This window comes from Micromonospora sp. NBC_00617, from assembly GCF_045161355.1.
Lineage (GTDB): Bacteria > Actinomycetota > Actinomycetes > Mycobacteriales > Micromonosporaceae > Micromonospora.
This window is the reverse complement of sequence record NZ_CP107751.1, coordinates 2349104-2573668: the sequence shown is the minus strand read 5'-3', so window position 1 is coordinate 2573668 and position 224565 is coordinate 2349104. Positions and strand designations below refer to the sequence as shown.

The 224565-nt window shown below is 71.7% G+C and carries 219 protein-coding genes and 2 pseudogenes (2 of these 221 only partly in view); 129 read left to right on the top strand and 92 right to left on the bottom strand.

The annotated features are described in order from the left end of the window. The 5 genes from OG505_RS11775 to OG505_RS11755 form a co-directional block, all read left to right on the top strand. A protein-coding gene (locus tag OG505_RS11775) for a SpoIIE family protein phosphatase (RefSeq protein ID WP_405433145.1) crosses the window boundary here: on the top strand, positions 1-1141 show its 3' portion. Its footprint begins 626 nt before the window's first position; only the last 1141 of its 1767 coding nucleotides appear in the window; its start codon lies beyond the left edge, outside the window; it ends in the stop codon at positions 1139-1141. Beyond that, the gene (locus OG505_RS11770) at positions 1138-2184 is read left to right on the top strand and encodes a B12-binding domain-containing protein (protein WP_405433143.1); all 1047 of its coding nucleotides are present in this window, start codon (positions 1138-1140) and stop codon (positions 2182-2184) included. Before OG505_RS11775 ends, OG505_RS11770 begins: the two co-directional genes overlap by 4 nt. A 106-nt stretch (positions 2185-2290) precedes the next feature. After that, positions 2291-2638 (top strand): STAS domain-containing protein, encoded by a 348-nt coding sequence (locus tag OG505_RS11765; RefSeq protein ID WP_405433141.1) that lies wholly within the window; start codon positions 2291-2293, stop codon positions 2636-2638. A gap of 71 nt (positions 2639-2709) precedes the next feature. Next, positions 2710-3153, top strand: coding sequence for a response regulator (locus OG505_RS11760; RefSeq protein ID WP_354861669.1), 444 nt, complete (start codon positions 2710-2712; stop codon positions 3151-3153). A gap of 180 nt (positions 3154-3333) precedes the next feature. Further along, positions 3334-3867, top strand: a complete 534-nt coding sequence (locus OG505_RS11755) for an ATPase (RefSeq protein WP_405433140.1) — start codon at positions 3334-3336, stop codon at positions 3865-3867. A gap of 8 nt (positions 3868-3875) precedes the next feature. Here OG505_RS11755 and OG505_RS11750 read toward each other — a convergent pair whose 3' ends face one another. From OG505_RS11750 to OG505_RS11740, 3 genes are all read right to left on the bottom strand, one after another. Then, on the bottom strand, positions 3876-4727 hold the full coding sequence (locus OG505_RS11750; protein WP_405433139.1) for a hypothetical protein: 852 nt from the start codon (positions 4725-4727) through the stop codon (positions 3876-3878). A 307-nt stretch (positions 4728-5034) separates the two neighbouring features. After that, positions 5035-5460, bottom strand: a complete 426-nt coding sequence (locus tag OG505_RS11745; protein WP_266241740.1) for an OsmC family protein — start codon at positions 5458-5460, stop codon at positions 5035-5037. Positions 5461-5530: 70 nt separating this feature from the next. Next, positions 5531-6460 carry a serine/threonine-protein kinase gene (locus tag OG505_RS11740; RefSeq protein ID WP_405433138.1) on the bottom strand — a complete coding sequence of 310 codons (930 nt, stop codon included), beginning with the start codon at positions 6458-6460 and terminating at the stop codon, positions 5531-5533. Between the two features lie 198 nt (positions 6461-6658). On the opposite strand from OG505_RS11740, the gene OG505_RS11735 reads away from it, so the two are divergent. From OG505_RS11735 to OG505_RS11705, 7 genes are all read left to right on the top strand, one after another. After that, the gene (locus OG505_RS11735) at positions 6659-6889 is read left to right on the top strand and encodes a hypothetical protein (RefSeq protein ID WP_393054855.1); all 231 of its coding nucleotides are present in this window, start codon (positions 6659-6661) and stop codon (positions 6887-6889) included. 101 nt (positions 6890-6990) lie between these two features. After that, positions 6991-7737, top strand: coding sequence for a response regulator transcription factor (locus tag OG505_RS11730; RefSeq protein ID WP_405433136.1), 747 nt, complete (start codon positions 6991-6993; stop codon positions 7735-7737). Between the two features lie 43 nt (positions 7738-7780). After that, a complete protein-coding gene (locus OG505_RS11725) occupies positions 7781-9250 on the top strand; it encodes a sensor histidine kinase (protein ID WP_405434473.1) in 1470 nt (489 codons plus the stop codon). A gap of 202 nt (positions 9251-9452) precedes the next feature. Continuing rightward, positions 9453-9602, top strand: a complete 150-nt coding sequence (locus tag OG505_RS11720; RefSeq protein ID WP_007459587.1) for a hypothetical protein — start codon at positions 9453-9455, stop codon at positions 9600-9602. A gap of 14 nt (positions 9603-9616) precedes the next feature. Further along, complete coding sequence (locus tag OG505_RS11715; RefSeq protein ID WP_405433135.1) at positions 9617-11047, top strand: class I SAM-dependent methyltransferase; 1431 nt, start codon at positions 9617-9619, stop codon at positions 11045-11047. Beyond that, complete coding sequence (locus OG505_RS11710; RefSeq protein WP_405433133.1) at positions 11040-13091, top strand: sulfatase-like hydrolase/transferase; 2052 nt, start codon at positions 11040-11042, stop codon at positions 13089-13091. Before OG505_RS11715 ends, OG505_RS11710 begins: the two co-directional genes overlap by 8 nt. Before the next feature lie 164 nt (positions 13092-13255). Continuing rightward, the gene (locus tag OG505_RS11705) at positions 13256-14539 is read left to right on the top strand and encodes a citrate synthase (protein WP_405433131.1); all 1284 of its coding nucleotides are present in this window, start codon (positions 13256-13258) and stop codon (positions 14537-14539) included. An 868-nt stretch (positions 14540-15407) separates the two neighbouring features. Here the strand turns inward: OG505_RS11705 and OG505_RS11700 are convergent. After that, positions 15408-16052, bottom strand: a complete 645-nt coding sequence (locus OG505_RS11700; protein ID WP_405433129.1) for a maleylpyruvate isomerase N-terminal domain-containing protein — start codon at positions 16050-16052, stop codon at positions 15408-15410. 146 nt (positions 16053-16198) lie between these two features. After that, positions 16199-17644, bottom strand: coding sequence for a glycosyltransferase family 4 protein (locus tag OG505_RS11695; protein WP_405433127.1), 1446 nt, complete (start codon positions 17642-17644; stop codon positions 16199-16201). A gap of 334 nt (positions 17645-17978) precedes the next feature. Between OG505_RS11695 and glgX the strand changes: the two genes are divergently transcribed. The 5 genes from glgX to OG505_RS11670 all read left to right on the top strand — a co-directional run bounded on the left by glgX (position 17979) and on the right by OG505_RS11670 (position 26998). Then, positions 17979-20096, top strand: coding sequence for a glycogen debranching protein GlgX (glgX, locus tag OG505_RS11690; RefSeq protein ID WP_405433126.1), 2118 nt, complete (start codon positions 17979-17981; stop codon positions 20094-20096). 1 nt (position 20097) lies between these two features. Next, positions 20098-22404 (top strand): malto-oligosyltrehalose synthase, encoded by a 2307-nt coding sequence (gene treY, locus OG505_RS11685; protein ID WP_405433124.1) that lies wholly within the window; start codon positions 20098-20100, stop codon positions 22402-22404. Next, positions 22401-24125, top strand: coding sequence for a malto-oligosyltrehalose trehalohydrolase (gene treZ / locus OG505_RS11680; protein WP_405433123.1), 1725 nt, complete (start codon positions 22401-22403; stop codon positions 24123-24125). The genes treY and treZ overlap by 4 nt, the downstream gene beginning before the upstream one ends. A gap of 137 nt (positions 24126-24262) precedes the next feature. Continuing rightward, a complete protein-coding gene (locus OG505_RS11675; RefSeq protein WP_405433121.1) occupies positions 24263-25003 on the top strand; it encodes a toll/interleukin-1 receptor domain-containing protein in 741 nt (246 codons plus the stop codon). 1101 nt (positions 25004-26104) lie between these two features. Then, positions 26105-26998, top strand: coding sequence for a DUF4231 domain-containing protein (locus tag OG505_RS11670; protein WP_405433120.1), 894 nt, complete (start codon positions 26105-26107; stop codon positions 26996-26998). Positions 26999-27032: 34 nt separating this feature from the next. Here the strand turns inward: OG505_RS11670 and OG505_RS11665 are convergent, their stop codons facing one another. Further along, on the bottom strand, positions 27033-28289 hold the full coding sequence (locus tag OG505_RS11665; protein ID WP_405433118.1) for a hypothetical protein: 1257 nt from the start codon (positions 28287-28289) through the stop codon (positions 27033-27035). 507 nt (positions 28290-28796) lie between these two features. On the opposite strand from OG505_RS11665, the gene OG505_RS11660 reads away from it, so the two are divergent. The 3 genes from OG505_RS11660 (at position 28797) to OG505_RS11650 (ending at position 31392) form a co-directional block, all read left to right on the top strand. After that, a complete protein-coding gene (locus OG505_RS11660) occupies positions 28797-29987 on the top strand; it encodes a helix-turn-helix domain-containing protein (RefSeq protein WP_405433116.1) in 1191 nt (396 codons plus the stop codon). Positions 29988-30098: 111 nt separating this feature from the next. Beyond that, the gene (locus OG505_RS11655) at positions 30099-30260 is read left to right on the top strand and encodes a hypothetical protein (protein ID WP_405433115.1); all 162 of its coding nucleotides are present in this window, start codon (positions 30099-30101) and stop codon (positions 30258-30260) included. Further along, positions 30247-31392, top strand: coding sequence for a helix-turn-helix domain-containing protein (locus tag OG505_RS11650; protein WP_405433113.1), 1146 nt, complete (start codon positions 30247-30249; stop codon positions 31390-31392). Before OG505_RS11655 ends, OG505_RS11650 begins: the two co-directional genes overlap by 14 nt. Before the next feature lie 80 nt (positions 31393-31472). On the opposite strand, the gene OG505_RS11645 is transcribed toward OG505_RS11650, so the two are convergent. After that, the gene (locus OG505_RS11645) at positions 31473-31883 is read right to left on the bottom strand and encodes a VOC family protein (RefSeq protein ID WP_405433112.1); all 411 of its coding nucleotides are present in this window, start codon (positions 31881-31883) and stop codon (positions 31473-31475) included. 266 nt (positions 31884-32149) lie between these two features. Between OG505_RS11645 and OG505_RS11640 the strand changes: the two genes are divergently transcribed. Continuing rightward, the gene (locus tag OG505_RS11640) at positions 32150-32833 is read left to right on the top strand and encodes a DUF6518 family protein (protein WP_405433111.1); all 684 of its coding nucleotides are present in this window, start codon (positions 32150-32152) and stop codon (positions 32831-32833) included. Positions 32834-32940: 107 nt separating this feature from the next. After that, positions 32941-34050, top strand: a complete 1110-nt coding sequence (locus OG505_RS11635) for a tetratricopeptide repeat protein (protein ID WP_405433110.1) — start codon at positions 32941-32943, stop codon at positions 34048-34050. Positions 34051-34070: 20 nt separating this feature from the next. On the opposite strand, the gene OG505_RS11630 is transcribed toward OG505_RS11635, so the two are convergent. Then, a complete protein-coding gene (locus OG505_RS11630; RefSeq protein WP_405433108.1) occupies positions 34071-36869 on the bottom strand; it encodes a CHAT domain-containing protein in 2799 nt (932 codons plus the stop codon). A gap of 73 nt (positions 36870-36942) precedes the next feature. Here OG505_RS11630 and OG505_RS11625 point away from each other — a divergent pair, with 73 nt between their 5' ends. From OG505_RS11625 to OG505_RS11615, 3 genes are all read left to right on the top strand, one after another. After that, on the top strand, positions 36943-37344 hold the full coding sequence (locus OG505_RS11625; RefSeq protein ID WP_405433107.1) for a hypothetical protein: 402 nt from the start codon (positions 36943-36945) through the stop codon (positions 37342-37344). Then, positions 37341-38243 carry a hypothetical protein gene (locus tag OG505_RS11620; RefSeq protein WP_405433105.1) on the top strand — a complete coding sequence of 301 codons (903 nt, stop codon included), beginning with the start codon at positions 37341-37343 and terminating at the stop codon, positions 38241-38243. Before OG505_RS11625 ends, OG505_RS11620 begins: the two co-directional genes overlap by 4 nt. A gap of 183 nt (positions 38244-38426) precedes the next feature. Further along, positions 38427-38768: a GlsB/YeaQ/YmgE family stress response membrane protein gene (locus tag OG505_RS11615; protein ID WP_405433103.1), complete on the top strand. Its 342-nt coding sequence runs from the start codon at positions 38427-38429 to the stop codon at positions 38766-38768. A gap of 359 nt (positions 38769-39127) precedes the next feature. Here the strand turns inward: OG505_RS11615 and OG505_RS11610 are convergent, their stop codons facing one another. Genes OG505_RS11610 through OG505_RS11600 form a run of 3 tightly spaced genes read right to left on the bottom strand, consistent with a single transcriptional unit; the run spans position 39128 to position 40196 of the window. After that, on the bottom strand, positions 39128-39550 hold the full coding sequence (locus OG505_RS11610) for an SHOCT-like domain-containing protein (RefSeq protein WP_405433102.1): 423 nt from the start codon (positions 39548-39550) through the stop codon (positions 39128-39130). An 11-nt stretch (positions 39551-39561) separates the two neighbouring features. After that, positions 39562-39819, bottom strand: coding sequence for a hypothetical protein (locus OG505_RS11605; RefSeq protein ID WP_405433101.1), 258 nt, complete (start codon positions 39817-39819; stop codon positions 39562-39564). After that, positions 39819-40196, bottom strand: coding sequence for a DUF2089 domain-containing protein (locus tag OG505_RS11600; RefSeq protein WP_358112325.1), 378 nt, complete (start codon positions 40194-40196; stop codon positions 39819-39821). Before OG505_RS11600 ends, OG505_RS11605 begins: the two co-directional genes overlap by 1 nt. A 311-nt stretch (positions 40197-40507) precedes the next feature. On the opposite strand from OG505_RS11600, the gene OG505_RS11595 reads away from it, so the two are divergent. From OG505_RS11595 to OG505_RS11585, 3 genes are all read left to right on the top strand, one after another. Next, positions 40508-41092: a helix-turn-helix domain-containing protein gene (locus OG505_RS11595; RefSeq protein WP_405433100.1), complete on the top strand. Its 585-nt coding sequence runs from the start codon at positions 40508-40510 to the stop codon at positions 41090-41092. A gap of 1 nt (position 41093) precedes the next feature. Further along, a complete protein-coding gene (locus tag OG505_RS11590; RefSeq protein ID WP_405433099.1) occupies positions 41094-42350 on the top strand; it encodes an MFS transporter in 1257 nt (418 codons plus the stop codon). Between the two features lie 461 nt (positions 42351-42811). Further along, positions 42812-43831: a hypothetical protein gene (locus OG505_RS11585; RefSeq protein ID WP_405433098.1), complete on the top strand. Its 1020-nt coding sequence runs from the start codon at positions 42812-42814 to the stop codon at positions 43829-43831. Between the two features lie 102 nt (positions 43832-43933). Here OG505_RS11585 and OG505_RS11580 read toward each other — a convergent pair whose 3' ends face one another. Beyond that, positions 43934-44695 (bottom strand): SCO2525 family SAM-dependent methyltransferase, encoded by a 762-nt coding sequence (locus tag OG505_RS11580; protein ID WP_405434472.1) that lies wholly within the window; start codon positions 44693-44695, stop codon positions 43934-43936. 175 nt (positions 44696-44870) lie between these two features. On the opposite strand from OG505_RS11580, the gene OG505_RS11575 reads away from it, so the two are divergent. Further along, on the top strand, positions 44871-45767 hold the full coding sequence (locus OG505_RS11575) for an SCO2523 family variant P-loop protein (RefSeq protein WP_405433097.1): 897 nt from the start codon (positions 44871-44873) through the stop codon (positions 45765-45767). Then, the gene (locus OG505_RS11570) at positions 45764-46732 is read left to right on the top strand and encodes an SCO2522 family protein (RefSeq protein ID WP_405433096.1); all 969 of its coding nucleotides are present in this window, start codon (positions 45764-45766) and stop codon (positions 46730-46732) included. The genes OG505_RS11575 and OG505_RS11570 overlap by 4 nt, the downstream gene beginning before the upstream one ends. On the opposite strand, the gene OG505_RS11565 is transcribed toward OG505_RS11570, so the two are convergent. From OG505_RS11565 to OG505_RS11550, 4 genes are all read right to left on the bottom strand, one after another. Further along, on the bottom strand, positions 46711-47655 hold the full coding sequence (locus tag OG505_RS11565) for an SCO2521 family protein (protein WP_405433095.1): 945 nt from the start codon (positions 47653-47655) through the stop codon (positions 46711-46713). The two genes, OG505_RS11570 and OG505_RS11565, sit on opposite strands and share 22 nt — an antisense overlap. Before the next feature lie 25 nt (positions 47656-47680). Continuing rightward, positions 47681-48565, bottom strand: coding sequence for a S41 family peptidase (locus OG505_RS11560; protein ID WP_393293043.1), 885 nt, complete (start codon positions 48563-48565; stop codon positions 47681-47683). 82 nt (positions 48566-48647) lie between these two features. Then, the gene (locus tag OG505_RS11555) at positions 48648-49082 is read right to left on the bottom strand and encodes a DUF4396 domain-containing protein (RefSeq protein ID WP_405433094.1); all 435 of its coding nucleotides are present in this window, start codon (positions 49080-49082) and stop codon (positions 48648-48650) included. 192 nt (positions 49083-49274) lie between these two features. Further along, the gene (locus OG505_RS11550) at positions 49275-50366 is read right to left on the bottom strand and encodes a winged helix DNA-binding domain-containing protein (RefSeq protein WP_405433093.1); all 1092 of its coding nucleotides are present in this window, start codon (positions 50364-50366) and stop codon (positions 49275-49277) included. A 235-nt stretch (positions 50367-50601) separates the two neighbouring features. Between OG505_RS11550 and OG505_RS11545 the strand changes: the two genes are divergently transcribed. Next, entirely contained in the window at positions 50602-50982 is a 381-nt protein-coding gene (locus OG505_RS11545; protein WP_393293036.1) for a hypothetical protein, read from the top strand. Positions 50983-50995: 13 nt separating this feature from the next. Continuing rightward, positions 50996-52534, top strand: coding sequence for a hypothetical protein (locus OG505_RS11540; RefSeq protein ID WP_405433092.1), 1539 nt, complete (start codon positions 50996-50998; stop codon positions 52532-52534). Between the two features lie 19 nt (positions 52535-52553). Here OG505_RS11540 and OG505_RS11535 read toward each other — a convergent pair whose 3' ends face one another. Next, positions 52554-52937, bottom strand: a complete 384-nt coding sequence (locus OG505_RS11535; protein WP_405433091.1) for a hypothetical protein — start codon at positions 52935-52937, stop codon at positions 52554-52556. A gap of 155 nt (positions 52938-53092) precedes the next feature. Between OG505_RS11535 and OG505_RS11530 the strand changes: the two genes are divergently transcribed. Continuing rightward, complete coding sequence (locus tag OG505_RS11530) at positions 53093-53563, top strand: hypothetical protein (protein WP_405433090.1); 471 nt, start codon at positions 53093-53095, stop codon at positions 53561-53563. Between the two features lie 71 nt (positions 53564-53634). After that, positions 53635-54078 (top strand): DUF5990 family protein, encoded by a 444-nt coding sequence (locus OG505_RS11525; RefSeq protein ID WP_405433089.1) that lies wholly within the window; start codon positions 53635-53637, stop codon positions 54076-54078. 611 nt (positions 54079-54689) lie between these two features. On the opposite strand, the gene OG505_RS11520 is transcribed toward OG505_RS11525, so the two are convergent. Together OG505_RS11520 and OG505_RS11515 are read right to left on the bottom strand one after the other, a co-directional pair. After that, positions 54690-55508 carry an alpha/beta fold hydrolase gene (locus tag OG505_RS11520; RefSeq protein WP_405433088.1) on the bottom strand — a complete coding sequence of 273 codons (819 nt, stop codon included), beginning with the start codon at positions 55506-55508 and terminating at the stop codon, positions 54690-54692. 27 nt (positions 55509-55535) lie between these two features. Next, a complete protein-coding gene (locus OG505_RS11515; RefSeq protein WP_405433087.1) occupies positions 55536-56201 on the bottom strand; it encodes a DUF4097 family beta strand repeat-containing protein in 666 nt (221 codons plus the stop codon). A 244-nt stretch (positions 56202-56445) separates the two neighbouring features. Here OG505_RS11515 and OG505_RS11510 point away from each other — a divergent pair, with 244 nt between their 5' ends. The 5 genes from OG505_RS11510 (at position 56446) to OG505_RS11490 (ending at position 60620) form a co-directional block, all read left to right on the top strand. After that, complete coding sequence (locus tag OG505_RS11510) at positions 56446-57159, top strand: helix-turn-helix domain-containing protein (protein WP_405433085.1); 714 nt, start codon at positions 56446-56448, stop codon at positions 57157-57159. Positions 57160-57268: 109 nt separating this feature from the next. Next, positions 57269-57775: a DUF6584 family protein gene (locus OG505_RS11505; RefSeq protein ID WP_405433084.1), complete on the top strand. Its 507-nt coding sequence runs from the start codon at positions 57269-57271 to the stop codon at positions 57773-57775. Positions 57776-57924: 149 nt separating this feature from the next. Further along, positions 57925-58875 carry an SRPBCC family protein gene (locus OG505_RS11500; RefSeq protein WP_405433083.1) on the top strand — a complete coding sequence of 317 codons (951 nt, stop codon included), beginning with the start codon at positions 57925-57927 and terminating at the stop codon, positions 58873-58875. A 30-nt stretch (positions 58876-58905) separates the two neighbouring features. Next, positions 58906-60078: a zinc-dependent alcohol dehydrogenase gene (locus OG505_RS11495; protein WP_405433082.1), complete on the top strand. Its 1173-nt coding sequence runs from the start codon at positions 58906-58908 to the stop codon at positions 60076-60078. Positions 60079-60233: 155 nt separating this feature from the next. Beyond that, a complete protein-coding gene (locus tag OG505_RS11490; protein ID WP_405433081.1) occupies positions 60234-60620 on the top strand; it encodes a DUF2267 domain-containing protein in 387 nt (128 codons plus the stop codon). A gap of 13 nt (positions 60621-60633) precedes the next feature. On the opposite strand, the gene OG505_RS11485 is transcribed toward OG505_RS11490, so the two are convergent. Beyond that, positions 60634-62112 carry a glutamate--cysteine ligase gene (locus OG505_RS11485; protein ID WP_405433080.1) on the bottom strand — a complete coding sequence of 493 codons (1479 nt, stop codon included), beginning with the start codon at positions 62110-62112 and terminating at the stop codon, positions 60634-60636. Positions 62113-62295: 183 nt separating this feature from the next. Here OG505_RS11485 and OG505_RS11480 point away from each other — a divergent pair, with 183 nt between their 5' ends. Then, a complete protein-coding gene (locus tag OG505_RS11480; RefSeq protein WP_405433078.1) occupies positions 62296-62634 on the top strand; it encodes a DUF3817 domain-containing protein in 339 nt (112 codons plus the stop codon). A gap of 38 nt (positions 62635-62672) precedes the next feature. Here OG505_RS11480 and OG505_RS11475 read toward each other — a convergent pair whose 3' ends face one another. After that, positions 62673-63221, bottom strand: a complete 549-nt coding sequence (locus OG505_RS11475) for a hypothetical protein (RefSeq protein ID WP_405434471.1) — start codon at positions 63219-63221, stop codon at positions 62673-62675. 142 nt (positions 63222-63363) lie between these two features. Here OG505_RS11475 and OG505_RS11470 point away from each other — a divergent pair, with 142 nt between their 5' ends. From OG505_RS11470 to OG505_RS11460, 3 genes are read left to right on the top strand one after another with little or no spacing between them, the layout of a single operon-like run. Beyond that, positions 63364-64488, top strand: a complete 1125-nt coding sequence (locus OG505_RS11470; RefSeq protein ID WP_405433077.1) for a Vms1/Ankzf1 family peptidyl-tRNA hydrolase — start codon at positions 63364-63366, stop codon at positions 64486-64488. Beyond that, positions 64481-66235 (top strand): thiamine pyrophosphate-binding protein, encoded by a 1755-nt coding sequence (locus OG505_RS11465; RefSeq protein ID WP_405433076.1) that lies wholly within the window; start codon positions 64481-64483, stop codon positions 66233-66235. The genes OG505_RS11470 and OG505_RS11465 overlap by 8 nt, the downstream gene beginning before the upstream one ends. A gap of 49 nt (positions 66236-66284) precedes the next feature. Continuing rightward, positions 66285-67403: an iron-containing redox enzyme family protein gene (locus OG505_RS11460; protein ID WP_405433075.1), complete on the top strand. Its 1119-nt coding sequence runs from the start codon at positions 66285-66287 to the stop codon at positions 67401-67403. Between the two features lie 278 nt (positions 67404-67681). Here the strand turns inward: OG505_RS11460 and OG505_RS11455 are convergent, their stop codons facing one another. Beyond that, positions 67682-67909, bottom strand: a complete 228-nt coding sequence (locus tag OG505_RS11455; protein WP_405433074.1) for a CDGSH iron-sulfur domain-containing protein — start codon at positions 67907-67909, stop codon at positions 67682-67684. A gap of 223 nt (positions 67910-68132) precedes the next feature. Between OG505_RS11455 and OG505_RS11450 the strand changes: the two genes are divergently transcribed. Beyond that, positions 68133-69545 (top strand): hypothetical protein, encoded by a 1413-nt coding sequence (locus tag OG505_RS11450; protein WP_405433073.1) that lies wholly within the window; start codon positions 68133-68135, stop codon positions 69543-69545. 221 nt (positions 69546-69766) lie between these two features. Continuing rightward, positions 69767-70909 (top strand): SigB/SigF/SigG family RNA polymerase sigma factor, encoded by a 1143-nt coding sequence (locus OG505_RS11445; protein WP_355067259.1) that lies wholly within the window; start codon positions 69767-69769, stop codon positions 70907-70909. A 74-nt stretch (positions 70910-70983) separates the two neighbouring features. On the opposite strand, the gene ctaD is transcribed toward OG505_RS11445, so the two are convergent. From ctaD to OG505_RS11420, 5 genes are all read right to left on the bottom strand, one after another. Then, positions 70984-72975, bottom strand: a complete 1992-nt coding sequence (gene ctaD, locus OG505_RS11440; protein ID WP_405433072.1) for a cytochrome c oxidase subunit I — start codon at positions 72973-72975, stop codon at positions 70984-70986. 122 nt (positions 72976-73097) lie between these two features. Further along, complete coding sequence (locus tag OG505_RS11435; protein ID WP_405433071.1) at positions 73098-73826, bottom strand: STAS domain-containing protein; 729 nt, start codon at positions 73824-73826, stop codon at positions 73098-73100. A 112-nt stretch (positions 73827-73938) separates the two neighbouring features. Further along, a complete protein-coding gene (locus OG505_RS11430; protein WP_405433070.1) occupies positions 73939-74397 on the bottom strand; it encodes a DUF4383 domain-containing protein in 459 nt (152 codons plus the stop codon). A gap of 86 nt (positions 74398-74483) precedes the next feature. Beyond that, positions 74484-75641 (bottom strand): glycosyltransferase, encoded by a 1158-nt coding sequence (locus OG505_RS11425; RefSeq protein ID WP_405433069.1) that lies wholly within the window; start codon positions 75639-75641, stop codon positions 74484-74486. Between the two features lie 46 nt (positions 75642-75687). Further along, on the bottom strand, positions 75688-76671 hold the full coding sequence (locus tag OG505_RS11420; protein ID WP_405434469.1) for a glucosyl-3-phosphoglycerate synthase: 984 nt from the start codon (positions 76669-76671) through the stop codon (positions 75688-75690). A 223-nt stretch (positions 76672-76894) separates the two neighbouring features. On the opposite strand from OG505_RS11420, the gene OG505_RS11415 reads away from it, so the two are divergent. The 7 genes from OG505_RS11415 (at position 76895) to OG505_RS11385 (ending at position 85577) form a co-directional block, all read left to right on the top strand. Further along, positions 76895-77905, top strand: coding sequence for a Gfo/Idh/MocA family protein (locus OG505_RS11415; protein WP_405433068.1), 1011 nt, complete (start codon positions 76895-76897; stop codon positions 77903-77905). Next, the gene (locus OG505_RS11410) at positions 77898-78986 is read left to right on the top strand and encodes a zinc-binding alcohol dehydrogenase (RefSeq protein WP_405433066.1); all 1089 of its coding nucleotides are present in this window, start codon (positions 77898-77900) and stop codon (positions 78984-78986) included. Before OG505_RS11415 ends, OG505_RS11410 begins: the two co-directional genes overlap by 8 nt. A 49-nt stretch (positions 78987-79035) precedes the next feature. Then, positions 79036-80814 carry an ABC transporter ATP-binding protein gene (locus OG505_RS11405; RefSeq protein WP_405433063.1) on the top strand — a complete coding sequence of 593 codons (1779 nt, stop codon included), beginning with the start codon at positions 79036-79038 and terminating at the stop codon, positions 80812-80814. Between the two features lie 88 nt (positions 80815-80902). Continuing rightward, the gene (secA2, locus tag OG505_RS11400; RefSeq protein ID WP_405433061.1) at positions 80903-83194 is read left to right on the top strand and encodes an accessory Sec system translocase SecA2; all 2292 of its coding nucleotides are present in this window, start codon (positions 80903-80905) and stop codon (positions 83192-83194) included. Positions 83195-83372: 178 nt separating this feature from the next. Next, positions 83373-84113 (top strand): GAF and ANTAR domain-containing protein, encoded by a 741-nt coding sequence (locus OG505_RS11395; RefSeq protein ID WP_405433059.1) that lies wholly within the window; start codon positions 83373-83375, stop codon positions 84111-84113. A gap of 143 nt (positions 84114-84256) precedes the next feature. After that, positions 84257-84748 carry a DUF2231 domain-containing protein gene (locus tag OG505_RS11390; RefSeq protein ID WP_405433058.1) on the top strand — a complete coding sequence of 164 codons (492 nt, stop codon included), beginning with the start codon at positions 84257-84259 and terminating at the stop codon, positions 84746-84748. Between the two features lie 58 nt (positions 84749-84806). Further along, complete coding sequence (locus OG505_RS11385; RefSeq protein WP_405433056.1) at positions 84807-85577, top strand: class I SAM-dependent methyltransferase; 771 nt, start codon at positions 84807-84809, stop codon at positions 85575-85577. A gap of 24 nt (positions 85578-85601) precedes the next feature. On the opposite strand, the gene OG505_RS11380 is transcribed toward OG505_RS11385, so the two are convergent. Together OG505_RS11380 and OG505_RS11375 are read right to left on the bottom strand one after the other, a co-directional pair. Continuing rightward, a complete protein-coding gene (locus tag OG505_RS11380; RefSeq protein WP_405433054.1) occupies positions 85602-86552 on the bottom strand; it encodes a DUF3500 domain-containing protein in 951 nt (316 codons plus the stop codon). A gap of 32 nt (positions 86553-86584) precedes the next feature. Beyond that, the gene (locus OG505_RS11375) at positions 86585-86977 is read right to left on the bottom strand and encodes an ankyrin repeat domain-containing protein (RefSeq protein WP_405433052.1); all 393 of its coding nucleotides are present in this window, start codon (positions 86975-86977) and stop codon (positions 86585-86587) included. 64 nt (positions 86978-87041) lie between these two features. On the opposite strand from OG505_RS11375, the gene OG505_RS11370 reads away from it, so the two are divergent. The 9 genes from OG505_RS11370 to OG505_RS11330 all read left to right on the top strand — a co-directional run bounded on the left by OG505_RS11370 (position 87042) and on the right by OG505_RS11330 (position 92879). Next, positions 87042-87419 carry a signal peptidase I gene (locus OG505_RS11370; RefSeq protein WP_354860324.1) on the top strand — a complete coding sequence of 126 codons (378 nt, stop codon included), beginning with the start codon at positions 87042-87044 and terminating at the stop codon, positions 87417-87419. 114 nt (positions 87420-87533) lie between these two features. Further along, entirely contained in the window at positions 87534-87989 is a 456-nt protein-coding gene (locus OG505_RS11365) for a cysteine dioxygenase (protein WP_405433051.1), read from the top strand. Between the two features lie 44 nt (positions 87990-88033). Beyond that, a complete protein-coding gene (locus OG505_RS11360) occupies positions 88034-88522 on the top strand; it encodes a rhodanese-like domain-containing protein (protein ID WP_405433049.1) in 489 nt (162 codons plus the stop codon). 51 nt (positions 88523-88573) lie between these two features. Then, positions 88574-89134 (top strand): winged helix-turn-helix domain-containing protein, encoded by a 561-nt coding sequence (locus OG505_RS11355; protein ID WP_405433047.1) that lies wholly within the window; start codon positions 88574-88576, stop codon positions 89132-89134. A 259-nt stretch (positions 89135-89393) separates the two neighbouring features. Beyond that, positions 89394-89999, top strand: coding sequence for a winged helix-turn-helix domain-containing protein (locus OG505_RS11350; RefSeq protein ID WP_405433045.1), 606 nt, complete (start codon positions 89394-89396; stop codon positions 89997-89999). Positions 90000-90041: 42 nt separating this feature from the next. Then, positions 90042-90686, top strand: coding sequence for a uridine kinase (locus OG505_RS11345; protein WP_405433044.1), 645 nt, complete (start codon positions 90042-90044; stop codon positions 90684-90686). A 154-nt stretch (positions 90687-90840) separates the two neighbouring features. Next, the gene (locus OG505_RS11340) at positions 90841-91239 is read left to right on the top strand and encodes a TraR/DksA C4-type zinc finger protein (RefSeq protein ID WP_007459738.1); all 399 of its coding nucleotides are present in this window, start codon (positions 90841-90843) and stop codon (positions 91237-91239) included. 48 nt (positions 91240-91287) lie between these two features. Then, positions 91288-92160, top strand: a complete 873-nt coding sequence (locus OG505_RS11335) for a DUF72 domain-containing protein (protein WP_405433043.1) — start codon at positions 91288-91290, stop codon at positions 92158-92160. A 290-nt stretch (positions 92161-92450) separates the two neighbouring features. Continuing rightward, positions 92451-92879, top strand: a complete 429-nt coding sequence (locus OG505_RS11330) for a DUF2267 domain-containing protein (RefSeq protein ID WP_405433042.1) — start codon at positions 92451-92453, stop codon at positions 92877-92879. Between the two features lie 61 nt (positions 92880-92940). On the opposite strand, the gene OG505_RS11325 is transcribed toward OG505_RS11330, so the two are convergent. Next, complete coding sequence (locus tag OG505_RS11325; RefSeq protein ID WP_405433041.1) at positions 92941-93720, bottom strand: DUF72 domain-containing protein; 780 nt, start codon at positions 93718-93720, stop codon at positions 92941-92943. Positions 93721-93877: 157 nt separating this feature from the next. On the opposite strand from OG505_RS11325, the gene OG505_RS11320 reads away from it, so the two are divergent. Continuing rightward, positions 93878-94183 (top strand): hypothetical protein, encoded by a 306-nt coding sequence (locus OG505_RS11320; protein WP_139587876.1) that lies wholly within the window; start codon positions 93878-93880, stop codon positions 94181-94183. A 9-nt stretch (positions 94184-94192) separates the two neighbouring features. Next, positions 94193-95488, top strand: a complete 1296-nt coding sequence (locus tag OG505_RS11315; RefSeq protein ID WP_405433039.1) for a cupin domain-containing protein — start codon at positions 94193-94195, stop codon at positions 95486-95488. A gap of 293 nt (positions 95489-95781) precedes the next feature. Here OG505_RS11315 and OG505_RS11310 read toward each other — a convergent pair whose 3' ends face one another. The 6 genes from OG505_RS11310 to OG505_RS11285 all read right to left on the bottom strand — a co-directional run bounded on the left by OG505_RS11310 (position 95782) and on the right by OG505_RS11285 (position 101493). Continuing rightward, positions 95782-96240 (bottom strand): CHAT domain-containing protein, encoded by a 459-nt coding sequence (locus OG505_RS11310; RefSeq protein ID WP_405434467.1) that lies wholly within the window; start codon positions 96238-96240, stop codon positions 95782-95784. A 40-nt stretch (positions 96241-96280) separates the two neighbouring features. Next, complete coding sequence (locus OG505_RS11305; protein ID WP_405433038.1) at positions 96281-96943, bottom strand: hypothetical protein; 663 nt, start codon at positions 96941-96943, stop codon at positions 96281-96283. Next, positions 96940-99615: an FtsK/SpoIIIE domain-containing protein gene (locus tag OG505_RS11300; protein WP_405433036.1), complete on the bottom strand. Its 2676-nt coding sequence runs from the start codon at positions 99613-99615 to the stop codon at positions 96940-96942. Before OG505_RS11300 ends, OG505_RS11305 begins: the two co-directional genes overlap by 4 nt. Continuing rightward, positions 99608-100693 (bottom strand): hypothetical protein, encoded by a 1086-nt coding sequence (locus OG505_RS11295; RefSeq protein WP_405433034.1) that lies wholly within the window; start codon positions 100691-100693, stop codon positions 99608-99610. The genes OG505_RS11300 and OG505_RS11295 overlap by 8 nt, the downstream gene beginning before the upstream one ends. Positions 100694-100699: 6 nt before the next feature. Further along, positions 100700-100960 (bottom strand): hypothetical protein, encoded by a 261-nt coding sequence (locus tag OG505_RS11290; RefSeq protein ID WP_007076395.1) that lies wholly within the window; start codon positions 100958-100960, stop codon positions 100700-100702. Between the two features lie 152 nt (positions 100961-101112). Further along, positions 101113-101493, bottom strand: a complete 381-nt coding sequence (locus tag OG505_RS11285) for a hypothetical protein (RefSeq protein ID WP_234582026.1) — start codon at positions 101491-101493, stop codon at positions 101113-101115. 139 nt (positions 101494-101632) lie between these two features. Here OG505_RS11285 and OG505_RS11280 point away from each other — a divergent pair, with 139 nt between their 5' ends. From OG505_RS11280 to OG505_RS11270, 3 genes are read left to right on the top strand one after another with little or no spacing between them, the layout of a single operon-like run. Beyond that, positions 101633-104188 (top strand): ATP-dependent Clp protease ATP-binding subunit, encoded by a 2556-nt coding sequence (locus OG505_RS11280; RefSeq protein ID WP_405433032.1) that lies wholly within the window; start codon positions 101633-101635, stop codon positions 104186-104188. Continuing rightward, entirely contained in the window at positions 104185-104403 is a 219-nt protein-coding gene (locus tag OG505_RS11275; RefSeq protein ID WP_405433030.1) for a hypothetical protein, read from the top strand. The genes OG505_RS11280 and OG505_RS11275 overlap by 4 nt, the downstream gene beginning before the upstream one ends. Next, positions 104403-104753, top strand: coding sequence for a DUF3140 domain-containing protein (locus tag OG505_RS11270; RefSeq protein ID WP_234582023.1), 351 nt, complete (start codon positions 104403-104405; stop codon positions 104751-104753). Before OG505_RS11275 ends, OG505_RS11270 begins: the two co-directional genes overlap by 1 nt. Before the next feature lie 55 nt (positions 104754-104808). Here the strand turns inward: OG505_RS11270 and OG505_RS11265 are convergent, their stop codons facing one another. Together OG505_RS11265 and OG505_RS11260 are read right to left on the bottom strand one after the other, a co-directional pair. Beyond that, on the bottom strand, positions 104809-105054 hold the full coding sequence (locus OG505_RS11265; RefSeq protein WP_405433028.1) for a hypothetical protein: 246 nt from the start codon (positions 105052-105054) through the stop codon (positions 104809-104811). Positions 105055-105134: 80 nt separating this feature from the next. Further along, on the bottom strand, positions 105135-105851 hold the full coding sequence (locus OG505_RS11260; protein ID WP_405433027.1) for a TetR/AcrR family transcriptional regulator: 717 nt from the start codon (positions 105849-105851) through the stop codon (positions 105135-105137). A gap of 23 nt (positions 105852-105874) precedes the next feature. On the opposite strand from OG505_RS11260, the gene OG505_RS11255 reads away from it, so the two are divergent. Beyond that, entirely contained in the window at positions 105875-107029 is a 1155-nt protein-coding gene (locus OG505_RS11255) for an FAD-dependent oxidoreductase (RefSeq protein ID WP_405433026.1), read from the top strand. Between the two features lie 15 nt (positions 107030-107044). Here the strand turns inward: OG505_RS11255 and OG505_RS11250 are convergent, their stop codons facing one another. Continuing rightward, on the bottom strand, positions 107045-108016 hold the full coding sequence (locus tag OG505_RS11250; RefSeq protein WP_405433025.1) for a LysR family transcriptional regulator: 972 nt from the start codon (positions 108014-108016) through the stop codon (positions 107045-107047). 87 nt (positions 108017-108103) lie between these two features. After that, positions 108104-108712 carry a hemerythrin domain-containing protein gene (locus OG505_RS11245; protein WP_405433023.1) on the bottom strand — a complete coding sequence of 203 codons (609 nt, stop codon included), beginning with the start codon at positions 108710-108712 and terminating at the stop codon, positions 108104-108106. Positions 108713-108888: 176 nt separating this feature from the next. Between OG505_RS11245 and OG505_RS11240 the strand changes: the two genes are divergently transcribed. Continuing rightward, complete coding sequence (locus OG505_RS11240) at positions 108889-110217, top strand: M20/M25/M40 family metallo-hydrolase (protein ID WP_234582017.1); 1329 nt, start codon at positions 108889-108891, stop codon at positions 110215-110217. A gap of 58 nt (positions 110218-110275) precedes the next feature. Beyond that, positions 110276-110935, top strand: a complete 660-nt coding sequence (locus tag OG505_RS11235) for a hypothetical protein (RefSeq protein WP_405433022.1) — start codon at positions 110276-110278, stop codon at positions 110933-110935. 223 nt (positions 110936-111158) lie between these two features. Here the strand turns inward: OG505_RS11235 and OG505_RS11230 are convergent, their stop codons facing one another. Continuing rightward, positions 111159-111350 carry a DUF5703 family protein gene (locus OG505_RS11230; protein WP_053655860.1) on the bottom strand — a complete coding sequence of 64 codons (192 nt, stop codon included), beginning with the start codon at positions 111348-111350 and terminating at the stop codon, positions 111159-111161. 165 nt (positions 111351-111515) lie between these two features. Continuing rightward, entirely contained in the window at positions 111516-112487 is a 972-nt protein-coding gene (locus OG505_RS11225; RefSeq protein WP_405433021.1) for an aldo/keto reductase, read from the bottom strand. Between the two features lie 187 nt (positions 112488-112674). On the opposite strand from OG505_RS11225, the gene OG505_RS11220 reads away from it, so the two are divergent. Both OG505_RS11220 and OG505_RS11215 read left to right on the top strand, forming a co-directional pair. Next, on the top strand, positions 112675-113727 hold the full coding sequence (locus OG505_RS11220; protein ID WP_405433019.1) for an LLM class F420-dependent oxidoreductase: 1053 nt from the start codon (positions 112675-112677) through the stop codon (positions 113725-113727). Then, positions 113724-114560: an undecaprenyl-diphosphate phosphatase gene (locus OG505_RS11215; RefSeq protein WP_405433018.1), complete on the top strand. Its 837-nt coding sequence runs from the start codon at positions 113724-113726 to the stop codon at positions 114558-114560. Before OG505_RS11220 ends, OG505_RS11215 begins: the two co-directional genes overlap by 4 nt. A 59-nt stretch (positions 114561-114619) precedes the next feature. Here the strand turns inward: OG505_RS11215 and OG505_RS11210 are convergent, their stop codons facing one another. After that, positions 114620-115177 carry a hypothetical protein gene (locus OG505_RS11210; protein WP_405433017.1) on the bottom strand — a complete coding sequence of 186 codons (558 nt, stop codon included), beginning with the start codon at positions 115175-115177 and terminating at the stop codon, positions 114620-114622. 954 nt (positions 115178-116131) lie between these two features. Here OG505_RS11210 and OG505_RS11205 point away from each other — a divergent pair. The 4 genes from OG505_RS11205 (at position 116132) to mshC (ending at position 119692) form a co-directional block, all read left to right on the top strand. Then, positions 116132-116848 carry a histidine phosphatase family protein gene (locus OG505_RS11205; protein ID WP_405433016.1) on the top strand — a complete coding sequence of 239 codons (717 nt, stop codon included), beginning with the start codon at positions 116132-116134 and terminating at the stop codon, positions 116846-116848. Positions 116849-116990: 142 nt separating this feature from the next. Next, on the top strand, positions 116991-117572 hold the full coding sequence (locus OG505_RS11200) for a DUF3090 domain-containing protein (protein WP_405433014.1): 582 nt from the start codon (positions 116991-116993) through the stop codon (positions 117570-117572). Further along, positions 117569-118387, top strand: coding sequence for an SCO1664 family protein (locus tag OG505_RS11195; RefSeq protein WP_405433013.1), 819 nt, complete (start codon positions 117569-117571; stop codon positions 118385-118387). Before OG505_RS11200 ends, OG505_RS11195 begins: the two co-directional genes overlap by 4 nt. A 66-nt stretch (positions 118388-118453) precedes the next feature. Continuing rightward, positions 118454-119692 (top strand): cysteine--1-D-myo-inosityl 2-amino-2-deoxy-alpha-D-glucopyranoside ligase, encoded by a 1239-nt coding sequence (mshC, locus tag OG505_RS11190; protein ID WP_405433012.1) that lies wholly within the window; start codon positions 118454-118456, stop codon positions 119690-119692. A 223-nt stretch (positions 119693-119915) separates the two neighbouring features. On the opposite strand, the gene OG505_RS11185 is transcribed toward mshC, so the two are convergent. Together OG505_RS11185 and OG505_RS11180 are read right to left on the bottom strand one after the other, a co-directional pair. Then, on the bottom strand, positions 119916-120707 hold the full coding sequence (locus OG505_RS11185; RefSeq protein ID WP_405433011.1) for a GntR family transcriptional regulator: 792 nt from the start codon (positions 120705-120707) through the stop codon (positions 119916-119918). A 122-nt stretch (positions 120708-120829) separates the two neighbouring features. Continuing rightward, positions 120830-121699 (bottom strand): PAC2 family protein, encoded by an 870-nt coding sequence (locus OG505_RS11180; RefSeq protein ID WP_007459801.1) that lies wholly within the window; start codon positions 121697-121699, stop codon positions 120830-120832. Positions 121700-121961: 262 nt separating this feature from the next. On the opposite strand from OG505_RS11180, the gene metH reads away from it, so the two are divergent. Next, positions 121962-125477, top strand: coding sequence for a methionine synthase (gene metH / locus OG505_RS11175; RefSeq protein ID WP_405433009.1), 3516 nt, complete (start codon positions 121962-121964; stop codon positions 125475-125477). 9 nt (positions 125478-125486) lie between these two features. Here the strand turns inward: metH and OG505_RS11170 are convergent, their stop codons facing one another. Continuing rightward, the gene (locus OG505_RS11170) at positions 125487-125969 is read right to left on the bottom strand and encodes an NUDIX domain-containing protein (RefSeq protein ID WP_405433007.1); all 483 of its coding nucleotides are present in this window, start codon (positions 125967-125969) and stop codon (positions 125487-125489) included. Between the two features lie 266 nt (positions 125970-126235). Between OG505_RS11170 and OG505_RS11165 the strand changes: the two genes are divergently transcribed. Then, on the top strand, positions 126236-126676 hold the full coding sequence (locus tag OG505_RS11165) for a VOC family protein (protein WP_405433005.1): 441 nt from the start codon (positions 126236-126238) through the stop codon (positions 126674-126676). A 10-nt stretch (positions 126677-126686) separates the two neighbouring features. Here OG505_RS11165 and OG505_RS11160 read toward each other — a convergent pair whose 3' ends face one another. After that, positions 126687-127181, bottom strand: coding sequence for a GNAT family N-acetyltransferase (locus OG505_RS11160; RefSeq protein ID WP_405433004.1), 495 nt, complete (start codon positions 127179-127181; stop codon positions 126687-126689). 87 nt (positions 127182-127268) lie between these two features. Here OG505_RS11160 and OG505_RS11155 point away from each other — a divergent pair. Continuing rightward, a pseudogene (locus OG505_RS11155) lies at positions 127269-127376 on the top strand (VOC family protein); the annotation flags it as partial. Positions 127377-127406: 30 nt separating this feature from the next. Here the strand turns inward: OG505_RS11155 and OG505_RS11150 are convergent. Continuing rightward, positions 127407-127886, bottom strand: coding sequence for a hypothetical protein (locus OG505_RS11150; protein WP_405434898.1), 480 nt, complete (start codon positions 127884-127886; stop codon positions 127407-127409). 346 nt (positions 127887-128232) lie between these two features. Between OG505_RS11150 and OG505_RS11145 the strand changes: the two genes are divergently transcribed. Together OG505_RS11145 and OG505_RS11140 are read left to right on the top strand one after the other, a co-directional pair. Beyond that, the gene (locus OG505_RS11145) at positions 128233-128556 is read left to right on the top strand and encodes a hypothetical protein (protein WP_405433003.1); all 324 of its coding nucleotides are present in this window, start codon (positions 128233-128235) and stop codon (positions 128554-128556) included. Between the two features lie 272 nt (positions 128557-128828). Continuing rightward, positions 128829-129242 carry a GNAT family N-acetyltransferase gene (locus tag OG505_RS11140; protein ID WP_405434464.1) on the top strand — a complete coding sequence of 138 codons (414 nt, stop codon included), beginning with the start codon at positions 128829-128831 and terminating at the stop codon, positions 129240-129242. On the opposite strand, the gene OG505_RS11135 is transcribed toward OG505_RS11140, so the two are convergent. From OG505_RS11135 to OG505_RS11120, 4 genes are all read right to left on the bottom strand, one after another. Then, the gene (locus OG505_RS11135) at positions 129199-130143 is read right to left on the bottom strand and encodes an NAD-dependent epimerase/dehydratase family protein (RefSeq protein ID WP_405433001.1); all 945 of its coding nucleotides are present in this window, start codon (positions 130141-130143) and stop codon (positions 129199-129201) included. The two genes, OG505_RS11140 and OG505_RS11135, sit on opposite strands and share 44 nt — an antisense overlap. Before the next feature lie 169 nt (positions 130144-130312). Next, positions 130313-133144: a PQQ-dependent sugar dehydrogenase gene (locus OG505_RS11130; RefSeq protein WP_405432999.1), complete on the bottom strand. Its 2832-nt coding sequence runs from the start codon at positions 133142-133144 to the stop codon at positions 130313-130315. Between the two features lie 90 nt (positions 133145-133234). After that, complete coding sequence (locus OG505_RS11125) at positions 133235-134503, bottom strand: ThuA domain-containing protein (RefSeq protein ID WP_405432997.1); 1269 nt, start codon at positions 134501-134503, stop codon at positions 133235-133237. Positions 134504-134856: 353 nt separating this feature from the next. After that, positions 134857-135600, bottom strand: a complete 744-nt coding sequence (locus OG505_RS11120) for an SAM-dependent methyltransferase (protein ID WP_405432996.1) — start codon at positions 135598-135600, stop codon at positions 134857-134859. A gap of 107 nt (positions 135601-135707) precedes the next feature. Between OG505_RS11120 and mug the strand changes: the two genes are divergently transcribed. Next, complete coding sequence (gene mug / locus OG505_RS11115; protein WP_405432995.1) at positions 135708-136277, top strand: G/U mismatch-specific DNA glycosylase; 570 nt, start codon at positions 135708-135710, stop codon at positions 136275-136277. A 9-nt stretch (positions 136278-136286) separates the two neighbouring features. On the opposite strand, the gene OG505_RS11110 is transcribed toward mug, so the two are convergent. From OG505_RS11110 to OG505_RS11100, 3 genes are read right to left on the bottom strand one after another with little or no spacing between them, the layout of a single operon-like run. Next, positions 136287-137378, bottom strand: a complete 1092-nt coding sequence (locus OG505_RS11110; RefSeq protein ID WP_405432994.1) for an IS630 family transposase — start codon at positions 137376-137378, stop codon at positions 136287-136289. A 45-nt stretch (positions 137379-137423) separates the two neighbouring features. Continuing rightward, positions 137424-137735, bottom strand: coding sequence for an SRPBCC domain-containing protein (locus OG505_RS11105; RefSeq protein WP_405432993.1), 312 nt, complete (start codon positions 137733-137735; stop codon positions 137424-137426). Beyond that, on the bottom strand, positions 137732-138094 hold the full coding sequence (locus tag OG505_RS11100) for an ArsR/SmtB family transcription factor (RefSeq protein ID WP_405432991.1): 363 nt from the start codon (positions 138092-138094) through the stop codon (positions 137732-137734). Before OG505_RS11100 ends, OG505_RS11105 begins: the two co-directional genes overlap by 4 nt. Before the next feature lie 81 nt (positions 138095-138175). Here OG505_RS11100 and OG505_RS11095 point away from each other — a divergent pair, with 81 nt between their 5' ends. After that, positions 138176-139273: a calcium:proton antiporter gene (locus tag OG505_RS11095; protein WP_405432990.1), complete on the top strand. Its 1098-nt coding sequence runs from the start codon at positions 138176-138178 to the stop codon at positions 139271-139273. A 48-nt stretch (positions 139274-139321) separates the two neighbouring features. Here OG505_RS11095 and OG505_RS11090 read toward each other — a convergent pair whose 3' ends face one another. Then, entirely contained in the window at positions 139322-139591 is a 270-nt protein-coding gene (locus tag OG505_RS11090) for a hypothetical protein (RefSeq protein WP_405432989.1), read from the bottom strand. 333 nt (positions 139592-139924) lie between these two features. Between OG505_RS11090 and OG505_RS11085 the strand changes: the two genes are divergently transcribed. Continuing rightward, a complete protein-coding gene (locus OG505_RS11085; protein ID WP_405432988.1) occupies positions 139925-140443 on the top strand; it encodes an AAA family ATPase in 519 nt (172 codons plus the stop codon). Positions 140444-140980: 537 nt separating this feature from the next. Here OG505_RS11085 and OG505_RS11080 read toward each other — a convergent pair. Beyond that, on the bottom strand, positions 140981-141406 hold the full coding sequence (locus OG505_RS11080) for a nucleoside deaminase (protein ID WP_405432987.1): 426 nt from the start codon (positions 141404-141406) through the stop codon (positions 140981-140983). Next, positions 141403-142242 carry an LLM class flavin-dependent oxidoreductase gene (locus OG505_RS11075; RefSeq protein ID WP_405432986.1) on the bottom strand — a complete coding sequence of 280 codons (840 nt, stop codon included), beginning with the start codon at positions 142240-142242 and terminating at the stop codon, positions 141403-141405. The genes OG505_RS11080 and OG505_RS11075 overlap by 4 nt, the downstream gene beginning before the upstream one ends. A 105-nt stretch (positions 142243-142347) precedes the next feature. Here OG505_RS11075 and OG505_RS11070 point away from each other — a divergent pair, with 105 nt between their 5' ends. Further along, positions 142348-142806 carry an Lrp/AsnC family transcriptional regulator gene (locus tag OG505_RS11070; RefSeq protein ID WP_405432984.1) on the top strand — a complete coding sequence of 153 codons (459 nt, stop codon included), beginning with the start codon at positions 142348-142350 and terminating at the stop codon, positions 142804-142806. Between the two features lie 328 nt (positions 142807-143134). Beyond that, positions 143135-143851 carry an SDR family NAD(P)-dependent oxidoreductase gene (locus tag OG505_RS11065; RefSeq protein ID WP_405432982.1) on the top strand — a complete coding sequence of 239 codons (717 nt, stop codon included), beginning with the start codon at positions 143135-143137 and terminating at the stop codon, positions 143849-143851. A 148-nt stretch (positions 143852-143999) separates the two neighbouring features. Here OG505_RS11065 and OG505_RS11060 read toward each other — a convergent pair whose 3' ends face one another. Next, positions 144000-144515 carry a hypothetical protein gene (locus tag OG505_RS11060; RefSeq protein WP_405432981.1) on the bottom strand — a complete coding sequence of 172 codons (516 nt, stop codon included), beginning with the start codon at positions 144513-144515 and terminating at the stop codon, positions 144000-144002. 335 nt (positions 144516-144850) lie between these two features. Here OG505_RS11060 and OG505_RS11055 point away from each other — a divergent pair, with 335 nt between their 5' ends. Further along, the gene (locus OG505_RS11055; protein WP_405432979.1) at positions 144851-145822 is read left to right on the top strand and encodes a hypothetical protein; all 972 of its coding nucleotides are present in this window, start codon (positions 144851-144853) and stop codon (positions 145820-145822) included. A gap of 431 nt (positions 145823-146253) precedes the next feature. On the opposite strand, the gene OG505_RS11050 is transcribed toward OG505_RS11055, so the two are convergent. Beyond that, positions 146254-146643, bottom strand: a complete 390-nt coding sequence (locus OG505_RS11050) for a hypothetical protein (protein ID WP_405432978.1) — start codon at positions 146641-146643, stop codon at positions 146254-146256. 397 nt (positions 146644-147040) lie between these two features. Here OG505_RS11050 and OG505_RS11045 point away from each other — a divergent pair, with 397 nt between their 5' ends. Both OG505_RS11045 and OG505_RS11040 read left to right on the top strand, forming a co-directional pair. Beyond that, the gene (locus OG505_RS11045) at positions 147041-147862 is read left to right on the top strand and encodes a neutral zinc metallopeptidase (RefSeq protein ID WP_405434462.1); all 822 of its coding nucleotides are present in this window, start codon (positions 147041-147043) and stop codon (positions 147860-147862) included. Between the two features lie 121 nt (positions 147863-147983). Next, positions 147984-148634, top strand: coding sequence for an HAD family hydrolase (locus OG505_RS11040; RefSeq protein WP_405434460.1), 651 nt, complete (start codon positions 147984-147986; stop codon positions 148632-148634). 66 nt (positions 148635-148700) lie between these two features. On the opposite strand, the gene OG505_RS11035 is transcribed toward OG505_RS11040, so the two are convergent. The 4 genes from OG505_RS11035 to OG505_RS11020 form a co-directional block, all read right to left on the bottom strand. Next, positions 148701-151256 (bottom strand): ABC transporter permease, encoded by a 2556-nt coding sequence (locus OG505_RS11035; RefSeq protein WP_405432976.1) that lies wholly within the window; start codon positions 151254-151256, stop codon positions 148701-148703. Beyond that, positions 151256-152023 carry an ABC transporter ATP-binding protein gene (locus OG505_RS11030; RefSeq protein WP_234581947.1) on the bottom strand — a complete coding sequence of 256 codons (768 nt, stop codon included), beginning with the start codon at positions 152021-152023 and terminating at the stop codon, positions 151256-151258. Before OG505_RS11030 ends, OG505_RS11035 begins: the two co-directional genes overlap by 1 nt. Positions 152024-152377: 354 nt before the next feature. Further along, positions 152378-153064, bottom strand: a complete 687-nt coding sequence (locus OG505_RS11025; protein ID WP_405432975.1) for a response regulator — start codon at positions 153062-153064, stop codon at positions 152378-152380. A 188-nt stretch (positions 153065-153252) separates the two neighbouring features. After that, positions 153253-154167, bottom strand: a complete 915-nt coding sequence (locus tag OG505_RS11020; protein WP_354862387.1) for a PD-(D/E)XK nuclease family protein — start codon at positions 154165-154167, stop codon at positions 153253-153255. A 140-nt stretch (positions 154168-154307) separates the two neighbouring features. Between OG505_RS11020 and OG505_RS11015 the strand changes: the two genes are divergently transcribed. The 3 genes from OG505_RS11015 to OG505_RS11005 are packed head-to-tail and all read left to right on the top strand — an operon-like array spanning position 154308 to position 157004. Further along, positions 154308-155399 (top strand): site-2 protease family protein, encoded by a 1092-nt coding sequence (locus tag OG505_RS11015; RefSeq protein ID WP_405434458.1) that lies wholly within the window; start codon positions 154308-154310, stop codon positions 155397-155399. After that, a complete protein-coding gene (locus OG505_RS11010; protein WP_405432974.1) occupies positions 155396-156400 on the top strand; it encodes a tRNA (adenine-N1)-methyltransferase in 1005 nt (334 codons plus the stop codon). Before OG505_RS11015 ends, OG505_RS11010 begins: the two co-directional genes overlap by 4 nt. Positions 156401-156428: 28 nt before the next feature. Then, positions 156429-157004 carry a hypothetical protein gene (locus OG505_RS11005; RefSeq protein WP_405432973.1) on the top strand — a complete coding sequence of 192 codons (576 nt, stop codon included), beginning with the start codon at positions 156429-156431 and terminating at the stop codon, positions 157002-157004. A gap of 61 nt (positions 157005-157065) precedes the next feature. Here the strand turns inward: OG505_RS11005 and OG505_RS11000 are convergent, their stop codons facing one another. Continuing rightward, positions 157066-157359, bottom strand: coding sequence for a ferredoxin (locus tag OG505_RS11000; protein ID WP_039908212.1), 294 nt, complete (start codon positions 157357-157359; stop codon positions 157066-157068). Positions 157360-157537: 178 nt separating this feature from the next. Between OG505_RS11000 and arc the strand changes: the two genes are divergently transcribed. From arc to prcA, 8 genes are all read left to right on the top strand, one after another. Beyond that, complete coding sequence (gene arc, locus OG505_RS10995; RefSeq protein WP_234581942.1) at positions 157538-159322, top strand: proteasome ATPase; 1785 nt, start codon at positions 157538-157540, stop codon at positions 159320-159322. A 133-nt stretch (positions 159323-159455) separates the two neighbouring features. Next, on the top strand, positions 159456-161264 hold the full coding sequence (locus OG505_RS10990; protein WP_405432971.1) for a hypothetical protein: 1809 nt from the start codon (positions 159456-159458) through the stop codon (positions 161262-161264). Beyond that, positions 161248-161415, top strand: coding sequence for a hypothetical protein (locus OG505_RS10985; RefSeq protein ID WP_405432970.1), 168 nt, complete (start codon positions 161248-161250; stop codon positions 161413-161415). Before OG505_RS10990 ends, OG505_RS10985 begins: the two co-directional genes overlap by 17 nt. Positions 161416-161535: 120 nt before the next feature. After that, positions 161536-163053: a depupylase/deamidase Dop gene (gene dop, locus OG505_RS10980; RefSeq protein ID WP_405432969.1), complete on the top strand. Its 1518-nt coding sequence runs from the start codon at positions 161536-161538 to the stop codon at positions 163051-163053. Positions 163054-163157: 104 nt separating this feature from the next. Next, positions 163158-163373, top strand: a complete 216-nt coding sequence (locus tag OG505_RS10975) for a ubiquitin-like protein Pup (protein ID WP_278152540.1) — start codon at positions 163158-163160, stop codon at positions 163371-163373. A 33-nt stretch (positions 163374-163406) separates the two neighbouring features. Continuing rightward, positions 163407-164081: an endonuclease VII domain-containing protein gene (locus tag OG505_RS10970; RefSeq protein WP_405432967.1), complete on the top strand. Its 675-nt coding sequence runs from the start codon at positions 163407-163409 to the stop codon at positions 164079-164081. After that, positions 164000-164839, top strand: coding sequence for a proteasome subunit beta (gene prcB, locus OG505_RS10965; RefSeq protein ID WP_234581940.1), 840 nt, complete (start codon positions 164000-164002; stop codon positions 164837-164839). The genes OG505_RS10970 and prcB overlap by 82 nt, the downstream gene beginning before the upstream one ends. Before the next feature lie 61 nt (positions 164840-164900). Continuing rightward, entirely contained in the window at positions 164901-165731 is an 831-nt protein-coding gene (gene prcA / locus OG505_RS10960) for a proteasome subunit alpha (RefSeq protein ID WP_405432966.1), read from the top strand. A 240-nt stretch (positions 165732-165971) separates the two neighbouring features. Here the strand turns inward: prcA and rfbB are convergent, their stop codons facing one another. Next, a complete protein-coding gene (gene rfbB, locus OG505_RS10955; protein ID WP_405432965.1) occupies positions 165972-166973 on the bottom strand; it encodes a dTDP-glucose 4,6-dehydratase in 1002 nt (333 codons plus the stop codon). Positions 166974-167063: 90 nt separating this feature from the next. Here rfbB and rfbA point away from each other — a divergent pair, with 90 nt between their 5' ends. From rfbA to OG505_RS10935, 4 genes and pseudogenes are all read left to right on the top strand, one after another. Then, entirely contained in the window at positions 167064-167951 is an 888-nt protein-coding gene (gene rfbA / locus OG505_RS10950) for a glucose-1-phosphate thymidylyltransferase RfbA (protein ID WP_405432964.1), read from the top strand. Next, positions 167948-168568: pseudogene (locus OG505_RS10945) on the top strand (dTDP-4-dehydrorhamnose 3,5-epimerase family protein). Before rfbA ends, OG505_RS10945 begins: the two are co-directional and overlap by 4 nt. A 68-nt stretch (positions 168569-168636) precedes the next feature. After that, positions 168637-169995 carry a Pup--protein ligase gene (gene pafA / locus OG505_RS10940; RefSeq protein ID WP_234581936.1) on the top strand — a complete coding sequence of 453 codons (1359 nt, stop codon included), beginning with the start codon at positions 168637-168639 and terminating at the stop codon, positions 169993-169995. A gap of 68 nt (positions 169996-170063) precedes the next feature. Continuing rightward, on the top strand, positions 170064-170267 hold the full coding sequence (locus tag OG505_RS10935) for a hypothetical protein (protein ID WP_405432963.1): 204 nt from the start codon (positions 170064-170066) through the stop codon (positions 170265-170267). 107 nt (positions 170268-170374) lie between these two features. Here OG505_RS10935 and OG505_RS10930 read toward each other — a convergent pair whose 3' ends face one another. Both OG505_RS10930 and OG505_RS10925 read right to left on the bottom strand, forming a co-directional pair. Further along, positions 170375-171460 carry a DUF3866 family protein gene (locus OG505_RS10930; protein WP_405432961.1) on the bottom strand — a complete coding sequence of 362 codons (1086 nt, stop codon included), beginning with the start codon at positions 171458-171460 and terminating at the stop codon, positions 170375-170377. Positions 171461-171514: 54 nt separating this feature from the next. Beyond that, on the bottom strand, positions 171515-172522 hold the full coding sequence (locus tag OG505_RS10925; protein ID WP_405432959.1) for a cation diffusion facilitator family transporter: 1008 nt from the start codon (positions 172520-172522) through the stop codon (positions 171515-171517). Between the two features lie 119 nt (positions 172523-172641). Between OG505_RS10925 and OG505_RS10920 the strand changes: the two genes are divergently transcribed. From OG505_RS10920 to OG505_RS10895, 6 genes are all read left to right on the top strand, one after another. After that, positions 172642-173640, top strand: coding sequence for a helix-turn-helix transcriptional regulator (locus OG505_RS10920; protein WP_405432958.1), 999 nt, complete (start codon positions 172642-172644; stop codon positions 173638-173640). Continuing rightward, on the top strand, positions 173637-174683 hold the full coding sequence (locus tag OG505_RS10915) for a helix-turn-helix transcriptional regulator (protein WP_405432956.1): 1047 nt from the start codon (positions 173637-173639) through the stop codon (positions 174681-174683). Before OG505_RS10920 ends, OG505_RS10915 begins: the two co-directional genes overlap by 4 nt. A gap of 10 nt (positions 174684-174693) precedes the next feature. Next, positions 174694-174939, top strand: coding sequence for a hypothetical protein (locus tag OG505_RS10910; RefSeq protein ID WP_405432955.1), 246 nt, complete (start codon positions 174694-174696; stop codon positions 174937-174939). A gap of 181 nt (positions 174940-175120) precedes the next feature. Further along, positions 175121-175435: a Sec-independent protein translocase subunit TatA gene (tatA, locus tag OG505_RS10905; protein ID WP_405432954.1), complete on the top strand. Its 315-nt coding sequence runs from the start codon at positions 175121-175123 to the stop codon at positions 175433-175435. An 18-nt stretch (positions 175436-175453) separates the two neighbouring features. Then, a complete protein-coding gene (tatC, locus tag OG505_RS10900) occupies positions 175454-176404 on the top strand; it encodes a twin-arginine translocase subunit TatC (protein ID WP_405432953.1) in 951 nt (316 codons plus the stop codon). 272 nt (positions 176405-176676) lie between these two features. Then, positions 176677-177561, top strand: a complete 885-nt coding sequence (locus OG505_RS10895) for a diacylglycerol kinase family protein (protein ID WP_405434456.1) — start codon at positions 176677-176679, stop codon at positions 177559-177561. Here OG505_RS10895 and OG505_RS10890 read toward each other — a convergent pair. After that, positions 177524-178441 (bottom strand): EamA family transporter, encoded by a 918-nt coding sequence (locus OG505_RS10890; protein WP_405432952.1) that lies wholly within the window; start codon positions 178439-178441, stop codon positions 177524-177526. The two genes, OG505_RS10895 and OG505_RS10890, sit on opposite strands and share 38 nt — an antisense overlap. A gap of 320 nt (positions 178442-178761) precedes the next feature. Here OG505_RS10890 and OG505_RS10885 point away from each other — a divergent pair, with 320 nt between their 5' ends. From OG505_RS10885 to OG505_RS10875, 3 genes are all read left to right on the top strand, one after another. Beyond that, the gene (locus tag OG505_RS10885; protein WP_405432950.1) at positions 178762-179970 is read left to right on the top strand and encodes an MFS transporter; all 1209 of its coding nucleotides are present in this window, start codon (positions 178762-178764) and stop codon (positions 179968-179970) included. Between the two features lie 126 nt (positions 179971-180096). Further along, positions 180097-180405 (top strand): hypothetical protein, encoded by a 309-nt coding sequence (locus tag OG505_RS10880; protein WP_405432948.1) that lies wholly within the window; start codon positions 180097-180099, stop codon positions 180403-180405. After that, the gene (locus OG505_RS10875) at positions 180402-180800 is read left to right on the top strand and encodes a PIN domain-containing protein (protein WP_405432947.1); all 399 of its coding nucleotides are present in this window, start codon (positions 180402-180404) and stop codon (positions 180798-180800) included. Before OG505_RS10880 ends, OG505_RS10875 begins: the two co-directional genes overlap by 4 nt. A gap of 19 nt (positions 180801-180819) precedes the next feature. On the opposite strand, the gene OG505_RS10870 is transcribed toward OG505_RS10875, so the two are convergent. Further along, positions 180820-181590 carry an HAD family hydrolase gene (locus OG505_RS10870; RefSeq protein WP_405432945.1) on the bottom strand — a complete coding sequence of 257 codons (771 nt, stop codon included), beginning with the start codon at positions 181588-181590 and terminating at the stop codon, positions 180820-180822. Positions 181591-181676: 86 nt separating this feature from the next. Between OG505_RS10870 and OG505_RS10865 the strand changes: the two genes are divergently transcribed. Continuing rightward, on the top strand, positions 181677-184478 hold the full coding sequence (locus OG505_RS10865; RefSeq protein WP_405432943.1) for a DEAD/DEAH box helicase: 2802 nt from the start codon (positions 181677-181679) through the stop codon (positions 184476-184478). Between the two features lie 165 nt (positions 184479-184643). Beyond that, a complete protein-coding gene (locus OG505_RS10860) occupies positions 184644-185528 on the top strand; it encodes an MHYT domain-containing protein (RefSeq protein WP_405432941.1) in 885 nt (294 codons plus the stop codon). 20 nt (positions 185529-185548) lie between these two features. Here the strand turns inward: OG505_RS10860 and OG505_RS10855 are convergent, their stop codons facing one another. Then, complete coding sequence (locus OG505_RS10855) at positions 185549-185917, bottom strand: nuclear transport factor 2 family protein (RefSeq protein WP_405432940.1); 369 nt, start codon at positions 185915-185917, stop codon at positions 185549-185551. A gap of 138 nt (positions 185918-186055) precedes the next feature. On the opposite strand from OG505_RS10855, the gene OG505_RS10850 reads away from it, so the two are divergent. The 6 genes from OG505_RS10850 (at position 186056) to OG505_RS10825 (ending at position 191430) form a co-directional block, all read left to right on the top strand. Beyond that, entirely contained in the window at positions 186056-186874 is an 819-nt protein-coding gene (locus tag OG505_RS10850; protein WP_405432939.1) for a helix-turn-helix domain-containing protein, read from the top strand. Positions 186875-186971: 97 nt separating this feature from the next. After that, complete coding sequence (locus OG505_RS10845) at positions 186972-187823, top strand: fumarylacetoacetate hydrolase family protein (RefSeq protein ID WP_405432938.1); 852 nt, start codon at positions 186972-186974, stop codon at positions 187821-187823. Then, positions 187820-188569 carry an SDR family NAD(P)-dependent oxidoreductase gene (locus OG505_RS10840; protein ID WP_405432937.1) on the top strand — a complete coding sequence of 250 codons (750 nt, stop codon included), beginning with the start codon at positions 187820-187822 and terminating at the stop codon, positions 188567-188569. Before OG505_RS10845 ends, OG505_RS10840 begins: the two co-directional genes overlap by 4 nt. Positions 188570-188609: 40 nt before the next feature. Next, positions 188610-189377, top strand: a complete 768-nt coding sequence (locus OG505_RS10835) for a (Fe-S)-binding protein (protein ID WP_405432936.1) — start codon at positions 188610-188612, stop codon at positions 189375-189377. Positions 189378-189397: 20 nt separating this feature from the next. Next, positions 189398-190834 carry a LutB/LldF family L-lactate oxidation iron-sulfur protein gene (locus OG505_RS10830; protein ID WP_405434454.1) on the top strand — a complete coding sequence of 479 codons (1437 nt, stop codon included), beginning with the start codon at positions 189398-189400 and terminating at the stop codon, positions 190832-190834. Further along, positions 190816-191430 (top strand): lactate utilization protein C, encoded by a 615-nt coding sequence (locus OG505_RS10825; RefSeq protein ID WP_405432935.1) that lies wholly within the window; start codon positions 190816-190818, stop codon positions 191428-191430. The genes OG505_RS10830 and OG505_RS10825 overlap by 19 nt, the downstream gene beginning before the upstream one ends. A 156-nt stretch (positions 191431-191586) precedes the next feature. Here the strand turns inward: OG505_RS10825 and OG505_RS10820 are convergent, their stop codons facing one another. Further along, a complete protein-coding gene (locus OG505_RS10820) occupies positions 191587-194064 on the bottom strand; it encodes a DUF4132 domain-containing protein (protein WP_405432933.1) in 2478 nt (825 codons plus the stop codon). 1 nt (position 194065) lies between these two features. Beyond that, positions 194066-194458, bottom strand: a complete 393-nt coding sequence (locus OG505_RS10815) for a hypothetical protein (RefSeq protein ID WP_405432931.1) — start codon at positions 194456-194458, stop codon at positions 194066-194068. Positions 194459-194586: 128 nt separating this feature from the next. Between OG505_RS10815 and OG505_RS10810 the strand changes: the two genes are divergently transcribed. Next, positions 194587-194829 (top strand): NIPSNAP family protein, encoded by a 243-nt coding sequence (locus tag OG505_RS10810; RefSeq protein ID WP_405432929.1) that lies wholly within the window; start codon positions 194587-194589, stop codon positions 194827-194829. Between the two features lie 45 nt (positions 194830-194874). On the opposite strand, the gene OG505_RS10805 is transcribed toward OG505_RS10810, so the two are convergent. Next, positions 194875-196068, bottom strand: coding sequence for an endo-1,4-beta-xylanase (locus tag OG505_RS10805; RefSeq protein ID WP_405432928.1), 1194 nt, complete (start codon positions 196066-196068; stop codon positions 194875-194877). A gap of 320 nt (positions 196069-196388) precedes the next feature. Then, positions 196389-201908 (bottom strand): carboxyl transferase domain-containing protein, encoded by a 5520-nt coding sequence (locus OG505_RS10800; protein ID WP_405432926.1) that lies wholly within the window; start codon positions 201906-201908, stop codon positions 196389-196391. 409 nt (positions 201909-202317) lie between these two features. On the opposite strand from OG505_RS10800, the gene OG505_RS10795 reads away from it, so the two are divergent. Genes OG505_RS10795 through OG505_RS10780 form a run of 4 tightly spaced genes read left to right on the top strand, consistent with a single transcriptional unit; the run spans position 202318 to position 203737 of the window. After that, complete coding sequence (locus OG505_RS10795) at positions 202318-202512, top strand: hypothetical protein (protein WP_405432924.1); 195 nt, start codon at positions 202318-202320, stop codon at positions 202510-202512. 6 nt (positions 202513-202518) lie between these two features. Beyond that, positions 202519-202854 (top strand): hypothetical protein, encoded by a 336-nt coding sequence (locus tag OG505_RS10790; protein WP_405432922.1) that lies wholly within the window; start codon positions 202519-202521, stop codon positions 202852-202854. Beyond that, positions 202821-203042, top strand: a complete 222-nt coding sequence (locus OG505_RS10785; protein ID WP_405432921.1) for a hypothetical protein — start codon at positions 202821-202823, stop codon at positions 203040-203042. The genes OG505_RS10790 and OG505_RS10785 overlap by 34 nt, the downstream gene beginning before the upstream one ends. Further along, positions 203039-203737, top strand: a complete 699-nt coding sequence (locus OG505_RS10780; protein ID WP_405432920.1) for an LPXTG cell wall anchor domain-containing protein — start codon at positions 203039-203041, stop codon at positions 203735-203737. Before OG505_RS10785 ends, OG505_RS10780 begins: the two co-directional genes overlap by 4 nt. Before the next feature lie 109 nt (positions 203738-203846). On the opposite strand, the gene OG505_RS10775 is transcribed toward OG505_RS10780, so the two are convergent. The 14 genes from OG505_RS10775 to OG505_RS10710 all read right to left on the bottom strand — a co-directional run bounded on the left by OG505_RS10775 (position 203847) and on the right by OG505_RS10710 (position 220173). Further along, positions 203847-204650, bottom strand: coding sequence for a class I SAM-dependent methyltransferase (locus tag OG505_RS10775; protein WP_405432919.1), 804 nt, complete (start codon positions 204648-204650; stop codon positions 203847-203849). A 72-nt stretch (positions 204651-204722) separates the two neighbouring features. Continuing rightward, a complete protein-coding gene (locus tag OG505_RS10770) occupies positions 204723-205493 on the bottom strand; it encodes an ABC transporter ATP-binding protein (protein WP_405432917.1) in 771 nt (256 codons plus the stop codon). Continuing rightward, positions 205493-206236, bottom strand: a complete 744-nt coding sequence (locus OG505_RS10765; protein ID WP_405432915.1) for an ABC transporter ATP-binding protein — start codon at positions 206234-206236, stop codon at positions 205493-205495. The genes OG505_RS10770 and OG505_RS10765 overlap by 1 nt, the downstream gene beginning before the upstream one ends. Then, positions 206233-207261, bottom strand: coding sequence for a branched-chain amino acid ABC transporter permease (locus OG505_RS10760; protein WP_405432914.1), 1029 nt, complete (start codon positions 207259-207261; stop codon positions 206233-206235). The genes OG505_RS10765 and OG505_RS10760 overlap by 4 nt, the downstream gene beginning before the upstream one ends. Continuing rightward, positions 207258-208154: a branched-chain amino acid ABC transporter permease gene (locus tag OG505_RS10755; protein WP_405432913.1), complete on the bottom strand. Its 897-nt coding sequence runs from the start codon at positions 208152-208154 to the stop codon at positions 207258-207260. The genes OG505_RS10760 and OG505_RS10755 overlap by 4 nt, the downstream gene beginning before the upstream one ends. After that, positions 208151-209344 carry an ABC transporter substrate-binding protein gene (locus tag OG505_RS10750; protein WP_405432911.1) on the bottom strand — a complete coding sequence of 398 codons (1194 nt, stop codon included), beginning with the start codon at positions 209342-209344 and terminating at the stop codon, positions 208151-208153. Before OG505_RS10750 ends, OG505_RS10755 begins: the two co-directional genes overlap by 4 nt. A gap of 38 nt (positions 209345-209382) precedes the next feature. Beyond that, positions 209383-209787: a roadblock/LC7 domain-containing protein gene (locus tag OG505_RS10745; RefSeq protein ID WP_007460021.1), complete on the bottom strand. Its 405-nt coding sequence runs from the start codon at positions 209785-209787 to the stop codon at positions 209383-209385. A 16-nt stretch (positions 209788-209803) separates the two neighbouring features. Then, complete coding sequence (locus OG505_RS10740) at positions 209804-212182, bottom strand: nitrate- and nitrite sensing domain-containing protein (RefSeq protein WP_405432909.1); 2379 nt, start codon at positions 212180-212182, stop codon at positions 209804-209806. A 250-nt stretch (positions 212183-212432) separates the two neighbouring features. Further along, the gene (locus OG505_RS10735) at positions 212433-212912 is read right to left on the bottom strand and encodes a helix-turn-helix transcriptional regulator (protein ID WP_405432908.1); all 480 of its coding nucleotides are present in this window, start codon (positions 212910-212912) and stop codon (positions 212433-212435) included. A gap of 242 nt (positions 212913-213154) precedes the next feature. Further along, positions 213155-214447 carry a cytochrome P450 gene (locus tag OG505_RS10730; protein ID WP_405432906.1) on the bottom strand — a complete coding sequence of 431 codons (1293 nt, stop codon included), beginning with the start codon at positions 214445-214447 and terminating at the stop codon, positions 213155-213157. A 369-nt stretch (positions 214448-214816) separates the two neighbouring features. Next, complete coding sequence (locus tag OG505_RS10725) at positions 214817-215767, bottom strand: hypothetical protein (protein ID WP_405432905.1); 951 nt, start codon at positions 215765-215767, stop codon at positions 214817-214819. A gap of 86 nt (positions 215768-215853) precedes the next feature. Next, the gene (locus OG505_RS10720) at positions 215854-218754 is read right to left on the bottom strand and encodes a glycosyl hydrolase (RefSeq protein ID WP_405432903.1); all 2901 of its coding nucleotides are present in this window, start codon (positions 218752-218754) and stop codon (positions 215854-215856) included. Between the two features lie 191 nt (positions 218755-218945). Beyond that, entirely contained in the window at positions 218946-219329 is a 384-nt protein-coding gene (locus OG505_RS10715; protein ID WP_405432901.1) for an MmcQ/YjbR family DNA-binding protein, read from the bottom strand. An 88-nt stretch (positions 219330-219417) separates the two neighbouring features. Next, on the bottom strand, positions 219418-220173 hold the full coding sequence (locus OG505_RS10710) for a DUF1223 domain-containing protein (protein WP_405432899.1): 756 nt from the start codon (positions 220171-220173) through the stop codon (positions 219418-219420). Between the two features lie 251 nt (positions 220174-220424). Here OG505_RS10710 and OG505_RS10705 point away from each other — a divergent pair, with 251 nt between their 5' ends. The 3 genes from OG505_RS10705 to OG505_RS10695 all read left to right on the top strand — a co-directional run bounded on the left by OG505_RS10705 (position 220425) and on the right by OG505_RS10695 (position 222400). After that, a complete protein-coding gene (locus OG505_RS10705; protein WP_405432898.1) occupies positions 220425-221600 on the top strand; it encodes a lactonase family protein in 1176 nt (391 codons plus the stop codon). Positions 221601-221730: 130 nt separating this feature from the next. After that, entirely contained in the window at positions 221731-222000 is a 270-nt protein-coding gene (locus OG505_RS10700) for a GlsB/YeaQ/YmgE family stress response membrane protein (RefSeq protein ID WP_039908234.1), read from the top strand. Between the two features lie 97 nt (positions 222001-222097). After that, positions 222098-222400: a GNAT family N-acetyltransferase gene (locus OG505_RS10695; protein WP_234581891.1), complete on the top strand. Its 303-nt coding sequence runs from the start codon at positions 222098-222100 to the stop codon at positions 222398-222400. A gap of 9 nt (positions 222401-222409) precedes the next feature. Here the strand turns inward: OG505_RS10695 and OG505_RS10690 are convergent, their stop codons facing one another. Genes OG505_RS10690 through OG505_RS10680 form a run of 3 tightly spaced genes read right to left on the bottom strand, consistent with a single transcriptional unit; the run spans position 222410 to position 223660 of the window. Next, entirely contained in the window at positions 222410-222853 is a 444-nt protein-coding gene (locus OG505_RS10690) for an SRPBCC domain-containing protein (RefSeq protein ID WP_405432897.1), read from the bottom strand. 1 nt (position 222854) lies between these two features. Beyond that, positions 222855-223205: an ArsR/SmtB family transcription factor gene (locus OG505_RS10685; RefSeq protein WP_405432896.1), complete on the bottom strand. Its 351-nt coding sequence runs from the start codon at positions 223203-223205 to the stop codon at positions 222855-222857. Beyond that, positions 223202-223660, bottom strand: coding sequence for an SRPBCC domain-containing protein (locus OG505_RS10680; protein WP_405432895.1), 459 nt, complete (start codon positions 223658-223660; stop codon positions 223202-223204). Before OG505_RS10680 ends, OG505_RS10685 begins: the two co-directional genes overlap by 4 nt. A 190-nt stretch (positions 223661-223850) precedes the next feature. Here OG505_RS10680 and OG505_RS10675 point away from each other — a divergent pair, with 190 nt between their 5' ends. Beyond that, positions 223851-224565: the 5' portion of an isocitrate lyase/phosphoenolpyruvate mutase family protein gene (locus OG505_RS10675; RefSeq protein ID WP_405432894.1), read on the top strand. 2 nt of this gene lie beyond the right edge of the window; the window shows 715 of its 717 coding nt (coding positions 1-715); the start codon lies at positions 223851-223853; its stop codon straddles the right edge of the window (only 1 of its three bases is visible, at position 224565).

The window sequence follows — 224565 nt, the reverse complement described above, 5'->3', positions numbered from 1 at the left end:
GACGCCGATGGTCGACAGCGGCGTGCTGGCCGGCCCCGCCCTGCCGGCCGCGATCGCCGAAGGGCTGACCGGGGTCGAGCCGCACGCTCTCGACTGGCTGGTGGAGCAGGCGGTCGACGCCGGCTGGCTGCCTGGTCTCACGGGCGCCGACAGCGTCGCCCGGGTCGTTCCGCTGCCCGGCCGGGACGCTCCCATCGGGGTGCTGCTGGTCGCCCGACGTTCCAGTCGGTGGTACGACGAGGACGACGTCGGGCTGATGCGTGCCTTCGCGGCCCGGGCCGGCGCGGCGCTGACCACCGCCCTGCTCTACCGCGACCAGGCCGAGGTCGCCGACACCCTGCAGGCCAGCCTGCTGCCGGTCGAGCCGGTCGAGACCGCCGGTGTGCAGTGGGGCACCGCGTACCGTCCCGCCCAGGCGGGGCTGCGGATCGGCGGCGACTTCTACGGTTCACACCGGCTCGCCGACGGCGGTTCCGTGTTCTTCCTCGGCGACGTCTCCGGCAAGGGTGTCGAGGCGGCGGTCTTCACCGGCCAGCTCCGCCAGTGCCTCCAGGCGCTGCACCGGGTGGAGTCGCACCCGGGGCGGCTGCTGCGACTGCTCAACGACGCGCTGCTGGAGACGACCCAGGCGCACGGCCAGGGCCGCTTCGCCACCATTGTGCTCGGCGTGGCCCGTCCGCAGCGCGACGGCGGCGTCACCCTCACGATGGTCGGGGGCGGGCACCTGCCGCCGCTGGTGCTGCGCAACTCGGGCGAGGTCGAGTCGGTGCCGCTGCGCGGCATGCTGATCGGCGTGGTGCCCGACCCGCGCGTCGGTGAGGTGACCGTGCGGTTGGCGCCGGGAGAGACGTGCCTGCTCTACAGCGATGGTGTGACCGAGGCCCGTGGGGGTCGCCGCGGCGATGAGCAGTTCGGCGCCGAGCGGTTGCTCACGACCCTGACCGGCTGTCAGCGGATGCCGGCGCCGGCCCTGGCCGAACGCGTCGAGCAGGTCACCTGTGACTGGCTGGGGCACGGCGACCACGACGACATCGCGGTGCTGGCGTTGCGGGCGGTCAGCCCGGGCGGGCGAGGCGCGCGGCACCTGCACGCGGTGCCCACGTCGACGAGCGCCGACGAGCAGAGGGAGAGCCCCGCGTGACCGCCCCCGCCACGACCACGGACCTGACCGACGCCTACCCCGGCTATCTGGCCTGCCTCGCCGACGCCGACGAGTACGCCGCGGTCGACGTGGCGCTCGGTCTGCTCGACGGGGGCGTACCGCCGGAGCGGGTGCTGCTCGACCTGGTCGCGCCGGCCCAGGCCGAGGTGGGTGAGCGGTGGGCTCGCAACGAGTGGAGCGTGGCCCAGGAGCACGCGGCGACCCACATCAGCGAGCGGGTGGTGGCCGCGGTGGCGACGTACGCCAACCCGCGTCCGACCGGCGGGCGGATAGTGGTGGCCTGCATGGACGGCGAGTGGCATGCGCTGCCGCCCCGGCTGGTGGCTGAGGTGCTGCGGCTGCGCGGCTGGCAGGTGACCTTCCTGGGTGCCAGCGTGCCGGCGGCGCACCTGGTGTCGTACCTGCACCGGCATGACGCGCAGGCGGTCGCGTTGGCCTGCGCGCTGCCGATGCGGCTGCCGCACGCCCACCGGATGATCGAGGCGTGCCGGCGTTCGGACGTGCCGGTCGTGGTCGGCGGGCGGGGCTTCGGCGCGGACGGCCGGTGGGCGGCCCGGCTCGGAGCGGCCTGGGCGCCGAACGCGCCGGCGGCGGCCGAGTTGATCGCCGACGAGCGGGCGCTGCGGCGGGTGCCGCCGGCGCGGCTCGGGCACCTGGCCGACGACGAGTACGCGAGTCTCGTGCGCCGCAGGGGTGGGCTGATCGACAGCGCGCTGACCGACCTGCGCGAGCGGGTGCCGGCGACCCGCGACTACACGTCCTCCCAGCTCGACGCGGCGGTGAGCGACCTGGGGTACATCCTGGACTCGCTGGCCGCCTCGCTCTACGTCGACGACGCCTCGCTGTTCAGCGAGTTCGTCCGGTGGCTGGTGGAGATCCTGACGAGTCGGGGGGTGCCGGCCAGTGCGGTCGCCCTGACCCTTGAGCACTATGCCGCCGTGCTGCGCGACTTCCCCCGCGCGTCGCACGCGCTGGCGCGCAGCCGTGCCGGGCTGCCCGCGGCGTCCCGTCCCGCGGGCTGAGGACCGCCCCGAACGATCACCACGCGCTGCGGACCGTCGTACCCCCTTGCGTATACTTGCCGGACTGCAAACGTCCCACCCGACCGGTGGAGCGAGGGGGAGAACGGTGACGTTCAGCGTCAGCCACGCCGAGCGCGACGGCGGTGCGGCCTGCCTGCGGCTCGCCGGTGAGCTGGACCTGAGCACCGCCGGTGAGCTGGCTGCCGCCATCGACAAGCTCACTGCGGCGGGCGAGCGGCGGGTGCTGCTCGACCTCACCGACCTGACCTTCTGCGACTCCACCGGGATGGCCGTGTTCGTCCGGGGTGACAACCAGGTCGCCGCCGACGGGGGTTGGTTGCGGATCACGGGCGCCACCGGGCGGGTCGAGCGTGTGTTGCGGGTCACCGGTCTGGCCGACGTGCTGCGATACCCACCGGACACGGCGGCCCCGACGTCCAAGAGCGCCTCCTGATGGGCTAAATTTTCCCGCCAGCACGGTGACCGTTCCGGTCTCCGTTCTCCGCCGACCCGAGGCAGGTAGTGATGGGCGACAGCCCGCAGCCGGTACGCATCCTGGTGGTCGACGACGATCCGGGCGACGTGCTGATGATCGAGGAGGCGTTGGCCGACTCCGACGTCGAGAAGATCATTGACGTGGTCAGCGATGGCGAGGAGGCGATGGAGTTCCTGCGCGCCGAGGGCCGGCACGTGCAGGCCCGCCGACCGGACGTCATCCTGCTGGACCTGAACATGCCGCGCATGGACGGGCGTCAGGTGCTCGGCGCGGTCAAGCAGGACGAGGATCTGCGGACGATTCCGATCGTGGTGCTGACCACCTCGAACGCCGACACCGACATCGTCGGCAGCTACACCTTGCAGGCCAACGCGTACGTCACCAAGCCGATCGACCTCGACGACTTCAACGACGTGGTGCGCCGCATCGACGAGTTCTTCGGCCGCGTGGTCGTGCTGCCCAAGCGCCCCTGATCCGCCCCGGCGCGGCCGGTCGGCATTGTCCCCGCCGCCGGCCCGACGTGGCCCGTCGCCGCGCCGCGCCCGCCTGACGCGCTCGCATGCTGAACAATTTTCCCGAACTGCCTCGGTCGTCGTCGCCGCGTCCGAGGATCCAGGTGGGGATGTAACAGCGGCTGCCTGGGGGGCGACAGTATGAGGTTCTCCGTCGTGAAGACCGGCTACGACCAGCGGCAGGTCGATTCCTGCCTGGATGAGCTGGGGATCCGGTTGTTCCGACTCGCGGCGCGGGCGGAGGGCGCCGCCGGGACGACCCGCGAGTGGGACGAGATCCGCCAGGAGGCGACCTGGCTCAGCGGGCTGCTCCAGCGGCTCGACCTGGGCGACGCGGGGACGACCCGGCAGGCCGGCGACGCGGTGCGGCGGGAGGCGGCCGAGATCCTGGCGCAGGCCCGCTTTGAGCTGGACGAGGCCCGCGAGGAGGCCCGTCGCGTCCGCGAGCAGGCGTACGCGGACGCCGTGCAGGCCCGGCGGGACGTTGAGGAGGCGTTGCACGCGCGGCGTCGTCGCGCGGCGCTGGTCGACGAGATCCTCACCGGTGTGACCGTCGAGCCGGTGCCGGCCGACACGCCCACGGCCGCGGCCGGAACGGGCGTACCGGCGACCCGGGTGGCGGCCGGTGGCCGGGACGCGGGCGCCCAGCCGCCCAGCGGGCGTCCGGCCCGCTGAACGCAGGCTCAGACCGTGAGGGCCGCCGCCACGGTGCTGGCGCGCTCCTCGTGCTGGGCGTACGCGTCGGGGAAGGCGGAGATCTGCACGGCCTGGGCGGCGGCGGTGACGCTCATGCCCTGCCAGCCGGGGATCTCGGCCAGCGCGGTGTAGAAGGCCCGGGCGGCGTACGACGGGCGCATCAGCTCGGCCACCGTGCCCCAGCCGCTGCTGGGCCGCTGCTGGAACAGCCCGACCGAGTCGTGGTCGGCGCCGCTGCCCTGGTGCGGGTACTGCGTCGACTCTGGCAGCACGTCGCTGGCCAGGTTGTAGAGGTTGCTCTCCTGCATCGCGGTGGCCAGCGCCACCACCAGGGCGCGGCGCGGCATCTTCAGCTCCAGGCCGACGTCCACGATGATTTTGGCGTTGTCCATCTGGGTCTGGTCGAGCCCGGCGACCGGGCGCGGCCGGCTGGGCTTGACCGGCTTTTTGGGCGCCTTGCGGGTGGCGGTGGGGGTGGGCGTCGGCGACGTCGTGGGGGTGGTGGGAATGACCCGGGCGGGGGCGGCGTCGCGGTCCAGCGACCGGGAGGCGCGCTCGTCGGCGATGGCGGCGCGGTCGGCCAGCGCGTCGGCCATCGGCCGTACGGGCTGCGGGGCGTCCTCGGCGCCCCGGGCGGCGGCGAACGCGCCCAGGCCGAGGCAGCAGGTGACGCCGGTGGCCAGGGCGACCCGGACGGGGGTGGAGCACAGCCGGGGGCGGCGCGGCGGGTCGGGGGCCCGGTGACGGCCGATCGTCCGTTCGGTTGATGCGGCGTCGCCCGAACGGGTGGTCGGGAGCGCGTCGGTCAGCTTCTGGGCGGCGGGGTCGACGGGATGCACCCGCCGAGGCTAGATAGTCGACCGCCCGCTGCCATCGGCCCGTACGGTGGCATGCGCCACAATTTGCCCGGATCATGGCTGTCATATCGGGCGAAGATCGGTTGAAACGATGAAACCTCGCTGATCAGGCGAGCCGGTTATTCCCGATTAGCCCGGCTAACCCGGTCAGCGCTACGGTCTCCTGCACCGACCCCGGCCGCTCCCCGAGCATCCCCTCTTCGGAGGGTGCCCGCTGCACCGGACGGTGGAGGCCCAAGGTGGTCGTCCGGCGGATGTGACAGGCGCAAAGCCGCGAACCGGCCCGGGATCAGTGTCGACCGTTCTCCGCCGGAGTCACGGTCAGTCGGTGCCGCGTGTTGTCGCCGCTGGAGAACGGCCAGAGCCGATCGGCGTACTCGACCAGATCGGCCAACTGCGCGCGGCTCAGCCCGGCGGAGGAGATCGAGGCGTGCACGTCGGCCCGGTAACGGCCGTCGTCGTCGCGGCCCAGCTTCGCCTCGGCGCGTACCTGGACCGTGTGCGCCTCGTTCGTGATCTCCCCGGCCGCCTCCACCGCCGCATGGTGCAGGCAGGACGCGAAGGCCGCGGCCAGCAACTGCTCCGGTCTCAGGCCGGTGCAGTGCGCCGCCAGCGGCGACGCCAGCGGCGTGGAGAGCCCACCGTCGTCGGTGCGTACGTGGCCGCCCTCGGCCGTAGCGGTGGCCTCATGCAGCCAGGAACTGGGACTCGGCATCGCGTTCCTCCCGTCGCTCACCCGCCCGGCTACCCGGCCGGGGGCGGGCGAAACGCCGGGCCACCCGCGGTCAGGGCCCGTCGACCATCGACAGCGCCTCGGTGGCCTCCGCAGCGGCCCGCTCGGTCCACGGCGACGTCGCCGCGGGTCGGCGCGGCGTGGGGATCATCATCGGCACGTACACCCGGGCGTCCACGGCCTCGGCGAGCAGCAGCGCGGCGAACAGGCTGGTCGGACGCTCCGCCGGGGCGTCGGCCAGGCAGGAGCGGCACAACTCGGACACCTCCGGCGGCAGCCCATCGATCTCGGGCAGCGGCGCCGGAGGTTGGGACCGACGCTCGGTCAGCAGCTCAGCCGCGTTGCTCGCCTGGTAGGGCAGCCGACTGGTGAGGCAGTAGTACAGCAGCACGCCGAGGGCGTACATGTCGGCCGCCGGGGTGGCCGGCGTGCCGTCGAGCTGCTCGGGCGCCAGGTACGCCGGGGTGCCGAACACCATGCCGTCCGGTATCGGGTCCGCCACCCCGGCCGGGGTGGCGATGCCGAAGTCGAGGACCTTCACCCCGACCGGGGTGAGCATGACATTGGCCGGCTTCACGTCGCGGTGGACGATGCCGCTCGCGTGGGCGGCGGACAGCGCGGCGGCGACCTCGGCGCACACCCGTACCGAGATGCGCCAGTCCAGTGGACCAGCCCGCAGGTGCGCGGCGAGGGTCTCGCCCTCGGCCAGCTCCATCACGATGTAGGGCGCCCGACGACCGGGGAGCGTCGAGGAGGTGCCGAAGTCGTGCACGCTCGCGACGTTCGGGTGCACCAGCCGCGCCGCGGAGCGGGCCTCCGTGCGGATGCGGTCCACCATGTCGTGCAGATCCTCCGAGCCGGGCGAGATGAGCTTCACCGCGACCGGCCGGTCCAGCACCCGGTCGTGGGCTCGCCACACCTCGGACATCCCGCCCACGCCGATACGCTGTTCGAGCTGGTACCGCCCATCCAGCGTGCGCATCGACCACTCCTCGCCCTCGCCCGCCGACGGCGGGTGCCTCCGACCGCGGTACCCGGGGTCCGAGCTGGGCAAACCGTGCGGTGATCGGGCTTGACCGATCCCGGCGTACACCGGCGCGGGCCGGTGGCGGGTGCGGTAGCTTGCGAGCCAGAGCTGGGCGCACCGAGCGTGCCGGCACGGTCACCGGGGGGCACCGCGATGAGCGAGGTCACCGTACGCTTCGTCGGCGGTCCCGCGGACGGACTGGTCCGCGAGGTGCCGGCCGGGCCGGACGGGGCCCCGCCGCGGCGTTGGATCATGCGGCACCCGGACGGCACCGGCCCGACGCAACCCGGCCCCGACCACCTCTACGAACGCGACCAGCCGGACGGCCTGGGCGGGTGGAGCATGCGGTTCGTGCGGACCGACGCGTACGGGGTGTCCGAGTGAGCACGGGCGAGGGCTGAACGGTGGTCCGGCGGCCCGGCCGCACAGCTGGCACACAGGTGGGGCAGAGCCGCGACACAGCGGACACGCCCACGATGGGGGGCATGGTCATCCAGGGGCAGACCGTGCCGGGCCGGATCGAGCTGCGCCGCCCGGACGGCGGACCGGTCCGGGTGCTGGTGGTCGACGACGAGGCGACACTGACCGACCTGCTGTCGATGGCGCTGCGCTACGAGGGTTGGCAGGTGCGCAGCGCCGGCAACGGCATGGCGGCGCTGAGCGCCGCGCGGCAGTTCCAGCCGGACGCCGTCGTGCTCGACGTGATGCTGCCCGACCTGGACGGCTTCCAGGTGCTGCGCCGGCTGCGCGAGCACGCCCCCACCGTGCCGGTGCTGTTCCTGACCGCCCGCGACGCGGTCGAGGAGCGCATCGCCGGGCTGACCGTCGGCGGCGACGACTACGTGACCAAGCCGTTCAGCCTGGAGGAGGTGATCGCCCGGCTGCGCGCGCTGCTGCGCCGCTCCGGCTTCGCGGTCGCCGCTCAGCAGGAGGCGATGCTGACCGTCGGCGACCTCAGCCTCGACGAGGACAGCCACGAGGTCCGCCGCGCCGGCCAGCTCATCACGCTGACCGCGACCGAGTTCGAGCTGTTGCGCTACCTGATGCGCAACCCGCGCCGGGTGCTCAGCAAGGCGCAGATCCTCGACCGGGTGTGGAACTACGACTTCGGCGGCCAGGCCAACGTGGTGGAGCTGTACATCTCGTACCTGCGCAAGAAGATCGACGCCGGTCGACCGCCGATGATCCACACGCTGCGCGGCGCGGGCTATGTCCTCAAACCCGCCGACTGACGGACGGCCGCGCCGCCGACCGTTGCGCACCGCCCGGCGGTGGCTGGCCGGCCGATCGCTGCGGGCCCGGCTGGTACTCGCCCTGGTGGCACTGCTCGCCCTGGTCAGCGTCGCGATCGGCGGGCTCACCACGGTCGCCCTGCGGCACTTCCTGGTCGGCCAGGTCGACACTCAGTTGACGATGGGGGACCGGACGCGCGCCGACGTGCCGCCCTGGTTCCGCCAGGGCGGCGACCCCGGGCGGCCCGCCTCGCGTCCGGGCGGCGTCGACCCGCCCCCGCCGGAGCCTCCGCGCGGTTTTCCGCCGGGCTCGCTGGCCGTACGCCTCGCCAACGGCGTCACCACGGCGACGAGGAGCACCGAGAGCGGCAGCCTCGCCGACGTCCCCGCCGCGGACGCCGCGCGGCTGGTCGCGCTGCCCACCGACGGTCGGCCGCGCACCGTCGGCCTCGACGAGGGCGGTGACGTCCGTGCGGTGGCGCGGCGTCTCCCCGACGGGGTCGTGCTGGCCGTGGCGATCCCCTTGTCGGGCGTGCAGGACACCGTCTGGGCGCTGGTCGCCGCGCAGGCCGGCGTTGCCGCCGCCGGGCTGCTCCTCGCCGGCGCGGCCGGGGCGCTGATCGTGCGCGCCACGCTGCGACCACTGAACCGGGTGGCCGCCACCGCCACCCGGGTCACCGAGCTGCCGCTGGACCGGGGCGAGGTCGCGCTCGCCGTCCGGGTGCCGGCCGGGGACACCGACCCGCGCACCGAGGTCGGCCAGGTCGGCGCGGCGCTCAACCGGATGCTCGGCCACGTCGCCGACGCGCTGTCCGCGCGGCAGGCCAGCGAGACCCGGGTACGCCAGTTCGTCGCCGACGCCAGCCACGAGCTGCGCACCCCCCTCGCGGCGATCCGGGGGTACGCCGAGGTGGCCCGGCGCGGCCGCGACGAGGTCCCCGCCGACGTGGCGCACGCGCTGCGCCGGGTCGAGTCGGAGAGCACCCGGATGACCAGTCTCGTCGACGACCTGCTGCTGCTGGCGCGGCTCGACACCGGCCGGCCGCTCGCCGTGGATCCGGTCGACCTGTCCGCCCTCGTGGTGGACGCGGTCAGCGACGCGCACGTGGCCGGCCCCGAGCACCGCTGGCAGCTCGACCTGCCCGAGGTGGTCATCCGGGTGCCCGGTGACGCCGCCCGCCTGCACCAGGTGGTGGCGAACCTGCTGGCCAACGCCCGCGTGCACACCCCGCCCGGCACGACGGTCACCACCACGCTGGCCGTCGAGGCGGACACCGCCGTGCTCACCGTCGCCGACGACGGGCCGGGGGTGTCGCAGGAGCTGCGACCGGAGATGTTCGAGCGGTTCGCCCGGGGCGACAGCTCGCGGTCGCGGGCGCACGGCAGCACCGGCCTCGGCCTGGCGATCGTGGCGGCCGTGGTGGAGGCCCACCACGGCACGGTCACCGTCGACAGTCGGCCGGGGCGGACCGTGTTCGTCGTCCGCCTGCCGAATCCCACAGCTGACGCATAGTCGACGCACGGGGTCCGGCCAGTCCGGCAGCGTACCGACGACTGCCGCTTCCTGTGGCCAGCCTGGGAGTCCTCCGATGTGGCCGCGACGGTGCAGACGAGCAGCGTACGGTAATGGACAAGTCCGGCTTTCTGGGTTAAAAGCCTCACCGCTGCATTCCCGGGACGCCGCTGTCGACACGGGCGAGGGGAAGGAGCGGTCGGTGATCCATCTGGCCTACCTGGACGCGGGATCCGGCAGCCTGATCGTGCAGGCCGTCGTCGGCGGGGTGGCCGGCGCCGCGGTCGCCGCCAAGCTCTACTGGCGACGCCTGGTCGACCGGTTCCGCCGGCAACCCACCGACCAGCGGTAGTGGTCGCCGCGACGATGACGACCTCACCCACCGGGGTACGCCCCGAGCCCGCCTCCTTCCGCGACCCCGCCAACCGGGTGTTCCACGTCGGCGACGAGGTGCTGCGCGGGCTCGACGCGCAGGCCGCCGAGCACTGGCGGACCCTCGCGGCCAGCCCGTTCTTCCCCACGCTCGTCTCGGCCGGCAAGGTCTGCGCCACCGAGGACGCCCCGCCGACGCTGGTGCCCGCCACGGCCGGCACCCCGTGGGCGGCGGTGCTGCGCCACGAGCGCATCCCGTTCGTCTCCCACCCGTACGAGTGGTCCTTCGGCATGCTGCGCGACGCCGCCCTGCTGCACCTGGAGATCCTGCGTACCGCCCTGGCCAACGGCTTCACCACCAAGGACGGCTCCGCCTACAACCTGCAGTGGCGCGGCGCGAAGCCGGTCTTCATCGACATCGGCTCCTTCGAGCCGGTCCGCGACGGGGAACCGTGGGCCGGCTACCGGCAGTTCTGCCAGACCGTGCTCTACCCGCTGCTGCTCACCGCTCACCTGGGCGTGAACTTCCAACCCTGGCTGCGCGCCCAGGTCGACGGCATCGAGGCCGACCAGCTGCGCCCCCTCTTCGGCGGAACCCGCCGGCTGCGCCCCGGCGTCCTGACCCACCTGCACCTGCACGGCGCCATGCAGCAACGCAACGCCGCCGCCAGCACCAGCGACGTGAAGGCCCAACTGCGCGCCGCCGGCTACTCCCGGGACCTGCAGGTGGCCACCGTACGCGGCATCGACAAGCTCGTCCGCCGGCTGGAGCACCGCCCGTCGGGCAGCCACTGGTCGGACTACCAGCGCACCTGCGGCTACTCGGCGCGCGACCGGGTCGCCAAGGAGCAGTTCGTGGTCACCGCGGTGGCCGCCGCCGCCCGCCCGCGCCTGGTGCTCGACCTGGGCGCCAACGACGGCCGGTACGCCCGACTGGCCGCCGGACACGCCGACTACGTGGTCGCCGTCGAGCAGGACCCGGCCGTGGTGGACGAGCTGTACCGGGCGCTGCGCTCCGAGGGCCAGCAACGGATTTTGCCGCTGGTCGTCGACCTGGCCGACCCTTCCCCGGGTGGCGGCTGGCGCGGCGTCGAGCGCGCCGGCTTCGCACAACGGGCGTCGGCGGACGTCGTGCTCGCCCTGGCTCTGGTACACCACCTCGTGATCGGCCGCAACGTGCCGCTGCCGGAGGTCGTCGACTGGCTTGCCGGGCTGAGCGCACCCGGCGGCGCCGTGGTGGTGGAGTTCGTCCACCCGGACGACCCGATGGCCGCCCGGCTGCTGGCCAACAAGCCCGACGGACTCTTCCCGGACTACCGGCGCGACACCTTCGAACGGCTCCTCACGACCCGGGGCCGGATCACCGATCGACTGGAACTGCCCTCGGGCACCCGCACGCTGTACCGGGCGGTGATGAGTGGCTGAACCGGCAGTCGCCGACCAGCCGGGACCCGTCGCCGACCCGCCGACGCCCGGGCGCTGGGACCGGGGCTGGCGAGGCGAGCTGGCCCGGCTGCTGGAGATCGTGGCGCTGGTCGGCCTGGTCGTCACCCAGCCGCTGCTGGACGTGCTCGGCCGCAGCCCCGACTTCTTCCTCTTCCACCGCGCCGGCCCCAACCAGATCCTGCTGCTGGTCGCCCTGGTGGCCCTCGCGCCCACCGTGCCCGTTGCGCTGCTCGGCGCACTGAGCCGACTGGCCGGCCGCACCGCCCGCGCGCTCACCCACACGACGCTGGTCGGGCTGCTGCTCGCCGCCCTCGCCGTGCAGGTGGGCCGGCACACGACGCCGCTTCGGGGCGTACCCCTGCTGGTGCTTGCCGGTCTGGCCGGTCTGGGCGGCGCGGCCGGGCACCGGCGGTGGCGGTCGCCGGGCCTGGCGCTGCGACTGGCCGCCGCCGGGCCGGTGGCCTTCGTGGCGCTGTTCCTGTTCGTCTCGCCCACCTCGGCGGTCGTGCTGCCGCGCGGCGACGGCGGCGCGGTCGGCACCGCGCAGGGCGCGGCCGTGCACCCGCCGGTGGTCATGCTGATCCTCGACGAGCTGCCGCTGGTCAGCCTCCTTGGCGGCGACGGCCGGATCGACGCGGCGCGGTTCCCGCACTTCGCCGAGCTGGCCGAAGGCTCGACCTGGTACCGCAACGCCACCGGGGTCAGCGGCTGGACGCCGAACGCGCTGCCGGCGATGCTCACCGGCCGCTACCCGGCGCGGGCGGTCGCGCCGCACTACTCGCAGTACCCGGACAACCTGTTCACCGCCTTCGGCGGCCTGTACGACATCCAGGCCCAGGAGAGCATCACCCGGCTCTGCCCACCCAGCCGGTGCGAGCAGCCCGTCGCTCCCGAACAGGGCCTCGGTGTGCTGGTCCGGGAGACCGGCAAGCTGCTCGGCCAGGTCGCCGGGCCGACGAACACCCGTGTCGACCCGGAGGACTCCTACCGGGAGCAGACCCGGGCCGAGGCCGGCCTGGACGCCGCCGAGCCGGTTCCGGCCGATCCGAAGTTCCGCTGGGACAGCCTCGACGACAACCAGCCGGCCCGGTTCACCAGCTTCCTGGCCGGGCTGATGCCGCAGCCCCGACCCGCCCTGCACTTCCTGCACCTGCTGATGCCGCACTCCCCGTGGGCGTACCTGCCGTCCGGCGCCCGTTACGACGCCCCGGAGGACCTGCCGAACGACGGCGCGGGCTGGGTCGAGCTGGCCCGCCAACGTCACCTCGCCCAGCTCGGCTACACCGACCGGCTGATCGGGGAGACCCTGCGGACGCTGCGCGCCAGCGGCCTCTACGACCAGGCCCTCGTCGTCGTCACCGCCGACCACGGGGTGAGCTTCCATCCAGGCGCGCAGGGCCGGGGCATGGACGCCATCAAGGCCGCTGCCGGCGAGGTCGCGTGGGTGCCCATGTTCGTCAAGGAACCCGGGCAGCAGACCGGCCGGGTGGACGACCGCAACTGGGAACACGTCGACCTGCTGCCCACCGTCGCCGACGAAGCCGGCATCCGCCTGCCCTGGCACGTCGACGGTCGCTCCGCCCGGCAGGCCCCCCGTGCCGACGCCACGAAACACTTCTACGACACACCCGGGCAGGTGGTCACCTTCCCCGGCGGGGTACCCACCGCGCCGCCGCTGCCGACACCGCACCCCCTGGTGGGCACCGAGGTCCGCGCCGGCCCGACCGGCGGCAGCGCCCAGGTCGCCGACCTGGCCGCCTTCCAGGCCACCGACCCGGACACCGGCACCCTACCGGCGCTGGTCTGGGGTGACGTGCCGGATGCGATACCGGACGGCACGCTGCTGGCCATCGCCGTCAACGGCCGGATCGGCGCGGTGGTCCCGGTGGTGCCGACCGACCCGGGGGGCCGCCGCTTCGCCGCGCTGCTCACCGACGACCGGCTGTTCCGCGCCGGCACGAACCAGCTCGACGTCTACCAGGTCGCCGCGGACGGTACGCTACGACGCCTCACGTTGTTCTGACCTCCTGTTCCGGTTGGTGGGAGGTGGGTTTCCCGGCGGCCCAGTCGGGAATCGGGTGACGCATACCTCACCGCCGAACCACGGCGGGCAGTGTCCCCCGAGCCGCAATTACGGTAGAAGCGAAGGCAATTCAACGTAGATCTGCCGGCGAAGCGAGGAACCACATGACGGAAGTCAAGCTCGATCACCCCGGTGGGCAGCTGTCGATGCCGGTACATGCCGCGGTCGAGGGCCCCGCTGGCATCGGGGTGAGCAAGCTGCTGAAGGAAGCCGGGATGACGACGTACGATCCCGGTTTCGTCAACACCGCAGCTGCCTCATCCGCGATCACCTACATCGACGGCGACGCGGGGATCCTGCGTTACCGCGGGTACCCGATCGAGCAGCTGGCCGAGAAGTCCTCCTTCCTGGAGGTCTCGTACCTGCTCATCTACGGTGAGCTGCCGACCGAGCAGCAGCTGACCGAGTTCACCGAGTGGATCCGGCGGCACTCGCTGCTGCACGAGGAGATGCGCCGCTTCTTCGACGGCTTCCCCCGCGATGCGCACCCGATGGCGGTGCTGTCGTCGGCGGTGAGCGCCCTGTCGACCTTCTACCAGGACAGCCTGGACCCGTTCGACTCCGAGCACGTGGAGATCTCCACGGTCCGGCTCATGGCGAAGGTCCCCACCATCGCCTCGTACGCGTACAAGAAGTCCATCGGGCAGCCGCTGCTCTACCCGGACAACTCCCTGGGGTACGTGGACAACCTGCTGCGGATGACGTTCGGCGTGCCGGCGGAGCCGTACGAGGTCGACCCGGTGATGTCGAAGGTGCTGGACATGCTCTTCGTCCTGCACGCCGACCACGAGCAGAACTGCTCCACCTCGACCGTCCGGCTGGTCGGCTCCAGCAACGCCAACCTGTTCGCCTCGGTCTCCGCCGGTGTCAACGCGCTGTTCGGTCCGCTGCACGGGGGCGCCAACCAGGCCGTGCTGGAGATGCTCCAGCAGATCCACGCTGGCGGCGACGACGTCCGGACCTTCGTCCGCAAGGTCAAGGACAAGCAGGACGGCGTCAAGCTGATGGGCTTCGGCCACCGGGTCTACAAGAACTACGACCCGCGGGCGGCGATCGTCAAGAAGGCCGCGCAGGATGTGCTGGGCCGGATGGCAAAGCCCGACCCGCTGCTGGACATCGCCATGGAGCTGGAGGAGATCGCGCTCGCCGACGACTTCTTCGTCTCCCGCCGGCTCTACCCGAACGTGGACTTCTACACCGGCCTGATCTACAAGGCCATGGGCTTCCCCACGAAGATGTTCACGGTGCTGTTCGCGCTCGGCCGGCTGCCCGGCTGGATCGCCCAGTGGCGCGAGATGATCAACGACCCGGAGACCAAGATCGGCCGTCCGCGGCAGGTCTACGTCGGCGCCGCCGAGCGGGACTACCTCCCCTTCGCCGAGCGCTGACCTCCGCTCTTTCGCACCACCCGCAGGCCGCCGACCCGATCCGGGCCGGCGGCCTGCGCGTATCCGCCCGCCCTCTCGCGTGGCGGTCCGTGGGGCTTCCGCCGGGCCTCGGGGCTTGGCGCCTTGGGCGCTTCCGGCTTGGCGGGGCCGGCCGGTCTGCCCCGGCCGGTGGCCCTCCTACCGGTACCAAGTCCCTGGTTCGGCCCCTGTCGAGCTGCCCCACATATGGGGCGGGGCTGGTGAGGCGTGGCCGGGCTGGGCGTGGCGTGGCGGGGCGTGGCGGGGCGTGGCGGGGCGTGGTGGGGCCGGGCGTGGTGGGGCGGGGCTGGTGAGGCGTGGCCGGGCCGGGCGTGGCGTGGTGGGGCGGGCGTGGCGAGGCGTGGCCGGGCCGGGCGTGGCCTGGTGGGGCGAGGCGTGGTGGGGCGTGGGCGTGGTGGGGTGGGGCGTGGTGGGGCGTGGGCGTGGTGGGGTGGGGCGTGGTGGGGTGGGTTTCAAGCGCCCAGATTTCCGGCCTGCCACGCCGACGGATGGCTTGGCGGGTTGGTCGGGCTGGACTCACCGATGATCGACTCCAGTCCGCCGATATCGCGGTATCCACGGCGTCGGGACACCACAATCTCGGCGAACTGGAGTCGATCAAGGGGCGGTCGCGGCCAACCTCGGCGAACTGGAGTCGTTGAAGGGCGGTCCCGGCCCCTGGGCTTCTCCGTGACGCTCATCCGAGCTTCGGTGACGCTGATCCGCGCTTCTGGCTTCCGGCGGCCGCCCCATTTCTGGGGCAGGTCTACAGGACGAGAACAAGGGACCCAGAGGGCCGGGGAGACCGGGCCCGGGCGGCGCAGCGTGTGGGGCGCGTCGGACGTTGGGCTCAGAAGGCGGAGATGTCCCGGGCTCGCTCGCTGCGGCTCAGCGCGCCGATCAGCGCCGCCTGGCCGTGCCGGCGGACGGCCAGGCGGACCAGCAGGTCGCGTACGGGGTCGAAGACCTCCGCCGGGAACTCCGGCGTGGGCACGCCGACGCTGACCGCGAGGTCGTCGGAGTGTACGACGATCTCCAGTTGGCGCGTGAGCAGGAAGTCGGCGCGGCGCAGGGACCAGCCCTGCCACGGGATCGGCACGACGTCGAGGGCGGCGCCCCGCGACAGCAGGTCGCTGACCTTCGCCAGCGCCTCGCCGGAGCGGGCGTGCAGGTCCGCCGGGCCGCGGAGCGCGTCGGCCTCGTCCGAGCCCGCGGCGACCGCGTCGGCGGCCGGAGTGCCCTCGGTGACCCAGGCGGCCCGCTCGTAGTGGCTGTCGGCCGACTCGAGTGTGGGCAGGTCGGCGGCTGCCGGCAGCAGCTCCGCCGCCCGTACGGCCTGCCGCCCGAGGTGGCACGCCAGGGCGCCCACGGACAGGTGCGGCAGGGCGCTCGGGTTCGACCACCGCGCGGACACCTCGGGGCGCCGGATCAGGTCCAGCGCGATGGAGGCGGCGACCGGGAAGGCGGAATCGAGGGCGTCAACAGGACGAGACATCCGCACATTCTGGCAGGCCCGACCGACCGGCGCCGAGGAGCGAGACACGGCCCGCGCGACTTGATGGACTCGGGCTTTCGGACGTCGGGGTGTCCCCGGCACAGGGACACCCCGACGTCAAGAAAACCGAGTCGATCAGGGCAGCCTCAGCGCAGGCCGGCGGCGGCGAGCAGGTTGCCCTCGGGCAGCGCCGGGAGCGCCCGGCCCTGGGACATCCGCTGCTCGGCGCGCGAGGCCGTGAACGTGGCGTCGTTGGCGATGGCGGCGGCGTAGCTGGCGGCGGTGCGCTGGGCGATCGCCGACCAGCCGTACTGGTCGTGGACCATCCGGCGGGCGCGGCGGGCCATGGCACGGGCCCGCTCGCGGTCGGACAGCAGCACGTCGACGGCGTCGCCGAGCCCGTCCGGGTCGTGCGGGCGGAACGTCATCCCGGTCGCTCCCGGCTCCACGATCTCCGCGAGACCCCCGGTGGCGGCGACGGCCAGGGGCGCTCCGGCGGCGGCGCCCTCCAGGGCCACCATGCCGAACGGCTCGTAGATGCTCGGCACCGCGAAGCAGTCGGACGCCGCCATCAGCGCCGGCAGGTCGTTGCCACCCAGGAAGCCCGGCATGGTGACCATGCCGCCCAGGCCACGGCGGTGCACCTCGGCCTCCAACTCGGCGCGGTACGGGCCGTCGCCGGCGATCACCGCGCGCAGCCCCGGGTGCCGCTCACGCAGCCGGGGGAGCGCGGCGATCAGGTGCTGCACGCCCTTTTCGTAGACGAGCCGGCCGGCGAAGGTGACCAGTGGGCCGTCCCCGGCGAACCGGGCCCGCGCCGCGGCCACATCCCGCGCCGGCACCTTCCAGCGGTGCGACTCGACGCCGTTGGCGACCACGTCGACGCGCTCGGCCGGTACGCCGAACAGCGCGCCCACCTCGTCGCGCATGTAGCCGGAGCAGACGATCACCCGACCGGACTCGCTGCTGAGCCACTGCTCGACGCCGTGGATGGTGCGGTTCATCTCCTCGGGCAGCCAGCCCTGGTGCCGGCCCGCCTCGGTGGCGTGGATGGTGCTCACGAGGGGGATGTCCAGGTGGTCGCGCAACGTCATCGCCGTGTGGGCGACGAGCCAGTCGTGGGCGTGGATGACGTCGTAGGCGCCGGCCTGGGTGGCGCGTAGGGCGGTGCGGGTGAGGGTGTGGTTGAAGGCCATGGTCCAGGCGAGTAGGGAGCCGGTGGCGAGGGGGAAGGTGACGGGGTCTTCGGGGGCGCGCAGGATGCGCACGCCGTCGGCGTACTCCTCCAGGGGTGCGCCGTCGGCGTGGCGGGTGACGACGGTGACGTCGTGGCCGGCGGCGGCGAGGGCGACGGAGAGGGCGTGGACGTGGCGGCCGAGGCCGCCGACGAGCACCGGCGGGTACTCCCACGACAGCATGAGGATGCGACGGGTCTGCGGCGGCACGCCCGGGCCGGAATGCGCGGGCACGATCGCGCCGGGCTGCGCGGACGGGCCGGGCTGCGCGGGAAGCTGCGGCCGGGAGGTCAGGGTGGGCCGGTGGGCCCGGTCCTTGGTGGCAGCGAGCTGCTCATCGACCCGCAGGGTCGTCACATCAATCTCCGTCCATGCATGGTGGTGCGCGCCGGCGTCAGTGGCGGCGGAGCGAGAGGTGGAAAGGGTGGCCGAGGGCCGAGTGGGGTCGCGCGCGGACGCGTGTCCCCCCACAAGCAAAAGGCATCGAGCCCCGGAACGCACCTTGAAAGCGTCCATGGTGACGGAGGACACCTGAGGGTGTAGCGCGCATCAGACAGGTGGATTTCGGTCATCGCCTGAAAGGATGGATTGGCGCACCGGGACCCAGGGCAATACCGGCGTGCGTGCGGGCGGCCTGTCGTCGGCGCGCTCGTGGCGCGGTGCGCGCATGACCATGGTCTGAAGGAGCGACATGCAGGTCTGGCCGGGCGAGCGGTATCCCCTGGGCGCCACCTACGACGGGATGGGCACCAACTTCGCCATCTTCTCCGAGGTGGCCGAGCGGATCGAGCTGTGCCTCTTCGACAAGTGGGACACCGGCGCCGAGCGCCGCGTCGAGCTGCGCGAGGTGGACGCCTACGTCTGGCACGCGTACCTGCCGGGCATCGAGCCGGGGCAGCGCTACGGCTACCGGGTGCACGGCCCGTACGACCCGGCGAACGGGCTGCGCTGCAACCCGCACAAGCTGCTGCTCGACCCGTACGCCAAGGCCATCGACGGTGACGTGACGTGGGACCCGGCGGTGTACGACTACGACATGGCCGACCCGGAGCGGATGAACGAGACCGACTCGGCGCGGTTCATGCCGAAGTCGGTGGTGGTCAACCCGTACTTCGACTGGGGCAACGACAAGCCGCCGCGTACGCCGTACCACCACTCGGTGATCTACGAGGCGCACGTGCGCGGGCTGACCATGCGCCACCCGGACATCCCGGAGGAACTGCGCGGCACGTACGCGGGCATCGCCTCCCCGCCGATGATCGAGCACCTGACCCGGCTCGGGGTGACGGCGATCGAGCTGATGCCGGTGCACGAGTTCGTGCACGACCACCGTCTCGTCGACCTGGGGCTGCGCAACTACTGGGGTTACAACACGATCGGTTTCTTCGCCCCGCACCACGGCTACTCGGCGCTGGGCCACCTCGGGCAGCAGGTGCAGGAGTTCCGGGGCATGGTCAAGGCGCTGCACGCGGCGGGCATCGAGGTCATCCTCGACGTGGTCTACAACCACACCGCCGAGGGCAACCACCTCGGGCCGACGTTGAGCTTCAAGGGCGTGGACGCGCCCAGCTACTACCGGCTCAGCGAGGAGGACCGGCGCTACTTCGTCGACTACACGGGCACCGGCAACAGTCTCAACGTCCGCAGCCCGCACTCGCTGCAACTGATCATGGATTCGCTGCGGTACTGGGTGACCGAGATGCACGTCGACGGTTTCCGGTTCGACCTGGCCGCCACCCTGGCCCGCGAGTTCTACGAGGTCGACCGCCTGTCCACGTTCTTCGAGGTGGTGCAGCAGGACCCGGTGGTCAGTCAGGTCAAGCTGATCGCCGAACCGTGGGATGTCGGCCCCGGCGGCTACCAGGTGGGCAACTTCCCGCCGCTGTGGACCGAGTGGAACGGCAAGTACCGCGACACCGTGCGGGACTTCTGGCGTGGTGAGCCGGCCACCCTCGCCGAGTTCGCGTCCCGGATCTCCGGCTCCGCCGACCTCTACCAGGACGACGGCCGCCGCCCGTTCCACAGCATCAACTTCGTCACCGTCCACGACGGGTTCACGCTCACCGACCTGGTGTCGTACAACGACAAGCACAACGAGGCCAACGGCGAGGACAACCGGGACGGCGAGAGCCACAACCGGTCGTGGAACTGCGGCGTCGAGGGTGACACCGACGACGACGCGGTGCTCGCCCTGCGGGCCAAGCAGCGGCGCAACTTCCTGGCCACCCTGATGCTCTCGCAGGGCGTGCCGATGATCGGCCACGGCGACGAGCTGGGCCGCACCCAGCACGGCAACAACAACGCCTACTGCCAGGACAGCGAGCTGGCCTGGATCGACTGGGACAACGTCGACGAACAGCTGTTGGACTTCGTCCGTACGCTCACCGAGTTCCGCAAGCGGCACCAGGTGTTCCGCCGCCGCCGGTTCTTCACCGGCCTGCCGGTGGGTGGGCGCGGCAGCGACGAGCCGCTGCCCGATCTGGCCTGGCACACCCCCGACGGGCGGGAGATGACCGGCGAGGACTGGGGCAACGACTTCGGCCGCTCGGTGGCGCTGTTCGTCAACGGTGAGGGCATCCGCGAGCGCGGCCAGTACGGCCAGCGCCACCACGACGCCTCGTTCCTGCTCTGCTTCAACGCCCACGACGCGCCGCTGGACTTCACGATGCCCGGCAGCGAGTACGGCCAGAAGTGGGAACGGGTGATCAGCACGGCCGAACCCGAGCCCGACGACGCCACGGTGATCAGCGCGGGGGGCACCATCCGGGTGCCGGACCGCTCCCTCGTCGTGTTGGAGAGGATGATCTGACATGCCGGCCACCCCTCCCGAGGCCACCTACCGCATCCAGGTCCGTCCCGGCTTCGACCTGGACGCCACCGCCGGCATCGTCGACTACCTCGCCGACCTCGGTGTCAGCCACCTCTACACCGCACCCCTGCTGGCCGCGACGCCCGGTTCGGCGCACGGCTACGACGTGGTCGACCACCGCGCGGTCAACCCGGAGCTGGGCGGTGAGGCCGCCCGGCAGCGGCTGCTGCGGGCGCTGCGGGAGAAGCGGCTCGGCCTGGTCGTCGACATCGTGCCCAACCACGCCGGCGTCGCCGTCCCCGCGGCCAACCCAGCCTGGTGGGACGTGCTGCGCCGGGGGCGCGACTCGTCGTACGCCGACTGGTTCGACATCGACTGGGACCGGGGCCGGCTGCTGCTGCCGGTGCTGGCCGACGACCCGGCCGCCCTGGACGACCTGAAGGTCGTCGACGGCGAGCTGCGCTACCACGAGCACCGCTTCCCGATCGCCGACGGCACCGGCGACGGCAGCGCGACCGAGGTGCACGACCGGCAGCACTACGAGCTGGTCTCCTGGCGGCGCGGGGACGCCGAGCTGACGTACCGCCGGTTCTTCGCCATCACGGGCCTGGCCGGCCTGCGCGTGGAGGACCCGGCGGTGTTCGCCGCCACCCACGAGCTGATCCTGCGCTGGGCCGCCGCCGGGGAGGTCGACGGCATCCGCGTCGACCACCCGGACGGGCTGCGCGACCCGGCCGGCTACCTGGCCCGGTTGCGCCAGGCCGCGCCGGACGCCTGGCTCGTGGTGGAGAAGATCCTGGAGTACGGCGAGGAGTTGCCGGACTGGCCGGTGGACGGCACCACCGGCTACGAGGCCCTCGCCGCGGTCGGCGGGCTCTTCGTCGACACCGACGCCGAGGGTGACTTCACGGTGCTGGACACCCGCCTCGCCGGGCACCACACCTCGTGGGAGGACCTGACCCACACCACGAAGCTGGCCGCCGCCACGAAGCTGCTCGCCGCCGAGCTGACCCGCCTCGCCGCGTTGGTCCCCGAGGTGCCCACCGAGGCGGCCCGCGCGGCGCTCGCCGAGCTGGCCGCCGCGTTCGAGGTCTACCGGGGTTACCCGCCGCACGGCGCCCGGCACCTCGCCGCCGCCCGCTCCGAGGCCGGGCGCCGCCGGCCCGACCTGACCGGCGTCCTGGACGCGGTCACCCGCCGGCTGCGCGACCCCGCCGACGAGCTGGCGAAGCGGTTCCCGCAGCTCACCGGCGCGGTGATGGCCAAGGGCGTGGAGGACACCGCGTTCTACCGGTGGAGTCGGTTCGTCGCGCTGAACGAGGTCGGCGACAACCCGGCCCACTTCGGGGTGCCGCCGGCGGAGTTCCACCGCTTCGCCGCCGCCCAACAGGTCCGCTGGCCGGCCAGCATGACCACCGTCTCCACCCACGACACCAAACGCGGCGAGGACGTCCGCGCCCGCCTCGCCGTGCTCAGCGAGCTGCCGCAACGCTGGGCCGAGCAGGTCACGACCTGGATGGAGTACGCACCGCTGCCCGACCCGTCCCTCGCCCACCTGCTGTGGCAGACCGCCGTCGGCGCGTGGCCGATCGAGCGGGAGCGGCTGCACGCGTACGCCGAGAAGGCCGCCCGGGAGGCCGCGGCCTCGACCAGTTGGGCGGACCCGGACCCGGTCTTCGAGCAGGCCATGCACGCGGTCATCGACCGGATGTACGACGACCCGAGCCTGCACGACGAACTGACCGAACTCGCCGCCGCCATCGCCCCCGCCGGCTGGTCCAACTCCCTCGGGCAGAAGCTCGTGCAGCTCACGATGCCCGGCGTGCCGGACACCTACCAGGGCACCGAGCTGTGGGACAACTCCCTCGTCGACCCGGACAATCGCCGGCCGGTCGACTTCGACGTACGCCGGGAGATGCTGGCGCGGCTCGACGGCGGCTGGCGTCCCCCGGTCGACACCGACGGCGCGGCGAAGCTGCTCGTGGTGTCGCGGACGCTGCGGCTGCGGCGGGCGCACCCGGAGCTGTTCACCGGCTACCGGCCGGTGCCGGCGCAGGGGCCGGCGGGCCGGCACGCGGTGGCGTTCGACCGGGGCGGCGCGATCACCGTGGCGACCCGCCTGCCGCTGGGTCTGTCGCGCGTCGGCGGCTGGTGTGACACAGCTCTGTCGCTTCCCGTTAACGAGGTGAAGGACCTGTTCACCGGCCGGGTCTACAGTGGCGGGGAGACCTCCGTGGCCGAACTGCTGGCCGACTATCCCGTCGCACTGCTGGCTCCTCCCACCGCTTCCGTGGAGGCTGCTTCATGACCGAATTCACCGTGTGGGCACCGGACGCGACGCGGGTGCGGCTGCGCCTGGCGGGAGACGCCGACCACGAGATGCGCGCCGCCGCCGACGGCTGGTGGACGGTCGAGGTGCCCGACGCCGGCCTCGACTACTCCTTTCTGCTGAACGACGACGAAACGCCCCTGCCCGACCCCCGATCACCGTGGCAACCTGCTGGGGTGCACGGGCCCAGCCGACGCTACGACCACGCCGCCTTCGCGTGGTCCGACAGCGCGTGGACCGGCCGGCAACTGCCCGGCAGCATCCTCTACGAGCTGCACATCGGCACCTTCACCCCGGAGGGCACCTTCGACGCGGCCATCGACCGCCTCGACCACCTGGTGAACCTCGGTGTCGACCTGATCGAACTGCTCCCGGTCAACGCCTTCAACGGCGAACACAACTGGGGGTACGACGGCGTCTGCTGGTATGCCCCGCACGAGCCCTACGGCGGCCCCGACGGCCTGAAACGGTTCGTCGACGCCGCCCACGCTCGCGGATTGGGGGTGATCCTCGACGTCGTCTACAACCATTTCGGGCCCTCCGGGGCCTACGCGCCGCGGTTCGGGCCCTACCTCGCCGAGCAGAGCAACACCTGGGGCCGCTCGGTCAACCTGGACGGCCCGCACTCCGACGAGGTACGCCGCTACATCATCGACAGCGTGCTCATGTGGCTGCGCGACTACCACGTCGACGGCCTGCGCCTGGACGCGGTGCACGCGCTGCCGGACTCGCGGGCTGTTCCTCTGCTCGAAGAGCTGGCCGTTTCGGTGGAGTCGCTGTCGACGCACCTGGGTCGGCCGTTGTCGTTGATCGCCGAATCGGACCTCAACGACCCACGGCTCATCACACCTCGGGAGGCGGGTGGGTTCGGGCTGCACGCCCAGTGGAACGACGACGCCCACCACGCGCTGCACACTCTCCTTACCGGCGAGCGGCAGGGGTACTACGGGGACTTCGGGTCCCTCGAAACGCTGTCGGACGTGCTGACCGGCGGGTTCTTCCACGCGGGGACCTGGTCGAGCTTCCGCAACCGGCACCATGGGCGGCCGCTGGATTCGCGGGTGCCTGGGCATCGGCTGGTGGCCTACTTGCAGAACCACGACCAGATCGGGAACCGGGCTACCGGGGATCGGATCTCGGCTTCTGTGTCGCCTTCGCTGCTGCGGGTCGGCGCCACGTTACTGATGACGGCGCCCTTCACTCCGATGCTGTTCATGGGGGAGGAGTGGGCTGCCTCCACGCCTTGGCAGTTCTTCACCTCGCACCCGGAGCCGGAGCTGGCTACCGCCGTGGCTCTGGGGCGGCGGCGGGAGTTTGCTTCGCACGGGTGGGCCGAGGGGGACGTGCCCGATCCGCAGGACCCGGAGACGTTCGTACGGTCGCGGTTGGACTGGGCCGAGCTGGACAAGCCTGAGCATCGGGAGATGTTGGCGTTCTACCAGCGGTTGATCGGGTTGCGGCGGTCGGTGGCGGATCTGTCGGATCCTCGGTTGAATGCGGTTTCTGTGCAGCACGGGGACCAGTTCCTGCTGATGCGGCGGGGGGAGACGCTGGTTGTCGCCAACTTCGCTGGGCGGGGGCAGGGGGTCAGCCTGCCGGGTGTGGCGCGGCGGGTGCTGCTGGCTACGGGCGAGGGGGTCACGGTGATGCGGGACCGGATCGAGCTGCCGGCGGAGACAGCGGCGATCGTGGCGCTCTGACAGGCTGGTTCGGGAGGCTGCGTCCCCGTTGTGGGCATGGCTATGGATTGGCGATGCTGCTCGCCTGGTCTTCGCGGGTGGCGGGGTGATGGTGGATAGCCCAGGTTCGGGTTCGGTGAGGATCTACCATCGTGGTTATGAGTTCATGTACGGCCCCGGTCCGGGGCCATCGAAGCAGCGCCGCGGCCGCGGCGTGCCCTGCGTGCAGTAGCCGACGCTCTGGATACTCACCGCCCCGGCCCTACTACCCGCAGCCGGATTACACGCCCCAGAGCCGGAGCGGGGGCGGCGCGAGTAGTGGGGGCGGGTCTATCAGCGGCAGAACCCGGCCGCGTTGGTCGCCGAGCACGTCCTCCCTGACTTACACGCCTGCGGAGGTGCGAGCGCTTACTCCCGTTCGCCGCACCGTCGAGTTGCGCGCGCGTCAGGAGCCAGGCCTCTGCGATGTCTTCCTCTGCCACGCGTGGGATGATCGGCGTGGTGCTGCTGCGGAGTTGAACAACCTGCTGGTAGCAGAGGGTGTGTCGGTCTGGTTCAGCGAGAAGGACATTGTGCTCGGCCAACCGTTCCTGCGGGAAATCGACAGAGGGCTGGCTAGGTCGCGTACGGGTCTCGTTCTGGTCACGCCTGCGTTACTGAAACGCGTCGACCGCCGGGGTGTCTCGGACAAGGAGCTCTCGGAACTCCTTGCACGTGACCTGCTGATTCCTGTTGTGCACGAGACAACCTACGACGACCTCCGGAAAGTTAGCCCCTTGCTTGCCTCCCGAAATGGGTTGAACACTGCAGATGATTCGATGGAAGACATTGCCGCCAAGATTGCCGAGCTGGTCGCCGTTGAGGAGGACCTGACCGCGCCGCTCAGATCGGCGAACTAGATCTGCTAGACGGGGAACTGACGATGGTTGCGTCAGCGGGTGCCGGCGGCGGGTCGGTGTGCCGTTGAGGTTGAGCAGTGTCTTGCGGGTGATGGGCGGGTGCGGCCAGTTCTGTCTCGGCCGCGGTGAGCTGGTCGGTGAGGATGATGCCGCCGGGGAGCTTCTTCCCGGCGTCCTTGCTGGTCGTGACAGGCGGGACGTGGGGGCCAGCCGGATCCACTGGTTGTCCATCACCACCGCGGGTGGGATCCTCCACCCGACCGGCTTTCTCCTCACCTGGCAGCGCTGCAGTCATGAGTGGCCTGTTCGGCGCCGTCGTCGCGTCACAACGAGAAGTAGTAGACGTCGCGGGCTTCGGCGGCAGAGCGTGCGGCAGGTACTCCCGCTGCAGCCGGTCCGTTCCGGTAGAAGGTTGCATTCACATCTCCCGCAGCTACTACTACTGGCCCTGATGTCCCGACACCGACGGATGTCGAGCCTTCCACGCCTGCAGGGAAACGGACCGACCTCCGCCCATCGCTCGTCAGTCAGGTCACGCGGTACACCGCACGTCCACTCACGACGTCTCAACGCCACAACATCACGTCGGCCACGGACCTGGAAAGATCCGCCAACCGCGAAGCGAATATTGCGCCAGGGCGCTTGCTGAGTAGGCCATTTTGCGGGAATGTGCTCTGGTTGGCAACGCTGTTCACGTGACCGCGATTGACTGCCCTTAAGCGCCTGAATTTGGCAATCGTTCAGATGTGCCATAAATTATGACTGGTGTGCACCCACCAGAGAAGCAACCAGACCGCAGCCTAGTAGTCAGCACCTCGATCGATCCGGACGGGTATTCTCCAGGGATGTCCATACCGTGGAGTAACGAAATGGACTCAGAGCGCGAATTCCGCTTGCGCTCAATCATCTTGAAAGAACGTCAGGGCTCATAGGCCTCCGAGGGCAACCGAATAAGGGGATGCCGAGGTCCCGCGAACATCAAGCCTGCAACGATGTGCTCGCACTCCGTCAACGATGCGAAGAAGGACCTCGTCCACCTTCAACTAACACGCATAGCATACTATGCTCGATGTCCGGGCTTCTATGGGTTGGATCGGCTGCATGATGATCGAAGAGAATTTTCCGAGTTACTTGAGCGACGCGGAGAAGGTGTCAGCCAGGGGGCAGCGGGCGTACTTGCGGCTAACGTACCTGGGCTTGTTCGCCGCAATTGTGGCCTCGGTCGGTGGTGGGATCTCCACCAGCATGGAAGCTGGCGGTCATCGGATCGAACTAGGTGGCGGTATTTCGGGATTATCGTTCCTAGCAAGTATCTTCTTTAGTTACTATCTTATAAGTACGAAGCCTGAGGGCGAGTGGTACAAGGGAAGAGCTGCCGCAGAGTCAATCAAGACGCTGGCATGGAGGTACAGCGTCGGTGGCGGTGTTTTCGGTGTGGATTTCAATCCAAATCCGGACGAGACGTTTGTGCGACGACTAAAAGAGATCGATTCTTCAGTTAGGAACGCCGACCTCATTTTGACGGCGACCGGAAGTCAAGTGACAGAAGCCATGCGCGCGCTACGGTCAGCGCCGCTGCCGGAGCGGATGAGTCGGTACTTGACTGACAGGGTGGAAAACGAAAACAGTTGGTACACTAGAAAAGCTGAGTACAACCGGAGCCGTGCTCGAACTTGGTTTGGTATTGCTATCACCTTTCAGGCCGTCGGCCTAGCCTTTGCCGCACTCAAGACCTTCAACGTCATGGACATCGGTTTACTTGGTGTCGCGGCGACTGTAGCCGCTAGTGTCAGCGCTTGGGTACAAACTAAAGGCTATCAGAACCTGTCCCAGTCATACTCTGTCACGGCCAGGGATCTATCTTTTGTTTTGACCGAAGCCAGCTCGCATCTCTTGCAGCCGACGGAGGAGAAATGGCGGCTATTCGTTGAAGATGCCGAGCAGGCCATTTCGCGGGAACACACGGTGTGGTTAGCGCGGCGGGGGGCTCGATAGTTGGTACACAAACTTGAGGCCTCGTTGAGCCTGGCTAGTCTTCAACGGTGAAAATTGCCTCTTCGGGGTTGTCGATTGCCGAACGAATATTCTCGGCGATCTTGTCAATGAGTTTAGTTCCCCAGAAGGGATCGTTGATGTCGTAGTAGATCACCCGAATATGGTGCAAGTCAAAAGGGGTTTCATCCAACCCAGAAGAAACAAGCACGACTGGCTTTCCGAGGGCGTGAGCGAGGCCTAGCTCATAGAACACGTTCGGATTGCGAGTCGTCAATTCTGCGACCAGGACTCTGGCGGCTCGGATTCCTCGCCACACCTGGTCCATTATCTTGCCGGAACCGAATATGTTCTCGTCTGCGCGCACCGGACGCAAGCCCGACTTCTCGATCGCTGGCTTGAACAGCATCTCATAATAACCACCGTGATGCCCCGAGAAGGGCTGCATGACAAAGCAGGTATCACCCGTCTCCAGAACTTCTCTTGGCGGCGTCCGGCGGGTTGTAGCCGATTTCGACGAGACCCGGACGGCGTCCTCTCTGCCTACGTCGACGATCTTGATTCGATCATTGTCTTTGATTATCAGGCCGACAGCCTGTAGCGACGCAGAGAAGATGTCAAGGAATTCGGAGACCTTGTTTGCGGGAATCCCGAATTGTTCGACCAACGCATTCTTGAGGAAGCGTTCGTCGGGCAAATACTCGCCACGATAATGTGCATAGACATCGGAAATCTCAGGCGCATTGAATACCGCCTCGCGGAGCGCGTTTTCCTCGTCGGTGTCGCTACGCGGCCTTAGTGCCTGCTTCGCTCGATCTGTAACTGCTAGCTTCCCGCCCTGTGACTCCAGGAAGCCATATTTCTTGGCGGAGCTAATTTCGACGCCGAACTCCCCTGAATAGCCGACACCGAGAAACGCGGCGGTTTCGTTAGGAGTTGAAGGGTGCCCAGCATTCTGGTCCAGAATGGCTTGTGGGATGCGAAGAGCTCGGCGAACATCGTGGCGAGGGTACTTCGGCGGTGGAGTGTTCGGGGTGGGGGTTTTGCGGGCGCTGCTCGTCTTCTTGCCTGCGGTCTTTTTTGCTGCCGTCTTCTTGGTAGACGGCGTCCTTGTAGCCGCCCTGCCATTACTCGTTGCCCTAGGCTTCGCGGATGCCTTCTTGGCTGCAGGCACTTTCTCAGTTGCAGACGGCGAGTCAGCAACCGTCTCGTCAGGCATAGCAGCAAGCGTCGGCGCGTCTGCATGGCTGCTTTCTTCGATCACCTGTTCGATCCGCTGGTTCGGTAGGGTCATCAACGGCTCCTCTCGGCTGGTTGGCATAGGCCCAGATCGTAGGTGAGGGCCGCTCGTACGCCGGGAGCCGCGCCCGTTGTGGCTTGTCAGATTGCGGACACGGCATCTGTCGTGCTGAGACTGCCGCTGAGGGTCAATCTTCTAGAAATGTGCCACGCCGAGCTGCTCTTGGTAGAACACTTGATCCTCGGGCTGGGACTCGTCATCTTCCCCTAATTCGTCTCAGGCTTAATGTTCCTCTATGCGATTCTGAGGGTAGAAGGTCGTGACGCTCATGTCGCTTGAGTAAAGCGGAAGTCGAGCGCCAACGGTGTGGATTTGGTTAGGGGTGTCCGGGAGGCGGCAGCCACGCTGACAAAACGGCGGGCGATCTCTTGAAGAGTCAGGTGAAGATTTCCGGGAGCTGCGCTTCGCCATTCTCGGGCACTTGAGTGGTCGCCTCCCAATCCGGGCGCGGTGTAGGCTACGGCTGCTATCCCAGCTTTCTACCTGGGGGTGGGCGCTCTCATGATCAAAAGGCCCGACACCATCGGCGCCAGGATGCGGTACTGGCGGATGCGCCGTGGCGGGATGACTCAGGCCGTCCTCGCGGGGCTTGCTGGTGTCACCCAGTCGTACGTGTCGCAGGTCGAGTCGGGTCGGAAGACGATCGACCGTCGCTCCACTCTGGTCGCTCTCGCCGCCGCGCTCCAGGTCACAGTGGCTGACCTGCTGGGCCAGGGCACCGAGTCCGGCGATCCGGCCCGCGAGAGCGCAGCCGAGTGCGTGCCGGCGATCTGGTCGGCCCTGATCGAGATCGAGGACGGCGAGCGCCGCCCGTCGACCTACACAACTGAACGCCTCGCGGCCGAGATCGTCCGCGCCGATCAGCTCCGCAATTCTTGCAACTACCCGGCCATGGCCCGCATGCTCCCGAGTCTGCTGCTCGAAGCCGCTGCCGTGGGCGGCGCCGCGCTCGCCCAGGTCGCCTACCTGGCCTCCACCTGCCTGCGGCACCTCGGCTACCGCCACCTGGCCCTCAATGCCGCCCGGGTATCCGTATCGGCTGCCGAGGACGTCGAAGATCGAGCGTGGATCGGTGCATCCCGCTTCGTCTACGCCCAGAGCCTGCCGATCGAGTCGGCCCGCTTGGCGGCCAATTCCGCTGACCGATCACTGGCGGAGCTTCAGGGGGACGCCTCCGACGTCCGGGTGCGGCAGATGCTTGGTCAGCTTCACCTCATGGCTGCGCTGGCCTCGACCGTGGACGCTCGTCCGGACGTTGCCCGCGATCACCTCGCGGAGGCCACCCGGGAGGCGGCGAGTCTGGGAGATCCGGCCGACGGTGGTGGCTTCAACGGCTGCTGCTTTGGGCCAACCAATGTGGGGCTCTGGAAGATGTCCATCGCGGCTGAGCAGGGCGAATACGGCAAGATAATCGAGCTGTCGCGTACGATACGACCGCAGGTGCTCAAGGCATCGAATCGCCAACTGTCGTACTGGCTCGACATTGGGCGAGCGCTGGCGGACGGCGGTCGCCGGGATTCCGAAGCCCTCGCCGCATTCATCCGGGCCGAGCAGGCCGCGCCCATTCCGTTCGCCATCAATCCGCTCGCCCGCGATGCCGTGGTGGCGCTGGCGCAGCGTGCCCAGCGCCGGGCTATCCCCGACGACCTGCGCCTGCTCGCTGGCCGTATCGGCATCAGCCTGGCCGCATAACTGCTAGTAATCAACGCATCACCAATCCGCCCTACTGTCCGGTTTGGGACGTGGACGCGTCCCATGGCCTGGGGCAGCGAGCCTCCTGGGCCTCTGACAGAGGAGGCGGGGATGAGCGGTCAGGACGACAACGCTCCGGAGAACGACGGTGAAGCGGCCGAGCGGGAGGCTGCCAAACAGCGCCTCCTGGCCCAGGCCGAGGCGGAGCGCGTACCCGTCGAGGACACGACCCGCGCGGTCCCGGACCGGCGGTGGCGGCGTGACCAGCGATGACATTCCTATTGGCCGCCGCGTGGCGAGCTGGCGGGTGCGGCGGCAGATGACCCAGCAGATGCTCGCCGACCGGCTACGCAGGTCCAAGAGCTGGGTCGACAAGATCGAACGAGGTGTCCGCCCCCTCGACCGGTACTCCGTGATCCAGGACCTGGCCCACGTCCTGCGCGTCGACCCGGAGGTGCTGCTCGGCCAGCCGCGCAGCACCCCGGCGGGCACGCCGGACGGCGTGGACGACATCCGGGCCGCGCTCGCCCGCTACGACACCCCGCAGGCTCCACCAGAGATGGACGAGCTGAGACGGCAGGTCGGGTACGCCTGGTTGACCTATCAGCACGCGCACTACGGACAGTTGGTGCGGGTGTTGCCGGGTCTGCTCGACGCCGTCCAGGGCGCGCGGTCGGCGGAGCTGCTGGTGCAGGCGTACCGGATCACCTCGTCCCTGCTGGTGAAGCTCGGCGAGGCCGACCTCGCCTGGCTGGCCGCCGACCGGGCGATGTCCGCCGCCCACGACGACCCGATCCTCGCGGCGACGGCCGCCGTGTCGGTCGGGCAGGCGCTGCGCGCATCGGGCCGCGACCGCCTGGCACTGGCCGCGACGCTCGCCGCCGCGAACCGTGTCCGGCCGCAGCGGTCGGCGGGGGAGTGGGCCGTGGGTGGGACGCTGCTGCTCCAGGCCGCGCTCGCCGCCGCCGGTTGCGGCGAGCACCACCGCGCCGACGAGCTGACCGACCGGGCCGCGGGCGTCGCCGCCAACCTTCGGGGGTACGACGATCAGTACCGCACCAGCTTCGCCCCGATCGCCGTCGAGTTGACTCGGGTGCTGGTGGCGGTGTCACGGGGTGACGCCGCCGAGGCGGTGCGACGACATCCGGCGATCGTGCGGCGGGAGGCGTGGCGGCGGTTGCCGGCCGAGTACCGGGGCGCGTACCTGGTCGACGCCGCGCGGGCGTACCTCCAGGTCGGTGACCTGCGCGGGGCCGCCCGCGCCCTCGTCGACGCGGACAGTGTCGCGCCGGCCGAGGTCCGGTGCCGGCCGTTGGCGCGTACCGTGATCGCCGACGTCGCCCGCGCGCAGCCCGCGCCGGCCGGCGTGGCGCGACTGGCCACGCTCGTCGGCCTCACCCGCTGACGGGCCAGCCGGCACCCACCGACATGCTTGCCGGACGTGCCGTCGTGACCGCTGCCTCTCGTGGCCCCGGCGCACAGGTCCTAGTCGCGCTTGGGCCAGATGAGGCCCTGATCGGTCCAAATGACACCCTTGTTGCGGCAGAGGCAGAAGGGGTGGCCAATGGGGTCGGCGTAGACGCGGAAGCCGTAGCCGTCGGGGCCGATGCAGTCCCGCTGTAGGGTCGCGCCGAGGGCCAGGACGCGGCGCTGTTCGGCCTCGATGTCGTCGACTTCGAAGTCGAGGTGGAACTGCTTGGGGTGCTCGTTGTCGGGCCACTGCGGGGCGCGGTAGTCCTCCACCTGGATGAAGGCCAGTTCGATCTCGCCGAACTGGATACCGGCCCAGTTCTCGTTACTGCCCTCCTTGACCGGGAGCCCCACCACCCCAGAGTAGAAGGCTGCCAGCTTCATCGTGTCCGGGCAATCGATGATGAAGTCGGTTAGTCGTAGCATCCCGCGATCTTGCCACAAGATCAAATGAGCCGGACTTTGAGACAGGCCCCCCTCTTCCCACCAATCCCACCAACGGGGAGGGAGGAAGGTTCCGGTGAGCGACCCGATTATGTCGGTCGGCGGATCCTTCGAAGAACTTGATGCTGAATCCGGTGTCGGTCGTCGGACTGGCGACGCTGGTCGGCCTCACCCGTTGACCGGCTGCTGGATCGATGGTGGAGGGGCCGACCAGGTCAGTCGGGGCATACTCGGTATGCTCTGCGGCCATGCGACCTGGTGACCGCACGGTGGCGCTCGTCTCCGTGGTGGGCGGATTCCTGCTCGGCCTTCTCGACTTCTGCTGGATCAAGTGGCTGCCGTTCCCCTTCGCCGAACTCGGCAACTCCACCGCGACCTGGGCGGTCGCCGCCTTCTTCTTCGGGTACTGGGCACGGTCCGGGCGGCTGCGTTCGGCACTCGGTGCCGCCGTCCTGCTCGTCGTCGCGGTGCCCAGCTACTACCTCGCGGCGGCGCTCCTGCAGGGCGATGACCTCGCGGTGCTCTGGGCACCGTCGTCGCTGGTCTGGATGTTCTTCGGCGTGCTCGCCGGAGTGGTCTTCGGCACCGGCGGGACGTGGGCGCGTGGTGAGGGGTGGCGGCAGGTCGTCGGGGTCGCGCTGCCGGCCGCCGTGTTCTTCGAGGAGGCGGCCCGGTTCGCCGGCAAGGCGACCAACCCCGACTACGGGGCCGGCGTGTGGTGGAACGTGGCCATCGACCTTGTGCTGGGCCTGCTGATCGTGGTGCTGACCGGCGGGTCGCCTCGTCGGCGGGCCCTCGCCGTCACGGTGGCCGTGCCACTGGCCGGCGCGATCCTGGTGAGCTTCGCGGTGGCCGGCGGGACCGTTTCGTCCGCTGGTGCCGGCGCCGCCGGCGTGGCGCGACTGGCCACGGTGGTCGGCCTCACCCGCTGAGAACCTGCGGCGACGGAATCAGCCAGGATCGATATCGTTTGGGTTGACGCATAGTCTGATGTCCGTGACGGGTCGTGAGGTCGTCGACACCGCGGGAGGTGCGGGCAGTGGGAAGATGGTTCAACCGCAGCCGTGAACGCGACGACGAGCCACCGCGCGAACCGGAGTCGACCGGCCCGGTCATCGAGATCACCGTCACCCATGATGGCCGCTCGACCACCGAGACGATCGGCGGTCCGACCGCCTTCGGGTTGCAGTACCACGCCTTCCACGAGCAGTACGGCGCGACCGACCCGCGAACGTTGGAGGCGGGGTCCCGATACGCGCGGGAGTTGATGCGCAACAACGACATCGACGAGGCCGTGGCCATCTATCAGGAGATCGTCGGGTTGCGCAGTTCGGCGCTCGGGCCGGAGCATCCGGACACCCTGCGCACCAAGCACAGCCTGGCCTTCGCGCTCTGGCAGCTCGGCTCGCACGCCGAGGCGGAACGGGTGCAACGAGACGTGTACGAGGCGCGACGCCGGGTGCTGGGTGACGGGGACGCCGAGACGTTGCGCAGCGGCAACAACCTCGGCTGGTTGCTGATCGAGCTGGGTCGGATGGACGAGGCCGAGCCGCTGCTGCGGCGGGTCGCCGACGGCATGGCGCGGACGCTGGGCAGGGACGACGCGGACACCCTGACCTGCCAGATGAAGCTGGCCGGGATCCAGCACCTGCAGGGCCACAGCCAGCAGGCCGAGCGGGCCCTGCGGGACGTGGTCCAGCGGATGACCAGGACGTTGGGGCCCACCAGCCCGGTGTCGCTACAAGCCCGCAGCAACCTGCTGGTCGTCCTGCTCGACTCCGGCCGGGCGGCCGAGGCGGTCGACGCGGCCCGGACGCTCGCGGACGACGCCGGGCGTGCCCTCAAGGGCACCGACGGGGTCCTCCTGCATGCCCGGCACTCCCTGGCCAGAGCGCTGGCCGGGGTGGGCCGGCGGCCCGAGGCGATCCGGTTGCTGACCGACACGCTGCCGGACAGTGAACGGGGCCGAGGCGTCGACCATCCCGGGACCCTGGAGATGCGTACGCTCTACGCCCAACTGCTGGTCGAGGCCGGTGACCGGCGGGCGGGCCCGGAGGCGCGCGCCGCGCTGGCCGGGTGCGAACGCGTACACGGCCCCGGTCATCCCGACACCGAGAAGGCCCGGGCGCTGGTCCGACTCACCCGCTGACACCGACCGGCGTTGATCGGTCAGCCGCCGGTGTGGATGTGCGCCGCCCACAGCGTCGGCGCCAGCGGGTAGCGGTCCCGCAGCCCCCGCACGGCCGAGTGCAGGGCGTACGCCGCCGAGCCGGTCGCGTCGCCGTGCCCGTAGAAGGCGGTGGTCAGGGCGAGGGACACCGCGTCGTCGACCTCCCACAGGGTGCCGATGACATGCCGGAACCCGGCGAGCTGGAAGGCGCCGGTGATGTGCAGCGACTCGTCGACCAGGGTCGGCGGGGCCTGGGCGGTCGCGCAGGCCGACAGAAAGGCGAAATCCGCGTCCAGGTCGAGCCGGGACACGTCGGCCACGGTGAGCGGGTTGTCCTGGTGATCGTGTACGAGCAGCCGGCCCTGCGCCGGGTCGTGCGGATCGGCCACGGCGTGACACGCGAAGTGCGCGTAGGCCGAGTCGGCCAACCGGTCCAGGACCTGTTCCCGGGTGGCCCCCGCGTCCAACCCGATCCACGCTCCGGGCAGCCCCCGCGCCGCCGAGGCGGCCTCACGTTCGGCGCTGGGCAGCACCCCCGGGCCGCCGGGGGTGGCACGCATCGCCACGACGCAGGACCGGGCGTCGGGCCGGGACCGCCGCGGCGCGGCACGTTTGCGGGCGAGCGCGGTCACCGTCGGGGTGTAGGAGGAAACCACCCGGTCGAGGGCGGACCGGCCGACGCCGGCCTGCGCGGCGTGCAGGGGGAAGAACGCCAGCGGGCCCACCGGGCACCACCAGACGCGCGGCAGCTCCCGGGCGCCCTCGGGCGCGTCGATATGGTCCAGCACCGGCCCGACGAGGGCAGACCACAACCAGTCGAGTACGCCGCTGAGCGCCGACTGGGCGCGCAGCCGGCTCCGCGCGTCCGCCGCCGGGTCGTACGCCGTGGTGGTGGCCTCCTGGAGCAGTCGTAGCTGCGTCGTCGCGTCAGTCAGCGACAGATCCGGCAGCGGCAGCACCGTCACGCGGTGCTCCCGCAGGATGAGCGCGTCACAGCGCAACTCGCTCGCGATCGGCACGACCACGGTCCCGTCGACCTGGTCGAGGAGCTGCCGCGCGCTGGGCGGGCGCAGGAAGTCGCCCAGGCCGGGCAGCTCCCGGATCGTCGCCAGCAGTACGTTCCACTCGGTCTCCCGGTCCCGGCCGAAGGTGGTGGGTCGCGACGATTCGGGGGCGGGCGCTTCGAAGTCCCGGCGCATCCGCTGGAAGTCGGCCGCCAGGCGTCCGTCGGCGCGTTGCAGCGCCGCCCACTCGCCGTCCGCCGTCAACCGCTGATGCAGCAGCAGGCCCCGGCCACGCTCCAGCAGCTCCAGGGCCCGCTCCGGCTGCCCCGCGCCGATCGCGCAGGAGGCGGCGGTCGCCGCCAACCCGGCCGTCGAACCGAGGTCGGCGTACTGGTCGTGCCGGGTACGCCCCCGCGACGCCAGCCGGGGCAGCAGCGTGATGGCCTCGTCGAAGGCATCCGTCGCCTCATCCCACCGGCCCAGCGCGGTCAGCGTGTAGGCCGCCTTGTCGAACGCCTGGATCCGGACCGGCACCGCGCCGGAGTCGATGCGGCCGGCGGCGCGTGCCCGCTCGGCGGCCTCGGTGAGCAGGGCCGGCTCACCGGTCCGCAGATAGGTCGCCCGCAACGCCTGGGCGATGGACAACCCGGTCTCGGCACGCTGCGGATGGCGTGCAGGCAGGGCGTCCAGCGCTCTGCGCAGCAGGACGAGCGCCTCCTGAAGGTAGGCGGGCTCCCCGGTGGCGTCGTAGAGCAACCGGAGGCTGTAGCCCAACTGGTCCAGGTACAACGCGTGGTTGGCCTCCCCGCGTACGGAGAGCGCGAGCGCCCGGCGGAGCAGGCCGATCGCCGTCTCCAAGGCGGAGATGTCACCGGTGAGCTGGTGCGTCTTCATGCCGACGGTGGAGAGGCTGGCGAGTGCCATCCGATGGTGCGGATGCCGCTCTCCGACGGTGTTCAGCGCGGCGGCGAACTCCTCCCATGCCTGGCCGAGCAACTCGGCACGGCCGGTGCGGTCGACCAGGGTGAGCAACGTCTGCCCCGCCAGGAAACGTGAGTCGATGCTCTGCGGGGTGTGGTCCCGCAGCACCGCGACGGCCCGCTCCACATCGGCGGTGTGGGTGGTCCCGACCGCCCTGGCCAGCAGGCACCGGGCTCGCAGCATGACGATCTGGTCCTGGTTGGGCCCGGTGGTGTCCACCGACGACACCAGCTCCAACGCCTCGTCGACGTAGTCCTCCACACCGGTGAGCTGGTAGGCGCGCAACAGCGCCTCCGCGTGGATGCCCCGCAACGCGGGCCGATGCTCCTCGCTGATCCAGTTCTCGGCCCTCTTGGCGATGGCCGTGAGCCGGTAGAGCGTGTCGACCGAGCCGTCGAAGTCGTGCCGGACCCGATGGACCTGGCAGGTCTTGAGCATCAGCACCGCGCTGTTGCCGAGGTCGGCCGAGGCGTCCTCCGCGAACTGCAGATACTGCTCGGCGATGTCCAGGAGCTGCGGCTCACTCTCGATCCGGGCTCTGGCCAGCAGCACATCGGTGTACGTGGCCAGCGCGCGGACACCGTGCGCCGTACCCAACTCCTCAGCCAGAAAGGAATCGGCCATGGTGCGGATCGCGGCCTCCAGCACGACGGTGGCCTCGATCAGGTCCTGCCGCGCCTGGTCCGCGTGGTACCGGTCGAGCAGCGCGGCGCCCAGCTCCACCTGGGCCTCGGCCCAGCGCCGGTCGCCGCGCCGCTGGCCGGCCGCGACACGACGCCAGTCGTTCACGGCGTCCCTCGCATAGCGACCCACCGGCGCACCTCCCCGTCGCGGTTGCTCCCCAGCCTGCCAGCCGCGTGCCACATCGACACGAGATAATCAGCCGATGAGTCAATCGGTGCCGGACAGGCGACTCGACGACGACCGGGCGACCCGACTGGCCCGGATCTGCGCGGACATCGCGCAGGTGGGCGACCTGCTCGGGCCGGAACCGGTCCAGGCCCTGACGCGGCTGCGGGACCGGTCGCTGTCCGACCAGGGCGTGGACGCGGTGCTCGCCGAGGTGACCGAGTTGATGCGCGTCGGTGGCCTGGTCGGTGGTGACACGACCGTCCGGGGAGATCGCTACCTGCCGCTGGCCGGCATCCACGGCCGCCGCCCGGAAGTGGTCCAGGTGTGTCCCGGTGACCTGTGCGACCGGGTGGAGATTCCCCGACCGGACGCCGGCCCGTCGCCGCGCTGCGCCGTGTGGGACTGCCCGCTGCCGACGTTTCGGATGGACCGGTGAACGCGGTCATCGCCTCGCTCGGCGGGAAGCTGGCAGAGCGGTGGCTCGCCGGACTGGCGCTGCCCGGTGTGGTGTTCGTGGCGACGGTCGCCGCGGCGGTGCGCCTCGGCCACGCCCACTGGTGGGACCTGCGGCTGCTGCGGCAGGAGGTGGACCGGCTCGCCCTCGGGTCACCGGCCCGGGGCACCGGGTCCGCGCTGCTGATCGTCCTCGGTGTCGTGCTCGGCGGCGTCGTCGCCGCGATGGCCGCCCAGAATCTGGAACGCCTGGTCGTGGCCCTGTGGACCCAGGACTGGGGTCGGGCCGGCGATGCCGTGACCCGCCGGCGGCGGCGCCGGTGGAACGCCGCCATGGACCGGTACGAGAACGCCCTGCGGGACAAGGCACGCCGGTTGCGGTCTGCCGACGACGCCAGCGGACCGCTGCCGGACACCCAGGCGCTCGCCCGCGCCTGCGACCGGATCGCATTGACCGAGCCGGACCGGCCGACGTGGATCGGTGACCGCATGCTCGCCACCGCGGTACGGGTGCGGGCCTGCTACGGCCTGGACCTGGCCGCCGCCTGGCCCCGGCTGTGGTTGCTGCTGCCCGAGGACACCCGGGGCCCGCTCGCTCTCGCGCAGGCCGACTTCGCCGCCGCCGCCCGACGGGTGGGCTGGGGGCTGCTGTATCTGGCGCTCGGCCTGCTGTGGTGGCCCGCGGCGGTTGTCGGCCTCGGGCTGTGCGTGGCGGGTTGGCGAGGGGGCCGCGGCACGGTGTCGGTGCTGGCGGACCTGGTGGAGGCGGTGGTCGATCTGCACGTGCGCACCCTCGGCGCGGCGCTGGGACATCCCACTGACGGCACCTTCGGTACGGCCGACGGAGAGGCGGTGACCGTGCTGCTTCGCAAGGACCGGTGATCCCGTTGGCGCGTACGGTGATCGCCGACGTTGCCCGCGCGCAGCCGGCTCGGGCCGGCGTGGCGCGACTGGCGACGTTGGTCGGCCTCATCCGCTGATTGGCCGGCGTCACGGCCGGGGGCGGGGTTTCCGGGAACGTCAGATTCGGGCATGTACCTCGGCACTGCTGGAGGGGAGACGGCAATGCTGGTAACTGGTTATCTCGGCGCGGTGCTCATCGGTGGCCTCGTCGGCCTGCTCGGCCGACTCATCCTGCCGGGGAGGCAGCGGATCGGCCTCTTCGCCACGTTCGTCATCGGCGTCGGCTCGGCGTTGCTGGGCACCGTGGTCGCCAGGGCGCTCGATATCGACGACGGAGCCGGCGTGCGGGTGTGGGTGCTGCGCTGGGACTGGATCGTGCTCGCGATCCAGGTCGGCGTCGCGGTCATCGTCGTGGCGCTGGCGAACATGCTCACCTTCACCCGGCTTGCCGGCGGCGACGACACGCCCCGTCGGCGGGCCCGTCGCAGCCAGGCCAAGGGTTGAAGAGTCGTGATCGCCGATCTTTTCACGGTGCGGCTGACGAGGTCGGCAAGGCCAGCTCACCGAGCAGCAGGCTCCCGCCAGGCTGATCCGGTCCCACGATCCGCGCAACATCAGGGATGTTGCTGTCTTCCGCGTGTCGGAGGCAGCAGTTTCCGGGAAGTTGCTCGGATATTGGCGAACGGGCCGACCACGTGACGCGGGCGTGGCGCAGGGACCACTCGTCCGAGTGGTCCCTGCACTGGTTGACGGTGGGTGGCTAGACTTCGGGTTGGCAGTTCACCTGTGCTCTGCTGCGGCGGGCGCAGACCTCGGGAGGGTGTTCCCGCACCCTCTCGAGGGGCCGTCCCATCAGACGGCGCCTACTCGCAGAAGACCCGCACGGTGGCATCGGGGGAGTCCACCTCCACTGTCACGTCGTCGAGGTGCTCCACGAGCGCCTCCAACTGCTCGGGCTTGAGCTGCGTCAGGTCGATCGGCACGCCCGAGTCGCTCAGTGAGGCGTTGGCCTTGACCAGGGCCTGCGGCGGGACCAGCGCCGCCAGCCGTACGCCGGCCCGCAGCAGTTGCAGTGGCACCCGCACGTTGACCCGCGACGGCTCGCCGTTGTCGGTGGCGTCCACCACCACCCGCAGGTACTTCACCTTGCCCTTCGGTCGGGCGTCGACGCCTGCCGATGCCGGTGCCTGGTCCCGTTCGAGTGCGGCGATGAGCTGCTCCGCCTCCTCCGCGGTGATCTTGCCGGCGGCCAGCATGTCGAGGATGTCCTTGCGTTGTTCGGTCATTCGAACCTCTCCTATCGGATGGCCACGAGCACGGCCGTGCGGCCCTGCTCGATGTCGAAGCGGGCGCCGGGCAGCGCGGAGATGACGCTCCAACCGGCGCCGAGTGCCCGCACCGCACCGATGCGGAACACCAGGCAGGCCACGATCGCCGCGAGCACGACCAGGACCACGACCGGGAAGAGCAGGAGCACCACCGGGAGCACCGGAACCCAGAAGCGAATGGGTCGGCGGTCCGGGCGGTTGACCTTGACGGTCACCAACTGCGGCATCACGGCCGGCCTTCCAGCTCGGCCAACGCCTGCTGGGCGGTGATTTCACCGCGGCGCAACCGGTCGATGACGTCGGCCCGCGACGGCGCCGGATCGGTCTCGACGAAGTCGAGCATCTGCGTGATCCGGTTGAGTCGTGACTTGATCGTCGGGTAGCTCACCCCGAAGATGCGTTCCATCTCCTTGATCGAGCCGTGGCAGCGTACGAACGCCGTGACGAAGACCTGGTCCTCGACGTTGAGCTGGGCCAGTTGCGGCAGCTCGAACTCGCCCTCGATCGCGACGCCGTTGCCCGCCAGGCGCACCCGCTCGACGACGAACGGCTGGCCCCGCGTCAGGCTGGTGAGTTCCTGCCACTCCATCGCCTGTTCTGTCATACCTGAAGTTGTATCTTAAGAATGTTGAACTTCCAAGGGTCAGAACTTAATTTTCTCAATACCAGGCTCCCGGTGGTCAAGGCGGGGGGTGTGGTGGCGCCGTGATCCACTCGCCTTCATGGAAGTCGGGGTGTCCCGGCTCGTTGGACACCCCGCCTTCAGGGAGCCCGAGTTGATCTCTTGTGCCGATCAGGAGCACGAAACCGCGGTGGCCAGGGAGAGGTCCCGCCTCGCTCGATGCGAAAGACTTCTTGCGAAAACGTGCCCCCAGGACGTATAACCGAAAGGAGTCTTTCGTTAGGGGAGTGCTGATGGAGCGGAACGAGCCGGAACGCCGGGTGCGCGTCCAGGACGCGACAAAGCTGCGCGCGCTCGCGCACCCGTTGCGCCTGCGGCTGCTGCGCTACCTGCTGGCCGCCGGCCCGAGAACCGCCGCGCAGTGCGCCGAGGCCCTGGACGACACCGGATCGAACTGCAGCTACCACCTGCGTCAACTGGCCCGCCACGGCCTCATCGAACGGGCCCCCGCCGACGACGCCAACCGGCGTGACCGACCGTGGCGCGCTGCCGCCACCGGGCTCGAACTCGTCCCGGATCCCGATGACGCCGAGGGGCAGCAGATCATCGACGCGCTGACCGCCCTGGAGCTCGACGAGGGGTTCCGATCGTTGCAGCGCTACCAACATCAGCAGCACAAACTGGCCGACGAGTGGCGGGAGAGCGCCACATTCCACAGCTACACGCTCTCGCTCACTCCCGAGGAGTTGCGACACCTCACGCTGACCCTGGACGCCGTCATCCGGCCGTACCTGCGCCCCTTGCGAAACGCACCCCCGAGCGATGCCCGGCCGGTAAGCCTCAACCTTCAGGCGTACCTCACGCCGGAGTTCATCTGAGATGGTTACGCTGCTGCGACACCGCGGATTCGCCCTGATCTGGGCTGCCGGGCTCTTCTCCAGCGTGGCGAGCTGGCTGCTGCTCACCGGGCTGCCGATCTACGTGTTCGGGGTGACCGGTTCGGCGCTCACCACCTCCGCCGTCTTCCTCGTCGAGCTGCTGTGCGGCATCACGCTGGGATCGTTCGCCGGTGCTCTCGCCGATCGTTTCGACAGGTTCCGGCTCATGAGCTGCGTTGCCGTGCTGCAGGCCGCAGTGGTGATCCCGCTGCTCGGCCAACCCGACCACCACCTGTGGGTCATCTCCCTTGTCGCCGGGGCTCAGGCGGTACTGACGCAGACGTTCGACTCCGCCCGCAACGCCGTGCTGCCACGCCTCGTCGAGCCCGCCCACCTGGTACGTGCCAACAGCGTGATAGCGCTCAACATGAGCGTCGGACGCCTCATCGGAGGCTCGCTGGGCGGGTTCGCGATCACCCGCGACGGCACCCGCTACCTGGCCGTCGGCGCCGCCGTGGCCTTCGTGATCACGGCAACCCTGATCGCCGCCGGCCGCCGGGCCGCCCATCACGCAGCTGCGGCGCCGGCGATCCCGGACCGTACGTCTTCGTTTCTCACCGCCTGGCGACACGGCCTCACGGCGATGCTGCGCAACCGCTCGGTACGGATGACGATCGTGAGTGTGGCGTTGGGCGGCATCGCACAGGGCCTGTTCGTGGTGCTCTTCGTGGTCTTCGTCAGCCGCGCGCTACACGCCGACGGCACCCTCACCGGTGTGCTGCGGGGCGTCCAGGCGATCGGCGGGGTGGTGGGCGGGCTCATCGTCGGCATGTTGGGTGCCCGGCTCAGCCCCCGACTGCTGATGAGCCTCGGGGCGACCACCTTCTCCCTGATCAGCCTGGTCATCTGGAACGGACCGGCGGTCACCCGTCAACCCGAGTGGTACGTCGGGTTGTTCATCCTGGTCGGTGCGCCTGGCGTCGCGTACGCCAGCGGAGCGTTCGCGCAGATCCAGCAGAGCGTGCCCGACACCGAGCTGGGCCGGGCCTTCGGCGTCTACTACGCGATCTTCAACGCGTCGCAGGGGCTGGGCATGGCGGCCGCCGGTCTGCTCGGCGACGTGCTCAGCGTCGTACTCGTGCTCAACGTGCAGGCCCTGCTGTACCTGGCCGCCGGCGCGGTCGCCTACGTAGGCCTGCGTGACGTCCGCCGGCAGCGCGCCGCCGTGCGGGAGCGCGCCACCGTCGACGTCGGGTAGACCAGCACGAGCGCGGCTGAGGTTCGATACGCAGGACCGCGACCCTGTCGCCGATCCGAACGACTTCCGAGCTCATGACAGCGGCTGGTCGCACGGGAATGGGCGGAACAGGCTCGCTGCGCTGCCGAAGCGTGTCACATCCTCGCCCGAATCTGTCGGAAGTCTTACTCGGACCGATCGATCGAGGTGGCGGCGGTGCGGTTGGCGGGCGACCTATTACAGACGCATTCGCCGACATAATCACGTCTCGGCGATTTGGCCGGCACGGTGGCGTTGATCACTGGTCTTTCGCTGGTGAAGCCGCTCGTCGCAACTCGATCAAGCGACCGACGGCCGACGAAACGGCCGTCCGAGAATGTGGAGATCGATTCTCCGGACCTGCGGTGAGGGGTGAACGTGGCGACGACTGCTCGCCAGGCGAGTGCTTGCACTCCCTCAATTAATGCGCTGCAATTTGGGGTGTGGCGGCGGATGAGCAGGGACGACGGGGCTCTCGTGCGGGCGTTGGCACCCCGAGCGAGGCGGCCGCGACCGTGGTCGCCGCGCCGTCCACCGTCACGCGCAAGATGGCCGTCACCGCCGCGACGGGTGCTGCCACCTTTCTGATCACCAATGCGTTGAAGCAGCCGGTGACGACGAGCATTACTCTGTCCATTCTCATCGGCGGAATCACGCTACTGGTGCGTTTTCTCGTGGACTTCGAGCAGCGGCTGGCCGTCGTGGAGGCCTCCTCACGTAGTGGCCAGGTACGCATGGAGAGGCTGGTCGGGGACGCGTTCGCGAAGATCAATGACGCGACCCGATTGTTTGGGTCGATCGAGGCGTCGGCCGTGCAGACCGACCTGGTGACTCAGTTCGTGCAGCACTCGACCGAGATCAGCCCCGATTCGCCTCCGCTGATCTACAACTTCGTGCGTACTCAGATCCGTGACATGTCCGACTTCATCAAGGAGATGGCGGAGGGCGGCGACGTCACCTATTACGGCGAGGACCGGGACTGGCTGCTGGGGCTGACCCGGCATGTGTGCGAGTCGATCGACGCGATCAGCCTGGCCTCGGTGGACGGGGGGCTGTGGCGCAGCGAGTTCGGCCAGCGCTATCTGGATGCGCAACGGCAGGCGGTCGAGGAGAACGAGGCCCGCATCCGGCGGATCTTCATCGTGGACGACCGCAGGGACCTGGCGCATCCCGACATGCAGCGTGCCTGCCGGCAGCAGGAGGAGTTCGGCATTCAGGTGCGGGTGCTCGACCGGGAACGGACGCCGCCGGTGCTGCGGCCGCAGGTGGTCGACTTCATCGTCTTCGACGGGGTGCTGTCCTACGAGACCACCCCGGCGTCCTCGCTGGTCAACGACGCCATGCCGGTCATCGCGGAGACGCGCCTGGTGCTGCGCACGCCCCGGGTGATGGAACGCGTGCAGGTCTTCCGTGCGCTGTGGGCCGCGGCCTACCCCATCGACGAGGAAGAACGGCCGCAATAGATGCAGGCGGTCAGCGGCGAAGCTCTCGACCGACGGCCGCGCCTCCGGCGGCACGGTGATGGCGTTCGCGCCGAGTGCGCTCCCGGGGCTACGGAAGGGGCGCTAGCTCTTTGTCGAGGCGCCCCGTGAGTGCCCGAGCGCGAGGACCATGCCGACGTTCGGGCGCAACGGGTGCTCGGAGTCGATCGGGACCACCTTGACGTCGGTGGCCAGCGGCTGCAGCGTCTGCTCGACGATCACCGTGTCGACCGGAACGGCCGGGAAGCGCACGCCATCGACGTCGTAACCGTCGGAGCCGGTCATGAAGGCCGTCGCGAACGGCGCGTCGGGCCGCAGAGCACGGGTGAAGCAGCGTACGGCCCGGTCGAACTCCTCACGGTCGGCCGACAGGGAACAAGCCACGAAGAACATGGTGCCGATATCCCATCGCTGCTGTGGCAGGTCGAAGATGCTGCCCTGCGTGACCGTGGCCTTGGCCCGAAACTCCGCGAGCGGGCGACGGCCGCGCATCGCCGCGGCGTAGCGGTCCCGCTCCGCGTAGAGCTGCCAGAACTCGTCCCACCCGTGATCGAAGCGCCGCCACCGACTCTGCCGGGACCGCAGCCACCGGACGTTGGCCGGCGAGTGTTCGACGAGGTCGACGTGTTCGCAGAGAGGCATCATGGCGAAGGCGGGATAGAGGTTGGCGCCGGCACCCACGTCGAGGCCGCGGGCGGGATGCGAGGGCAGGTTCGCCGTGGCGAAGAAGTCTCTGGTGGCACGGACGATCTGAAGGTCGTCGGGACGCACCGAACGGTAGTTGTGCGCGTGATAGGCGCGTGGCTGGAACGTGTTCCAGTCGACGTCGTTGTTGCGGGTCGGCATTGGCTGCACCTCGTACACCTCGGCCTCCAGGGCGCCGGTCCGCTCCAGACAACCACGACCCGACGCAGTCGTAGCCCGAAGGCCGCGGACTTCGTGCAATTCGCGGGAGCAGACATTTACCACTGTCATTGGGACTGTGTGGCCGGGTTAGCCTGTGCCGGGGAAGGGGGTGGCTGTGTTCATCTTCGCAACCTCCGGCAAGGGCGGGGCCGGCCGCTCGGTGGTCGGCGCCAACGTGGCCTATCGCAGCGCCCTGACCGGGCGGGACACGTGCTACCTCGATTTCAGCTTCGCGTCGCCGACTGCCGGCACTGTCTTCGCCGTGTCCGCTGTCGCGGGCGGCACGTCGCGTGGGGGGACGCAGTCGTACCTGCTCGCCGAGACCAGTGCACCCGACCGCGTCGACGTGTGGGCCGGGTCGGATCACCCGGCCCTGCGCCGTCGACCGCCGGGCGCCGGTCAGCTCGTCCTGTTCCCCGGTGACCGCAACGGCTCGGAATTCGTCACCACGCCCACGATCGACGAGCGGTGCGCCAAACTGCTCCTGTATCTGGCGGAGGAGTTCCAGGTCGTGATCGTCGATCTGAGTGCAGGCCGCTCCTTCGCCGTCGACATGGCCCTGGCCGCCACGGCGATGCCGGTAGTCCGGAAGGTCCCATCGCGGTGGCTCGTGTTCCACAAGTGGACCCGCGACCATGTGACGGCCGCCACCGGCCTCGTCCACGACGATTGCGGCCTGCTCAAGGTGGCCCGCCGGCGCGGCCACGACGCCGAGGCCTTCGAGGAGGGTCTGCACTTCGTACGGACCGCGGTGATCGACCCGTACGCCGAGGGGGCGACGCTCGGCCAGGTGCAGACGGAGTTCCTGCGGGCCTGTGACCGTGATCTGACAAGGCTCGCCGACGGCATGGGCGCCGATCGGACGACTGTGCCGTTCGATGCGCTGCTGCACGGGCGTGAGCAGCTGATCTGCGACGACGACCTGCACGAGCGGAAGATCGCCGGAGCCGGCACGGTCGCCTCCTTCGTGCGGCTCCTGACGATCGTGGTCGAGGGCGAGGAGGCCGGATGATGGGTGTGGAGGTCACGTTCGCCGAGGCGACGGCCGGGCGGCGTACGGAATCCGTTCCGCTCTCGCACCTGTCCGTTGAGGTGGGTCATCTCTACGCGGAAGGTTTCGTGCCCGGCGACGGCGAGATGCTGCGGCATCTCGCTCGGAGCGAGCCGTGGCTGCGGGCGGCAGGCGAATCCTGCCGCCGCCGGTTGCCACCCCGTGTCCGACCACGCGTGAGCACCTGCATCCTCGTCGACGACTACGCGAACGAGATCCCGCCGCCGGACGAGGTGATCAAGCAGCTGCACGTCGCCTGCGAGCAGACGGGAGTCGTCATCGACTACCTCGCTCGCGAATCGGCGTGCGCCGAGGCGGACGGGGTCAGGCTCGCCCGGCTCGTCGCCGACCGCCTGGTGCCCGACCCGGCTTCCCGGGTCACCGGCGCCGGCTCGTTCACCACCGAATCAGGCTGGCTCTGCAACGGACGGCGCTCTCCGGACGAGATCCGGCCGGCCATGCGCCCGCCCGTGCCCTGGGCACCGCCCGTGGAGAGCACCGCCCCCTGGCACAGCATCTTCGTCGACGTCGAGCTGTGGTCGCAGGACGCCGGGGTGCCGACGTGGTCGTGCGCCCTGTTGGCCTCGGTCTGGCAGTTGGTGCGGCTTGGGCTGCTCCGCCGTCACGGCGCCGTGGTGGCCCGTCCGCAGCGGTTCGATCCGGCCGCGACGCTGCCGCCCGACTGGACCACGATGCCACCGGTTCTGCAGCTCAACCCCGACGCCGAGCCGTTCACCGCCTATCAGACGTGCTCGGTGCTCCGGTCGCCGTTGCTGCCGGTGGAGCACGCGGTGCGGACCATCCTGAGCCAGATCGCCGTGGACGCCGACCTCCTGGACGAACTGCGGCACCGAAGCGTGGCGGAGGGCATCGAGCTGCCGCAGCGGATCGTTGATCGGATCGCCTACATCTTCGTCAACGATTGAACGGCGGTGGCAGCGGCGAGCTGGTCGCGGATCCACTGCACGCAGGCCGTCCACTGGCGAGTGAGGCCCGCCTGCCGGTCCAGCTCCTGCGCCAGGGCACTCATCGAACCGGGCACCCGGGCGCCGGGCATCCACAGGCGCGTGAGGTGTTCGACGAGCAGGTTGAGCCGGTGGACCCGGACCGGCGGTGGCCACGAGGTGGCGGCGAGGTCGTCCACCACCGATGACACAGTGGTCACCAGCCAGTCGTGCAGCGCCAGGTCCTCGCAGAGGAGTCGGGCGGCGGTCGGGTCGTGGCGGCCCAGCGTCACCTCGAGGGTGCGCGCCTGTCCGGCCCCGACCGTGAAGCTCGCCCGGTCGTCCACCGATGACCGGTCGTCCACCATGATCGACCAGCGCAGGGTAGTACGCGGAGCCCGCAGCGGCGGCCGCCGGTCCAGCAGGTCGCCACGCTGCACCCGGTCGAGCAGCTGCATGGCCACGGCGTCCAGGTCGAGGCTCGTGTGCGGGACCTCGGAGCGGCCAGCGCCGCCACGCAGGTACCCGTCGACCACGGCGGGCGCGCTCACCTTGCCGATCGCGTCCAGCTGCCCGGGCCGGCCGAGGTAGATCTGCCACGGCAGGCGAGTGCTGATCGCGGCCCGTTGCAGCCGGGTATCCACCGAGGACTGCGCGATGCGGCCACCGGTGACGCTCACCCGGCCGATGATCGTGCCGACGACCCGTACGCGACGTCCGGTGCTGCTGGGCGCGTCACAGTCGACGCCGGTGAGCATCTCGGGTGAGGTCGTGCAGGCCATCGGGCGGCGGACCGACACCACGGCGGCGCCCTCGACGAGGTCGAGCAGTTCGGCCGCACGGCCGACCGGCAGCGCACCGGAATGCTGCACAAGACCGGTGTGGACCGCCCCGAGGGTCAGCATGTGTCCATTGTGCCGCCCGATCCGGCTAGGCGCCCGCGATGGCCTTGAGGGCCGTGTCGAGCGCCTGGTCCGCCGGAACGGGCACGTCGGGGATCACTCCGACGCCCTCCCAGTTGGTGCCGGTGACGCTGTTGATGGTCCGGGCGGTCGGCACGGTCACGAGGATGTGTTCGGTGACGGGGTGGCGGGCCGTCGGATGCGCGCCGCCACGCGTCGTCTCACCGACGACGACCGCCCGGCCGTGCGCCTGCAGGGTGTACGCCACGTCCTCGCCACCGGAGAACGTCATCGCGCTGGTGAGCACATGGACCGGACGGTCCGCATAGCGCGGCGCGGGAAGGTGCGCGGTCGTCCAGAACTGGCGCGTGGCGCCCGTGGACCGCTCGTAGAAGTCGTTGAGGTGCACCTGGTCGTCGCGGAAGAAGTAGCTGCACCACATCGCGGCGCCCTCCGGCGTTCCGCCGCTGCACGCGCGCAGGTCGAGGATGAGCGCGGAGCTGAGGGCCACCAACTGCATGGCCGCGCCGATCGCGGCGGCGCCGTCGTCGGCGTACGCGATGCGCCGCACGTCGACGAGCCCGACGTTCCCGTCCAGGTGCTCGACGCGGCGGATCCCCTGGTTCTCCGCGCGCAGCAGCGCGCGGAACGCGGCCTGCCCCCCGTCCTCGTCCGCCGGATCCAGCGACTGCGGCCGGTCCGACCACAGCAGCCGCAGATGCCTGTCCGGGCAGGCCTGCTGGAGGTGGGCGGTCACCGTCTCGCAGAGCGCCGGCCCGTCCAGGTCGTCGTAGTCGCCCGCCGCGAGATGGCGCCGGATCGCGGCGTCGATGTCCGCGACCCGGTCCGGAAAGACGTACCCTGCCTCGATCCGGTCCAGGGCCTGTCCGATGATCTTTTCGTTGGGGAGCACGGCGGGCACGCTAGACCGCCAACGGCCTCCTGGCCACCGAATTTCGCCCAGCCGCCACGATCCACTCGCTGTCAGGTCACGGTCAGTCGTGGGAGAGGCGCCGTTCGATTCTCAGCCCCCGACCGAGCTGCCAGGAGGCGGTGGGCCACGCCGCGACGAAGCCGGCGATCAGCCCCAACTGGCCGGCGAACCAGAAGATCGGGCTGTCGGGTCGCAGGGGTGGCTCGGGAAAGACCACGCGGTGCGCGAGCGTCAGCCACCCGAACAGCGCCAACTCGAACGCGGTGATGGTCAGCAGTTCGACCCGGACGACCGTGGACATCGCGTGCCAGACCTTCGTGCCGCTGCGACCGGGCGCGCCGACGTACCGGAAGAGCACTGCTATCACCACCGCCGCCAGGTAGTCCCCGGCGTAGTCGACCCACAGGGTCTCGTGGGCCGGGTCGGATCTCATCAGGTACAGGGCCACCTCGGCGACGACGAAACCGAGGGCGCAGTGGGCGCCGCAGCGCGACACCTGGGTGACGACGATGCCCCGGTGTGGACGATCGCGCGGCTGACGACGCCGACCGTGAGGGAGACCCAGGCCAGCGCCAGGAGCCAGGTCGGTTGCATCCTCGCCCCTCTCCGCGCGTCGGGCGTCGGCGCGTTCCGCAGTCGAGCGCCGAGGGGTCTCCGCAGTCTCTCAGCCCGTTCGACGCGCGGGGACCTAACTGCCGAAGTCGACGCCGCTGAGGGAGACGGCGCGGTGGGCGGCGAGACGTTCGGCCTGTGCGGTGACGGCCGTGCGCGCGGTACGCGACAGCGGCTGCCAGGGCTGGACCGCGACCGTGAACGTCCTGCCGGACTTACGGGGACGCCAGGTGCCGACGAGGTCACCGTCGACCAGGACGGCGCCGGGGCGACCCAGCACCGGCCACAGCTCCTTGGCGCGGGCGGTGTCCGGCACCAGCGTCGTCCGGTCCTTGGCCTGGAGGAACAGGTCGAACGGGCCGAGGAGGCGGGCGCCCCTGGCATCGGCCGAGTCCAGCGCCTCCTCGTCGGCGGCCAGCAGCGAGCGCGCCTGCCCGTCGACAGTCACCTCGATCACGTCGTCGGGCCAGCGGGCCTTCACATCCTTGACCGGGGCGTCCAGATAGTCGGCCACGTGTTTCGGGGTGGCCGGGCCGAGCAGGCGAAGGTAGGCGCGGACGAGGTCGAAGCGGTCGCCCGCGCTGGCCGCCCTGCGGAACCCGGTGATGCGTCGCAGGACCGGTGGTGACGTGTCGAGCTCCAACTCCAGCCCGGCGCGCACGGCGGCGAGCCGGAACGGCATCTCGTAGATGTGCGTGGCGTCGCAGGGCCGGCAGAACCGCTGATACGGCTCGGGCAGCACCGCGGCCAGGCGGCCGGACACGTCACCCTTGACCGTCGGCCTGGTGACGATGGCCCGCATGCGGGCTGCCACCTCGTCCAGGGCCGCGAGATTGGCGATGCCGGCCGCCTTCAACGGCTTGGCGGCGTCGTAGATGCGCTTGCCCGCGTCGGCATCGGAGAACGGTTCGAGCGCTGCCACCACGCGCCCCACGTCGGCCCGGCGGTAGAGGTGCGGGGCGCCGCGCACCGTCCACAGCAGGACCACCTGCTCGTCGGACAACGCGGTCACGTCGACCCCGCGCGCGGCCAACGCCCACCGGGCGCCGTCGGGGCCGGTGTTCTGCACACCGATGGCCAGGACCGCGGTGTCGGCGAGCGTGCCCTCAGCCCTGTCGAGCTGCTGGGCCCGGACACGGAAGCGCAGCACCTGACGACTGTCAACCATGCCTGCACCCTAGGGCCTCCCGCGGCGGTGGCTGTTCCGGTCGCGCCATCGCCGCGATGGTGACCTCACCGGGCCTGTCGTCATCCGGACACCAGGTGGCGTGCCCGCCCGCCACCTGCGTGGACGGTCGCCGCCGCACCCACCACCCGGCGCGGGGCGTCGGCGTGGGTGCCCACGGGCGGTGTCCGGATGGTGCAATAGGGGCACGTTGCTGGCGTCGCTGACGGAGGTGCTCGTGGACGGTGTGGAACTGCTTCTCTCCGCGCTGGCGCTCGGTGTGTCGACTGGCGTCACCGACGCGACCAGCGTCGCGGTCCGCGACGCCGCCGAGAGCTTCCGCAGCCTGGTCCGCCGCCGGCTGACGGGCGACGGCCAGGAGGCGCTGCGGTCGTTGGAGGCCGAGGGCACCGAATCGGACGTCTGGCAGGTACGCCTCGCCGACGAACTCACCCGAGCGGGCGTCGACCGGGACGAGCAGATCCTCCGCCTCGCGCGGGACCTGTTGGCGCGCGCCGAGGCGCCCGCTGCCCGCACCGAGATCGGGCCGGTCGACGTGCGCGGGGCACAGGGCGTCCAGTTCGGCAGCGCCAGCATCCAGCACATTACCTTCAACTGAGGCAGCCGGGCGGATGGGCGACAGCGGGCAGCCGGACGACAACCGGTCGCGCGGCATCGACGCCCGCCACGCCCGGGGCGTGCAGTTCGGCGACAACAGCCTCCAATACATCAACTTCGGCCCGATCGTGCGATCGGCGTACCTGGCGGAGGTGCACCGGATCGCCCCGGCCGAGCTGCTCGACCGGGATGCCGAGCTGGCGCGGCTGGCGGCCTTCTGCACGGCTGACGGGCCGGGCGCGTACCAGCGGTGGGAGGCCGAGCCGGGCGCCGGGATGACCGCGCTGCTGTCCTGGTTCGTGCTCCACCCGCCCCCGGGCGTACGGGTCGTGTCGTTCTTCGCCATCGCCCGCCGCGCCGAACAGGACACCCGCGACGCGTTCGTCGACGTGGTGCTGGAGCAGTTGGTCGAGCTGACCGACGGGACCATGCCGGGTCATCTCACCAGGGCCACTGGGGAGGCGCACCTGCTGAGCCGGTACACCGACGCCGCCCGGGCATGTGAACAGCGGGGCGAACGGTTGGTGCTGGTGGTCGACGGCCTCGACGCCCGGCGCAACGCCTCGGGTGTCGCGACGCTCCTGCCCGACCGGCTGGTCGGTGAGATGCGGGTGGTGCTCGGCACCGACGTCGGATGGCGGGTCCCCGCCGACCTGCCACCGCGGCATCCGCTGCGGGAACGGACCCGCCCCCACCCGCTGCCGCCGTTCGTCGGCCCTGCCGAGCGGGCCCGGCGGAAGGCGGACGCCGCCCGACGGGCCGACGAGCGGACCCGGCGCGAGGCGGAGGCCGCCCGACGCGCCGAAGAGCAGGCGCGACACAAGGCGGAGGCCGCGCGGTTAGCTGAGGAGCAGGCGCGACGGGAAGCGGAGGTCGCCCGGCGGAAAGCCGATGAGTCGGCCCGGCGGGAGGCGGAGCGCGAGCAGGCGGCCGCCGAGAAACGCCGCAACGTACAGCGGCAGATCGACGAGTGGCAGGCCGCCGAGGCGCAACGGGTCAGCCTGGCGGCTCGGGCGGCAGCCGTGCGTCGGGCGCTGACGTTCGTCGTCGGGTGGACGGCCCTCTTTGTCCTTCTCACCTGGCTGGCCCTGGGCTGGGCCCGTCCGGGGGTCGCGGGCATCCTGAGCGCCCAGCTCGTGGCGGGCGGGCTCGCCGCCGCGGTCGTGCTCGTCCCGGCCGCGTTCCGGCTCGGCGGGGCGTACGCGCCGGCGCCGGCCTCGCCCGCCGCCTGGATCGACCGATCCCGGTACGGCCTGCTGCTGCAGTTGATCGCCTTCCCGGTGCTCGTCGTCGTGGGCGGAGCTATGGCGAGCGACTACCTCGACTTCCGCGACCACCGGCAACTGGAGCGTTCCCTCGGCATCGCCGGGGCCCTGCCCTCGTTCGACGAGGTGGTGGCCGCGTTCTTCCTGCTGCTCGTCGCGGGCGGCTGCGTCTGGGCCGGCTGGTGCCTCGCTGCGAGGTCCGTCCGGCCCTGGGAAGAACGGCACCGGGAGCAGCAACGCGCGTACCGGGAAGCCGTCGGCGGCCGCGGCACCCGCCCGCGCCGCTGACGGCGACCCGGACCGTCCGTCAGGTGGTCCGCGCTCCGCGCCGGGCGAGCACGTCGCGGATGGTGAAGACGACGAGCGACAGCGGCACGAAGACCCACAGCTGAAGGACGGTGTAGCGGCGGAGCTCCCGGTCCGTGTCGGCGCCGGTCAGCTCGGCGTCGAGGGCGCCGCGCCGCGTCAACATGATGGCGTACGCGGACAGCGGAGCGTAGTTGAGGCCCGCCCCGACGAGCCACAGGCCGAACGCCCGGGCGCCGAGTTCGTCGGAGGACGCCAACAGCCAGCTGCCCCACGCCACCATGGCGACCACGCCGACGAGGAACTCGGCCAGGATGATCCGCCGTCGGCGGGTGGTGCCCCGGCTGCCGTACATGTCGATGGCCGCCAGACGACGAACGTTCATGAGGCGATGATGCCACCGGCGAGCAACCTCCGGAGTCGGGCCGATTCCGCTCGGGCGACCCGGCCCTGAATCGGGCCGCGGGCCGGGGCATGGCCGTGGTGTCGCGCGCGGATCTCCCGAAGATGGTCCGGTGGGCGCCGGACTACAGTTCGAGGGTGATCAGTGCACCACGGGAGGCACAGGCGCGCGTCGGTCCGGTCGGCGCGTTGCTCTTCCGACTGGTGTTCCTGGCCATCTGCCTGCCCGGCCCGCTCCTGCTCGCCGTCGCCGTGACGCTGGCGCCACCGCGGTCGTCCGCCGAGTTCTGGGGCCTTCTCGCCGGCGGCATCCTCGCGACGATCATCGGAGTCGGCTTCGGCGTCCTCGGGTTGCGGCTGGTCACCCGTTCGCGGCGCGACGCCCGTCGGCTGTCCAGCGGCGGTGTCGCGGCGACGGCGGAGATTCTCGCGGTGACGAACCAGCCGGGCGGCGAGGAGCCCGCACTGGAACTGCGCCTGCGGATCAGCGGACCCGGATTCGCGACGTTCGAGGCGGAATCGATCCGACCGGTCGACCCGGCTCTCGTGCTGGGCGCGGTGCTGGCTGCCGTCGTGCATCCGGCTGACCGCCTTTTTACGATCGTCTAGCGGCCACCCGGGATGGGTGCGCCATCCGTCGGCGCAGCAGGCGGTCGACGTCGGAGAGACCGGAGGGTGGGGTGCGCGTTCGAATCGAGGGCAGCGACCTCCCGGGTCGGCGCGGTGGCGCGGACGCCGACGCGCTGCGGCTCGGCAACGTGCACGTAGGGGTCCAGCGCAAAACCGAGGTGATCGATCGCGTGCCGGCCGACGCGATCACCGCCACCTGGACCGTCGAGGTGTCCAGCCGGGAGGTCGACGGGATGCTGGACGTCGGAGGGCCGTTCGTGCACGGCCGTCCCGGAGCGCGGTTTCTGTACCTGAGCTGGGGCACGGTGACCGAGGACGGGTTCGCGATGTTCCGACGAGCGAAGCTGATGTTCACCGACGTCCCGACCGCGCTGCTGCGCGCCGCACACGACGACGGCGGGCTCCTGGTCGGCAGACTCGGCCTGACGGACGCGGCCGGGGAGCCGGTGTGCGCCCGGGTCCAGCCTCCCGCCATCACCTGGACGGTGGAGTAACAGGCGGTCGCGGCCGCTGGCACCGGCCCGCGCGCAGCCCACTGTCACGGCGAACGGGTGCTGGCCGGCGGCGAGGCCAGCAGGGAGGGGCGGGACAGGTGGGGACGTGCCACGAGCTGGCGCGGCGGCCGCGGCGGTGACGGTGTGGCGATGGCTGCACGATGCGGCTGCGGCTGCGGCTGCGGCAGTGCGGTGCGGTGCGGCTGGGGGTGGTCTGGCAGCGGCTGAGGGGGTGGATGGCTCCTATGGAGCTGATGTCGTGAACGAATCAACGCGCTTTCCGGCCGTCGACTGTGGTCGCGACCCGTGCCACGCCCCGTGCGGCCGGTGATGTCGCAAACGAATCAGCTCCAAAGGACGCGACCAACACCTCGCCCACGGGGCGTGACCCGGCCCCGGCCGCCAGGGTCGCCTCTGGCCGTCCGGGTCGTCTCTGGCCGTCCGGTGGTCCTGGCCGTCCGGGTCGTCTCTGGCCGCCCGGTGGTCGTGGCCGTCCGGGCCGTCCCTGGCCGCCGGATCGTCGCGGCTGTCCCGGCGGCGCCTGCCGTCCCGGCTGCCCGGTCGCTCGAGGCGACGGGGGAGCCGGGACCGGGCGAGCGGCGGCGTGGTCGTCAGCGTTTCGTGGGGTCGAGGGCGGCGACCTCGCGTACGGCGGTGGCGACCGCCGCGAAGTCCTTCTTGAGGATCGCGCCGTGGTTGCTGGTGACCTTCGCGCCGACTCGGATGTTCGGGTTGCGGACGGTTACCGCGTCGAGGCTGGCACGGATGTGTTCCTGCTCGTCGCCCTTGCTGCCGAAGGACGTCCCCGACGCGACCACGTACCGCACCGGAACGGTGATGGCGTCGAGCACCGGGCCCAGCTCACGCTCGGCGGAGAGTCGCCCCAGCTCGATGTTGCTCGCCGCCTGCTCGTCGGCGTTCATCCGCGGGGCCAGGCCCGTCGGGCGTAGCAGCGGCATGAACCAGCGCATCCGCCGGAACAGCTTGCGGATGCGCTGCTCCATGGCCTCGTCCAGCCAGTCGTGCGGGAACGCGCCGTCGACCAGCACCGCCCCGACTGTACGGTCCGGGTTCCGGCTGGCCCAGTGCGCGCCGACGACCGCCCCGTACGACCAGCCCACGAGCACCGCCCGGTCCACGCCCCGGGCGGCGAGAACGGCGTCGACGTCCCGGACGGCCGCCTCGAACGAATAGTCCGCCGAGCGCCCCGACTTTCTGCCGCGGGCTCGCTCGTCGTAGGTGATGTGCCGCCACCCGGTGCCCAGGTCGGCGATGACGCGTCGCCAGTACCCCTGGGTGGCGAACTGGCCGTTGAGGAAGACCACCGGGATGCCCGAACCGCCGGTGTCGGTGACGGCCAGAGCCGTGTCGTCGACCGGCACCATGCCGGTCCACGTCGAGCTGGTCGAGGAGGGGTTGTTCGTCGTCATGGTCGTACTCCTTGCGGGGTTGGGGGTTCAGAGGCTGCGGGCGGTGATGTCGCCGCGCGAGGTGCTGGCGTGGATGTCGAGGTCGGCGCTGCCGGTGTTGGTGAGGGCGTTGCTGACCCGGCCGTGGCCGGTGCCGGCGTCCAGGGCGGCCGAGACGCCGCTGGCGGCGGCGACCGAGATGTCGCCGGACTGGGTACGCAGCACGACCGCGCCGCGTCGGGCCTCGGCGACGAGGATGTCGCCCCGCGTCGTGCTGATCTCGGCCGGGCCGTTGAGTCGGCCGACCTCGACGTCGCCGTCGATCGCGGTGAGACGCACGCTCGCGGCTTCGTCGATCTTGATATGGCGGTACGCGCCGTCGACGGTGACGTCGCCGAGGCGTCCGACGCCGCGCAGTTCGGCGCTGGCGGCCCGGACCTCGACGCGGGAGTCGGCGGGGAGTTGAACGGTCACCTCCACCGAGCCGGAGGGGCCGAGGAGCTGGTTGGCCGGGGTCGCGGTCGTGACCCGCAGGACGCCGTCGGCGTACGCGATGGTGGTCCGCTCGGCGGCCCGGGTGTCGCGGCTGCGGCCGGCGTCGGTGGGCCGGACCTCGACGGTGGTGTCCGCGCGGTCGGCGGCGATGAACTGGACGCGCCCGGCGGGGATGTCCAGGACGGCGGAGATGGGCGTGGGGGTCGGGAAGCTCTGCATGACGCTCTCCTGGTGCTCGCAGCGACGTTTCTGATATGGGAAACGCTACGTTGCTTTCCACTTGACGGCAACGCCGCTGTTGCGCCCAAGCCCTATATGCCCAGCTCAAGGGCTTGCATGTGTTGCAATGGTCCGGAATATAACGCAACGCTGCGGCGATGCTTCATTGCAATCGAATGACGGTGAACGCTATGGTGGGAGCGCGCGGGGCGCTCCGGAAAAAACCACCACCGAGGAGATCGCGATGCCGGGAGGCAGACTCACCCAGCAGGAACGCCAGCAGATCGCGCTGGGGCTCGCCGACAGCCTGCCGTACGCCGAGATCGCCCGGCGGCTCGGCCGTCCGACCTCGACGGTCACCCGCGAGGTGCTGCGCAACGGCGGCCCGACCGCCTACCGCGCCGACCTGGCGCACCGCGCCACCGAACGCCGCGCCCGCCGACGCGTGCCCGCCTCCGCCCGAGCGGCCGAGTCGGTCGCGCAGTCGCACGGCCGCGACACCGAGGCCGTCGCCGAGTACGCGGAGACGTTCACGACCGTCCTGATGGCCTCGGGCCTGAACAAGATGTCAGCCCGGGTGCTGACCTGCCTGTTCACCACCGACTCGGGCAGCCTGAGGGCGTCGGAGCTCGCCCAGCGCCTCCAGGTCAGCCCGGCGTCCATCTCCAAGGCGATCGCCTTTCTGGAGAGCCAGAGCCTCGTGCGCCGAGAGCGCGACGAGCGCCGTCGCGATCGCTACGTCGTCGACAACGAACTCTTCTACCAGGCGACGATCGCCAGCGCCCGCGCCAACGACCAGCTCGTCGAGACGGCACGCCAGGGCGTCGCCGTCCTCGGTCCGCACACCCCCGCCGCCGCCCGTTTGGAGAACATCGCCCGCTTCCTGGACTTCATCAGCGAGAGCATCACCCGTGCCGCCGAACAGGCCCGCGACGTCCTGCACAGCAGACCCGAGTGACCGTCAGGCGAAAGCGGGTCCAGGTGGCCGGCAGCAGGGTAGAGGGTGAACAGTGGCTCAGCGGAATTCGGGTGTCGGCGCGGCAGGCGTACCCCTCACAATGGCCGCCATGGCGAGAGAGCACGTACTGGCGAAGGTCGAGGCCGACCTGCGGCGTGGGCACGTCCACCCCGCGATGCAGCGGCTGGCGAGCCTGACCGCCGCGTACCCCGACGACCTGGAGTTGCGCTCCCGGCGTGCCGCGCTGTACCGACAGGTGGGCAACGTGGCCGAGGCCGGTAGGTGGGGGTTCCTCACCGAGGACGCCGACGCCCAGGAGATCGCCGCGTTCGAGAGGGCCTACCCGGGCGCCTGGCAACGTCTGCGCGCGCTGCGGGTGATCGCCGATCCCACCGACCGGCTCGGGCCGGTGGCGGGCACGCGGCTCGCCCACCTGGTCGGTCAGGCCGAGCGGGAGGGCCCTGCCCCGGTCGCCTGGACCGACGTCGGCCCCCGCTCGGGCGAGCCCGACTCGTGGCGGGACGCGCTGGACTGCCTGGTGACGACCGTGATCGGTCTGGTCCTGGTGGCGCTCACCGTCGTCGGCCTGATCACCGTGCTGCGCTGGGCGCTGTAGGAAGACCCGGGTAGGCGCGGTGAGCGACGTGTGGGGCGTTCTGTCCCGAATCGGTCTCCTCGGGTCGGCGTAGCGCATAGCGTCACGGAGGCGGACCCACCGCCGATGCGCCGCGCGTCGACGGCACGGCCCCGCGAAAGGAACCCGACATGGATCGAGTCGAGACGGTGCTCCTGCCGGAGCTGGACGGGCCGGTCCCGACGACCCTGCCGAGGGCGCTGGGCCTGTTGAGCCTGGCCCTGGGCGTGGGCGCACTGGCCGTACCCCGGTCCCTCGCGCGACTGACCGGGGTGGACGACTCCCCGGCGGCGCAGGCGGTCATCCCGGCCGTCGGCGCACGCGAGCTGGTGCACGCCGTCGGCCTGCTCACCGGCCGCCGACCCGCCGGCTGGGCGTGGACGCGGGTGGCCGGTGACGCGCTCGACCTCACCCTGCTGGGCCGGGCGATGGCCGACCGTCGGGGTGAACGCCGACGCCGCCTGGCGTTGACGACCGCCGCGATCGCCGGCATCGCCGCCCTGGACGCGGCCGTCGCCATCGGCGTCGGCCGCGCGCGACGGGCCCGCGCCCGGGTGATCCGGATGGAGATCGCGGTGACCGTGAACCGGTCGCCCGCGGAGGCGTACCGGTTCTGGCGCGACGTGGAGAACCTGCCGAAGTTCATGGCGCACCTGGAGTCGGTACGCGCCGACGACCTGCGCCGCTCCCACTGGGTCGCGCGCGGCCCGGCCGGTCGCCACATCGAGTGGGACGCCGAGATCATCGACGACCAGCCGAACAAATCCCTAACCTGGCGCTCGTTGCCGGGCGCCCGGGTGGCCAACGCCGGGCGGGTCCGGTTCGTGCCCGCCCCGGGTGACCGGGGCACCGAGGTGCGGGTGCAACTGCGCTACGCGCCCCCGGCCGGCGCGCTGGGCCGAGCGGTGGCCAAGCTCTTCGGCGCGGAGCCCGAGCAGCAGGTCCGCGACGACCTGCGCCGGTTCAAGCAGGTGCTGGAGGCCGGCGAGGTGGTCCGCTCCGAGGGCAGCCCGAACGGCATCTCCGTACGCCAGCAGGCCATGCAGCGGCCCGCGCAGCCGGTGCCGACGTCCCGTCGCTGACCACAGACGCCTTCGAAAGGGATCCCAGAGATGAAGGCCACCGCCTGGATGGGCACCGACAGCGTCAAGGTGATCGACGTGCCCGACCCGACGATCATGAATGCCCGCGACGCGATCGTGAAGATCAGCACCACCGCGATCTGCGGCTCCGACCTGCACCTCTACCACGGCTACATCCCGGCCATGCGCAAGGGAGACATCCTCGGCCACGAGTTCATGGGCGAGGTGGTCGAGGTGGGTCCGCAGGTGCGCAACCTCAAACCCGGTGATCGGGTGGTGGTGCCCTTCCCGATCGCCTGCGGGCACTGCTCGTCGTGCCAGCGGGGCCTGTACTCGGTGTGCGAGAACTCCAACCCCAATGCCGGGATCGCCGAGAAGGTCATGGGCCACTCGCCGGCCGGAATCTTCGGCTACTCCCACCTCCTCGGCGGGTACGCGGGCGGTCAGGCCGAGTACGCCCGGGTGCCGTTCGCCGACGTCGGCCCGCTCAAGGTGCCCGACGACATCCCCGACGACCAGGCGGTCATGCTCGCCGACGTCTTCCCGACCGGCTACATGGGCGCCGAGATGTGCGACATCAAACCGGGGCAGGTCATCGCGGTCTGGGGCGCGGGACCGGTCGGGCTGCTCGCCGCCGCCAGCGCCCGGCTGCTCGGCGCGGAGCGCGTGATCGTCATCGACCGGATCCCGTACCGGCTGCGGCTCGCCGAGGAGCACGCCGGCGCCGAGACGATCAACTATGAGGACGTCGACGTGCTCGACACCCTCAACGAGATGACCGCCGGTCGGGGGCCGGACGCCTGCATCGACGCGGTCGGCCTGGAGGGCCACCACGGCAACGCGGCCCTGTACGCGTACGACCGGGCCAAGCAGGCCACGCGGACCGAGACGGAACGGCCCTTCGCGCTGCGCGAGGCGATCCTGGCCTGCCGCTCCGGCGGGGTGGTGTCGGTCGTCGGCGCGTACGGGGGCGTCGTCGACAAGTTCCCGATGGGCGCGTTCATGAACCGGTCGCTGATCATGCGGACCGGCCAGTGTCACGTGCAGCGCTACACCCAGCCACTGTTGGAGCGCATCCAGCGCGGCGAGATCGACCCGAGCTTCATCGTCAGCCACCGCCTGCCGCTGCGCGACGCCCCGAAGGGCTACAAGATCTTCCAGAAGAAGCAGGACGACTGCACGAAGGTGCTGCTGAAGGTCTGAGCATCGACCGGCTGCGGCCTCGACTGGGCGCATCGGCACCCGGACACCGCATCACCGGACGCCGCGCCACCCCGTTTGTGCCCGGCGAGCCGGGGAAACCGCCCCGTTCGCCCGGCGGGCCGCACGGCCGGCCGAGCCGACGAAAGGAGCGGTTCATGGAGTACGACCAGATGATCGCCACGGTACGCCAGCGCGCGGGCCTCGGGGAGAACGAGGCCGTGCGGTCCGTACAGGCCGTCCTGTCGGTGCTCGGCGAACGGCTCGCCGGACAGGAGGCCGACCACCTGGCGGCACAGCTACCGGATCGGCTGGACACGTCGGTCACCCGCAATCCGCAGGGCCGCCGGTGGGACATCGGTGAGTTCCTCAAGCACGTCGGTGACCGGGAGCAGGTCGCGAACGCGGACCAGGTGCGTCAACACGCTCAGGCGGTGCTGCATACGGTCGCCGAGGCTCTCGACGACGACCAGCGACAGGACCTGCTCGCCCAACTTCCGGGCGGCATCACCGACCTGTTCGGCGTGCCGACACCGCGCGGTTGACCGTCGCCTCGCCTCAGGGGATCGGCCACTCGTGCACCGGCCGGTTGCTGTGCATCAACGTCACGTAGTGCCGGACCACCTCGCGCAGCGCCTCCGGCCGGTCCAGGTGATCGGCGGACTCCAACCGGTGCAGCGTCTCCACCTGCCAGGTCGCGCCGTTGCGGCTGGTCAGGCAGCGCTGCTCGATGATGCCCAGCAACCGGTCGCGCTCGGTCGGGTCGAGGCCCCACCGGTCCAGGCCGTGGTACGCCATCGGCAGCAGCCGGCGCAGCACCAGCTCGGTGACCGGCAGGTAACCGAGGCCGGGCCAGAAGACCTGCGCGTCGATGCCGTGCCGGGCGCAACTGGTGAAGTTCTCCTCGGCGGCGCTGAACGACATCTGCGACCACAGTGGGCGGTCCGACTCGGCCAGGGCACGGACCAGTCCGAAGTAGAAGACCCCGTTGGCGATGGTGTCCAGCACGGTCGGCCCGGCCGGCAGCACCCGGTTCTCGACGCGCAGGTGCGGCCGGCCGCGCGACACGTCGTACACCGGACGGTTCCAGCGGTAGATCGTGCCGTTGTGCAGCCGCAGCTCGGCCAGGTTGGGCACCTCACCGGCCGCGAGGGTCTGCGCCGGGTCCTGCGGGTCGCACACCGGCAGCAGCGCCGGGAAGTAGCGGACGTTCTCCTCGAACAGGTCGAACACGCTGGTGATCCAGCGTTCGCCGAACCAGACTCTGGGGCGTACGCCCTGGGCTTTGATCTCTTCCGGCCGGGTGTCGGTGGCCTGCTGGAACAGCGGGATGCGGGTCTCGCGCCACAGCTCCCGGCCGAAGAACAGCGGCGCGTTCGCGCCCAACGCCACCTGGATGCCGGCGACCACCTGGGCGGCGTTCCAGTAGTCGGCGAACTGCGCCGGGCTGACCTGGAGGTGGAACTGGGTGCTCGTGCAGGCCGCCTCCGGGGTGATCGTGTCGGCGGTGACCGCCAGGCGCTCCACCCCGCTGATGGCGATCGGCAGATCCTCACCCCGGGCGGCGAAGATCTGCTCGTTGAGCAGCCTGTAGCGCGGGTTCGCCGAGAGCGTCCCGGCGGTCAGGTGCTCGGGCCGCAACGTCGGCAGGATGCCGATCATGACCATGTGCGCGCCGATCGCCCGCGCCTTCTCCTCGGCGGCGTTGAGGCTGGCCCGCACATGCTCCTCGAAGTCGGCGGTGCCGGTGCCGGTCAGCCGCCGCGGCGGCACATTGATCTCGATGTTGAACTGGCCCAGCTCGGTCTGGAAGCTCGGATCCTCGATAGCCGCCAACACGTCGGCGTTGCGCATCGCCGGGTTCGACGCCTCATCGACCAAATTCAGCTCGATCTCCAGCCCGGTCATCGGCCGGTCGATGTCGAACCGCGACTCGCGCAACATCTCGGCGAAGACGTCCAGGCAGTTGCGCACCTTCTCGCGGTAACGGGCCCGGTCCTCCCGACTGAAGGTCCGTACGCCGACATCCTCGCCCATGGTCACCACCCTGTCACCGCTGGTCCCCCCAAACCTCGCACGGAGCCGGCGGGCGGGGAAGACCCGAGGGTTTCTTTCCTACCCAGTCGCGGGCCCCGTGACCCCTGTCGCACGCTGCGTGGTCGGCGAGGGCGCGAACGGGCGGCACCGTTAGCATTGCCGCCCGAGAGGTGGTGGCGTCCGATGCGCGAGAAGGTGACCCGGCTGTTCGTCGCGGCGGCGATCGCCGAGGCCTGCTCCTGGCTGGCCCTGCTGGCCGGAATGGCCGTCAAGTACGGGCCGCCCGGCAACGAGCTGGGCGTCAAGGTCTTCGGCCCGATCCACGGCGGCCTGTTCATCGCGTACGGGCTGCTGGTGCTCGCGGTGGCCCGGCTGCGCCGGTGGAGCCTGCCGGTGACCGTCGTGGCGCTGGCCTGTGCCGTGCCGCCGTTCGCCACCGTGATCTTCGAGCGCTGGGCCCGCCGCAGGGGAATCCTCGACGTCGACGGCCGCCCGGCCCGCGAGCCCGCACCCGTCGGCTGACGCACCGCCCGGCCGGTGGGCGGCCCCGCTGGCGCAGGTCAGGTCAGCGCGGAGCAGGCCACCACGCCGGCGAGCAACAGCGCGCCCACCACCGCCTGCAACAGCAGTGGCGGGCCGAGATGCGACCAGAGCGTCGCGGTACGCGGCGTGAGTAACTGCCCGGTGGTGAGGTTGACGATCCGCTCGATGCGCGGCGGCAACTCCGGGTCGCGCTGCGGGCGCAGGGTGAGCTGCACCTGGTCGGCCGGGTGCAGCGCGCTCTGCGGCAGGTGCCCGTGCAGCTCCACCTCACAGAGCTGACCGGCGGTGTTGCGCAGGCGCACCGGGGTGACCAGATACTCCGGGCCCTGCTTCAGCTCCTTCCAGCGCCGCCGGGTGCCGCCGCCGCCGAACGAGAAGAGCGCGCGCAGCAGCAGGGCGGGCAGTCGGGCGAACGCCGCCGCGGCGAGCACCGCGACCAGCACCGGTTGGCCGACGCGTATCTCGCGGGTGTAGCCGTCGAGCAGGCGGACCAGCCGCCCGGTGACGATCCGCTCCGTCGGGTGCACGATCCGTCGGGTATCGAGTCCGCTGTCCATCCCCACCACCGAGAGTCCGCTTGTGTTCACTGATCGTATCGATGTCCCCGGTTGAACGACGTGAATGAAACCTGGTCACGGGCTCACGGCCACGAGGTGACATCCCGGGCGAGCAGGGTAAGCGGGGGGCCGAGCTGGAAAGGGGTCGAGCATGCAGCTGTCCTTCCTGCGCCCGCTCTACGACCGACCCGGGCCGTGGTGCTCGGTGTACCTGGACGCCTCCGCGGACACGGAGGACGCCCACCCGGCACTGGACCTGCGCTGGCGCGCACTGGAACGGCGCCTTGCCGAACAGGGGGCCGACGAGGCGAGCATCGCCGCGCTGGACCGGGTGATCCGGGGTCACGACCCGATGGTCGGGGACTACGGCCTCGCGGTCTTCGCCAGCCACGGGCGGGTGGCGCTCTCCGAGTACCTGTCCGCGCCGCCGCTGCGCGACCTGGCCAGTTTCGACCCGTTGCCGCACGTGATGCCGCTGCTCGCCCAGCGCGGCGAGCAGGTGGCCTGGGTCCGGGTGGTGGCCGACCGCACCGGCGGTGACGCGATGGCGGTCAGCGCGGGCGGGGTGCCCCGACGGGCGCACGTCACCGGCCGGGAGAGCTTCCCGCTGCGGCGCGTCCAGCCCGGCGGTTGGTCCCAGTCGCGCTACCAGCGGGCCGCCATGGAGGCGTGGCACCAGAATGCCGGCGACGTGACCGCCGCGACCGTGGAGCTGGCTGACAAGGTGGGCGCCGACGTCGTGGTGGTGGCCGGGGACGTCCGGGCCACCGGGATGATCGCCGCCCAGATGCCGGAGCGCTGGCAGGACCTGGTCGTCCGCACGGACGCCGGGTCCCGGGCCGGCGGCGCCGACCAGACCATGCTGGACGACCTCACCGTGCAGACCATCGCGGAGGTCGCCGACCAGCGGATCACCGCCGCGCTGGACCGGTTCGGCGTGCAGGAGGACGTCGGCGCCGGCCTCGACGCGGTCGTCTCGGCCCTGCAACGCAACCAGGTCGACACCATGCTCATCGTCGACGACCCGTCGGCCAACGGCGAGCTGTGGATCGGCCCCGAGCCGACCGAGATCGCCGTCGACCCGACTCAGCTCAGCGCGATGTCGGTCGACGACCCGCAGCGGGTACGCGCCGACGCGGCGCTGGTCCGAGCGCTGGTCGGCACCGACGCGGCGTTGACCGTTCTCGGCGCGGACGAGGCGCCCCAGCTCACCGACGGCGTCGGCGCGGTGCTGCGCTACGTCGACGAGGGCACCCCGGGGCGCGGCAATGGCTGAGCGTCGCGTCGCGGACCTGGTGGTGGAGCGGCTGCGCGCCTGGCGCGTCCCGCGTGCCTTCGGCTACCCCGGTGCGGCCATCGCCCCGCTGGTCGAGGCGCTGGACCGTTCCGGAGGCGACCCGGCGTTCATCCCGGCCCGCCACGAGGAGACCGCCTCGTTCATGGCCACCGGGCACGCCAAGTTCACCGGCGGCATCGGGGTCTGCCTGGCCACCCAGGGGCCCAGCGCGGTGCAACTGCTCAACGGTCTCTACGACGCGAAGCTGGACAGCAAACCGGTCGTGGCGATCGTCGGCGAGGACGTCACCGGTCCCCTGGGCGGCGCGCACCAGCAGATCGGGTTGAGTCGGCTCTTCGGCGACGTGTGCAACCAGTTCGTCCAGTACGGCCGCAGCCCGCAGAGCGTGCCGGCGCTCCTGGACCAGGCGTTCCGCACCGCGGCGGCGACCCGCAGCCCGACCTGTGTGGTGCTGCCCCGGCACCTGCAGGAGGCCGTGGTGCCCGACCTGGGCACCCACGCGGTCGGCGTGATCACGGCGACTCCCGGCGAGCCGCTGGCCCGGGTGCTGCCGCACGAGGTGGACCTCGACGCCGCCGCGCAGGTCCTCGGCAACGGCCAGCGCACCGCGATCCTGGTGGGGCAGGGGGGCCGGGGCGCCGCCGCCGAGATCGTCGAGTTGGCCGATCGGCTCGGCGCCGGGGTGGCCACCTCGCTGCTGGGCAAGCCGGTCCTCGACGAACGGCTGCCGTTTCACGCCGGGGTGCTCGGCGAGGCCGGCACGCCGGCCGCCGCCGAGCTGATGGGCGGCTGCGACACGCTTCTGCTGGTCGGCACCAACGACCCGTGGACCGACTACTTCCCGATGCCCGACCAGGCCCGCACCGTGCAGATCGACATCGACGGCACCCGCATCGGCAGCCGGTACCCGGCCGACGTGCCCCTGGTCGGGGACGCGGCCGAGACGCTGCGCGCGCTGCTGGCCCGGGTGCCGTCGCGGCCCCACCAGCAGTGGCGTGCCACGGTGGAGAGCGCGGTCGACCGCTGGCGGGCGACCGCCGCCGACCGGGCCGCCGCGCCCGCCGAACCGATCAACCCGCAGCTCGTGCTCCAGGAACTCTCCACCCGGGCGCCGCAGACCGGTTCGGTAGCTGTCGACGTCGGCTCGGTCCTCTACTGGTACGCCCGGCACCTCGTCCTGCCGCCCGGGGTGAACGCGCAACTGTGCGGCACCCTCGGCTCGATGGGCTGCGCCCTGCCGTACGCGGTGGCCGCCAAACTCGCCGCACCCGACCGGCCGGTGATCGCCCTGCTCGGCGACGGGGCCATGCAGCTCAACGGCCTCGCCGAGCTGATCACGGTGTCGCACCACTGGCAGCGGTGGGCCGACCCACGGTTGGTGGTGCTCGTGCTCAACAACCGCGACCAGAACGGCATGGGCGGGGGCCGGGCGCCGTCGTCCGACCCCACCCACCGCCGCCCGGACGTGCCGTACGCCGGCTGGGCCCGCCTGCTCGGGCTGCACGGTATCCGGGTGGACCGCCCGGAGTTGGTCGGCGCCGCCTGGGACGAGGCGCTCGCCGCGGACCGCCCGTGCGTCCTGGAAGCGGTCGTCGACCCGGCTGTGTCGTTGGCGCCACCGGAGCCGGCCTTCGCCGACCTGCGCGGACTGTACGCCGAGGGCGAGGCCGCGCGGCGGGTACGCGAGCAGGTCGAGCAGGCGGTGGCCGTCGAGGATCTCGTTTAGGCATACCTCACCAGGGCATCAGTAGCGGCCCGACGACGCTGGAGGTCACATGCCGGAGCCCGCCGACCGCCGCTATGGTCCTGCGCCCCTGCCGCAGCCGCGCGGCCCACTGTCCGCGGCGGTGACCGACGCGCTGCGGCGGCCGCCGCACGACCTGCCACCCGACCTGGGCGCGGACCTGGACCCGGCGGACGCCGTCGGCGACGAGGACCTGCAACTGACCCTGTTCCTCTGCTACGAGCTGCACTACCGCGGCTGGAGCGGGGTGGACGAGAGCTGGGAGTGGCAGCCCACCCTGCTGGCCCTACGGGCCCGCGTCGAGCGGCCCTTCGAGGCGGCGCTGCGCCGGCTGGCCGGCGCCCCGGCGGCACCGGCCGGCGGTGTCGCGGCCGGGTTGGGCGAGCTGGTCGCGACCGACGACGGGCCGCCGCTGGCCGCCACGCTCCAACGGCACGGCGACCTCACCCAGTTCCGCGAGTTCGTCGCCCACCGCTCCGTCTACCACCTGCGCGAGGCGGACCCGCACAGTTGGGCGCTGCCCCGCCTCGGCGGTCCCGCAAAGGCCGCCCTCGTCGAGATCCAGACCGACGAGTACGGCAACGGCCGGCTGGACCGGATGCACGCCGAGCTGTTCCGGCGCACCCTCGACCGGTTGGGTATGGATACCGGATACGGCGCCCACCTGGACCTGGCGCCCGCGGTGACGCTGGCGACCAACAACCTGATGTCGCTGTTCGGGCTGCACCGACGGCTGCGCGGCGCGCTGCTCGGGCACCTGGCGGCCTTCGAGATGACCTCGTCCCTGCCGAACCGCCGCTACGGCAACGGCCTGCGCCGGCTCGGCCTCGACGAGGTGGCGACCCGCTTCTACGACGAGCACGTGGAGGCCGACGCGGTGCACGAGCAGATCGCCGCGCACGACCTGTGCGGCGGCCTGGTCCGGGCCGAGCCGGCGCTCGCCTCGGACGTGCTCTTCGGCGCGGCGGCGGCGCTCGCGGTGGACCGGCTGTTCGCGGCGCACCTGCTGGACAGTTGGGCCGCCGGCCGCAGCTCACTGCGGTCACCCGCGCCGCTGACAGTGCCGCCGACCGCGCCGCCGACCGTCTCGCTCGCCGTGGCGGCGTCCGCGGCTGCGCCGCCGTCGGCTGCCCGGCCCGTCGTCGTCTGATGGCGTGACCGACGACGGCGCTGTCGCCCCGACCTGTCCGGCCCACCTCGTCGGGCTCGCTGCACTGGGGCTGGCGAGGCACCCTGCCGGCCCCGGTGCGCGTCCTTTGCTCTGCTTCAACCCACGCAACGATTAGGGGCTCCGAGTGTTGCGTCCGTTGAAGCAGAGCAAAGGGCGCGGCACAGGCAGTGGCCTCTCATCCTCGATCTTCCGCCGCGAGGCGCGAGGCACGAGGCACGAGGCACGAGGCGCGACGCACGAGGCGCAGCGCTGTCGCGTCACGCCTGGCGACTGGTGCCCGCGCGGAAGTTGACCACTTTGTGGGTGCCGTCGCAGAACGGCTTGAGCGCCGACTTGCCGCACCGGCACAGGGCGACCGTGCCCCGGCGCGCGTCGATCCGCTCGCCGTCCGGAGTGACCAGCGCGAAATCGCCGCGGACCAGCAGCGGGCCGTCCTCGTACGGGGTGATCGTGGCGGCGGACTCGCCGGTGTCCTCGGTGCGCATGAGCCCGGAAGTGCCCACCCCGGCCGCGCCGAAACCCGTGCCGACGTCCGGGGTCCCGCAGGTCCGATCGTCCCCGCCGGCCCGCTCCCGCCGCCCGGAGCCGATCGTCGCCGAACGGCGTTGACCTGTGGATTGGTGCCGCCGAGTGGGTGATGCCCCGTTTGAACCCCATCGGGACGGGAAGCCGGGCCGCGTGGTGAGCGAACGAGGCAAGGTGGGCCCGGTGCACAAGGTGCACAAGGGGTTGACGGCCGACGGCGCCGGTCTGGCCGGCGACCGGGTCGTGGCCCAGGGCAGCGCCGCCCGGGTGCTGGTCGCCGCCACCGCGCGGGCGCTGCGCGGCGCGGACTGCGCCGACCTCGGGCACACCGGGCCCACGTCGCGGTTCCCGGGCGCCCCCGAGCCGGTACGCCGCGCCGCGGTGAGCCGGGCCGCCGGGCGGGTCGCCCTCACCGTCGACCAGGTCGGCGAGGTGGATGCCGCCCGGGTCGCGCGCTGGTTCGTCGACCAGTACCCGCGCCGGAGCTACCCCGGCGTGCTCATCGGCTCGCCGCACGGTGCGGCGGCCCACCTCGCGGTGGCCCTCGGCGTGCCGTGGCTGCCCGCCGGCTTCGAGATGACCGCGCACTGGAGCGACGGCGCCGTGGACCGCCCGGAGGCGGCGCTGGAGCACGGCGGCGCGCTCGCCGAACGGCTGCTCGCCGGCAACCCCGACGTGCACCTGCGTCAGGTGCACTGCCCGGCCAGCCGAGGGCCGCTGACCGGGGTCACCGTGTCGCTGACCGCCCGCTGGAGGGCGCTGCCGGCCGCGTACGCGCAGTTCCTGACCGACCGGCTGAGCGCGGGCGCCCCGATGCTGCTGGTACGCGACGCGCGCACGTGGCCGGTGGTGGAGCGCGGCGCCGGACACAGCTTCCAGGTCGGCTGCCCAGCCAGCGGGCTGGACCCGGTGGACTTCCACCCCGACAGCCACGCCCTGCGGCAGGTCCTGCGCGCCGTGGGCGGGGACGCCACCCAGTGGGCCCCGCCGGAGGTGTCGGCGCCGTCGGGCGACGCCGAGCACGGCATGGACCCGGACTTCGAGCGGACCACGCGGGACTGGGCCGCGGCCCGGCAGCATCCGCTGCGCCGGGTGCTGGTGCCCCGGCCGGCGGCGCTGAGCGCGGGCGTGGCCGACCTGTACCGGCGGTGGCTGCGGGCCGCCGGCAAGACCGGTGACCGGTTGGTGGTGGAGTGTGGGCGGCTGCTCGATCCGTGGCAGGTGGTACGGGCGGGGCTGGTGCCGTACTGGTGTGAGAACGCCACCCGGCGCAGCGTCGACGAGGCCGAGTGGTGGCTGGCCGGCAGCGAGACGTTCAGCTCGGTGGACGTCCTGCCCGAGCCTCCCGGGATGCGCTCGCCCGCCCTGGCCGGGCTGCCGCAGTGGTTGGCCGTCGCGGGCTTCGGCCGGCGGCGGCGGGCGCTGGACCGGACCTCCGCCCGGGGCTATCCGGTGACGTCCGTGCCGACGCGCCGGGCCACCGAGGTCCTGCGCGCCCAGCCGTACGACCTGCCCGCTCCGCCCCCGCTGGGGGCCGCTGAGGCCCTGTCGGTGCTCCGCGACAGCGGCGGCCACCAGGGGTTGCTCGTCTCCTGAGGGGAGCACGCCGAAACTTCCTCGCGAACCCGGGGTCCCGTGATTGAGTACCTACGGAGCGGGAACATCGCTGGCTGCGACGGCCTGATTGCGCCGCGTAGAGGCGTTATCGCCCGCTGGCATCCCAGTCACTGACCCACTTTCCGGCCCGGTGCGTGGCCCGACCACGCGCACGACCGGTTTCCCGATCCGGGCGGGGGACCTTCCTGAGGGAGGCGCGGATGTTCGGACAGACGAGCACGACCACGACCACACCACCACCCACCGAGCGTGGTCTGGAGGACCTGGACGCGGCGGCGCTGGCGTACGCGGCCCGGATCGAGGGGCTGCCGCCGGAGCGGCGGGGGGAGGCGCGCGACGACCTGGTGCGCTTCGCGCTGCCGTTCGCCGGGCGACTGGCCCGCCGGTACCGGGGCCGGGGAGAGCCGCTGGAGGACCTGGAGCAGGTGGCCCGCCTCGGGCTGGTCAACGCCGTCGACCGGTACGACCCGGAACGGGGCTCGTTCACCGCGTACGCGGCGATCACCATCGTCGGGGAGATCAAGCGGCACTTCCGGGACCGCACCTGGGGCGTGCACGTGCCCCGGCGGCTGCGCGACCTGATCCTCGAGGTGGGCCAGGCCACCGCCGCGCTGACCAGCGAGCTGTCCCGGGCGCCGTCGGTGGCCGAGCTGTCGGCCCGCCTGGAGACGCCGCAGGAGGAGATCCTCGCGGCGCTGGAGTCGGCGGCCGGCTACAGCCCGGCGTCACTGAACGCGCCGGTCGGCGGGGAGAGTTCCGCGGAGTTCGGTGACCTGGTCGGCGAGTCGGACAACGCGCTGGAATCGGTCGACGACCGGGTGACGGTGAGCGGCCTGCTGCACCGGCTGCCCTGGCGTGAACGCCGCATCCTCGCCATGCGCTTCTACGGCAACCAAACCCAGGCGGAGATCGCCGCCCGGTTCGGCATCTCGCAGATGCACGTCTCCCGGCTGCTGTCGCGGGCGCTGACCTGGCTGCGGCAGGCCATGCTCGCCGACGCGCCGCCGCCGTGGCAGAACGGCGCCGCCGAACCGGACCCGGGCAAGACCCGCATCTCGGTGCGGCAGAACGGCGACGGGGTCGTCGTCGAGGTCGGCGGCGAGGTGGACCGGGACGGCGCGGACCAGCTGCGCCGCGCGATGCTGGAGGCCGTCAACGGCCAGCCGAGCGAGGTGGTCGTCGACCTGGTCGGCGCGGGTGGCTTCGACGCCGGTGGAATCGCCGCGCTGATGGCGGGACGCGAAGCGGCCGAGCGCACCGGCGTGCCGCTGCGGCTGACCCGGGTGCAGCCTGCGGTGCGCCGCTCGCTCACCGCCGCCGGCCTGGCGCCCGCCCGGGACTGATCGGCCGGCACGTACGCACCCGACGAGGGGCCCACACCACCGCGGGTGGTGTGGGCCCCTCGTCGGAGCGCGGGTCAGCGGTCCTCGGTCTCGCCGTCGCTGTGCGGGTGCCGCCAGCGTTCGTGCGGCTTCGGCGCCTCCTCGGCGTCCTTCGGCGCGTCGCTCTGCTCGAAACTCGGCCGGCGCACGCCTTCGGGCTCCGGCACGTCCACCGGGCGGGCACCGGACTCCGGTGCGGGCTGGAACGCGGCCGCGTCCCGGGCGCCGTGCGCTCCCTCGGCCGCGGGTGACTCCGGCGCGTGGTGCTCCATGTGCAGCTCGTCGGCGAACTGCTGCGGTGGCTTCGTGGCACGCTGCGGCAGGTCCCGGCCCAGGTCGGCGACGAGCGGGCCGTACTTCAGGTCGAACGCCGGCCGCTCGGAGCGGATACGTGGCATCTGGTCGAAGTTGCGCAGTGGCGGCGGGCAGCTGGTGGCCCATTCGAGGGAGTTGCCGAAGCCCCACGGGTCGTCCACCGTCACGATCGCCCCGTACCGCCAGGACTTCCACGCGTTGTAGATGAAGAACAGGGTGGATATGCCGAGGATGAACGAGAAGATCGTGGAAATGGTGTTCAGGGTGGTGAAGCCGTCGGTGGGCAGGTAGTCGGCGTACCGGCGGGGCATGCCCTCGTTGCCCAGCCAGTGGTGCACCAGGAAGGTGCCGTGGAAGCCGACGAACATGGTCCAGAAGTGCGCCTTGCCGAGCCGCTCGTCGAGCAGCCGACCCGTCATCTTCGGCCACCAGAAGTAGAAGCCGCCGAAGAGCGCGAAGACCACGGTGCCGAACACCACGTAGTGGAAGTGCGCCACGACGAAGTAGGTGTCGGTGGTGTGCCAGTCGGCCGGGGGACTGGCGAGCAGCACCCCGGTGAGGCCGCCGAGTAGGAAGGTGACCAGGAAGCCGATGGCGAAGAGCATGGGCGTTTCGAAGGTGAGTTGGCCCTTCCACATGGTGCCGATCCAGTTGAAGAACTTCACGCCGGTGGGCACCGCGATCAGGTAGCTCAGGATGCTGAAGAACGGCAGCAGCACCTGGCCGGTGGCGAACATGTGGTGCGCCCACACCGTCATGGACAGCACGGTGATCGCGGCGGTCGCCAGCACCAGCCCCGTGTAGCCGAAGATCGGCTTGCGCGCGAACACCGGGATGATCTCGGTGATGATGCCGAAGAACGGCAACGCGATGATGTACACCTCGGGATGGCCGAAGAACCAGAACAGGTGTTGCCAGAGCATCGGCCCGCCGGTGGCCGCGTCGTACACGTGCGCGTTGAGCAGTCGGTCCGCCGCGAGCGCGAGGAGCGCGGCGGCCAGCAGCGGGAAGACCAGGATCACCAGCAGGCTGGTGAACAGCATGTTCCAGGTGAAGATCGGCATCCGGAACATCGTCATCCCGGGCGCGCGCAGGGTCAGGATCGTGGTGATCAGGTTGACCGCGCCGAGGATGGTGCCCAGGCCGGAGACGACCAGACCGAGCACCCACATGTTCGCGCCCACCCCGGGGCTGTGGTCCACGTCGCTGAGTGGGCTGTACGCGGTCCAACCGAAGTCCGCCGTACCTCCCGGGGTGAGGAAGCCGCCGACCACCATCAGCCCGCCGAACAGGTACAGCCAGTAGGCCAGCGCGTTGAGGCGGGGGAACGACACGTCTGGCGCGCCGATCTGGATCGGCACGATGAAGTTGCCGAAACCGAACGCCGCGGGCGTGGCGAACAGCAGCAGCATCACCGCGCCGTGCGAGGTGAAGAGCTGGTTGTACTGCTCCGAGGACAGAAACTGCAGACCCGGGCGGGCCAGTTCGGCGCGCATCAGCATCGCCTCAATGCCGGCCAACACGAAGAAGGCGAAGGAGGTCAGCAGATACAGCACACCGATCTGCTTGTGATCTGTGGTGCCGAGGAACTTGATCAACGAGTTGCCGGGAACCGGCGTCCGCAGGGCTCCAGGGAAGCCCCCGAAACGGGCCGGTGCCAGGATCGCCGGGCCCCGATCGCGACCGGGTTCCGTGGTTACCCGCTTGGGCATGGTTGCTCACCCCGTCGTGACGGCAGAAAGGACGGGCGTGCCTACCCGACCCTCCCACCATGTAACCAGGCTGAAGCGGTAATTTCGGTCAGATCGCCGGTACCGGTCGAAGCCGGTCGCGCTCAGGTCGCCGGCAGCATCGCCCAGACGGCCTTGCCCTGACCCGCCGGCACGCTGCCCCACCGCTGCGCCAGCTCGCGGACCAGCAGCAGCCCCCGGCCACCCTCGGCCCGCAGATCCAGATCGGCGGGCCGGGCGGCCACCCCGCTGCCGTCCACCACGGCCAGGTGCAGGTACGGCCGGCGCAGTGTCACCGTCACCTGCATGGGGGTGCCCGCGTGCCGGACCACGTTGCCGACCAGCTCGCTGAGCACCAGCGCGGCCGGGCCCGCAGCACCGGGCAGGTTCCACCGGGCGCACGCGTCGCCGACCAGCTCCCGGGCCCGCCGGCAGGCCCCGGCCACCGGCTCCAGCCGGGTCCGCATCCGCAGCGCGCCGGCCGCGCCGGCCACCCGGGTCGCCTCCGCGCAGTCCTGCGACACCGGCACCACCCGGCACGTCGTCGACTCGGCCAGCCAGCGGGCGGCGGCCGGAGGCGGCGCGCACAGCACCACCGGCACGGCCGGCCACTCCTCGGCCCGCCGGGCCGTCGCCGCGAACACCGACAGCGCCAGCCGGTCCCGCACGGTCACCCGCGCGAGGTCGACGACCAGCGCCTCCGGCTGGGCGGCCAGGGCCCCGTCCAGTGCCTGGTGCACCGACCGCATCGTGCCCAGATCGAGGGTGCCGCTGAGCTGGACGACCGCCACCGGTGCGGCCTCGCGCACCTCGCAGGTGATCCGGCTGGGCATCGGCGGGCCCTCGATTCGCTGGTCGGGTCGGGATCTGCCCACTACCCGAGGCCCTGCGGCGCCAAACCGGACCGGCCGGTCTCAGGACGCGCGTCACGTCCCGAGGCGCAGGTCAGCGGCGTGCCCGGCCGGTCAGCAGACCCAGCGCGATCAGGCCCAGACCGAGGCCGAGGTGCAGCCAGTCGTCCGCGACGTTGACCGGCAGGACGTTCGCACCGGTGTCATGATCCACCGCCAGGCCATAGAGCCAGAGCACCAGGTAGACGGCGCCGCCGCCGATGAGGAACGCGCGGGCGCCGCTGGTCGTCCGCGCCAGCGCCAGGCCGGCCACCCCGAACAGCAGGTGGACGAGGTTGTGCAGCACCGACACCTGGAAGGCGCCGAACAGGAACGCGCCCGAGCCGTGCCCGGCGAACCGCAGATTGGCCGTACCGCTGGTGATCCCCGGGACGAAGCCGAGCACGCCGACCAGCAGGAAGAGCACGGACGCGGCGCTCGCCGCCCGGCGAACCGGCGGCTTGCCGTCGGCCGGGTTGACCCGGGCCCGGGAGTGCGCCATCGGTCCGACCATCACCGGCTCCTCGCTGCGCGACGGGCGTGAGCGGTGCGTCTCCCCGTTGCCGCCGACGGCAAACGTGCCGGCGGCAACGGGCGCGCTCAGACCGGTTGCAGGCGGGGCGCGGTGGCCAGCTCGCGGACCCGCTGGTACAGCTCGACGTAGCGCTCGGCCATCACCGCGGGCGTGAACCGCTGCGCGGCCACCCGCCGGCACTCGTCCGGGTCGAGCAGGTCGGCGGCCAGCACCAGGTCGTCCAGCTCGCCCTCGTCGGCGGTGAGCAGGCCGGTGCGGCCGTGCTCGATCAACTCTGGCAGGCAACCCCGGGCGGTGGCCACCACCGGCGTGCCCAGGGCCAGCGACTCGACCACCGCCGTGCCGCCCGGCTCCTCCCAGCGCAGCGGGAACAGCGACGCGCGGGCGCTGGCCAGCAGGTCGTCACGCTCCTGACCGGCCACGGTGCCGATCCAGCGCACCAGATCACCGTCGACGTGCGGGGCCACCTCGTCGAGGAAGAACCGCACGTCCGGGTTCTGCCGGGCCTCGTCGCCGGCCGCGGCCAGGTCGGCCGGGCGATGGTACGGGCCGACCGGACCGGCCAGCACCAGCGGGACGCCGATCCGCTGCGCGAGCCGCGCGCCCGCGTCCTGCCCCTTGCCCGGGTTGATCCGCCCGAGGATCAGCAGGTGCTCACCCTTCTCCGAGCGGGGCCGGCGGTCGGCGTCCACGGCGAGCGGCGTGGACAGGTGCACGTGACCCACCGAGTGCTCGCGCAGCGCCAACGGCGCCCGGGCCAGCTGCGACGCCGAGACGCCGTTGACCCGGACCCGGTCGCCGCCGTCCAGGCTGCCGTACAGCGCGGGGTGCTTGACGAGGTCCCAGTGCAGGGTGTGCAGGGTCGGCGGCCCGGACGGCCCCATCGCGGTGAGGGTGGCCAGCCCGACCGCCTCCACGTGGTCGTGGACCAGGTCGATGTCGTCGCGGGAGTGCAGCTCGCGGACCACCCCGGCCAGGTGCGCCTGGGCGATCCCGCAGACCTGGTTGTACGGCCGTTGCAGCGCCGCGAACTGCCCGTCGGCGAAGACCGACACCTTCTCGTCCACCGGCAGGCTGCTGCTGCCCACCGAGGCGAGCACCACCCGTACGCCGAGTCGCCGCAGCTCCGGCACCAGGGTGGCGATCACGTTCTCGATGCCGCCGTAGCCGGGCGGGGGCACCGACAGCCACGGGCCCGCGTTCATCAGCACGGTGAGGCTCATCGGTCGCGCTCCCGGATGCCGGTCGTGTGCGGCCGTGCCTCGACGCTCACGCCGCGGCCACCCGTCGACGGGGGACCCGGTGGCGCAGCTCGGCCAGCGGCGGGCGCTCCTCGATGGACACGTCGCTGACCACGATTTCCCGGTCGAGGTTCGGCAGCGCGTCCGACCCGCCCCGGCGGAACTGTGTGAGCAGCGCCTCCGGCATCATGCCGGGGGTGGCCCAGCCGCGTCGTTGCAGCCGGGACCAGGCGGTCAGCATGATCTGCGCGGACATCCGGCCGAGCGCTGCGCTGTCCTGGTGGCGGTGCTTGCGCTCGCCCAGGTCGACCTGCGCCAACGCGTCCAGGCCGACCAGGTCCAGCAGGTCGATCAACATCGCCGTCTCCACGCCGTACCCGGAGACGAACGGCACCTGGGCCAGCACCTCGCGGCGAGCGGCGTACTCGCCGGCCAGCGGCTGCACGAAACCGGCCAGCTCGGGCCAGAAGAGGTTGAGCAGCGGTCGCGCCATCAGCTCGGTCACCCGGCCGCCGCCGTCCTGCTCCACGCTGGCGGCGCCGACCAGGGGCCGGTGATAGAAGCCCTTCACGAAGTCCACCGACGGATCGGTGAGCAGCGGCCCCAGCAGACCGCTGACGAAGTGCGGACGGAACTCCCGCAGGTCGGCGTCGATGAACGCCACCACGTCGCCCTCGGCGGCGGCCAGCCCGGCCCAGAGCGCGTCGCCCTTGCCGGTGAGCCGGGGCAGGCCCCGGGTCATCGCGTCCTGGCTGACGACCTCCGCGCCAGCGGCGCAGGCCACCTGCGCGGTGCGGTCGGTCGACCGTGAATCCACCACGATCAGTTCGTCGACGAGAGCGACCCGGTCCATCAGGTGTTCCCGGATGGTCGACACGATCGCGCCGACCGTCGCCTCCTCGTTACGTGCCGGCAGCACCACGCTGACCCGGCTCTCTCCCTTGGCTTGCAGCAGCCGGCGTGCCGGCCAGTCCGCCGCCGAGGTGGTCCGGTATGTGGCCCACGCCTCCACCACCGGTGACACGGTCGTATCCCGCACGGGCACCCCTCCGTTTCGTGCGTGGAACAAACGGACCCTTTAGTTCCCACTCGCCACCACGCGCTAACCGTTCCCAGGACAACAGCTTGATCACGACGGTTACATCGTGGCGTTCCCGGGGGATGAACGTTTGATTGCGCACACCCCAGGGGACTGCTCCCACTGACGTCGAAAGATTCTCGAAAGAGGTTGTCGAATGGGCGGATGCCGGGTGGGTCTCGTGGGAGCCGGCGGGGTGGCACAGCGCCATGCGCGGGTGCTGTCCGGGTTCGACGACGTCGAACTGGTCGGGGTGACCGACGTGCTGCCGGAGGCGGCGTCCGCGCTGGCCGAGCAGCATGGCGGACAGACCTTCCGCGACGTCGCCGAGCTGCTGGCCGCCGCCCCGGACGCGGTGTACGTCTGCGTGCCACCGTTCGCGCACGGCCCCGCCGAGGAGGCGGTGATCGACGCTGGGGTGCCGATGTTCGTGGAGAAGCCCGTCGCCGTCGACCTGGTCACCGCCGAGCGCATCGCCGACCTCGTCGCCCGGCATGGGCTGCGCACCGCCGTCGGGCACCACTGGCGCTATCTGAGCGCGCTCGACCAGGCCCGCGAGCTGCTCGCCGACCGTCCGGTGCGGATGGTCAGCGGCGCCTGGCTGGACAAGGTGCCGCCGGTCACCTGGTGGTCGCGCCGCGACCGCTCCGGTGGCCCCGTGGTCGAGCAGGCCGCCCACGTGCTGGACCTGCTCCGGGTGCTGGCCGGCGAGGTCACCGAGGTCACCGCGTACGGCAACGGCACGCCACCGCCGGTCGACGGCGCCGACGTCGACTCGGTGACCACCGCCACGCTGCGCTTCGCCACCGGCGCGGTCGGCACGCTCAGCGCGGCCTGCGTGCTGGGCTGGAAGCACCGGGCCGGGCTGGAGATCCTCGCCGACGGGCTGGCCCTGGCGCTGACCGAGGACGGTCTGCTGATCCGCGACGCCGACGGCGAGCGACACGTCCCGGCCGATCCGGAGGCCGCTCGGGTGGCGGTGGACCGCGCCTTCGTCGACGCGGTGCGCGGCGTCGGCGACGACGTGCGCGTCCCGTACGCCGAAGCGCTGAAGACCCAGCGCCTGGCCCTCGCGGTCGCCGACTCGGCCCGCACCGGTCAGACGGTGCGGCTCGGCACACCCGCCGAGCCGGTCGCGCTGTCCAGCGGGGTGACCGTCGATGCGTGATCGGGTGGTCACGGTCACCGCTCCCGGTCGGGTGGAGATCGTCGAGCAGGAGGCCGCGGCGCTGAGCCCCGGCACCTTCCGCGTCGAGACGCTGTTCAGCGGCGTCTCCGCCGGCACCGAGCTGAGCTACGTCAAGGGCACGAACCCCTATCTGAACGTCACCTGGAACGCCGACCTGGGGCTCTTTCAGCCCGGCGAGGCCAGCACCCCGTACCCGGTCACCCGGCTGGGGTACATGCAGGTCGGTCGGGTGGTGGAGAGCGCCACGCCGGCGGTAGCGGTCGGCGCCGTCGGCGCGATGACCTACGGGCACCGCACCGGCTGGCTGGCCGACCCCGTCGCCGAGCGGTTCGTGCCGCTGCCCGACGACCTCGACCCGCTGCTCGGCGTCTATGTCGCGCACATGGGCCCGATCTGCGCCAACGGCCTGCTGCACGCCGCCGCTGACCTGCACGGCGCGGACGTCCGCTCGCTCGGCGACGGCGTACGCGGCCGGCGGGTCGCCGTGGTCGGCGCGGGCGTGGTGGGTCTCCTGACCGCTCTGCTGGCCCGGCGACACGGCGCCGCCTCGGTGGTGGTGCTCGACCCCACCCCGCGCCGCCGCGAGGTCGCCGAGGCGCTCGGCCTGGAGACCCTCGACCCGGACGCGGACGACCCGGCCGTGGTGCTCAAGACCCGGTGGGCGCACACCGCCGGCGACCGGGGCGCCGACGTCGTGTTCCAGTGCCGGGGGCAGGTGTGGGCGTTGCAGCTCGCGCTGCGGTCGCTGCGCCCGCAGGGCACCGTGATCGACCTGGCCTTCTACCAGGGCGGCGCGGACGCGGTCCGCCTCGGTGAGGAGTTCCACCACAACGGGCTGGCGCTGCGCTGCGCCCAGATCGGGCGGGTGCCGCGCGGGCTCGCGCCCACCTGGGACCGGGAACGGCTCTCCGCCGAGACCATCGACCTGCTGCGGGCCTACGGTGACGTGATCCGCAAGCACCTCGTCTCGGCGGTGGTGCCGTTCGACGAGGCGCCCACCCTGCTCACCGACCTGGCCGAGCGCCGCCGCCAGGAGTTGCAGGTGGTCCTCGCCGGGTGACCCGCCGCTGCGGGCACGCGGGGTGACAGGGCGGGTTACCGTTCCCGCCATGAGCACCCCGAAGGACCGGCCGGTCGGCGACGCTCCCGCGAGCCGACCGGTCGGTCTGGCCGCGCTGCTGCCGTACCTGCGGGAGCACCGCGGCACCCTCGTCGCGGTGGGCGCGCTGTCGCTGCTCGGCTCGGCGGCGTCGCTGGCCCAGCCGCTGCTGACCCGGTCGGTGCTCGACCGGATCGGCGCCGAACACCCGGTGTCCGCCCTGGTGGCGGTGCTGGTGGCGCTCGTGGTGCTCGGCGCGGCGATCGGCGGGCTGCGCGACTACCTGCTGCAACGCACCGCCGAGGGGCTGGTGCTGAGCACCCGGCGACGGCTGGCCGGTCACCTGCTGCGGCTGCCCATCGCCGAGTACGACCAGCGGCGCACCGGCGACCTGCTCTCCCGGGTGGGCTCGGACACCACCCTGCTGCGGGCGGTCGTCACCTCCGGGCTGTTCGAGACGGTCACCGGTGCGGTGATGGTGCTCGGCGCCGGCACCGCGATGGTGCTGCTCGACCCGCTGCTGTTCGGCGTCACCCTGCTCGGGGTGGGGCTGGGGCTCGGCTTCGCCGCCACCTTCGCCCGCCGGGTCCGGGCGCTGGCCCGCCTCGCCCAAGAGCGGATCGGCGAGATGACCTCGGCGGTGGAGCGGGCCATCTCGGCGGCCCGGACCATCCGGGCCAGCCGCGCCGAGAGCCGGGAGACGCAGACCGTCACCGGCAGCGCCCGCCAGGCGTACGCGGCGGGGCTGCGGGTGGCCCGGGTGCAGGCGCTGATCGGCCCGATCGGCTCGGTCACCGTGCAGGGGGCGTTCCTGCTGGTGCTGGGGATCGGCGGGGCGCGGGTCGCCGCCGGGGCGATCTCCGTCGGCGACCTGGTCGCCTTCGTCATGTACCTGTTCCTCCTGGCGCTGCCGCTGGGCCAGGTGCTGCACGCGTACACCCAGTTGCAGTCCGGTCTGGGCGCGTTGCAGCGGATCGAGGAGATCCTGGCCGTGCCGACGGAGGGCGCGGCGGACCGGCCGGCGGCCGGGACCGCCACCACGACCCCCCGCCGGCCCGCCCCGATGATCGAGTTCGACCGGGTCGGGTTCGGCTACCCGGGCGGTACGCCGGTGCTGCACGACGTCAGCTTCGCGGTGCCGACCGGCACCCGTACCGCCCTGGTCGGCCCGTCGGGCGCCGGCAAGTCGACGCTGCTGGCCCTGGTCGAGCGCTTCTACGAGGTGAGCGCCGGCGCGGTCCGCGTCGACGGGGTCGATGTGCGGGAGCTGCCCCGCGACGCGCTGCGCGCCCGGCTCGGGTACGTGGAGCAGGAGGCTCCCGTGCTCGCCGGCACGCTGCGCGAGAACCTGCTGATCACCGCGCCCGACGCCACGGACGACCGGCTGCGCGAGGTCCTCGACGAGGTCAACCTGAGCCACCTGGTCCAGCGCACCCCGCAGGGCCTGGACGTGCAGGTGGGGGAGGGTGGAGTGCTGCTCTCCGGGGGTGAGCGGCAGCGGCTGGCCATCGGCCGGGCGTTGCTGGCCGGCCCTCCGGTGCTGCTGCTCGACGAGCCGACCAGCAACCTCGACGCGCGCAACGAGGCCGCGCTGCGCCGGGCCATCGACGCGGTGGCCGCCCGCCGGACACTGCTGATCGTGGCGCATCGACTCGCCACCGTGGTGGACGCCGACCAGATCGTCGTGCTCGACGGCGGCCGGGTGGTGGCCGTCGGCACCCACGCCGAGCTGACCGCCACCGACCCGCTCTACCGGGAGCTGGCCACCCACCAACTGCTGGTCGCGTGATCCGGCGGCGACGCGGAATCGACATGCCGGCGGATACCCGACCGGCCGGGCCGCGCAAGGCGGCTGGAATCGCGTACCGTTGCCGCTCATGGGTGTGTCGCAACGGTTCAAGAGCAAGTTCCGGCGGTTCCTCCAGCGCCCGGGATCAACCGTGGATCTTGCTCCGCTGGAGAAGCTGCTGCCGGCGATCGAGGCGCGCGAGGATGACCTCGCCGCGCTGGACGACGCCGAGCTGACCGAGGCCGCCGGCGTCGCCGCCGGCTACGAGGAGATCTGCGCCGTCGGCCGCGAGGCCGCCCGCCGGGGCCTCGACCAGCGACCGTACGACGTGCAGCTGCTCGGCGCGATGGCGCTGCTCTCCGGCAAGGTCGCCGAGATGGCCACCGGTGAGGGCAAGACGCTGACCGCCGCCATCGCCGCGTACGGGCACGTCCGACTCGGCAACGGGCCGGTGCACGTGCTCACCGTCAACGACTACCTGGCCCGCCGCGACGCCCAGTGGATGGAACCCATCTACACGCTGCTCGGCCTGACCGTCGGCTGGGTCAACGAGGCGTCCACGCCGCAGGAGCGGCGCGACGCCTACAACTGCGACGTCACCTACGTCTCGGTCAGCGAGGCGGGCTTCGACTACCTGCGCGACCAGCTGGTCACCGACGTGGCCGACCGGGTGCAGCCCGCGCTGACCACCGCGATCATCGACGAGGCCGACTCGATCATGATCGACGAGGCCCGGGTGCCGATGGTCCTGGCCGGCGCGGTGCCGGGCGAGCAGGACCCGGTGCACGCCGCCGCCGCGCTGGTGCGCGGCCTGCGCAAGGGCCGGCACTACACGGTCGCCGAGGACGGGCGCAGCGTGGCCTTCACCTCCGCCGGCCTGGCCGCTGTGGAGGCCAAGCTCGGCATCGACCTGTACGACTCCGAGCACGTCGAGCAGCTCTCCGCGGTCCACGTGGCGCTGCACGCCCAGGCCCTGCTGCACCGTGACGTGGACTACATCGTCCGGGACGGCTCGGTCGAGCTGATCGACGAGATGCGCGGCCGGGTGGCGCAGCGCCGTCGCTGGCCCGACGGGCTCCAGGCGGCGGTCGAGGCCAAGGAAGGCCTGGACGCCACCGCCGAGGGCGAGGTGCTGGGCACCATCGCCGTGCAGGCGTTCATCGCGCTCTACCCGAAGGTGTGCGGCATGACCGCCACCGCGGTGCTGGTCGGCGACCAGTTGCGGGAGTTCTTCGGCCTGGAGGTCGCGGTGATCCCGCCGAACACCCCGTGTGTCCGCGAGGACGAGCCCGACCGGATCTACGCGACCCGCGCCGAGAAGGACGAGGCGCTGATCGACGAGATCCAGCGCTGGCACGCCAAGGGGCGGCCGGTGCTGGTCGGCACCCTCGACGTCAAGGAGTCCGAGGGGCTGGCCGCCGGGCTCAACGCGGCCGGCGTGTCCTGCGTGGTGCTGAACGCCAAGAACGACGACGAGGAAGCGGCGATCATCGCCGAGGCCGGCGCGTACGGCGCGGTGACCGTCTCCACCCAGATGGCCGGCCGGGGCGTCGACATCCGGCTCGGCGGCAGCGACCAGGCCGACCAGGACCAGGTGGCCGAGCTGGGCGGTCTCTACGTGATCGGCAGCGGCCGGCACGACAGCCGCCGCGTCGACGACCAGCTGCGGGGCCGCGCCGGCCGGCAGGGCGACCCGGGTGGCTCGGTCTTCTTCGTCAGCCTGGAGGACGACCTGGTCGTCCGGCACGCCGCCGACGCGGTGCCCCCGTCGCCGCGGATGAACGCGGACGGCCTGGTCACCGACGAGCAGGTCGACTACGCGGTCGAGCACGCCCAGCGGGTCGCCGAGGGCGTCAACCACGAGATCCACCGCAACACCTGGCGCTACAGCGTCGTGATCGAGCAGCAGCGCATTGCCCTCGCCGCCCGCCGGGAGCGGCTGCTGACCAGCGACGTGGCCGCGCTGATGCTGCTGGACAAGGTGCCCGAGAAGGCCGGCGAGATGGACGAGGACCTGCTCGCCCGGGTGGCCCGTTCGATCGCGCTCTTTCACCTGGACCGGCTCTGGGCCGAGCACCTGGCCGAGCTGTCGGAGGTCCGCGAGGGCGTGCACCTGCGCGCGCTGGGCCGGCTCGACCCGCTGGACGAGTTCCACCGGGCGGCGGTGCCGGCGTTCAACAACCTCGTCCCGGAGATCGAGGCCCGCACCATCGCCACGTTCACCGAGACCGAATTCGATGAGGATTGGGAGCCCGAGGACGGCACTCTGATCCGGCCGACCGCCACCTGGACGTACCTGGTGCACGACAACCCGTTCGGCTCCGAGCTCGACCGGCTGATCGCCTCGATCGGGCGGCGGCTCAGCGGCGCGTCGCGCTGACCTGACCGTCGGGGCCTCTGCCACATCTCCCGAGTGTGGCAGAGGCCCCGCCTTACGCCGTTTCGATCCCGGTTTGCGAGGGTAGTAGGGCGGGTCGGTCAACTCGGAAGAGAGCAGAGATGGCACACGTGACGACGTCGGCGGAATGCCCGCGAGGGCGTACGAGGGCAGTGGAACGGTGAACCTGGACACGCGGGAACCGGTGGTCGAGCGCCTCGGTGTGCTGGAGACCGCCGCGCTGTTGCGGGAGCTGACGGCCGGCCTGATCGCGTTGACCGATTTCGACGAGGCGCTGCTGGCGCTGGTTCGGGTCACCCGCGACGCGGTGGCCGGGGTGCGGTGGTGCGGTTTCACCGCGCTGCGGGCCGGCGAGCCGGCCGGCGTGGCCGCCTCCGACGAGCGGCTGGCCGGCCTCGACGACCTGCGCCACGGGCCCGACTCACCGGCGATGAGCGCGATCCGGCGTCGCGAGATGATCCTCGCGGTGGACCTGACCGGCGAGTCACGCTGGCCGGCCTGGACGCCCCGCGCCTGCGACCTCGGCGTCCGTGGGGTCATCTCCGCCCCGCTGGACATCGACGACCAGGTCATCGGGGCGATCAACCTGTACGCTGCCGCGCCCGACGTCCTAACCCCGCAACACCAGTTGACCGCGATGCTGCTCGCCGAACATGCCGGCCTGCTGCTGGCCGCCGTCCGCGACCGGAGCCGCCAGCAGGCGCTCGCCGGTGAGCGGGACGCCTCGCTCCTGCACGACGGTGCCGTCGGGCAGGCCGTCGGTGTGATCATGACGCAGCGCGGCTGCCCAGCGGCCGAGGCCCTGGACGTGCTGCGGACCGCCGCCTCGTCCCTGGACATCCCGCTGCGCGAGGTGGCCGAACGCCTCATCCGGACGGTCTCCCGCCCCCGCGAGAGCTGATCTGTTCGCCCCGCGCCGCGGTCGTGCGGCACCGCCGTGCCCGTTCTCCCGGTCGGCGGCGAGTCGGGCGGTGTCGTTTCGCGCGTCGAGGGGTCGGGTAGCACTCTGGTACTGGTGAGCTGCGCCGACCCTGGGGAGGACCGATGCAGAGCCGGCTGCGGGTGCAGGGGCACCCCATCCAACCGATGCTGGTGACGTTCCCGCTGGGGCTCTTCGTCAGCGCCGCCGTCTTCGACCTCACCGACGTCATCGGCGGGCCGGCCTTTTTCGGTGAGGTCGGCTACTGGACGGGTGTCGCCGCCCTGTTCGCCGCCGCGATGACGGCGGTCGCGGGCATGATCGACCTGTGGGACGTGCCGGTCGACGGCACCCGCCGCACCGCCATCGCCTTCAACCTGGTGAACGCGGCCATGGCGGGCCTGTTCCTGGTCACCTGCCTGGTGCGCGCCCACTCGCCGGACCGGGGCGCGACGGTCGCGATCCTGGCCACCGAGCTGGTCGCGCTGGCCGCCGGTGGGATGGGTGTGCGCCTCGGCGCGCGGCTCATGCGCCAGTTCGACGCGGGCCGGGCCGAGACCGGCAGCCTGGACACCCTCGCCGGTGGCACCGTCGAGGTCGCCCGCCCTCGCCCCTGACCGGGGGCCCGCGAAAACGGATTGCCGCGCGGGTGGCGGGCCGGCGAGGCTGACCGCCATGAGCGCCGAACGTGATGCCGAGGAGTTGATCGCGGAGGCGGCCGCCGCGCCGGTCGACGGCTGGGGCTTCGACTGGCTGGCCGGTCGGGCCACCGAGGAACGGCCACCCTGGGGGTACGCCGGGTTGGTCGCCGAACGGATGGCGCGCGCCGACGCCGCGCTGGACGTGGACACCGGCGGCGGCGAGGTGCTGGCCGAGATTCCGTACCCGCCGAAGGTGTTGGTGGCGACCGAGGCGTGGCCGCCGAACGTCGAGGTCGCTCGGCGGACCCTGCGCCCCCTTGGAGCGACGGTGGTGGCGGTCGCCTCCGACTCGGCGCTGCCGTTCCGGGACGGGTCCTTCGACCTGGTGGTCAGCCGGCACCCGGTGCGCACCGACTGGGCCCAGACGGCCCGGGTGCTGCGCCCCGGCGGCACGTACCTGTCTCAGCAGATCGGTCCGGGCACCATGCGTGAGCTGAGCGAGGCGATCCTCGGCCCGCTGCCTCCGCCGGACGGGCGGCACCCCGCGACCGCGGTCGCCGCGGCCGAGGCCGCCGGGCTGCGGGTGGTCGACCTGCGCCGGGCCACGCTGCGCGCGGCCTTTCACGACATCGGCGCGGTCGTCTGGTTCCTGCGCAAGGTGGTTTGGACGGTGCCGGACTTCACGGTGGACCGCTACCGCCCCGAACTGCTCGCCCTGCACCGCCGCATCACCGCCGAGGGCGCCTTCGTCGCCCACGCCCGACGTTTCCTCATCGAGGCCACCCGCCCCGCCGCCACGCGCTGACCAGGACGGACCCCGGGGTACGGGTCAGTGCGGGTGGGCCTGGTGGTGGGTCGCCAGGATGTCGGCGCCGAAGTCGCTGGCGGGGCGGCGGAGCACCGTGTGGGCGTGGTTGCCGTCGTCGCTGGTGTTGTCGTACTCGATCAGCAGGTCGTCGCCCTGCACCCGGTAGTAGTGCCGCTGGCCGGGCCTCGTCGGGCCGGCCCAGGCGAAGTGCAGCTGGCCGCCCTCGACGCGGGCCGCCTCCTGGACGGCCAGTTCGGGGGGCAGCCGGTCCAGGTAGAGCGCGACCACCTGGTCGAGCAGCGCGCGGCCGGTCGGGCCGAGCCGGTCGGCGGGCACGCCGAGCGGTTCGAGGGGCCCGTCGACCCGAGCGCGGGTGGCGCTGATGATGTCGGTCGGTGCCTCGTCGGCGATGATCGCGGCGGCCCGCCCGGCCGGCCCGAGCGCGTCGAGCAGGGCGCGGGCCAGGTCCTCCTCGACACCGAGCGGTCGGGAGACGGCGTGCCCGGCGTAGCGCACCGCCGCCGGGTTGGCGCCGAAGAAGATCGGCGCGGGGGAGACCTGGTCGTCGACCACGGTCATGGTCACCGACAGGTGGTGCCCTTCGAGCCGCCACGCCCAGCGGTCGTCGCGGGCCGGGTCACCGAACACGGCGATCCAGTAGTCGCCGCTGTGCCGCCCGCGGCGCCAGCCCTCGGCCCGGTCGAGGACCTCCTCCAGTGCGATGATCGCCATGGCCTGCGCGTACGCCGAGGGGCTGAGGGCGGTGGCCAGCAGTCGGTGCGCGGCCTTGCGCCCGGCGATGTCCAGCTCGGCGAGGCAGACGCCGGGGCGGGGGCGGGGCCGGTACTCCAGCCAGCGCCGGGCCGAGTCGTCGGTGAACGGGTACACGGCGCCGATGCGGGTCGCGGGGTCGAGCGCGGCCAGCAGCGCGGTGCCGGCGGCACGCATCTGTTCGGGCAGGGGATCTTCCACCGACCCTGTATACCGGCCCGTCGGGGGCCGCGTCAGCCGACCCGCAGCAGCGCGGCCATCTCCGGCAGGTCGAAGAACTGCGCGGTCTCGGCCGCCGACGGGGTGCCGTGCGCCGGGTCGGCCCCGGCGGCGAGCAGCGCGCGGACCGCGTCGGTGCTGCTGCGAAAGACCGCGGCGGCGAGTGCGGTCTGACCTCGGTCGTTGGTGCGGGTCTGGTCCGCGCCGCGAGCCAGCAGAGCGGCCACCGTGTCCGGATGGGCGTGGTAGGCGGCCAGGATCAGCAGCGTGTCGCCCTTGTCGTTGGTCAGGTTGACCGGCAGGCCGGCGTCGACCTGGGCGGCGAGCTCCTCGGTGGAGCCCGCGCGGGCCAGGTCGAACATCCGGTGCGCGAACGCCAGGGTCTCGGCGTCAAGGTCATCGGTCACCGGTCCAGGGTAGTCGCCGAGGTCCTGATAGGTTGCTCGGCCGGCGCGGTGGGGGAGGGGTCCGATGGGTGAGACGGTCTACGTGGGCAACGCGGGCGTCGACGGCGTCGGTAACGGTGGCTGGCTGCTCGGGCACTTCGCGCCGCCGGACGAGATCCGGCACAGCACCGACGTCGAGGTGAAGTGGGGCGTGCATCCGCCCGGGGAGGCCCGCGCACGGTGGGCGACCGGTGAGCGTCGGACCACCCTGCTGGTGCTGGTCGACGGGTGCTTCCGGGTGGAGCTGCCGGACCGGACGGTCCGGTTGGCCGCACCCGGCGACTACGTGGTGTGGGCGCGGGGAGTGGATCACTCCTGGTACGCGGAGCGCGCCTCGGTGGTGCTGACCGTGCGGTGGCCGTCGCTGCCCGGCTACCGGGTGGGCCCGCCGGTGCTGCGCTGAGCCCGAGCGGTCGCCTGAGCTCCTCTCGGCATGTGGAATTACCTACTAAACCTATAGGGTTTGCCGGCTAGAGTACGGGGGCACCCCGCCGAACGACCCGCTGAGGAACCACCGATGACCCACGATCGCCCGGCCCCCGACCTGCTCGCCGTCGCCGCCCGGTGGGCCGACCCGGCCGGCTGGCCGGTCCCGCTACGCTTCGATCCCGCCGAGCGCTGGTACGCCCGACTCGCCACCGCCGACGACCACGAGGTGTGGGCCCTGAGCTGGCTGCCCGGCCAGGGCACCGACCTGCACGACCATGGCGGTTCCGCCGGCGCGTTCCGGGTGGTCGCCGGCGCCCTCACCGAGGAGACGGTCAGCCGTGCGGCGCTGCGCCCTCGGCTGCTGCCCGCCGGCGCCGCCCGCCGCTTCGGCCCCCGCCACGTCCACCGGGTCACCAACCGCGGCCCGCTGCCGGCGGTCAGCGTGCACGTCTACCGGCCGGCGCTGCGCCGGATGACCCGCTACGACCTGCTCGACGGGCGCCTGCGGGCCGCCGAGGTCGCCGAGGCCGGCCGGTCCTGGTGAGTCACTCGTTCGCACCGCCCTCTCGTCACCGGAAGGAATCGATAATGCAGGTCACCGCCGAACACTGTCCGGCACCCGTGCCACCGCCGGGCTCCCGGGGCATCGACGAGCTCCTCGCCGCCGCGCGAGCCCGGCTCGACCGACTGGACCCGGAGCGGGCACACCTGGCGCACCGGGCCGGCGCGTTGCTGGTCGACATCCGCCCCGCCGCCCAGCGCGCCGCGCACGGCGTCGTGCCCGGCTCGCTCACGGTCGAGCGCAACGTGCTCGAGTGGCGCTTCGACCCGCGTTGCCCGGCCCGACTGCCCGAGGCGGTCGACTACGACGTGCCGGTGGTGATCATCTGCCAGGAGGGCTACACCTCGTCGCTGGCCGCCGCCGCGTTGCAGGACATCGGCCTGCACCGGGCGACCGACGTCGACGGCGGGTTCGCCGCCTGGCGCATCGCCGGCCTGCCGGCGCTCGGCCCCACCCCGCTGCACCGCGCATCCCCCCTCGCGCCTCCGGTCACCGCCGGCTGGACGCGCCGCTGACCCCCACGCCGCACCAGGCGTGGCGGGCGTACCGCCATCTCAGGAGGCACGATGTCCGTCGTCGCGATCCCCACCCGTCCCTACTCGCCGGGTCACCCGGGCCGGGCCGCCGTCCGCCCGCGTACCGGCCCGACCCTGACCATCACCCTCGACCTGGCCCCCGGGCCGATGAGCCCCCGGTTGGCCCGACTGGTGCAGCTGCTCGGCGAGCTGGCAGAGGCCGGGGAGGGTCGGCTGCGCCCCGCCGACGACGTGCCGTCGACGCCGCGCCCGCTGTCGCGCCCCGCCGCCGCCGAGGTGCCCGGCGCCGACACCGACGTGCGCATCCTGGCCGGCTCGCGGGTGGTCCGCCGCGGCGACCGGGTGGTCGCGCTCACCCGCATCGAGTACGACCTGCTGCTCTTCCTCGCCGAGCGCCCGCACCGGGTCTTCACCCGCCTCCAGTTGCTGTCGAACGTGTGGGGCTACGAACACGCCGTGGCCCGCACCGTGGACGTGCACGTGAGGCGGCTGCGCGCCAAACTGCCCGGAGCGGAGGTGATCACAACCGTCTACGGGGTTGGTTACCGGCTGGGCGACGAGGCGCGGATCGGCGTCGACCACACCCGCTGAGCAGCGCTCGGGCGGCGGTCCGCAGGCGACGGCGATGGCATGGTGAACAGGACGGGGACCCCCGTATCGGGGCATCCTGGCGGCTCTGCTGTAATCATCTGGCTTCGTACGCAGAGCGAGCATCTGGCTCCGATGCGTTCGTCAATTGTCACATTCATGCAACGCAGCCGCCTCTTGACCCTCGCCCGGGCGCCGGGAAGCATCGATGAAGCGGCGTCCCGGGCCGTGGGGAGATACCCGGACCAGCCCAAGGAGGACCATGTCGGTCAGCCCCGCCTCGTCGCGCGCCGGATGGCATACGTCCCAACCCTCGGTGCCCGGTCGGCCTCCCGGCGGCCAACGCCGCCCGGCGAACACCGCCGCGCCGATGCTCACCGTGACGCTGTCCATCCCGCTGGCCTGCGAGGAGTCGCTGACCCCGCCGGCCCGGCGGCTGCTCGAAGCCGCGCGCGAGATGCTGGAGCGGGGCGAGGGCGTGATCACCAGCTCCGTTCCGGCCGAGCGTCGCGCCGACGGGGTGCCGGCCAACCGGGCGCCCGCCCGAGCCCTCACCCCGACGATCCCCGCCCTGCACATCCTCGCGTCGTCCCGGTCGGTGCTGCGCGACGACGAGCCGCTGCCGCTGACCCGGCTGGAGTTCGACCTCCTGCTGCATCTGGTCGCCCACCCCCGCCGGGTGTTCACCCGGCTGCAACTGCTCAACGCCGTCTGGGGCTATGAGCACGCCGGCGTCCGCACCGTCGACGTGCACGTGCGCCGCCTGCGCGGCAAGGTCGGCGTGGACGTTCCCCTGGTCACCACCGTCTACGGCGTCGGTTACCGGCTGGCCGACGACGCCCGCGTCACCGTCGACCGCACCGGCTGACCGTCCGACGACCGCCCCTGCGGCGCGGGGCAGGATGGTTCGGTGCGCATCCGTCCCATCTCGCCCGACCTGCTCGTCGCCGAACTGACCGACCGGCTCGACGACGCCTCCCACACCGTCGAGGCCGCCCGGCTGCGCGTGGCGATCGACGGCGCCCCCGCCGCAGGCCCGGACGAACTGGCCGCCGCGCTGGTCGACCCGCTGCGCGCCCGAGGCCGCCCGGTCCTGCACGTACGCGCCGCCGACTTCCTCCGACCCGCGTCGCTGCGCTTCGAACTCGGCCGCCGCAACCCGGACGCCTACTACGAGGGCTGGAACGACGAGGCCGGCCTGCGCCGTGAGGTGCTCGACCCGGCCGGCCCCGGCGGCGACGGGCGGGTGCTGCCGTCACTGTGGGACGCCACCGCCGACCGGGCCAGCCGCGCCCGATACGTCGACCTGCCACCCGGCGGCGTGGTCCTGGTCAGCGGCGCGCTCCTGCTCGGTGGGGCGCTGCCCTTCGACGTGACCGTCCACCTTCAGCTGTCCCCGGCGGCGCTGCGCCGCCGCACCGAACCGGCCGACGAGTGGACCCTGCCGGCCTTCGACCGCTATGCCGAGGAGGTGGTCCCCGCCAGCTTCGCCGACGTGGTGGTACGCGTCGACGACCCCCGTCACCCCGCGCTCGTGCAGGCCGGCGACAGCTGAGAAATCGTCGGTTTGCGTGCCACGCCCTGCGGGTACTCGCCCGGCTCACAGAGCGCGGGTGACCGCCCGCGTACCGGATGCGACCGTTGACCGGGGCCCACGCCGCCGGCACCCGGTTCACCTTGAGCCATCAGGCCAGGAAAGGCAGGCAGCGATGCTCGTCCACGACACTGTCGGTACGGGCCGATCCCAGACGGAGATCGACCAGATCCGGCACTCCCTACAGGCGCGCTACGACGAGCTGACCGCCGAGTACGAGCAGGCCGTGCTGCAGAGCCAGGTGCTGCGTCTGGTGGAGGTCGGTGACACCGCCGGCGACGACCAGGCCGACAGCGGCACCAAGACGGCCGAGCGCGACACCGCGCAGTCCCTGCTGCGGACCATCCTCGACCGGCGCACGCAGTACGAGCACGCCCTGGGCCGCCTCGCCGAGGGCACGTACGGCTGGTGCGAGGGCTGCTCGGCGGCGATCCCGGTGGAGCGCCTGGAGATCTTCCCGGCCGCGACCACCTGCGTGACCTGCAAGCAGACCCGCGAGCGGCGGGCGGCCTGAGCGACGGCAGCGGTTGCCGGTCGGTCCACGACACGATGGACTTCCCCCATGGGTGACATCCTGGTGGGCACCGCGTCCTGGACCGACCGCACACTGCTCGACTCGGGCTGGTATCCCCAGACCGCGGACAACCCGGAGAAGCGCCTGGCGTACTACGCCCGGCAGTTTCCGCTGGTCGAGGTGGACGCGACCTACTACTCACCGCCCGCCGAGGCGACCGCACGGCTGTGGGCCGAGCGCACCCCGGCCGGCTTCACGTTCAACATCAAGGCATTCAGCCTGCTCACCGGGCATCCCACCCGGGTCGGCGCGCTCTACAAGGACCTGCGGCCGGAGACGGACAAGAAGAACGTCTACCCCGACGACCTGCCCGCGCAGGCGTACGAGGAGGTCTGGACGCGCTTTCTGTCCGCGCTGGACCCGCTGGTCGAGGCGGGCAAGCTCGGTGCCCTGCTGTTCCAGTTCCCGCCCTGGTTCACGATCAAGCGGGCCAACAAGCAGTACCTGCTGGAGGTGGCGAAGCGCTGCGCGCCGCTGCGACCGGTCTACGAGTTCCGCCACGCGTCCTGGTTCGACGGCGACAACGCCGACGAGACCCTCGCCTTCCTCCGCGAGCACCGACTGTCGTACGTCTGCGTGGACATGCCGCAGGGCCACCGCTCGTCGGTGCCCCCGGTGCTGGCCGCCACCGGCGACCTCGCGGTGATGCGCTTTCACGGCCACAGTGACAAGTGGACCAGCAAGGACATCCACGAGAAGTTCGGCTACCACTACTCGAAGCGGGAGCTGGCCGACTGGGCGCCGAAGCTGCGCGAGCTGGCCGACTCCGCCGGGCAGACCCACGTCCTCATGAACAATTGTTACCGCGACTACGCCCAGACCAACGCGAGAACCCTCGCGGGTCTCCTCGACGCCGGCTGACCTCACCCGATCCGGGTGGGGCCGGCTCACCCGCCCGACCGGCACGGTGGACACGGTGGGTACGGCCGCACGGAGGTGGCCGACGCCGGAGACGACACGGAGGTGACGGGGGATGACGGTTCGAGTGGTGACGGATCGACGGCGGGGCGCCGTCCTGCACGTGGTCGGCACGCCCGACAACACTCGGCGCGCGCCACAGGGCACCCCGGTACGGGCCCGCCGCGGCCCGGTGGGGCCGCCGCGACGCGCCGACGACCGACGGTGGGACACGACGGAACGGGGGTCGACCGATGGCTGAAGCGATGATCTCCGCTTTCGAGAGCTCGCTGGACAAGACGAACCTGATTCTCAAGGACATCGAGAGCGCCTACGGGTGGCCGAAGGAGCAGCGCAACCAGTCGTACGCGGCGCTGCGTACCGTGCTGCACCTGCTGCGTGACCGATTGCCGGTCAACGAGAGCGTCGAGTTCGCCCAGCAGTTGCCGGTGCTGGTTCGGGGGATCTACTTCGACGGCTGGAACCCGTCCGACGTGCCGATCAAGCTCAACCGCGACGACTTCCTCTACGAGGTCCGCCAGGGCTTCCCGTATGACGTCGAGGGCGGCGCGGAGCGGGTGACGCAGGTGGTGCTGGACACCCTGCGTCGGCACGTCACCCAGGGTGAGTGGCAGGACGTGAAGGCCACCATGCCGAAGGATCTCGCCACGTTCATGCCGTGAGGGCCGTGACGCCGGGAGGCCGTGACACCGTGAGCCCGCCCGACGATGCCGTCGGGCGGGCTCAGTGCTCGGAGGTGTCCGCCTCGGTGGCGGAGGGCACCCGCGACACCTGACGACCGGCGCTGCGGGCCAGCGCCACGAAGGCGACGGCGTCGGTGACGGCCGCGCCGCCGGGGTCGTTGTTGAAATAGACGTACGCCGGCTCGTCCGCGCCGAACGCGTCGGTGAGCCGGCGGACCCACGAGCCGAGCGCGGTACGCCCGTAGTGCGGCCACGGTGTGGCCCGTCCCTCGTGCAGCCGCAGGTAGCCGAAGTCGGTGGTACGCCAGCGGGGTGCCACCGGACGACCGAGGCGATCCGCCCAGACCAGCGCGGCCCGCCGCCGTTCCAGGACGGCACGTGTCGCGTCGGTCCACCATGACGGGTGCCGCGGCTCGACAGCCACCCGCACCTGCGCCGGGAACAGCCGCAGTGTCGCGTCGAGCGCGTCGACGTCCGCCCGCAGGTTCGGTGGCAGTTGCAGCAGCACCGGCCCGAGCCGGTCACCGAGGGCGGTGGCCCGGCCGAGGAACCGGGCCACCGGCTCGGCCGGCTCCCGCAGACGCTTGATGTGGGTGAGGTAGCGGCTCATCTTCACCGCCACGCAGAAATCCTCCGGGGTCCGCGCCCGCCACGCGGCGAACGTCTCCCGCTCCGGCAGCCGGTAGAAGGCGTTGTTGACCTCGACGGTGGCGAAGCCCGCCGCGAAGTGCTCCAACCAGAGTCGCTGCGGCAGCCCCTGCGGGTAGAAGCGGCCCCGCCAGTCCCGGTACTGCCAGCCCGACGTGCCCACCAGGATCACCTCCCCATCCTGACACCGACCGCCACCGCCCGCGAACCGCCCGTGTCGCCCCAGTTCGGCGTCTACGGTGTGGGTTAGAGAAGATCGCGCGTGGGGTACCACCCGCAGCACGACGGACCCCGGCGCACGGCGGGGCGGCACACCCGAGGGAGTACCGATGGCACTCAACGACGATGACATGCAGACCACGGGCGGCGGCGGCCTGGAGGGTCCGGCCGATGGTGGCGCGACCCCGGGTCACCAGGACGGTGGCGCTGACGGTGGCGCGGAGGGTCCGGCCGATGGTGGCGCGACCCCGGGCCAGCAGGACGGTGGCGCTGACGGTGGCGCGGAGGGTCCGGCCGATGGTGGCGCGACCCCGGGCCAGCAGGACGGTGGCGCTGACGGTGGCGCGGAGGGTCCGGCCGATGGCGGTGCGACCCCGGGCCAGCAGGACGGCGGCGCTGACGGCAGCGCCCGGTAGCGGCACGTCATGACGTACCTCGACCCGCCGGGCGGCCACGGCCGCCCGGCGGTTCCGTCCGTGGCCCCCGACGGCATGTCGGCCGCGGCGACCGCCGCGCTGGCGCGTTGCGTCTCGGTCGAGCCGGCCAAGTTCGCCGCCGCGCAGTGGGGCCACACCCCGCTGCTGTCCCGCGCCGCCGAGCTGCCCGACCCGGCCGGTTTCACCGACCTGTTCAGCCCGGACGACGCCGACGAGCTGCTCAGCCGACGCGGTCTGCGTACCCCCTTCCTGCGCGTCGCCAAGGACGGCCAGCTCGTCCCGGCGGCGCGGTGGACCGGCGGCGGTGGCGCCGGCGCGGAGGTCGGCGACCAGGTGCTGGACGAGCGGATCCTGGAGCAGTACGCCGGTGGAGCCACCCTGGTGGTGCAGGGCCTGCACCGGATCTGGCCGCCGCTTGTCGACTTCGCCCGCGACCTGGGCCTCGCGCTCCGCCAGCCGTTGCAGGTCAACGCCTACCTCACCCCGGCGGGCAGCCAGGGCTTCGCCACCCACTACGACACCCACGACGTGTTCGTGCTCCAGGTGGACGGTCGCAAACACTGGCGGATCCACCCGCCGGTGCTGCCCGACCCGTTGGAGAAGCAGCCCTGGGGCGGCCGCGCCGACGAGGTCGGCGCCACCGCGCAGGGCCCCGCCGCGCTGGACGTGGTGCTCGCCCCCGGCGACGCCCTCTACCTGCCGCGCGGCTGGCTGCACAGCGCGCAGGCCCAGGACGCCAGCTCACTGCACCTGACCGTGGGCATCCGCGCGCTGACCCGCTACGCGCTCGTCGAGGAGCTGCTCGCGCTGGCCGCCGAGGACCAGCGGCTGCGTGCCAGCCTGCCGTTCGGCACCGACGTGGCCGACCCCGACGCCATCGAACCGGAGCTGACCGAGACCGTGGAGGCGCTGCGCGACTGGCTGCTGCGGGCCGACCCGGGCGCGGTCGCCGCGCGGCTCCGCCAGCGCGCCTGGCCGGCGGCCCGCCCGGCGCCGATCCGTCCGCTCGCCCAGGCCGGCGCGCTGGCCACGCTGGACGCCGACTCCCGGCTCGTCCTGCGGCCGGGCCTGCGGTGGCAACTCGCACCACACGGCGACGGCCAGGTGGCGCTGCGGCTGTTCGACCGCACGATCACGCTGCCCGCCGACTGCGAGCCGGCGACCCGCGCGCTGCTCAGCGGCGCCGCAACCCGGGTCGGCGACCTTCCGGGCCTGCCCGACGACGCCGACCGCGTCACCCTGGCCCGCCGCCTGCTGCGCGAGGCCGTCCTCGTGCCGGCCTGAGTGCCGCTGGATGGCCGAGCCGGGCGGACGTGTTGAGGAGCGATATACCGCAGAGTCATGTTGATGACTCTCCGGTATATCGCTCACCGGCCGCACTCGATCGAGGAGGGTGACCGACAGTGACCGCCTCGGGCAGGCTGCTAGGCGCGCAGGTCCCGGCCCTCGTCGGTCGCCGAGATGCCAGCCTGCTTCACCGCGTTCTGCACCGCCGACACCAGTTCCCCGACCGGCATGCCGTCGTCGGTCACGTTCACGGTCTTATCGCCTCTCTAGGTGAGTGGAACCGTCGACGGTCAGACGACGGCCGTGGCGTACGGGTCGCCGTAGACGGTGTAGGCGAGCCAGGTGGGGTCGAGCGGATCGTCCTGCCGTTCCCGGCGGGCGGCCAGCGCTGCGGCGCCGAGGGTGGCCCCGCCGGCGGACGACCGGTAGAACGCGGTGGCGAAGCGAGCCGAGCTGTCAGACCGCACCGCCCACAGGATCCCCACGAACGCCCCCGCGCCGGATGACATGAACTGCTGGGCCCAGCCGAGCATCCGGGTGTACGTCGGGGCGACGCCAGCGCTGCGGCAGGCGTTGATGAACACCAACGGACCGGCCTCCTGGAGGAGCTTGCGAATACCGGCCTCGGCCAGCAGTGCAGGCTTGAACCGGCCGCCGTCCATCTCGATGAAGGACCCGTCGGGAGAGAACGTGTTGTGGCAGGCGAAGTGGGTCGCGCCCAGGCCCCCGGAGTTGATCAGAGCGAGCAGCTCCTCCGCGCTATGTGACCGACCATCGCATCGAATGACGTCAGCGGCCGAGGGTCAGCAGCAGGACCGTCGTGACCAGTCCGGCGCCGAGCACCACCATGATCGGTCGGGGGCCGAGCATCGCGTGCCGGCGGTCGGCCAGCGCCCGCGCCGGCGCGAGGCCGATCAGCGGCCCGAGCAGCGTCACCACCAGCGCCAGCACCGGCATCCCGACCGCCAGGTCGCCGCCGTACCCGACGCCGAGCGCCCGCGCGCCGACGCCCAGCGCGTACCCGAGCACCGCGCCGCCCACCCCGCACAGCGCCAGCAACGGGTTGACCGAGCCCGGCAGCTCACCCGGCTGCCCGGCACGGTTGAGCAGGTCACGGACCCGGCCGAGGAGCACCGCCGGGTCACCGGGGGCACTGCCGTTGGCCGGCACGGGCGGTCCGCCGAGACGACGGGCGCCCAGCCGGGCACGGGCCTGTTGCCACAGGTGCGCCACCTCGGCGTCGACCCGTTCCTGCTCCTCGCGGGCGTCGACCAGCTCCTGCTCGGCACGTCGTACCTCGGCGACGGCCTCGTCGACCGCGCGCTCGGCCGCCGCGCACTGCCGCTCGTACCAGGTGTGCGCCTCGGCGCGCTGTTCGCGCACCCGCGCGGTCAGTTCGGCGAGCCGTCGTAGCTGCGCCGTGTACGTCTCACTGGCCACCGGTTCGTTCATCTCGACGGTCCGTAGGGGATGATCACGTGACCGGTGCGGTGCACGGCCCGGTCGAAGAAGAGTCCGCGCCACGGGCGGGGATACCAGTCCGGGCCGCCGGTGCCCGGGTAGAGCGATGCGCCCAGCTCGCCGCCGTGCGCGTCCAACGCCACCCAGGCCCCGATCTGGTCGGTGCGGGCGGCGGGACCACCCAGGTCGGCGCGCATCCGCGCCACCCCCCGCCACCAGGCCAGCACGTGGGTACGCCGCTCCGGACCGTCGTGCAGGATCCGACGGAGCTGCTCCAGGCCGGTACGCTGTCCGGCCCGGGCCGCCAGCGCCCCGGCTGCCGCATCGACCGCGAACAGCAGCAGGTAGTGCGGGCTGCCCGTGCTGGACAGCCCGTCGGCCGTCTCGGTCATCAACTCACCGACGGTCTCCTCGTCGTACCAGGCGGCATCGTCGGCAAGGTCGTCGTAGAGCGAGCGGGCGATGCTGTCGGCGTCCGGGTCGAGGCAGGCGATGGAGAAGCGGGCGGTGCCCGGCGGGTGCTGGCGGGCCAACGACCGGGCCGCCGCGTCCAGCACCGCGCACGCCTCGTCCACCCGCGTGCCGAGCACCGCCAGGTTGCGCCCGGGCGCGCGGGGCAGCCGCAGCGCCGCCGAACGCGCCTGCACGTCGATGATCTCGCCGAGCAGGGCCACCGGGTTACGCGGCGCGCGGCCGTCCGCCGGGGCTTCGAGGGCCCGGAAGTCGGGGGCATCGGTCAGCCGAGGGATCGCGTCACCGTCGAAGAGTCGGGCCGGGGCCGCGTCGGGCGGACGCATCCGCCACAGGCGGTGTTGCAGGCCGCTCCACGTCTCCCAGTCGCTGGCGGCTGGAATCCGGGCAACCTCGTTGCCCTCGACCATGCCCGACTCGGCGTTGACCACCGCGTGCCAGCGCGGCAGTGACTGCGCCGCGTCGTTGCGCTCGGCGAGGATCCGCAGCGCCTTGGGCAGCGCGATCCGCAGGGCGAACTGGGCCACCAGCGCGGGACGCCCCCACAGCGCCTCGATGCCCCGTACGTCCTGGGAGGCGAGCACCAGGTGGATGCCCTGCGAACGGCCGCGGCGGGCCAGGTCCTCCAACAGGTCGGCGGCCTCCCGGGCCACCACGTCACGCCCGGCCAGCAGCATCTGGAACTCGTCGACCACCGCGACGATCCGCGGCCAGTGCCCGGTCGGGTCCACCGCGCGTAGCTCGGCGAGCTTGGTGACCTCGTGCTTCTTGGCCGCGTCGGCCCGCCGCCGCAGCTCCTCGGCGAGGAAGCGCAGCAACGCCAGCCCGAACTCCCGGTCGGTGTTGACGTTGATCCCGACCAGGCGCATGTGCGGCAGCCAGCTCGGGTCACGCCGGCCCTGCGCGAACCGGGCGAAGGACACGCCCTCCTTGAAGTCCAGCAGGTAGAACTCCAGCTCGGCGGGGGAGTAGCGGGCCGCGAGCGCGCCGATCCACGCGAAGATCAGGTTCGTCTTGCCGGTGCCGGACGGGCCCCCGATGAGGGCGTGCGGCGGATAGTCGGCGAGCGTCAGGCGTACCGGCCGGCCCTGCGGTCCCTCGCCGATCGGCACGGTCAGACCGTCCGCCGAGTTCTCCCGCCACATCAGCTCCGGTGGCGGCAACAGGTCGTCGAACGGTGTCGGCGGCGGGCCGGCGTTCACCTGGGCGGCGACCTCACGGCAGGTCTCGGTGACCAGCGTCGACGGCGGCGGCGGGTCCAGCCGCACCGACAGGCCCGACGGGCCGCCGATGCGGGCGCCCGACGCGTCCGCCACCACCCGGGTCACCGTCGGGTCGTCGGGCAGCGCCACGCCACGGACCACCAGGTGCACCCCGCAGGCGGCACCGGCGCGGACCACCCGGTCGAGCTGCCCGCGCTCGTGCCGGTTCAACTCGTCGCCGCCGAGCAGCACCGCCACCCGCCACGGCTCGGGGCGGCGGCCGGTCACCGAGGCCAGCTCCCGCAGGGACCCGTACTCGCCGGCCAGCACCGTCTCGTTGATCCGCCGGATCTGTTCGACCAGGTCGTCCAGGAGGGGGCCCAACCCGCCGGGGCCGACGAAGGTGAGCAGCCCCGCCGTGCCCAGCGGCGCGAACCCGGCCAGGCCGCCGCCGAGGTGCTCCGGGTCGTACCCGATCAGTCGTACCCCACCGGGGTCGGCGCGGCCGACGGCCCGCAGCAGCAGCGCGGACACCATGGCGTCGCAGCCGGCGCGGTCGTCCCCGGACAGGTGGACGTGCCCGGCGTCGAGCAGCGGCACCAGCGCGGGCACCGGGTCGACGTCGTCGAGCCGGACCGTGCCGACGCGCAGCGCGCCGGGCAGCTCGGCCCGGCGCAGGGGCGTGGGCGTCCAGCCCGGCCAGTCGGCGCCGGCGCAGCCGGGCGCCTCCCGGCGGGCGGCGTCGGCGGCGTGGCGGGCCAGCTCCGCGATGCGGGTGGCGTGCCGGGCGTCGATCTCGGCGAGGCGACGGTCGCGCTGGCCGCCCACCCGCTCGGGTACGGCGGCGGCGGCCCGGCGGACCCGGGCGAGCCGCTCGCGCCCGGCGCTCAGGTCGGCCTGCGCCGCCGACAGTCGGGTACGGGTGGCGCCCAGCGCCTCGGCGAGGGAGTCCCGGACCCGGGTGGCGAGCTGCCCGCGCCGGTCAGCCATCGGAGCCCCGGCGTGCCGGCGCGTCCCGCCACGGACTGCCCGTGCGGGGCGGCACGACCCCACCCGACGCCTGCCCGCCCGCCTCGCGGGGACGCGGACCGGCGGCACGTCTGTCGCTCGGGCGTGGGCTCGCGCCGCTGTCGCGTGGACCGCCGGAGCGCGGGGCGTCGGCGCGTTTGTCGTCGCGGCGCGGACTCGGGTTCGCGCCGCCGGTGTTCGGCTCGGCGGCGGCCTGCGGCGTTCCCGTGGGCAGGTCCCGGCCCAGCCGGGCGAGCAGCAGCCCGGCCGTCACGCCGGCGGCCACCGCGGAGTCGGCGGCGTGCGGCGGCTCCCCGGACGACCGTGGCGGTGGCATCCGGCAGACCCGGGTCAGCAGCGTCTCCAGCACCGGCGGCGGCAACCCGGGCAGCAGGTCTCGCACCCGGCCGTCCAGCTCCCCGCGCAGCCGGCCGAGGTCCGTGGCGCGGGGCGGGTGCCCCAGCAGCTCACCGGCCAGCTCGCGCAGCAACGGTGGCGCGAGCGCCGCCATGCCGAGGCCCACGTCGGCCGACGCGCGGCGCAGCTCGGTCCGCAGTCGGTCGCGGTCACCGGCGCGTACGCCGCGCACGACCCGGCGCAGCAGCTCCGCAGAGTCGCGGAGCCGCTCGTCGGGCTCGTCGCCGTCGGTGTCGCGCCCGCCGGTCAGCTCCGCCACCCGTACGGACCACCAGCGACGCATCCGTACCTGCTCCGGCCGCTCCGGCGCCACGGTGGTGGGCCCGTCCGACGGCGCGTCGTCGTGGCGCGGGTCGCGCTGCTGCGGGCGGGGTGGCGGGGCGCCGTCGGCGGCCAGCCCGATCGCGGCCAGATACGCCGACAGCTGCTCCTGCGCCACCCGCAGCGCGTAGTTGGCGCTCTCGGCGTGCTCGGTCGCGGCGGACAGCTCGGGCACCCCCATCGGGTTGGCCGACTCCTGCCGTACCCAACGCAACCGTTCCGCGGCCAGGCCGAACTTCTCCAGGGCCTGCCCGAGCAGGCCCACCGGGAACTCCTCGCTGGCCGCGCGGACCTGGCCGCCGATGTCCTCGATGATGGACACGGTGGCCTACAGGGTCGAGACGTAGAGCTGTGCCTGCTCGACCGCGACCAGTGTCGCGGCGAGACACTCCTCCAGCTCCTGGCTGGCCTGGGTCAGCGACGCCTGGGCCGCCTCGACCGTCTCGTGCCCGCTGCCCTCCAGCGCGCCGGCCAGGGTCTGCTGCGCCTCGGCGAGCTTCTCACCGGCCGCCTGGACGGCTGTCTGCCCGTCGCCGATCTGTTGGAGGGCGACATCGATGGCAGCCTTCAGCTCGGCGACGCTCGCCACGGCGGAACCTCCTGGGGGCGGGGAGATCTCCATTAGAGCTTACTGGCGTCGGCGGGAGAACATCCGCCCTGGCGGTGTTCCTGCCCGACTGACCGTTAATCCCCCTGAAGTGCCGGGAGTCCGTTCTGTGGGAGTCCCAGTATGAGAACTTCTCAGTTATCCCGGAGCCAGCGCGGGCCGTACACCTCCGCGCCGAGGGCGGTGACCCGCTCGCGCAACTCCCGGTCGGCGGTGACCACCAGCCGACGGCGCTGCGGCGCCGCCTGCACCAGTTCGACGACCGTGTCGTCGCCGGACCCGGGGGCGGAGACCACGCGGACGTCGTCGGTGCCGGGCACGTCCCGGGCGGCGCCCTCGACCACGAGCACCACCTCGACCGGGGCGGTCAGACGGGCGGGCAGACCCGTGGCGGCCACCGGGGCCAGGGAGTCCCGCAGTCGGGCGGCGGCCCCGGCCCGGTCCCGCCACCACCCGTTCGGGCGGGAGCCCACCACGTTGGCGCCGTCCACGATCAGCAGCGGGTTCTCAGTCATGGCGTCAGCCTGCCACCCGCGGCCGGCGCCGGCCGGGTGCCACTCCACACGCGGTGTGCGCCGCCGCGTGCGGCGTTTGTCGGGCCGAGCGCCGGGTAGCCCCTGGCGACCGTGCCGCGCCCGACTGCGGAGGACAGACATGATGGGACCCGGTGACCTCGGCTCCGACCCGTGGGACGAATTCCTGGCCCGGTACTTCGGTCGGGGTGAGGGAGGACGCCGACCGCCGCACCGGGTCGACATCACCCGACTGATGACGGCCGACGCGCGGGAGATGCTGGCCGACGCGGCCCGCCGCGCCGCGCAGCGACAGAGCAACGACCTGGACACCGACCATCTGCTCTGGGCTGCCCTGCAACGCGAACCCCTGCGCGACCTGGTACGCCGCGCCGGCGCCGACCCGGACACCCTGCTCAACGCGTTGGGCGGCAAGGGCGACGGCGCGCCGCGCGGGGAGGTGCCGCCCAACCTGTCGCTGACCCCGGCGGCCAAGCGGGCGCTGCTCGACGCACACCAACTGTCCCGGGCGATGGGGGCCAACTACATCGGTCCCGAGCACATCCTGATGGCCCTGCCGCTCAACCCCGAGTCGCCGGCCGGACGGATGCTGGCCGCCGGCCGGATCCAGCCCGAGTCGTTGCAGGCCGCCAACGCCGAACGCGGCCCGATGACCGGGCCGAAGCCGGACCGCGGCACCCCCACCCTGGACCAGTACGGGCAGGACCTCACCGACCTGGCCCGCGCCGACCAGATCGACCCGGTGGTCGGGCGGGCCGACGAGATCGAGCAGGCGGTGGAGATCCTGTCCAGGCGGACCAAGAACAACCCGGTGCTGATCGGCGAGGCCGGTGTCGGCAAGACCGCGATCGTCGAGGGGCTGGCCGAGCGGATCTGCGACGGCGACGTGCCGCAGACCCTGCTCGGCAAGCGCGTGGTGCAGCTCGACCTCGCCGGCCTGGTCGCCGGCACCCGCTACCGGGGCGACTTCGAGGAGCGCCTCAAGAAGGTGATCGACGAGATCCGGGCGCACCGCGACGAGCTGATCATCTTCCTCGACGAGATCCACACCCTGGTCGGCGCCGGCGGGGCCGGCAGCGAGGGCGGAATGGACGCGTCCAACATGCTCAAGCCCGCCCTCGCGCGGGGCGAGCTGCGGGTGATCGGCGCGACCACGCTCGACGAGTACCGCAAGAGCATCGAGAAGGACGCCGCGCTGGCCCGGCGGTTCCAGCCGGTGCTGGTGCCCGAGCCCAGCGTCGACGACACCATCGCCATCCTGCGCGGCCTGCGCGACCGGTACGAAGCGCACCACCAGGTGCGCTTCACCGACGAGGCGCTGGTCGCCGCCGCCGAGCTGTCCGACCGGTACGTCACCGACCGGTTCCTGCCGGACAAGGCCATCGACCTGATCGACCAGGCCGGCGCCCGGGTCCGGCTGCGGACCCGCACCCCGGCCTCCGACGTGCGGGAGCTGGAACAGGAGCTCGACGACGTACGCCGGGACAAGGAGCAGGCTGTCACCGACGAGCAGTACGAACGGGCCTCTGCGCTGCGGGACCGGATTTCCGAGCTGGAGGAGGAGCTGCGCCGCGCCAACGGCGCCGACGGCTCGTCCTCGCAGGTGCCCGAGGTGGGCCCGCAGGAGATCGCCGAGGTGGTCTCCCGGGCCACCGGCATCCCGGTCAGCCAGCTCACCGAGGAGGAACGCGACCGGCTGCTGCGCCTGGAGGGCCACCTGCACGAGAAGGTGGTCGGTCAGGACGACGCGGTCACCGCGGTGGCCGAGGCGGTGCGCCGCTCCCGGGCCGGTCTGGCCGACCCGGAACGCCCGATGGGCAGCTTCCTGTTCCTCGGTCCCACCGGCGTCGGCAAGACCGAGCTGGCCCGCGCCCTGGCCGAGGCGTTGTTCGGCGAGGCGGACCGGATGGTTCGGGTGGACATGAGCGAGTTCCAGGAGCGGCACACGGTCAGCCGGCTGGTCGGCGCCCCGCCCGGGTACGTGGGCTACGAGGAGGCCGGTCAGCTCACCGAGGCGGTGCGTCGCCGCCCGTACGCGGTGGTGCTGCTCGACGAGATCGAGAAGGCCCACCCGGACGTGTTCAACATCCTGCTCCAGGTGCTTGACGACGGGCGGCTCACCGACAGTCAGGGCCGCACGGTGAACTTCAAGAACACCGTCCTGATCATGACGAGCAACCTCGGCTCCGAGTTGATCACCGGGGCGCAGCGGGCCGTCGGGTTCGGCACCGGCGCGCCCGGCAGCGAGCAGGAGAACGACGAGCTGCGCGAACGGCTGACGCGCCGCCTCCAGGAGAACTTCCGGCCGGAATTCCTCAACCGCATCGACGAGGTCATCATCTTCCGCCGGCTGGAGGCCGCGCAGTTGCGCGACATCACCGCGCTGCTGCTGGAGGAGACCCGCCGCCGGCTGCACGCCCAGGACATCCAGGTGGAGTTCACCAACGCCGGCATCGACTGGCTGGCCGAGCACGGCTACCAGCCGGAGTTCGGGGCCCGCCCGCTGCGCCGGGTCATCCAGCGGGAGGTGGACAACCACCTGTCGCGGATGCTGCTGGAGTCGGCGATCTCGCCCGGGCAGAAGGTCGTCGTGGACGCCCGCGAGGGGCAGCTCACCTTCGATGTGACCGCAGGTGAGCGGGGGTACACCGCCGCCACGACAACGCACCCCCGATGACCGGGCCGGCGCGACGAGACGACCACGAGGACCCGCACGAGCACGCGGAGTCCGCGAAGCCCCAGGACGAGGACGACGACGACCATCCCGACCCGATCGTGGCGCCCCCGACCGCGAACCCGCGCCGCACGCGGGTGCCCGCCGAGGGCCTGCATCCGAAGACCGACCAGGACGACCCGGAGACGTCGGGTCACCATCGTCGAGAGGAGACCTGATGGTACGCGACACGCGGCTCGACCCCGAGGTGGAAGTGCTCTGGGAGGACTTCCACGCCGAGGTCAACGTCCCGTCGGAGCAGCTGCGCACCTGGCTGCTGACCCGGGGCTCCGGCGAGGAGTCGTTCAGCCCGAACCCGGACCTCGACCTGCCCCAGCCGGGACGGGAGATCCTCAAGGTGCTCAACAAGCGCAAGGTCGATCTGACCCCGGAGGACATCGAGGTGATGCGGGAGGCGGTCGAGCGGATCCGCGAGCTGATGGACGCCAAGCCCCGACGTGGCAACGCCGACGACGAGTGGCGGCACTCGCTGCTCGACCTCGGTCACGACCCTCTCGTCGAACGCTGAGCGAGACCGTACGCGACGGTGCCGTCCCGGTGCGGGGCGGCACCGTCGCGTGCCGCTACTGGCCCTGGTCGGACTCCAGGCTGCCGATGGTCAGCCCCGCCGCGTCGGCGGCGGCGTCGCGCTCGCCCCGGGTCTGGTCCTCCCGGATGAGCAGGTTGGCGTACTCGGTGACGTCGGCCGGGTCGGGCACCTCCGGCAGCCGGCGCAGGAACGCCTCCACCTGGCGGGTGGCGGCGGTGTGGGCGGCGGCGGCCTGGCGGAGCAGTTCCCGGTCGTCGGCGGGCGGGTAGAGATCGGTCATGTCCGCCAGATACCCCGACAGCGGCCGTTCGCACCGCCACCGACCTGCCAGTAGCCGACGTCCGGGTCGCGTCGCCGCCGTCAGGTGCCGGTGATGCCGTCCAGGATGGTGGTGAGGTTGTGGTCGAAGGTCTGCTCGGCGCTGAGGTGGGCGCCCTCGATGACGAGCCGGGCGACGGTGGGGTAGCGGCCGGTGTCGAGCATGCGGGTCAGGTAGGGGCCGAGGCTGGTCTGCCAGGCGCTGACGTCGGTGCCGGTGGAGCGGGCGGTGCGTCGTTCGGTGACCTCTCGGCGCAGGGCGCCGCCGACGAAGGCGTTGAGGGCGCCCAGGGCTCGCTGAAGGTCGTCGATGCCGTTGATGCCGGGGGCCTGGCTGAGGGCCGCCGCGGTCGTCTCGCCCACGGCGAGCGCGTGCGGGCCCAGGTGTGGCCGCCCGCCGAGCAGGTCGGAGAACCACTCGTGGTCGAGGGCGGCGGCGCGGGTCCGCCGAAAGACGGCCAGCACCGTGGCCCGCCAGCCGGAGTGCGGGCCGGTCTCGGCGATCTGGGCATAGACGGCGTCGACCATCAGGTCGAGCAGTTCCGATTTGTTGGCCACGTAGTCGTAGAGCCGCATCGGACCGACGCCGAGCTCTTTGGCGATCTTGCGAACCGACAGTCCGTCGAGGCCGTGCGCGTCGGCGAGTCGGATCGCCGTGGCGGCGATCTTCGCGCGGCTCAACGGCACCGGCGTCGCCCGGGGCTGGGGCTCGGGTCGTTCCCAGACGGGCGCGACCTCGTTACCGTACGATGTATCCACGCAATACAGTGTACGGTAAGGGCATGACGATGCGAATGGCGATCGCCGGTGGCGGCCTGGGCGGCCTGACGCTGGCACGGATCCTGCACCGGCACGGCATCGACGCGGTGGTCTACGAACGCGAGGCCAGTCGAACCGCGCGCTCTCAGGGCGGAATGCTCGACCTGCACCCGGAGTCCGGGCAACTGGCCCTCGCCGAGGCGGGTCTCGACGACCGGTTCCGGTCCGAGGCGCGGCCCGAGGGCGAGGAGCATCGCATCCTCGACCCGGCCGGGCGCACCCTCGTGCACCACACACCCCAACCCGGCTCGTTCGCCGGTCGCCCCGAGATCGACCGCACCGTCCTGCGTGATCTTCTGCTCGACTCGCTGCCACCCGACGCGGTGGTGTGGGGGCACCGCCTCGTCGCGGCCACGCCGCGACCGGGCGGGGGCTTCGGGTTGACCTTCGACGGCGGCCACCGCGCCGACTGCGACATCCTGGTCGGCGCGGACGGCGCGCGCTCGGTCGTCCGGGCGCTGCTGACCGACGCGGGCCTGTCCCACGTGTCCAGCCACCTGGAGCTGACCATCGACGACGCCGACCGACGCCACCCCGATCTCGCCGAGCTGGTCGGCCCGGGAAACCTGTGGGGCGTCGGCGTGAACCAGATCCTCGCGGCGCAACGCCTCGGCGACGGCAGCATCCGGGTCGGGATCTCCCTGCCCGCCGACGACCGTGACCTCGACGCCTACCGTGACAAGCGTGCCGTGCTGGGCCTGTTCGACGGCTGGGACGCCCGTCTCACCGCCCTCATCGACGCCGCCGACAGCGTGCCGACGCCGCGCCGGGTCATGGCGATGCCGGTCGGCGCGCGCTGGGTCCACCAGCCCGGAATCACCCTTCTCGGCGACGCCGCGCACCTCATGCCGCCGGTCGGCGAGGGCGCCAACCAGGCCATGCTGGACGCCGCCGAACTCGCGCGCGAACTGGCCGCCAACCCCGCCGACCCCGACGCGGCGATCCGGGCGTACGAGGAGGCGATGTTCGCGAGGATCCAGCCGATCGCCGAGATGTGTGCGCGAGTTCAGGCGATGATGCTGTCCCCGACGGCGGCGGACGACCTCGTCCGCTTCTTCACGCCCCGGTCCGCCAAGCCCTCTGTCGGGGACGAGGAACCCGTCGCCGCGCATCGGTAGGCCGCTCGTGCGCCCTCACACCTCGCTGGGCTGCCGGACGCCGAAAGCCGGATTGCGCACCAGCCAGTCCAGGTAGGTGGGGTGCGGCGCCAGCGAGTCGGTGTACGCCGCCTTCGCCGTGGCCAGCAGCAGCTCCGCGTCCGCGGCGGCGGGCGAGTCCGGATGCCACCCCAGCAGCAGCCGCCAGCGCAGCGGGACACCGGCCAGCCGCCGGGTGACCAGGCCGGCGACCGGGCGGAACGTCGCCTGGCAGAGGGCCACCGCCACGCCCGCCTCCACCAGATCGACACAGCCGCGGATGTCGGTCTCGTACACCTTGCGCGGGGTGAAGCCGGCGCGGGCGCACGCGGCGGCGAAACAGTCGCCGAAGCAGCCGTCGCCCGGCGCGGCCACCCACTGCTCGTGACCCAGGTCCGCCAGGCGCACCTCGGCCCGCGCCGCGAGCGGGTGGGTCTCCGGCAGCAGCACCAGCACCGGGTCGATGGCCACCTCCCGCCAGCTCAACCCGAACGCGGCCGACGGGGTGGCCTCGCCGCACACACCGGTGAGGGCGAAGTCCAACCGCCCGCCGGCCACCAACTGCGCCAGCTCGTCGACCGACCACGAGGCGTACGTGGTGATCTGGGCCGGTGGCTGCTCGGCGGCCAACCGGTGCACCAACCGGCCCAGGATCGGGCTGTTCACCCCGCCGAGGCGGTAGCAGCGGGGCGCCGCGCCCGCGCCGGCGAGCCGTGCCGCCTCGTCCTGCAGGCCCTTCATCGCCGGCAGGAGCACCCGGGCGCGGGCGAGCACCAGCTCACCGAGCGCGGTGGGCCGGGCACCGCGCCGATCCCGGTCGAACAGCGGCCCGCCCAGCGTCCGCTCGATCCGCTGCAGCTGAGCGGTGAGCGCCGGCTGGGCGAGCCCGAGCGCCGACGCCGCCTTGGTCACACTCCCTGTCTCCGCGATCGCACAGACCACCCGCAGGTGTCGCAGCTCCAGGTTCATACGGTGACGGTAGGACCACGTCGCAGCCTGCGGAAGAGGTCAAGCGGATCGGCGATGTTGAATGCATTTCGCGGCGCGGCCCGCGCTTCAGTCGCGCGGCGGCTCCGGCAGGTCCGCCAGGTACGTCGGCCGCCGCGTCACCGCGTCGCGGACCTTGTCCACCACACCCACCGCCGGCTCGACGATCCGGTTCCACGGCGGGGTGGCCGGCGTGCCCGGGTGCGGCCGGGTCGGCGCGGCCTCCTCGGCGATCTCCAACCGGTTGCCCAGCCGGATCAGCTCCTCCCGGGTGGCCACCGCGCGCAACTCGGCCACGAGCGCGCCCACCCCGTCGACGTGGCGGCGGACCCGGTCGGCGACCTCGGTCAGGGTCTCGTCGGACAGCCCCTTGAGGGCCGCCAGCAGCGCGGCGTCAGCGTCGATCTCCGCGTCCACCCGGTCGGCCCGGCTCGGCAGCGCCGCCCGCACCGCCGGCAGCAGGTACTGCTCCTCGGCGGAGACGTGTCGCGACAGCGCGGCGGTGAGCACCGCCAGCCCCTCCTGCGGCGTGGCGTCCGGGCCGGTCAGCTGGTCCACGAGAGCCAGCAGCTGCCGGTGCTCGCGGTCCACGATGTCGGCGATGCTGCGGCCACCGGGCCGGTAACCCTCCTCGGACGCGGGCGCGGGCGGCAACGGGGGCAGGGGGACGGCGGACATGGTGTGCCCTCCTCGACTGGCGGGCGGAAGCTCCGGCAGGGGATGTGCGGTCGTGGGCGGCGGTACCCGAACACGGACGCCGCGAAACCGGCACGCGGATCCGCCGAGGTGAATGCCCGGCCCCGGCACGCCGGTGCGCCGGCCCGCCGATCACCCCGAGCTGGTATGAAGGGGCGATGACGAGCGACGCCGCCTCCGCCCGACCGGACCCCAGCGCGGAGGTCGTGGACCTCTGCCGCGACCTGCTGCGCATCGACACCACCAACACCGGTGACAACGCCACCAGCGTCGGCGAGCGCCGCGCCGCCGAGTACGTGGCGGAGAAACTCGCCGAGGTGGGCGTCGAATCGGTCCTGCACGAGTCCGCGCCCGGCCGCGCCAACGTGGTGGCCCGCATCCCCGGCGCCGACCCGAGCCGGGGCGCGCTGCTGGTGCACGGCCACCTGGACGTGGTGCCCGCCGACGCCGACGAGTGGTCCGTGCACCCGTTCTCCGGCGAGGAGCGCGACGGCTACCTGTGGGGCCGCGGCGCCATCGACATGAAGGACTTCGACGCGATGGTGCTCGCCGTGGTGCGGCACTGGCAGCGCACCGGCGTACGGCCCCCGCGTGACATCGTGCTCGCGTACACCGCGGACGAGGAGGCGGGCAGCGACTACGGCGCGCGCTTCCTGGTGGAGAACCACCGCGGTCTCTTCGACGGCTGCACCGAGGCGATCGGCGAGGTCGGCGGCTTCTCCTACTCGGTCAACGACAGCCAGCGGCTCTATCTCATCGAGACCGCCGAGAAGGGCATCGACTGGCTGCGGCTGCACGCCAAGGGCCGCCCCGGGCACGGATCGATGGTGCACGACGACAATGCGGTCACCGCCCTCGCCGAGGCCGTGGCCCGCATCGGCCGGCACCGCTTCCCGGTGGTGGTCACCGACACCGTACGGGCGTTCCTGGAGGAGGTCTCCGACCTGCTCGGCATCGAGCTGGACCCGAACGACCCGGAGACGGCCATCGCCAAGCTCGGCCCGATCGCCAACATCATCGGGGCGACCATCCGCAACACCGCCAACCCCACCCGGCTCAGCGCCGGCTACAAGGACAACGTCATCCCCGGCCGCGCCACCGCCACCATCGACTGCCGCAGCCTGCCCGGCCAGTCCGAGCTGCTGGAACGGCAGCTGCGCGAGCTGGTCGGCCCGGACATCGCCATCGAGTACGTCCAGCGACAGCCGGCGCTGGAGACCACCTTCGACGGCGACCTGGTCGAGGCCATGTCGGCGGCCCTGCGCGCCGAGGACCCGGGGGCACGCCCGGTTCCGTACATGCTCTCCGGCGGCACCGACGCGAAGGCGTTCTCCCAGCTCGGCATCCGCTGCTTCGGCTTCGCGCCGCTGCGGCTGCCCGCCGACCTGAACTTCTCGGCGTTGTTCCACGGCATCGACGAGCGCGTTCCGGTCGACGGACTACAGTTCGGCGTGCGGGTTCTCGACCGGTTCCTCCGCTCCTGCTAACCGTGTCCGGTAGCTGCACCCGGCGCGTTACCTCCCCATCGTGAAGGGACTGCCCCACATGACCGACCAGCACGGTGAGCTGGACGCCGCTCTCGAGCGGGTGATCGAAGCGGCCCGCCACCACCTGACCGCCGTACGCGCCGCGCAGGGCCGCGTCGACGACGACGACGTCTGGCAGGCGTACGTGGCGTTGAACAACGCGTCCTTCGCCTACGACGAGCAACTGCTCGACGCCTTCGGCGAGGTGACCCCGTGGGACGTCGACTCGATCGACCCGGACGAGGCCGACGAGCGCTTCGGCGTCGAGGGCGTCGAGGCCAGCGACCCTCACCCGCGGGTGATCTCGGTTCGTCAACGCCGCGACTACCGGGTGCCGAGCATCGCCGCGCTGCTGCGGGCGGCCGAGGCGGCCCGACGCGAGGGCACCCCGGAGGACGACGAGCCGGCGCCGGTGGAGGGCGTCGGCGAGGCGGTGCTGGAGCTGCTGCAGAGCGGCGACGGCTCGCTCGGCGCGCTGGACGTCCCCGAGCTGGAGCCCCTCGACGGGGTGGTCATGGTCAGCGAGGTGGGCACACCCGTGGACCTGGAGTCGTTCGACGATGACGACGCCGTCGGCCCGTTCCAGCCGGCGAGCGACGACCGGCTCGTCGGCCGACTCGACGAGCACCCGTTCCTGGAGCTCGACGACGACCACGACCACGCCGGGCACCAGCACTAGACGAGTAGGTCCTCACTCAGACAGGGCTGGGCGCAGCGAAGGGCGCTCGTCAACCGCTTTGGCCGGCCCGCCATGTCGATGTGCTGTTGAGCGGTATACCTCTGAGGTATGAATATGACTCTGAGGTATACCGCTCACCGCCGGGTCCGCCCTCACCGCGGTGACCGACGGTCACCGCGGTCGACGGTCCGGGACCCGCACGGCCCCGGGCCGCACAGCCCGTTCAGTACGACAGGCCGGGCTGCGGCTGGTTGACCCGCCGACGGCGCAGCACGACCTGCCGCGTGCCGTCACGGAACAGCCGCACCCGGGCCAACTCCCATCCGGAGAACTCGGCCTGGATCGCCAACTGCGCCGCGGCGGTCAACCGGTCGACGTTCGGCGGTAGCCGCAGCGGGGCGTACTCGTAGTCCATGCCGTCCATGCTGCCCAGCCCAGGGACCGTCCGCCACCCCCTGCGGGGTGACCAACGCCGCTGCCCTGCGTGGTTCGTGCCGTCCCGGGCACCCGCGCGTGGTCTTCGCCGCGCGCAAAGCCGCGCGGTCCGCAGGCGCCCGACCCGGTTGAGTGCGCCCGTGCGTCAGCCGTCGCGCTCGGGGTAGCCGATGGGCACCGACGAGACGTCGTCCAGCGCGGTGGTGATCTCCTCGGGCAGCGTGATCCGCTCGACCTGCAACGCGCCGATCAGCTGCCCCACCGTCCGGGCGCCGAGGATCGGCGCGGTCACCCCCGGTCGGTCCCGGATCCACGCCAGCGCCACCTCCAGCGGCGACACCCCCAGGCCGCCGGCCGCGGTCGCCACCGCCTCCACGATGCTCGAGCAGCGCGGCTCCAGGTACGTGGAGACGAACCGCTCGAAGTGCGGCGAGGCGGCCCGCGAGTCCGCCGGCCGGCCGTGCCGGTACTTGCCGGTGAGCACGCCCCGACCCAGCGGTGACCAGGGCAGCACGCCGAGGCCCAGCGCGTCGCACGCCGGCAGCACCTCCCGCTCCACGCCCCGCTCCAGCAGCGAGTACTCGACCTGGGCGGCGACCACCGGCGCCCGGCCCGGCCAGGCCGTCTGCCAGGCGGCGGCCCGCGCGGTCTGCCAGCCGGAGAAGTTCGACACCCCCACGTAGCGGACCTTCCCGCTGGCCACCGCGTGGTCCAGCGCCGCGAGGGTCTCTTCGAGGGGGGTGTCCGGGTCGTACCCGTGCACCTGGAACAGGTCGACGTGGTCCGTGCCGAGCCGGCGCAGCGACGCCTCCAGGGTGCGCAGCAGGTGGCCCCGGGAGCCGTCGCGACGCCGACCGCTGCCCGGCCGCAACCCCGCCTTGGTGGCGATCAACAGCTCGTCGCGCGGAACGAGGCTGCCCAGCAGCGACCCGATCACCGACTCGGCGTCGCCGTCGCCGTACACGTCGGCGGTGTCGATCAGGTTGCCGCCCGCGTCCAGGTAACTCTTCAGCTGGGCGGCCGCATCGTCGGCGTCGGTGTCCCGGCCCCAGGTCATGGTGCCGAGCGCGAGCCGCGAAACCGCCAGCCCGCTTCGGCCGAGCGGTCGCTGTTGCATGGGTGAACCTTATTTCGAACCCGCCGCCACGGATATCCTCGCTCCCGTCATCTCTGCCGGTCCTGCCGGTTCCGCCTCCGTCGGGCACCGCGACGGGCGGGGGATCATTGGCGGTGAGCCGGTGACGGGGTCCGTTTTCGGCATTGCGTAACCTGGTGCGACCTGTGCCACGGATGGGGGAGGACCAGTGCGACTCGGGCTCAGTCTCGGATATCAGACAGCGTGGAGCACACCCGCCGACCACCTGGCGCTGGCCCAGGAGGCGGATCGCCTCGGCTATTCGGTGGTGTGGGCGGCGGAAGCCTACGGCTCCGACTCGCCCAGCATGCTCGCCTGGATGGCCGGCCAGACGCAGCGGATCGACGTGGGCTCGGCGGTGATGCAGATTCCCGCCCGTACGCCGGCCGCCACCGCGATGACCGCCGCCACCATCGACGCGCTCTCTGGCGGCCGGTTCCGGCTGGGCCTCGGCGTCTCCGGCCCGCAGGTCTCCGAGGGCTGGCACGGTGTGCGGTTCGCCAAGCCGCTGGGCCGGACCCGCGAGTTCGTCGACATCGTCAAGCTGGCCGTCGCCCGCAAGGAGGTGGCGTACGACGGCGAGCACTACACCCTGCCGCTGCCCGACGGTCCCGGCAAGGCGCTGCGGCTGAGCTTCCACCCTCCCCGCGAACACATCCCGATCTACCTGGCCGCGGTCGGGCCAAAGAACCTGGAGTTGGCCGGCGAGATCGCCGACGGCTGGCTCGCCGTGTTCTACGCCCCGGAGTTCGCCGACGAGCACCTCGCCGCCGTGGCCGCCGGGCGGGCCAAAGCCGGCAAGGAACTGGCCGGCTTCGACGTGGTGCCCTCCGTGCCGGTCGTCATCGGCGACGACGTGGCCTCCTGCGCAGAGCTGGTGCGCTGGTACGCCGCGCTCTACGTCGGCGGGATGGGCAGCCGGACGCAGAACTTCTACAACCAGCTCGCCACCCGGATGGGTTACGGCGACGCCGCCCGCGAGGTGCAGGACCTGTACCTGGCCAAGCGGCAGCGCGACGCGGCAGCCGCGGTGCCGATGGAGTTCATCGACCGCACCTCGCTGCTCGGCCCGAAGGAGCGCATCGCCGAACGGATGCGGGAGTACGCCGCCTCCGGCGTCACCACGCTGTCGGTGACCCTGTTCGTGGCCGACCGGGACAGCGGCGTGCAGACCCTGCGTACCGTCGCCGAGGCGCTCGACCTTTCCGGAGTCGGCGAGTGACCTGGATCGAGGCCATCGTCCTGGGCGTCGTCCAGGGGCTGACCGAGTTCCTGCCGGTCAGCTCGTCGGGGCATCTGCGGATCACCTCGGCGATCTTCTTCGACCGCGACGCCGGCGCGTCGTTCACCGCCGTCACCCAGCTCGGCACCGAGGCGGCCGTGCTGATCTACTTCGCGAAGGACATCTGGCGGATCACCCGTACCTGGTTGGTGGGGCTGCGCGACACGTCGGTGCGCTCCAGCCTCGACTACCGGATGGGCTGGTACGTGATCGTCGGCTCGATCCCGATCGGGCTGTTCGGGTTCCTCTTCAAGGACCAGATCAAGACCGCCGGGCGCAACCTGTGGGTGGTGGCGACCACGCTGATCGTGTTCGCGTTCGTGCTGGCGTTCGCCGAGTACTGGGGCCGGCAGACGCGCACGCTGGAGAACTTCCGGATGAAAGACGGCGTGGTCATGGGCTTCGCCCAGGCCATGGCGCTGGTCCCCGGGGTGTCCCGCTCCGGTGGCACGCTCACCGCCGGCCTGCTGCTCAACCTGACCCGGGAGGCGGCGGCACGGTACTCGTTCCTGCTGGCCATCCCGGCGGTGGTGATGTCCGGCGTGTTCAGCCTCGGGGACGTCTTCGAACCGTCCGCCCCGGGCACGTCCGTGCCCACCGTGGCCCAGACGATCGTGGCCACCATCATCGCGTTCGGCATCGGCTACGCGGCCATCGCCTGGCTGTTGCGGTACGTCGCCCACCACACCCTGTACGTCTTCGTGCTGTACCGGGTCGCGCTGGGCACCCTGGTCCTCGCCCTGCTGCTCACCGGCACGATCAACGCCACCTGACCGGCGTGACCTGAACATGCCGATGGCCGGCACCCGTGTCGGGGTGCCGGCCATCACGGTCAGCTGTTCCAGTGCTGGCCGACGAGGTCGGTGGCCTGCTGCTCCCACTGGGCGTAGGCGTCCGGGTAGGCCGACACCTGCACCGTCTGCGCGGCCTGGGTCAGGGGCATGTCCTGCCAACCGTCGACCTGCTTGAGGCCCTTGAGGAACGCGGTCGTGGAGTACTCGGGGTTGGTGATCTGCTCCGGCGTGCCCCAACCACTCGACGGGCGCTGCTGGAACAGGCCCAGCGAGTCATGGTCATTCATGTCGCCGAGGTGGCCCAGGTTGTCCAGCTTCGACTCCTGCAGGCTCGTCGCGATCGAGATGACCGCGGCCCGCTCGGGCAGGCCGGCCTTCTTCGTGGCGGCGATGATCGCCTTGGCGTTGGCGGTCTGCTCACCGTCGAGGGTGATGTGCGACTGGTCGCCCTGCGGCTTCGGCGCCTGCACGGTGACCGCGGCCGGCTTGGTGTCGACCGGGGTGGCGGCGTGGGCGGCGATCGGGCCGGCGAACACACCACCGGCGAACGCGAGACCAGCAACGGACAGCATGCTCTTACGGAAGATCGTGTTCATGAGGGGTAGCTCCTTCGGGGGTAGGAACACCCACGCCACCGACGGGGGTCGGGTATGGCGGGGGTGTGAGCACCTCGTCCGGCGCTGCACATACGGGGGAAAGTCTTTCGGCGGCCTGCGGGCGAGGGGCCTCGCGGCGCCGAGTCTGGGTGTAACGACCGGGGGCCGGGGGTCATTCCCGGGGGCCTGGCACCGGGTCGAGCCGATGCGCGGGCGGTCGTTCGGGGGTCTGCCGATGCGTGGCGTTCGTTCGGGGGTCTGTAACGAGCGGGCCTGGCCCGGCATTCCGTCCCGATGATCGGGGGCGGGCCGGTGGGCCGTGGTCCTGCGATCGTCATGGTGTGTAACGACCCCGGGCCCGCCACGATTCCGGCCCATGGGTGCAGCCGGTCACAGCCCAGACACCCCCTGATCGGACAAACCACCCTCCGACGCGCGACGGGCGTGGCCTTCGTCGGGCGCTCGCGGAATGATCCACTCGGCTTCGGCGAAACCGGGGTATCCGGGACGCGGTAACACCGCGGTTTCAATGAACGCGAGTCGATCACTCCGACCCCGCCCTCCCGCGCCGTGCCCCCCGACGGCCCCTTTGCTCTGCTTCACTCCAGGCAACACTCCCGCGTCCGATATTCGGACACCCGGTGTTGCCTCCGTTGAAGCAGAGCAAAGGGCCCGCACGTCACCACCGCCAGCCTGACTCAGCCCGACCCCGCACGCCGGAATCGAGCAGCGGACCGGACAGGGGCGCAGGTACCGGACAGGGCCGCAGGTACCGGACAGGGCGCAGGGGAAGGGAGACCGACTCCATGGCGGCCACGTGGAGGCTTCCGCTGGCGAGGACACCGTCGCGCGGCCGCGACGGGTTGTGCACCACACCCGCCGGTCCGATGCCGGCGGCGACCCGGCGGGCGGGCCGGAGCCCGTGGCGGTCGTCCGCGCGGCGCAGGCCATAGGGTGGTCAGCGTGGCGACCCTTCTGCTTCTGCGACACGGCCGAACCACGGCGAACGCCGACGGTGGGCTGGCCGGCCGGCAACCGGTCGAGCTGGACGACACCGGGCGCGCCCAGGCCGCCGCGGTAGGCGAGCGGCTGCGGGTGGTGCCCTTGGCCGCCGTCGTCACCAGCCCGCTGATCCGCTGCCGCCAGACCCTCGAGTTGGCGCTGCCGCAGGCCACTCCGGTGGTCGAGGAGGGGCTGATCGAGTGCGACTACGGCAGTTGGGAGGGCCAACCGCTGAAGAAGCTCGCCAAGGAGCCGCTCTGGCCGGTGGTGCAGCAGCATCCCAGCGCGGCGGTCTTTCCGGGCGGAGAGGCGATGGCCGCGATGGCGGCGCGTGCCGTGGCGGCGGTTCGCTCGTGGGATGCCCGGGTGAACGCCGAGCACGGGCCCGAGGCGGTCTGGCTGGCCTGTAGCCACGGTGACGTGATCAAGGCCATCGTGGCGGACGCGCTCGGCGTACACCTGGATGCTTTTCAGCGGATCGTGGCCGACCCGGCGTCGGTGACGGCGATCCGCTTCACGCCGCTGCGTCCTTTCGTGGTCCGGCTCAACGACACCGGCGGCGACCTGGCCGCGCTGGTGCCGCCGCCGCGCAAGCGGCGTCGGCGGGCTACCCGGTCGGCGGCCGACTCGGACGCCGCGGTCGGCGGCGGCGCCGGGGGGGCCCGGTGACGCGCGTCACGACACCCCCGCCGACGGCCCGAGCGGCCGCCACGCCCGGCTCCCGCCCCTGGTACGCCGGGCGCGTTGCCCCTGCGGTGATTCGGGTCGGTGGGGTGCGCGATGCCATGGCGGGCCGGATAGGGTCGTGGGTATGACCCACCAGGTGCACGCCTTCGAACCGCCGGAGCGGTTCGTCGCCGGGACTGTCGGGGCGCCGGGGGAGCGCACGTTCTTCCTGCAGGCCCGCGGTGGCGGCAGGCTGGTCAGCGTCGCGCTGGAGAAGGTCCAGGTGTCCCTGCTCGCCGAGAAGCTGGAGGAGCTGCTCACCGAGGCGCAGCGTCGCTTCGGGGTGGACCTGCCCGAGTTGGCGCCGGTGATCGGCGACAACGAGCCGCTGGACACTCCGGTCGACGAGGAGTTCCGGGTCGGGACCCTCGGGCTGGCCTTCGACGTGGACACCGCGACCGTGGTGATCGAGGCGATCGCCGCCGGCGAGGTGGAGCCCGAGGTCGAGCTGGGCGACGAGGACGACGAAGACGACGAGGACGAGGACGAGGAGCCGGACGAGGACCTGGACCGGCTTCGGGTCCGGCTCACCCCGCAGGCCACCCGCCAGTTCATCGAGCGGGCCCGGCGCGTGGTCAACGCGGGCCGGCCGCCGTGCCCCCTGTGCGGCCAGCCGTTGGATCCCGCCGGGCACCTCTGCCCGCGGCACAACGGTTACCACCGGTGACCTTGTCCGGCCTCGAACCCCTGCGCGACGGTGACGCCGCGCTGCGGCTGCTGCGTGACGGCACGCTCGACCTGGAGGGCCGGCTGGTCGACGCGTCGAACACCACCCTGCGGGGCATCCTGACCCTCGACGGCGTCACGGCCCGCTGTGTCTACAAGCCGGTGCGCGGTGAGCGGCCGCTGTGGGACTTCCCGGACGGCACCCTCGCCGGGCGGGAGGTGTCGGCGTTCCTGGTCTCCGACGCCACCGGCTGGGGCCTGGTGCCGCCCACCGTGCTGCGCGACGGGCCGTTCGGCCCCGGCTCGTGCCAGCTCTGGATCGACGAGCCGGCCGACGCCGAGCCGCTTGTCGGGTTCGTGCCGGCCGACGAGCTGCCGCCCCGTTGGTTCCCCATCGCGGCGGCGCGGGACGACGACGGCGTCGCGTACGCCCTCGCCCACGCCGACGACCCCCGGCTGGCCCGTCTCGCGGTGCTCGACGCGGTGATCAACAACGCGGACCGCAAGGGCGGCCACGTGCTGGTCGGCGCGGACGACCGGATCTACGGCGTGGACCACGGGGTGAGCTTCCACGTCGAGGGCAAGCTACGTACCGTGCTGTGGGGCTGGGCGGGCAAGCAGTTGCCACCGGACGCCGTGGAGATGCTCGACGGGCTTGCCGGGCAGGTCGCCGGGACGCTCGGCGACGAGTTGGCCGATCACCTGACGATCAGCGAGATCGCCGAGTTGGCCGCCCGCATCGACGTCCTGCGCGAATCCGGCCGCTTCCCGCAGCCGCCGGAGGACTGGCCGGCGGTGCCCTGGCCGCCGATGTGACCCGCTGTCATCTTGATCACCCGTGGGGCGGCCCGGTGCCGCCTGAGGGCTGGTTAGGCTGAGGTCATGGAGTCTTGGGCGGGACACGAGGTGCCACGGCTGCCGGGCAGGGGCGAGCCGCTGGCGTTGTACGACTCGGCGCGGCAGGGTGTCCACCCGAGCGAGCCGGCCGACGCGGGAAGCATGTACGTCTGCGGCATCACCCCGTACGACGCGACCCACCTCGGCCACGCCGCCACCATGATCACGTTCGACCTGGTGCAGCGGATGTGGCGTGACGCCGGCCGCCCGGTGCGCTACGTGCAGAACGTCACCGACATCGACGACCCGCTGCTGGAGCGGGCCGCCCGCGACGGCGAGGACTGGGTGGTCCTGGCGATGCGGGAGACGGCGCTGTTCCGCGAGGACATGGAGGCGCTGCGGATCATCCCGCCGGAGCACTACGTGGGCGCCGTCGAGTCGATCCCGGACATCGCCGACAAGGTCGAGGTGCTGCTCAAGGATGGCGCCGCGTACCGGCTCGACGACGGCACCGGCGACGTCTACTTCGACATCTCCGCCACCGGCCGGTTCGGCTACGAGTCCAACCTGACCCGCGAGCAGATGCTGGAGATCTTCCCGGAGCGCGGCGGTGACCCGGACCGCGCCGGCAAGCGCGACCCCCTCGATCCGCTGCTGTGGCGTGGCGCCCGCGAGGGGGAGCCGTCCTGGCCGGGCGGGGAGCTGGGTCCGGGCCGCCCCGGTTGGCACATCGAGTGCGCGGTCATCGCGCTGAACCTGCTCGGCGACCGGATCGACGTGCAGGGCGGCGGCAACGACCTGCTGTTCCCGCACCACGAGGCGTCCGCCGCGCACGCCGAGCGGCTCACCGGGCAGGCGCCGTTCGCCGAGCACTACGTGCACGCCGGGATGATCGGCCTGGACGGCGAGAAGATGTCCAAGTCCCGCGGCAACCTGGTCTTCGTGTCCCGGCTGCGCGCCGACAAGGTCGACCCGATGGCGATCCGGCTGGCGTTGATCTCGGGCCACTACCGCGGCGACCGCACCTGGACCGACGAGCTGCTCACGGTCGCGCAGGAGCGCCTGGACCGCTGGCGGCGGGCCGCCGCCGCGCCCGCCGGGCCGTCCGGGGCCGAGCTGCTGGCCGGGGTACGCGAACGCCTCGCCGACGACCTGGACACCCCGGGGGCCCTGGCCGTGGCCGACCGCTGGGCCGACGCGGCCCTGGCCGGCGCGACGGACGACGCCGAGGCCCCGGCCCTGTTCGCGAAGACGGTGGACGCCCTCCTCGGCATCCGCCTCTAACCCGCAGCGCAGGACGTGGTGGCCGAAGCCGGCGGGGGCCGCGTTCGTATTCAACCCTCATGACTCTGAGGTATGAATATGACTCTGAGGTATGACGCTCAACAGCGTGAATGGTCCCGGCCCCGCTCCCGACCCACCTGCCGACGAGAACGCCGGCACGCCCCGGACCGCCACCGCGACGCACCCGGCTGGCCGTGCGGCGGCGAGGGGACGGGCCTCACCGTCAGCCCAGGACCAGGCCGGGGTCGGGTTCCGGGTCGGGGGTCGGGCCGGGGATCTTGTACTCCTCGGTGAGGGTGGTCATCGGGCCGGGCCAGGTGGCCTGCGCGACCTCGATGGGCTTGCGGTTCGCGTCGTAGGCGACGTGCAGCAGGTGCAGGACCGGGGTGTCCGGCCGGATCTGGAGGGTCTCGGCCTCCTCCCGGCTGGGCTGGCGGGCGCTGATGGTGTCGGTGGCCGAGACGTACCGCCGTCCGGTGGCTTCCTCGGCCTCCTGGTAGAGCGGCCGGCCGAACGCCTCGGCGCGTTCCAGCGAGGTGCCGGCGGTGTCGGCGGGCAGGAACCAGGAGGCGCCGACCTCGACGGGGGAGTCGTCGGTGCGGACGAGGTGGCGGCGGCAGAGCAGGTCCGTGCCGTCGGTGACGCCGAACGCGTCGGCGACCTCGGCGGGTGCGGGAGCACGCCCGACCGAGACGAGTTGCTGGCGGTACCGGGCGGCCAGGTCGGTGTGGTAGCCCCGGAAACCGCCGTACCGGCCCCGGGAGAGGCGGTTGAGTCGGCGGCGGGTGCCCCGGACGTACGTACCGGAGCCGGGTTTGGTGATCAGGATGCCCTCGACCCGCAGCTGGTCGACGGCGCGTTGCACGGTCTGCTTGGCGACGCCGAACATCTCGGCGATGGCCGGGATGGACGGCAGGCGTTCGCCCGGCCCCCAGTCACCGCGGCGGACCTGGACCTTGAGCTGCGCGGCGATCTGCCGGTGGGGGAATTCGGCCGCGCCGGGGTTGATCTGCACACCCGCCTCCTTGATCACATCTAGGTTCCTAGGATGCCGCAGAGGGTGTGACGGCGCCACCCCGGACACGCGAAAACGGGCCCCCGGACCACAGAAGGTCCGAGGGCCCGCAGTGAACGGTGCTACCAGGAGCCGGCGGTGGGGCCGGCCGAACCGCCCCGACGCCGCAGGTACTTCTCGAACTCCTGCGCGATCTCGTCACCGGTCAACGGGGTGATGCCCTCATCGCCGACCCGTTCCTCCAGCTCGCGGACGTACTCGCCCAGCTCGGCGTCCTGCTCGGCGGCGCTGCGCACCCGTTGCTCCCACTCGGCGGACTCCTCGGCCAGGTCGGCCATCGGCACCGGCAGGTCGACGACCTCCTCGACCCGGTGCAGCAGCGCGAGGGTGGCCTTGGGGCAGGGCGGGTTGTTGGCGTAGTGCGGCACGTGCACCCAGAACGACACCGCGTCGACCTCGGCGCGGGCACAGGCGTCGTGCAGCACGCCGACGATGCCGGTCGGCCCGTCGTAGCGGGTCGGGGTGAGCTGGTAGCGCTCCGCGGCCTGCGCGTCGGAGGCGCTGCCGCTGATCGGCAACGGCCGGGTGTACGGCACGTCGGCCAGCAACGCGCCGAGCAGCACCACCCGTTCCACCTCCAGGCTGTGGCAGATCTCCAGAACCTGCTCGCAGAAGGTCCGCCACCGCATGCTCGGCTCGATGCCGCGGATCAGCACCACGTCGCGCTCGGTGCCCTCGGGGCTCGCGACCATGAACCGGGTCGTCGGCCACTCCACCCGGCGGGTCTCCCCGTCGGCCATGGTGATGGTGGGCCGGCTGACCTGGAAGTCGTAGAAGTCCTCCGGGTCCAGCTCGGCGATCTGCCGCGCGTTCCAGACCTGTTCCAGGTGCTCGACGGCCGCGGTGGACGCGTCGGCGGCGTCGTTCCAGCCCTCGAATGCGGCAATGGCCACGGGGGACCGCAGTACCGGCAGTCCGTCGAACTCGGTCACGCCGTCACCTCACCCTGCTCGTCGCGGCCGACACCGGGACCGCGCCCGGTCGTCGGGCCGTGGTGCACGGTGGCGTCCCTGTTGTCCTTCACGTCCGCCAGCCTACGTGCCGGGCAGGGATGCGGCCCGTCGGCCGCGCCGGTCCGCAAGGTCCACGACCGGGCATACGGCGGCGAACCGGACAGCGTGATCCGCCCGACACAATATGGGATCGGGCGCGGACGGCGCTCGGGTTCACTCATTACCGCACTAACCTGAACGGGTGCAGACTTCGTTGCTGGATGTGCTGGCCGATCGGATCCTCATCGCCGACGGGGCGATGGGCACGATGTTGCAGGCTGCGGACCTCACGCTCGACGACTTCGACGGCCTCGAAGGGTGCAACGAGATCCTCAACGTCACCCGTCCCGACGTGGTGCGGGGGGTGCACGACGCCTACCTGGCCGCCGGCGCGGACTGCGTGGAGACCAACACCTTCGGCGCCAACCTCGCCAACCTGGCCGAATATGACATCCCGCACCGCATCCGGGAGCTGTCGTCGGCGGCCGCCCGGATCGCGCGGGAGGCCGCCGACGCGGCGAGCACCCCGGCCCGGCCCCGGTTCGTGCTGGGCTCGATGGGGCCGGGCACCAAGCTGCCGACCCTCGGGCACGCCGACTACGCGACCCTGCGCGACGCGTACCAGGAGAACGCCGCCGGCCTGATCGACGGCGGCGCGGACGCTCTGATCATCGAGACCTGCCAGGACCTGTTGCAGGTCAAGGCGGCGGTCGTCGGGTCGAAGCGGGCGATGGCCGAGCTGGGGCAGCAGGTGCCGATCATCTGTCAGGTGTCCGTGGAGACCACCGGCACGATGCTGGTGGGCAGCGAGATCGGCGCGGCCCTGGCCGCCATCGAGCCGCTCGGGGTGGACCTGATCGGCCTCAACTGCTCCACCGGCCCGGCCGAGATGAGCGAGCACCTGCGCTACCTGTCGCAGCACTCCCGCATCCCGGTGTCGGTGATGCCGAACGCCGGCCTCCCAGTGCTGACCGCCGACGGCGCGTACTTCCCGCTGACTCCCGTGGAGATGGCCGACGCCCTGGAGCGGTTCGTCACCGAGTACGGCGTGGGGCTCGTCGGCGGCTGCTGCGGCACCACGCCGGAGCACGTCCGGGTGCTGGCCGAGCGGCTGCACGGCGTCACCGCCCCGGCGCGCGAGCCGCAGCACGAGGCGGGTGTCTCGTCGGTCTACCACCCGGTGCCGTTCGCCCAGGACGCGTCGGTGCTGATGGTGGGGGAGCGGACCAACGCCAACGGTTCCAAGGCGTTCCGGGAGGCGATGCTCGCCGGTGACTTCCGCGCCTGCGTGGAGATCGCCCGCAGCCAGGCCCGTGACGGTTCGCACCTGCTGGACCTGTGCGTGGACTACGTCGGCCGCGACGGCACCCGCGACATGCGCGAGCTGGCCGGCCGGTTCGCCACCGCGTCGACGCTGCCGATCATGTTGGACTCCACCGAGCCGAACGTGGTGGAGGCCGGGTTGGAGATGCTCGGCGGCCGGTGCGTGGTCAACTCGGTGAACTTCGAGGACGGCGACGGCCCCGCATCCCGGTACGCGCGGGTCATGCCGGTCGTGCGCGAGCACGGCGCGGCGGTGGTGGCGCTGCTCATCGACGAGGAGGGCCAGGCGCGTACGAAGGAGTGGAAGGTCCGGGTCGCGGCGCGGCTGATCGACGACCTGACCGGCCGGTGGGGGATGGACCGCGCCGACATCCTGATCGACGCGCTGACGTTCCCCATCGCCACCGGTCAGGAGGAGACGCGCCGCGACGGCCTCGAGACGATCGAGGCGATCCGGGAGATCTCCGCCCGCTATCCGGGGGTCAACTTCACCCTGGGCATCTCGAACATCTCCTTCGGCCTCAACCCGGCGGCCCGGCAGGTGCTCAACTCGGTGTTCCTGCACGAGTGCGTGCAGGCCGGCCTGACCTCGGCGATCGTGCACGCCAGCAAGATCCTGCCGATGGCGAAGATCCCCGACGAGCAGCGCGAGGTCGCGCTCGACCTGGTCTACGACCGGCGTCGCGAGGGGTATGACCCGGTGCAGCGCTTCCTCGAACTCTTCGAGGGGGTCGACGTGACCAGCGCGCGGGCGAGCCGGGCGCAGGAACTGGCCGCGCTGCCGCTGGACGAGCGGCTCAAGCGGCGGATCATCGACGGTGAGCGCAACGGCCTGGAGGCCGACCTGGACGAGGCGATGGCCGGCGGCCGGTCCCCGCTGTCGATCATCAACGACATCCTGCTGGACGGCATGAAGGTCGTCGGTGAGCTGTTCGGCTCCGGGCAGATGCAGCTGCCGTTCGTGCTCCAGTCCGCCGAGGTGATGAAGACCGCGGTGGCGTACCTGGAGCCGCACATGGAGACCACCGAGGACGGCGGCAAGGGCCGCATCGTGCTGGCCACCGTGCGCGGCGACGTGCACGACATCGGCAAGAACCTGGTCGACATCATCCTGTCCAACAACGGCTACGAGGTCGTCAACATCGGCATCAAGCAGCCGATCAGCGCGATCCTGGACGCCGCCGAGCAGCACCGGGCCGATGCGATCGGCATGTCCGGGCTGCTGGTCAAGAGCACGGTCATCATGAAGGAGAACCTGGCCGAGATGGCCACCCGCGGGGTCGCGGAGCGCTGGCCGGTCCTGCTCGGTGGGGCGGCGCTGACCCGGGCGTACGTGGAGGACGACCTGCGGTCGATGTTCCCCGGGCAGGTGCACTACGCGCGGGACGCGTTCGAGGGGCTGTCCCTGATGGACCGGGTGATGACCGCCAAGCGTGGCGGCGCGCCGGTGATCGATCCGGAGCGGGAGGCGGCCCTCGCGGCCCGGCGGGCCCGCCGGGAGCGGCAGCGGTCCATGGTCACCGAGTCGCTGCCGGAGCTGCACGACTCGTCGGTGCGCTCGGACGTGGCCGTGGACGTGGCGGTGCCCGCCCCGCCGTTCTTCGGCACCCGGGTGGTCAAGGGTGTGCCGATGGCCGACTACGCGGCGCTGCTCGACGAGCGGGCCACGTTCCGCGGGCAGTGGGGGCTCAACGGCGCCCGGGGTGGCAACGGGCCCTCCTACGAGGAGCTGGTGGAGACCGAGGGGCGCCCGCGCCTGCGGTACTGGCTGGACCGGCTGATCGCCGACCAGGTACTGGAGGCAGCCGTGGTGTACGGCTACTTCCCCGCGTACTCCGAAGGCAATGACCTGGTGGTGCTCGACGAGAACGGGCACGCGGAGCGCGCCCGGTTCTCGTTCCCCCGCCAGCGCCAGGAGCGACGACTCTGCCTGGCCGACTTCTTCAAGCCCAAGGGCGACCAGCTCGATGTGGTCGCGCTGCAACTGGTCACCGTCGGGCAACCCGTCAGCGAGTACGCGGCGAAGCTGTTCGCCCGCAACGAGTACCGCGACTACCTGGAGGTGCACGGGCTGTCCGTGCAGCTCACCGAGGCCCTGGCCGAGTACTGGCACCGGCGCGTCCGCGCCGAGCTGACCCTGCCCGACGGGCGTCCGCTGGGCCACGACGACCCGACGGACCTGGCCGGCATCCTGCGCAACGACTACCGGGGCTGCCGGTACGCGTTCGGCTACCCGGCCTGCCCCGACCTGGAGGACCGGGCGAAGATCGTGGAGCTGCTGGGGTCGGAGCGAATCGGCGTGGAGCTGTCCGAGGAGTTCCAACTGATGCCGGAGCAGGCCACCGACGCCATCGTGGTCCACCACCCGGAGGCGAGCTACTTCAACGCCAAGTAACGACCGCGTCTAATCCTGCCACGTGCTTGACGAATCCGTCCCAGCACAGGCACGACAGTCGGTTGTGGTTCCTGATCGCCTGTGGTCCCACTCAAACTCGGGCAGGGAACGAACCATTGCCGCCAGGACGCCATGCACGAGGGGAAGGTCGCTCAGCTCGCTGATCCCGATCCATGCGATGTCGTCATGCTCGTCGGGTGCACGGTTGGTGGGAGAGCCAGCCCAGTCTCCAATCTGCCAGACGCCCACATGAAGGGCGTCTTCACCACCGCCGTCATGCACGACGCCCAACCGTGAAGCGGACTCCGCCACGATGTGAACACCGAGCTCCTCGTGCATCTCCCGCGCGAGGGCCTGTAGTTCCGACTCACCCGCTTCGACCTGTCCGCCAGGCAGATCCCAGACATCGGGGTAGGCCCGTTTGGTCGGCCTGCGGTGCACGAGCAGGACCGCGCCGTTTTCAACGAGTGCGCCGGTGACGACGACATGCATGACGGGAGTAGAGCACGGGGCCACGACAAGCTCGCCAGAGCCGAACAAGTTGGCTAACGGCCTTCGGCCGATGCAGCGCGCTCGGGCTGAGGTCATCCCAGTAGCAGTACGAGGTTGACGCAACCGCCTTCGAGTGAGAGGGGCCCAGGCGTCATGCCGTGAGACGAGCACAGCGCCGGTCGCCATTCCGTGTCGAGAACGCGCTGGCGGCTTCGTCTCAGGGGAGGATGCGACCACGGCGGCGCACCGGAGCGAGGAGATTCAGCATGGCGATCCAGCGGATGGACAACGTCCTCATTGTTGTCAACGACCTTGACGCTGTCATCGCGTTCTTCGTCGAACTCGGCATGGAGCTGGAGGGCAGGGGGCCGGTCGAGGGACGGTGGGTGGAGCGTGTGATCGGCGTCGACGACGTCCGCCAGGAGGTGGCGATGCTGCGGACCCCGGACGGTCACGGCAAGGTCGAGCTGGCGATGTTCCACACGCCGAAGGCGATCAGCCACGCACCGGAGAACGCGCCCGCGAACACGTTGGGAATCCGCCGGATCATGTTCGCCGTCGACGACATCGAGGACGTCATCGCCCGACTGCGCACCCACGGCGCCGAACTCGTGGGCGACGTCGAGCGGTACGAGGACATCTTCCTGCTCTGTTACCTGCGTGGCCCGGAGGGCATCATCGTCGGGCTGGCCGAGCACCTCCGTTGAGCCGCGAGAGTCAGGCTCCGACCTCGGCGATCATGGTGTCCGCGTTCTCGAACGACTCGACAGTGCGGAACCCTTCGGACGCGTAGAGACGGGCGGCGGCGTTCGCCCGCTCCACGCTCAGCGACACGGTACGGATGCCACGCTGCCGAGCGGCGTCCAGGACGGCCCGCAACAGTGCCCGGCCCACACCCCGCCCTCGCCAGGCCGGCCGCACACCGATGGTCAGCTCCGGCACGTCGTCGGCGACGTACCCGTAGCCGGGATCTTCGGCGCTCAGGTGCCGGAACCAGGCGGCGCCGAGCGGCCGGTGAGCGGGGTCGACCGCGACCACGCCGATGTCCGTCGGACCCATCCACCCCGCGACGTAGTGGGCCAGCGCGGGATCCGCCAGGATCCGCTCGCGGGGCCAATCGCGCTCGGGCTGCCAGTTCACGGCCTCGACGAGCATGTCCACCAGGAAGTCGGCGTCGGCCGGGGTGGCCGCGCGGATGTCGAAGTCGGTCACCGCGCAAGCCTCGCACACGCGATCGTGTGGCGTCCGGATGCGGGCGCCGTACGGGGCCAGCAGAATGGGCGCCGGAGGTGATCGAGGATGGTCGACCAGGAGAGCGTGCCCAAGCTGCATCAGGTGGTGCTCGACTGCACCGACGCCAGGTCGCTGGCGGAGTTCTACCGGCAGTTCCTGGGTCTGGTCTACCGGCCCGGCGACGAGCCGCCAGAGGGGCATCCGTCACAGGAGATTTCTGATGAGTCGCAGGTTTTTTCGCATGAGGCGGATGCAGGCCAGACGCTCGGCCCGGTCGTCGAACGTGTACAGGGAGCCAGCTTCGATGTCGACATCGGTCGCGGGAGCTGGCCTGGATAGTGCGTCTTTCCGGAACCCGCTGTTTCGCTCCCGTACCTTGTCGACCAAGTTGTCGTATGCCGTCCCCAGTTCGGGCGATTCCAGGGTCAGCCACCGCCGGTGGAACGACAGGGACTTCTGTGTCTCGCCGAGCATCTCTGCCAATTCTTTTCTGGTCTCAGGGGTGCCGTCGTGAAGCCGTAGGAATGTGTAGGGCAGCTGCCTGTAGCGCTCGACGACGTCGAGAGCCTCCGCGTATCGGCGAGCCCTCTCGGTTCGCCTGGATCCGGCGTTGCTCAAGAGGTATCCCCCGACAGCTGCAGCAGCCGCGATCACACCCACGATAACCGTCGAATCTACGTTCATCGTTGCATTGAAGCAACGCCGGACAACAGGCCGCGGTGGTCACCGGCAGCGTGCCGGGGCGATCGGCCCCGAGAGCCTATGACTCTGCGGCATATCTATTCCTCAGAGTCATGAAGGCTAACGGCGATACCGCCTCCCGGCTTGGATCGGTGGTGGCGAGAAGGACGGCGGCGCGCCACTGTCGCGGGCGCTGGTCATGCCGCCGAGAGCGAACATGCGGCACGCCGGAGCGTGCGGTCCCTACGATGTCCGAAGAGGTGGCCGCTGTGGCTACGTCCGCTGGCACCGACGGATCCTGTCGGCGTCCTGCACGCGCAGCCCGTGGGACGGGGGAATGGTGTGCGCGGTGACGGTGATCTCCCGCTGGCCGGCGGAGCTGACCTGGACGAAACAGTGGCAACGCGACAGGGGTTGGCGGGACTGGCCGCAGCTGTTCGGCCAGTACACGACCCCGTCGGAGCAGGACGTGACGCGTAACCCGCACCTGCGCGCGCTGCTCCAGGTGGAGGCGCCGATTCCACTCGGTGATCTGCCGCCGGCGCCCGCCGGGCCGCAGGATCATGTGGCGTCCGCGGCGCGCAGAGCGGTCACGGTGCTGGCCCGGGAGCTCAATGACCTTCTGGCCCCGATGATCGGCCAGCTCGAGGCCGGGGTGCCGGCCGACTCCTGAAGGTCGCGAGCCGTCCACACCACGGGCGGGGGAGTCCGGGGCGACGGTAGCCACCCCGGACTCCACCGGGCAACCGGTCCGGTGGGCCCGCAGCACGTCTGCGTCACCGTGTTGCCGGCGGTGTCGGTGGCTGTCACGCGCAGCGCGACGAAACCGGGCCGGCGGGAGACCTTCCATGGCTGATCGCAACGACGACCTGCGGGCGATCGTCGACGAGGTCCGACGCGTCACGACCCTGCCCACCGCGCCGACGCTGCGCGGGCGCAGCGCAGATCATCCGCCTCTACCGGCAACTGAACCCGGACGATCCGGTGATGGCCGACGGATCCGACGAGGCGGTCTTCCAGCAGATCGTCAACTCACCGGGCCTGCGCCTGTTCGTCCTCGAACGGGACGGGGTCGTCGTCGCCACGACATACCTCAACGTGATCCCGAACATCAGCCGGTCGGCGTCGCCCTACGCCGTCATCGAGAACGTCGTCGTCGAGGAGTCACGGCGCGGCACCGGGCTGGGTCGGCAGATCATGGCCGGCACGCTCCAGGCGGCGTGGGACGCTGGCTGCTACAAGGCGATGCTGATGACGGGCTCGCGCGACGCGTCGACCCACGCCTTCTACCGCGCCTGCGGGTTCTCGGCCGACGTCAAGACCGCGTACCTCGCCCGCCCACCCCGAACGAAGGGCTAGGGAAGGTCTCGCGCACCGCGGAGTCCAGCGACCGGCCGGTCGTCGGCTCGACGAACAGCTCGGCGAGCAGCAGGTCCGCGAGGTAGGTGGGGTTGATGCCCGACTCCTTGTCCCCGAGGCCCTGCACCGCGCCGCCGAGTCGCAGGGCGACCTTCGCCGCGCCGGCCGGCAGCCGGGCGACCCGGCGGCGTCGGCCCACCGCCTCCGCGATGCGCCCGATCATGTCGTGCCAGGTGAGGTTCTCGTCGGCGACCGGGATGTCCGCGCCGCTGGCCTGCTCCAAAGCATCCGCCGTGACCTCGGCGACGCTGCGCGCCGAGGCCGCGGCGCTCCCGCCGGCCGGGGCGACCAGCGGGGTACGGGACCGCGCCCACCGGTCCAGCGGCCCGGCCCAGTTTGGCAGCCGGTCGCCGGAACGACCGAAGACGAACGGCAGTTCGAGGACGGCGACCGGCAGCTCCGGGCCGGCCGCGGCGCGTCCCTCCCGGGCCTGCTCGACCCGGCACCTGATGTACGTGTGCCGTTCGGTGAGCCGCCACTGTGGATGCCGCCGGTCGAAATAGGTGTAGTACGAGCCCATCACTGCGCCGCGGGTCAGGCCCTCCAGGCGGGCGGCGGTGAACAGGCGCACCACCGGCTCAACGTTGTCGCGGCGAAACTGTGGATAGATCGGCTTGGGCAGTGGCCGCTGCTCGTCGGTGCGGGTGGCGTACACGACACCGTCGTGACCGGCGAGCATCGGCCGCAGCTCTTCGATCGAGGCGGACCCGACATCGAGCAGGTGGTCGACCCCCGGCTGGGCGGTCCGCGCCACCGTCGTGGTGGTGTGGCCGCGCTCGCGCAGCACGTCCACGACCTGAGCGCCGATCAGGCCACTGCCACCCACCACGAGGATTCGCACGCTGCATCGTCCACTCCGGAACCGGGTGCTTGTCAAGCCACGGTGCGAGCTGGCCCGCGCGGGGCCCGAGGCGACGACCGCAAAGGAGCCGGGGCGGACGGTTCGCACCGCCCGCCCCGGACTCCCGCCGTTCAACGGCCCGGCCGCCGACCAGGCCGGGTACCGCCGTCTAACTGCTCAGAACGAACTTCTCCCAAGGCCCGACCGACGTGCGGTTCGCGATCAGCGACCCCGCCCCGGCGTTCTCGGCGCACACGATCTGGTTGTTGACCGTAGCGCGCAGACTCACCGTCCCATCCGAGTTGGTGATGAGCTGGAAGGTCTCCGCCGCCCCGATCGACGTGCCGCTGGCGACCAACGGTGCCGCGCCCGCGTTCGCGGCCGAGACGTAGAGCCCGTTGGCGCGCGACCGCAGCGCGATGTTGCCGTTGCCGGCGTCCACCCGGTCGAACTGCTCGGTGGTGCCGACGCTGGCCTTGTTGGCGATCAACGCGGTGGTGCCGACCGCCGACACGTACTGGTTGTTCACCTGCGCCCGTAGCGTGCTAACCGGCGTGCTGCCACCGGTGCCGGTGGTGAAGGTGAACGCGTCGACATCGAACAGGTAGCCGGACCCGCCCTTGAACACCAGGTACAGCGTGGTCGACGCGCTGGGCGGGTTGCTGATCGTGCCGGACACCTCGGTGAAGGTCTCCCAGTTACCGGTCACCGGCACCGTGACGGTGCCCAACAGGCTGCCGGTGGCTGACCCGGCCCGAACCTCGATCGTGCCGCCGGCCCCGGCCGACGACGCACGCACGGTGATGCGGTTCGCGTTGGACAGGTTGTACGGCTGGTACGAGATCCAGTCGTTGTTCTCGATGAACCCGGCCGTGCGGCCGCCCTCGGCGCTGGTGTGGTCGGTCGCCTGGACACCCGACTGGGCGCCGAAGTGCTCACCCTGGCGGTGCTTCGGTTGCAGGGTCCTGATGCTGTGCGTGGTCAGTCCGCCGTTGTCGGTGTAGGCGGCGTCGAAGACCCCGTAGATGTTGGCCGCCGAGTCGTGCTCACCGTCGGTCGGGACGGTGATCGAGCCGCTGCACCCGTTCTTCGAGGTGATCTGGTGAGCGTGACTGTCGTGGCCCAGCGCGTACGTCAGGCTCACCTTGGAACAGTCGATCGTGCCGTCCTGTGGGTCGCTCACGCTGATCTGGTACGAGATGGTGTCACCGAAGTTGAACAGCTGCCCGTCGGCGGGCGAGGTCAGCGTCACCGTCGGTGCCGTGTTGCCCACGGTGATGACCAGGCTCGCCGTGCCGGACAGGCCGGCCGGGTCGGTGACCTTCAAGGTGGGGGAGTAGGTGCCGTTCGTGGTGTACGTCTTGGTGGGGTTCGCCGCCGTCGAGGTGGTGCCGTCGCCGAACGTCCACAGGTAGCTCAGCGCCCCGCCCTCGGGGTCGGAGCTGCCCGCCGACGAGAAGTTCACCGTCAACGGGTTGGCCCCGGACGTCGGGTTCGCCGAGGCGACCGCGATGGGGTTGCGGTTGCCGCCGCCGATGTACTCGATTCGGAACAGCGCCTGGTTGTTCGAGCCGGTGCCGTAGTCCAGCACGTACAGCGCGCCGTCCGGGCCGAAGGCCATGTCCATGACCTGCGTGCCGCTCCACGGGAACGAGGAGATCTCCCCGCGGGAGCCGTCGGCGTTGATGGCGATGGGCTTGATCCAGCGTCGGCCGTACTCGCCGGCGAAGAACTGGCCGTTCAGCGACTGCGGGAACTTGATGCTGGAGTTGAGCGAGGCGTCGTAGCGGTACACCGGCCCGGCCATGGGCGACTCGGAGCCGCTGCCGAACTCCGACGGTGATCCGGAGTCGCCGGCGTACTTGATCCAGGCCGGCTTCGCCGCGGGCAGCGTGCCCAGGCCCGTGTTGCGGAACGAGTTGTTGGTCGGCCCGCCCGTGCAGTTGTACTTCGACTGCGACGGCCCGGACGGGAAGGTGTATTCATTGTACGTTTCGGTGCTCGTGTTGCTGCCCGTGCAGTACGGCCAGCCGAAGTTGCCGGGCGCCGTGATGCGGTTGAACTCCACCTGCCCCTGGGGGCCCCGGCTGGAGTTGGTGCTCCCGGCGTCCGGGCCGTAGTCGCCGACGTAGACGACGCCGGTCGCCTTGTCGACGCTCATCCGGAACGGGTTGCGCAGACCCATCGCGTAGATCTCCGGACGGGTGTTGGCCGTGCCGGGCGCGAACAGGTTGCCCGCCGGGATCGTGTACGTTCCGTCCGCCTGCGGCTTGATCCGCAGCACCTTGCCCCGCAGGTCGTTGGTGTTGCCCGCCGAGCGCTGGGCGTCGAACTGCGGGTTGCGGTTGGTGCGCTCGTCCAGCGGCGCGTAGCCGGACGACTCGAACGGGTTGGTGTCGTCGCCGGTGGTCAGGTACAGGTTGCCGGCGGCGTCGAAGTCCAGGTCACCGCCGACGTGGCAGCACTGCCCACGGTCGTTGGCGACCTGGAGCACGATCTTCTCGCTGCTCAGGTTGACCGTGTCGTCGCTGTTGAGGGTGAACCGGGACAGCCGCAGGTGCCCCTTCCACCGGTCCCAGTCCGACTGCGTCCCGGTGGTGGGGGCGTCCCCGGACGGGGTGCTCAACGTGGGCGAGTAGTACAGGTAGATCCACCGGTTGGTGGCGAAGTTGGGGTCGACGGCGACGCCCTGCAACCCCTCCTCGTCGTGCGTGTAGACGGACAGGGTGCCGGAGACCTTGGTGTTGCCGGCCACGTCGGTGACCCGCAGGACGCCGTTGCGGGCGGTGTGCAGCACCGAGCGGTTGGGCAGAACGGCCAGGGACATGGCCTCGCCCAGCTCGGCCGAGCCGGTGGCGAGTTTGACCTGCTGATAATCGCTGGCGGGGATCACCACCGCCTGCGCGGCGGTGGAGGGCGCGACCACGGCCAGGGTCACACTCGCGACGGTGGTGACCGCCGCGACGAGTGCCCGGGACCAGCGCCGGGGGTTCGAAAGCATGATCGTCCTTCCTCGACGACCAGGGCCGGGGCGTGCGGGGGCGCACCACGGCCAGGTGTGGGTGGTGAAGAAGCGAGCCGCGGAGCGGTGTCAGTTGGTGGTGACGAGGTCGAACTTCTCCCACGGACCGATGGAGGTCCGGTTGGCGATCAGCGCGGACGCGCCGGCGTTGTCGGCGGCCACGTACCGGCTGTTCACGGTGGCCCGCAGACTCACCGTGCCGTCGGAGTTGCGGATCAGCTGGAACGTCTCCCACGCGCCGGCGGTGGCCCGGTTGGCGATCAGCGCGGCGGCCCCGGCGTTCTCCGCCGCGACGAACTGCCCGTTGCTCTTGGCGCGCAGCGCGACGTTGCCGTTGGCGAGGTTGACCAGTTCGAACCGCTCGCTGGTCCCGGCGGAGGTCTTGTTGGCGATCAGCGGGGTGCTGGCGTTGGGCGCGCTGACGTACTGGTTGTTGGCGCGGGCCCGCAGGGTGGAACCGACGGCCGCGGGCGGCGGGGTGGTCGGCGGGGCCGTCGTCGGCGGCGGGGTCGTCGGCGGGGCCGTCGTCGGCGGGGCGGTGGTCGGCGGCGGGGTGGTCGGCGTCGTCCCCGGCGAGCAGTTGGCGCTCACCGAACCCGCGGCGACCTGCAGGCCACCGAGCAGCATCCGGGTGAAGTTCGGGTCGCTGTACGACGCCTCGGTGTGCCCGAGACCCGTGTACCAGGCCCGCCCGCCGCCGTACGCCTTGCACCAGGTGATCGGGTGGTCGCCGTTCATGTTGCCGCCGCTGTAGGACGACTCGTCGAGGCTGGCGAGGACCCGCGCGCTGGACCGGGGGTTGGTGCGGTAGTTGTACCACTCGTCGGAGCGGACCCAGGTGGCGCCGAGGTGCGCGGTCGACGGGTTGCTCCGGTCCTCGATCTTCACGGTCGCGGTCTGGATCGCCGGGTGCGAGTCGAACCACGCTCCGACGAGTTGGCCGTACCACGGCCAGCTGTACTCGGTGTCGGCCGCGGCGTGCACGCCGACGTACCCGCCGCCGGCGGCGATGTACGACTCGAAGGCCGCCTGCTGGCTGTCGTTGAGGACGTCGCCGGTCGTCGACATGAAGACCACCGCCTGGTACTGGGCCAGGTTGGAGGTGGTGAACTGGCCGGCGTCCTCGGTGGCGGTCACGGTGAAGCCGTTGGCAGCGCCGAGCTGCTGGATGGCCGCGACTCCGGTCGGGATGGACGAGTGCCGGAAGCCGGCGGTCTTGCTGAACACCAGGACCTTGGTCAGCGGTGCGGCCGAGGCCGTCGTGGGAAGAGTTACCAGGCCGGCCAGTAACACGGCCAGGCCGGCGGCGAATGCCAACAGGCGGGGACGGGAACGCATGGTCTTGCTCCTCTGCTGAGCGTCGACCCCGAGGTGTGCGCGAGGGCACGCCCGGGGCCAGGGTGGCGGTGGTGCGAAAGCCGGGCCGCCGATGCTCGGCTGAGGTGGTGCGGTGATGTGGAGCGGTGGTGAACGCGCGATTGGCCAACCGATGACTCCGACCAACCTCTGTGGACGGTCACAGTGCATCGACTCACATCGCTGACGCAGTAAACCTCCGATGTCTGCGCCCCGTCAAGCCCACCCGCTCCGGCCTGGGACGCACCGCCCTGACCTGACGGTGCGCGCCAGCGTCACTCGTCCCCACCCGGAGGCGGTCGGTGGGCCAGACGGGCAGGCTTTCGCCAGCGGGGTCAGCGACCGAGGACGAGGTACGCGAGGCCGAGGACACCGCGGTAGCCGCCGACGTACTGGCGCAGCCGGTCGTCGAGCTCCGCGCGGACCTGGTCCGCGCGGGGATCCTCGGGGTACGTCAGCAGCCACTCCTGCCGGCCCGCGAGCCAGGTGGACTCGAAGTCGTCCCACTCCCTCTGGTCGGCGGTGCTCAGGTGCAGCAGCCGCCAACCCCGCGCTCGGGCGGCCTCGACGAGGCCCGCGAGATCGGTGACGTCCGCACCGAAGATCCGCGTGGCCTCCGCGGTGGGGTCGGACTGCCAGTACCCCTCGCCGAGCAGCAGCCGCCCGCCCGGTCGGACCACGCGGGCGAGCGCGTCGAGAGCCGCGCCGGTGCCGCCGAAGACGTGCGTCGAGCCGATGCACAGGACCCGGTCGGCCGGCTCGTGCCAGGCCGCCGCCTCGCCCATCACGAAGGCGACGTGCCGGTTGAGCGACTTCTCGGTGGCGAGCCTGCGTCCGCGGGCGAGGGCGGCCTCGTCGGTGTCGACGCCGACGCCCCTCGTCGCGACCGGGCCCGCCACGCCGCCCGCGGCGACGGCGCGCAGCAGCAGCTCGCCCCAGCCGCAGCCCAGGTCGAGCACGCGCGCGCCGGGGCGCACGTCGAGTCGTCGCAGCAGCAGGGCCGCGTGCTCCTCCGAGAGCGGCGTGTTCCAGCGCATCCGCGCGTACCGGCTGGCGGCGAGGTGGTCGGTGCTGTGCATCCGTCCAGGGTGTCAAGTCGTGATCACCGGCGCGCACCGGGTGGGGGGTGCGTTCGGGTTCCGCGTAGGTCGGGACGGGTGTCGGGGCGTACGGCAGGATCGGTGCAATGGACGCGGGCGCGGCGCAGCCCTGGCGGCCGCCGACCCGCCACGAGGTCGCGGCCGCGGCCGGTCGTGGCCTGGTGGACGTGATCGGCCCGGGCCTGCGGGTGCTGTTCTGCGGCTTCAACCCGGGGCTGTACTCGGCGGCGGTGGGGGAGCACTTCGCTCGCCGGGGCAGTCGCTTTTGGCCGGCCCTGCACGGCGCCGGTTTCACCGACCGCGAGCTGCGCCCATGGGAGCGCGCCGAGCTGCTTCGGCAGGGGCTGGGGATCACCAGCCTGAGCAATCGGGCCACCGCCCGCGCCGACGAGTTGACCCCGGCCGAGCTGGTGGCCGGGGTGACCGGGTTGGCGGTCAAGGCCGAGCGGCACCGGCCGAGGTGGGTGGCGATTCTCGGGGTGACCGCGTACCGGATCGCGTTCGTCCGGCCGAAGGCCGGGCTGGGCCCGCAGCCGCAGCGGCTGGGCCCCGCCCGGGTCTGGGTGCTGCCCAACCCCAGCGGCCTGAACGCGCACTTCCCGCTGCCGGCGCTGACGGCCGAGTTCGCGGCGTTGCGGCGGGAGGCGGGTTCCTAGTGTTCTGTCTCAGTTTTGATTAGCCGTTTGTTGGAGGGCGACTCGTCCACGTCGGACCTTGGCCAGGATCGATTCGGCTGTGGCGGTCCACACGAACGGCTTTGGGTCGTCGTTGTGTACGCGCAGGTACTCCTCGATCGCGGTGACGAGGTCGTCGACGCTGCGGAACACGCCGCGGCGGATCATCTTGTCGGTCAGGTCGGCGAACCAGCGCTCCACCAGGTTGAGCCAGGATGAGCTGGTCGGGGTGAAGTGCAGGTGAAAGCGGGGATGTTTGGCCAGCCATGCCTTGACGTTGGGGTGGGTGTGGGTGCCGTAGTTGTCGACGATCATGTGGATCTGCAGCTTGCGCGGCACGGTCGTGTCGATGGTGCGCAGGAACCGCAGGAACTCGTCGTGCCGGTGCCGGGCGAAGCACTTGCCGATCACCTTGCCGGTCAGCACATCCAACGCCGCGAACAAGGTGGTGGTGCCGTGCCGCTTGTAGTCGTGGGTCATCGTGCCGGCCCGCCCCGGTTTGAGCGGCAGGCTCGGCTGCGTGCGGTCCAGGGCCTGGATCTGGCTCTTCTCGTCCATGCACAACACGACGGCCTTGTCCGGCGGGTTCAGGTACAGGCCCACAACGTCGACGAGCTTTTCCTCGAACCGCTTGTCGTTGGACAGCTTGAACGTTTCCACCAGGTGCGGCTTGAGTCCTCGGGCGTCCCACACCCGCTGCACTGTCGCCGGGCTCACACCGACCTTGTCCGCCATCGACCGGCATGACCAGTGTGTCGCCCCCTGCGGCTTCGAGTGCAGCGTCAGCTCCACAATCTCATCGATCGTGGCCTGCGGGATCGACGCCTTACGGCCACGCCCCGCCGCGACCTTGCCCAGATCGGCCAGCCCACGCTCGATGAACTCCGACCGCCATGCCCGCACCGTCATCCGAGTCACCCCGGCCAGCGTCGCATTGTCGGCGTTGGACATCCCGTCCGCAGCACGCAGCAGCACCTGCGCCCGCTGCACCAGCCGATGCGCGACCGTACGCGACTTGGCAACAGACTCCAGCAGTTCCCGCTGACCGGGTTCGAGCACCAGCGGTGCGGCAGCACGTGTCACGTGCCAGAGTCTACCAAAACGGCTAGCTATTTGCGAGACAGAACACTAGACGCCGTCGGCGGTCAGCGCCCGGTAGTTGCCCGAGCCGTCGATCATCGAGACGCCCAGGCGCCGCTGCGGCTCGCACACCTCGATGCGCACCTCGCACCAGGGCTGCTGCTCCTCGTACGCCATCTGGACCCGGATGGTCCGGCCGGGCCCGGCGTCGCCCTCCCACGGGCCGAACCAGCGGGCCGTGCGCTCCGACTCGGTCAGGCTGGCCCACACGTCCGTCGCCGGGGCGCGCAAGGTGCGGGTCAGGACGAGGTCGTGGCCGGTGGCGGTGCGGAACAGGCGGCCAGCGGGTGTACGGGTCATGCGATGTGCTCCGTTCGGTGTGCCGCCGGGCCGCGGGCGCGGCGTTCCCGGCGGGTTCGATGGACCTCGGTCTCCAGGGCGTCGAGGCGCTGCTCCCACTGCTCCGGTGCGGTGAGCCCGGCGAGCCAGTCGATCAGCGCGGCGAGCGGGCCGGGGTCGAGGCGGTAGATCCTGCGGCGGCCGACCAGCTCGTCGCGGACCAGCCCGCTCTCCCGCAGCACCCGAAGGTGGCGACTGACCGCGGGTCGGCTGATGGCGAACCGCTGGGCGATCTCACCAGCGGCCAGCGGCGCGTCGCGCAGCATGGTCAGGATGCGCCGCCGCACCGGGTCCGCGATCGCGGTGGCCACCTCGTCCACGCCGAAAGCGTAACCCATGGGTTACGGATCGGATGCGTCGTTGGTGGGCACATGATCACGTGACCTGGCACTCTTGACGGCATGGCAGCCCAGCTTCGATCCCGGCTGCTCGATTGGACCGTCGTCGTACCCGTGCTCGCCGTGCTGGTGTTGCTCGTGACCTGGGGGCGAGATCTTCCCGCCCCCATCGTCGTGGTGGTCGCCGCGTTGCTGGGCGGTGCGGTGCTCGCCGCTGTGCACCACGCCGAGGTGGTCGCCCACCGGGTGGGGGAGCCGTACGGGTCGCTGGTGCTCGCCGTCGCGGTCACGGTCATCGAGGTCGCCCTCATCGTCACGTTGATGATCAGCGGGCCGGAGAAGACCCAGTCGCTGGCCCGGGACACCGTCTTCGCCGCCGTCATGATCACCTGTAACGGGATACTCGGCCTGTCCCTGCTGCTCGGGGCCCTGCGCCGTCGCGTCGCGGTGTTCAACCCGGAGGGCACCGGCGGCGCCCTGGCCACCGTGATCACCCTGGCCACCATGAGCCTGGTCATCCCGACGTTCACGGCCCGACCCGGCCCGCAGTTCAGCCCGGCCCAGCTCACGTTCGCCGCCGTCGCCTCGCTGGCGCTCTACGGGTTGTTCGTGCTGGTGCAGACCGGCCGGCACCGCGACTACTTCCTGCCGGTGGACAGCCGGGGTCAGGTGATCGACGCGGAGGAGCACGCCAAGCCGCCGACCACCCGCGCGGCGCTGATCAGCCTGGGGCTGCTGCTGGTGGCGCTGATCGCGGTGGTCGGCGACGCCAAGACCGTCTCACCGACCATCGAGGCCGCCGTGGCCGCGGCGAACCTGCCCCACGCGTTCGTCGGAGTGATCATCGCCCTGCTGGTGCTGCTGCCGGAGACCCTGGCCGCCGCCCGCGCCGCCCGCCGGGATCGCGTGCAGATCAGCCTCAATCTCGCCCTCGGCTCGGCGATGGCCAGCATCGGCCTGACCATCCCGGTCATCGCCGTCGCCTCGATCTGGCTGGAGGGCCCGCTGCTGCTCGGCCTCGGCGGCACCCAGCTCGCGCTGCTCGCGCTCACCGCGGTGACCGCCGTGCTGACCGTGGTGCCGGGGCGGGCCAACGTGTTGCAGGGCGGCGTGCACCTGGTGCTGATGGCCGCGTTCGTGTTCCTGGCCGCCAGCCCCTGACTTCCCGGCGTCGCGCCCCTCGGCGCTCGTTCGTCGCCGGCGGTCGGCTCAGCCGGCGGTCGGCGGGTCGTCCGCGAGCCGGTCCGCGCGGGCGCTCAGGTAGCGCTGCTGCGTCAGGTTCGTCGAGCGGGCCGCCGCCATCCGGTACGCCTCCCGCGCCGCGACCCGCTCACCGGTCAGCTTCCACAGGTGGGCGCGAGCGGCCGGCAGCCGCGGATCGTCGGCCAACCGGACGTCGTCCAGGTCGGCGCGCGTACGGAGCCCGCCGGCTGTTGCTTGCCCAGGCCGCACCTGCCGTCGCCAGGCGACCCGCGCCACGCTGGCCGACCGCCACCGGCTGCTCGGCCGCGCCGGTCGTGGTGGCCCCCGCCCGAGCTGACCGCCGCCGGCATCCCCGGCCCGCGCTGGCGGGTCGACCGCTGGTTTGGCCCGGACACGACGCACACGCCGAACGGCTCGCCGCTCAAGTGCGTCGGCTGCGCCGATACCGAGCTACGCGCCCGACCCGGCCCCGCCCGGCGCATGCTGCCGGCCCGGCTGGTCGACCACGCGCGCGCCGCGCGCCCAGTCCCGGCCGATGGCCGCTCGATACTGCACGCATCTGCCGAATTGCGGGTGACAATGCCGGTCCTGTCCGCCACCCTGGCGTCCATGAGAGCGGACGAAGCAGGGCTCCCTGAGCAGCCTGAGGTGGTCCTGATGTGCGGGGTGGCCGGCGCGGGCAAGACAACGTACGCCAAAGACCTTGAGGCCCAAGGTTACGTCCGCCTGTCCGTCGATGAGGAGATATGGCATCGCTTCGGTCGCTACGGCGTCGACTACGAGCCCGACCAGTACGAGGTGCACACCGAAGTCGCGAGGCGGGCTGTGCGGGAGCGATTGCTCTCACTCATCGCACAGCGTCGCGACGTCGTCATCGACTCCAGCTTCTGGCAGCGGTCACGACGGCAGGCATACAAGGAGCTGATCGAGCAAGCCGGGGGCTGTTGGCGCCTCGTCTACCTCAAGGCCGACCCGGCGCTGCTGCGGCAGCGTCTCCGTACGCGAGCTGAGCGCTTCGACGCCAACGCCGCTTTTCCGATCACCGACGAGCTGCTGGACCGCTACCTCCAGAGCTTCGAGCCGCCGTTCGGCGAGGGGGAGGAAGTCGTAGTGGTGGCCACCGACTGACGAGCCGGCACCTGTGCTCTCGACGACACTCGGAGGAACTGTTCACCTTCTACCGGCGGCCGAGGCTGCGCAACGCCCTCATCTAGCCGCGATCGGCGCGCTAAGGTGTCGCAGATCAGTTGGCGGGCGACTGTCGCGCATCAGTCGACGGAGGACAGCGGGTCACCGGATGTCACCGGATGTGTGATCCGCCAGCTGATGTGCGACAGGTCCAGCCGGCCAGGGGCGGCAGGATGGCCGCCGAGGCAACGCCCTGTCATGGCCGATGAGCGGATGCCCGTGCGGCGTCTGGCATGGCACCATCGCCCCGTGCGGCGATACTCAAGCGGGCCACCGACCTCGTGTTGGCCGGCGCCGATGTGGCGCCCGTCCCTTCGGCAGAGGATAAAGAGTTCGGTGCACAGCTCGACCTACTGGCGGCTTCGGTGCAGGCACACGGCGGGCGGGTAGCGAGCCGGCACGTCCAGCGGCGGGGTGTCTCACATGGCGGTGCCGGCCACGACCAGAACAAGAGCGAGAAGATCCGCCAACTGGGCTCTAGTAATAGTTGTCGATCGGCTGGCGTGCCTCGTCGAACAGTGCTGGCCCCTCGTACCGTACCGGGGGCAGCGGCGGGGTGGCCGGCTTGATCTCCTCGAACTGTTCGGCGGACAGGGCGTACACCACCCGGCCGAGGCCGGACCGGCCGATCGCGGTCGCGCACATCGGGCAGGGCTGGCAGCTGGTGAACATGCTGGTGTCTGCGGCCACGTCGGGGGCGAGTTCCCGAGCGGCCCAGCGGGCCAGCTTGAGTTCCGGGTGCGCGGTGATGTCCGAGTCGGAGACCACGGTGTTGTGGTCCTCGATCAGGACGGTGCCGTCCGCACCGACCAGCAACGAGCCGAACGGCCGTTCGCCGGACGCCCCGGCCTTGCTGGCGAGTTCCACGGCACGGCGGAGAAACTTCTCGTCGTCGGGGGTCATTGGTCCTCCTGGGATTTGTGGTAGGCGGCCACGGCCGCAAGGGTCTGCCAGGCGCGTTCGGGCTGGCGGATCTCGGTCGGGTCGCCGTTGTAGGGGTCGAGTACCACCGTCTCCGCGCCGAGCAGGCGGATCTGGTCGATGTCGGCGATGATCTGGTCGATGGTGCCGACACCGGCGAGCCGGTCCGGGGCGGTGACCGCTTCTCGGGTCTCCCGGAGTTTGATGCGCGGCGTCAACGCGGGCACCGGGCGGCCCAGTTCGTCGGCGGTGGCCTTCAGCCGCCCGGCTGCCTCCGCCAGCCATCCGGGTGTAACCCGCAGCGGGTGCCAGGCGTCACCGAGCAACACCGCGCGACGGATGCCGGCGTCGCTGTTGCCGCCGACCCAGATCGGGATCGCGGCCGTGTCGTAGTCGTCGGTGTTGCGCCAGGCGTCGCGCATCGTGTGCAGGTACTCGTCGGTCAGCGCGCCGCGCCGCCGGAACGGCACGCCAAGCGCCTCGAACTCCTGCCGGGCCCAGCCGACGCCGACGCCGAGGACGAGCCGGCCGCCGCTGAGCCGGTTGAGATTCGCCGCCATCCGGGCGGTGAGCAGCGGGTGCCGGTACGGGACGATGAGCACCGTGGTGCCTAGCCGGACCCGGCGGGTCACCCCGGCCAGCCAGGACAGCGTGGTGAACGGCTCATAGAACGGCGCCGGATACTTCTCGGCCACGTCCGGGGTCACCGCGATGTGATCGGAGACCATCAGCAGGTCGAAGCCGAGGCCCTCGACTGTCTGCGCCCACCGTCGCAGAACATCCGGGTCGGTACCCGGGGCGAAGTTAGGTACGTTCACGCCAATTTGCACGGTCCCAGGCTAGTCGCGGCGGGTCCGGGCTGTGAACACCGTGTTCCCGGCCTATGCTGGTCTTCGCCGTGAATCCGCCGGTACATTGGTCCAATGGCCGAGAATCTTGATGCCGTCGATTGGTCCATCCTGACCGAGTTGCAGGGCGACGGTCGCCTGCCCATCACCGAGCTCAGCCGCCGGGTCACGCTGAGCGCGTCGGCCACCAGCGAACGGGTGAGGCGGCTGGAGGCGATCGGTGTGATCACCGGCTACCGCGCCGAGGTCGACCTGTCCAAGGCGGGCTTCGCCGTGCTCGCGGTCATCCGGCTGAAGTACCCTGGCAGCCGGCACGAACCGCTGCACCGGCTACTGGAGCGACGGTCGGAGATCCTGGAGTGCCTGCGCACTACCGGAGACGACTGTTACGTACTGAAGGTGGCCGCAACGTCGATGGCACACCTCGAACAGGTCGTCAACGAACTCGCTGCGTTCGGCAGCACCACCACCAACGTGGTCTACAGCGCCACCCTGCCCTATCGCGGCCCGCGCCTGACACCGCCCCACTCGTGACCCGGCGTACGAACGCCCCCGCAGCGCGGGAACGACCGCAGAGGCGCCGCCGGCTAGTGCCCTGACCAGGAAGGTTCACCGGGATCGTGGAGTTCACGGCGTTGGTCAGCGAACACCATACGCAGTGACAGGCGATCCGCCCGCCGATCAAGGCATGGACCATACAACCTCGACACGCCTGGGGGCACACATCTAGCCGTGATGCGCGCGCCCGGCAGCGTCACGAGGGGCTGCGTTGATCGGTGTCCGGACATGCCGATGAGCGGATGTCCGATCTTGGCAGGTTCCTGTTGACCTGAACCAGAGTTCAGATGCTTCACTGTCGGCCATGGATCTTGATGGTTTGCGCGTCGCCATCACCGGCGCGGCGCGTGGCACGGGTCGACTTCTGGCCGAGGCCTTCGCCGAACGCGGCGCACAGATCTTCCTCTCGGCCCGCGACGTGGTGGCGGCCCGGCGGGTTGCGGATGCGATCAACCAGCGGGGGGCAGGTCGGGCTGATGCGGTTCACTGCGACCTCGCCGCACCGGATTCGGTGCGTGGGTTCGCCGCGGCCGTGGCCGACCGGACGAGCTACCTCGATGTGCTGATCAACAATGGTGCCGCGTACATCGAAGGAGACGACCTGGCAGACGTCTCGGACGACACGATCGAGAGCGTGATGGCTGCGGGCGGGACCGGCACGGTGCTGCTGACCAAGCATCTGTTGCCGCTGCTGCGTGCATCGTCGCGGCCCGACGTCGTCAACCTGATCTCCACATGCGGCGAGGTGGGGCACCGCCGTTCGGGCGCGCATCCCGCGTTCTACGCGGCCAAGCATGCCCACGCCGGGCTCGCTGAGATCCTGTCGCACCGGCTCCGGCCAGAAGGAATCCGGGTTATTTCCCTTTTTCCACCGGACTTCGTTCAGAACGGGCCGCGGCAGGCAGATAGCGACCTCACTGCGCAGTCGGTCATCGACTGCGTGTTCTTCGCGGTTGGTCAACCACGAGACTGCTTCATCCGCGAGTTCCACTTCGAGCAGGTACGGACTCCACACTCCTGAGCGCCCGCCACGCCAAGCAGCCTGGGCCAAACCGAGGATCCTAGGCGCAGGTCCCAGCGCTGAGACCGACGGCGTCGGAACGAATGCAGGTGCGCGGATCAGCCGCGATCCGATCGCTACCGGATGCCGCGCCTTTCGTACATGCTCGTCAGTACGCCCAAGGCGATGGGCCTTGCTTCAAGACGTGCACGCCGAGGTCTGCGTCGGTCGGCCACATCGTGAGTTGGTACTCCAGATGGTCCCCGACACCTTCCAGATCGCACCTAACCGCCCGGCGGTCCGTCTGCGCGTAGACCACCCGAATCCGGTATCGACCTGCCGGCAGCGGCACAGGTTCAACCTCGTTCGGAAGCTCCGTGGCACCGGTCACTGCCATCTTCCCTGAGGGCAACAGAATGTCTGCTTCGACGACGTGGTCGAAGGCGTCGAGAGATTCAACCTCGGGAGGCGTGTTCAAGAGCGCCACCGTCACCGGTACGTAGTCGTAGCGGGCCGTTCCCACCACGATGCAGTGACGCTCTACAGCGATGCGCCAGGTGTCAACGGCCCGGTCCCAGGTGTCTCCGTCAAAGACGTCCTCGGTCGCCTCCGCGTCCGAAATGACGAAGGCCAGATGATCGGCGTAGGGTTCAAAACGGCGAACGGCCTCACGCTCATCAGTCACGGCTGAACGCTACCAAGATCGGCACTGAGCATGAAGGCGCTCCGGGTGAGTCGGGCCGCATCCGGATCTGCCGCGATCCGCGCGTCACGTGACGTGAGCATGGACGGCGCGCCAGCAGGCGCCCGGATCTGCCGAAGAGAGTGCGTCGTAGACTCCGAGAGGCGGCACCGGAAATCCGCAAATCCGGCAAGCAATTGTGTGACGAACTTTCGCTGGACTTCGCGGCTGATCGGCCAGCATGTTTGTGCAGGTCCAGAAACCGCAATGGCCCTCAGCAGCAGAGGCGTGTCGCCCTGCGTACCTGAACGACGTTGCCGACCCTACACTCCATGATCATGGCGGTCGAAGTGGTGCTCGGTGAGGTGACGTGTCCATCCGGGCAGTTGGTGATCATGGACGGTGGTTACCTCGAACTGTGGTCCGGTGACCGGGTGCCGGATGACGAGGAGCGCCCGGCAACCGACTTCGCGATCGTGGGGCCGGACGCCGAGGCCGCTGCGGACTCCTTTGACCGGCAGACCGGAACCCGGCTGTACGACATCCCCGCCCACGCCGTCGCCGAGTTCACCGCCACGTTCGACGAACACTGCCGCGAGCATGGGCACAGCGCAAGCCTGCGCGCGTTCGAGCAGCAGGTCCCGCACCGGGAACGCGTCCGGCACGCTGTCGCCGCCCGGGAACCCGGATTCATCGTCATGGGCGTTCCGGTGCTGCCGATCGAGGTACCAGCTGATCGCCCCCTGCGTGTCACCGCTGTCCCCGGCGAGTACGGCAGGCAGTCCATGCGGATCGAGTTCAGTGCCGCGCCGGTGGCCGACTCGTGGGTGTTCGGGGAGCTGGGGGTCGACCACGCGCGGTTCGTCTTCGCCGACGCGGACGCGCTGAGCTCGTGGGAGCACGTCAGGCCGTTGGACGGGCTGGCCGACCTGGTCCTCTGGGGTCGCGACCAGGAACAGGTCGCTGCCGAGTTCGGCGCGCCCCCGCTCGGTGACACTGCCGACGTCGAGTACGGGTGGGTGGACCTGCCCATCACGGAGGCATACCAGCGAGGGCTGGCCATCGAGACGCGGAGGAACGATCCCGGCGGACCGAAATTGGCGTTCGACTTCCGCCCGCACTCGCATCACTGGCAGGTGATGGCTCTGGTCAGGGCCTCTGAACACGAGGCCGGCGTGATCCAGGTCGGCGGAGCGGACATGCTGATGGCGATGACCTCAGTCGGTGACGGCTTCTTTCCTGTCCATCTGGACGTGGATGTCGATGGCATGCCAGTCGCCCTGCGCATCGACATCGCCCGCGAGGACTGATCCGACTCCACAGGCGTTGACTATTCGAGTTCGCACGCGCTGCCGCCGCATGTTCGTCAGGCCTCGCTGCATAACGCGGAAGCGTGACGACGCATCGATCGTCCTGCGCGGCTGGGTTAACTCACATGCCGCCGATCCGCGCGCGCAGCCGTCACTCGGTTCATCGCAATCCCAGAGCACACCGTGCAGTGAAGGCCACTGGCCTCGCCGGGCGCTCGGCCGCTCCCACTGGTCAATACCATGTGTGGTATAGACAGCCCCTGAGGAACGCGCGGGCCACCTCGGCGCCAGCTCGCGCAGCAGATCCTCGACGGGCGTCGCCGGCACCGGTCAGCCGGCCAGGTCCTCGACGCCGTCCAGCACCGGCCGCACGTCCACGTACGCGCCGGGACTGTTCGAGTCGACCAGGCCGGCGGCGGGTGGGGGTGGGGTTATTGGCCGTAGGAGAGGCGGAGGCGGTTGTTGATCAGGTAGTTGAGGCGGTGTCGCAGGTAGCCGAGGGTGCTCTCGCTCGGCAGGTCCGCCTCGGTGGTCAGGGTCCAGCGCAGCGTGCAGTCCCCGCCGGGCAAGCCGTGCATCACATCGAAGCGGATCCGGTCCAGCGGCCGGTGCGGCCACAGCGACGACCACACCACCAGCACCGGTGCGTAGCCCGCCACCACATGGGGCGGCACCTCGTCGTCGCGCAACTCCAGCCAGGGACGACCGCCGGCCTCGTACGGGTCACGCAGCGACCGCCACACGACATGCGCCGGGGCCGGCTGGCTTCGTCGACGGCTGCCCAGCACGTGCACGTCGCCCTCCTGTCCGGACGGCCACATCCGCCCCGGGCCATTGTGGCGGCCCGGCACCAACCCCGCTCCCTGGACACCCCACCCGTTGATCAAGAAGTTTGCGTCACCCACGCCGGACGGCTGACGTCAACCTCTTGATCACCGGGGCGAGAGGGTGGTGGCTGCGGCTTAGATTGGTGGCATGACGGTGGTGTGGGCGATGGTCGCGGGTTTTGTGGTGGTGGCCGGAGTGGCTGGGGGAGCTCTGGTTTGGCGGGGGAGGGAGCGGACGGACCGCAGTGACGACCTGACGGCGGGGCGGGAGGCTCGGACGCGGCAGCAACGGTACGAGGCCGAGCGGCACGGTGATCAGGGCGGCACCTGGCAGCGTGGCCGCGAATCCGCCGGTTGACCGTTCGCCGGGTGTGCACCGTCCCGCCCGGTGATGCGTGGATCCGGTGGGCGTGGCGGTCGTACCGTCGGGGTACTGCGCAGCGCGAGCGCCGATGTCTGGGGAGGCACAGTGGGGGCATGGTCAGGACGCGACGCCCGGGGGCCCCTGGCGGGCCTGTTGGTTGCCGCGCTGGTGTCGCTCGCCTGCGCCGGCGGTGGGCTGGCCGAGCCGGAGGGCGAACGCCCGGGGGCGAACCCGTCGGCCGCCTCGCCGGGGTCGAGCACCACCCGCGCCGACAGCACCACCAGCGTGGCCGAGTTCAAGCAGGACGTCGCCGACGCGCAGGCGGTCGCCGAGCGCTACTGGGCGGCCCAGTTCAAGGCATCCGGGAAGCGCTTCCAACCCATCCGGCGGGTCACCCCGTACCAGCGGGCCGGCGAGGTCTCCTGCGGCGGCCAGCCGCTGCCCCGCAACAACGCGGTCTACTGCTCGCAGGGCGACTTCATCGCGTACGACGTCGCCTGGTCGGTGGCCGCGTTCCGCGAGGTCGGTGACGCGTTCGTGTTCTACCTGCTCGGTCACGAGTACGCCCACGGCATCCAGGTGCGCCTCGGCATCAACTACAGCTACACCATCCAGCAGGAGTTGCAGGCCGACTGCATGGCGGGGGCGTACCTCGGTGATTCGGTGCGCTCCGGCGACCTGACCCTCGCCGAGGGCGACCTGGACGAGTTCCGGGAGGGGGTGGCGGCCGTCGGCGACGACCCCGACCAGCCGTGGTTCGCCGAGGGCGCGCACGGCACCGCCGAGCAGCGCACCGACATGTTCTTCCGCGGCTACGAGCGTTCGCTCTCCGAGTGCGACCTGGGTTGAGCGGGGTTGCCCGGATCACCCCGACGCCCGTTGCCGCCACCGGCCACGGGCCGTGCTGGCAGGATCGCCGGTGTCGACCACGACCCTGGAGGATCCGCTGAGCAGCCAACACCCCGCCGCCGTGCTCTTCGACATGGACGGCACGCTGGTGGACAGCGAGAAGCTGTGGGACGTCGCACTGCAGGAACTGGCGCGCGAGTACGGCGGTGACCTCTCCGCCGACGCCCGCCGGTCGATCGTCGGCACCGCCATGGCGGAGTCGATGCGCATCCTGCACGACGACCTGGGGCAGCCCGAACGGGACCCCGAGATCAGCGCGGCGTGGATCAACGCCCGGATCCTGGAGCTGTTCCGTGGCGGTCTGCCCTGGCGGCCGGGGGCGTTCGACCTGTTGCACGCGGTCCGCGCGGCGGGAATCCCCACCGCGCTGGTCACCTCCAGCCCTCGGGCCCTCGTCGAGATCGCCCTGGACACCCTGGGGCGGGACACCTTCGACGTGGTGGTCGCCGGCGACGAGGTGGTCGCGGCCAAACCCCACCCGGAGCCCTACCTGACCGCCGCGCGGCTGCTCGGCGCGCCGATCGAGCGGTGTGTGGCGATCGAGGACTCACCGACCGGGGTGACCAGCGCGCTCGCCTCCGGCGCGGCCGTGCTGGCCGTACCCGCCGAGGTGCCGTTGCCCGCCCTCACCGGCGTACATCAGGTGGAGAGCCTGACGGGCGTGGACCTGGAGGCGCTCGCGGCCCTGCTGGCCGACCGGGCCGTGGCCTGACGACACCGTGGCCTGACGACAAAGGGGGACCCCGCCGCGCGGGGCCCCCCTTTCTCTTGCCTGGCGTCAGTCGTGGGCGATCGCGCCCAGGACGTTGATGCGGGCCGCCCGTACGGCGGGCAGCACCGCGGCCACCACCCCGATGATCGCGGCGAGACCGAGGAAGACGCCCATCTGCCCCCAGGGCAGGATCAGGTCGGTGATGCCCTCGTCCTTGAGCGCCTCCACCACGGCGGCGCCGAGGCCGCTGCCGACCGCCACGCCCAGCAGCGCGCCGAACACGGAGATCACCACCGCCTCGACCGTGATCATGGCCATGGTCTGACCGCGGCGCAGGCCGATGGCCCGTAGCAGGCCCAGCTCGCGGGTCCGCTCCAGCACCGACAACGCCAGGGTGTTGATGATGCCCAGGACGGCGATCACGATGGCCAGCGCCAGCAGGATCTGGATCATCGTGAGCAGCCCGTCGAGCGAACTCATCTGCTGCTTGATGAACGCGTCCCGGTCGGCCACCGACACCTCGGGGCTGTCCGCGAGCAGCGCCTCCACCTGCGGCTGCACGTCGGCCACCCGGGCGCCCGGCGCCAGCTGGATGAAGCCCTGGATGGGCTGCGGGATGGCGAAGTCCTTCGCCGCGGTCGCCGGCAACGTCACCGGGTTGGTCAGCTGCGACGCCTCGTAGATGCCGCTGATCGTGTACGTCCGGGCCTCGCCCCGGGTCAGCTGCACGTTCACGGTCGAGCCGACCGACCAGCCACGGGACTTGGCGGTGTCGGAGCTGGCGAGCATCTGGGTCGGCCCGAGCCGGTCGATGTCACCGGCGGTGGCCTTCGCGCCGAAGATCTGCCGCAGCGACGCGACGTCGCTGCTCGCCGCCACCCAGGTGCCCTCGCCGTTGATCCTGGCCATGTCGCCGTACTCGCCGTCGACCATCTGCACGCCGGGCAGGGCCTTGGCCCGGTCCAGAACACCCGGGTCGAAGCTCGGCGGACGCGGCCCACCCTGCTGGCCGGAGATCACCAGCTCGGCCTTGATGGTGTCCTGGGCGAGGGCGCTGATGCTGCCCTTGGCCGAATCGAGAATCACCGTGACGCCGGTGACCAGCGCGATGCCGACCATCAGCGCGGCCGCGGTGATCGCGGTGCGGCGCGGGTTACGCCCCGAGTTCAGCCGGCCCAGCTGGCCCGGCACCGACCAGGAGAAGATCGCGCCGAGCAGGCTCACCACCGGCCGACTGATCAGCGGGGTCAGCAGCGCCACGCCGATGAAGGCGAACAGCACCCCGCCCAGGATGGTGGCCAGGGTCTGACCACCCGCGTTGCCGCTGAGCCCCAGAAAGAGCAGCAGCGCGCCGATGCCGGTGACCACCGACCCGGCCACCGTGACCTTGGTCAGCGGCCGGTCCGGGGTCGCCACGTCCTGCATGGCGGCGATCGGCGGGATCCGGGATGCCCGCAGCGCCGGCAGCAGCGCCGCCACCACGGTGATCACCAGACCGACGCCGAAGGAGCCGATCACCGCGGCTGCCGGCACACCGATCCCGGCGAGGGTCAGCCCCCCGGCCAACTTGCCGAACAGGAACGCCAGCAGCGCCCCCACACCGATGCCGGCCGCCAGGCCGAGCACCGACGCGATCAACCCGACCGCGATGGCCTCCAGCACCACCGAACCGATGATCTGCCGGCCGCTGGCACCGATGGCGCGCATCAGCGCCAACTCCCGGGTCCGCTGCGCCACGATGATCGAGAACGTGTTGAGGATCAGGAACGTGCCCACCAGCAGCGCCACCGCGGCGAAGCCGAGCAGGATCTTGTTGAAGAAGGACAGGCCCTCCTTCAGGCTGGCCGAGGCGTCCGCGGCCACCTGCTTGCCCGTCTTCACCTCGTAGTCCGCGCCCAGGGTCCGGGCCACGTCGTCGCGCAGCGTCTCGTCCGAGACGCCGTCGGCGGCGCGCAGCGTGATGCTGCTGAACGTGTCCGGCTCGCCCAGCATCAGCCGCTGCGCCACCGGCGTGGTGAAGAAGACCTCGTTGACCCCGCCGATCGAGTCCCGGTCACCGCTGTAACCGAGGATGCCGACCAGGGTGAACTCCCGCTTCTTGGACTCGAATGCGGTGAGCACACCGACCTTCTGGCCCACCTGCACCTTCGCCGTGGTGGCCAACGCCTTGTTGACCACGATCTCGTCCTCGGCCTGCGGCGCGCGCCCCTCCCGCAGCTGCATCAGGTCGCTCTCGCCCGTCCAGTTCTCGCCCAACTGCGGCGGACCGAACGAGGTGATCACCTTGCCGTTGCTGCCGATCACCCGGGCGCCGTCGGCGTTGACGATGCCGGTCGCCGAGGCCACCCCCGGCACCTGCTTGACCCGGTCCACCACGGCGGCCGGCAGCGGAGTGGCGGTCTGCTCGCCCTCCATCTCGTCGACCTGCACCTTCGGCTTCGCCGCGACGTTCACGTCGATCTCGGAGAACCCGTCGGCGAAGACCGAGTCGAAGGAGCGGCCCAGCGTGTCGGTCAGCACGAACGCGCCGGAGACGAACATGACCCCGAGCACCACCGCCAGCCCGGACAGGATCAGCCGGACCTTGCGGGCCAGCAGACTCTTGAGTGTCGCCCGGAACATCAGTTGCCCACCTCGGCCGGAGTGTCCAGCTTCTTCATGGTGTCCAGCACCGTGTCGGCGGTCGGCTCGATCAACTCCGAGACGATCTGCCCGTCGGCGAGGAAGACCACCCGATCGGCGTACGCCGCGGCCGTCGGGTCGTGGGTGACCATGACGATGGTCTGGCCGTGCTCACGCACGGAGTTGCGCAGGAAGCCGAGCACCTCCGCGCCGGAGCGCGAGTCCAGGTTGCCGGTCGGCTCGTCAGCGAAGATCACGTCGGGGCGGGAGACCAGCGCCCGCGCACACGCCACCCGCTGCTGCTGACCGCCGGAGAGCTGCGCCGGCCGGTGGTCCAACCGGTCCTGCAGGCCCACCGTCTTGATCACCGTGTCGTACCAGGCCGGGTCCGGCTTGCGACCGGCGATCGACAACGGCAGCAGGATGTTCTCCTTCGCGGTGAGCGTCGGCAGCAGGTTGAACTGCTGGAAGATGAAGCCCACCTTGTCCCGGCGCAGCTTCGTCAGCCCCGAGTCGCCCAGACCAGTGACCGTCGTCGCACCGATCGACACGGTCCCCCGGGTCACCGAGTCCAGACCGGCCAGGCAGTGCATCAGCGTCGACTTGCCGGAACCCGACGGGCCCATGATCGCGGTGAAGCGGCCACGTTCGAACTCCGCGCTGACCCCCCGCAGCGCGATGACCTGAGCCTCGCCGCTGCCGTACACCTTCCACACGTCGTTCGCCCGGGCCGCGGCCTGCGCCTGCTGGCCTACCGTCGCGGTCACGTCATCTACCTCTTCCGTCTGTCCGATTCTCACGCCGCCCCCCGATGGTCCGGCGTGACCGTTCAATCATCGGCGCTGCTCGCGCCCGTCCCGTCCGCCCCTGGGGGGACCCGGCGCGGATTTCCCGCTGCGGGTGCACCCCCATGCCGCATCAGGGTTGCCCCTGACCCGACAGCCGATCGACAGGTTTCCCGACCGGCGAAACACCGCCGGACACGACACTTCCCCCGTACGCCACAGGAGAGTCAACCGTGCCGAGCCGTCCACGGTCACGGTAGGTGAGCACGGCAACAGCGCCGTCCCCCCACGGAGGGATCTTCGAGTACGCCGGGTGGGGTAGCCGCCGCGCGCCCGCTACGCCCGCGGGCGGACCAGACCCGACTCGTACGCCAGCACGACCGCCTGCACCCGGTCGCGTAGCCGCAGCTTGGTCAGCACATGCCCGACGTGGGTCTTGACGGTTGTCTCGCTTACCGACAGTACCGCCGCGATCTCGGCGTTGGACAACCCCCGGGCCACCTGCACCAGCACCTCGCGTTCCCGGTCGGTGAGCGTGCTGAGCGCTGCCGACGGCGTGGCCGCCGGGTCCGGCAGCAGGTCGGCGAAGCGCTCCAGCAGCCGCCGCAGGATCCGCGGCGCGACCACCGCGTCCCCGCCGGCCACCGTGCGGATCGCCGCGATCAGCTCCTCGGCTGGTACGTCCTTGGCCAGGAACCCGCTGGCGCCCGCGCGCAGCGCCCCCACCACGTACTCGTCGAGGTCGAACGTGGTCAGCACCAGCACCCGCACCGGCAGGCGGGAGTCGACGATCGCCCGGGTCGCCGCCACCCCGTCCATGCGGGGCATCCGGATGTCCATCAGCACGACGTCGGGCAGCAGCCGCCGGGACAGCTCCACCGCCTCCACGCCGTTGCCGGCCTCCGCCACCACGTCCAGGTCACCCTCGGCGCCCAGCACCATCCGGAAGCCCGTGCGCAGCAGCGGCTGGTCGTCGGCGAGCAGGATCCGTACCGGCCGCGCCGGGGCCACCCGATCGCTCATGTCGTCTCCCGTCCCGTGTCGCCGGTCACCCTCGCGTCCACCGGCGGACGCGTCGCGGACCACGGTAGAGGTCGGCCGGGCGCCCTGTCCCGACCGCGGCCGCACCGCTGCGGTCGGGTCCGCGCCGCGACCCTCCTCGCGCCACCGGGACGGCGGCGTGGCCGGGGCCGGCCTACCGGGCCGGACGGTCACTCGTCGGCGCCGGGCACCACCGGCGCGGATCGGGCGTCACGCAGCGGATCGGCGTTCGCCGCCGCGACGGGGAACGGCGGCGGAGTGCCACCGAAGGTGGGGCAGAGCGCCTGGTGACTGCACCAGTCGCACAACCTGCTCGGACGGGGTCGGAAATCCTGTCGAGCGGTGGCCTGCTCGATCGCCCGCCACAACGCCACCACCGTGCGCTCGAAGCGGACCAGCTCGTCGGCGTCGGGGGTGTAATCCAACACCTCGGCGTCGCGCAGGTAGAGCAGGCGCAGCACCCGGGGCACCACCCCCCGGGTGCGCCACAGCACCAGCGCGTAGAACTTCAGCTGGAACAGCGCCCGCGCCTCGAACGCCTCCCGAGGCGCGCCGCCGGTCTTGTAGTCGACCACCCGCAACGCGCCGTCCGGGGCGACGTCGAGCCGGTCGAGATAGCCCCGGATGAGCAGCTCCTCGTCGACGACCGCCGAGATCAGGCTCTCGCGTTCGGCCGGCTCCAGCCGGGTCGGGTCCTCCACGGCGAAGTAGCCCTCCAGCAGCCCCGCCGCGGAGCGCAGGAACTCCACCGGACCGGCCGGCTCGGCGCCGTCGAAAATCCCGGCCAGCTCCGGCTGCTCGGTGACCAGCCGATCCCACTGGGGGGCGACCAGGTCGCCGGCCGCGGCCGGCGTGCGGGCCTGCGCGGGCAGGTCGAACAGCCGCTCCAGCACCGCGTGCACCAGCGTGCCCCGGGCCTGCTCGACGGTTGTCCGCTCGGGCAGCCGGTCGATGCTGCGGAACCGGTAGAGCAGCGGGCAGGTCTTGAAATCCGCCGCCCGCGACGGGGACAGCGAGGCCCGCACCGTCGGCGGTGTCTGTGCCGGGGAGGAGGACTGGGGGGTGGTGACCGGTTCCGCCGTCATGTCCGCAAAGGTTAGGGCACCGGTGTGACACCGCCCGCCGCCCGCCCCACGCCGGGCCGGTCCGTAGCATCGGTGCGATGGAGCAGACATCCCGGCCACCACGTCGGTCCGACCGGCGATCCGGTCTGAGCGTGGGCCGTGTGCTCGGGGTGCCGTTGCACCTCAACGCCTCGATGCTCCTGCTCGCCGTGCTGGTCGCCGTGCTCTACGCCGAGTTCGCCCGCCGGCAACTGGACCTGCCGCAGGTCAGCGGCTATCTGATCGGCTTCGGCTTCGTGGTGTCACTGCTCGGCTCGGTGCTGCTGCACGAGCTGGGTCACGCGCTCACCGCCCGCCGCTACGGCATCGGTGTGCGCGGGATCACCCTGGAACTGCTCGGCGGGTACACCGAAATGGACCGGGACGCCCCGACGCCCAAGGTCGACCTGCTGGTGTCGCTGGCCGGCCCGGCGGTCTCCGCGGTGCTCGGCGTCCTCGCGGTCGCCGCCACCCTGGCCCTACCCCAGGGCACCGTGGCCCACCAGCTCGCCTTCCAGCTCGCCCTGAGCAACGTCATCGTCGCGCTGTTCAACATCCTCCCCGGGCTGCCACTGGACGGCGGGCGTGCCCTGCGCGCCGCCGTCTGGGGCCTGACCCGCGACCGGCACCGCGGCACCGAGGTCGCCGGCTGGGCGGGCCGCGTCGTCGCCGTCGGCACCGCCGCCCTGGTCGGCCTGCTGACCGTGACCGACTACCTGGCGCCGGTGGCGCTGCCACTGATGCTGCTGGTCGCCGTCACGCTCTGGCGCGGCGCCGGCCAGTCGATCCGGGCCGCGCGGGTCAGCCGGCGGTTCCCGCTGATCGACCTGTCCCGACTGGCGCGACCGATCTGGCCGGTGCCCACCGGCACACCGCTGTCCGAGGCCCAGCGCCGCCGCGCCGAGGGCGGGCAGCCCGCCGCCGCGCTGCTGGTCACCGACTCCACCGGCCACCCCGTGGCGCTGGTCGACCCGGCCGCCGCCGCGGCCGTCCCCGCCGAGCGCCGCCCCTGGCTGGCGGTGGACGCCGTCGCCCGCGCGCTGGCCGCGCTCCCCACCCTCCCGGTCGGGCTGGACGGCGAACGGGTGATGGAGGCCGTGCAGACCCACCCGGGCGCGCAGTACGTGGTGACGTCAGGCGAAGATGTCGTCGGCATTCTGCACATCGGGGACCTGGCACAGCTCCTCGAACCCAACCGGAAGATGACATCGTGACCGCAACTCCCTCCACCGTCGCCGCCGACCCCGCCAACCCGGCGCTGACACCCGTGCACCGTGGCCCGTTCCGGCCCGGCGACCGGGTGCAGCTGACCGACCCCAAGGGGCGGATGCACACCGTGACGCTGGAGCCCGGCAAGGAGTTCCACACCCACCGCGGCATCCTGGCCCACGACGCGCTGATCGGGCTGCCCGACGGCAGCGTGGTGACCACCTCCGGCGGCGGCACCGCCTTTTTGGCGCTGCGCCCGCTGCTCTCGGACTACGTGCTGTCCATGCCGCGCGGCGCCCAGGTGATCTACCCGAAGGACTCGGCGCAGATCGTCGCGATGGGCGACATCTTCCCCGGCGCGAAGGTCCTCGAGGCCGGCGCCGGCTCCGGCGCGCTCAGCTGCTCGCTGCTGCGCGCGGTCGGCACCGAGGGAGAGCTGCACTCGTTCGAGCTGCGCGACGACTTCGCCCAGATCGCCAAGCGCAACGTCGAGGCGTTCTTCAACGGGCCGCACCCCTCGTGGCGCCTGCACGTCGGCGACGTCGCACAGTGCCAGGAGACCGGCTTCGACCGGATCATCCTGGACATGCTCACCCCCTGGGAGACCCTCGACATGGTCGAGCGGGCGCTGGTGCCCGGCGGCGTGTTCATCGGCTACGTGGCCACCACGCCCCAGCTCTCCGAACTCGTCGAGGCGCTGCGCGAGCGCGGCGGCTGGACCGAGCCCCGGGCCTGGGAGTCGCTGGTGCGCGACTGGCATGCCGAGGGCCTCGCCGTCCGCCCCGACCACCGGATGATCGCGCACACCGCGTTCCTGGTCTCCGCGCGCAAGCTCGCCCCGGGCGTCACCGCGCCGCCGCGCCGCCGCAAGCCCAGCAAGGGCACCGAGGCGTACGCGCAGCGTCGGCAGGACCTGCGCGAGGCCGAGGCGGCCCGGCAGGCCGCCGCCGCCAGGGCCGCCGCCGGCGCGCAGCCCGACGCGACGGGGGAGATGGACAGGCCGTGACCATCGGCGAGCGGGGGGAGGCGGCGGCATGAGCCGACCGGGTTACGGCGGTGGCGACCTGCCCGCCGTGTTTCCGGACTGGTCGCCCTACCAGGACCTGGAGTCGGCGGCGCGGGCCTATCTGCGCGACCCGGACGTCGCCCTGGAGGCGCTCGGCGGGGTGCTGCGCGGCGCCTCGGTGCTCGGCTTCACCCTGGAACGCTTCGTCAACGAGGTCAACGGCGTGTGGCAGGAGGTCGTCGTCTGCGACGGCAGCCGGCTGATCCTCTGGCACGGCGAGGACGTGCCGCCGGGGGAGGGGCCGCCGGGATCGATGACGTCGTCCCTGCGGGTCGTGCCGGTCTCCACGGTCACCGAGGTGGGCTGCCGGCGGCGGCTCAACCGCTTAGACAGCGGCGAGATCCGAGTCGACAGCGTCGACGTCTACCTGCTGCTCACCTCGTTGGACGAGGCGCCGCCGCCGAGCGAGGAAATGGCGGGTACGCCCCGGCACGACGCGCTGCGCTTCGGCAAGACGCTCGACGACGGCGGGGCGGGGCAGATCGCCCGCTTGGAGGAGTTCGCCCGGCTGGTGGCGTCGGTGGTCGGCCGCCCGATGCTCTGAGCCACCCCGGTCGGGTCGAGCCGGCGTCGCGCGGTCCGCGCGACGCCGGCGCCCGTTCGGCTCAGTCGTCCTCGGCGTCCGGGCCGGCGACCTCGACGCCGTCGCCGCGCACCACGTGGATGCAGTCGCCCGGGCACTCCTTCGCGGAGTCGATCACTTCGAGGCGCAGGTGCGCGGGCACGTCCACCCGGCTGCCCGGCGCCATCCGCAGCTCGCCGTCGACGCCCTTGACGTACGCCAGGCCGTCGATGTCGAACTCGAACACCTCCGGCGCGTACTGCACGCAGAGCCCGTCACCCGTGCAGAGATCCTGGTCCACCCAGACCTGCAACTGGTCGGTCGCGACCTCGGCCACCGGTGCACCCCCCATGTTCTCCCGTACCAGCCTCCGACGGTACCCGAACGCCGGTACCGGCCCGCCAGGCCACCCTTGGCGATCAAGGTTCGGTGACGAGGGTGTTGCGTGGGACCGAATCGGGCTCATAGCGGCTAGTGTTAGGTCAGAACGTTCAAGCCCCCCGGGGAGGTGGGACGTGGCAGCACGCAGCGACGACGCGGACTCGCGCGCCGCACGGTGGGAGAAGGAAGCCCACGATCTCTCCACGCAGGTCGCGTTCCTTCAGGAGGAACTCGCCCTGGTGCGGCGGAAGTTGACCGAAAGCCCCCGACACGTCCGGCAGCTCGAAGAGCGGCTGGCGGCCACCCAGGCACAGTTGGCGCGGCTGACCGAGAACAACGATCGGCTGGTGAGCACCCTCAAGGAGGCTCGCACGCAGATCGTCACGCTCAAGGAGGAGATCGACCGGCTCGCGCAGCCGCCGAGTGGCTACGGAGTTTTCCTGGCCAAGCACGACGACGGGACGGTGGACGTCTTCACCGGCGGCCGCAAGCTACGGGTCGCCGTCTCGCCCTCACTGGACGTGGACGAGTTGCGCCGCGGTCAGGAGGTCCTGCTCAACGACGCGCTCAACATCGTCGACGCGTTCGGGTACGAGCGGGTCGGTGAGGTCGTGATGCTCAAGGAGATCCTGGAGGGACCGAACGGCGGGCCGGGCGACCGGGCGCTGGTGGTCTCCCACTCCGACGAGGAGCGCATCGTGCACCTCGCCGAGACGCTCATCGGCTCGGCGATCCGGGCCGGCGACTCGCTCATGATCGAGCCCCGCTCGGCGTACGCGTACGAGCGGATCCCGAAGAGCGAGGTCGAGGAGCTGGTCCTGGAGGAGGTGCCCGACGTCGACTACGGCGACATCGGTGGCCTCCAGTCGCAGATCGAGCAGATCCGCGACGCGGTGGAGCTGCCGTTCCTGCACGCGGACCTGTTCCGCGAGCACCAGCTCCGCCCGCCCAAGGGCATCCTGCTCTACGGCCCGCCCGGTTGCGGCAAGACGCTGATCGCCAAGGCGGTGGCCAACTCGCTGGCCAAGAAGATCGCCGAGCGCCAGGGCAAGGAGAAGCACACCAGCTTCTTCCTCAACATCAAAGGCCCGGAGTTGCTCAACAAGTACGTCGGCGAGACCGAGCGGCACATCCGGCTGATCTTCCAGCGGGCTCGGGAGAAGGCCGGCGAGGGCACCCCGGTGATCGTGTTCTTCGACGAGATGGACTCAATCTTCCGGACCCGCGGCTCCGGCGTCTCCTCCGACGTGGAGAACACGATCGTCCCGCAGCTGCTCAGTGAGATCGACGGCGTTGAGGGCCTGGAGAACGTCATCGTCATCGGCGCCTCCAACCGGGAAGACATGATCGACCCGGCGATCCTGCGCCCCGGTCGGCTCGACGTGAAAATCAAGATCGAGCGACCGGACGCCGAGGCGGCGAAGGACATCTTCTCCAAGTACATCCTCTCCGGGCTCCCGCTGCACCCGGACGACCTCGCCGAACACGGAGCCGACCCCCAGGCCACCGTCGCCGCGATGATCGACGCCGTGGTGCTGCGGATGTACTCCGAAACCGAGGAGAACCGCTTCCTCGAGGTCACCTACGCCAACGGTGACAAGGAAGTCCTCTACTTCAAGGACTTCAACTCCGGCGCGATGATCCAGAACATCGTCGACCGGAGCAAGAAGATGGCCATCAAGGAATTCCTCACCTCCGGTCGCAAGGGCATGCGCCTGCAGCACCTGCTCGACGCCTGCGTCGACGAGTTCCGCGAGAACGAGGACCTGCCCAACACCACCAACCCCGACGACTGGGCCCGCATCTCCGGCAAGAAGGGCGAGCGGATCGTCTACATCCGCACGCTCGTCTCCGGCGGCAAGGGCGCCGAGGCCGGCCGGTCCATCGAGACCGCCAGCAACACCGGCCAGTACCTCTGAACAAACGGTGACACCACCGGGGCCCGGGACGCGACGCGTCCCGGGCCCACCCGTCGCGCCGACCGGCCACACGCGCCCGATCCCACCCGGTGCGCTGTGGCGCCCCCACCTCCTTCGCCCGTCGAGGATCCGCGTGCCGTCCGAGCGCACCGTCACCGTCCCGCCGGCACGCGCCGCGGCCGACCCGGGGACCCCGCCGCCCACCCGCCCGGACCGTCGGCTGCTCATCGCGCTGGCGGCAGCCTGGCTGGTCCCCGCGGCGGCGTACCCCCTGCACCTGGCCTGGCTGCTGCCCCCGCTCGTGCTGCTGGCCACGGCCAGCCTGCTGCGCGGCGGCCGGACCCTGCTCGACCGCCTGCTGCTCGGCGCGCTGCTGCTCGTCGGCGCCACCACCGTCGCCGGCCTGCTCTTCACGGTCTGGCCGTGGGGGCTGCACCCGGTCGCGGTCAGCGGCGCGGCGCTGACGACGCTCACCCTCATCGCGGCGGTCACCGATAGACGTCCCACCCTGCCTCGTCCGGACTGGACCGACCTCCTGCCGATCGTCGCCACCGCCGCCGCCGTGGGCTACCTCGCCCTGCCCTGGCTGCGTGCCGGCACCCTCGCCGGGCGTCTCAGCCTGCTCGCCCTCGGCGAGGACAATTTCCGCCACGTCGCCCTCGTCGACGCCATCGGCCGGCTCGGCGGGTACGTCTTTCTCGACCCGACCGGTTCCCGCGACGAGATCGTCTCGTTGCTCGTCCGCTACCCGCAGGGATGGCATCTCACCACGGCGCTGCTCGACGCGCACCTGCGCTCGGCCACCGGAACGTCCAGCGGGGTCAGCAGCCTCACGCACTACGGGTGGTGGTGCTTCGCCACCTTCGGCCTGCTCGTGCTCACCCTGTTCTGGGCCGCCCAGCGACTGCCCGGACCCCTGCACCCGTTGCACCGGGGCGTCCTGACGATCGTCGTCGGGGCGCTCGTCCTCGGCAGCCAGATGCCCCGACTGCTGATCGCCGGCTACCCCAGCGAGGTCCTCGGCCTCGCTCTCGCCGTCGCGCTGGCCGTCCTGGTCGTACGCCCGCTGGCCGGCAACCGCGAACAGACCGTGCTGCTGGCCGCCCTGCTCATCGGCATCGGCTTCACCTACTACCTGTTCCTTCCACCGGCCGGGCTGCTCGTTCTCGGCTGGCTCATCGCGCACCGCCGCGAGCTGTCCCAGATCCGCCGGACGCTGCTCACGGTCGGCCTGGTCACCGCACTGCTCGCCCCGCTGCCCCTGCTGTTCGGAGTCCTCGGCGACAGCCAGACCGAGGCGCTCGACGCCAAGGCCGGCCCCGAGGTCGCCGAGGCGTGGCGCACGCTGCTCGGCCTCACCCCGATCGTGCTGATCGCCCTCGTGATCCAGGCCCGCCGCGCCGACCGGGCCTGGCGTCGTCACCTCGCCGCCGTGCTGGTGGCGGTCGGGTTCGCTCTCGCCATCGCCCTGGCCAACATCCTCGCCGGCGTCCAGCCCGCGTACTACTTCATGAAGGGCACACACCCCGCCACCGGCCTGCTGATCGTCGGCACCGCCGCCCTGGTCCGGCTGCTGCCCGTCCCGTCCGGCGGCGAGCACCCGGCCCCCCGCCGCCGCGATCCCCGCGCTCGCCGCCGCCCTGGCCGTGCTCACCGTCGTGACCCTCTGCGGGCTCACCGGTTGGCGCGGCAGCCTGCTCGTGGTCGACAAACACAGCTGGACCCAGCTGTGGGTCGGGTACAGCGTCGACAAGCCGTCGAGAGTGGCTCAGGTCTGCGCCACCGCGTACCGCCGACACCCCGCCGAGCAGGGCACCATCACCGTCGTGCTGGACCGCACCGCCTACCGCGGCTACCACGAATCGATCTGCCTGTCCGCCCTGCAGGCCAGCACCGCGCAGACCGAGCCGGCCATCTACCTGCCGGTGTTCGAGGAACCTGAGCGCACCCGCCAGATGCTGCGCGGGATGTCCGGCCCGATCCGGCTGCTGATCAGCGACCCGGCCGCGCAGCGACGCGTCGACAGTCTGCTGACCAGGTACCCCGAACTCCGCCCGCAGGCCACCACCGTGCCAATGATCGTCGAGTACTGAGCGCGCCGCCACGGGCCGACACCCGTGACCCGCCCGCACCGGCGTGCCCCCGTCCCCGAACAGGCGGACTACGCTCGACATGACGGGGGACCGGGTCGGGCGAGCGAAGCGGGTAGGTCGATGAGCGTAAGACGGATCATGGGCACCGAGGTCGAGTACGGCATCTCCGTGCCCGGCCAGGCCGGAGCCAACCCGATGGTCACCTCGTCCCAGGTGGTCAACGCCTACGGGGCCCGGCCTGAGCTCAACCGGGGCGGGCGTGCCCGCTGGGACTACGAGGAGGAGTCGCCGCTGCGCGACGCCCGCGGCTTCACCTACTCCGGGGCCGCCTACGACCCCGCCGAGGCCCTCGCCGACGAGGACCTCGGCCTGGCCAACGTGATACTCACCAACGGCGCACGCCTCTACGTGGACCACGCCCACCCCGAATACTCCACCCCAGAGGTCACCACCCCCCGCGACATCGTCCGCTGGGACAAGGCCGGCGAGCGGGTCATGGCCGAGGCGTCCCGCCGGGCCGCCACCATCCCCGGCAGCCAGCCGATCCACCTCTACAAGAACAACACCGACAACAAGGGCGCCAGCTACGGCGCCCACGAGAACTACCTGATGCGCCGGCAGACCCCGTTCGCCGACATCGTGGCGTACCTGACGCCGTTCTTCGTGACCCGACAGATCGTCTGCGGCGCCGGCCGCGTCGGCATCGGGCAGGACGGCGGGCAGAGCGGCTTCCAGATCTCCCAGCGCGCCGACTTCTTCGAGGTCGAGGTCGGCCTGGAGACCACCCTCAAGCGACCGATCATCAACACCCGCGACGAGCCGCACGCCGACGCCGACAAGTACCGCCGGCTGCACGTCATCATCGGCGACGCCAACCTCTCGGAGATCTCCACCTACCTCAAGGTCGGCGCCACCGCGCTGATCCTCACCATGATCGAGGAGAAGGCGCTCGGCGCCGACCTCGGCATCGCCGACCCGGTCAGCGAACTGCGCGCGGTCAGCCACGACCCCTCGCTCACGCACCTCATGAGGCTGCGCGACGGCCGCCGGCTGACCGCCCTGGACGTGCAGTGGGCGTACCTGGAGCGGGTGCGGTCCTTTGTCGACGACCGCTACGGCACCGACGTCGACGAGCAGACCGCCGACGTGCTGGACCGCTGGGAGGACGTGCTGGACCGGCTCGGCCGTGACCCGATGCTCTGCGCTGACGAGCTGGACTGGGTGGCCAAGCTGCGGCTGCTGGAGGGCTACCGCGACCGGGAGAAGCTCGGCTGGGGCTCGCACAAGCTTCAACTCGTCGACCTGCAGTACTCCGACGTACGCCCGGACAAGGGCCTCTACAACCGGCTGGTCTCCCGAGGGGCGATGAAGACGCTGCTCACCGACGAGGAGATCCGCAGCGCCATGACCGAGCCTCCGGAGGACACCCGGGCCTACTTCCGTGGCCGCTGCCTCGCCCAGTACGCCTCCGAGGTGGTCGCCGCGAGCTGGGACTCGGTGATTTTCGACGTGGGCCGCGAATCGCTGGTCCGGGTGCCGATGATGGAGCCGGAGCGGGGCACCCGCGCCCACGTCGGCGCCCTGTTCGACCGCTGCGCCAGCGCCAAGGACCTGTTGGAGACGCTGACCGGCGGCTGAACGCGCCGCCGAATGCCCGCTGTGCGCCGCAAGCCGGCGCGCGGCGGGCTTTTCGTCGTCCGAGCGAGGTAAGTTCATCGCAGACGATCGTGGAGGAGGCAGCAATGGCCACTCATGACAGCGGCGGCCAGTCGCAGTCCGGCAAGTCCCGCCAGGGCGAGGAGATCGAGGACGTCACCACGGAGGTCAACCCCGAGGTGGCCGAGCGGCACGCCGAGATCACCGAGGACGTCGACGACCTCCTCGACGAGATCGACTCCGTCCTCGAGGAGAACGCAGAGGAGTTCGTGAGAGGTTACGTGCAAAAAGGAGGTCAGTGATTATTCTAGGGCAAAACGGACATGCCGCTTCCCTTGGATGATCAGAACGGCCGACGCCGGTGCCGCGACTGCGGGGAATGGAAGCCGCTCGACGAGTTCTGTGCGAGCAGCAAGCGTCCCAGCGGTCGCGGCAGCTATTGCAAGCCTTGCTTCAACGAGCGCTCGAAGGCCAGTTACGCCAAGCGGGTGAAAGGGAGGCATGGCCGAGGGGTGAAGCCCGCCCGGGAAGTTCCGGAAGGCCACCGCTTCTGCGCCGACTGTGGAACCGTCAAGCCCGTGGCCGACTTCCCCCGTAACCGTGCCGACAGCACGGGCTATGCCACGTACTGCAAGCCGTGCCACAACAGCCGCACCAAGGAAGTGAGGCAGCGGCTCTACGGCGGGACACGCGAGTATCACCTGCGGCGGCGGTGCGGCATCGGCGAGAAGGAGTTTCAGGAGCTCCTGGCCGAGCAGGGCGGGGTCTGCGCGATCTGTGGCGGCGCGGACCCACAACATCTGGACCACGATCATCGCACCGGATGGGTGCGCGGGATACTCTGCTTCAACTGCAACGGTGGTCTTGGCCAGTTCCGTGACAGTCCTACGAGGCTGGCCAGGGCGATCACGTACCTGAGAGGAACCACGTGGCAGCGGGCTTTGATCCATCCGGGCGTCTACCAGATGTGTTCACCAACGCGGGGACGTCCTCCTTCACCACGTTTCTGAGCCGGGTGGCGCCCGAGATGCTGCCCGGTCGTCGACCCCTTCCGCCGGGCATGGCCGCCGACCTGGCGCCGCACGCGACCACCATCGTGGCGATCTCGGCCGCCGGTGGCGTGGTGATGGCCGGCGACCGACGGGCCACCATGGGCAACCTGATCGCCCAGCGCGACATCGAGAAGGTGCACCCCGCCGACGCGTACTCGCTGGTCGGCATCGCGGGCACCGCGGGCATCGGCATCGAGCTGATGCGACTGTTCCAGGTGGAGCTGGAGCACTACGAGAAGATCGAGGGCGCGATGCTCTCGCTCGACGGCAAGGCCAACCGGCTGGCGTCGATGATCCGGGGCAACCTGGGCGCGGCCATGCAGGGTCTCGCCGTCGTGCCGCTGTTCGCCGGCTTCGACCTGGCCGCCGCCGACCCGGCGCGGGCGGGGCGGATCTTCAGCTTCGACGTGACCGGTGGCCCGTACGAGGAGACCGGGTACGACGCGATCGGCTCCGGCTCGCTCTTCGCCAAGTCGGCGCTGAAGAAGCGTTTCCGGGCGGGCCTGTCCGTCGACGACGCGACCCGGCTCGCGGTCGAGGCGCTCTACGACGCGGCCGACGACGACACCGCCACCGGCGGACCGGACCTGACTCGCCGGATCTATCCGGTGGTGATGACCGCTACCGCCGAGGGCACCCGCCGATTGACCGACACCGAGACGGCGGCGATCGCCGAGGGTGTGGTCGCCGGCCGGATGGAGAACCCGGGCGGATGAGCCCCGTCCACCCCCACCAGTCCGCAGTCGTCAGCACAGCGCCGTAAGGAGAACCGCCGCCGTGGCCATGCAGTTCTACGCCTCGCCCGAACAGATCATGCGCGACCGCTCCGAGCTGGCCCGCAAGGGCATCGCCCGGGGTCGCAGCGCGGTGGTCTTGAGCTACTCCGGCGGGGTGCTCTTCGTCGCGGAGAACCTCTCCAGCGCCCTGCACAAGGTCAGCGAGATCTACGACCGGATCGGCTTCGCCGCCGTCGGTCGGTACAACGAGTTCGAGAACCTGCGCCGGGCGGGCGTGCGGATGGCCGACCTGAACGGCCTGAGCTACGACCGGCGCGACGTCACCGGGCGGGCGCTGGCGAACGCGTTCGCGCAGACGCTCGGCGCGATCTTTACCGAGCAGTCGAAGCCGTTCGAGGTGGAGATCTGCGTCGCGGAGGTCGGGGCGACCCCGGACGACGACGAGCTGTACCGGCTCACGTACGACGGGTCGGTCAACGACGAGCCGGGCCGGATGGCCATGGGTGGCCAGGCCGAGGCGATCACCGGTGTGCTGAAGTCGCAGCACCGTGCGGACATGTCGCTCGGCGAGGCGGTCCGGGTGGCGGTGCAGGCGTTGAGCACCGTCGGTGGTGAGGGCGGTGCGGCCCGTACCATCGCCGCGAACCAGCTCGAGGTGGCGGTGCTGGACCGTCAGCGGGTGGGACGTACATTCCGCCGGATCACGGGGGCGGCGCTGACGGCACTGCTCGACGGTGACGTCGCGGAGGCGGAGGAGCCGGCCGAGGCGGGTGGGCCGGACACGCCGGCGCAGCCGACCACGGAGGCGCACAAGCCGACGACGTCGGCGGGCTCCGCCGACCTGGAGGACAAGCCGGCGGACGGCAAGTAGCGCCTGTCGTGTCGGCGGGCGGCCCGGAGGAACGGGGCGCCCGCCGACGGCGTTAAACGCCCTGTCCTGCTTCGGCTCCACCGATCTTGCACGGGCGGTCGCATAGACCGACGTAGGAGGCTGTTGAAGCCGCCTCGGTCGCCGGTGGTGGCGGAGGCGAACGCGGCGGCCAGGGTGGTGTGCCAGCCGGAAGGAGTGGCCGACTCGCGGCGGCCCGATCGTCGGCGTCGGACGACCGGGTCATGCGGCCGGTGCGGCCTTCAACGGCTCCCACCAGGCCCGGTTTTCGCGGTACCACTGCACGGTCTGCGCCAGGCCGTCGGCGAGGTCGATGCTCGGGGCGTACCCCAACTCTTGATTGATCTTGGTGATGTCCAGCGAGTAGCGGCGGTCGTGGCCCTTGCGGTCGGCAACCGGGACGACCCGGTCCCAGTCGGCGCCGCAGGCATCCAGCAGCAGGCCGGTCAGCTCCTTGTTGGTCAGCTCCGTGCCGCCGCCGATGTGGTAAACCTCGCCGCCACGGCCCTTCTGCGCAACCAGCGCGATGCCCCGGCAGTGGTCGTGCACGTGCAGCCAGTCGCGGATGTTGCCGCCGTCGCCGTAGAGGGGAACGGTGCCACCGTCGAGCAGGTTGGAGACGAACAGCGGGATGACCTTCTCGGGGAACTGGTACGGCCCGTAGTTGTTGGAGCAGCGGGTGACCACCACGTCCATGCCGTGGGTGCGGTGGTAGGCCAGGGCGAGCAGGTCGGAGCCGGCCTTCGAGGCCGAGTACGGCGAGTTCGGTGCGAGCGGCCAGGTCTCGGTCCAGGAGCCCTCGTCGATCGACCCGTACACCTCGTCGGTGGAGACGTGCACGAAGCGGCCGGTGCCGTGGCGCAGCGCGGCGTCCAGCAGGGTCTGCGTGCCGAGCACGTTGGTGGTGACGAACGGCGCGGGGCCGGCGATCGAGCGGTCGACGTGCGATTCCGCCGCGAAGTGCACGATCACGTCGTGCCCGGCGACCACCTCGTCGACCACACCGTGGTCGCAGATGTCGCCCTGTACAAAGCGCAGGCGGGGGTCGTCGCGCACCGGGTCGAGGTTCGCCAGGTTGCCCGAGTAGGTGAGCTTGTCGAGCACGGTCACGCCGGCGGGGTCGACCGCGGGCACACCCGAGGCGGTGCCACCAGGCACGCCCAGCAGCATGCGGACGAATTCTGAACCGATGAATCCGGCACCGCCGGTGACGAGGAACCTCACGTGTCCAGGAGTGTACGCGAAGCGGTGGGCCGGCTGTCCGGCAAAAACCGACATGCCGACGGGCTGGTTGGTTGCGGCTAAGCTCCCCCGGTGCGCGGAATCGTACTCGCCGGCGGCACCGGCTCTCGGCTCTGGCCGATCACGCGGGCAGTGTCCAAGCAGCTGATGCCGGTCTTCGACAAGCCGATGATCTACTACCCGCTCTCCACGCTGGTGATGTCCGGTGTGCGGGAGATCCTGATGATCACCACACCGGAGGACCAGGACCAGTTCCGCCGGTTGCTCGGCGACGGCAGCCAGTTCGGACTGCGGCTGGAGTACGTCACGCAGGCCCGCCCGGAGGGCATCGCCCAGGCGTTCATCCTCGGCGCGGACTTCATCGGCGACGAGTCGGTGGGGCTGATCCTCGGCGACAACATCTTCCACGGCGTCGGTCTGGGTCGGCAGTTGGCCGCCCACAGCGACCTCGTCGGCGGCCGGGTGTTCGCGTGCCCGGTGTCCAACCCGCAGGATTATGGCGTGGTGGACTTCGACGCCGAGGGTCGGGTGCTCTCGATCGAGGAGAAGCCGGCTCGGCCGAAGTCGCGCTACGCGGTGCCCGGCCTGTACTTCTACGACAACCGCGTGGTGGACATCGCCCACAAGATCACGCCCAGCGCCCGGGGCGAGTTGGAGATCACGGCGGTCAACGAGGTGTACCGGGAGACCGGTGAGCTGTCCGTCACCCTGCTGGACCGGGGCACGGCCTGGCTGGACACCGGCACGTTCGCCTCGATGATGCAGGCCGGCGAGTTCGTCCGGGTGATCGAGGAGCGGCAGGGCCTGAAGATCGGTTGCGTCGAGGAGGTGGCCTGGCGGGCCGGCCTCATCGACGACGACCAGCTGGCCGCGCTCGCCGAGCCGCTGACCAAGAGCGGCTTCGGCGACTACCTGTTCGGTCTGCTGGCCGAGAAGAACGACGCGCCGTTGACCCGATGAAGATCCGGGAGCTGGGCATCGATGGGGCGTGGGAGATCACGCCGCAGCAGCACGGCGACCTCCGCGGCATGTTCATGGGGTGGTACCGCTTCGACCACCTCGCCGAGGCGGTGGGGCACCCGCTGCGCCTCGCCCAGGCCAACCTGTCGGTTTCGGCGCGCGGCGTGGTACGCGGCGTCCACTTCGCCGACGTGCCGCCCGGGTAGGCCAAGTACGTGACGTGTGTGCGGGGCGCGGTCCTCGACGTGATCGCGGACCTGCGGGTAGGCTCGCCGACCTTCGGTTGGTGGGAGAGCGTCCGGTTGGACGACACCGACCGGCGGGCGGTCTACCTGAGCGAGGGGCTGGGGCACGGCTTCTGCGCGCTGACCGACGACGCGACGTTGAGCTACCTCTGCTCGGCCACGTACAACCCGACGGGCGAGCAGGTGCACCCGCTGGACGAGGAGCTGGGCATCGAGTGGCCCGCCGACGTCCCGCTGCTGTCCGCGCGCGACGGCGCCGCGCAGGCGCAGGCGCAGGCGCGCGAGCGCGGCCTGCTGCCGGAGTACGACGCCTGCCGGCGCTTCATGGCGACCATCGGGCCGGACGGAATGTCGCACTCAACCGGTATGTGACCACCCCCGAGGCACGACCTGTGGTGTGACAGTGACGAACCGGGCCTCCGGGCGGCTAATGTCTCATCATGGAGCGGCGAATCTTCGGCCTCGAGACCGAGTACGGCGTCACCTGCACCTATCGCGGGCAGCGGCGGCTGTCCCCGGACGAGGTCGCGCGGTATCTGTTCCGTCGCGTCGTGTCCTGGGGCCGGTCGAGCAACGTGTTCCTGCGCAACGGGGCCCGTCTCTACCTGGACGTCGGGTCGCATCCGGAGTACGCGACACCGGAGTGCGACTCGGTGACCGACCTGGTGGCCCACGACCGGGCCGGCGAGCGGATCCTGGAGGGGCTGCTCGTCGACGCGGAGAAGCGGCTGCACGACGAGGGCATCGCAGGTGAGATCTACCTGTTCAAGAACAACACCGACTCGGCCGGCAACTCCTACGGTTGCCACGAGAACTACCTGGTCTCGCGGCACGGCGAGTTTGGCCGGCTCGCTGACGTGCTCATCCCGTTCCTGGTCACCCGGCAGTTGATCTGTGGGGCCGGCAAGGTCCTGCAGACCCCGCGCGGCGCGGTCTACTGCCTGTCCCAGCGGGCCGAGCACATCTGGGAGGGTGTCTCCTCGGCGACGACCCGCAGCCGACCGATCATCAACACCCGCGACGAGCCGCACGCCGACGCCGAGCGCTACCGGCGCCTGCACGTGATCGTCGGCGACTCGAACATGAACGAGGTCACCACGCTGCTCAAGGTCGGCACCGCCGACATCGTGCTGCGGATGATCGAGGCCGGGGTCGTCATGCGGGACCTGTCGCTGGAGAACCCGATCCGGGCGATCCGCGAGGTGTCGCACGACATCACCGGCCGGCGTAAGGTGCGGCTGGCCTCCGGCAAGGAGGTCAGCGCGCTGGACATCCAGCAGGAGTACCTGGCCAAGGCCACCGAGTTCGTCGAGCGCCGCGGCGGCGACCAGGCCGCCAAGCGGGTCGTCGAGCTGTGGGGTCGGGTCCTCAACGCGGTGGAGAGCGGTGACCTGGAGCCGGTCTCGCGCGAGATCGACTGGGTCAGCAAGCTGCGGCTGATCGAGCGCTACCAGCGCAAGCACGACCTGCCGCTGTCCCACCCCCGGGTGGCGCAGATGGACCTAGCCTACCACGACGTGCGCCGTGGGCGTGGCCTCTACGGGCTGCTGGAGCGTCGCGGCGAGGTGGACCGGGTGGCCACCGACCCGGAGATCTTCGAGGCCAAGGAGACCCCGCCGCAGACCACGCGGGCGCGGCTGCGCGGCGAGTTCATCCGGCACGCCCAGGAGAAGCGGCGCGACTTCACCGTCGACTGGGTGCACCTGAAGCTCAACGACCAGGCGCAGCGCACCGTGCTCTGCAAGGACCCCTTCCGGGCGTACGACGAGCGCGTGGAGCGGTTGATCGCCAGCATGTGACGGGTGTGCCGGCCCCGGCGGTGGTGTGGCGTCGACGGGGCCGGCCGGCCCGGTAGGCTGGGCCCGCCATGACGACTTCTGGACCATCCGACCGTTCCGAGCGCTCCGGGCGCGGCACCGAACGGCAGAGCTGGGTCGAACGCCGGCGGGAGAAGATCCGCGCCGAGATCGACCGCAACCGGCGCGGTGAGTACACCGTGCCGACGTGGGTGCTGGCCCTGGCGCTGGTGCTCATCGTGGGCGGCTGGCTCGCCCTGATCTTCCTCTCCTGATCCCGCCCCGCCCCGCCCGCGTTGATCATGAAGTTGTTGCCCGTTTCCCCGGCGTGTCGGGGCAATAACTTCATGATCAACAGGGGTGGGCGGGGGTGGGGTTCGGGTTAGGGGAGGAGGGTGGTGGCGTGGCGGCCGGCTGCGGCGGCGGTTACGAAGTAGGCGTGGTCGGCGTCGAGGTTGCGGCCCATCGTGGACAGGGGAACGGCGCTGGCGCGCAGCGCGGCGTCGAGGCCGGCGGCGGGCACTCGGACGATCCGGTGTCGGGCCGCCAGCGGCGCCAGCGCCGCGTCGACCTCGGCCGCGAGGGCCGGGTCCAGGTCGTCGGGCACCACCAGCTCCGCCGGGGCGAGGGCCACCCGGCCGTACGCGGTGAGGCTGTGGTGCGACACGCCCCGGTGTCGGGGGCGGGGGTCGGCGTCGGAGATGCGCAGTGAGCCCACCGGTCGACCGCCGAGCGTGGCGATCGCGTTGACGGCCTCACCGACGGCGACTCCGGAGAAACCCCACCGGGTGCCGGTGCCCAGGTTGCCAGGCCCCTGGGCCACGATGGCCACGTCCGCGTCCAGCACGTGGCGGGCGGCGAGCAGGCCGCCGTGCAGGGTGGTGGCCTCCAGGTCGCCGCCGAACGCCTGCCCGACGGTGATCGTCCCGGCCAGCTCGTCGCGCAGCCCGGCGAGCGTGCGGGAGAACCAGGCCGGCAACGCCCCGCCGTCGGTGAGCAGGTACGCCACCCGGGCCTGCGGGGCCTCGGCCCGGATGCCGGCCAGAATCGCCGGTAGCGCCGAGTGTAGGTCGGCGGTGACCACCGGCATCCCACCCAGGTCGTCGGCGTCGGCCAGCAGCGCGCGGTGCGGGCTGGCCTCCTCGTCGACGCCGAGCAGGATCGGCTGCAACGGGGTGTAGCGGGCCTTGACCAGGTGCCCGGCATCGCGGGTGTCACCGGCCTCCGGCGGGTCCGGCGGCAGTCGGTCCGGCAGGGCCACCACGAGGGCGTACCCGCCGGTGCCCAAGCCCATCAGCAGCGCGCCCGCGTTGAGCAGCACCCGGTCACCCGGCTCGGGCGTGCCGACCAGCTCGGGATAGGCCAGCGCTCGCATGCGCGTGCCGTCGGGCAGGTCGACGTCGAGTTCCACCGCCCCGGTCCACTGCCGCCGCAGCGCCGCCACCGTCCCCGCCCGCCATCGCACCATGACGGGCACGCTAGCCGCGCGGACCAGCCGACCCGCGCCCGGGGCAGTCCGCCCTCAGGTGCGGTCGGGTTCGCCGCCGGCGTCCGCGCTCGGCCTGGCCTGGGTGTCGCGCGCCTGCCCGGCCGCTCCCGGAAGCGAGCGGGTCGGGTCGAGGAAAACGTAACGGATCTCCGGGTAACGCCCGGTGAGCCGCCGCTCGGCCTCGTCGGCGGTGGCCTCGATGGCCGCGCCGGTGGCCTTGTCGCGGAAGTCGACCTTCGCGGCGACGAGGATGTCGTCCGGCCCGAGCTGCATCGTCAGCAGGGTGTCGATGCGCTCCACCTCGGGCAGCCCGGCCAGGTCGCGTTCGATCTCGCGGCGCAGCCGCTCCGGGACGGCCCGGCCGACCAGCAGCGACAGGTTGTTGCTGGCCAGGATCCCGGCGACGGTCAGCAGCAGCAACCCGATCAGGATCGACGCGACGCCGTCCCACACCTCGTCGCCGGTGGCCTCGGACAGGCCGACGCCGAGCGCGGCCAGCAGCAGGCCGATCAGGGCCGCGCTGTCCTCCAGGAAGACCGCCTTGACGGTGGTGTCGGCGGTCAGTCGCAGGAATCGCCGAGGCGTCGTCTGCCAGCGCGTGGACTCGCGGCGGATCTGCCGCACGGCCCGGGCCAGCGAGATCGACTCGATGACGAACGACACCGCCAGCACGATGTACGAGATCAGATAGTCGCCGCTGTGCTCGTGCACGAGGATCGTGGTGACGCCGTGGGTGACGGCGAAGCCGGCGCCGGCCACGAAGGTGAACATGGCGGCGAAGAACGCCCAGACGTAGCTCTCCTTGCCGTACCCGAAGGGGTGTCGTCGGTCGGCCGGGCGAGCCCCGCGGCGCAGCGCCTGGAACAGCAGCACCTCGGTGGTCGTGTCGGCGACCGAGTGCGCCGCCTCGGAGAGCATCGCGGCCGACCCGGAGATCAGCCCGGCGACCAGTTTGGCGATCGCGATGGCGAGGTTGGCGGCGCCCGCGACGACCACGGTGCCGACGCTCTCGCTCTCGGTCCTCATCTCGCCCTGCGACATGAGGGCAACACTATGGCCGCGGGCGGCGACGCGCCGGGGGAGGAGCCCGATCCGAACAAGTGTGCGGCACGCCCGCGTGGGTGCACGTCCTGGACGTGTCGGCTGCTAGCGTCTACCGCGTGTCGCGGACCCGCACCGAACGCCTGGTCAACCTGGTGATCTGCCTCCTGTCCACGCGACGGTTCCTGACCGCCGCGCAGATCGCCGCGACCGTGCCCGGCTACGAGCACGACCCCGACGACGCGCGCGACCACGAGGCGTTCCAGCGCAAGTTCGAGCGGGACAAGGCCGAGCTGCGCGAGCTGGGCGTTCCGCTGGAGACCGGCACGGCCAGCGTCTTCGACGCCGAGCCCGGCTACCGCATCGCCCACCGTGAGTACGCGCTGCCCGACATCCCCCTGGAGCCCGACGAGGCCGCCGCGGTCGGCATCGCCGCCCGTCTGTGGCAGCACGCCGGGCTGGCCGCCGCCGCGTCGTCCGGGCTGGCCAAGCTGCGCGCCGCCGGGGTGGACGTCGACCCGCAGGCCACCCTCGGCCTGGAGCCGATGGTCACCGTCGATCCCGCGTTCGCGCCGCTGACCGCCGCCGCGCGGGACCGCCGCGAGGTCGGGTTCGACTACCGGGTGCCCGACCGGGACGCGCCCAGCCGCCGACGGCTCCAACCGTGGGGCGTGGTCTGCTGGCGCGGGCGGTGGTACGTGGTCGGCCACGACCTGGACCGCGCGGCGACCCGCTGCTTCCGCCTGTCCCGGGTGGTCGGCGCCGTCCGGGTGGCCGGCGCACCCGGCGCGTACGAGCCGCCGGCCGGCGTCGACCTGATCAGCCACGTGGCCCGCTGGTCCGGGCCGGTGGAGCGCACCGGCCGGGCCACCGTGCTGGCCGCGTCCGGGCGGGCCGCCGGCCTGCGCCGCTGGGCGGTGGAGGTGACCGCCGGGCCGGACGGCGACCAGCTGGTCCTGCCGTACGCCGACCCGGACGGGTTGGCCGGCCAGCTCGTCGGGTACGGCCCGGACGTGCGGGTGCTCGACCCGCCGGAGGTCCGCGAGGCGGTCATCCAGCGCCTCAAGGAGATCGCCGTCCGGCACGACGAGCTGACCGTCGCCGGGGGTGCCCGGTGACCCGCCCGGCCGCCCGCGGCGGTTCCCGCGCCTCCGCCGACCGACTGGCGCGGCTGCTCAACCTGGTTCCCTACCTGCTGGCCCGGCCCGGCATCGAGATCGCCGAGGCGGCCGGTGACCTGGACGTCACCGAACGGCAGCTCCGGGAGGACCTGGAGCTGCTGTGGGTGTGTGGGCTGCCCGGTTACGGCCCCGGTGATCTGATCGACATGGCGTTCGACGGCGACCGGGTGACCATCACCTACGACGCCGGCATCGACCGCCCGCTGCGGCTCACCCCCGACGAGGCCCTCGCGCTCGTGGTGGCGCTGCGGATGCTCGCCGAGACCCCCGGCGTGGCCAACCGGGAGGCCATCGAGCGGGCCCTCGCGAAGATCGAGGACGCCGCCGGCGACCTGGTGGGCGCACCGGTCGCGGTCCGGCTGCCCGGGGACACCCGGCGGGTCGAGGCGCTGCGGGCCGCCGTGGAGGGCGGAAAGGCGCTGCGGATCACCTACTACACGGCGGCCCGGGACGAGACCACCGAGCGCGTCGTCGACCCGCTGCGGATGCTGATGGTCGGCGGCCGGGCGTACGTGGAGGCGTGGTGCCGGCGCGCGGAGGCGGTCCGGCTGTTCCGGGCCGACCGGATCGACGCGATCACCGAGCTGGACGAGCCGGCCACCGTCCCGCCGCAGGCTGTCCCGCACGACCGCACCGAGGGTGTCTTCCGGCCGTCGCCCGACCTGCCGCTGATCACCCTGCGGATCGGGCGGGGCGAGCGGTGGATCACCGAGTACTACCCGTGCGAGCGGGTGGAGGCCGGCGACGGCGACCAGTGGCTCGTCTCGCTGCGGGTGACCGACCTGGGGTGGGCGCGGCGGTTCGTGCTGGGCCTCGGCCCGGACGTCACCGTGGTCGCCCCGGTCGAGCTGGCCGAACAGGTTCGGGCGACCGCGGCCGCCGCGCTCGACGCGTACGCCGTGCCGGCGGCCGCTCCCCGGCGTGCGCCGGCCGATTCCGTGCCGTCGGGCGATCCGGCGGTGGCCGCCCGCACCCAGTAGGCTGACCGGCGTGCTGATCTGGATCGTGCTCGCGGTGGTGCTGCTCCCGCTCGTGGCGCTCGCGCTGGCCGTACGCCCGGTGGTGAGCCGGCTGCCCCAGCTGCGCCGCGCCGCGGTGGCGTTGCAGCGGCGGGCGACCGAGGCGGAGGCGCTACGGGAGACCGCCGAGGCGTTGCAGCAGCGCGCCGAGGGTGTCCAACGCCAGCTCGACACCGCCCAGCAGCGACTCGCCGTGATCAACGCCAAGCGTGGCTGACCGACCTCTGCCGGCCATCGTCGTCCCCCGCTCGGGTGGCGATGGTTGACTGATCATCGCGGTTGGTCAAGACTTCACCGGCCGGGCCCTGATCATCATCCCCGGCTGATGGCATTCGGTCCATCCGCACGTACGATGGGCTGCGTACCACCCCCCGGACACAGAGCGACTGGAGCTTCTCATGGGTGCCCTTAGGCCGTGGCACATCGCCGTTCTCGTTGTTGTGCTGATCCTGCTCTTCGGTGCGAAGCGGCTTCCCGACGCGGCCCGCTCGCTGGGTCGCTCGCTGCGGATCATCAAGGCCGAGACCAAGAGCCTGCAGGACGACGACCGCGACCTGGCCGAGAAGGCTGACGCGCAGGCCGGCTACCAGCCGCTGCCGCCGCACGCCGGCCAGCAGGCGCCGTACGCCGGGCAGCCGCAGCAGGCGCCGTACCAGCAGGCGCCGGCGCAGCAGCCGGTCGTCGACCCGGTGCACCGCGTCCGCGACAACTGACCGAAGGGCCCCACCACCGTGGCCTTCGCCCTGCGTAAGCGCGGCCCGAGCACCTTCGAACGGGCCGCCGACGGCTCGATGACGCTCATCGAGCACGTCCGTGAGCTGCGCAACCGTCTGTTCCGCGCCTCGCTGGCGATCCTGATCGGCTTCGGTGTCGGCATCTGGCTCGCCAAGCCGGTGCTGCACCTCCTCCAGCAGCCGTACTGCGACCTGCCGCAGGCCAGGATCGTCGACGGCAAGTGCGAGTTCGTCCAGCTCGGTCCGGCCGACCTGTTCCTGCTCAACCTGAAGGTCGGGCTCTGGATCGGGCTGATCGTGGCCGCACCGATCTGGCTCTACCAGCTCTGGGCGTTCATCGCGCCGGGTCTGCACCGGCACGAGCGGCGCTACGCGTACTTCTTCACCGCTATGGCCGCGCCACTGTTCGCGGCCGGCGCGGTACTGGCGTACTTCGTCACGGCCAAGGGCCTGGAGTTCCTGCTCAGCATCTCGGACAGCGAGATCAGCACGACCTTGGAGATCACCAAGTACATCTCCTTCGTCACCAACCTGATCCTGCTGTTCGGGGTGGCGTTCGAGTTCCCGCTGCTGGTGTTGATGCTCAACTTCGTGGGCATCGCCAGCGCGAAGCGGCTGCTCAGCTGGTGGCGGGTGGCGATCTTCGTGTTCTTCGCGTTCTCCGCCGTGGTCACCCCCACCCCGGACCCGTTCGGGATGACCGCCCTGGCGATCTGCCTCTCCGCGCTCTACTTCGGGGCGGTGGGCCTCGCATTCCTCAACGACAAGCGGCGTGGGCGGGGCAAGGAGGTCTACGCCGGTCTCGACGACGACGAGGTCTCGCCGCTGGAGTTCGACACGGACCCGGTCGTGGCCGGGCAGCGGGTCGACGCGACCGCGCCGATCGGGGCGCCCGAGCCGATCGCGAAGCCGGCGCCCATCGAACGCCGCTACGACGACATGACCTGACGGCCCCGCGCCGCCGGAGTCCACCGACGCCGTCCCCGTCTGCCGGGGGCGGCGTCGTCGCGTCAGCGGACCCCTCAGGCGTTCACCCCACGCGCCGGCGGCGAGACTGATCGTGACGTCGGCCGCCCCGGGTGAACGGCGGGTGTCCGACCGGTACGGTGCTGCCCGTGACCGCAGACGATCACCTGCCCAGCCCGCCCACCGATGGCCCGGGCGAGCGCACCCCGCCCGTCGGCGACCCGGTCGAGCCCGTCCGGGATGCGGGTGGCCCGGTGGCCGTGCTCGCCAACCCGACGGCCGGCCGGGGGCGGCACCGGACGCTGCTGCCCCGACTGCTGGACGGGCTGGCCGCCGCCGGCCACCCGGTCCGGTTGCTGTCGGCGTCCAGTCCGAACGAGGCGGAGGCGGCGTGTCGTACCGCGGTCGCCGACGGCGTCGGCGCGCTGGTCGCGATCGGCGGGGACGGCACCGTGCACCGGGCCATGCAGGCCGTCGCCGGCACCGACGTGCCGTTCGGGCCGGTACCGGCCGGCACCGGCAACGACTTCGCCCTCGACACCGGCTTTCCGGCCGATCCCGTCGCCGCCGTGGCGGTGATCGCCGAGGCGCTGCGCGCCGATCGGACCCGCGTCGTCGACCTGGCCCGGATGACCGGCGTCGACGGGACCGAGCGCTGGTACGGGGCCGTCCTCGCGGCGGGCTTCGACGCGATCGTCAACGAGCGCGCCAACCGGATGCGCTGGCCGCGCGGCCCCCGCCGGTACGACCTGGCGATCGTGGTCGAGCTGGCCCGGCTCCGGCCGCGCCGCTACACGCTGCGCCTCGACGGGGTGCCGCACGAGATGGACGCGGTGCTGGTGGCGGTGGGCAACTGCCCGACGTACGGCGGTGGGATGCGGATCTGCCCCGACGCCGATCCGACCGACGGGCTGCTCGACGTGGTGGTGGCCGGTCGGGTCGACCGGCGGACCCTCATCCGGGTCAAGCCGCGCATCTACCAGGGCACTCACGTGAGCCACCCGCTGGTGAGCAGCTACCGGGCCCGTACCGTGGAGCTGGCCGCCGACGACATCGTCACGTACGCCGACGGGGAACGCTCGCTGCGCCTGCCGGTGACGATCACCGCCGTGCCGGGGGCTCTGCGGCTGCTGCTCTGACCCGTACCGCGCCGATGCTGGCGGCGATGACCAGCACGATGGCGGCGCACTCCAGCAGCGTCAGCGCCTGCCGCAGCACCAGCCAGCCGGCGAGGGTGGCGATGGCCGGGCCGAGGCTCATCAGCACCGCGAAGGTGGCGGTGGGCATCCGGCGCAGCGCCAGCAGTTCCAGGGTGTACGGCAGACCGGAGGCGAGCACCGCGAGGGCGGTGCCCAGCGCCAGCACCGTCGGGTCGAGCAGGACGGCGCCGCCGTCGACGATGCCCAGCGGCAGGGTGACCAGTGCGGCGACGGCCAGCGCGAGGGCCAGCCCGTCCGCGCCCGGGAACCGGTCGCCGACCCGTGCGCTGAGTACGATGTACGCGGCCCACATGGCCCCCGCGCCGAACGCGAAGGCCACCCCCGCCGGGTTGAGCCGGTCGAAGCCGCCCTGCCCGAGCAGCGCCACCCCGGCCAACGCGAGCCCCGCCCAGCACCAGCTCGCCAGCCGACGGGCGGTGAACACCGACAGCGCCAGCGGGCCGAGCACCTCCAGGGTCACCGTCGGACCGAGGGGGATCCGCTCGATGGCCTGGTAGAACAGCGAGTTCATGCCGGCCAGGGCCAGCCCGAACGCGCCGGCCGCGAGCCAGGCCGAACGGTCGTGCCCGCGCAGCCGGGGCCGGCACACGATGAGCAGCAGCACCGCCGAGATCGTCAGCCGCAGGGTGACCGCCCCGGCCACCCCGGTACGCGCAAAGAGCAGCGCGGCCAGGGCGGAGCCGAACTGCACCGACAGCGCCCCGCCGAGCACCAGCCCCACGGCGACGATCCCACCGCGGCGTTCGGCGGGCGCGTCGGCCGAGCGCGGGGCGGGCAGCAGGGTCTCCGTCACGGGCACGACGGTAGGCGGTCAGCTCGGGGGGCCCTCCGGCGGTGTCTACCTCCCGAAAACGCGAGCCCACGTCGCCCAGCTCGTGGCGAAGGGTCGTTGCTTCGGGGGATACGAGAGCGTCGATGGCGGGCTACCCTGCGCGGGCCGGTAGTGATCCACAGTTGGGAGCTGCAATGCGCCTCGTCATGGTCACGGTCTCCGCTTCGCCTCGAGGGCACGCCGGGCACTGATCGGGCGCCGCCGGAGATTTCCTCCGGTGGCCTGGTGCTCCTCGCCGCGGAGCGGTCCCACGACGACCGTTTCCTTCCCTGGCTCGAGGAGCTCTTTTGCGTGCCCCTGTATCCGCGCGTCTAGGCGCAGACTTCACCAAACTCTGGACCGCTGCGGCGGTGTCCAACGTCGGCGACGGAGTCACCATGGCCGCCGGCCCGCTGCTTGTCGCCTCCGTCAGCGACGATCCGGCCCTCGTCGCCGGCGCCGTCTTCGCCCAGCAACTGCCCTGGCTGCTGTTCGCCCTGATCAGCGGCGCCTATGTCGATCGACTGGACCGGCGCCGCATGGTCGTGATCGTCAACGTGGTGCGCTCCGTGGCCCTGGCAGGGTTGGCGGCCACCATCGCGACGGGGACCGTCTCCGTCGCCATCATCTACGCGGTGCTCTTCCTTCTGGGCACGGGAGAAACCCTCGCGGACACCGCCCTCGGTGCCCTGCTTCCGGCCCTGGTCACCCCCGCGCAACTGCCGAACGCCAACGCCCGGCTCTACGCGAGCTTCACCATCGGCAACCAGTTCGTCGCCAAACCGCTGGGCGCGTGGCTGTTCGTCATCTCCGCCGCCGTGCCGTTCGGTGTCGACGCGCTCACGTTCGCGACGTCCGCGGCGCTGATCGCGGGCATTCGCACAGGCCCCGTCCTTGGCAATCCGCCTCGGCGGACGTCCCTGCGGAACGAGGTTGCCGCCGGTGTGCGGTGGTTGTGGCGGCACCGCCTGCTGCGGACCCTCGCGCTCACCATGGGCCTGAGCAACATCGCGTTCGGTGCGGCGTTCGCCGTGTTCGTCCTCTACTGCCGGGACCGCCTGGGCGTCTCCACCGTCGGCTACGGCATCCTGCTGACCGCGTTCGCGGTCGGGGGCCTGGTCGGCACCACGGTCGCCGCCAGGCTCACCCGGGCGTTCGGCAGCGTCGCCGTGCTGCGTGCCGGTCTGCTCGTCGAGGTCGTCACGCACGTGTCCCTCGCGATCACGACGACTCCGTGGACAGCCGCCGTCGTCCTGGTCGTGTTCAGCATCCACGCCATGGTCTGGGGAATCACCGTCACCTCGGCCCGGCAACGGGTCGTGCCGCCACACCTGCGCGGCCGGGTCGGCAGCGTGTACGCGTTGCTGGATCTCGGCGGGGCCGCGCTGGGGTCAATCCTCGGTGGCCTCGTCGCCAGCGCCTGGGAGATCACCACGCCGTTCTGGGTCGCCGCCGTCGCGATGGCGACGATCACCGTCGTCGCGTGGCGTCCTCTGCGCGAAGCAGGCGCCGTCTGACAGCCCCGGCCCCGGTTCCGAGCGGCGCTGCCGCCTGCTCGGAGCCGGGGTCGTGCGTGGGCACCGCAGACCCGACACGGCTGCGGGTGTTCGCCAACCCGGTGCTACCGGCGTAGCGTCGCGGGTATGACCAGCGCCATGCGGAAACTGTCGATCTCCGTGCCCCCGGACGTGGCGGAGCGTCTGGAGCACGAGGCGAACGCCAGCGCGTACATCACCCAGGCCGTCCGGGACCGGATGCGCCTGGACGCACTGGACGCCGAGCTGGCCCACCAGGGCATCCAGATCACCGACCAGGGCGTGGCCGAGGCGCGTGCCCGCCGTGCCGCCGTTGAGGCCGAGTGGTCGCCGGAGCGCCGGGAGGCCCTTCGCGAGCGGGCACGCCGCCACGCGCTGAACGCCGCCGCCGGCACCGTCGAGCAGCCGGCCGCGTGACCCCGGAGGACGACCGGCCGATCCGGCTCGTGCTGGACCGCTCGGCACTGCTGGCCTACCTGGCGGGGTCGGTGCACGTCGGGGAGCCGCTGCACGAGGTCATCCAGGACCGCAACCGGTTCGGCGTCACCGCCGTGACCGCAGCGGAGACCCTGGCGATCGTCAGCGACCCGAAGGAACGAGCGACCCTGCACCGGCTGTTGACCCTCGACGCCTGCGAGGTGCTCTCCACCGAGGGACACTCCTGGCACGAACTCAGCTTCTGGCGCACCGCGACGGGTCGTGCCGACCTGGCCACGACAGCGTTGGCCGTGCTCGAACACGACGCATCGATCCTGACCGGGGAGGACCGGTACGGCGACGGCGAGCTACCGGTGATCCACATCCCGGACTGACCGGGTCGGCAGGCTCAGGTCAGGCCGGCAGGGCCAGGTCCAGGACCGCGCCGAGGCCGTTCTCCCGGCCCGGGTCGGCGGCCGGGAGCACCAGCACCGCGCAGCCGGCGGCCACCGCGCCCGCGTCCGCCGGGGTGTCGCCGACCATCAGCGTCTGCTCGGGGTCGACGCCGAGCATTCCGCACGCCCGCCAGAAGATCGCCGGATCGGGCTTGCAGCGCCCCACCTCGTACGACAGCACGAAGGCGTCGACGAGGTCGGTCAACCCCCAGGCGTCGAAGTGCGGTCGCAGGTCGAAGCCGATGTTGCTGACCACCGCCACCCGCACACCGGCGTCACGCAGCGCGGCCAGCGTGGGGGCGGTGTCCGGGTACGGTAGCCAGCCCTCGGCGACGAGCAGCCGCTCGTAGAGCGCGTCGGCGAAGCCCTCGATGCCCGCGTCCACGGTTTCGGCCAGCCCCGTGTACGCGCCCCGGTGCGCGTGCGCGTAGAGGTCCCGGTCGGCCCACAGCTCGGCCAGCCGGGGTGGCACCCGGGCCGGCAGGGGACCGCCCGCGCGACCGGCGGTGAGCAGCCGGTCGGCCAGCGAGGTGGCGCGAACCCGGTCCAGGGTGACCCCGCACGCGGCGGCGGCTTCGGTGACCCACTGCCGGGGCTCCTCCACCTGGGCCAGGGTGCCGTGGAAGTCGAAGAGCACCGCCTTGACGGGCCGTCGGGACGCCCGGGGGGCGCTGACGTCCGCGACGCTGCCCGGCGGACTGGTCTGGGGCGGTTCGGCATGGTCCGGCACGCCGTGCACCCTACCGACCGCCGCCGACGGCCCCTGCGCACGGCCTTGCCGGGTGTCGTGTCCCGGCACGCACTAATCTTGGTGCCATGTCGAGCCCCGCCGAGCGGTACGCAGCGGCGCGCCGCCGGGCCGCGCAGACCGCGCAGTTCCCGGCACTGGACGAGTTCGCCCTGGACCTGGGGTTCGATCTCGACGACTTCCAGCGCGAGGCGTGTCAGTCGTTGGAGCGGGGCAGCGGCGTGCTGGTCTGTGCCCCCACCGGCGCCGGTAAGACCGTGGTCGGCGAGTTCGCCGTACACCTGGCGCTGCGCGGGCGGCCCGACGACCCGGCGGCGGCCGACGCCGCCGCGACGCCACCGACCCGGCGCAAGTGCTTCTACACCACGCCGATCAAGGCGCTGTCCAACCAGAAGTACCACGATCTGGTCGCCCGGTACGGCGCCGAGCAGGTTGGCCTGCTCACCGGCGACAACGCGATCAACGGCGACGCGCCCGTGGTGGTGATGACCACCGAGGTGCTGCGCAACATGCTCTACGCGGGGTCGAGCACCCTGCAGGGGCTGGCGTACGTGGTGATGGACGAGGTGCACTACCTCGCCGACCGGTTCCGCGGTGGCGTGTGGGAAGAGGTGATCATCCACCTGCCCGCCTCGGTCACCCTGGTCTCGCTGTCGGCGACCGTGTCCAACGCCGAGGAGTTCGCCGACTGGCTGGTCACCGTGCGCGGTGAGACGGCAGTGGTGGTCAGCGAGCACCGGCCGGTGCCGCTGTGGCAGCACATGCTGGTCGGCAAGCGGATGTTCGACCTGTTCCACGACGCCGACGCCGCCCGCAAGCACGACGTGCACCCGGAGTTGCTGCGCTACACCCGCGACCAGATGCGCCGCCTGGAGCTGGGGGAGGGGCGCAGCGCCGGGCCGGGCGCCGGTCGGCGTGGGCCGAGGTGGCGCGGCCCGATGCGCCCGGACATCGTCGACCGGCTGGACCGTGAGGGCCTGCTGCCGGCGATCCTGTTCATCTTCAGCCGGGCCGGCTGCGCCGCCGCCGTGCAGCAGTGCCTCGCCGCCGGGCTGCGGCTCACCTCGCCCGACGAGCGGGCCGAGATCCGCCGGGTGGTCGAGTCCCGGGTCACCGCCATCCCCGGCGAGGACCTGACGGTGCTGGGCTACTGGGAGTGGCTCGACGGGTTGGAGCGTGGCCTCGCGGCCCACCACGCCGGCATGCTGCCGGTGTTCAAGGAGATCGTCGAGGAGCTGTTCGTCCGGGGTCTGGTCAAGGCGGTCTTCGCCACCGAGACCCTCGCGTTGGGCATCAACATGCCGGCCCGCTGCGTGGTCCTGGAACGGCTGGTCAAGTACAACGGCGAGGCGCACGTCGACCTGACTCCGGGGGAGTACACCCAGCTCACCGGCCGTGCTGGCCGGCGTGGCATCGACGTCGAGGGGCACGCCGTCGTGGTGTGGTCCCCGGAGACCGACCCCCGGCACGTGGCAGGGCTCGCCTCCACCCGCACCTATCCGCTGCGGTCCAGCTTCCGGCCCTCGTACAACATGGCGGTGAACCTGGTCGGCACGGTCGGCGCGGAGCCCGCCCGGGCGCTGCTGGAGTCGTCGTTCGCCCAGTTCCAGGCCGACCGGTCGGTGGTCGGCCTGGCCCGGCAGGTGCAGCGCAACACCGAGACCATCGAGGCGTACGGCGCGGAGGCCGCCTGCCACCACGGCGACTTCGACGAGTACTTCGCGCTGCGGGTGGCGATCGCCGACCGGGAGAAGGCCATCGCCCGGCAGGGGCAGACCCAGCGCAAGGCCGCCGCCGTGGCGTCGCTGGAGCGGCTGCGGATCGGTGACGTGATCCGGGTGCCGTCGGGCCGGCGGGCCGGCCTGGCCGTCGTGCTGGACCCGGCGACCGGCGGTTTCGGCGAACCCCGTCCGCTGGTGCTCACCCAGGACCGTTGGGCGGGGCGGGTCAGCCCCGGCGACTTCACCACCCCCGCCGAGGTGCTCGCCCGCATCCGGGTGCCCAAGCACTTCAACCACCGCTCGCCGGGTGCCCGGCGGGATCTGGCCGCCGAGGTCAGCGGCACCGGCCTGGACCGGCACGGCGGTCGCCGCGGTGGCCGCTCCCGGCAGACGCCCGGCGAGGACCACCGGCTCACCCAGCTCCGTACCGAGCTGCGTAACCATCCCTGCCACGCCTGCCCGGAGCGCGAGGAGCACGCCCGCTGGGCGGAGCGCCGCCGTCGCCTGGAGCGGGACACCGAGGAGCTGCGCGAGCGGGTGTCCGGGCGCACCGGGTCTCTCGCGCGGACCTTCGACCGGATCGTCGCGCTGTTGACCGACCGTGGTTATCTCGCCCGCGACGGTGCGGTCACCGACGCCGGCCGGATGCTCGGCCGGATCTGGACGGAAGCGGATCTGCTGGTCGCCGAGTGTCTGCGCCGACGGGTGTGGGACGGGCTCTCCCCGGCCGAGTTGGCCGCCGCGGTGTCCGTGGTGGTCTTCGAGGCGCGTCGCGACGTCGACGAGCGGGCGTCGCTGCCGCGCGGCCCGGTGGCCGACGCCGTCGACGAGACGCTGAAGCTGTGGGGGGAGATCGAGGCCGACGAGGCGGCGCGCGGTCTCGCCGCGACCCGGGAGCCGGATCTGGGCTTCGCCTGGCCGGTCTACCGGTGGGCGCGGGGCGAGGCGCTGGCCAAGGTGCTCGGCAGCGGGCACGAGATCGACGGGGAGATGCCCGCCGGCGACTTCGTCCGGTGGGCCCGGCAGGTGGTCGACCTGCTCGGTCAACTTGCCGACTCCGGCGGCGCCTCGCCGGAGCTGCGCTCCACCGCCCGGCAGGCGATAGCGGCCATCAACCGGGGCGTGCTGGCGTACCACACCTCTGCCTGATAATCATTTTCGGTCAGCTTCGTCCTCGAACCGACGCATCGGACGGTCACCGCGACGGCACCCCCCGAACAGGCCGGGGGGCGCTGTTGCGCCGGGTCGGAGCGCCCCTGATCATTGCCCGAGTGCCGTGCTTACGCGCCGGTAACGAATGGGGAGAGAAACGCCGTGGCGGACATCAATCACTTTGAGTACGGGTGGATCACACCAGCGCTGAGCTACGCGCTGTCCGTGCTCGGCTCGGTCCTCGGGCTCGTTTGCGCCGGTCGCATCCGTACGGCCCGCACCGCCGGTCAACGCGCCTGGTGGGGCCTGCTGGCCGCCTGGGCGCTCGGCGGCACGGCCATCTGGGCGATGCACTTCATGGCCATGCTCGGCTTCGCCGTCGACGGCACCCGCATCCGGTACGACGTGCCCCTCACCGCCGCCAGCACCGCGATCGCGGTGGTCGCCGTCGGTATCGGCCTGGCCATCGTCGGCACCGGCCGGCTGAATCCGGTACGCCTCATCGCCGGTGGCGTCTTCACCGGCGCCGGCGTCGCCGCCATGCACTACACGGGCATGGCGGCGATGCGCCTCAACGGCAGCCTCGGCTACGACAGCACCCGTGTCATCCTCTCGGTGGTCATCGCGGTCGTCGCCGCGACAGTCGCGCTGTGGCTCGCGATGACCGTCCGGCGCGGACTGGCGATCTTCGCGTCCGCGCTGGTCATGGGCGTCGCCGTGAACGGCATGCACTTCACCGGCATGAGCGCGCTCTCGGTGCACCTGCACGAACGCGCGGGCGGGGTGACCGGCACCGCGGTGAGCGCGTTGCTGGTGCCGATCGTCGTGGCGGTGATCTTCGGGGTGGTCGGGCTGCTCTACGCCCTGCTCGCCGCGCCCACCGACGACGACCGGGCCGCCGCCGCGTACCTCGACGCGCGCCGGGCGCCGGAGCCGGCCCCGGCCGCGCCGGTGACCGCCCCGGACCCGGTCGGGCTGCGGGCCCGCTCCACCCTCGGGCAGCCCGGCACCCCGTTCCCGTCGCGCCGGGACACCCCGCCGCGCTGACACCCCCGCCGGGGGCACGATCAGGCCACCGGGACCCGGTCCAGGAAGCCGAGCACCTGGCTGAGCTGCCCGTTGCCGTCCAGCACGGCGACGTCGAAGCCCACGACCGGCGCTTCGACCCCGTCGGGCCCCAGCTCCCAGGTGAACCGGACCTGGTCGTGGTGGCCGTCGACCGGGCCGGCCAGCCGGAACGTCATGCCGGGAAACTGGCCCTGCACGGCCGCGATCGTCGCGTCGATCGCGTCCCGGCCCTCGGCGACGGTGAGCGGGTCGACATAGCGGGCGTCCGGGGCCCAGACGTCGGCGATCTGCGTACGGCGGCGGGCCGGGTCGGTCTCGTTCCAGATCGCGATGTACCGCTCGGCCAGCGCGTCGAAGCTCGTAGCCATGACTTCTCTCCTCATCGTCGGGTGACGAGCGGCGGTGGGCGCCGCTCTCGAGAGAAATGGTTGCGGTCAGCCCGGGGTGCTGTCGATTACGTCGGAGGTAATGGTCCGTGCGCCGGCGCGATCACTAGGGTCGGTCGCGTGACGACGACGACCAGACCGGTACGACGGGTCGGAGAGCTGCTGCGCGACTGGCGCCAGAGCCGCCGGATGAGCCAACTGGACCTGTCCATCGAGACGGGAATCTCGGCTCGACATCTGAGCTTCGTGGAGACCGGAAGGTCCCGGCCGAGCCCCGAGCTGATCCTGCGGCTCGCCGAGCAGCTCGACGTACCGCTGGCGGACCGCAACACCATCCTGCTCGCCGGCGGGTACGCGCCCGCCTACCCCCGCCACGAGCTGGACGACCCGGAGTTGGCCCCGGTGCGTGCCGCCGTACGGCGGATCCTGGACGGCCACGGCCCGTACCCGGCGGTGCTCATCGACCAGCACTGGCAGCTCGTCGAGGCCAACCCCGCAGTGGCGTTGTTCACCGAGGGCGCGGCGCCGCACCTGCTCATCCCTCCGGTCAACGTCCTGCGGCTCAGCCTGCACCCCGACGGCATGGCCCCGCGGATCGGCAACCTGCCCGAGTGGCGGACGCACCTGCTCACCCGGCTGCGCCAGACGGCCGCCGCCACCGGCGACGCGGTCCTGCACGAGCTGCACGAGGAGCTGCGCGGCTATCCCGGCGCCAACGGCCATTCTCCGGCTTTGGACGACCCGGTCTCGCGGGTCGCCGTCGGGCTCCGGTACCGCCACCACGGCCGGGACCTGTCCTTCCTCAGCACCACCACCGTGTTCGGCACCCCGCTCGACGTCACCGTCGCCGGGCTGGCCGTCGAGTCGTTCTTCCCCGCCGACGCGGCGACGCTGCGCGCCCTCGGCGTACGCGGCGGCGACGACGTCCCACCGAGCTGACCGACGTGATCCCGCCGTGCCGGGCGCGGGGCGTGCCGGTGTTGAATGCGGGGGTGTCCGCCACCCGCCAGTCAGCCCGGACACAGAGGAGAGTGAGATGAACTTCCAGCGCCTCGGCCCGAGCGGCCAGGAGATCCCGGTCGTCCAGCGCGACGGTACGACCTTCGACCTGCGGCCGCTCACCGCCGACCTGGACGGGGCGTTCTGGGCGTCGGACGGGATCGCGCGGACGCGGGTCGCGCTCGACCATGGCGAGCTGGCCGAGCTGCCCGACGCCGACAGCCTGCGGGTGGGTGCTCCCGTCGCCCGGCCCCACAAGATCGTCTGTATCGGACTCAACTACCGCGATCACGCGGCGGAGACGGGTGCGGCGCTGCCGGCCGAGCCGGTGGTCTTCATGAAGGACCCGATGACCATCGTCGGGGCGTACGACGACGTTCTCGTTCCGCGCGGCTCGACGAAGACCGACTGGGAGGTCGAACTCGCGGTCGTCGTCGGCTCGACCATCCGCTACGCCGACTCCCCGCAGGAGGCGATGCGGCACATCGCGGGGTACGCGGTGTCGCACGACGTCTCCGAGCGGGCGTTCCAGTTGGAGCGCGGGGGCCAGTGGGACAAGGGCAAGAGCTGCGAGACCTTCAACCCGCTGGGACCGAGCCTGGTGCCGGCCGACGAGATCGACGACCCACAGTCGCTGGCGCTGCGGTTGTGGGTGAACGGGGTTCTCCGCCAGGACGGGTCCACCCAGGACATGATCTTCCCGGTCGCGCACGTTGTCTGGTATCTCAGCCAGTTCATGGTCCTGTACCCCGGCGACGTCATCAACACGGGTACGCCCGCTGGGGTGGCGCTGGGTCTTCCGGATCACCCGTACCTGCGCGCCGGCGACGTGGTGGAGCTGGAGGTCGCCGGCCTGGGGCGGGCACGCCAGACGTTGGTGGCGGCATGAGCAGGGAGTTCGCCGGGCTGGCGGCGCTGGTCACCGGCGGCTCCTCCGGCATCGGCCGCGCCACCGCCGTGGAGCTGCGCGAGCGGGGCGCCCGGGTGGCCGTGCTCGACCTCGACCCGAGCGGCCTGCCGGAGGGCATCGCCGGCATCGCCGCCGATGTGTCGAGCCGCCCGTCGGTGCAGCAGGCGGTCGCCGCGGCAGCCGACGCACTCGGCGGCATCGACGTGGTGGTCAACAACGCTGGGATCGGCGCGACCGGGACCGTCGCCGACCAGACCGACGACGAGTGGCACCGTGTGCTCGACGTCAACGTGGTCGGCATGGCGCGCGTCGTCAGCGCGGCCCTGCCCTGGCTGCGCCGCTCGGAGCACGCGTCGGTCGTCAACCTCTCGTCCATCGCCGCGCTCAACGGCCTGCCCGGCCGGGCGCTCTACTCGGCCAGCAAGGGCGCTGTGCTGTCGCTGACCCTCGCCATGGCCACCGACCACGTCCGCGAGGGCATCCGGTTCAACTGCGTCTGCCCCGGCACCGCCGACACGCCCTGGGTGGGACGGTTGCTGGCGCAGGCGGACGACCCGGCCGCCGAACGCGTGGCGCTGCAGGCCCGCCAGCCCATCGGACGACTGGTGACGCCGAAGGAGGTCGCGAACGCGATCGTCTACCTCGCGTCGCCGCTGTCGGCGTCGACCACGGGTACGGTGTTGGACGTCGACGGTGGGGTCACCCACCTGCGGGTCCGGCCGTGACGGCGGCCGGCCTGCGGCGGTCGGTGGGGGGAGGCGGGCCGTGCGCATCGCGCTGTTCGTGACCTGCCTGGCCGACACCATGTTCCCGCAGGCGGCCACCGCGACGGTGCGGCTGCTGGAGCGGCTCGGCCACGACGTGCTCTTCCCGCAGGAGCAGACCTGCTGCGGGCAGATGCACGTCAACACCGGCTACCAGCGCGAGGCCGTTCCCCTGGTACGCCGGCACGTGCGGGTCTTCGACCCGTACGACGTGATCGTCGCGCCGTCGGGCTCCTGCGTCGGGTCGGTGCGGCACCAGCACGCGATGGTGGCCCGGCGGGCCGGCGACGTACGGCTGGCCAGCCGGGCCGAGTCGGTGGCCGAGCGGACGTACGAGCTGTCGGAGCTGCTCGTCGACGTGCTCGGGGTGACCGACGTGGGCGCGTACTACCCGCACCGGGTCACCTACCATCCGACCTGCCACTCGCTGCGGATGCTGCGGGTGGGCGACCGGCCGCGACAGTTGCTGCGCGCGGTGCGCGGCCTCGACCTGGTCGAGTTGCCGGCGGCGGAGCAGTGTTGCGGGTTCGGCGGCACGTTCGCCGTGAAGAACCCGGAGACGTCCACGGCGATGCTGGCGGACAAGATGCGCCACGTGCTCGCCACCGGCGCCGACGTGTGCGCCGCCGGGGACGTCTCGTGTCTCATGCACATCGGCGGCGGCCTGTCCCGGCTGCGGACCGGGGTGCGCACCGTGCACCTCGCCGAGATCCTGGCCTCGACCGAGCAGAGCGGCATGGCCAGCGCCCGACCGGCGGTCCGGCCGTGACCCGGCGGACGTTCCTCGGCATGCCGGCGACCGCGCCACCGGTGACCGCGCCGGCCGGCGTGGGGCACCTGCGCGGCGACGAGTCGTTTCCGAGCGCCGCGCGGCGCAGCCTGGCCGACCCGCAACTGCGGCGCAACCTGCGCCACGCCACCACGACGATCCGGGCCAAGTCCGCGGGTGTGATCGCCGAACAGGCGGACTGGGAGCAGTTGCGCACGGCGGGCGCGGCCATCAAGGCCGACACCCTGCACCGCCTGCCCGACCTGCTGAAACAGCTTGAGGAAAAGGTCACCGAGGCCGGCGGCGTGGTGCACTGGGCGGCGGACGCCATCGAGGCCAACCGCATCGTCACCGACCTCGTCCGCGCGGCCGGCGCGGACCGGGTCATCAAGGTCAAGTCCATGGCGACCCAGGAGATCGGCCTCAACGAGGCCCTCGAAGCGGCCGGGATCACCGCCGTCGAGACGGACCTGGCGGAGCTGATCGTGCAGCTCGGCGACGACCGGCCGAGCCACATCCTGGTGCCCGCGATCCACCGCAACCGGGCCGAGATCCGGGAGATCTTCCTCCGCGAGATGCCCGGCGTCGACCCGGCGCTCACCGACGACCCGACGGCCCTCGCGGCCGCCGCACGCCGGTTTCTGCGCGAGACGTTCCTGAGTACGCCGGTGGCGGTGTCCGGCGCGAACTTCGCCGTCGCCGAGACGGGCACCCTGGCCGTGGTCGAGTCCGAGGGCAACGGGCGGATGTGCCTGACCCTGCCGGACACCCTCATCACCGTGATGGGCGTGGAGAAGGTGGTGCCGACCTGGCGGGACCTGGAGGTCTTCCTCCAGCTGCTGCCGCGGGCGTCGACGGGGGAGCGGATGAACCCGTACACCTCGATGTGGACGGGTGTGACCCCGGGCGACGGGCCGCAGGCGTTTCACCTGGTCCTGCTCGACAACGGGCGCAGCGCGGTGCTCGCCGACGAGGTCGGCCGGCAGGCGCTGGGGTGTATCCGCTGCTCGGCGTGCCTCAACGTGTGCCCGGTCTACGAGCGCGCCGGCGGCCACGCCTACGGGTCGGTGTACCCGGGGCCCATCGGGGCGGTGTTGTCGCCCCAGCTCACCGGCATCGAGGACAACGCCTCCCTGCCGTACGCGTCGACGCTCTGCGGCGCCTGCTACGACGCCTGCCCCGTCAAAATCAACATCCCGGAGCTGCTGGTGCACCTGCGTGCCGAGGCCGTCGAGTCGCGACCGCGGCCCACCGCCGAGTCGATCGCGATGGCCGCCGCCGCGTACACGATGGACCGACCCCGGCTGTACGCGGCCGGGCAGCGCGCCGCGCGGCTGAGCCGGCTCGCCGGTCGGCGTGGCCGCGGGCTGCCTCCACCGCTGAACGGCTGGACCGCCAGCCGGGACCTGCCGGACCCGCCAGCGCAGACGTTCCGCGAATGGTGGGCCGAACGGTGACCTCCCGGGACCTCGTCCTCGGCCGGCTGCGGGCCGCGCTCGCCACCGGCGGCCCCGCCCCGGCGGCGGTGCCCCGCGACTACCGGCAGGCCGACACCGTCGACCTGGACCAGTTGGCGCAGCGGCTGACCGACTACCGGGCGCACGTGCACCGGGTCGCCGAGGCCGCCGTCGCCGACACGATCGCCGACCTCCTGCCGGCGGGGGGCACCGTCGTCGTACCGCCGGGTCTGCCGCCCGCCTGGCTGCCGCCGACGGTGACCGCGCTGACCGACGACGGCCTCGACCACGCGCGGATCGGCGCCGCGGACGCCGTCGTCACCGCCGCCGCTGTCGCCATCGCCCAGACCGGAACGATCGTCCTCGACGGCTCGCCCGACCAGGGCCGCCGGGTGCTCAGCCTCCTGCCGGACCGGCACGTGTGCGTCCTGCGCGCCCAGCAGGTGGTGGCCACCGTGCCCGAGGCCCTGGCCCGACTGACGCCGCACCGCCCGCTGACCTGGATCAGTGGTCCGTCGGCCACCAGCGACATCGAGTTGATCCGCGTCGAAGGGGTGCACGGCCCCCGCCAGTTGCACGTCGTCCTGCTGCCCTGACCCGGGCCGGCCTCAGGTCATTCCTCGGCTACGTAGACACCCTTACCGGGATGTCCCTCGACCAACCCGCGGTCTTTCAGGATTGTCATGACCCGGTTGATCGTGGAGATGTGCACGGCGTGCTGTTCGGCCAGATCTTCTCGGCGATCTCGGTGGCTATGCGCCGGTAGTCCACTCGCTCAGTCGGCATGAGTCGATCTCCGTGGGTCGCAGTTGGCTCAGCACGGTGGGGTCGGTGATCCGGTGGTCGGCGGCGAGCATGATCGCCTTGGACAGGATCGTGGACAGCATGGGGTCGTCGTCGAACGGCAGGTGCAGACGCCCGGTCTGTGCGCGCGCGGCGACGATGCACAGGTACGCGTCGTCGGGCTCCATCATGACGTTGCCCGACCCGAGGTGGATCCGGTACGCGCCCAGGTCGCCCCGGACCCGCAGATACCGGTCCGTGAGGTCCACCCGGTCGGCGATTGCCATCCGGGGCAGCAGCCGCGCGAGCGCGTCCCGGCGGACCTGCGCCGACGGGGTCAGCTCCGCCATGGCCGTGCGCTGCCAGTAGGCGGAGAACCGGTCCTCGCCGCGATCGGCCCACTGCGGGTCGGTGGCGATCGAGGTGACGCCGACGAACAGGTCCACGTCGCGCATGGCCTCGCTGAACACCAGCGGTGGCACGTCGATGACCGGTGCGGGCAGCCAGGTCGTCCCGTCGTGTCGGGCGAAACGCACCTGGTCGGTCGAGCAGTACTCGACGTCGTAGTGGTGTGGATCCGGGTTGTCGACAAGCGCCTGGTGGAAGGACGCCCGCCACGCCCCGCCGCCGAGGACCTTGGTGGCTTCGCTGTCGTACCCGCCGTCCCAGGTGCCGAGGTAGCCGGCCTGCCAGCCGCGGGCGCGCAGCAGGGCGTTGGCCTGCCGGTAGCGCAGGATGTGCCCGGCGAACCGGTTGGAGTAGGTGTGCGTCTTCTCCTCGGCCGGGGTGCGCGGGTAGACCTCCCGGAAGACCTGCTTGAACGGCTGCGCCAGGCCGGCGGCGACCAGGTGCCCACGCCAGGCGAGCACCTCGGCCGTGCTCGCGCGGACGGGATGCCACAACCGGACCGACCCGTGCGCGAGGGCCCGACCGTCCCGGTCGACGATCGTCCACCCGTCGCCGTCCCGTCGGGGCAGACCCGCCGTCCAGCGCTGGCCGTCGGTGCTGGTCTCCCACAGCAGGCGCCGCCCGTAGGTCGCGGTGACCGGGTGGTCGAGGAATCGCGACGACCAGTCCGGGTACGACCAGGTGCGCTCCTCCGACAGCAGCCCCTCCACCCGCTGGCGCTCGCTGACCAGGGTCGCGCCGACCCGCTTGACGACGTCCCGCAGCTGCGTCAGCTCGTCGCCATGGGCCCGCTTCACCGGTGCCGGGACGCCCTTGAGCGCGACGCCGTCGCGGGCGAAGACCAGGCGTGCCCGGTCGTCCACGATCTCGACGGTCGCCTCGTACGGGCCGACCGGTGTGCGCAGGCACCCGTCGGGCCCGAGCCCGTGGTCGTCGACGGTCAGCTCCATGACCTCGCTGAGCGACCACCCGCGTCGCGCGCCGAGCTGGGTCAGCGCGGCCTGGACCCGGCTTCGCACCCCCTTGTTGCGGACCGTCACGGCCAGCCGGGCCAGCGTGCGTAGTGGCACGTCGCCGTCGCGGTCGGCCAGCAGGCGTACCGCCGCGATCGCCGTGCGCGGGGCGTGCGGGAATCCAGCGGCCTGGCGCGGCGCTGCCGCCGCACTGGCGGTGACCCGCGCCAACAGGTCCGTCGCCTTCTCGTCGCGCTCGCGCGACAACGCCCAGCCCAGCCCGCGCAGGAGACGGTCCGAGTCGTCGTGGATGGTCCGCCCGTGAGCGGTGAACGCGTCGAGGAGCCGGCGGACGACCTGCCGGCCACCGGGCGCGGCCGCGAGCAGTTCGTCGAGGCGGCGCAACCACTTCGCGGTCGCCGCCGGTTTGTCCAGCGCGGCGCAGTGCTCCAGCAACTCCGGCACCCCCGGCGCGACGAGGGCGGCCCCCAGGTCGGCGCGTACGGCTGGCCCGAAGGTGTCCCCGTCGTGCAACAGCCATGCCGGCAGGCGGCTGCCGGTGGCGCGGTCGATCGCCCGGCCGAGCAGCGTCACGGCACGTCGGCGGGGCCCCGCCGCGATGAAGTAGTCGTCGACCAGCTCACTGACCAGGGCGGACAGCGCCGGCACCAGGTCGGCCAGCTCGGCGGCCGTCAGGCGCGGCGCGATCAGGGCGGGCAGCTCCAGGTGGGCGCCGTTGTCGAAGCCGCCTCCGCGAGCGACGACCTCCAGGCACCACACCAGGTCCGCACGCGTGAACGGGACGTCCCCGGCGGCGAGGTTGCGCACCACGTCGTTCAGCGCGGTGGGGATTGAGCCGTTCGCCGACTCCCGGTGCATGGCCAGGGCGGCGCGGCGACGCTCCTCGGCCGGCCACGACTCGACGGCGGCCCATTCCGGCACGCTGGTCACCGAGGAACCCCAGAAGTACGTGCTCGCGATCCTCAGCACCGCCCGGATCCGTTCGTCGGCCTCGGCGACACCGGTCTCCACCTGCCGTCGGTCCGCATCGCTCAGGTGGGGCAGGAGCGCCGACCAGTCGCCCATGTCAGCCACCGACCAGGGCGACGAGCCGGACGAACGCCACGTCCGGGTCGGTGCGCAGGTCGATCTCCTCGTCGAGGTCCTCGATCTGGCGGTCGCCGACCAACAGCAGGAAACCGTTACCGGCGAACGCGGCGCAGGCGCGATCGGCCTGCGCCACCCAGTCGAGTCGCCGGCCCGGGGTAACCCGGTAGCCGTTCAGCGTCGCCTCCGTGTCGGTCGGCTGGACCAGGCCCCGAAAGTGCCGCGGCTGCTGGGCGTTGAACCGCGCCACCTCCTCGCGCACCCGCAGCCGGACCAGCTCCCGCGCCGAGATGCGCTCCGGCAGGCCCGCCAACGGCCAGCTCTCGATGGCTCTGCCGGTCGCTGTCTCATCCCGAACGATCACCGTGACCATGCCCTGTGCTCCCTGCTGTGAGATGAGCGGCAGCATGGCACGACCCTCCGACGAGAAGCGGCGTCGCACCCTGCCGGGACGCTGCGGAATCTGCCCCCAGCACGTCACGTCAGCCGCATCTGTCGTCGATGACGAGGGTGGCCAGCAGGGCGGGGTGGTCGGTCGCCCCACCCATGCCCACCGACCGGGCCGAGGCGCTGTTCAGCTTCGAGAGCCTGGCGGCGTACGAGCGGTACCGCGCACGGTTCGGCCAGGATCCGGAGTTCGTCGCGGCCGACGCCATCCGCGACGAGTCGGGTTGTGTGGTGCGTTACGAGCGGACGTTCATGCGCCCGCTGCTGCCGGGCGATGACCTGGCCGTGCCGCGCTGACACGGGCCGTGCGGGGAGGGTGGACCCCGCACGACCCGTGCCGGTTCAGCGGTGCGGCCTGGGTGCGATGCGCGGCAGGACGTACGGCGGACCGGCGAAGATCAGGTCCGACTTCAGCTCCTGGTACGCCCGCTTGGGCTGGTAGTTCTCGTCGTAGATGGTGGCCAGACCCTCGGGCGGGTCGTTGAACCAGTCCGGCACCCACGAGTACTTGTCGCTGAAACCCCAGACGGTGTACGACAGGCAGGTGCGCACCGCGAGGCACGCCTTCATCAGCACGCTGAAGTTGGCCGCCGACGCCTGCAACCGGGGGTTGATCTCCTCGGAGTTGCCGGCCTGGACGCCGGCGGTCATCTGGCTGCGGACGTCGACCTCGGTGAACGCGGTGGCCAGACCGAGCGCGGCGAACCGCTTCAGGGCGGCGGTCACCTGCAGGGTGTCGAAGTTGCCGTACTGGGTGCCCAGGTGGCCCTGCGAGCCGACGCCGTCGATCGGAACGCCCTGCGCGCGCAGCCGCTTGGCCATGTCGTAGACGAACTGCGTCTTGTCGTCGGCCGGGTTGCCCGAGCCGAACGCCTCGATGTTGTAGTCGTTGTAGAACAGCAGCGCCTTGGGATCGGCGGCGCGGGCCCAGCGGAACGCGTCGGCGATGTAGTCCGGGCCGAGGTTCTGCGCCCAGAAGCCCTTGTAGTGCAACGTCGACGGAGTGTCCCAGGGGTCGCTGACCGCCTCGTTGACGACGTCCCACTGCCAGATCTTGCCCTGGTAGCGGTTGACGACGGTGGTGATGTGCTTGCGCAGCAGTTCGCGCAGCTCCTGCTTGGAGATGCTGCCGTCGGCGACGCCGCTGGTCAGCCAGGCGGGCAGTTGGTTGTGCCAGACCAGCACGTGGCCGCGCACGGCCTGCCTGTTGCGCTTGGCGAACTCGACGAGCTGGTCGGCGTCCGTCCAGTCGTAGGTGCCCCGGGTGGGCTCCAGGCTCTCCCACTTCATCGCGTTCTCGGCCGTGACGGAGGAGAACTCGGACGCGGCCAGCCGGCGGTACTGCGGGTCGCTGGCGTCGTTGAGGGCTGTCGCGTTCACCGCGGTGCCGATCTTCAGACCGTGGCGCTGACCGAGGGTCGCGAGGCTCTGCGCGGTCGGGTCGTACGGCCGGCTCGCGGTGGCCGGCATCGCGTTCAACGCCGCAGCGGTCGCGACGGCGACGACGCCGGCGCTGATCCACCGTCGTGGCTTCATCTGCCTTCCTTTCGGCGATGATCGACATATGTCGATCTTTGAAGGGAGGGTGCGGCCCGGGGATGAGCGGGCGGGGTGCGGTCTCGGACTCGGTGGCGCTCTCCGAAGCACCGGAAACTCGTTCGAAACATTATGGCCGTCTATGGGCCTCGTCAACTCTGAAAACTTCCGGAAAAAAGTCGGGTGAGCTGCGCGACTGTGGACAGTCATCGGATGAAAGTTTCGACGGTGCGCGGTGCGGCCGGCGGGCCAACGGCAGTGGGGACGGCACCGACCGCGATGGGTCGGCGCCGTCCCCACGGTGCGGGATCGGCAGCGGATCAGCCGCGCAGATGCGCCTCGATGGCCTCGATGACGCGCGGACGCAGCTCGGCGGCGCGGATGACGGCGTCCACCGAGCCCACCTCGACGGCGCGTTGGATGTTGTGCACCCGGTCGAACTCCGTGGCCACCTCGCCGAGCTTCTCCGCCCGCACCGACGAGCGCAGCTCGTCGAGCTCGGCGGCCAGCGCGGCGCGCTCGGTGCCGGCCGCGGCGGCGACACGGGCCTCCAGGGCTCGCACTCGCTCGTCGGCGGCCGTACGGGCGTTGACGTCGGCGGAGAACACCACCGCCGCGGCGGGAGCGCCGCCGAGCACCGAGGCGAACGACCCCTCCAACGCCAGCACCGTCATGCTCGGATTCAGCGCCTTCGAGAACACCACGAACGCGCCGCCGTGGTAGCGCGAGATCACGCAGAAGACGATCGGGCCCTGGAAGTTCACGATCGCCCGACCGATCTCCGCGCCGTACTCCAGTTGCAGCTTGCGCATCGACTCGGGCGAGCCGTCGAAGCCGGACAGATTCGCCAGCACGACCAGGGGCCGGTTGCCGCTGGCCGCGTTGATGGCCCGCGCGGCCTTCTTCGACGAGCGGGGGAACAACGTGCCCGCCGTGTAGGTGTCCGGACCGTCGGTGGGCGGGAACCCGCGCCGCGGCACCGACCGGGACTCGATACCGAGCAGGCACACCGGGATGCCGCCGAGGTGGGCGTCCTGCACGACCGCCGTGTCGGCGTCGGCCATGCCCGCCCACCGCTCCAGCACCGGGTGGTCCTGGTCGGCGAGGGCCCGCAGCACCGTCCGAATGTCGAACGGCTTCTTGCGGTCCGGGTTGGCCTCGGCGGAGAAGATCTCACCCACCGTACGGAAGGGGCTGCCCACCACGTCGTGCGGGAACTCCGAGACGTCACGGTCCACCGGGTCGGTGGTGGCCGCCCGCCGCGGCGCGTCCTCGCCGGGAGCGACGTACGTGTGCTCGTAGTGGGCCATCAGCACGTCCCGCGCGGCGGTCAGGTTCGGCGCCCAGTACTGCGCCTGCCCATTCGGCCCCATCACCCGGTCGTAGCCGCCGATGCCGAAGTTGTCCTCGGCGGACACGCCGCCGGAGAAGTCGAGCGACTGCTTGCCGGTCAGCACCATCGCCGAGTCCGGCGTCATCACCAGGACGCCCTTGGTGTGCATGAGCATCGTGGCCTCGGCGTTCCAATACGGCTGCGCGCCGACGTTGATGCCCGCCACGACAATGTTGATCTCGCCACCGGCCTGGGTGAACTCGACGATCCGCTTGAGGGCGGCGGCCACCCAGTCCATGTTCTCCGTACCCGAGGTCATCGAGATCCGGGCGCCGGCGGACAGCGCCCACCACTCCAGCGGCACCCGCATCCGCTCCGCCAGGTCCAGTGCGGCGATCACCCGCCGGCACTCCGGCTCGGACAGGGCGCCCAACGACTTCGTCGGGTCGCCGAGCAGCACGACCCGGGTGACACCCTCCGGATGCAGCGCGGCGGGCGTGGTGACGACACCGGCGACGATCGCGGCGCGGTTGCGCCCCTTCGGCCGGTCCACCGGCACCAGCGACTGAGCGCAGCCGGAGCCGGTGTTGGGCGGAGACGAGCACAGTCCATCATGCCCGGCGTGCGCGTCGTCGAGGTCGTGCTCGACGAAGTCACCGAGCCGGCTGGTCAACTCGTACGGGTACACCGTGTTGCGGCTGCTGGCCCGCAGCACCTTGAGCCGGTACTCGTCGAGCGGCTCGATCGGCTCGACCGGCGGCTCTCCGACGGCCAGCTCGGCGCCGCCCGCGGCGTCGAACGAGATCCGTACCGCGATCTTCGTCAGCTCGCCGGTCCGGCGGTCGCGCTGGCGCGCGATGAACAGGATCTCCTCCAGCCCGGCGCCCACTGTCGTCGGGCGCACGCGCCCGGCGATCATCTTCATCTCCTCGCGGGTCAGCTCGCTCGGCGGCCAGACGTAGATGACGATCCGGTTGGTGGTGAAGCGCGTCTTCGACGGCCGGCGCGACTGGGCGCGGCGGATCGAGTCGAGGCAAGCGGCGACGGCGTCCTCGGTGGTCGGCAGCGCGACCAGACGCCCGTCCTGCTCGCGCAGCTCGGTCAGGTCGCGGACCTGGGCGAACGCGACGAGGCGCTCGTCGGCCCGGTTCTCCCGGGCCACGCACTGGAAGAGGTAGACCTCCTCGTCGGACGACGGCAGCCGGGTCAGGTCGAACTTGTGCAGCCGCTCCAGCTGCATCCGCTGCGCGATGTACGGGTGCAGACCGCGGATCAGCCGGTCCTCGACCATTGGGCCGTCCGACGGGCGGAAGGTGAAGTGGTGGTGCATGACCGCCCCGCCGCGACCCGCGACGGTGGCGGTGAGCCTGCGGACCTGCGCCGGCAGCGGATGTGCGGTGATCACCTCGAGCAGTGCGGCGGCCATCGCGTCGAAGTCCTCCGGCTGGTTCTCCCAGCCGAGGTAGATGTCGGCGTCGACGGAGTCCTCGTCGCCAGCCAGCTTGGCGAGCCCACGCAGCGCCCCGCCCAGCGCGTCGAAGCTCACCGCCGTGGAGACCACACTGGAGTCCGCGCGTTCGGCGACCACGAAGGCGCAGTCGGCGACCTCGCGGGTCCGCACCCGGGTGAGGGCCTTGTTGCCGTAGTAGCGGCGGGTGAGCACCTCCAGCATGACCGTGTTGTCCAGGTGGTCACGGACCAGGCGCTGGCCGAGCAGACGCACCAGCGGCTCGGTGCTGCGGACCATCTCGGCGATCCGCTCGGCGCGGTCGGCGGCGGCCGGGTGCGCGTCCAGGTGTCGCAGGTGCGCCCGGATCTGGGCGTAGACGCGGGCCCGGTTGCGGCGCAGCAGCGGCTGCGCGAACCATGCGAACACCACGCCCCGGGCCAGGTCGGCGATGGCGGGGAAGCGGACCTGGGTCGCGGCGATCAGCCGCTCCAGCGCCAGACCGGCCGGCTCGCGCAGCGACTCGTCCGGCGGGGTCTCGCGCAACCACTCGCGCAGCAGCGACGCCACGACGGTGGCGTCGGCGGACGCGCGCTGCTGGGCCAGGAAGATCCGGAACACGGCGGCTTCCAGGCCGGGGGAGCGCTCCAGGTCGGTGACGCCGTAGTGGCTCAGCGCCTTGGCGAGCCGCGCCTGGAAGGCGTCGGGCAGCCCGGCCCGCTCCACGTCGAGGCTCTGCAGGTAGGTGTGGAAGTACTCCCGGGCGCTGCGGACGTGGGCGCCGCCGTCCTCGCCGGTTGGCCGGTTGCGGCTCAGTTCGGCCAGGTCGGCGAACACGTCGACGAGGTCCACCTCGGCGGCCAGCGGTCGGTGCCCGTCCTCGGCGGCCATCCGCCGCACCACGAGGTAGTCGTCGAGCACCCGGCGGTCGTCGTGCGGGTCGACGTCGAAACCGAGCAGCAGGCCGCGCAGGTCCTCCTGACCGCGCCGGCTGCGCTCGTACGCCCCCGCGTCGTCGTCGGCCGCGGGCAGGTCCAGCTCGACGCTGGCGACGCTCGGGCCGGCCGCGGTCTCGCCTGCGTCGTCGGCGAGCGGCTCCAGCCGCAGCAGCGGTGCGCCGGCCTCCACCTGGCTGCCCACCGAGACGGCGCACTCCTTGAGCCGGGCCTTGAACGGCGCGCGCAGCACCGTCTCCATCTTCATGGCCTCCAGCACCAGCACCGGAGCGCCCGCCTCGACCTCGGCGCCGACCTCCAGCGGAGTGGCGACGACCAGCGCGGGCATGGGCGAGCGCAGGACGCCGCCCTCGTCGCGGCTGACCCGGTGCGTCACACCGTCGACCTCGACCAGGTGGGTCGGCCCGTGCGTGCCGGTGAGCAGGCGGTACCGAATGCCGTTGACGACGATCTGGCCGGTGTGCCGGTCGAAGCGGTCCAGCTCGACGTCGGCGGTGCGTACGGCGCCGCCCGCCTCGATGCCGACGCGGAACCGGTGCGCGCCGATCCGCGCCACCCGCATCCGGTAGGTGACCCCACGCAGCTTGAGGTCCAGCGGCCGGCCGCTGGCGTGCTGCACCTGCGGGCGGCCACCGGCGGCGGTCGACAGCAGCCGCTGTCGCTCGGCGCGCTCCTCCTCCTCGTACGACTCGATGGCGGCGGCGGCCAGGGCGACCGCGGAGTGCCGGTGCGTCACGAGCCGGCCTTCGCCCCGGACCCGGTCGATCCAGCCGGTGTCGGCGCTGGCGTCGATGATCTCGGGCTGGTCGAGCAGATCGAGCACGAAGCTCTTGTTCGTCGCGCCGCCCTCGATGATCACCGTGGTGTTGGCCATCGCCCGGCGCAGCTTGCCGAGCGCCTCGTCGCGGTCGCGCCCGTACGCGATGATCTTCGCGATCATCGAGTCGAAGTCGGCCGGAATGGTGTCACCCTCGCTCACGCCGGTGTCCACCCGGATGCCCGGGCCGGCGGGCAGGTCCAGCCGCGCGATGCGCCCCGGTGACGGGGCGAAGTCCCGGTCGGGGTCCTCGGCGTTGAGCCGGGCCTCGATGGCGTGCCCCCGCTCGGCCGGCGGCTCGCCGACGAGCCGGCCGCCGGACGCGACGTGCAGCTGCGCCTTGACCAGGTCGAATCCGGTGGTCAGCTCGGTGATCGGGTGCTCGACCTGCAGGCGGGTGTTGACTTCCAGGAACGCGAACAGCCGGTCGCCGGGGTGGTAGAGGAACTCGACGGTCGCCGCGCCCCGGTAGCCGACCGCCACGGCGAGCCGCTCCGCCGAGGTCTTCAGCTCGGCCGCCTGGGACGCGTCGAGCACCGGCGAGGCCGACTCCTCGATGACCTTCTGGTTGCGCCGCTGCACCGAGCAGTCGCGCACGCCGAGCGCCCACGCGGTGCCCTGGCCGTCGGCGATCACCTGGACCTCGACGTGCCGGGCGCCGGTGACCAGGCGCTCCAGGAACACGATGCCGCTGCCGAACGCCCGCGCCGCCTCCTGGCTGGTGCGCTCGTACGCGTCGGCGAGTTCGGTCTCGTTCGTGATCACGCGGATGCCGCGTCCGCCGCCGCCGGCCGTCGCCTTCAGCATGAGCGGGTAGCCGATCTCGGCCGCCGCCGCCCGGGCGGCGGCCAGGGTCTCGACGGCGCCGCGGCTCCACGGCGCGACCGGCACGCCGACCTCCTCGGCGATCAGCTTCGCGCCGATCTTGTCGCCGAGCTGGCGCATGGCCTCCGGGCTCGGCCCGACGAACGTGACCCCGATCTTCTCGCACAGCTCGGCGAACGCCGGATCCTCGGCCACGAAGCCCCAACCGACCCACGCGGCGTCGGCGCCGGTCTCGGTCAGGGCGCGCTCCAGCGTCGCCAGGTTCAGGTACGGGCGCGCGGACGCCGGACCGAGGTCGTACGCGATGTCCGCCTCGCGCACGAAGGTGGCCGTGCGGTCGACGTCGGTGTGGAGGGCGACCGTCTCGATCCGGCTGCCCGTCTCCGCGGCCAGCTCTCGGACCGCGTGGATGAGCCGCATGGCGGCTTCACCACGGTTGACGATGGCGACACGGTTGAACACCCGACTGACCCCTTTGGTAGACCATGATGTGCGTGCCGGAAGTCGACGGCTCCCGGCAGTGGTCACTTTTCCGGCTTCGGACGGACAGCGCCATGGCGCAACCGCCGAACCAACCGTCGCTCTGTTGTAGGAACCCAACAAAACTTTTTGGCTGTCGAGACGACAGTGCCGGATCTTCGCCCGATCCTCGTCGTGGATACCCAGACGTCCTTTTCGCGGTCTATGGCGCTGTTTTCCCGGTCGGCGAGGATCGACGCGACCGCGCTTCGGTGGTGCGCGGGGCGGGTCCCGCCGCAGCGATATATGTGCAACTCTGACTACGCTCCGCCTGTCGCGTACCCGCCAGGCACCGGCCCACCGCCCGACGCCGGCGCGACGCTGGTCAGCCGTCGTCCTTTCGGAGGAACCTGTGCCGCATCCAACTCCCGCACGGCGCTGGTTGGCCGGGATGGCCGTGGTCGGCCTGCTCGCCACCGCGTCCGCCGCCGCCCAAGCCGTCCCGGCCCTCGGCGCTCCGGCCGCCCAACCCGCCCCGGCCGCCCAGCCCGTCGCGGCTCTCGGCCTGTACGCCAACAACGCGATCGTCGCCCCCGGCGGCCCGTAGAAGTGGGTGGCGCTGCACTCGCTGGCCCCGCAGTCCCTCGGCACCTACACGGTGCGGGTGGACCGTAGCGGCGTCACCGCGTTCGCCGACGTCCGCGAGGGTGAGGGTCGCAGCACCTGCACGACACAGGGCTCCGTCATCACCTGCACCGTGGACGGCGCCAACGAGCCGGATCAGGACCTGCTCACACTGGGCGTGACCGCGCGCGCCGACGCTGCGGTGGGCCAACGCGGCGAGCTCGCGTTGACGGTCACCGCCCCCGGTGTGGGCACCGCGACCTACCGCTCGACCGTCAGCATCGGCGAGGGGTGGACCTGGCCACCGCGTCCGACCTGGAGCTGAACGGCACGCTGGGGTCCACCGTCGGCGTTCCGCTCGCGCTGACGAACCGGGGCGAGACGACGGCGCGCGGCCTGGTGCTGTACCTGTACGGCTTCAACGGTCTGACGCCGGGCAAGCGCTACGAGAACTGCGAGTACACCGACCTCGACCTGGACAACAGCGCCTTCGCCTGCACGACCCGGCGTTGACCCTGGTGCCGGCCACCGACCGGCAGGCCCGCGCGCTCGGGCAGACCGACACGCGCTTTGTCAACAACGACACCACGATCACGCTGACCGTGGCCGGCGACCAGCGCGCCGACGTCGCCGCCGTGGGCGCCACCGTCACCGGTGCCGTGGGCGCGATCGTGAACACGACGGTCGGCTACACCAACAACGGCCCGGCCCGCGCCGGGGACCCTGGCCAGCAGGGGCTCGTGGTCGTGACCAGGGTGACCCTGCCCGCCGGAGTCACCGCGGTCAGCGTGCCGAAGTCCTGTGTCGACCCGACGGACGAGCAGTGGCACCCGGGCAAGCCCGGCGCGCGGCTCTACGAGTGCTCCGCCCTCGGTGGCGTCGCACGGGGCGAGCGGATGGGCTTCGAATTCGGCCTACGGATCGACCGGGCCGGCAGCCAGACCGGCGGCGTCGCGCTGCAGACCCGCTCCGGGTCGGGCCCGATCGCGGACCTGAACCCCGCCAACGACACCGCCAAGATCGTGATCAACCCCGGCAACGGCGGTGGCAACGGCAACGGCAACGGCGGCAATGGTGGTGGAGACGGCGGTTCGCTGCCGATCACCGGTGCCTCCACCGGCCTCATCGCCGGCCTCGGCGCTCTCCTGGTCGTCATCGGGATGGGCGGCTACCTGCTGGCCCGCCGCCGTACCCGCTTCGACGCCTGAGATCGGCGCGGCCGGCGTCCCGCTCGGGCACCGGCCGCGCCACACACCTTTCCTAGGACGCTTGAGGGGGTGTGCGGCCCGCCACGCGCGGTAGGGCCGCATCGGTGGTCTAACCGGCGAGACGGCCGCGCGTCGAGACGAAGTGGTACGACATGACGGCGAACGCGGGGTCGCGCGTCAGTCGACGGAAGGCGTTGAGCTGCTGGGGCGACAGCCCCGCCGCCAGCAGGTCCGGCTCCAACTGGCGGGAGTTCGTCTCGTAGAGCGAGGTGCCGGTCGACCCACCCGCCCAGCTCTGCGAGTGGGTGATGGTGTCCACGTCGACGAGGCCCGCGAGGACCATCTCGGTGTGCACGTCCTGCGCCCACCCCAGGTCGGCGCCGTGGTCCTGCAACACACCCATCATGGTGTCCATCACCTGCGCGAACAGCTTCGCCGCGTCGTCGCTCGGCGCGTTCAGTACTCGCACCGGCGTCGTGCAGTCGAACTCCTCGACGAGCAGCCAGCCGTCGGGGGCCAGCGCGCCCGCGAGGGTACGCAGAACCCGTCGGCGCTCGGGCAGGTGCAGCAGCACGAGACGGGCGTGGACCAGGTCGAACGTGTCCCCGGGCGGGAGGTCCGCGCGCACGTCGTGCCGGCGTACGCTCAGGTTGCCCTCCGCCACGAGGTGCGTGGGGTCGATGTCGGTGGCCAGCACGTGGCCGTCCGTGCCGACCGCGCGGGCGATCCGCCGGGCCATCGAGCCGCCACCGGCCCCGACCTCCCAGCAGGTCGAGCCGAGGCGCAGCACCGGGCGGGCCAGGCGGCGCATCGTGATCGGGTCCAGGAAGGACTCCAGCGCCCGCATCTGCGGGACCGCGTCCGGTGCGCCGTTGTCGAAGGTGTACGCGCCATCGCTGGTGGGGGTCGCCATCGTCGTCTGCCTCTCCGAGAGGGGTCGGGTGACTACCGGGGTGTCGGCCCGTGGGCCGACGGATCGGGTGATCTACGGGGTGTCGGCCCAGAGTCGAGGGGGCGATCGGGTCACCGGGGGCGGCGGGGTGGGGGCGATGCTCACGATCGCCTCCGGAGGGCCCGGGTCGCTGCGCGCCTCGGCGGTCGGCCGGTCGTAGATGACCCGGCCGTACTCCAGCACCGCGACCCGGTCGGCGATCTCGATCGCGTGGCGGAGCTGCTGTTCGACGAGCAGCACGGTCAACCCGCCGGCGGCCAGATGGCCGATGAGGTCGCGAACCCGCGCGGCCAGGTCGGGGGAGAGCCCCTCACAGGGCTCGTCGAGCAGCAGCACCCGTGGTTGACCGAGCAGCGCGCGGGCGATGGCCAGCATCTGCTGCTCGCCGCCGGAGAGCTCGCAGCCGCGGTGGCGCAGCCGTACCGCCAGGCGGGGCAGCAGTTCGAGGATCCGGGGCACCGTCCAGCCCTCGCCGCCCGGTGTCGCGGCCCGCCACGGCGACGCCGCCAGGGCGAGGTGCTCGGCCACCGTCAACCGGGAGAACACCCGTCGACCCTGCGGCACGAGGCCGACGCCGGACTGGGCGACCCGGTGGGGTTGCCGCCCGGCCACGTGGACGCCGCCGATCTCGATGCGTCCGCTGGAGGCGCGCACCAACCCGGCGATGGTGTGCACGAGGGTGCTCTTGCCCGCCCCGTTGCGGCCCACCACGGCCTGGATGCTGCCCGGGTGCACCCGGAGGTCCACCTCGTGCAGCACGATCCCCCCGGCGTAGCCGGCGCAGAGCCGCTCCACGTACAGCATCAGGACACCCCGTCGGCGTAGGCCTGCCGCACGAGCGGCGAGGTACGGATCTCGTCCGGTGTGCCGGCGGCCAGTGTCCGGCCGTCGCGCAGCACGGTGACGGTGTCGCAGAGGGCGTACACCAGGTCCAGATGGTGCTCGACGAGCAGCACGGCGACCTGCCGGGGCAGCGCCGCCAGCAGCTCGGCCAGCCGGCCGACCTCGGTGGTCGACAGCCCGGCCGCCGGCTCGTCGAGCAGCAGCAGGCGGGGACGGCCGGCGAGGGCCATCGCGATCTCCACCTGCCGGCGCTGGCCGTGCGCGAGGTGACCGGCGGGCACCGTCGCGAGATCGGACAGGCCCAGCTGGTCGAGCAGGCCGGCGGCGAGCCGGCGGGCCGCGTCCCGAGTCCCACCGGGCCACCACCTGCGGCGTCGGATGGTTCGCGGCAGGGCGGCGACCTCGATGTTCTCGATCGTGGTGAGGGTCGCGAAGACCGCGGGCCGTTGGTGGGTCCGGTTGATGCCGCGGCGGGCCCGTGCCGCCGGGCCGAGCCGGCTGACGTCGCGGCCGGCGAAGCGTACCGTGCCGCGCTGCGGCCGTGTCGTCGCGCCGAGTACGTTGAGCAGGGTCGTCTTGCCGGCCCCGTTGGGCCCGATCAGGGCGTGCCGCTGACCGTCCTGCACGCACAGGTCGACGTCGGTGAGCGCGGCGAGCGAGCCGTACCGCACGGTGACCTTCTCGGCGCTCAGCAGGCAGGTCATACTCGCAGCTCCGGCGTCGGGCCGAGGTCGCGGCTGGGTGCCGTATCCGGCCGGCGCGGCGCGGGGACCGGTGGCCGCGAACCGCCGCGCGGGCGGCGGGCCCGCGTGACGCCGGTGGGCAGCAGGTAGACCGTGGCCACGAACAGGACGCCCAGCACCAGCGGCGCGTGACCGGGCAGCACCCCGAACAACCAGTCGCGTACGGCGATGACGAGGACCGCGCCCACCAGCGCGCCGCCGACCGACGCGGTGCCGCCGATGACGACCCCGAGCAGCAGCAGCGCGGAGGTGTCGAAGCCGAAGTCGGCGGGGGAGATGTACTGCTGGGCGACGACGAGCAGGGAGCCGGCGGCGCCGGCGATCGCCCCGGCGGCGACGTGCGCGCCGGACAGGTACAGCCCCACCCGGTGCCCGCTGGCCCGCAGCCGCAGCTCGTCGTCCCGGCCGGCGCGCAGCAGCGGCCCGACCCGGGTCCGCAGCAGCAGGAGCACCGCGCCGACGAGTGTCGCCACGACGACCAGCGTGTACAGGTACCGGGCCTGGTCGGTGGCCAGGACCGGCAGCCCCCACAGTGGACGGACCGGGTTGATGCCGGCCAGGCCGTCCGTGCCACCGGTCACCGACCGCCAGCGCCCGAGGACGGCCACGACGAGTTCACCGATCGCCAGGGTGATCATCAGGACGATGACGCCCCGGGCCGGGACGACCAGCGCCACGGTCACGGCGGCGAGCGTCGCCCCGGCCAGCGCCGCCACGGCGACCTGCACGACGCCGACATCGGAGAACTGACTGCCGAGCACGGCGCTGGCGTACGCGCCGGCGGCGTACGGCGCGGTCTGGCCCAGGGTGGGCATACCGGCGACACCGGTGAGCAGCGCCACGCTCACCCCGACCAGGCCCAGCGCCAGCGTTCGGGCCAGGATCGCCGCGGTGTAGTCGTCCACCACCCACGGCGCCACGACCAGGCCGGCCAGGACGACCGTCGCGACGGCGACGCGTACCCGGCGGATCAGCTCGTCCCTCACGTCGCCGCCCACCGCAGGGCCAGGCCCCGCGCCCGCACGGCGAGCACGGTGGCCATGGCGGCGAACAGCAGGAACGGGGCGGCCGACGGCAGCAGCGCCACGCCCAGGGTCTGGATCTCCCCGATCGCCAGCGCCGCGAGCAGGGTGCCTCCCATGGATCCGAGGCCGCCGAGGACGACGACCACCAGCGAGAGCAGCAGCACCGTGTCGGCGGTGTCCGCCCCGGGGCCGATGATCGGGGCGCCCAGGACTCCGGCGGCGCCGGCCAGCGCGCCACCGGCGGCGAGCACACCGACCCGGATTCGCGCCGGGCTCACGCCCAGGCAGGCGACCATCTCCGGGTCGTCCACGGCGGCGCGGACCAGCATCCCGGCCCGGGTCCGCCGCACCGTCAGGTAGAGCCCGGCGGCGAGCGCGGCGGCCACCACGATGAACACCAGCCGGTACGCGGCGTAGCGGTGCCCGGCGACCGCCACCGACCCGTCGAGGGCGGCGGGCACCCGGACCTGTGGATCGTCGGGCCCGAAGCCGGCGATGAGCAGGCTGCCGCCGGCCAGCGCCACCCCGAAGGTCAGCAGCGCCTGGGTGAGATGGTTGCCGGTGGCGACCGGTGTGAGCAGGCCGGCGAGCAGCACACCCGCCGCGGCGGCGGCCAGCACGCCGACACCCAGCGCCAGGGCCAGACTCGCCCAGCCGCCGTCGAGCAGCGCCGCGGCGGTGTAGCCGCCGATCGCGTACAGCATGCCGTGCGCCAGGTTGAGGATGTTGGCGACGCCGAAACAGAAGACCAGGCCCGCCGCGGCCACGAAGACGAGCAGCCCGTAGGCGACACCGTCCAGCGCCGGGATGACGTACGGGTCGATCCGGTTCGGGCCGGCCGCCACCGTGATCACCGGCCGATGGTCGCGAGGTCACCCACGACGGTGTTGGACAGCGCCCGGCCGTCCTGGCGGACCTGACGCAGGTACCACTTCTGTACCGGCGAGTGCGTGACCGTGGAGAACTGCCACGCGCCGCGCGGGCTGGCGATCTGCCCCAGTTTGCCGATCTGCGCGTTGATCGCCTCCGGTGTCGGGTCGTTGCCGGCGGCCCCGATGGCCCGGTCGAGCACCGCCGCCGCGTCGTACGAGGCCAGGGCGTACGTCGTCGGCGACCCGTCGTGCTTGGCCTTCCACGCCGCGACGAAGCCCCGGTTTTCGGCGTTGTCGAGGTCGGGGGAGTAGTTGAGCACTGAGAAGATGTCCCGGGCCGCCTCGCCCTGCGCGTTGAGCACGCCGCCCTCGGTGAGGAAACCCGCCGCGTACAGCGGAACGTCCTTGATCTCGGACTGCGCGTACTGCTTGACGAAGTCGACGGCGGCGCTGCCGGCGTAGAAGGTGTAGACCGCCTGCGCGCCGGACGCCTTGATCCGGGCGAAGTACGGCGTGAAGTTGGTGGTGGCCGGGAACGGGGTGAAGGTGGCCTTGCCGTCGGGGTTGGCGAGTGTTCCGCCGGCCTTGGCGAACGCCTCGGTGAAGCCGCGCAGCTCGTCCCAGCCGCCCTGGTAGTCGGGGCCGATGGCGTACACCGAGCCCTTGACGTTGTCCCGGACGTGCTGGGCGATCGCGGCGCCCGGCTCGTCGGAGAGGTACGAGGTGTGCCAGACCCGGGAAACGTCCTTGATCTCCGGTCGACCGTTGGAGCCGACGAGCGGGACCTTGGTCTCCTGCAGCAGCGGGTAGACGCCGGCCACCGAACCGCCGCCGACGATGCCGGTGAGCGCGGCCACGCGGTCCTGCTTGAGCAGCTTGGTCGCCGCGGGCACGGCGGTCGCGGCGCCGTTGCCCTCGTCGGCGACGACGAGGTCGACCTGCCGGCCGCCGAGCTTGCCGTCGTGCGTGTCCAGGTACAGCTCGAAGCCGTCGCGGATCTCCTTGCCGACGGACTGGTACGTGCCGGACAGTGAGGCGAGCAGGCCGATCTTGATGGATCCGCCGCCGGTCGTGCCGGGCTCGTCGTCGGCGCAGGCTGTGCTGGCGGTCAGCACGAGCGCGAGCAGCGCGGCGGCGAGGGCACGGCTGCGCGCAGGGGTGGTGAGGGACATGTCGTCTCCAGGGAAAGGGGAGGGGTCTGTCGGTGGGGTCAGCGGCTGCGGGCGAGCGCCGCACGGGCCGCGGGGGTCAGCGCGTCGCCGATCCGGTTGGCCAGCTCCGTCATCTCGTAGGAGACCTTGCCCACGTCGCACTCGGGCGCGGCGAGCACCAGCAGCGACGCCCCGTCGTTGAAGGCCATCGAGAACATGAATCCGCCTTCGAGCTGGGTGACGTTGGAGATCACCGCCCCCGCGTCGAAGAAGGCCGCCGCGCCGCGCAGCAGACTGACCAGGCCGCTGCCCGTCGCGGCGAGCTGGTCGGCCCGGTCCGGCGGCAGGTCGCGGGTGGCGGCCACCATCAGGCCGTCACTGGAGATGGCGATCGCATGGCTGACCTCGGTCGCGCGCTCGGCGAAGCTGTCCAGCAGCCAGCCGAGGTCCTGGTGGTCGGTCACGTGCTCTCCCTGTCGGTCATGAGTTGCCGAGGTTGATCGGGGTGCGCCGGCGGGCCGCCACTCCGCGCGCGTACGCGGCCATCGCGCTGGCGACCTGGGCCGGATCCCGGTATTCGGAGCGTTGCTGTTGCTGCGCCACGGTGACGCCGCCGGGCACGAGGTGTCGTTGCGGCTGCCGTTTGGGCAGGCCGGAGTTGGTGGTCGCGGCCACGTCGGGCGTGTGCGCCTGCGCGGCGGTACGCCAGGCGTCGTCGGCGGGGCTGGACCACTGCCGGCCGTTGGAGGAGTCGACGACATCGGCGTGGAACCAGTGGTTGACCTCTTCGAAGATGAGCAGCTCCTCGGTCGGCGCGTCGCCGGGGTCCACGCTGGGCGTCGGGTGGAACACGGGCGCCGCCGGCAGGGTCCGCGCCGCGGGAGCGTGCCCGGCGGTCGGCTCCTGCCGTGGCCGGTACGGCGGGGGTGCGGACGTGCGGGCGGCCCGCCGCGACAGCCGGCCGGGCGCGAGCAGGTACTCCTCCGGCGGCAACGACCGGATCATCGCCGCGGGCAGCGTCGCCTCGGCGAGGGTGCCGCGGCGGGGGCCGCGACGCAGTTGGACGCTGGCTCCCAGGCGGGCGGCGAGTTGGCCCACGACGACCAGCCCCATGGCCCGCACGGCGGCGACGTCGATGGCGGGCGGCCGGGCCAGCAGCTCGTTGAGCTGCTGCAACCGTTGTGGGGGCAGGCCCACGCCCTCGTCGCTGATCTGGATGATGACCCGGTCGCCGAGGCTGCGGCCGCTCACCCAGGTCTCGCTGCCCGGCGGCGAGTACGCGGTCGCGTTGTCCATGAGTTCGGCGAGCAGGTGCACGACCTCGTCGACGGACTTGGCGGCCACGGCGATGTCGCCGTCGACCATGCCGAGCCGGATGCGCGCGTAGTGCTCGATCTGGGACAGTGCCGCCTGGAGCACCTGTTGCAGCGGGACGTCGTGTTGGCGTACCCGGCCCACGCCGACGCCGCCGAGCACGAGCAGGCTGGCGTTGATGCGGCCCATCCGGGTCGCCAGGTTGTCCAGGGTGTAGAGCTGGTCCAGGCGGTCGGGGTCGGTCTCGTCCCGTTCGACCCGGTCGACCTGTGCCAGGACGGCGTCGACCAGCCGCTGTTCGCGCCGGCTCAGGTGGATGAAGATGTCGGCGGTGTTGGCGCGCATCACGGCCTGTTCGGCGGCGGTCCGCACGGCGGCCTGGTGCACGGCGCTGAACGCCTGACCCAGCTCGCCGATCTCGTCGTCGCTGGAGGGTTCGAGGGCCGCGGTGGACTGTTGACGGGCCAGCTCGTCGGGGTCGACGCTCGCGCTGTCGGGGCGTTGCAACCGGGCCACCACGGCGGGGAGCTGTTCGAACGCGACGGCGTTGGCCGCGTCGCGCAGCCGTCGCAGCCGGCGGGTGATCTGCCGGGCGACGGCCCAGGTCACCAGCGCGGTCAGCAGCAGCGCCAGCAGCACGCCGACCGCCTCGGCCACGGCCCTGCGACGCTGGTCGGCGTGGGCGGCCCGGACGTCGTCGAGCACCGCGACGTCGACGCGCCCCCGCAGGTCGGCGAGGCGGGCGGCGCGCTGCTGTGTCGTGGCCACCCAGTCGGCGGTCTCCAGGCGCAGTGGCGTGCCCGGCTGGGCGCGGGACACCTCGTCCTGCATCCGTTGCAGGGCGAGCGCCTCCTTGCCGGTGCCGGCCTGCTCCCACCAGATGCTCCACTCGGTCGGGGCGAGGGCCAGGAACGACAGGCTGGACTCGGTGTAGCTGGTGCGGGCGGCGGTGATGTCCTGCTGGGTGGCGGGGGTCAGCTCGCCGGCCGCGACGGCGCGGAGCACGGCGACCTGCTGTTGGCCGATCGCCTCGGCGGTCTTCGACAGGGCGGCCGAGGCCCGGATCCCGTCGGCGAGCCGGGCGTTGACGACGCCGTGCGACACGTTCTCCCGGAAGGTGATCAGGTCGGCGATCGCGATGCGGTAGCTGAAGGTCATCGCGGACACCGAGGCGTGCTCGGCCGTGCGGACCTGGGTGCGCAGCGGCGACAGGCCGTCCAACGCCGTGTCGATGCGGCGCAGGAGCGCCGCGTTGGCGTCGGTGGGCACCTTGTCGCGTTGTCGGCGGTACCGCTCGACGGCGGCGTCGGTGGCGGCCAGCTCCACACCGAAGGCGTCCTGCTGCTCTGCGTCGGGGTGGGTGAGCAGGTCGGCGGCGACGACCCGTTCGCGTTGCAGCCGGTACGCCAGGTCGCCGGCCTCGGCGCCGAGGCGTGCCACGACCTCGAGGTCGCTGGCGCGGGTCGTCTGGCGTGCGCTCTCGGTCAGCGCGAGGCCGGCGAACCCGATCACGGCCACCAGTGGCGCCGCCACGATGAGGCGCATCCGGCCGGCGATCTTCCAGGCGCGCCGACTTCTCGGGTAGGGTCGGGCCGCGTGGGACCTCGTGCTCGACACCAAGATTGACTCCCGCGACTCGTCGATGACGGTCTATCCGCACCTTGCCGAATGCAAGTCCCATTCGGCCGGAACCCGCGCTCGGAGGCCAGACCTGGCGGTGGTACAAACTGGCCGTACCAGCATCTGTACCCAGAGTCAGCGGCCGGTGGCGCGCGGCGGTCGCGGGTGACCGCGCTCAGCGCTGGTCGTCGGGGTGCTCGGGCGCGCGGCGCGGCCCGGGGTCGTCCGCTTCCGGTTGGCTGCTGAGCACCTGGCCGATCAGCTCGCGCAGCTCGTCGATGGCGTCCACCACGGCGCCCGGGTCGCGCGCGTCGCGCCGGCTCCGCTGGCGCGGTACGGGCGGATCGAGTCGCGCCTGCTCGGGGGTCCGTGGGCCCCGCCGGCCGTCGGCCGCCAACTGCTCGGCCGCGACCTGCGGCCACAGGGAGGCCAGCAGGCCGCCGGTGTCGAGCACGTCATCGCAGCGCACCGCGAACTCGTGGCTGCCGAAGCGGCGGCCCGACTCCACCGCGGCGACCGTCTCCCGGCTGAACCGCACCAGGTCCGCCAGGGCCCGCTGGGTCAGTCCCCGTCGGACCCGGCAGCTGCGCAGCTCCCAGCGGAACTGTTGGCTGGCCGCGGAGTGAGCGGCGCTCGGCGGGGGCGTGTGCTCCATGCGCTCACCTTCGTGGCACCCGCGAATCAGCAGCAGGTGTCAGATCAAGATTGGCCGATGGGCTGAACATTCATAGGTGGCAATTCTTAACCCTGGACACGATGGGTGTGAAGACGTGCGCCGAGATGGATCGCCGCGCAAAGCGCGCGAGCCCACGCGCCCGGCCCGCCGGGGCGTGTCCTGCCGGTCGGATCCGGCCGCGTCGGGCGGGCCCTAGGTCAGCGCCGCCGGCCTCCTCGTCGTCAGGCGGCGTGTGCCTCGGTGGCGGCGGCCGGAGCTGCCGCCGGCCCGTCGGCAGGCGCGAGAATATCGATTGTCGCGACCAGTGTGTGGTGTGCGCGAAATGACACATTGGGCTTGAATGAGCGGCGGTGTTCGGGTGCCAGTCGGAGGCCGGGAATGGCGGCGGCGAGTCGGGTGAGAGCCACACCGGCCTCCAGTCGCGCCAATGCGGCGCCGATGCAGAAATGCGGGCCATGGCCGAACGACAGGTGGTCGGCGGCGTCGCGGCGGCGTGGGTCGAACCGATCCGGGTGGGCGAAGACCGCGGGGTCCCGGTTCGCCGCTCCGATCATGAGCAGACAACGCGCGCCCGCCGGAATCGTGACCCCGCCCAGGGTGACGTCGCGGCGCGTCACCCGCAGCCAACCGTCGATGGCGGGCGCGAAACGGAGGGTCTCGGTCACGAAGTCGGGCACGGATCGCGGGTCGGCGACGAGCGCCTGCCATCGCTGCCGGTCGGACAGGGCCTCGTCGAGTGCGTGGGCGAGCAGGCCGGCGGTCGTCTCGTGCCCGGCGACCAGAAGGTTGAAGGCGAGGCTCGCCACCTCGGTCACCGTCAGCACCGTGTCGTCGTCGTCGCGGTAGGCCAGCGCCCGGCTGATGAAGTCGGCGCCGTCGTGTCCACTGTCGAGGCGCTGCCGTACCAGATCCTGGCAGTAGTGCCAGAACTCCAGCAGACCCCGGGCCAGACGTACCTGCTCGTCCGGGTCCGGCTGCCCCCAGATCAGGGCGACCTGACCGTCCGCCCACCGCCGGATCCGGTCGACGTCGGCGGCGGGCACCCCGAGGATGTCCAGGATGACCAGCAGCGGAAGCTCGGTGGTGAACTCACCGACGAGATCCGCCCGCCGGCCCGCGCGGGCCACGAGCCGGGCCACCAGGTCGTCGACCCGGCGACGGACGATCGGGCCGTACTCGGCCTCGGCCCGATCCGCGGTGTTGGCGAAGGTGGCCCGCAGGGCGCGGCGGGTGCGGAGGTGCGTCGGCGGGTCGGCGGCGGCCGTCGTGGGTGGCGCGTCGATCCGCATGATGACGCTCATCGCCTCCGGGCAGACCTCGTAGATCGGGGCGAGGGTGAGGGCGTTGCCGAACGTCGCGGCGTCGGCGAGGGCGTGTCGGACGTCCGCGTGCCGGCTGATCAGCCACAGGCCCAGATCCTCGGCGTAGGGCACCCGGTCGGGATCGTCGAGAATGCGTCGCCAGGCGCTTGCGGGATCGGTGAGATAGACCCCGGAAAACGGATTCAACTGCATCGAACGCCTCCTGACGCGTCGCGCGAAACCAACGACGCTCGCATTCCTCACGTCGCCGATGGCGGGGCCGACAATGGTGCGCATCTGCCGCGCGCCCTTCACGGTGCGCCGGCTCGATGCACAAGTCAAGATTGGTCTCCATCTATTTGATTGAGCGACATTTGTCTCTCGTGGAACCGTTCCGGCCCTGGCCGGCTGCACCTTGCACCTCGGTGTTTGCCAGCTCCATCCTCGGGTGCGAGCCCGATCGACTCGGCCATCCACGGGGTGGTCGATGGGATTGCCAGGCTGCGCAAATCCTCATTCCTGGCAACGATTCCGCACGGACGAAGGTGACGCCGCAGCGAAAGGCGAACCCGGGGAGGGCGTTCAGCCGTCGGCGCGCTGAGCCGCCGGCTTGGTCAGGTGGGCCAGCCAACTGCCCAGGCGCCCCAGCGCGCCGGTCGATTCGAGCAACGAGATTCCGCCGCCCACCATTGCCACGCCCGCCGTGGCGGCGATCATCCCGACCGGGTACTCCCGGGCCTGGAACGCCAGCAGACCCAGCGCGGTGACCGCCGCCCCGCTGAGCGCCAGCAGCGCCCCGGCGAGGGCGTCGCGCTGGTCGGCGAACACGAAGACGAGCGTCACACCCAGCCAGCACAGGCCGGCCACCGCGACCAGGGCGGCGGTCACCAGGGATCCCTCACGAGCCAGGCGCACACTGGCGGGAACGCTCAGCACACCCAACGCGCCGGCCCGGGACCACGACACGCGGGCCTCCCGCAGCAGCGCGAGAGCGGTGCTGTCCGCGCCGAAGAGGTGCCGGCGGTCGTACAGGACGAGCAGGCCCACCACCACGGCGAAGGTCCCCAGGGTCACCCCGACGAACCGGGCGCCGGTCCGCTCGACGTGCACGGCGTCGGTGACGACGAACAGACCCGCGGTGCAGACGCTGATCCCCGCCAGCGAGGTCAGGGCGGTCGCCCGGTCTCGGGCGACCAGCGCGGCGCAGGCGATCGCCACGACCGCCACCAGGGTGAGCGGCCCGGCCCACGACGACGGCGTCGTCACGGCAAGCGCGACACCGACGACCGCGACGTAGAGCAGGATCCGGGGCAGCGCCCCGGCCAGCGGGGCGCGCTCGTCGAGTCGATTGTGGCCGTACACCACCGCCACCACCAGGATCACCGCGCCGACGGCGACCGGCGGGAGGACGGTGGCCAGCTGGTTCAGGGCCACGGCCGAGCCCGCCGGGCCGAGCCATCCGACCAACCGCAGCCGCCACCGCGCGGTCCCGGCCCGCGGCGGGCAGGGCTGCGGTTCGCGTGCGGACGACATGCCGCCAGCCTCGCACCCGCTCGCCAGTCGCCGCGAGGGCTCGCCGCCGGCCGAGATGCGGCCGGCGGCGAGCGCGGGTGTACGGATCAGGAGTACGGCAGGCGCAGCACCGACTGGTTGCCGACGCCCAGCGTGGTGGGGTTGTTGCCGATGGCGGACCAGACCTCCACCCGTACCGTGCCGTTGCTCAACGTGCCCAACGTGCCGGTGGCCGAGGCCAGGCCGGCGTTCTGGGTGTAGTGCTCGTAGCCGGGGACTGGGTCGGTGGCGAAGTAGCGCCAGGTCTCCGTCCGGTCCCAGCTGCCGTTCCCGGTCAGGTCGTAGGAGACGCGCACCTGCACCCCGTTGCCGACGGCCGTGCCGGCGTCCAGGAACAGGTCGAACGTGGTCTGCGCCCCGGAGTAGGCGAGGTTGAGGCCGGTCGCCGTGAAGACCTGCGGGTTGGTCGGCGTACCGTCGTGGTTTCCGTTGGCGGCCGCGACCGTGGTCGTGCCCGCGCTGGCGGCGGCGCCCAGCCCGCCACCGGCCAGCAGGTACCGCGTGGGCGAGCCCGAGCTCGGCGGCGGCGTGGTCGGCGGCGCGGTCGTCGGCGGCGCCGTGGTCGGCGGCGCCGTGGTCGGCGGGTTCGTGCTCGGCGGCACGCCGCCGGAGGCGTTGCCGCCGCTCCAGGTGTACGCCCCGGTGGTGGCCGTCTTTCCGGCCGCCACGGTGAGCCGGGTGCCGGTGGAGAACGTGACGGTGATCGGGTTCGCCGTCGGGTTCGACGCCACGTAGGTGCGCGCCCCGTTGCGGGAGAAGACCGCGCTCAGCGGGTGGTTGGCGGTGACGGTCGTGTCGACGGTGCCCAGTGCCGCGAGGTTGCGGATCCAGTGGAAGGTGTGCGCCCGGCTCTCCCCCTCCTCGGGGGTGTAGCCCGGGTTGGCGCGCAGGTTCGCCAGGGCCGCGTCCCCGTCGCCGAGGGCCTGGAACTGCCAGAGGATGTCCTGCCACACCGTCGGCGGCCCACCGTTGTTACGGACGAGTTCGGCGTAGTTGGTGCGCACGTACGCCGGGTTGTTGCCGAGGTAGAGGTGCCCGCCGGTGACCGGCAGCAGGTTGATGCCCTGGATCATCTCCGGCTCGCCGCTGAACCAGGTGGCGTACGCGCCGCCGTCGCCCCAGACCATGCCGACCGTCGAGTGCCCGAAGGCGGCGGGGAAGTTCTGGTCGCTGGCGTCGAACCAGTACTCCTGAATGGCGGCGGCCTGCGTCGTGTAGAGGAAGACGCCGGCGTCGCGCACGGCGGTGTCGCCGGTGACCTGACCCCACTGGATGAGGGCGTTGGCGAAGTTCATCCCCTCCGAGGACGACTCCTGGTTGTTGCCGGAGCCGAACGAGCCGTGCCCGGACGCCCAGTCGTGGCCGGCGTAGATGTCGAAGTCGCGCAGGTAGGGAAAACGGGTGTCGTCGCGGCGGTAGTTGTTGGCGTCGCGGATCAGCAGGTCCACCATGCCGCCGTAGCGACTGGTCGCGGCCCAGGACGGGTCGAACTTGGCAAGTGTCGCGGCGGCGGCGATGAAGTAGCCGTAGTGGAAGTGGTGGTCGTTGAGTTCCTGGTCGGAGCCGTACGACGCCGGGTAGCCGATCAGGGTGCCCCAGTTGGCGTCGTAATAGAAGAGCTTCTGGGTCTTGCCGCTGGACGCGGTGAACCAGTCGGTGAGGGTGCTGCGGATCGCGTTCAGCGCGCTGTCGCGGGTGGCCGTGTCGTTGACCAGGTCGGCGACCTCGGCGAGCCGGGCGGCCCGGCCGAGGCCCTTGCCGGTCCAGTACGTGTCGTTGCCCCGCTGGTCCATCGGGTTGCTCCGGGCGGCGGCCAGGTGGCTGGTGAGCGTGGCCAGGTCCGCGCCGCTGCCGTCGCCGACGGCCGGCAGTTCGGGAAGGACACCCTGGAACGCCATGGCGGTCCGGAACTGGTTGACCCCGGTGAGCACCTTCATCCGGCCGCGCGCCGACGGGTAGGTCGGCGTGATCGGCGTCGAGCCGGCCAGCGACTTCCACTGGTGCGGGTAGAGGCTGACCACGGTCTGCGTGGCGGTCCCCTCCCGGGCGGTGGTGGTGAACGCGTACGTCGTGCTCAGGCCGTTGGTGGCCGGGTCGTAGGCGTAGGAGACCCGGGTGCCGGTGACGTGGGCGTGCGCGTACCGACCGTAGGTGGTGGCCAGGTCGGCGCGTTCGGTGGCGCTGGCCGTCGGGGGCAGCAGGGCCACCGAGAAGTAGCCGCGTCCGGCCAGCGTGGAGGAGATGCGGCCACCGCTGACGGTCCAGGTCGCGCCGCTGGGGGCGTACGCCACGTAGTCGTGGCCGTTGACCCGGAAGCCGATGGTGGCGCCGCCGGTGGACCAGACGTCGGCGGTGCCGGACGTGCCGATCACCGCGTCGCCGCCGCTGGCCTGGAAGTAGGCGAACGGCAGGCCGTGGCCGATGGTGGCGCGCAGGGTGCGGGCTCCGTCGCTCCAGTACGGGCTGACCGTCCAGTCGGTCCAGCCGTCCACCTTGACCTGGGGCGCGGCGAGCCCGGCCACGCCGACGCGAATGTCCTGCACGTACGGGTAGTGATATTCACCGACGCCGTTCGCCGTGCCGCTGATGGCGGGCGTGGAGTTGGCGGAGAAGCCGAGGCCGTCGGTGAACGTGTCGTAGGAGGTCGGGTGGGCGTGCAGGGGCTCGCTGAAGGCGCAGTCGGTGCGCTTGAACAGCAGCGACGACCACCAGTCGTTGGTGGGTACGGCACCGGCGGGCGCGTTGGCGGTGGCGAACTGCCGGGGGTTGCTGGACATCGCGCCGCAGCCGGTGGGGAGCGCGCCGACCGGGGTGGTGGTGTAGCTGCCGGCGCCCACGGGTGCGGCCTCGGCGGCGCGGGTGACGGGGATCGTGAGGCCACCGACGACCAGGGCCAGGGCGGTGGCGGCTGCCAGGGCCCAGCGGCGGTGGGGGACGGGAGGTTTCATGGTGCCTCCATCGCGCGTCCCGGTACGGACCGTGCCGACCCGGGCGCGTAGCGTCTGAATTGTGGAAAACGTCGATCGAGAGAGCGCTCTCTCAGGCGGCACGGTAATCGACCCCCGAGATCCCCGTCAATGTGTCCGTCCGGTTGCGTGCTGATGTCGCAAACTGATCGCCCGCCGCGCCGGCGCGGCGGTCAGCTCTCTGCCGCGCCGATCCCGTCCAGGTCGGCGTGCAGCGCGTCCGGCGCGCGCATCCGCCACGCGTCGGTCACGAGCTCCCTCAGGCGCTCGACGTCGACCGCCGCCAGGCGCAGCATCACCAGCGGCAGGCCGTCATACCCGGACGTGGTGAAGAAGACCTCGGGTTCGCCGAGCAGGAGTGCCTGCTTCTCGGCCTCGTCCCCGACGAACAGCACCGCGATGTCGCGCCGGATCACCCGCGGCTTGCCTGGCCTGCGCTCGGGATAGGACCAGACGAAACCCTTGTCGGCCACCCGGAAGTCGAAGCCCTCGCTCTCGATCTCGACCGTGTGGGGCAGGGCCAGGGCCAGGCGGCGTACGTCGTCGGCGTCAGCCACCGAGACCCCGCACCGCGCGTGCCATCCGCATGCGCCGAGATTACGCACCGGGACCGACAGGTGGCGGGCGGGCCGCCCACCGGCGGCGTCAGCCGGCCGCGGCGGACAGGTCGACGGCGGTGGCGCCGACGACCGCCCGGTCGCCCTCGCGCTGGACGTAGCCGATCACCGTGGACTGGCCGGGGTCGAGATCCGGCGGCGTGGCCAGCTCCACCTGTCCCTGCTCGGCGTCCAGGGGCACCGACGCGAACGCGCGCACCACGTTGTCCTGCCGCAGCGTCCGGCCGGCTTTCTCTCCCCGGGCGATCTCGCTGTGCAGGCCGCGTTGCACGAGCGCGACGTTCACCACGGCGTGCTGCGGCAGCCGCTGCGCCCGGTAGCCCACCATCATCCGCTGCCCGCCGTCGGCGACCTCCGCAACGGACAACGTGAGGGGCGCGGCGGCGGGCGACATCAGGGCGGACGCGATGGCGCTCGCCGCCCGGCCAGGGTCGGAGCCGACGAACTCCACGGTGCCGTTGACGATCATCTGCGGGGTGTAGAGACGCCCGGAGCCGAAGCCACGGACGTACGCCTCCTGCCGCGCCGTGTACGCCGCGTCCGCGAACTGGTCGGGCCAGCCCAGATCGTCCCAGTAGTCGACGTGGAAACCGAGGGTGAAGACGGGTTCGCCCCGCGTCCGGGAGTCGTGGTCGATCTCGGTCAGCAGCTCCTCGGCGGGAGGGCAGCTGTTACAGCCCTGGGAAGTGAACAGTTCCACGACCGCGACGCCGCCGCCCACCTCCGAGGACGACCGATCCGGCTGACGGGCGGGGTCCGACCCGGCCGGCGATGGATTCGTCATGGCGCGTCTCCTCCCAGAGCCTGCTGGCGGCTCTGGGATTCCCGTTACCGCACCGACAACGCCTGATCAGCGAGGTCGCGAGGGCGGATGGGTGCGTCCAGGGCCCGCACGTGCCTCTCTACCACAAATCTGCCGTTCGGCCCGGGAATGCCCCTTACGGGTAAAAGCCGTCTAAGCGGCGTCCTCCTCCGATAGTTTGCCAACGAGAGGAAACCTCGTATTCGTCACAAGATGCGGCTAAGGAGTCAGTAATGAAGCGCAGCGTAGCGCTAGCGGCGGCCCTCCTGGTGGGTCTGACCAGCGTCGGAACGCTTCCCGGAGCTGCCTGGGCCGACGGCGGCGGCCCGGCGGGCAACCACGATGACCGCGGGGGAGGTGGACACCACCACGAAAGCGAGGGCGCGGTCTTCGTCCAGACCAACAAGGCCGAGGGCAACACCATCAAGGTGTACGACCGCGACGAGGACGGCCGCCTCAGCAAGGCGGGTGAGTACGAGACCGGCGGGCTGGGCGGCTTCACCATCGGCGCTCCGGTCGACGCGCTGGCGTCACAGGGGTCGTTGACGTACCACCGGGGGCTGCTGTTCGCCGTGAACGCCGGCAGCAACACCGTGACCGTCTTCCGCGTCGACGGCACCCGGCTGCACAAGGAGCAGGTGATCTGGTCCGGGGGTCTGCTCCCGGTCAGCGTCGCGGTCCGCGGTGACCTCGTCTACGTCCTGAACGCCGGTGGCGAGGGCTCGGTGCAGGGTTTCGAGCTGCACAAGGGCCGCCTGTCGCCGATCCACGGCGCCAACCGGTCGCTCGGCCTGCACAACGGCAACCCGCCCGCGTTCATGACCGCCCCCGCCCAGGTCGAGATCGACCCGGACGGTGAGTTCGTGTTGGTGTCGACCAAGGCCGCCAACGTCATGTTCAGCTTCGAGATCGGTCGCCACGGCGAACCGGCCCGCCATCCGGTCATCAGCGACGCCGGGTCCGTGCCGTTCGGCTTCACGTTCGACACGGAGGACTCGGTGCTGGTCACCGAGTCCGGCAGCAACGAGGTCACCCGGTTCGACGTCGACGAGGACGGTGCCCTCGACCAGGTCGGGCCGTCGGTGCCGAACGGTCAGCAGGCGTCCTGCTGGATCCAGCGCGCCGGCGACTACTTCTACGTCGCCAACGCAGGCAGCTCCACCATAAGCGCCTACCGCGTCGACGACGACGGCAAGCTCGAACTCGTCCACGCCGTCGCCGCCGACACCGGCGGTGGGTCGATCGACATGACCACCAGCGACGGCTTCCTGTACGTCCAGAACGCCGCCGCCGGCAACGTGCAGGGCTACGAGGTGAACGACGACGGCTCGCTGCGCCTGGTCACCACCGTCGAGGGCCTGCCGAAGTTCGCCGACGGCATCGGCATGGAGGGCATCGCCGCCTCCTGACCGCCGTCACACCGCTGGTCCCGGTCGCCTGCGACCGGGACCAGCGCGCGTCCCAGCCCTGGTTTCGGCGGTGCCCGGTCCGGGGCAGAAGAGTGTCGCTGACGACAACATCTTCGAAGGGACGGCTCCCGTGGAAATCCAGGGCTTCTTCACCGCGATCATCATCGGCCTGGTCATCGGCGCGCTCGGTCGGCTCGTGGTGCCCGGCAGGCAGAACATCTCGATCGTGCTCACCCTGGCGATCGGCGTGCTCGCCGCGATCCTCGGCACCCTCGTGGCCGGTGGGCTCGGCGTGGACGAGACCGCCGGCATCGACTGGATCGAACTGCTCCTGCAGGTGGTGTTCGCCGCGATCGGCGTGGCCGTCACCGCCGCCGCGTACGGCCGTCGGCGTCTCTGACGTCCCCGGGCGGGCCCGCTCCCCGTGGGCGGGCCCGCCCACGCATCCTGGCGGCGACCGGGCGAGGCTGTCACGCGCGCTGTGCTTGGATGGTCCGGTGCAGTTCACCGTGACAGACGCGCCGACGCGGGAGCGGTTCGAGGCGCGCGACGAGACGGGCGCGGTCGCCGGGGTCGTCACCTACCAGCTGACCGGCGCCATCATCGCCTACACCCATACCGAGGTCGATCCGGCGTACGAGGGCCGGGGCGTCGGGTCGACCCTGGCCCGCGCGGTCATGGACGACGCGCGGGCCAGGGGACGCACCGTGGTGCCGATCTGCCCGTTCCTCGCCGAGTGGCTGGTCAAGCACCCGGAGTACGAGGACATCGTGGTGCGGTCCACCCGGAAGGTGAAGTAACGGCCGGGCTCAGTGCCAGTCGCTGATCCGGACGTCGTCCGGCGCCGGCCTGCCGCGCCCGGTCTCCACCAGCGCCTTGAGGCTCATCAGGAACGTCGCCCACTTCGTGCCGCAGTGGTGCATGAACTCGCCCGGCTCGCGCCAGCCCTCGTGACTGAACAGGACGATGGTGTAGTCGCCCCGCTGGTCGAGGCGCCAGTCGATCTCGGTGCCGACCCATTCCTCGGGGCCGTCGGCGACCCGCCAGCGGACGTGGCCGGTGGGGTCCAGCTCCAGGACCTCCATGTCGAAGCCACCGGCGTCGCCGAACCGGAAGGCCAACTGCTCGCCGACCTCGCTCTTGCCGACCGTGTCGGTCGTCCACCAGGCGGCCAGGCCCTCCGGGGTGGCCACCGCGCGGTAGACGTCGTCGAGCGGGGCGACGACGCCGACCCGGTGCAGGATGTCGACCATCTCATTCTCCCTGGTTGTCGGTACGGTGACGTTCGATCGTCTCGGCGATCCGCTTGATCCGGCGGAGTCGGGCATCCCAGGTGGCGCCGACGGCGGTCAGTTGGGCTACCGCACGCGCGAGCTGCGCCTCGTCGACCTGGTAGTGACGTTCACGACCGGCCGGCGCGGAGTGGATCAGGCCGACCCGGTCCAGGACGGCCAGGTGCTTCGAGACGGCCTGGCGGGTGACGGGCAGTCGCTCGCTCAGCGACGTGGCGGTGCCGGGCCCGCCGGCGAGCAGCAGGTCGATCATGCTGCGTCGGATCGGGTCCCCGATCGCCGACCACAGGGCGTCGTCGACGGCCGTGCTCATGACGTGGCGACCAGCCGGGCGACGTACGCGCCGAGTGCGGGGATGTAGTGGTTCCACCCGCTGACGTGGTCCTGGTACTGCTTCTCGAGCAGGGCGATCTCCCAGCCCATCTCGCGAAAACCGGTCTCCGTCATGCGGATGCGGGTCCCCGTTGCGAGCGGGACGAGGTCGAAGGTGACCAGTAGCGACTGCCCACCCCGGTTGGGCTCGGTGAAGGACCACCGGAAGGAGAACCGCTTCGGCGGGTCGACGTCCACGACGGCGAGGTCGACGGTCGTCGTCTCGCCGGTCTGCGCGTCGCGCCACACCAACTCGCCGGGCGCGCCCTCGACCGGTTCGAACCGGGCGTCGTCGGCCCACCACTCCCGCACGTGCTCGGGTTGGCTGATCACCTCGAAGACCACCTCCGGCGAGGCGTCCACGTCGATGTCGCGTTCGATGACTCCGTACTCCATGCGTACCACCCTTTCGCAACCTTTGGTTGCGTCAGGCTACAACGCTCCGCGCGCCTCGCGCAACCGATGGTTGCGTATTGGCCCCGGGCACGGCACGACGCGCGGACGGTGCGATGACGGTACGGTCCATGGTGGGCAGTCGCCCTGCCTTCGCCATCGTCCCTCCACAATCCGTCGGGAGAGCTGAACGATGACAGCCGCCACCTTCCGTGCCCTGCACCACGACCGTCCCGCCGGCGACCCGCTCGTGCTGCCGAACGCCTGGGACGCGGGCAGCGCCCGGGTCTTCGCCGACGCCGGCTTCGAAGCGCTCGCCACGCCGAGCGCCGGGATCGCCGCCTCCCTCGGCTACGAGGACGGCGCCACCCCGCCCGCCGAGATGTTCGCCGCCGTGGCGAGGGTCGTCCGGGCCGTCTCCGTTCCGGTGTCCGCGGACGTGGAGGACGGCTACGGGCTCGCTCCCGTCGAGCTGGTCGAGCGGCTGCTGGAGGCGGGCGTCGTCGGCTGCAACCTGGAGGACTCCGAGGGGCACGCCACGCTCAAGGATCCGCAGCGGCACGCGGACTGGCTGGCCGAGGTGCGGGCGGCGGCAGGCGACGCGCTCGTCATCAACGCGCGCGTCGACACGTTCCTGTTCGGCTCGGGTGACCCGGCCGACGCCGTCGCCCGCGCGAAGCTGTACGTGGCGGCGGGCGTCGACTGCGTGTACCCGCTGCGGGCCCCGACCGAGGTCCTTGCGGTGCTGCGCGAGGGCATCACCGGCCCCATCAACATGGCCGCCGCGCCGAACCGGGAGTCCGTGACCGAGCTGGCCCGACACGGGGCCACCCGCATCACGTTCGGCCCGGGAATGCAGCGCTACGCGATGGCCGCGATCGGTGACCTGGCGGCCAACCTGCGCGCGT

Excerpts from the sequence above, each read along its gene's own strand:
- OG505_RS11760 (WP_354861669.1), top strand. The coding sequence starts at position 2,710 with ATGGGCGACAGCCCGCAGCCGGTACGCATCCTGGTGGTCGACGACGAT.
- OG505_RS11755 (WP_405433140.1), top strand. The coding sequence starts at position 3,334 with ATGAGGTTCTCCGTCGTGAAGACCGGCTACGACCAGCGGCAGGTCGAT.
- OG505_RS11745 (WP_266241740.1), bottom strand. The coding sequence starts at position 5,460 with ATGCCGAGTCCCAGTTCCTGGCTGCATGAGGCCACCGCTACGGCCGAG.
- OG505_RS11740 (WP_405433138.1), bottom strand. The coding sequence starts at position 6,460 with ATGCGCACGCTGGATGGGCGGTACCAGCTCGAACAGCGTATCGGCGTG.
- OG505_RS11735 (WP_393054855.1), top strand. The coding sequence starts at position 6,659 with ATGAGCGAGGTCACCGTACGCTTCGTCGGCGGTCCCGCGGACGGACTG.
- OG505_RS11730 (WP_405433136.1), top strand. The coding sequence starts at position 6,991 with ATGGTCATCCAGGGGCAGACCGTGCCGGGCCGGATCGAGCTGCGCCGC.
- OG505_RS11715 (WP_405433135.1), top strand. The coding sequence starts at position 9,617 with ATGACGACCTCACCCACCGGGGTACGCCCCGAGCCCGCCTCCTTCCGC.
- OG505_RS11705 (WP_405433131.1), top strand. The coding sequence starts at position 13,256 with ATGACGGAAGTCAAGCTCGATCACCCCGGTGGGCAGCTGTCGATGCCG.
- OG505_RS11700 (WP_405433129.1), bottom strand. The coding sequence starts at position 16,052 with ATGTCTCGTCCTGTTGACGCCCTCGATTCCGCCTTCCCGGTCGCCGCC.
- glgX (WP_405433126.1), top strand. The coding sequence starts at position 17,979 with ATGCAGGTCTGGCCGGGCGAGCGGTATCCCCTGGGCGCCACCTACGAC.
- treY (WP_405433124.1), top strand. The coding sequence starts at position 20,098 with ATGCCGGCCACCCCTCCCGAGGCCACCTACCGCATCCAGGTCCGTCCC.
- treZ (WP_405433123.1), top strand. The coding sequence starts at position 22,401 with ATGACCGAATTCACCGTGTGGGCACCGGACGCGACGCGGGTGCGGCTG.
- OG505_RS11675 (WP_405433121.1), top strand. The coding sequence starts at position 24,263 with ATGAGTTCATGTACGGCCCCGGTCCGGGGCCATCGAAGCAGCGCCGCG.
- OG505_RS11670 (WP_405433120.1), top strand. The coding sequence starts at position 26,105 with ATGATGATCGAAGAGAATTTTCCGAGTTACTTGAGCGACGCGGAGAAG.
- OG505_RS11665 (WP_405433118.1), bottom strand. The coding sequence starts at position 28,289 with ATGACCCTACCGAACCAGCGGATCGAACAGGTGATCGAAGAAAGCAGC.
- OG505_RS11660 (WP_405433116.1), top strand. The coding sequence starts at position 28,797 with ATGATCAAAAGGCCCGACACCATCGGCGCCAGGATGCGGTACTGGCGG.
- OG505_RS11655 (WP_405433115.1), top strand. The coding sequence starts at position 30,099 with ATGAGCGGTCAGGACGACAACGCTCCGGAGAACGACGGTGAAGCGGCC.
- OG505_RS11645 (WP_405433112.1), bottom strand. The coding sequence starts at position 31,883 with ATGCTACGACTAACCGACTTCATCATCGATTGCCCGGACACGATGAAG.
- OG505_RS11640 (WP_405433111.1), top strand. The coding sequence starts at position 32,150 with ATGCGACCTGGTGACCGCACGGTGGCGCTCGTCTCCGTGGTGGGCGGA.
- OG505_RS11625 (WP_405433107.1), top strand. The coding sequence starts at position 36,943 with ATGAGTCAATCGGTGCCGGACAGGCGACTCGACGACGACCGGGCGACC.
- OG505_RS11615 (WP_405433103.1), top strand. The coding sequence starts at position 38,427 with ATGCTGGTAACTGGTTATCTCGGCGCGGTGCTCATCGGTGGCCTCGTC.
- OG505_RS11610 (WP_405433102.1), bottom strand. The coding sequence starts at position 39,550 with ATGACCGAACAACGCAAGGACATCCTCGACATGCTGGCCGCCGGCAAG.
- OG505_RS11605 (WP_405433101.1), bottom strand. The coding sequence starts at position 39,819 with ATGCCGCAGTTGGTGACCGTCAAGGTCAACCGCCCGGACCGCCGACCC.
- OG505_RS11600 (WP_358112325.1), bottom strand. The coding sequence starts at position 40,196 with ATGACAGAACAGGCGATGGAGTGGCAGGAACTCACCAGCCTGACGCGG.
- OG505_RS11595 (WP_405433100.1), top strand. The coding sequence starts at position 40,508 with ATGGAGCGGAACGAGCCGGAACGCCGGGTGCGCGTCCAGGACGCGACA.
- OG505_RS11590 (WP_405433099.1), top strand. The coding sequence starts at position 41,094 with ATGGTTACGCTGCTGCGACACCGCGGATTCGCCCTGATCTGGGCTGCC.
- OG505_RS11580 (WP_405434472.1), bottom strand. The coding sequence starts at position 44,695 with ATGCCGACCCGCAACAACGACGTCGACTGGAACACGTTCCAGCCACGC.
- OG505_RS11570 (WP_405433096.1), top strand. The coding sequence starts at position 45,764 with ATGATGGGTGTGGAGGTCACGTTCGCCGAGGCGACGGCCGGGCGGCGT.
- OG505_RS11565 (WP_405433095.1), bottom strand. The coding sequence starts at position 47,655 with ATGCTGACCCTCGGGGCGGTCCACACCGGTCTTGTGCAGCATTCCGGT.
- OG505_RS11550 (WP_405433093.1), bottom strand. The coding sequence starts at position 50,366 with ATGGTTGACAGTCGTCAGGTGCTGCGCTTCCGTGTCCGGGCCCAGCAG.
- OG505_RS11540 (WP_405433092.1), top strand. The coding sequence starts at position 50,996 with ATGGGCGACAGCGGGCAGCCGGACGACAACCGGTCGCGCGGCATCGAC.
- OG505_RS11535 (WP_405433091.1), bottom strand. The coding sequence starts at position 52,937 with ATGAACGTTCGTCGTCTGGCGGCCATCGACATGTACGGCAGCCGGGGC.
- OG505_RS11520 (WP_405433088.1), bottom strand. The coding sequence starts at position 55,508 with ATGACGACGAACAACCCCTCCTCGACCAGCTCGACGTGGACCGGCATG.
- OG505_RS11515 (WP_405433087.1), bottom strand. The coding sequence starts at position 56,201 with ATGCAGAGCTTCCCGACCCCCACGCCCATCTCCGCCGTCCTGGACATC.
- OG505_RS11510 (WP_405433085.1), top strand. The coding sequence starts at position 56,446 with ATGCCGGGAGGCAGACTCACCCAGCAGGAACGCCAGCAGATCGCGCTG.
- OG505_RS11505 (WP_405433084.1), top strand. The coding sequence starts at position 57,269 with ATGGCGAGAGAGCACGTACTGGCGAAGGTCGAGGCCGACCTGCGGCGT.
- OG505_RS11500 (WP_405433083.1), top strand. The coding sequence starts at position 57,925 with ATGGATCGAGTCGAGACGGTGCTCCTGCCGGAGCTGGACGGGCCGGTC.
- OG505_RS11495 (WP_405433082.1), top strand. The coding sequence starts at position 58,906 with ATGAAGGCCACCGCCTGGATGGGCACCGACAGCGTCAAGGTGATCGAC.
- OG505_RS11490 (WP_405433081.1), top strand. The coding sequence starts at position 60,234 with ATGGAGTACGACCAGATGATCGCCACGGTACGCCAGCGCGCGGGCCTC.
- OG505_RS11485 (WP_405433080.1), bottom strand. The coding sequence starts at position 62,112 with ATGGGCGAGGATGTCGGCGTACGGACCTTCAGTCGGGAGGACCGGGCC.
- OG505_RS11480 (WP_405433078.1), top strand. The coding sequence starts at position 62,296 with ATGCGCGAGAAGGTGACCCGGCTGTTCGTCGCGGCGGCGATCGCCGAG.
- OG505_RS11470 (WP_405433077.1), top strand. The coding sequence starts at position 63,364 with ATGCAGCTGTCCTTCCTGCGCCCGCTCTACGACCGACCCGGGCCGTGG.
- OG505_RS11465 (WP_405433076.1), top strand. The coding sequence starts at position 64,481 with ATGGCTGAGCGTCGCGTCGCGGACCTGGTGGTGGAGCGGCTGCGCGCC.
- OG505_RS11460 (WP_405433075.1), top strand. The coding sequence starts at position 66,285 with ATGCCGGAGCCCGCCGACCGCCGCTATGGTCCTGCGCCCCTGCCGCAG.
- OG505_RS11455 (WP_405433074.1), bottom strand. The coding sequence starts at position 67,909 with ATGCGCACCGAGGACACCGGCGAGTCCGCCGCCACGATCACCCCGTAC.
- OG505_RS11445 (WP_355067259.1), top strand. The coding sequence starts at position 69,767 with ATGTTCGGACAGACGAGCACGACCACGACCACACCACCACCCACCGAG.
- ctaD (WP_405433072.1), bottom strand. The coding sequence starts at position 72,975 with ATGCCCAAGCGGGTAACCACGGAACCCGGTCGCGATCGGGGCCCGGCG.
- OG505_RS11435 (WP_405433071.1), bottom strand. The coding sequence starts at position 73,826 with ATGCCCAGCCGGATCACCTGCGAGGTGCGCGAGGCCGCACCGGTGGCG.
- OG505_RS11430 (WP_405433070.1), bottom strand. The coding sequence starts at position 74,397 with ATGGTCGGACCGATGGCGCACTCCCGGGCCCGGGTCAACCCGGCCGAC.
- OG505_RS11425 (WP_405433069.1), bottom strand. The coding sequence starts at position 75,641 with ATGAGCCTCACCGTGCTGATGAACGCGGGCCCGTGGCTGTCGGTGCCC.
- OG505_RS11415 (WP_405433068.1), top strand. The coding sequence starts at position 76,895 with ATGGGCGGATGCCGGGTGGGTCTCGTGGGAGCCGGCGGGGTGGCACAG.
- OG505_RS11410 (WP_405433066.1), top strand. The coding sequence starts at position 77,898 with ATGCGTGATCGGGTGGTCACGGTCACCGCTCCCGGTCGGGTGGAGATC.
- OG505_RS11405 (WP_405433063.1), top strand. The coding sequence starts at position 79,036 with ATGAGCACCCCGAAGGACCGGCCGGTCGGCGACGCTCCCGCGAGCCGA.
- secA2 (WP_405433061.1), top strand. The coding sequence starts at position 80,903 with ATGGGTGTGTCGCAACGGTTCAAGAGCAAGTTCCGGCGGTTCCTCCAG.
- OG505_RS11390 (WP_405433058.1), top strand. The coding sequence starts at position 84,257 with ATGCAGAGCCGGCTGCGGGTGCAGGGGCACCCCATCCAACCGATGCTG.
- OG505_RS11385 (WP_405433056.1), top strand. The coding sequence starts at position 84,807 with ATGAGCGCCGAACGTGATGCCGAGGAGTTGATCGCGGAGGCGGCCGCC.
- OG505_RS11370 (WP_354860324.1), top strand. The coding sequence starts at position 87,042 with ATGGGTGAGACGGTCTACGTGGGCAACGCGGGCGTCGACGGCGTCGGT.
- OG505_RS11365 (WP_405433051.1), top strand. The coding sequence starts at position 87,534 with ATGACCCACGATCGCCCGGCCCCCGACCTGCTCGCCGTCGCCGCCCGG.
- OG505_RS11360 (WP_405433049.1), top strand. The coding sequence starts at position 88,034 with ATGCAGGTCACCGCCGAACACTGTCCGGCACCCGTGCCACCGCCGGGC.
- OG505_RS11355 (WP_405433047.1), top strand. The coding sequence starts at position 88,574 with ATGTCCGTCGTCGCGATCCCCACCCGTCCCTACTCGCCGGGTCACCCG.
- OG505_RS11350 (WP_405433045.1), top strand. The coding sequence starts at position 89,394 with ATGTCGGTCAGCCCCGCCTCGTCGCGCGCCGGATGGCATACGTCCCAA.
- OG505_RS11340 (WP_007459738.1), top strand. The coding sequence starts at position 90,841 with ATGCTCGTCCACGACACTGTCGGTACGGGCCGATCCCAGACGGAGATC.
- OG505_RS11335 (WP_405433043.1), top strand. The coding sequence starts at position 91,288 with ATGGGTGACATCCTGGTGGGCACCGCGTCCTGGACCGACCGCACACTG.
- OG505_RS11330 (WP_405433042.1), top strand. The coding sequence starts at position 92,451 with ATGGCTGAAGCGATGATCTCCGCTTTCGAGAGCTCGCTGGACAAGACG.
- OG505_RS11320 (WP_139587876.1), top strand. The coding sequence starts at position 93,878 with ATGGCACTCAACGACGATGACATGCAGACCACGGGCGGCGGCGGCCTG.
- OG505_RS11315 (WP_405433039.1), top strand. The coding sequence starts at position 94,193 with ATGACGTACCTCGACCCGCCGGGCGGCCACGGCCGCCCGGCGGTTCCG.
- OG505_RS11305 (WP_405433038.1), bottom strand. The coding sequence starts at position 96,943 with ATGAACGAACCGGTGGCCAGTGAGACGTACACGGCGCAGCTACGACGG.
- OG505_RS11300 (WP_405433036.1), bottom strand. The coding sequence starts at position 99,615 with ATGGCTGACCGGCGCGGGCAGCTCGCCACCCGGGTCCGGGACTCCCTC.
- OG505_RS11285 (WP_234582026.1), bottom strand. The coding sequence starts at position 101,493 with ATGACTGAGAACCCGCTGCTGATCGTGGACGGCGCCAACGTGGTGGGC.
- OG505_RS11280 (WP_405433032.1), top strand. The coding sequence starts at position 101,633 with ATGATGGGACCCGGTGACCTCGGCTCCGACCCGTGGGACGAATTCCTG.
- OG505_RS11275 (WP_405433030.1), top strand. The coding sequence starts at position 104,185 with ATGACCGGGCCGGCGCGACGAGACGACCACGAGGACCCGCACGAGCAC.
- OG505_RS11270 (WP_234582023.1), top strand. The coding sequence starts at position 104,403 with ATGGTACGCGACACGCGGCTCGACCCCGAGGTGGAAGTGCTCTGGGAG.
- OG505_RS11265 (WP_405433028.1), bottom strand. The coding sequence starts at position 105,054 with ATGACCGATCTCTACCCGCCCGCCGACGACCGGGAACTGCTCCGCCAG.
- OG505_RS11255 (WP_405433026.1), top strand. The coding sequence starts at position 105,875 with ATGACGATGCGAATGGCGATCGCCGGTGGCGGCCTGGGCGGCCTGACG.
- OG505_RS11250 (WP_405433025.1), bottom strand. The coding sequence starts at position 108,016 with ATGAACCTGGAGCTGCGACACCTGCGGGTGGTCTGTGCGATCGCGGAG.
- OG505_RS11245 (WP_405433023.1), bottom strand. The coding sequence starts at position 108,712 with ATGTCCGCCGTCCCCCTGCCCCCGTTGCCGCCCGCGCCCGCGTCCGAG.
- OG505_RS11240 (WP_234582017.1), top strand. The coding sequence starts at position 108,889 with ATGACGAGCGACGCCGCCTCCGCCCGACCGGACCCCAGCGCGGAGGTC.
- OG505_RS11235 (WP_405433022.1), top strand. The coding sequence starts at position 110,276 with ATGACCGACCAGCACGGTGAGCTGGACGCCGCTCTCGAGCGGGTGATC.
- OG505_RS11230 (WP_053655860.1), bottom strand. The coding sequence starts at position 111,350 with ATGGACTACGAGTACGCCCCGCTGCGGCTACCGCCGAACGTCGACCGG.
- OG505_RS11225 (WP_405433021.1), bottom strand. The coding sequence starts at position 112,487 with ATGCAACAGCGACCGCTCGGCCGAAGCGGGCTGGCGGTTTCGCGGCTC.
- OG505_RS11210 (WP_405433017.1), bottom strand. The coding sequence starts at position 115,177 with ATGAACACGATCTTCCGTAAGAGCATGCTGTCCGTTGCTGGTCTCGCG.
- OG505_RS11200 (WP_405433014.1), top strand. The coding sequence starts at position 116,991 with ATGACCCACCAGGTGCACGCCTTCGAACCGCCGGAGCGGTTCGTCGCC.
- mshC (WP_405433012.1), top strand. The coding sequence starts at position 118,454 with ATGGAGTCTTGGGCGGGACACGAGGTGCCACGGCTGCCGGGCAGGGGC.
- OG505_RS11170 (WP_405433007.1), bottom strand. The coding sequence starts at position 125,969 with ATGCATGTCGTCGTCACCGGCGCACTCGTTGAAAACGGCGCGGTCCTG.
- OG505_RS11165 (WP_405433005.1), top strand. The coding sequence starts at position 126,236 with ATGGCGATCCAGCGGATGGACAACGTCCTCATTGTTGTCAACGACCTT.
- OG505_RS11150 (WP_405434898.1), bottom strand. The coding sequence starts at position 127,886 with ATGAACGTAGATTCGACGGTTATCGTGGGTGTGATCGCGGCTGCTGCA.
- OG505_RS11130 (WP_405432999.1), bottom strand. The coding sequence starts at position 133,144 with ATGCTTTCGAACCCCCGGCGCTGGTCCCGGGCACTCGTCGCGGCGGTC.
- OG505_RS11125 (WP_405432997.1), bottom strand. The coding sequence starts at position 134,503 with ATGCGTTCCCGTCCCCGCCTGTTGGCATTCGCCGCCGGCCTGGCCGTG.
- OG505_RS11120 (WP_405432996.1), bottom strand. The coding sequence starts at position 135,600 with ATGCACAGCACCGACCACCTCGCCGCCAGCCGGTACGCGCGGATGCGC.
- mug (WP_405432995.1), top strand. The coding sequence starts at position 135,708 with ATGGACGCGGGCGCGGCGCAGCCCTGGCGGCCGCCGACCCGCCACGAG.
- OG505_RS11105 (WP_405432993.1), bottom strand. The coding sequence starts at position 137,735 with ATGACCCGTACACCCGCTGGCCGCCTGTTCCGCACCGCCACCGGCCAC.
- OG505_RS11095 (WP_405432990.1), top strand. The coding sequence starts at position 138,176 with ATGGCAGCCCAGCTTCGATCCCGGCTGCTCGATTGGACCGTCGTCGTA.
- OG505_RS11085 (WP_405432988.1), top strand. The coding sequence starts at position 139,925 with ATGAGAGCGGACGAAGCAGGGCTCCCTGAGCAGCCTGAGGTGGTCCTG.
- OG505_RS11080 (WP_405432987.1), bottom strand. The coding sequence starts at position 141,406 with ATGACCCCCGACGACGAGAAGTTTCTCCGCCGTGCCGTGGAACTCGCC.
- OG505_RS11070 (WP_405432984.1), top strand. The coding sequence starts at position 142,348 with ATGGCCGAGAATCTTGATGCCGTCGATTGGTCCATCCTGACCGAGTTG.
- OG505_RS11065 (WP_405432982.1), top strand. The coding sequence starts at position 143,135 with ATGGATCTTGATGGTTTGCGCGTCGCCATCACCGGCGCGGCGCGTGGC.
- OG505_RS11055 (WP_405432979.1), top strand. The coding sequence starts at position 144,851 with ATGGCGGTCGAAGTGGTGCTCGGTGAGGTGACGTGTCCATCCGGGCAG.
- OG505_RS11050 (WP_405432978.1), bottom strand. The coding sequence starts at position 146,643 with ATGTGGCCGTCCGGACAGGAGGGCGACGTGCACGTGCTGGGCAGCCGT.
- OG505_RS11045 (WP_405434462.1), top strand. The coding sequence starts at position 147,041 with ATGCGTGGATCCGGTGGGCGTGGCGGTCGTACCGTCGGGGTACTGCGC.
- OG505_RS11035 (WP_405432976.1), bottom strand. The coding sequence starts at position 151,256 with ATGTTCCGGGCGACACTCAAGAGTCTGCTGGCCCGCAAGGTCCGGCTG.
- OG505_RS11025 (WP_405432975.1), bottom strand. The coding sequence starts at position 153,064 with ATGAGCGATCGGGTGGCCCCGGCGCGGCCGGTACGGATCCTGCTCGCC.
- OG505_RS11020 (WP_354862387.1), bottom strand. The coding sequence starts at position 154,167 with ATGACGGCGGAACCGGTCACCACCCCCCAGTCCTCCTCCCCGGCACAG.
- OG505_RS11005 (WP_405432973.1), top strand. The coding sequence starts at position 156,429 with ATGAGCCGACCGGGTTACGGCGGTGGCGACCTGCCCGCCGTGTTTCCG.
- dop (WP_405432969.1), top strand. The coding sequence starts at position 161,536 with ATGAGCGTAAGACGGATCATGGGCACCGAGGTCGAGTACGGCATCTCC.
- OG505_RS10975 (WP_278152540.1), top strand. The coding sequence starts at position 163,158 with ATGGCCACTCATGACAGCGGCGGCCAGTCGCAGTCCGGCAAGTCCCGC.
- pafA (WP_234581936.1), top strand. The coding sequence starts at position 168,637 with ATGGAGCGGCGAATCTTCGGCCTCGAGACCGAGTACGGCGTCACCTGC.
- OG505_RS10935 (WP_405432963.1), top strand. The coding sequence starts at position 170,064 with ATGACGACTTCTGGACCATCCGACCGTTCCGAGCGCTCCGGGCGCGGC.
- OG505_RS10930 (WP_405432961.1), bottom strand. The coding sequence starts at position 171,460 with ATGGTGCGATGGCGGGCGGGGACGGTGGCGGCGCTGCGGCGGCAGTGG.
- OG505_RS10925 (WP_405432959.1), bottom strand. The coding sequence starts at position 172,522 with ATGTCGCAGGGCGAGATGAGGACCGAGAGCGAGAGCGTCGGCACCGTG.
- tatA (WP_405432954.1), top strand. The coding sequence starts at position 175,121 with ATGGGTGCCCTTAGGCCGTGGCACATCGCCGTTCTCGTTGTTGTGCTG.
- OG505_RS10880 (WP_405432948.1), top strand. The coding sequence starts at position 180,097 with ATGACCAGCGCCATGCGGAAACTGTCGATCTCCGTGCCCCCGGACGTG.
- OG505_RS10865 (WP_405432943.1), top strand. The coding sequence starts at position 181,677 with ATGTCGAGCCCCGCCGAGCGGTACGCAGCGGCGCGCCGCCGGGCCGCG.
- OG505_RS10855 (WP_405432940.1), bottom strand. The coding sequence starts at position 185,917 with ATGGCTACGAGCTTCGACGCGCTGGCCGAGCGGTACATCGCGATCTGG.
- OG505_RS10845 (WP_405432938.1), top strand. The coding sequence starts at position 186,972 with ATGAACTTCCAGCGCCTCGGCCCGAGCGGCCAGGAGATCCCGGTCGTC.
- OG505_RS10840 (WP_405432937.1), top strand. The coding sequence starts at position 187,820 with ATGAGCAGGGAGTTCGCCGGGCTGGCGGCGCTGGTCACCGGCGGCTCC.
- OG505_RS10830 (WP_405434454.1), top strand. The coding sequence starts at position 189,398 with ATGCCGGCGACCGCGCCACCGGTGACCGCGCCGGCCGGCGTGGGGCAC.
- OG505_RS10825 (WP_405432935.1), top strand. The coding sequence starts at position 190,816 with ATGGTGGGCCGAACGGTGACCTCCCGGGACCTCGTCCTCGGCCGGCTG.
- OG505_RS10820 (WP_405432933.1), bottom strand. The coding sequence starts at position 194,064 with ATGGGCGACTGGTCGGCGCTCCTGCCCCACCTGAGCGATGCGGACCGA.
- OG505_RS10815 (WP_405432931.1), bottom strand. The coding sequence starts at position 194,458 with ATGGTCACGGTGATCGTTCGGGATGAGACAGCGACCGGCAGAGCCATC.
- OG505_RS10810 (WP_405432929.1), top strand. The coding sequence starts at position 194,587 with ATGACGAGGGTGGCCAGCAGGGCGGGGTGGTCGGTCGCCCCACCCATG.
- OG505_RS10805 (WP_405432928.1), bottom strand. The coding sequence starts at position 196,068 with ATGAAGCCACGACGGTGGATCAGCGCCGGCGTCGTCGCCGTCGCGACC.
- OG505_RS10775 (WP_405432919.1), bottom strand. The coding sequence starts at position 204,650 with ATGGCGACCCCCACCAGCGATGGCGCGTACACCTTCGACAACGGCGCA.
- OG505_RS10770 (WP_405432917.1), bottom strand. The coding sequence starts at position 205,493 with ATGCTGTACGTGGAGCGGCTCTGCGCCGGCTACGCCGGGGGGATCGTG.
- OG505_RS10765 (WP_405432915.1), bottom strand. The coding sequence starts at position 206,236 with ATGACCTGCCTGCTGAGCGCCGAGAAGGTCACCGTGCGGTACGGCTCG.
- OG505_RS10750 (WP_405432911.1), bottom strand. The coding sequence starts at position 209,344 with ATGTCCCTCACCACCCCTGCGCGCAGCCGTGCCCTCGCCGCCGCGCTG.
- OG505_RS10740 (WP_405432909.1), bottom strand. The coding sequence starts at position 212,182 with ATGCGCCTCATCGTGGCGGCGCCACTGGTGGCCGTGATCGGGTTCGCC.
- OG505_RS10735 (WP_405432908.1), bottom strand. The coding sequence starts at position 212,912 with ATGGAGCACACGCCCCCGCCGAGCGCCGCTCACTCCGCGGCCAGCCAA.
- OG505_RS10730 (WP_405432906.1), bottom strand. The coding sequence starts at position 214,447 with ATGCAGTTGAATCCGTTTTCCGGGGTCTATCTCACCGATCCCGCAAGC.
- OG505_RS10725 (WP_405432905.1), bottom strand. The coding sequence starts at position 215,767 with ATGTCGTCCGCACGCGAACCGCAGCCCTGCCCGCCGCGGGCCGGGACC.
- OG505_RS10720 (WP_405432903.1), bottom strand. The coding sequence starts at position 218,754 with ATGAAACCTCCCGTCCCCCACCGCCGCTGGGCCCTGGCAGCCGCCACC.
- OG505_RS10710 (WP_405432899.1), bottom strand. The coding sequence starts at position 220,173 with ATGACGAATCCATCGCCGGCCGGGTCGGACCCCGCCCGTCAGCCGGAT.
- OG505_RS10705 (WP_405432898.1), top strand. The coding sequence starts at position 220,425 with ATGAAGCGCAGCGTAGCGCTAGCGGCGGCCCTCCTGGTGGGTCTGACC.
- OG505_RS10690 (WP_405432897.1), bottom strand. The coding sequence starts at position 222,853 with ATGGTCGACATCCTGCACCGGGTCGGCGTCGTCGCCCCGCTCGACGAC.
- OG505_RS10685 (WP_405432896.1), bottom strand. The coding sequence starts at position 223,205 with ATGAGCACGGCCGTCGACGACGCCCTGTGGTCGGCGATCGGGGACCCG.
- OG505_RS10680 (WP_405432895.1), bottom strand. The coding sequence starts at position 223,660 with ATGGAGTACGGAGTCATCGAACGCGACATCGACGTGGACGCCTCGCCG.